Annotated in this window: 212 protein-coding genes, 8 pseudogenes and 5 riboswitches (2 of these 225 running past the window's edge); of the genes and pseudogenes, 103 read left to right on the top strand and 117 right to left on the bottom strand. The window is 69.8% G+C overall.

Going from position 1 to position 228486, the window contains the following annotated elements:
* A protein-coding gene (locus VYL96_RS16225; protein ID WP_131886273.1) for an nSTAND1 domain-containing NTPase crosses the window boundary here: on the bottom strand, window positions 1-396 show its beginning. Its footprint begins 3570 nt before the window's first position; only the first 396 of its 3966 coding nucleotides appear in the window; it begins with the start codon at window positions 394-396; the stop codon falls past the left edge of the window.
* Between the two features lie 177 nt (window positions 397-573).
* On the opposite strand from VYL96_RS16225, the gene VYL96_RS16220 reads away from it, so the two are divergent.
* The 6 genes from VYL96_RS16220 to VYL96_RS16195 all read left to right on the top strand — a co-directional run bounded on the left by VYL96_RS16220 (window position 574) and on the right by VYL96_RS16195 (window position 6472).
* Complete coding sequence (locus VYL96_RS16220; RefSeq protein WP_007632073.1) at window positions 574-834, top strand: LuxR C-terminal-related transcriptional regulator; 261 nt, start codon at window positions 574-576, stop codon at window positions 832-834.
* 154 nt (window positions 835-988) lie between these two features.
* On the top strand, window positions 989-1276 hold the full coding sequence (gene rpsF, locus VYL96_RS16215; protein WP_007632072.1) for a 30S ribosomal protein S6: 288 nt from the start codon (window positions 989-991) through the stop codon (window positions 1274-1276).
* A gap of 92 nt (window positions 1277-1368) precedes the next feature.
* Complete coding sequence (locus VYL96_RS16210; RefSeq protein WP_007632070.1) at window positions 1369-1953, top strand: single-stranded DNA-binding protein; 585 nt, start codon at window positions 1369-1371, stop codon at window positions 1951-1953.
* 114 nt (window positions 1954-2067) lie between these two features.
* Window positions 2068-2520, top strand: a complete 453-nt coding sequence (gene rplI, locus VYL96_RS16205) for a 50S ribosomal protein L9 (protein WP_063972775.1) — start codon at window positions 2068-2070, stop codon at window positions 2518-2520.
* Window positions 2521-2978: 458 nt separating this feature from the next.
* Window positions 2979-4802: a replicative DNA helicase gene (dnaB, locus tag VYL96_RS16200; protein WP_063972776.1), complete on the top strand. Its 1824-nt coding sequence runs from the start codon at window positions 2979-2981 to the stop codon at window positions 4800-4802.
* 356 nt (window positions 4803-5158) lie between these two features.
* Window positions 5159-6472 (top strand): ISL3 family transposase, encoded by a 1314-nt coding sequence (locus tag VYL96_RS16195; RefSeq protein ID WP_259871605.1) that lies wholly within the window; start codon window positions 5159-5161, stop codon window positions 6470-6472.
* A 241-nt stretch (window positions 6473-6713) separates the two neighbouring features.
* Here VYL96_RS16195 and VYL96_RS16190 read toward each other — a convergent pair whose 3' ends face one another.
* Genes VYL96_RS16190 through VYL96_RS16180 form a run of 3 tightly spaced genes read right to left on the bottom strand, consistent with a single transcriptional unit; the run spans window position 6714 to window position 13065 of the window.
* Window positions 6714-9824, bottom strand: coding sequence for a type I restriction endonuclease subunit R (locus VYL96_RS16190; protein ID WP_131886613.1), 3111 nt, complete (start codon window positions 9822-9824; stop codon window positions 6714-6716).
* A gap of 2 nt (window positions 9825-9826) precedes the next feature.
* Entirely contained in the window at window positions 9827-11089 is a 1263-nt protein-coding gene (locus VYL96_RS16185; RefSeq protein WP_131886612.1) for a restriction endonuclease subunit S, read from the bottom strand.
* Complete coding sequence (locus tag VYL96_RS16180) at window positions 11086-13065, bottom strand: type I restriction-modification system subunit M (RefSeq protein ID WP_131886611.1); 1980 nt, start codon at window positions 13063-13065, stop codon at window positions 11086-11088. The genes VYL96_RS16185 and VYL96_RS16180 overlap by 4 nt, the downstream gene beginning before the upstream one ends.
* A gap of 589 nt (window positions 13066-13654) precedes the next feature.
* Here VYL96_RS16180 and VYL96_RS16175 point away from each other — a divergent pair.
* On the top strand, window positions 13655-14278 hold the full coding sequence (locus VYL96_RS16175; RefSeq protein ID WP_131886610.1) for a hypothetical protein: 624 nt from the start codon (window positions 13655-13657) through the stop codon (window positions 14276-14278).
* A gap of 241 nt (window positions 14279-14519) precedes the next feature.
* Here VYL96_RS16175 and VYL96_RS16170 read toward each other — a convergent pair.
* A pseudogene (locus VYL96_RS16170) lies at window positions 14520-15920 on the bottom strand (IS1380 family transposase).
* Window positions 15921-16250: 330 nt separating this feature from the next.
* Between VYL96_RS16170 and VYL96_RS16165 the strand changes: the two are divergent.
* Window positions 16251-17042, top strand: coding sequence for a TIGR04255 family protein (locus VYL96_RS16165; protein WP_131886609.1), 792 nt, complete (start codon window positions 16251-16253; stop codon window positions 17040-17042).
* Window positions 17039-17431, top strand: coding sequence for a hypothetical protein (locus tag VYL96_RS16160; RefSeq protein ID WP_131886608.1), 393 nt, complete (start codon window positions 17039-17041; stop codon window positions 17429-17431). Before VYL96_RS16165 ends, VYL96_RS16160 begins: the two co-directional genes overlap by 4 nt.
* A 907-nt stretch (window positions 17432-18338) precedes the next feature.
* On the opposite strand, the pseudogene VYL96_RS16155 reads toward VYL96_RS16160, so the two are convergent.
* From VYL96_RS16155 to VYL96_RS16150, 3 genes and pseudogenes are all read right to left on the bottom strand, one after another.
* Window positions 18339-18602 (bottom strand): annotated as a pseudogene (locus VYL96_RS16155) (IS1634 family transposase); the annotation flags it as partial.
* Window positions 18603-18695: 93 nt separating this feature from the next.
* Window positions 18696-18791: pseudogene (locus VYL96_RS17310) on the bottom strand (GNAT family N-acetyltransferase); the annotation flags it as partial.
* A 519-nt stretch (window positions 18792-19310) separates the two neighbouring features.
* Window positions 19311-19601 (bottom strand): GNAT family N-acetyltransferase, encoded by a 291-nt coding sequence (locus VYL96_RS16150; protein WP_243699822.1) that lies wholly within the window; start codon window positions 19599-19601, stop codon window positions 19311-19313.
* Window positions 19602-20217: 616 nt separating this feature from the next.
* Here VYL96_RS16150 and VYL96_RS16145 point away from each other — a divergent pair.
* Entirely contained in the window at window positions 20218-20679 is a 462-nt protein-coding gene (locus tag VYL96_RS16145; protein ID WP_131886607.1) for a YflT domain-containing protein, read from the top strand.
* Between the two features lie 19 nt (window positions 20680-20698).
* On the opposite strand, the gene VYL96_RS16140 is transcribed toward VYL96_RS16145, so the two are convergent.
* Together VYL96_RS16140 and VYL96_RS16135 are read right to left on the bottom strand one after the other, a co-directional pair.
* A complete protein-coding gene (locus tag VYL96_RS16140; RefSeq protein WP_131886606.1) occupies window positions 20699-21388 on the bottom strand; it encodes a phosphatase PAP2 family protein in 690 nt (229 codons plus the stop codon).
* Window positions 21389-21606: 218 nt separating this feature from the next.
* Window positions 21607-21783, bottom strand: a complete 177-nt coding sequence (locus tag VYL96_RS16135; protein WP_007627834.1) for a hypothetical protein — start codon at window positions 21781-21783, stop codon at window positions 21607-21609.
* A 373-nt stretch (window positions 21784-22156) separates the two neighbouring features.
* Between VYL96_RS16135 and VYL96_RS16130 the strand changes: the two genes are divergently transcribed.
* From VYL96_RS16130 to VYL96_RS16105, 6 genes are all read left to right on the top strand, one after another.
* Complete coding sequence (locus VYL96_RS16130) at window positions 22157-23548, top strand: NAD(P)/FAD-dependent oxidoreductase (protein WP_131886605.1); 1392 nt, start codon at window positions 22157-22159, stop codon at window positions 23546-23548.
* A gap of 359 nt (window positions 23549-23907) precedes the next feature.
* Window positions 23908-24471 carry a dihydrofolate reductase family protein gene (locus tag VYL96_RS16125; protein ID WP_131886604.1) on the top strand — a complete coding sequence of 188 codons (564 nt, stop codon included), beginning with the start codon at window positions 23908-23910 and terminating at the stop codon, window positions 24469-24471.
* Between the two features lie 364 nt (window positions 24472-24835).
* Entirely contained in the window at window positions 24836-26221 is a 1386-nt protein-coding gene (locus VYL96_RS16120) for an IS1380 family transposase (protein WP_407935065.1), read from the top strand.
* A gap of 188 nt (window positions 26222-26409) precedes the next feature.
* Entirely contained in the window at window positions 26410-27858 is a 1449-nt protein-coding gene (locus VYL96_RS16115) for an MFS transporter (RefSeq protein ID WP_007627845.1), read from the top strand.
* An 83-nt stretch (window positions 27859-27941) separates the two neighbouring features.
* A riboswitch (cobalamin riboswitch) is annotated at window positions 27942-28101 on the top strand.
* 36 nt (window positions 28102-28137) lie between these two features.
* Window positions 28138-29727: a cobyric acid synthase gene (locus VYL96_RS16110; protein ID WP_131886661.1), complete on the top strand. Its 1590-nt coding sequence runs from the start codon at window positions 28138-28140 to the stop codon at window positions 29725-29727.
* Window positions 29724-30473: a cobalt-precorrin-6A reductase gene (locus tag VYL96_RS16105; RefSeq protein WP_131886660.1), complete on the top strand. Its 750-nt coding sequence runs from the start codon at window positions 29724-29726 to the stop codon at window positions 30471-30473. The genes VYL96_RS16110 and VYL96_RS16105 overlap by 4 nt, the downstream gene beginning before the upstream one ends.
* Before the next feature lie 121 nt (window positions 30474-30594).
* On the opposite strand, the gene VYL96_RS16100 is transcribed toward VYL96_RS16105, so the two are convergent.
* From VYL96_RS16100 to VYL96_RS16085, 4 genes are all read right to left on the bottom strand, one after another.
* Complete coding sequence (locus tag VYL96_RS16100; protein WP_131886659.1) at window positions 30595-30819, bottom strand: nuclear transport factor 2 family protein; 225 nt, start codon at window positions 30817-30819, stop codon at window positions 30595-30597.
* A gap of 165 nt (window positions 30820-30984) precedes the next feature.
* Window positions 30985-32526 carry a cobyrinic acid a,c-diamide synthase CobB gene (locus tag VYL96_RS16095; protein ID WP_131886658.1) on the bottom strand — a complete coding sequence of 514 codons (1542 nt, stop codon included), beginning with the start codon at window positions 32524-32526 and terminating at the stop codon, window positions 30985-30987.
* A complete protein-coding gene (cobO, locus tag VYL96_RS16090) occupies window positions 32520-33134 on the bottom strand; it encodes a cob(I)yrinic acid a,c-diamide adenosyltransferase (RefSeq protein WP_131886657.1) in 615 nt (204 codons plus the stop codon). Before cobO ends, VYL96_RS16095 begins: the two co-directional genes overlap by 7 nt.
* Window positions 33134-35350 (bottom strand): VWA domain-containing protein, encoded by a 2217-nt coding sequence (locus tag VYL96_RS16085; protein ID WP_131886656.1) that lies wholly within the window; start codon window positions 35348-35350, stop codon window positions 33134-33136. The genes cobO and VYL96_RS16085 overlap by 1 nt, the downstream gene beginning before the upstream one ends.
* Before the next feature lie 22 nt (window positions 35351-35372).
* Window positions 35373-35556, bottom strand: a riboswitch (cobalamin riboswitch).
* 75 nt (window positions 35557-35631) lie between these two features.
* Here VYL96_RS16085 and cbiE point away from each other — a divergent pair.
* Together cbiE and VYL96_RS16075 are read left to right on the top strand one after the other, a co-directional pair.
* Window positions 35632-36876: a precorrin-6y C5,15-methyltransferase (decarboxylating) subunit CbiE gene (gene cbiE / locus VYL96_RS16080; RefSeq protein WP_120283022.1), complete on the top strand. Its 1245-nt coding sequence runs from the start codon at window positions 35632-35634 to the stop codon at window positions 36874-36876.
* On the top strand, window positions 36873-37631 hold the full coding sequence (locus tag VYL96_RS16075) for a cobalt-precorrin-4/precorrin-4 C(11)-methyltransferase (RefSeq protein WP_120283019.1): 759 nt from the start codon (window positions 36873-36875) through the stop codon (window positions 37629-37631). Before cbiE ends, VYL96_RS16075 begins: the two co-directional genes overlap by 4 nt.
* A 333-nt stretch (window positions 37632-37964) precedes the next feature.
* On the opposite strand, the gene VYL96_RS16070 is transcribed toward VYL96_RS16075, so the two are convergent.
* Window positions 37965-38354 (bottom strand): heavy metal-responsive transcriptional regulator, encoded by a 390-nt coding sequence (locus VYL96_RS16070; RefSeq protein ID WP_007928756.1) that lies wholly within the window; start codon window positions 38352-38354, stop codon window positions 37965-37967.
* A gap of 105 nt (window positions 38355-38459) precedes the next feature.
* Between VYL96_RS16070 and merA the strand changes: the two genes are divergently transcribed.
* The 4 genes from merA to VYL96_RS16050 all read left to right on the top strand — a co-directional run bounded on the left by merA (window position 38460) and on the right by VYL96_RS16050 (window position 42082).
* On the top strand, window positions 38460-39860 hold the full coding sequence (gene merA, locus VYL96_RS16065) for a mercury(II) reductase (protein ID WP_017838447.1): 1401 nt from the start codon (window positions 38460-38462) through the stop codon (window positions 39858-39860).
* 511 nt (window positions 39861-40371) lie between these two features.
* Complete coding sequence (cmtR, locus tag VYL96_RS16060) at window positions 40372-40731, top strand: Cd(II)/Pb(II)-sensing metalloregulatory transcriptional regulator CmtR (RefSeq protein ID WP_031265333.1); 360 nt, start codon at window positions 40372-40374, stop codon at window positions 40729-40731.
* Entirely contained in the window at window positions 40728-41324 is a 597-nt protein-coding gene (locus VYL96_RS16055; protein ID WP_017838449.1) for a cadmium resistance transporter, read from the top strand. Before cmtR ends, VYL96_RS16055 begins: the two co-directional genes overlap by 4 nt.
* A 344-nt stretch (window positions 41325-41668) precedes the next feature.
* Window positions 41669-42082 carry a recombinase family protein gene (locus tag VYL96_RS16050; RefSeq protein WP_372502636.1) on the top strand — a complete coding sequence of 138 codons (414 nt, stop codon included), beginning with the start codon at window positions 41669-41671 and terminating at the stop codon, window positions 42080-42082.
* 151 nt (window positions 42083-42233) lie between these two features.
* Here the strand turns inward: VYL96_RS16050 and VYL96_RS16045 are convergent, their stop codons facing one another.
* Window positions 42234-43208, bottom strand: coding sequence for an IS481 family transposase (locus VYL96_RS16045; protein ID WP_120283059.1), 975 nt, complete (start codon window positions 43206-43208; stop codon window positions 42234-42236).
* A gap of 190 nt (window positions 43209-43398) precedes the next feature.
* Between VYL96_RS16045 and VYL96_RS16040 the strand changes: the two genes are divergently transcribed.
* Entirely contained in the window at window positions 43399-43893 is a 495-nt protein-coding gene (locus tag VYL96_RS16040) for a hypothetical protein (protein ID WP_120283057.1), read from the top strand.
* A gap of 144 nt (window positions 43894-44037) precedes the next feature.
* Here VYL96_RS16040 and VYL96_RS16035 read toward each other — a convergent pair.
* The 3 genes and pseudogenes from VYL96_RS16035 to VYL96_RS16025 all read right to left on the bottom strand — a co-directional run.
* A pseudogene (locus tag VYL96_RS16035) lies at window positions 44038-45102 on the bottom strand (MFS transporter); the annotation flags it as partial.
* A 115-nt stretch (window positions 45103-45217) separates the two neighbouring features.
* Complete coding sequence (locus VYL96_RS16030) at window positions 45218-46954, bottom strand: IS1634 family transposase (protein WP_207913617.1); 1737 nt, start codon at window positions 46952-46954, stop codon at window positions 45218-45220.
* A 167-nt stretch (window positions 46955-47121) separates the two neighbouring features.
* Window positions 47122-47637: pseudogene (locus tag VYL96_RS16025) on the bottom strand (MFS transporter); the annotation flags it as partial.
* 117 nt (window positions 47638-47754) lie between these two features.
* Between VYL96_RS16025 and VYL96_RS16020 the strand changes: the two are divergent.
* From VYL96_RS16020 to VYL96_RS16010, 3 genes are all read left to right on the top strand, one after another.
* Complete coding sequence (locus tag VYL96_RS16020) at window positions 47755-48441, top strand: TetR/AcrR family transcriptional regulator (RefSeq protein ID WP_120283053.1); 687 nt, start codon at window positions 47755-47757, stop codon at window positions 48439-48441.
* Between the two features lie 275 nt (window positions 48442-48716).
* Complete coding sequence (istA, locus tag VYL96_RS16015; protein ID WP_243699834.1) at window positions 48717-50375, top strand: IS21 family transposase; 1659 nt, start codon at window positions 48717-48719, stop codon at window positions 50373-50375.
* Window positions 50372-51130: an ATP-binding protein gene (locus tag VYL96_RS16010; protein ID WP_131886667.1), complete on the top strand. Its 759-nt coding sequence runs from the start codon at window positions 50372-50374 to the stop codon at window positions 51128-51130. Before istA (VYL96_RS16015) ends, VYL96_RS16010 begins: the two co-directional genes overlap by 4 nt.
* 144 nt (window positions 51131-51274) lie before the next feature.
* On the opposite strand, the gene VYL96_RS16005 is transcribed toward VYL96_RS16010, so the two are convergent.
* The 4 genes from VYL96_RS16005 to VYL96_RS15990 form a co-directional block, all read right to left on the bottom strand.
* The gene (locus VYL96_RS16005; RefSeq protein WP_063972865.1) at window positions 51275-52336 is read right to left on the bottom strand and encodes a BtrH N-terminal domain-containing protein; all 1062 of its coding nucleotides are present in this window, start codon (window positions 52334-52336) and stop codon (window positions 51275-51277) included.
* A 120-nt stretch (window positions 52337-52456) separates the two neighbouring features.
* Entirely contained in the window at window positions 52457-53677 is a 1221-nt protein-coding gene (locus VYL96_RS16000; RefSeq protein WP_120283051.1) for an NAD(P)/FAD-dependent oxidoreductase, read from the bottom strand.
* A complete protein-coding gene (locus VYL96_RS15995; RefSeq protein ID WP_067718083.1) occupies window positions 53674-55014 on the bottom strand; it encodes a cytochrome P450 in 1341 nt (446 codons plus the stop codon). The genes VYL96_RS16000 and VYL96_RS15995 overlap by 4 nt, the downstream gene beginning before the upstream one ends.
* 71 nt (window positions 55015-55085) lie before the next feature.
* A complete protein-coding gene (locus VYL96_RS15990) occupies window positions 55086-55406 on the bottom strand; it encodes a 2Fe-2S iron-sulfur cluster-binding protein (RefSeq protein ID WP_067718080.1) in 321 nt (106 codons plus the stop codon).
* 118 nt (window positions 55407-55524) lie between these two features.
* On the opposite strand from VYL96_RS15990, the gene VYL96_RS15985 reads away from it, so the two are divergent.
* Window positions 55525-56526: a helix-turn-helix domain-containing protein gene (locus VYL96_RS15985; RefSeq protein WP_329438239.1), complete on the top strand. Its 1002-nt coding sequence runs from the start codon at window positions 55525-55527 to the stop codon at window positions 56524-56526.
* Window positions 56527-56675: 149 nt separating this feature from the next.
* On the opposite strand, the gene VYL96_RS15980 is transcribed toward VYL96_RS15985, so the two are convergent.
* On the bottom strand, window positions 56676-57200 hold the full coding sequence (locus VYL96_RS15980; protein WP_120283049.1) for a PaaI family thioesterase: 525 nt from the start codon (window positions 57198-57200) through the stop codon (window positions 56676-56678).
* Between the two features lie 296 nt (window positions 57201-57496).
* On the opposite strand from VYL96_RS15980, the gene VYL96_RS15975 reads away from it, so the two are divergent.
* The 3 genes from VYL96_RS15975 (at window position 57497) to VYL96_RS15965 (ending at window position 60551) form a co-directional block, all read left to right on the top strand.
* Complete coding sequence (locus VYL96_RS15975) at window positions 57497-58126, top strand: TetR/AcrR family transcriptional regulator (protein WP_120283047.1); 630 nt, start codon at window positions 57497-57499, stop codon at window positions 58124-58126.
* A gap of 172 nt (window positions 58127-58298) precedes the next feature.
* Window positions 58299-58700: a hypothetical protein gene (locus VYL96_RS15970; protein ID WP_131886708.1), complete on the top strand. Its 402-nt coding sequence runs from the start codon at window positions 58299-58301 to the stop codon at window positions 58698-58700.
* Window positions 58701-58814: 114 nt separating this feature from the next.
* Window positions 58815-60551 (top strand): IS1634 family transposase, encoded by a 1737-nt coding sequence (locus tag VYL96_RS15965; protein WP_207913617.1) that lies wholly within the window; start codon window positions 58815-58817, stop codon window positions 60549-60551.
* Window positions 60552-60964: 413 nt separating this feature from the next.
* Here VYL96_RS15965 and VYL96_RS15960 read toward each other — a convergent pair whose 3' ends face one another.
* The 6 genes from VYL96_RS15960 to VYL96_RS15935 all read right to left on the bottom strand — a co-directional run bounded on the left by VYL96_RS15960 (window position 60965) and on the right by VYL96_RS15935 (window position 68034).
* Entirely contained in the window at window positions 60965-61354 is a 390-nt protein-coding gene (locus VYL96_RS15960; RefSeq protein ID WP_243699844.1) for a four-helix bundle copper-binding protein, read from the bottom strand.
* A 181-nt stretch (window positions 61355-61535) separates the two neighbouring features.
* The gene (locus tag VYL96_RS15955) at window positions 61536-62837 is read right to left on the bottom strand and encodes an APC family permease (RefSeq protein WP_131886704.1); all 1302 of its coding nucleotides are present in this window, start codon (window positions 62835-62837) and stop codon (window positions 61536-61538) included.
* A 119-nt stretch (window positions 62838-62956) separates the two neighbouring features.
* On the bottom strand, window positions 62957-63700 hold the full coding sequence (locus tag VYL96_RS15950) for an ATP-binding protein (protein WP_131886703.1): 744 nt from the start codon (window positions 63698-63700) through the stop codon (window positions 62957-62959).
* Window positions 63697-65256, bottom strand: coding sequence for an IS21 family transposase (gene istA / locus VYL96_RS15945; protein ID WP_131886702.1), 1560 nt, complete (start codon window positions 65254-65256; stop codon window positions 63697-63699). The genes VYL96_RS15950 and istA (VYL96_RS15945) overlap by 4 nt, the downstream gene beginning before the upstream one ends.
* A 235-nt stretch (window positions 65257-65491) precedes the next feature.
* The gene (locus tag VYL96_RS15940) at window positions 65492-66088 is read right to left on the bottom strand and encodes a CueP family metal-binding protein (RefSeq protein ID WP_206473584.1); all 597 of its coding nucleotides are present in this window, start codon (window positions 66086-66088) and stop codon (window positions 65492-65494) included.
* Between the two features lie 5 nt (window positions 66089-66093).
* Window positions 66094-68034, bottom strand: coding sequence for a heavy metal translocating P-type ATPase (locus VYL96_RS15935; RefSeq protein ID WP_096905717.1), 1941 nt, complete (start codon window positions 68032-68034; stop codon window positions 66094-66096).
* Window positions 68035-68073: 39 nt separating this feature from the next.
* On the opposite strand from VYL96_RS15935, the gene VYL96_RS15930 reads away from it, so the two are divergent.
* The gene (locus VYL96_RS15930; RefSeq protein ID WP_143337690.1) at window positions 68074-68286 is read left to right on the top strand and encodes a hypothetical protein; all 213 of its coding nucleotides are present in this window, start codon (window positions 68074-68076) and stop codon (window positions 68284-68286) included.
* A gap of 216 nt (window positions 68287-68502) precedes the next feature.
* Here VYL96_RS15930 and VYL96_RS15925 read toward each other — a convergent pair whose 3' ends face one another.
* Both VYL96_RS15925 and VYL96_RS15920 read right to left on the bottom strand, forming a co-directional pair.
* On the bottom strand, window positions 68503-69141 hold the full coding sequence (locus VYL96_RS15925) for a DUF305 domain-containing protein (protein WP_120285756.1): 639 nt from the start codon (window positions 69139-69141) through the stop codon (window positions 68503-68505).
* A 60-nt stretch (window positions 69142-69201) separates the two neighbouring features.
* Entirely contained in the window at window positions 69202-70704 is a 1503-nt protein-coding gene (locus VYL96_RS15920; RefSeq protein ID WP_120285757.1) for a multicopper oxidase family protein, read from the bottom strand.
* Window positions 70705-71017: 313 nt separating this feature from the next.
* On the opposite strand from VYL96_RS15920, the gene VYL96_RS15915 reads away from it, so the two are divergent.
* Window positions 71018-71710 (top strand): winged helix-turn-helix domain-containing protein, encoded by a 693-nt coding sequence (locus VYL96_RS15915; protein WP_096907287.1) that lies wholly within the window; start codon window positions 71018-71020, stop codon window positions 71708-71710.
* A gap of 92 nt (window positions 71711-71802) precedes the next feature.
* Complete coding sequence (locus VYL96_RS15910; RefSeq protein WP_120285758.1) at window positions 71803-72885, top strand: sensor histidine kinase; 1083 nt, start codon at window positions 71803-71805, stop codon at window positions 72883-72885.
* Between the two features lie 138 nt (window positions 72886-73023).
* Here VYL96_RS15910 and VYL96_RS15905 read toward each other — a convergent pair whose 3' ends face one another.
* From VYL96_RS15905 to VYL96_RS15890, 4 genes are all read right to left on the bottom strand, one after another.
* Window positions 73024-73485: a MaoC/PaaZ C-terminal domain-containing protein gene (locus VYL96_RS15905; RefSeq protein WP_120285759.1), complete on the bottom strand. Its 462-nt coding sequence runs from the start codon at window positions 73483-73485 to the stop codon at window positions 73024-73026.
* Window positions 73486-73604: 119 nt separating this feature from the next.
* Window positions 73605-75188, bottom strand: a complete 1584-nt coding sequence (locus VYL96_RS15900) for a precorrin-2 C(20)-methyltransferase (protein WP_243699717.1) — start codon at window positions 75186-75188, stop codon at window positions 73605-73607.
* Window positions 75185-75850, bottom strand: a complete 666-nt coding sequence (locus tag VYL96_RS15895; protein WP_131885926.1) for a precorrin-8X methylmutase — start codon at window positions 75848-75850, stop codon at window positions 75185-75187. The genes VYL96_RS15900 and VYL96_RS15895 overlap by 4 nt, the downstream gene beginning before the upstream one ends.
* 73 nt (window positions 75851-75923) lie before the next feature.
* A riboswitch (cobalamin riboswitch) is annotated at window positions 75924-75998 on the bottom strand.
* 20 nt (window positions 75999-76018) lie between these two features.
* Window positions 76019-76912, bottom strand: a complete 894-nt coding sequence (locus VYL96_RS15890) for a ferredoxin-like domain-containing protein (protein WP_131885925.1) — start codon at window positions 76910-76912, stop codon at window positions 76019-76021.
* 160 nt (window positions 76913-77072) lie between these two features.
* On the opposite strand from VYL96_RS15890, the gene VYL96_RS15885 reads away from it, so the two are divergent.
* From VYL96_RS15885 to cobA, 4 genes are all read left to right on the top strand, one after another.
* A complete protein-coding gene (locus tag VYL96_RS15885) occupies window positions 77073-78329 on the top strand; it encodes a M23 family metallopeptidase (protein WP_243699716.1) in 1257 nt (418 codons plus the stop codon).
* 62 nt (window positions 78330-78391) lie between these two features.
* Window positions 78392-78585: riboswitch (cobalamin riboswitch) on the top strand.
* 72 nt (window positions 78586-78657) lie between these two features.
* Window positions 78658-82410 (top strand): cobaltochelatase subunit CobN, encoded by a 3753-nt coding sequence (gene cobN, locus VYL96_RS15880; protein WP_207913573.1) that lies wholly within the window; start codon window positions 78658-78660, stop codon window positions 82408-82410.
* Window positions 82400-83230, top strand: coding sequence for a precorrin-6A synthase (deacetylating) (gene cobF / locus VYL96_RS15875; RefSeq protein WP_243699715.1), 831 nt, complete (start codon window positions 82400-82402; stop codon window positions 83228-83230). The genes cobN and cobF overlap by 11 nt, the downstream gene beginning before the upstream one ends.
* Window positions 83230-84000, top strand: coding sequence for a uroporphyrinogen-III C-methyltransferase (gene cobA, locus VYL96_RS15870; RefSeq protein ID WP_131885924.1), 771 nt, complete (start codon window positions 83230-83232; stop codon window positions 83998-84000). The genes cobF and cobA overlap by 1 nt, the downstream gene beginning before the upstream one ends.
* A 60-nt stretch (window positions 84001-84060) precedes the next feature.
* Here the strand turns inward: cobA and VYL96_RS15865 are convergent, their stop codons facing one another.
* The 8 genes and pseudogenes from VYL96_RS15865 to VYL96_RS15830 form a co-directional block, all read right to left on the bottom strand.
* Window positions 84061-84849 (bottom strand): (2Fe-2S)-binding protein, encoded by a 789-nt coding sequence (locus VYL96_RS15865; protein WP_007632686.1) that lies wholly within the window; start codon window positions 84847-84849, stop codon window positions 84061-84063.
* Window positions 84842-85624, bottom strand: coding sequence for an ABC transporter ATP-binding protein (locus VYL96_RS15860; protein ID WP_131885923.1), 783 nt, complete (start codon window positions 85622-85624; stop codon window positions 84842-84844). Before VYL96_RS15860 ends, VYL96_RS15865 begins: the two co-directional genes overlap by 8 nt.
* Window positions 85621-86775, bottom strand: a complete 1155-nt coding sequence (locus tag VYL96_RS15855) for a FecCD family ABC transporter permease (RefSeq protein ID WP_131885922.1) — start codon at window positions 86773-86775, stop codon at window positions 85621-85623. The genes VYL96_RS15860 and VYL96_RS15855 overlap by 4 nt, the downstream gene beginning before the upstream one ends.
* A gap of 1 nt (window position 86776) precedes the next feature.
* Entirely contained in the window at window positions 86777-87775 is a 999-nt protein-coding gene (locus VYL96_RS15850; RefSeq protein WP_131885921.1) for an ABC transporter substrate-binding protein, read from the bottom strand.
* Window positions 87776-87905: 130 nt separating this feature from the next.
* A riboswitch (adenosylcobalamin-variant (AdoCbl-variant) riboswitch) is annotated at window positions 87906-88001 on the bottom strand.
* On the bottom strand, window positions 87962-88261 hold the full coding sequence (locus VYL96_RS17325) for a hypothetical protein (RefSeq protein WP_424955102.1): 300 nt from the start codon (window positions 88259-88261) through the stop codon (window positions 87962-87964). (Overlaps the previous riboswitch by 40 nt.)
* 172 nt (window positions 88262-88433) lie before the next feature.
* Window positions 88434-88838 (bottom strand): hypothetical protein, encoded by a 405-nt coding sequence (locus VYL96_RS15840; RefSeq protein WP_063972442.1) that lies wholly within the window; start codon window positions 88836-88838, stop codon window positions 88434-88436.
* Between the two features lie 79 nt (window positions 88839-88917).
* A pseudogene (locus tag VYL96_RS15835) lies at window positions 88918-89259 on the bottom strand (beta-class carbonic anhydrase); the annotation flags it as partial.
* 12 nt (window positions 89260-89271) lie between these two features.
* A complete protein-coding gene (locus tag VYL96_RS15830; RefSeq protein WP_007632700.1) occupies window positions 89272-89436 on the bottom strand; it encodes a hypothetical protein in 165 nt (54 codons plus the stop codon).
* Window positions 89437-89533: 97 nt separating this feature from the next.
* On the opposite strand from VYL96_RS15830, the gene VYL96_RS15825 reads away from it, so the two are divergent.
* The gene (locus VYL96_RS15825) at window positions 89534-90154 is read left to right on the top strand and encodes a TetR/AcrR family transcriptional regulator (protein WP_063972444.1); all 621 of its coding nucleotides are present in this window, start codon (window positions 89534-89536) and stop codon (window positions 90152-90154) included.
* 35 nt (window positions 90155-90189) lie between these two features.
* Here VYL96_RS15825 and VYL96_RS15820 read toward each other — a convergent pair whose 3' ends face one another.
* A complete protein-coding gene (locus VYL96_RS15820) occupies window positions 90190-91389 on the bottom strand; it encodes an oxidoreductase (RefSeq protein WP_063972445.1) in 1200 nt (399 codons plus the stop codon).
* 178 nt (window positions 91390-91567) lie between these two features.
* Here VYL96_RS15820 and VYL96_RS15815 point away from each other — a divergent pair.
* Window positions 91568-92085: pseudogene (locus VYL96_RS15815) on the top strand (nuclear transport factor 2 family protein).
* A 134-nt stretch (window positions 92086-92219) separates the two neighbouring features.
* Here the strand turns inward: VYL96_RS15815 and VYL96_RS15810 are convergent.
* Entirely contained in the window at window positions 92220-92972 is a 753-nt protein-coding gene (locus VYL96_RS15810; RefSeq protein WP_007632704.1) for a dienelactone hydrolase family protein, read from the bottom strand.
* 120 nt (window positions 92973-93092) lie between these two features.
* A complete protein-coding gene (locus VYL96_RS15805; RefSeq protein ID WP_131885920.1) occupies window positions 93093-94814 on the bottom strand; it encodes a phosphoenolpyruvate--protein phosphotransferase in 1722 nt (573 codons plus the stop codon).
* A gap of 135 nt (window positions 94815-94949) precedes the next feature.
* Between VYL96_RS15805 and VYL96_RS15800 the strand changes: the two genes are divergently transcribed.
* From VYL96_RS15800 to VYL96_RS15785, 4 genes are all read left to right on the top strand, one after another.
* Window positions 94950-95717, top strand: a complete 768-nt coding sequence (locus VYL96_RS15800) for a DeoR/GlpR family DNA-binding transcription regulator (protein ID WP_007631001.1) — start codon at window positions 94950-94952, stop codon at window positions 95715-95717.
* Window positions 95714-96673, top strand: a complete 960-nt coding sequence (locus tag VYL96_RS15795; RefSeq protein ID WP_063972447.1) for a 1-phosphofructokinase family hexose kinase — start codon at window positions 95714-95716, stop codon at window positions 96671-96673. The genes VYL96_RS15800 and VYL96_RS15795 overlap by 4 nt, the downstream gene beginning before the upstream one ends.
* A 50-nt stretch (window positions 96674-96723) precedes the next feature.
* Window positions 96724-98889 carry a PTS fructose transporter subunit IIABC gene (locus VYL96_RS15790; protein ID WP_131885919.1) on the top strand — a complete coding sequence of 722 codons (2166 nt, stop codon included), beginning with the start codon at window positions 96724-96726 and terminating at the stop codon, window positions 98887-98889.
* Between the two features lie 106 nt (window positions 98890-98995).
* Window positions 98996-99253, top strand: coding sequence for an HPr family phosphocarrier protein (locus VYL96_RS15785; RefSeq protein ID WP_007629212.1), 258 nt, complete (start codon window positions 98996-98998; stop codon window positions 99251-99253).
* A gap of 141 nt (window positions 99254-99394) precedes the next feature.
* Here the strand turns inward: VYL96_RS15785 and VYL96_RS15780 are convergent, their stop codons facing one another.
* Genes VYL96_RS15780 through VYL96_RS15765 form a run of 4 tightly spaced genes read right to left on the bottom strand, consistent with a single transcriptional unit; the run spans window position 99395 to window position 103343 of the window.
* The gene (locus VYL96_RS15780) at window positions 99395-101566 is read right to left on the bottom strand and encodes an MprF family protein (protein ID WP_131885918.1); all 2172 of its coding nucleotides are present in this window, start codon (window positions 101564-101566) and stop codon (window positions 99395-99397) included.
* 58 nt (window positions 101567-101624) lie between these two features.
* Window positions 101625-102554, bottom strand: coding sequence for a dihydrodipicolinate synthase family protein (locus VYL96_RS15775; RefSeq protein ID WP_243699714.1), 930 nt, complete (start codon window positions 102552-102554; stop codon window positions 101625-101627).
* Window positions 102551-103096 (bottom strand): bifunctional adenosylcobinamide kinase/adenosylcobinamide-phosphate guanylyltransferase, encoded by a 546-nt coding sequence (locus VYL96_RS15770; protein WP_007629215.1) that lies wholly within the window; start codon window positions 103094-103096, stop codon window positions 102551-102553. The genes VYL96_RS15775 and VYL96_RS15770 overlap by 4 nt, the downstream gene beginning before the upstream one ends.
* Window positions 103097-103127: 31 nt before the next feature.
* A complete protein-coding gene (locus tag VYL96_RS15765; protein WP_007629216.1) occupies window positions 103128-103343 on the bottom strand; it encodes a PLDc N-terminal domain-containing protein in 216 nt (71 codons plus the stop codon).
* 270 nt (window positions 103344-103613) lie between these two features.
* Between VYL96_RS15765 and VYL96_RS15760 the strand changes: the two genes are divergently transcribed.
* Both VYL96_RS15760 and VYL96_RS15755 read left to right on the top strand, forming a co-directional pair.
* Window positions 103614-105059, top strand: a complete 1446-nt coding sequence (locus tag VYL96_RS15760; protein WP_063972449.1) for a protein adenylyltransferase SelO — start codon at window positions 103614-103616, stop codon at window positions 105057-105059.
* A 251-nt stretch (window positions 105060-105310) separates the two neighbouring features.
* On the top strand, window positions 105311-106096 hold the full coding sequence (locus tag VYL96_RS15755) for a hypothetical protein (protein WP_131885917.1): 786 nt from the start codon (window positions 105311-105313) through the stop codon (window positions 106094-106096).
* Here VYL96_RS15755 and VYL96_RS15750 read toward each other — a convergent pair.
* The 4 genes from VYL96_RS15750 to VYL96_RS15735 form a co-directional block, all read right to left on the bottom strand.
* Complete coding sequence (locus tag VYL96_RS15750) at window positions 106068-107726, bottom strand: FAD-dependent oxidoreductase (RefSeq protein ID WP_131885916.1); 1659 nt, start codon at window positions 107724-107726, stop codon at window positions 106068-106070. The two genes, VYL96_RS15755 and VYL96_RS15750, sit on opposite strands and share 29 nt — an antisense overlap.
* A 28-nt stretch (window positions 107727-107754) precedes the next feature.
* Window positions 107755-108744 carry an AurF N-oxygenase family protein gene (locus VYL96_RS15745; RefSeq protein WP_007628945.1) on the bottom strand — a complete coding sequence of 330 codons (990 nt, stop codon included), beginning with the start codon at window positions 108742-108744 and terminating at the stop codon, window positions 107755-107757.
* 193 nt (window positions 108745-108937) lie between these two features.
* On the bottom strand, window positions 108938-109591 hold the full coding sequence (locus VYL96_RS15740; RefSeq protein WP_131885915.1) for a TetR/AcrR family transcriptional regulator: 654 nt from the start codon (window positions 109589-109591) through the stop codon (window positions 108938-108940).
* The gene (locus VYL96_RS15735) at window positions 109588-110616 is read right to left on the bottom strand and encodes an AraC family transcriptional regulator (RefSeq protein WP_131885914.1); all 1029 of its coding nucleotides are present in this window, start codon (window positions 110614-110616) and stop codon (window positions 109588-109590) included. The genes VYL96_RS15740 and VYL96_RS15735 overlap by 4 nt, the downstream gene beginning before the upstream one ends.
* 90 nt (window positions 110617-110706) lie before the next feature.
* Between VYL96_RS15735 and VYL96_RS15730 the strand changes: the two genes are divergently transcribed.
* Complete coding sequence (locus VYL96_RS15730) at window positions 110707-112272, top strand: flavin-containing monooxygenase (RefSeq protein ID WP_131885913.1); 1566 nt, start codon at window positions 110707-110709, stop codon at window positions 112270-112272.
* Entirely contained in the window at window positions 112269-113102 is an 834-nt protein-coding gene (locus VYL96_RS15725) for an SDR family NAD(P)-dependent oxidoreductase (RefSeq protein ID WP_243699713.1), read from the top strand. Before VYL96_RS15730 ends, VYL96_RS15725 begins: the two co-directional genes overlap by 4 nt.
* Window positions 113103-113159: 57 nt before the next feature.
* Here VYL96_RS15725 and VYL96_RS15720 read toward each other — a convergent pair whose 3' ends face one another.
* Genes VYL96_RS15720 through VYL96_RS15710 form a run of 3 tightly spaced genes read right to left on the bottom strand, consistent with a single transcriptional unit; the run spans window position 113160 to window position 116916 of the window.
* Entirely contained in the window at window positions 113160-114227 is a 1068-nt protein-coding gene (locus VYL96_RS15720) for an ABC transporter ATP-binding protein (protein WP_131885912.1), read from the bottom strand.
* Entirely contained in the window at window positions 114220-115848 is a 1629-nt protein-coding gene (locus tag VYL96_RS15715; protein ID WP_131885911.1) for an ABC transporter permease, read from the bottom strand. The genes VYL96_RS15720 and VYL96_RS15715 overlap by 8 nt, the downstream gene beginning before the upstream one ends.
* The gene (locus tag VYL96_RS15710; RefSeq protein ID WP_081470512.1) at window positions 115849-116916 is read right to left on the bottom strand and encodes an ABC transporter substrate-binding protein; all 1068 of its coding nucleotides are present in this window, start codon (window positions 116914-116916) and stop codon (window positions 115849-115851) included.
* A gap of 199 nt (window positions 116917-117115) precedes the next feature.
* Between VYL96_RS15710 and VYL96_RS15705 the strand changes: the two genes are divergently transcribed.
* Window positions 117116-117580 carry an SRPBCC family protein gene (locus VYL96_RS15705; RefSeq protein ID WP_131885910.1) on the top strand — a complete coding sequence of 155 codons (465 nt, stop codon included), beginning with the start codon at window positions 117116-117118 and terminating at the stop codon, window positions 117578-117580.
* Window positions 117581-117748: 168 nt separating this feature from the next.
* Here the strand turns inward: VYL96_RS15705 and VYL96_RS15700 are convergent, their stop codons facing one another.
* The gene (locus VYL96_RS15700; protein WP_007628932.1) at window positions 117749-117958 is read right to left on the bottom strand and encodes a hypervirulence associated TUDOR domain-containing protein; all 210 of its coding nucleotides are present in this window, start codon (window positions 117956-117958) and stop codon (window positions 117749-117751) included.
* A 287-nt stretch (window positions 117959-118245) separates the two neighbouring features.
* Here VYL96_RS15700 and VYL96_RS15695 point away from each other — a divergent pair, with 287 nt between their 5' ends.
* Together VYL96_RS15695 and VYL96_RS15690 are read left to right on the top strand one after the other, a co-directional pair.
* Window positions 118246-118587: a transglycosylase family protein gene (locus VYL96_RS15695; protein ID WP_007628931.1), complete on the top strand. Its 342-nt coding sequence runs from the start codon at window positions 118246-118248 to the stop codon at window positions 118585-118587.
* Between the two features lie 173 nt (window positions 118588-118760).
* On the top strand, window positions 118761-120146 hold the full coding sequence (locus VYL96_RS15690; RefSeq protein WP_131885909.1) for an MFS transporter: 1386 nt from the start codon (window positions 118761-118763) through the stop codon (window positions 120144-120146).
* On the opposite strand, the gene VYL96_RS15685 is transcribed toward VYL96_RS15690, so the two are convergent.
* The gene (locus VYL96_RS15685) at window positions 120113-120700 is read right to left on the bottom strand and encodes a dihydrofolate reductase family protein (protein ID WP_131885908.1); all 588 of its coding nucleotides are present in this window, start codon (window positions 120698-120700) and stop codon (window positions 120113-120115) included. The two genes, VYL96_RS15690 and VYL96_RS15685, sit on opposite strands and share 34 nt — an antisense overlap.
* A gap of 148 nt (window positions 120701-120848) precedes the next feature.
* Between VYL96_RS15685 and VYL96_RS15680 the strand changes: the two genes are divergently transcribed.
* Entirely contained in the window at window positions 120849-121343 is a 495-nt protein-coding gene (locus VYL96_RS15680) for a glutathione peroxidase (RefSeq protein WP_007628928.1), read from the top strand.
* An 81-nt stretch (window positions 121344-121424) separates the two neighbouring features.
* Window positions 121425-122711, top strand: coding sequence for an alpha/beta hydrolase (locus VYL96_RS15675; RefSeq protein ID WP_063972461.1), 1287 nt, complete (start codon window positions 121425-121427; stop codon window positions 122709-122711).
* A gap of 55 nt (window positions 122712-122766) precedes the next feature.
* Here the strand turns inward: VYL96_RS15675 and VYL96_RS15670 are convergent, their stop codons facing one another.
* On the bottom strand, window positions 122767-123999 hold the full coding sequence (locus VYL96_RS15670) for a pyridoxal phosphate-dependent aminotransferase (protein WP_131885907.1): 1233 nt from the start codon (window positions 123997-123999) through the stop codon (window positions 122767-122769).
* 96 nt (window positions 124000-124095) lie between these two features.
* On the opposite strand from VYL96_RS15670, the gene VYL96_RS15665 reads away from it, so the two are divergent.
* The 4 genes from VYL96_RS15665 (at window position 124096) to VYL96_RS15650 (ending at window position 128415) form a co-directional block, all read left to right on the top strand.
* Window positions 124096-125544 (top strand): aminotransferase-like domain-containing protein, encoded by a 1449-nt coding sequence (locus VYL96_RS15665; RefSeq protein ID WP_131885906.1) that lies wholly within the window; start codon window positions 124096-124098, stop codon window positions 125542-125544.
* A gap of 99 nt (window positions 125545-125643) precedes the next feature.
* The gene (locus VYL96_RS15660; RefSeq protein ID WP_131885905.1) at window positions 125644-127104 is read left to right on the top strand and encodes an FAD-dependent oxidoreductase; all 1461 of its coding nucleotides are present in this window, start codon (window positions 125644-125646) and stop codon (window positions 127102-127104) included.
* Window positions 127101-127880 (top strand): Crp/Fnr family transcriptional regulator, encoded by a 780-nt coding sequence (locus VYL96_RS15655; RefSeq protein WP_043569104.1) that lies wholly within the window; start codon window positions 127101-127103, stop codon window positions 127878-127880. Before VYL96_RS15660 ends, VYL96_RS15655 begins: the two co-directional genes overlap by 4 nt.
* A 133-nt stretch (window positions 127881-128013) precedes the next feature.
* Window positions 128014-128415 (top strand): cupin domain-containing protein, encoded by a 402-nt coding sequence (locus VYL96_RS15650; protein WP_061228157.1) that lies wholly within the window; start codon window positions 128014-128016, stop codon window positions 128413-128415.
* A gap of 66 nt (window positions 128416-128481) precedes the next feature.
* On the opposite strand, the gene VYL96_RS15645 is transcribed toward VYL96_RS15650, so the two are convergent.
* Both VYL96_RS15645 and VYL96_RS15640 read right to left on the bottom strand, forming a co-directional pair.
* Window positions 128482-130431 (bottom strand): heavy metal translocating P-type ATPase, encoded by a 1950-nt coding sequence (locus VYL96_RS15645; RefSeq protein WP_131885904.1) that lies wholly within the window; start codon window positions 130429-130431, stop codon window positions 128482-128484.
* 238 nt (window positions 130432-130669) lie between these two features.
* A complete protein-coding gene (locus tag VYL96_RS15640) occupies window positions 130670-130903 on the bottom strand; it encodes a heavy-metal-associated domain-containing protein (RefSeq protein ID WP_007633765.1) in 234 nt (77 codons plus the stop codon).
* A gap of 197 nt (window positions 130904-131100) precedes the next feature.
* On the opposite strand from VYL96_RS15640, the gene VYL96_RS15635 reads away from it, so the two are divergent.
* Together VYL96_RS15635 and VYL96_RS15630 are read left to right on the top strand one after the other, a co-directional pair.
* Window positions 131101-131694, top strand: coding sequence for a class I SAM-dependent DNA methyltransferase (locus VYL96_RS15635; protein ID WP_131885903.1), 594 nt, complete (start codon window positions 131101-131103; stop codon window positions 131692-131694).
* Between the two features lie 68 nt (window positions 131695-131762).
* Window positions 131763-133019 carry a glutaminase gene (locus VYL96_RS15630; RefSeq protein ID WP_131885902.1) on the top strand — a complete coding sequence of 419 codons (1257 nt, stop codon included), beginning with the start codon at window positions 131763-131765 and terminating at the stop codon, window positions 133017-133019.
* A 195-nt stretch (window positions 133020-133214) separates the two neighbouring features.
* Here VYL96_RS15630 and VYL96_RS15625 read toward each other — a convergent pair whose 3' ends face one another.
* The 3 genes from VYL96_RS15625 to VYL96_RS15615 all read right to left on the bottom strand — a co-directional run bounded on the left by VYL96_RS15625 (window position 133215) and on the right by VYL96_RS15615 (window position 136010).
* The gene (locus tag VYL96_RS15625; protein ID WP_131885901.1) at window positions 133215-134144 is read right to left on the bottom strand and encodes a patatin-like phospholipase family protein; all 930 of its coding nucleotides are present in this window, start codon (window positions 134142-134144) and stop codon (window positions 133215-133217) included.
* Between the two features lie 184 nt (window positions 134145-134328).
* Window positions 134329-135573 carry an alpha/beta hydrolase gene (locus VYL96_RS15620; protein WP_063972465.1) on the bottom strand — a complete coding sequence of 415 codons (1245 nt, stop codon included), beginning with the start codon at window positions 135571-135573 and terminating at the stop codon, window positions 134329-134331.
* 2 nt (window positions 135574-135575) lie between these two features.
* Window positions 135576-136010 carry a pyrimidine dimer DNA glycosylase/endonuclease V gene (locus tag VYL96_RS15615; protein ID WP_007631546.1) on the bottom strand — a complete coding sequence of 145 codons (435 nt, stop codon included), beginning with the start codon at window positions 136008-136010 and terminating at the stop codon, window positions 135576-135578.
* A 102-nt stretch (window positions 136011-136112) separates the two neighbouring features.
* Here VYL96_RS15615 and VYL96_RS15610 point away from each other — a divergent pair, with 102 nt between their 5' ends.
* On the top strand, window positions 136113-136790 hold the full coding sequence (locus tag VYL96_RS15610) for a DNA alkylation repair protein (RefSeq protein ID WP_007631547.1): 678 nt from the start codon (window positions 136113-136115) through the stop codon (window positions 136788-136790).
* 45 nt (window positions 136791-136835) lie between these two features.
* Here VYL96_RS15610 and VYL96_RS15605 read toward each other — a convergent pair whose 3' ends face one another.
* Window positions 136836-137951 (bottom strand): glycosyltransferase family protein, encoded by a 1116-nt coding sequence (locus VYL96_RS15605; RefSeq protein WP_231888877.1) that lies wholly within the window; start codon window positions 137949-137951, stop codon window positions 136836-136838.
* Window positions 137952-138010: 59 nt separating this feature from the next.
* On the opposite strand from VYL96_RS15605, the gene VYL96_RS15600 reads away from it, so the two are divergent.
* The 6 genes from VYL96_RS15600 (at window position 138011) to VYL96_RS15575 (ending at window position 144513) form a co-directional block, all read left to right on the top strand.
* Window positions 138011-138886 (top strand): WcbI family polysaccharide biosynthesis putative acetyltransferase, encoded by an 876-nt coding sequence (locus tag VYL96_RS15600; RefSeq protein WP_131885900.1) that lies wholly within the window; start codon window positions 138011-138013, stop codon window positions 138884-138886.
* Window positions 138883-139941, top strand: coding sequence for a glycosyltransferase (locus VYL96_RS15595; RefSeq protein ID WP_063972469.1), 1059 nt, complete (start codon window positions 138883-138885; stop codon window positions 139939-139941). The genes VYL96_RS15600 and VYL96_RS15595 overlap by 4 nt, the downstream gene beginning before the upstream one ends.
* A complete protein-coding gene (locus tag VYL96_RS15590; RefSeq protein ID WP_243699712.1) occupies window positions 139938-141272 on the top strand; it encodes a glycosyltransferase family 2 protein in 1335 nt (444 codons plus the stop codon). The genes VYL96_RS15595 and VYL96_RS15590 overlap by 4 nt, the downstream gene beginning before the upstream one ends.
* 129 nt (window positions 141273-141401) lie before the next feature.
* The gene (locus tag VYL96_RS15585; RefSeq protein WP_063972471.1) at window positions 141402-142514 is read left to right on the top strand and encodes a glycosyltransferase; all 1113 of its coding nucleotides are present in this window, start codon (window positions 141402-141404) and stop codon (window positions 142512-142514) included.
* On the top strand, window positions 142511-143668 hold the full coding sequence (locus tag VYL96_RS15580) for a glycosyltransferase (RefSeq protein WP_231888879.1): 1158 nt from the start codon (window positions 142511-142513) through the stop codon (window positions 143666-143668). Before VYL96_RS15585 ends, VYL96_RS15580 begins: the two co-directional genes overlap by 4 nt.
* Window positions 143665-144513 carry a glycosyltransferase family 2 protein gene (locus tag VYL96_RS15575; RefSeq protein WP_061228169.1) on the top strand — a complete coding sequence of 283 codons (849 nt, stop codon included), beginning with the start codon at window positions 143665-143667 and terminating at the stop codon, window positions 144511-144513. Before VYL96_RS15580 ends, VYL96_RS15575 begins: the two co-directional genes overlap by 4 nt.
* Before the next feature lie 126 nt (window positions 144514-144639).
* Here the strand turns inward: VYL96_RS15575 and VYL96_RS15570 are convergent, their stop codons facing one another.
* The 4 genes from VYL96_RS15570 to VYL96_RS15555 form a co-directional block, all read right to left on the bottom strand.
* Complete coding sequence (locus VYL96_RS15570) at window positions 144640-145431, bottom strand: ABC transporter ATP-binding protein (protein ID WP_007631559.1); 792 nt, start codon at window positions 145429-145431, stop codon at window positions 144640-144642.
* Between the two features lie 2 nt (window positions 145432-145433).
* Window positions 145434-146441 carry an ABC transporter permease gene (locus VYL96_RS15565; protein WP_131885898.1) on the bottom strand — a complete coding sequence of 336 codons (1008 nt, stop codon included), beginning with the start codon at window positions 146439-146441 and terminating at the stop codon, window positions 145434-145436.
* Window positions 146438-147418: an ABC transporter substrate-binding protein gene (locus VYL96_RS15560; RefSeq protein ID WP_061228171.1), complete on the bottom strand. Its 981-nt coding sequence runs from the start codon at window positions 147416-147418 to the stop codon at window positions 146438-146440. The genes VYL96_RS15565 and VYL96_RS15560 overlap by 4 nt, the downstream gene beginning before the upstream one ends.
* 116 nt (window positions 147419-147534) lie before the next feature.
* Window positions 147535-148338, bottom strand: a complete 804-nt coding sequence (locus VYL96_RS15555) for a siderophore-interacting protein (RefSeq protein WP_174521521.1) — start codon at window positions 148336-148338, stop codon at window positions 147535-147537.
* A gap of 183 nt (window positions 148339-148521) precedes the next feature.
* Here VYL96_RS15555 and VYL96_RS15550 point away from each other — a divergent pair, with 183 nt between their 5' ends.
* Window positions 148522-150948 (top strand): MMPL family transporter, encoded by a 2427-nt coding sequence (locus VYL96_RS15550; RefSeq protein ID WP_082767642.1) that lies wholly within the window; start codon window positions 148522-148524, stop codon window positions 150946-150948.
* A gap of 27 nt (window positions 150949-150975) precedes the next feature.
* Here VYL96_RS15550 and VYL96_RS15545 read toward each other — a convergent pair whose 3' ends face one another.
* Window positions 150976-152118: an IS630 family transposase gene (locus tag VYL96_RS15545; RefSeq protein ID WP_061917901.1), complete on the bottom strand. Its 1143-nt coding sequence runs from the start codon at window positions 152116-152118 to the stop codon at window positions 150976-150978.
* On the opposite strand from VYL96_RS15545, the gene VYL96_RS15540 reads away from it, so the two are divergent.
* Together VYL96_RS15540 and VYL96_RS15535 are read left to right on the top strand one after the other, a co-directional pair.
* Complete coding sequence (locus VYL96_RS15540; RefSeq protein WP_254425955.1) at window positions 152117-152581, top strand: hypothetical protein; 465 nt, start codon at window positions 152117-152119, stop codon at window positions 152579-152581. The two genes, VYL96_RS15545 and VYL96_RS15540, sit on opposite strands and share 2 nt — an antisense overlap.
* Window positions 152571-153194, top strand: a complete 624-nt coding sequence (locus VYL96_RS15535) for a TetR/AcrR family transcriptional regulator (protein ID WP_259882694.1) — start codon at window positions 152571-152573, stop codon at window positions 153192-153194. The genes VYL96_RS15540 and VYL96_RS15535 overlap by 11 nt, the downstream gene beginning before the upstream one ends.
* A gap of 173 nt (window positions 153195-153367) precedes the next feature.
* Here the strand turns inward: VYL96_RS15535 and VYL96_RS15530 are convergent, their stop codons facing one another.
* From VYL96_RS15530 to VYL96_RS15500, 7 genes are all read right to left on the bottom strand, one after another.
* The gene (locus tag VYL96_RS15530) at window positions 153368-154957 is read right to left on the bottom strand and encodes an IS1182 family transposase (RefSeq protein ID WP_061917886.1); all 1590 of its coding nucleotides are present in this window, start codon (window positions 154955-154957) and stop codon (window positions 153368-153370) included.
* Window positions 154958-155022: 65 nt separating this feature from the next.
* Window positions 155023-155868, bottom strand: a complete 846-nt coding sequence (locus tag VYL96_RS15525; protein ID WP_061229808.1) for an MBL fold metallo-hydrolase — start codon at window positions 155866-155868, stop codon at window positions 155023-155025.
* Window positions 155868-156755: an ABC transporter ATP-binding protein gene (locus VYL96_RS15520; RefSeq protein ID WP_061229806.1), complete on the bottom strand. Its 888-nt coding sequence runs from the start codon at window positions 156753-156755 to the stop codon at window positions 155868-155870. The genes VYL96_RS15525 and VYL96_RS15520 overlap by 1 nt, the downstream gene beginning before the upstream one ends.
* Complete coding sequence (locus VYL96_RS15515) at window positions 156752-157780, bottom strand: FecCD family ABC transporter permease (protein ID WP_061917258.1); 1029 nt, start codon at window positions 157778-157780, stop codon at window positions 156752-156754. Before VYL96_RS15515 ends, VYL96_RS15520 begins: the two co-directional genes overlap by 4 nt.
* Window positions 157777-158691, bottom strand: coding sequence for an ABC transporter substrate-binding protein (locus VYL96_RS15510; RefSeq protein WP_061917263.1), 915 nt, complete (start codon window positions 158689-158691; stop codon window positions 157777-157779). The genes VYL96_RS15515 and VYL96_RS15510 overlap by 4 nt, the downstream gene beginning before the upstream one ends.
* 263 nt (window positions 158692-158954) lie before the next feature.
* Entirely contained in the window at window positions 158955-160742 is a 1788-nt protein-coding gene (gene ggt, locus VYL96_RS15505; RefSeq protein ID WP_207913529.1) for a gamma-glutamyltransferase, read from the bottom strand.
* 18 nt (window positions 160743-160760) lie between these two features.
* Entirely contained in the window at window positions 160761-160979 is a 219-nt protein-coding gene (locus VYL96_RS15500; protein ID WP_131885183.1) for a hypothetical protein, read from the bottom strand.
* A gap of 148 nt (window positions 160980-161127) precedes the next feature.
* Between VYL96_RS15500 and VYL96_RS15495 the strand changes: the two genes are divergently transcribed.
* Together VYL96_RS15495 and VYL96_RS15490 are read left to right on the top strand one after the other, a co-directional pair.
* Window positions 161128-161568 (top strand): carboxymuconolactone decarboxylase family protein, encoded by a 441-nt coding sequence (locus tag VYL96_RS15495; RefSeq protein WP_061917282.1) that lies wholly within the window; start codon window positions 161128-161130, stop codon window positions 161566-161568.
* Between the two features lie 101 nt (window positions 161569-161669).
* Complete coding sequence (locus VYL96_RS15490; protein WP_131885182.1) at window positions 161670-163304, top strand: long-chain fatty acid--CoA ligase; 1635 nt, start codon at window positions 161670-161672, stop codon at window positions 163302-163304.
* 363 nt (window positions 163305-163667) lie between these two features.
* Here the strand turns inward: VYL96_RS15490 and VYL96_RS15485 are convergent, their stop codons facing one another.
* The 3 genes from VYL96_RS15485 to VYL96_RS15475 form a co-directional block, all read right to left on the bottom strand.
* Window positions 163668-165035, bottom strand: coding sequence for a cytochrome P450 (locus tag VYL96_RS15485; protein ID WP_131885181.1), 1368 nt, complete (start codon window positions 165033-165035; stop codon window positions 163668-163670).
* Between the two features lie 101 nt (window positions 165036-165136).
* Entirely contained in the window at window positions 165137-166798 is a 1662-nt protein-coding gene (locus tag VYL96_RS15480; protein WP_131885180.1) for an acyl-CoA dehydrogenase family protein, read from the bottom strand.
* Window positions 166799-166854: 56 nt separating this feature from the next.
* Entirely contained in the window at window positions 166855-167679 is an 825-nt protein-coding gene (locus VYL96_RS15475; protein ID WP_243699602.1) for an acyl-CoA thioesterase, read from the bottom strand.
* A gap of 140 nt (window positions 167680-167819) precedes the next feature.
* Here VYL96_RS15475 and VYL96_RS15470 point away from each other — a divergent pair, with 140 nt between their 5' ends.
* Window positions 167820-168143, top strand: coding sequence for a hypothetical protein (locus VYL96_RS15470; protein ID WP_007633082.1), 324 nt, complete (start codon window positions 167820-167822; stop codon window positions 168141-168143).
* A 65-nt stretch (window positions 168144-168208) separates the two neighbouring features.
* Here VYL96_RS15470 and VYL96_RS15465 read toward each other — a convergent pair whose 3' ends face one another.
* Both VYL96_RS15465 and VYL96_RS15460 read right to left on the bottom strand, forming a co-directional pair.
* The gene (locus VYL96_RS15465) at window positions 168209-169045 is read right to left on the bottom strand and encodes an SDR family oxidoreductase (RefSeq protein ID WP_061229798.1); all 837 of its coding nucleotides are present in this window, start codon (window positions 169043-169045) and stop codon (window positions 168209-168211) included.
* 487 nt (window positions 169046-169532) lie between these two features.
* Complete coding sequence (locus VYL96_RS15460) at window positions 169533-169916, bottom strand: hypothetical protein (RefSeq protein WP_061229797.1); 384 nt, start codon at window positions 169914-169916, stop codon at window positions 169533-169535.
* A 141-nt stretch (window positions 169917-170057) separates the two neighbouring features.
* Between VYL96_RS15460 and VYL96_RS15455 the strand changes: the two genes are divergently transcribed.
* From VYL96_RS15455 to VYL96_RS15440, 4 genes are all read left to right on the top strand, one after another.
* On the top strand, window positions 170058-171437 hold the full coding sequence (locus tag VYL96_RS15455; RefSeq protein ID WP_329438158.1) for an alpha/beta hydrolase domain-containing protein: 1380 nt from the start codon (window positions 170058-170060) through the stop codon (window positions 171435-171437).
* Between the two features lie 162 nt (window positions 171438-171599).
* Window positions 171600-171758 carry a hypothetical protein gene (locus tag VYL96_RS15450; RefSeq protein WP_243699601.1) on the top strand — a complete coding sequence of 53 codons (159 nt, stop codon included), beginning with the start codon at window positions 171600-171602 and terminating at the stop codon, window positions 171756-171758.
* A 22-nt stretch (window positions 171759-171780) separates the two neighbouring features.
* Window positions 171781-172095, top strand: coding sequence for a BLUF domain-containing protein (locus VYL96_RS15445; protein ID WP_243699600.1), 315 nt, complete (start codon window positions 171781-171783; stop codon window positions 172093-172095).
* Between the two features lie 91 nt (window positions 172096-172186).
* Entirely contained in the window at window positions 172187-172714 is a 528-nt protein-coding gene (locus VYL96_RS15440) for a copper chaperone PCu(A)C domain-containing protein (RefSeq protein ID WP_131885177.1), read from the top strand.
* A 14-nt stretch (window positions 172715-172728) separates the two neighbouring features.
* Here VYL96_RS15440 and VYL96_RS15435 read toward each other — a convergent pair whose 3' ends face one another.
* The 7 genes and pseudogenes from VYL96_RS15435 to VYL96_RS15405 form a co-directional block, all read right to left on the bottom strand.
* Window positions 172729-173412 carry a LysE family translocator gene (locus VYL96_RS15435; RefSeq protein WP_131885176.1) on the bottom strand — a complete coding sequence of 228 codons (684 nt, stop codon included), beginning with the start codon at window positions 173410-173412 and terminating at the stop codon, window positions 172729-172731.
* A gap of 94 nt (window positions 173413-173506) precedes the next feature.
* Entirely contained in the window at window positions 173507-174907 is a 1401-nt protein-coding gene (locus tag VYL96_RS15430) for an MFS transporter (RefSeq protein WP_131885175.1), read from the bottom strand.
* Entirely contained in the window at window positions 174904-175371 is a 468-nt protein-coding gene (locus VYL96_RS15425) for a MarR family winged helix-turn-helix transcriptional regulator (RefSeq protein ID WP_131885174.1), read from the bottom strand. Before VYL96_RS15425 ends, VYL96_RS15430 begins: the two co-directional genes overlap by 4 nt.
* Window positions 175372-175505: 134 nt before the next feature.
* On the bottom strand, window positions 175506-176831 hold the full coding sequence (locus VYL96_RS15420) for a lipase family protein (RefSeq protein ID WP_131885173.1): 1326 nt from the start codon (window positions 176829-176831) through the stop codon (window positions 175506-175508).
* A 48-nt stretch (window positions 176832-176879) separates the two neighbouring features.
* A complete protein-coding gene (locus VYL96_RS15415) occupies window positions 176880-177713 on the bottom strand; it encodes a DUF2254 family protein (protein ID WP_243699599.1) in 834 nt (277 codons plus the stop codon).
* 63 nt (window positions 177714-177776) lie between these two features.
* A pseudogene (locus VYL96_RS17305) lies at window positions 177777-177970 on the bottom strand (DUF2254 family protein); the annotation flags it as partial.
* Window positions 177971-178071: 101 nt separating this feature from the next.
* Window positions 178072-178497 carry a ChaB family protein gene (locus VYL96_RS15405; protein WP_131885171.1) on the bottom strand — a complete coding sequence of 142 codons (426 nt, stop codon included), beginning with the start codon at window positions 178495-178497 and terminating at the stop codon, window positions 178072-178074.
* 221 nt (window positions 178498-178718) lie between these two features.
* Between VYL96_RS15405 and VYL96_RS15400 the strand changes: the two genes are divergently transcribed.
* The 6 genes from VYL96_RS15400 (at window position 178719) to VYL96_RS15375 (ending at window position 183782) form a co-directional block, all read left to right on the top strand.
* A complete protein-coding gene (locus tag VYL96_RS15400) occupies window positions 178719-179006 on the top strand; it encodes a metal-sensitive transcriptional regulator (RefSeq protein WP_070722862.1) in 288 nt (95 codons plus the stop codon).
* Window positions 179007-179044: 38 nt separating this feature from the next.
* A complete protein-coding gene (locus tag VYL96_RS15395; protein ID WP_061229862.1) occupies window positions 179045-179257 on the top strand; it encodes a heavy-metal-associated domain-containing protein in 213 nt (70 codons plus the stop codon).
* Window positions 179258-179262: 5 nt separating this feature from the next.
* On the top strand, window positions 179263-181674 hold the full coding sequence (locus tag VYL96_RS15390; RefSeq protein ID WP_165928436.1) for a heavy metal translocating P-type ATPase: 2412 nt from the start codon (window positions 179263-179265) through the stop codon (window positions 181672-181674).
* Window positions 181675-181937: 263 nt separating this feature from the next.
* On the top strand, window positions 181938-182249 hold the full coding sequence (locus VYL96_RS15385) for a hypothetical protein (protein ID WP_131885170.1): 312 nt from the start codon (window positions 181938-181940) through the stop codon (window positions 182247-182249).
* A gap of 49 nt (window positions 182250-182298) precedes the next feature.
* A complete protein-coding gene (locus tag VYL96_RS15380) occupies window positions 182299-183189 on the top strand; it encodes a hypothetical protein (RefSeq protein ID WP_131885169.1) in 891 nt (296 codons plus the stop codon).
* Window positions 183186-183782 carry a hypothetical protein gene (locus tag VYL96_RS15375; protein ID WP_131885168.1) on the top strand — a complete coding sequence of 199 codons (597 nt, stop codon included), beginning with the start codon at window positions 183186-183188 and terminating at the stop codon, window positions 183780-183782. The genes VYL96_RS15380 and VYL96_RS15375 overlap by 4 nt, the downstream gene beginning before the upstream one ends.
* Window positions 183783-183815: 33 nt before the next feature.
* On the opposite strand, the gene VYL96_RS15370 is transcribed toward VYL96_RS15375, so the two are convergent.
* From VYL96_RS15370 to VYL96_RS15330, 9 genes are all read right to left on the bottom strand, one after another.
* Window positions 183816-184472 (bottom strand): prepilin peptidase, encoded by a 657-nt coding sequence (locus tag VYL96_RS15370; protein ID WP_131885167.1) that lies wholly within the window; start codon window positions 184470-184472, stop codon window positions 183816-183818.
* 1 nt (window position 184473) lies between these two features.
* Entirely contained in the window at window positions 184474-185376 is a 903-nt protein-coding gene (locus VYL96_RS15365) for a type II secretion system F family protein (protein ID WP_131885166.1), read from the bottom strand.
* Window positions 185377-185487: 111 nt separating this feature from the next.
* Window positions 185488-186429 (bottom strand): type II secretion system F family protein, encoded by a 942-nt coding sequence (locus tag VYL96_RS15360; protein WP_243699597.1) that lies wholly within the window; start codon window positions 186427-186429, stop codon window positions 185488-185490.
* On the bottom strand, window positions 186426-187940 hold the full coding sequence (locus tag VYL96_RS15355; protein WP_131885165.1) for a TadA family conjugal transfer-associated ATPase: 1515 nt from the start codon (window positions 187938-187940) through the stop codon (window positions 186426-186428). Before VYL96_RS15355 ends, VYL96_RS15360 begins: the two co-directional genes overlap by 4 nt.
* Window positions 187937-189277, bottom strand: coding sequence for a CpaE/TadZ family protein (locus VYL96_RS15350; protein ID WP_131885164.1), 1341 nt, complete (start codon window positions 189275-189277; stop codon window positions 187937-187939). Before VYL96_RS15350 ends, VYL96_RS15355 begins: the two co-directional genes overlap by 4 nt.
* Window positions 189274-190041 (bottom strand): Flp pilus assembly protein CpaB, encoded by a 768-nt coding sequence (cpaB, locus tag VYL96_RS15345; protein WP_165928435.1) that lies wholly within the window; start codon window positions 190039-190041, stop codon window positions 189274-189276. Before cpaB ends, VYL96_RS15350 begins: the two co-directional genes overlap by 4 nt.
* A gap of 11 nt (window positions 190042-190052) precedes the next feature.
* On the bottom strand, window positions 190053-190976 hold the full coding sequence (locus VYL96_RS15340; protein ID WP_131885162.1) for a pilus assembly protein TadG-related protein: 924 nt from the start codon (window positions 190974-190976) through the stop codon (window positions 190053-190055).
* Entirely contained in the window at window positions 190964-191353 is a 390-nt protein-coding gene (locus tag VYL96_RS15335; RefSeq protein WP_131885161.1) for a TadE/TadG family type IV pilus assembly protein, read from the bottom strand. Before VYL96_RS15335 ends, VYL96_RS15340 begins: the two co-directional genes overlap by 13 nt.
* Window positions 191354-191459: 106 nt before the next feature.
* Window positions 191460-191696, bottom strand: a complete 237-nt coding sequence (locus VYL96_RS15330; RefSeq protein ID WP_131885160.1) for a Flp family type IVb pilin — start codon at window positions 191694-191696, stop codon at window positions 191460-191462.
* 447 nt (window positions 191697-192143) lie between these two features.
* Here VYL96_RS15330 and VYL96_RS15325 point away from each other — a divergent pair, with 447 nt between their 5' ends.
* A complete protein-coding gene (locus tag VYL96_RS15325) occupies window positions 192144-192848 on the top strand; it encodes a superoxide dismutase family protein (protein ID WP_131885159.1) in 705 nt (234 codons plus the stop codon).
* 72 nt (window positions 192849-192920) lie between these two features.
* Here the strand turns inward: VYL96_RS15325 and VYL96_RS15320 are convergent, their stop codons facing one another.
* Window positions 192921-193493: a peroxidase-related enzyme gene (locus tag VYL96_RS15320; protein WP_007625856.1), complete on the bottom strand. Its 573-nt coding sequence runs from the start codon at window positions 193491-193493 to the stop codon at window positions 192921-192923.
* A 104-nt stretch (window positions 193494-193597) separates the two neighbouring features.
* Window positions 193598-194008, bottom strand: a complete 411-nt coding sequence (locus tag VYL96_RS15315) for a PPOX class F420-dependent oxidoreductase (protein ID WP_131885158.1) — start codon at window positions 194006-194008, stop codon at window positions 193598-193600.
* A gap of 153 nt (window positions 194009-194161) precedes the next feature.
* Here VYL96_RS15315 and VYL96_RS15310 point away from each other — a divergent pair, with 153 nt between their 5' ends.
* A complete protein-coding gene (locus VYL96_RS15310; RefSeq protein WP_131885157.1) occupies window positions 194162-195529 on the top strand; it encodes an MFS transporter in 1368 nt (455 codons plus the stop codon).
* A gap of 162 nt (window positions 195530-195691) precedes the next feature.
* Here the strand turns inward: VYL96_RS15310 and VYL96_RS15305 are convergent, their stop codons facing one another.
* Entirely contained in the window at window positions 195692-196321 is a 630-nt protein-coding gene (locus tag VYL96_RS15305; protein WP_131885156.1) for a DUF1707 SHOCT-like domain-containing protein, read from the bottom strand.
* 132 nt (window positions 196322-196453) lie between these two features.
* Between VYL96_RS15305 and VYL96_RS15300 the strand changes: the two genes are divergently transcribed.
* From VYL96_RS15300 to VYL96_RS15285, 4 genes are all read left to right on the top strand, one after another.
* On the top strand, window positions 196454-196954 hold the full coding sequence (locus VYL96_RS15300) for a carboxymuconolactone decarboxylase family protein (RefSeq protein WP_243699596.1): 501 nt from the start codon (window positions 196454-196456) through the stop codon (window positions 196952-196954).
* Window positions 196951-197895: a sigma-70 family RNA polymerase sigma factor gene (locus tag VYL96_RS15295; protein WP_131885154.1), complete on the top strand. Its 945-nt coding sequence runs from the start codon at window positions 196951-196953 to the stop codon at window positions 197893-197895. Before VYL96_RS15300 ends, VYL96_RS15295 begins: the two co-directional genes overlap by 4 nt.
* Window positions 197896-197960: 65 nt before the next feature.
* Window positions 197961-199337 (top strand): TrkH family potassium uptake protein, encoded by a 1377-nt coding sequence (locus VYL96_RS15290; RefSeq protein ID WP_131885153.1) that lies wholly within the window; start codon window positions 197961-197963, stop codon window positions 199335-199337.
* Window positions 199330-200010 (top strand): potassium channel family protein, encoded by a 681-nt coding sequence (locus tag VYL96_RS15285; RefSeq protein WP_007625874.1) that lies wholly within the window; start codon window positions 199330-199332, stop codon window positions 200008-200010. The genes VYL96_RS15290 and VYL96_RS15285 overlap by 8 nt, the downstream gene beginning before the upstream one ends.
* A 25-nt stretch (window positions 200011-200035) precedes the next feature.
* On the opposite strand, the gene VYL96_RS15280 is transcribed toward VYL96_RS15285, so the two are convergent.
* From VYL96_RS15280 to thiM, 3 genes are read right to left on the bottom strand one after another with little or no spacing between them, the layout of a single operon-like run.
* The gene (locus VYL96_RS15280; RefSeq protein ID WP_131885152.1) at window positions 200036-200386 is read right to left on the bottom strand and encodes a VOC family protein; all 351 of its coding nucleotides are present in this window, start codon (window positions 200384-200386) and stop codon (window positions 200036-200038) included.
* Window positions 200387-200396: 10 nt separating this feature from the next.
* Window positions 200397-201173 (bottom strand): thiamine phosphate synthase, encoded by a 777-nt coding sequence (gene thiE, locus VYL96_RS15275; RefSeq protein WP_131885151.1) that lies wholly within the window; start codon window positions 201171-201173, stop codon window positions 200397-200399.
* Window positions 201170-202045, bottom strand: a complete 876-nt coding sequence (gene thiM, locus VYL96_RS15270; RefSeq protein WP_082904280.1) for a hydroxyethylthiazole kinase — start codon at window positions 202043-202045, stop codon at window positions 201170-201172. Before thiM ends, thiE begins: the two co-directional genes overlap by 4 nt.
* Window positions 202046-202111: 66 nt before the next feature.
* Here thiM and VYL96_RS15265 point away from each other — a divergent pair, with 66 nt between their 5' ends.
* The 3 genes from VYL96_RS15265 to VYL96_RS15255 all read left to right on the top strand — a co-directional run bounded on the left by VYL96_RS15265 (window position 202112) and on the right by VYL96_RS15255 (window position 205354).
* Window positions 202112-203137 (top strand): LLM class flavin-dependent oxidoreductase, encoded by a 1026-nt coding sequence (locus VYL96_RS15265; RefSeq protein ID WP_131885150.1) that lies wholly within the window; start codon window positions 202112-202114, stop codon window positions 203135-203137.
* A gap of 136 nt (window positions 203138-203273) precedes the next feature.
* Window positions 203274-204506 (top strand): fatty acid desaturase family protein, encoded by a 1233-nt coding sequence (locus VYL96_RS15260; protein ID WP_131885149.1) that lies wholly within the window; start codon window positions 203274-203276, stop codon window positions 204504-204506.
* 23 nt (window positions 204507-204529) lie between these two features.
* Window positions 204530-205354: a thioesterase family protein gene (locus tag VYL96_RS15255; protein ID WP_063972522.1), complete on the top strand. Its 825-nt coding sequence runs from the start codon at window positions 204530-204532 to the stop codon at window positions 205352-205354.
* Between the two features lie 248 nt (window positions 205355-205602).
* On the opposite strand, the gene VYL96_RS15250 is transcribed toward VYL96_RS15255, so the two are convergent.
* Window positions 205603-207288, bottom strand: coding sequence for a DEAD/DEAH box helicase (locus tag VYL96_RS15250; protein WP_131885148.1), 1686 nt, complete (start codon window positions 207286-207288; stop codon window positions 205603-205605).
* A gap of 239 nt (window positions 207289-207527) precedes the next feature.
* On the opposite strand from VYL96_RS15250, the gene VYL96_RS15245 reads away from it, so the two are divergent.
* Window positions 207528-209165 (top strand): adenylate/guanylate cyclase domain-containing protein, encoded by a 1638-nt coding sequence (locus VYL96_RS15245; RefSeq protein ID WP_407935064.1) that lies wholly within the window; start codon window positions 207528-207530, stop codon window positions 209163-209165.
* A 30-nt stretch (window positions 209166-209195) separates the two neighbouring features.
* On the opposite strand, the gene VYL96_RS15240 is transcribed toward VYL96_RS15245, so the two are convergent.
* Complete coding sequence (locus VYL96_RS15240) at window positions 209196-209930, bottom strand: LmeA family phospholipid-binding protein (protein WP_223210220.1); 735 nt, start codon at window positions 209928-209930, stop codon at window positions 209196-209198.
* An 87-nt stretch (window positions 209931-210017) separates the two neighbouring features.
* Here VYL96_RS15240 and VYL96_RS15235 point away from each other — a divergent pair, with 87 nt between their 5' ends.
* The 3 genes from VYL96_RS15235 to VYL96_RS15225 all read left to right on the top strand — a co-directional run bounded on the left by VYL96_RS15235 (window position 210018) and on the right by VYL96_RS15225 (window position 212086).
* Window positions 210018-210578: a type 1 glutamine amidotransferase domain-containing protein gene (locus VYL96_RS15235; RefSeq protein WP_131885146.1), complete on the top strand. Its 561-nt coding sequence runs from the start codon at window positions 210018-210020 to the stop codon at window positions 210576-210578.
* Window positions 210579-210591: 13 nt separating this feature from the next.
* Entirely contained in the window at window positions 210592-211578 is a 987-nt protein-coding gene (locus tag VYL96_RS15230) for a glycosyltransferase (protein WP_131885145.1), read from the top strand.
* A gap of 229 nt (window positions 211579-211807) precedes the next feature.
* Complete coding sequence (locus tag VYL96_RS15225) at window positions 211808-212086, top strand: WhiB family transcriptional regulator (RefSeq protein ID WP_061229281.1); 279 nt, start codon at window positions 211808-211810, stop codon at window positions 212084-212086.
* A 32-nt stretch (window positions 212087-212118) separates the two neighbouring features.
* On the opposite strand, the gene VYL96_RS15220 is transcribed toward VYL96_RS15225, so the two are convergent.
* Together VYL96_RS15220 and VYL96_RS15215 are read right to left on the bottom strand one after the other, a co-directional pair.
* Window positions 212119-212580, bottom strand: a complete 462-nt coding sequence (locus VYL96_RS15220; RefSeq protein WP_061229285.1) for a hypothetical protein — start codon at window positions 212578-212580, stop codon at window positions 212119-212121.
* A 16-nt stretch (window positions 212581-212596) separates the two neighbouring features.
* Window positions 212597-213835 carry a fatty acid desaturase family protein gene (locus VYL96_RS15215; RefSeq protein WP_061229280.1) on the bottom strand — a complete coding sequence of 413 codons (1239 nt, stop codon included), beginning with the start codon at window positions 213833-213835 and terminating at the stop codon, window positions 212597-212599.
* Window positions 213836-213947: 112 nt separating this feature from the next.
* Here VYL96_RS15215 and VYL96_RS15210 point away from each other — a divergent pair, with 112 nt between their 5' ends.
* From VYL96_RS15210 to VYL96_RS15195, 4 genes are all read left to right on the top strand, one after another.
* A complete protein-coding gene (locus VYL96_RS15210) occupies window positions 213948-214682 on the top strand; it encodes an amino acid ABC transporter ATP-binding protein (protein ID WP_061229279.1) in 735 nt (244 codons plus the stop codon).
* Between the two features lie 58 nt (window positions 214683-214740).
* Window positions 214741-215562 carry a glutamate ABC transporter substrate-binding protein gene (locus VYL96_RS15205; RefSeq protein ID WP_061229278.1) on the top strand — a complete coding sequence of 274 codons (822 nt, stop codon included), beginning with the start codon at window positions 214741-214743 and terminating at the stop codon, window positions 215560-215562.
* 113 nt (window positions 215563-215675) lie between these two features.
* A complete protein-coding gene (locus VYL96_RS15200; protein WP_007631535.1) occupies window positions 215676-216338 on the top strand; it encodes an amino acid ABC transporter permease in 663 nt (220 codons plus the stop codon).
* Entirely contained in the window at window positions 216335-217165 is an 831-nt protein-coding gene (locus tag VYL96_RS15195; protein WP_061916344.1) for an amino acid ABC transporter permease, read from the top strand. The genes VYL96_RS15200 and VYL96_RS15195 overlap by 4 nt, the downstream gene beginning before the upstream one ends.
* A gap of 106 nt (window positions 217166-217271) precedes the next feature.
* Here VYL96_RS15195 and VYL96_RS15190 read toward each other — a convergent pair whose 3' ends face one another.
* The 3 genes from VYL96_RS15190 to VYL96_RS15180 all read right to left on the bottom strand — a co-directional run bounded on the left by VYL96_RS15190 (window position 217272) and on the right by VYL96_RS15180 (window position 219201).
* Entirely contained in the window at window positions 217272-218048 is a 777-nt protein-coding gene (locus VYL96_RS15190) for an SDR family NAD(P)-dependent oxidoreductase (RefSeq protein ID WP_007631533.1), read from the bottom strand.
* 50 nt (window positions 218049-218098) lie between these two features.
* Entirely contained in the window at window positions 218099-218527 is a 429-nt protein-coding gene (locus VYL96_RS15185; RefSeq protein ID WP_061229276.1) for a VOC family protein, read from the bottom strand.
* An 86-nt stretch (window positions 218528-218613) separates the two neighbouring features.
* On the bottom strand, window positions 218614-219201 hold the full coding sequence (locus VYL96_RS15180) for a maleylpyruvate isomerase N-terminal domain-containing protein (protein WP_061229275.1): 588 nt from the start codon (window positions 219199-219201) through the stop codon (window positions 218614-218616).
* A 134-nt stretch (window positions 219202-219335) separates the two neighbouring features.
* On the opposite strand from VYL96_RS15180, the gene htpG reads away from it, so the two are divergent.
* Window positions 219336-221369: a molecular chaperone HtpG gene (gene htpG / locus VYL96_RS15175; RefSeq protein ID WP_131885144.1), complete on the top strand. Its 2034-nt coding sequence runs from the start codon at window positions 219336-219338 to the stop codon at window positions 221367-221369.
* A 73-nt stretch (window positions 221370-221442) separates the two neighbouring features.
* Here htpG and VYL96_RS15170 read toward each other — a convergent pair whose 3' ends face one another.
* The 3 genes from VYL96_RS15170 to VYL96_RS15160 form a co-directional block, all read right to left on the bottom strand.
* Window positions 221443-222114 (bottom strand): hypothetical protein, encoded by a 672-nt coding sequence (locus VYL96_RS15170; protein ID WP_061229273.1) that lies wholly within the window; start codon window positions 222112-222114, stop codon window positions 221443-221445.
* Between the two features lie 144 nt (window positions 222115-222258).
* A complete protein-coding gene (locus VYL96_RS15165; RefSeq protein ID WP_061229272.1) occupies window positions 222259-222798 on the bottom strand; it encodes an O-acetyl-ADP-ribose deacetylase in 540 nt (179 codons plus the stop codon).
* A complete protein-coding gene (locus VYL96_RS15160; protein ID WP_061229271.1) occupies window positions 222795-223586 on the bottom strand; it encodes a phosphatase PAP2 family protein in 792 nt (263 codons plus the stop codon). The genes VYL96_RS15165 and VYL96_RS15160 overlap by 4 nt, the downstream gene beginning before the upstream one ends.
* A 107-nt stretch (window positions 223587-223693) precedes the next feature.
* Between VYL96_RS15160 and aspA the strand changes: the two genes are divergently transcribed.
* Window positions 223694-225157 (top strand): aspartate ammonia-lyase, encoded by a 1464-nt coding sequence (gene aspA, locus VYL96_RS15155; RefSeq protein WP_061229270.1) that lies wholly within the window; start codon window positions 223694-223696, stop codon window positions 225155-225157.
* Window positions 225158-225205: 48 nt separating this feature from the next.
* Window positions 225206-225982, top strand: a complete 777-nt coding sequence (locus VYL96_RS15150; protein ID WP_061229269.1) for an acetoacetate decarboxylase family protein — start codon at window positions 225206-225208, stop codon at window positions 225980-225982.
* A gap of 25 nt (window positions 225983-226007) precedes the next feature.
* On the opposite strand, the gene VYL96_RS15145 is transcribed toward VYL96_RS15150, so the two are convergent.
* Entirely contained in the window at window positions 226008-227576 is a 1569-nt protein-coding gene (locus VYL96_RS15145; protein ID WP_061229268.1) for a SulP family inorganic anion transporter, read from the bottom strand.
* Between the two features lie 132 nt (window positions 227577-227708).
* Here VYL96_RS15145 and VYL96_RS15140 point away from each other — a divergent pair, with 132 nt between their 5' ends.
* Complete coding sequence (locus tag VYL96_RS15140) at window positions 227709-228116, top strand: MerR family transcriptional regulator (RefSeq protein ID WP_061229267.1); 408 nt, start codon at window positions 227709-227711, stop codon at window positions 228114-228116.
* Window positions 228117-228303: 187 nt separating this feature from the next.
* Window positions 228304-228486, top strand: the beginning of a protein-coding gene (locus VYL96_RS15135) for a CAP domain-containing protein (protein ID WP_131885143.1). It continues 417 nt past the right edge of the window; only the first 183 of its 600 coding nucleotides appear in the window; its start codon is at window positions 228304-228306; its stop codon lies beyond the right edge, outside the window.

The raw sequence follows: 228486 nt of genomic DNA, 5'->3' as shown, positions 1-228486 counted from the left end.
CTCCCCCGGGACGGTCCCGGTCCGCCGTCGTGGCCCCGCCACCCGGTGGGCCCACGCCCGGGGAGCGGCGGACGGGACGTCGCTCCCCGGGCGGGACCGGACCCGTTCGACGGCGGCACGCCATTCCGCCATGGACCCGGCGTCGTCCACGCCCAGGAGCCGGAGCATCTCGACGAGCGTCGACTCGCTGGCGCGGGTCGGTACGTGCTGGCCGGAAAACCATCCCGAGGCGGTTCCCAGGGACAGTGAGGGCACCAGGCGGACGACGTCCCGGACCGACAGACCGGCCCCCGCGCGGAGCGCGGTGAGGGCGGCCCCGAGCTCCTCCCGTGTCCGAACCTGAGAGGGTGCTGATCGACCGTCGGCGTGATCGCCGGGCCCGCGGGCTGTCTCCACGGTCAACATCGTACGGCCGACCGCCGCCTGCGCGGGGGGAGAAGGCGCAGGAAAACCAGGCGTTTCATGCGAACGTACGACGCGACCGTACGGACTCGTCCGGACATCTCGCCCCGAGTCGACGGTAATTGTGCGAGTCCTCAGGATGAACTCACATTCATCTCATCGGGGGGCATCATGACGGCAACACTTCCTTTTCCATCCGCCGCGAACCGGCCGGACCTCAGCGACCGCGAGGTCGAGGTCCTCATCGCCTGGCTCGCCTCGGACAGCAAGCGGGAGGTCACCGAGCGGCTGTTCCTGGCCGACTCGACGGTCAGTACGTACATCCAGCGTGTGCGGTCCAAGTACGACGCGGTGGGCAGGCCCGCGCGGACCAAGGTGCGTCTACTCCTGCGCGCCGTGGAGGACGGGTACGTCCGGCTCGACGATCTGTGAGGGCGCGGGCTGCTCGCGGCACGGTCCGAGACCGACGGGGATTTCGTCAGCCGAGTTCGGACGGGGTAGCCTTGAGCGGTTGCTGACGCAACGACCCTCCTGCCACGGAGACACCGTGGCCGAATCTGTAGTCCACAGGAGGTGATGAGGTCCCATGCGTCAATACGAAGTGATGGTCATCCTCGATCCCAGTCTCGACGAGCGCACCGTGGCGCCGTCGCTGGACACGTTCCTCAACGTGATCCGGCAAGAGGGTGGATCGGTCGACAAGGTCGATGTCTGGGGGAAGCGCCGCTTCGCCTACGAGATCAACAAGCTCAACGAGGGCATCTACGCCGTCGTCCAGCTCAAGTCCGAGCCGGACGCGGTCAAGGAGCTGGATCGTCAGCTCGGTCTGAACGAGAACGTTCTCCGCACCAAGGTGCTGCGCGCCGACAAGTGACCCGGACTGTCCGACCACCCCGGTACTCTGGGCGCGGTCGGTCGGCCTCCGATCACCATCCACACCAGGCCTGAAACACGGAGGACAAGCGAATGGCACAGGGCGACACCCCCATCACGGTGGTCGGGAACATCGTCGCGGACCCCGAGCTGCGGTTCACGCCGTCGGGTGCCGCGGTGGCGAACTTCCGGATCGCCTCCACGCCGCGTCGCTTCAACTCGCAGACCAACCAGTGGGAGGACGGCGAAGGCCTGTTCCTCACCTGCAACGTCTGGCGGCAGGCGGCGGAGAACGTCGCCGAGTCGCTGCAGAAGGGCATGCGTGTCATCGTCAACGGCCGGCTTCGGCAGCGGTCGTACGAGACCCGTGAGGGCGAGAAGCGCACGGTGTACGAGGTGGAGGTCGACGAGGTCGGCCCGTCCCTCAAGTACGCCACCGCCAAGGTGACCCGCACCAACCGCGAAGGCGGCGGGGGCGGCGGTTTCCAGGGCGGCGGCCAGCAGGGTGGTGGCTTCCAGGGCGGTGGCCAGCAGGGTGGCTACGGCGGCGGTCAGTCGCAGGGCGGCTACGGCGGCGGCCAGGGCCGCGGCCAGCAGAACGACGACCCGTGGGGCAGCGCCCCGCAGGCCGGTGGTTCCGGTGGCTTCGGCGGCATGGACGACGAGCCCCCGTTCTAGATCGGGTCGATTCCCCGGGGCGCTGCCGGCGTCCCACCCCACAAGCATGAGACATGACCTCGCGACAATCCGGCCCAGGTCGGGTCCGTCGGAGGAAAGAAAGGTAGACGGATCATGAAGCTGATCCTCACCGCCGACGTCGACAAGCTCGGTGCGCCGGGCGACATCGTCGAGGTCAAGGGCGGATACGGTCGTAACTTCCTGCTCCCGCGCGGGATGGCCATCGTGGCCACCCCGGGCGCCGAGCGCCAGATCGAGTCCATCAAGCGTGCCCGCGAGGCCCGCGAGGTCCGCGACTCGGATCACGCCAACGAGCTCAAGCAGAAGCTCGAGTCGATGACCGACGTCAAGGTCGCGGTCAAGACCTCCGACACGGGCAAGCTGTTCGGCTCCGTCACCGCGGGTGACGTCGCCTCGGCCATCAAGGCCGCCGGCGGCCCCACGCTCGACAAGCGCTCCGTTGAGATGCCCAAGGAGCACATCAAGGCGACCGGCAGCCACAACGTCGTCGTCGACCTGGGTCACGACACCACCGCGCGGGTCGCGGTCGAGGTCGTTCCCGCCTGATACACCGCGCAGGGCCCCGGTCGTCACAGTGACGACCGGGGCCCTCGCCATTGTGGACGGCCTGTGGATAACTAGCTGTAAAGGCGAGGGTCCGGTGGGTTCTCATATCCGTCGCGTTCATCTTTCGTTATCTATTGTGTCCCGGTTTGTGACGTGATACACGAGGTTCTCTACGGGGCCTCCGACCTGCGGCGATGCCCGTGACCTGCGGTTATTCGGGAAGTGACCTGGGCTTTCCACCGGTTCTCCACAGTGATACGCGCATCGGCCCTGCGTAACCCCCAACCATTCACAGTTCTCCACAGACGCCCTCTCGCAAATGTGGAGAAGCCTGTGGATAACCGTGGGGGCGCGACTCCGGGCGTGTCGTGTCGGTGCCCTACAGTGAAGGGGTCGCTCGCCGGTTCCCAGTCGGGACCGGGCGGGCGGCCGAGTTCGACAGTGAAAGAGGAGCGGTCATGGCGCAGGCGGGATACGACGGTCCCGGCGAGCTGCCCCCTCCGCCCGACGAGGGTGGCGGCGGCGAGTTCGGCCGTACCCCGCCGCAGGATCTCACCGCCGAGCAGTCTGTGCTGGGCGGCATGCTGCTGAGCAAGGACGCCATCGCGGACGTGGTGGAGGAGATCCAGCCGGGTGACTTCTACAAGCCGGCGCATCAGGCCATCTACGACGTCATCCTCGACCTGTACGCGCGCGGGGAGCCGGCCGATGCGGTGACCGTGGCCGCCGAGCTGGATCGCCGCGGGGATCTCCGCCGCGCCGGTGGTGCGCCCTACCTCCACACGCTCATCTCGACCGTGCCCACCGCGGCCAACGCCGGGTACTACGCCCAGATCGTCGCGGAGAAGGCGGTGCTGCGTCGTCTGGTCGACGCGGGCACCCGCATCGTGCAGTACGGCTACTCGGGGTCCGAGGGCTCGGACGTCGCAGAGGTCGTGGACCGGGCGCAGGCGGAGATCTTCGAGGTCACCGAGCGCCGCACCACCGAGGACTACGTCATCATCGAGGAGCTGCTGCAGCCCACGATGGACGAGATCGACAACATCCATACCGCGGGCGGTCTCGCGCAGGGTGTTCCCACGGGGTTCGCGGACCTCGACGCCGTGACGAACGGCCTGCACGGCGGCCAGATGATCATCATCGCCGCCCGCCCCGGCGTCGGTAAAGCCCTCGCCCTGGACACCGTGCTGCCGACCCCGGACGGGCAGACCACCATGGGCGAGGTCGCGGTGGGGGACCGCGTGCTGGGCGCCGACGGGCAGCCGACCGAGGTCGTGGCCGTGACCGAGGTCTGGGACGACCGCCCCTGCTTCACCGTGCGGTTCAACGACGGCACCGAGTTGGTCGCCGACGCCGAGCACGAGTGGCGCATCGAGATGGGCGGCACCGAGCAGATCGTCACCACCAAGTCGCTGGACACGCTCATGCTGGTCTGCGACTTCGGCATCGTCGTCCCCGAGCACCCGGACTCCGGACGCGCGGCTCGGCTCATCACCGACGTGCGTGGCGCCGCGAGCGTGCCGGTCAAGTGCATCGAGGTGGCCGCCGACGACCACCTCTACCTGGCGGGGCCCACGGCGATCCCGACGCACAACTCCACCATCGGCCTGGACATCATGCGGTCCTGCTCCATCAAGCACGGGCTCACTTCCGTGGTGTTCTCGCTGGAGATGAGCCGCACCGAGATCGTCATGCGTCTGATGAGCGCCGAGGCGCGGGTCAAGTTGTCCGACATGAAGTCGGGCAAGATGAGCGACGAGGACTGGACGCGGCTGGCCCGGCGGATGGGCGAGATCTCCGAGGCGCCCCTGTTCATCGACGACTCTCCCAACATGACGATGATGGAGATCCGCGCCAAGGCCCGTCGGCTCAAGCAGAAGCACGACCTGCGCCTGATCGTGGTGGACTACCTCCAGCTGATGTCCTCGGGCAAGAAGGTCGAGTCTCGTCAGCAGGAGGTCTCGGAGTTCTCCCGTCAGCTCAAGCTGCTGGCCAAGGAGATCGACGTGCCATTGATCGCGATCTCGCAGCTGAACCGTGGGCCGGAGCAGCGTACCGACAAGCGGCCGCAGGTCTCCGACCTCCGTGAGTCGGGCTCGCTGGAGCAGGACGCGGACATCGTCATGCTGCTGCACCGCCCGGACGCCTCCGAGCGCGACGACCCGCGTGCCGGTGAGGCCGACCTGATCCTGGGCAAGCACCGTGGCGGTCCCACGTCCACGATCACGGTCGCGCACCAGCTCCACTACTCGCGCTTCGTGGACATGGCGCGGGGGCTGTAGCTGCCGTGTCGGTTCTCAGAGAATCTGTCAGTTTCTCACTGGCGTGTCACACGGTTCGCAGGAGTCTGTCACCTCCCGGATCTGGCAACACCACGCGCGTGAGTAGGCGGGCGGCGCGCGGCTAGCGCTTGGAGGCTATCTACGCTTGGATTCGACCGCGCCGCCGCTGATTGCTCGGATCGACTTTCCACTTGGGTTGTCGGGATACTCGACTCTGAGGGGTTTAGGGGCTCTTCCGGATCCGGAGTGCGTAGCTGGGGTTCGCCGGTGATGCGGTGAGGCACAAGATGTAGGGGTCCTGGGGCGTGTGAAAATGCAGGTTCTCACACCGCGCATCGAACACCCCAGGACCCGTCTTGAACGCTACCGCCAGCCTGCTTGCCGACACCATCTGCCGCACCGTCGAACTCGGGGTGAGCATCACCGACGCCGCCGTTGCTGACGAGTTCACGCACTTGTTCTGCGCCCCGGTCATAGTCGACCCGATCTGCCCCGGGTGCGGGATGGCGGGGCGCCTGCGAGACCACGTCGAGCGGCGGGTGACCGATCTTCCGATCGTCGGTCACCCTACGAGGCTGCACGTGCGAGTACCGCGTTTCACCTGCGACAACACCGGATGTGAGACGAGGGTCTTCCAGCAGCGGATGCCGGCGTTGGCCGAGCCGCGGGCCAAGACCACCCGACGCTGTAACCGGTGGATCTTGCAGCGCTTGGCGATCGACCGCACCAGCGTCTCCGCGGTCGCCAAGGCGCTCGGGTTGGGCTGGGATCTAGTCAATGACCTGGCGGTCTCCGAGACCCGCGCGATGGTCTACGACCAGCCCGGACACTTCGACGGAGTCCGCGTTCTCGGGGTCGATGAGCACAAATGGAAGCACGTGCGCGGCGACGGCAGCAGCTCGTTCGTCACCGTCCTGGTCGACCTGACCCCGGTCGTGGACGGCACCGGCCCGTCTCGTCTGCTGGACATGGTCCCCGGGCGCTCGGCGAAGGTGCTCACCGAGTGGCTCGACGCCCGTGACCAGGTGTTTCGAGACCGGGTCAAGGTTGTCACGATGGATGGGTTCGCCGGCTACCACACCGCCGCCGCCAACGCTGTCCCTGAAGCCCGGACGGTGATGGATCCGTTCCACGTCGTGCAGCTGGCCGCGGACAAGCTCACCGTGTGCCGCCAACGCATCCAGCAGGCCACCACCGGGCACCGGGGCCGCAGTGGCGATCCGCTGTACGGGATCCGCCGGACCATGAATACCCGAGCTGAGCTACTCACCGACAAGCAGCAAGTCCGGCTGTTCAAAGCGTTCACCGCCCATGACGCGCACGCGGCGGTGGAGGTCACTTACGGCGTCTACCAGCGTCTCATCACCGCTTACGAGGCCTCGGGCAAGCGGGAGGGCAAGATCGCGATGTACAAGCTCCTGCGCTCGATCCGGGCCGGGGTGCCCAAGGAGCTGCCCGAGCTCGCCCAGCTGGGCCGGTCGCTGTGGAAGCGCCGCCGCGAGATCCTCGCCTACTTCGACGTGGGCGCCTCCAACGGCCCCGTCGAGGCCATCAACGGTCGCCTCGAGCACCTCCGCGGGATCGCCCTGGGCTTCCGCAACCTCAACCACTACATCTTGCGGTCACTGATCCACTCCGGTCAGCTCCAGAATCGGATCAATGCACTCTGATTCCGGAAGGGCCGGTTTAGGGCGGGCGGAGGGATTGCAACCGCTGGGGCGATGTTGTCTGCGGGTGGCCGCTCCAGCAACTGTTGCTGTCGCACACGCTTCACTGAGCCTACGCACTGGCGGCGCTTATTCGGCCGGTCGAAGTGCGGGATCAGCTTGCCGTTACTTCCCAGCTGTGAATACTGCCCGCAGTCGTTGCACGTAGCCCATTTGGCACTTTCGTCGGACGTCATCAGACGGTTCAGCTCGCCTTGCTCAGTGTCCGGTAGACGGCCGGCAGGAGCTCGCCGAGCAGTGCGCGGGCCAAGTCCTGGTTGTTGAGGATCTGGGCGGATAGGTCTGCCGAGGAGTCCATGGATCCGATGACGGCGTCGGTGAAGGCGACATCGATGTCGGGGCTCGCGCGGAACTGGGCGAGCGAGTTGTTCTGGGCCTGTGTCTTGAGGGTCTCGCTCTCTTCGAGCCGGTCCTTGATGTGGGTGACCACGTTGCGGACGGAGGAGTCGGGGTGGTTTCCGGCGAACAGGTCGTTGATGCGGTTGATCACCTCGTCGAGGGCCACCATGTCGGGGTCGCGGACGGTGCCGGTGCCGGCCTCGCGCGCCGGCTCGAGCGGAGTCCCGCCGGAGAGTTCGCCGTCCCGGGTGGTCTGCCGGTGGTGGCCGAGGTAGTCGATAGCCACCGCGGACAGGTCGATCGGTGTGTCCTTTTCCCCACTGCTCAGCTGCGGGGCCAGGAGCTTGAGATACAGCGCGAGCTTCTCCAGCCATGGGTTCTCGTAGTCGAACAGCTGGGACAGGAACTCGTATTGCCGGACGTAAGTGCCCACGTCCTTGCGGAACATCTGCAATTCGTCGATTTCCACGGCGTCGGAGGCTTCGACCGCGGCCCGCATCCGCACGGTGAAACGGTCGGCAGCGGGCGCCACCCACTTCACCAACGCGTTGTGGCCTTCACGGGCGAGGAAGGCATCGGCGAAGCCGTCGACCTCGGAGCGTTCGTAGATGCCGGCGACGGAGAGTTTGCGTTCGGTGTCGTGGACGATGTTCGGGTCGGTCACATCGGCCAGTGTGGTGGCCTCGTAATAGGGCGCGAAGGCGTCGACAATGTCGTCGACCTCGTTGGCGAAGTCCAGCACGAAGGTCTGGTCTTTCAGCGGCGGGAATGTTCGGTTTAGCCGGGATAGAGTCTGCACGGCCTGGACCCCGCCGAGCCGCTTGTCGACGTACATGGCTACGAGTTTGGGTTGGTCGAAACCAGTTTGGAACTTGTTGGCAACCAGCATCACCTGGAACTCGTCGGTGGCAAACGCATCCCGCAGGTCGCGGCCCTTGAGCCCGGGGTTCATGTTGATCTCGGAGAACGGCTCGTCGGTTCCGGACTCGGGGTCGGTGACCTCCCCGGAGAAAGCGACTAGCGCGGCGACGTCGGTGTAGCCGTTTTCGGTCACGTACTTGTCGAAGGCGAGTTTGTAGCGCACGGCTGCCTTGCGGGAACTGGTCACCACCATTGCCTTGGCTTGCCCGTTCAGTCGCCAGGCGACGTTCTGGCGGAAGTGCTCGACGATGATCTGGACTTTCTGCGAGATGTTGGTGGGGTGCAGTTTGACCCAGTTCATGACCGACTTCACCGCGGCGGATCGGTCCACCAGGTCGTCGTCGCTGCCCTCGGTGGTCACGGCGACGGTGCCTTCGCCGGTTTCGCTAGTGGTGTAGGTCTTGCCGTTGTGAGAGAGCCGGAACGCGGTCGTGTACGGGGTGTAGTTGCGCAGGACGTCCAGGATGAAGCCCTCGTCGATCGCCTGCTGCATCGAGTACAGGTGGAACGGCTGCGGCGTGCCGTCGGGGCCGGGGCGGCCGAACAATTCGAGCGTGGTGGCCTTGGGTGTGGCGGTGAAGGCGAAGAATGAGATGTTGCCGGCCTCGGCGCGGGCTTTGGTCTCAGCTGCGAGCATGTCCTCAGCCGACACGGCCCCGCCCTGGGCGACCTCGTTGAGCTCGGCCTGGGACAGGACCTGCTTGAGTTTGTTGGACGCTCCGCCGGCCTGGGAGGAATGGGCTTCGTCGGCGATGATCGCAAAGGACCGACCTCGGAGGGTGGTGCGGTCGGAGATGGCGTCCAGGGCGTAGGGGAAGGTCTGGATGGTGACGACGACTATGTGGGTCCCCGATTCGAGAGCCTCGGCCAGTTCTGAGGATTTCGAGCCGGTCAGCCCATCGATGTGGGCCACGACTCCGGTGGTGCGGTTGATCTGGTGGATGGCCTCTTGCAGTTGCGCGTCGAGCACGGTCCGGTCGGTGACCACGATGACGGAGGAGAACACCTTGTCGTCGTCATCGTTATACAGCGACGACAGGCGCTGGGCGAGCCAGGAGATGGAGTTGGTCTTGCCCGAGCCGGCGGAGTGCTGGATGAGGTACTTGTGGCCGGGTCCTTCGGTGCGGGCGGCGTCGACGAGTCGGGTGACGGCGTCCCACTGGTGGTAGCGCGGGAACAGCAGGGTTTCCTTGCGGGTCTTCTTGCCGGTGTCCGGGTCGCGCTTCTCGGTGATCTCCAGGTGCAGGAACCGGTCGAGGATCTCCAGCCAGGTGTCGCGGGCGAGGATGGTCTCCCACAGGTATGAGGTGGCAGAGCCGTTCGGATTGGGCGGGTTGCCGGCGTGGTGGCCGTTGCCGCGGTTGAAGGGCAGGAACACGGTGTCCTGGCCGGCGAGCCGCGTGGTCATGTGAACTTCGGTGTTGGAGACGGCGAAGTGCACGAGGGCGCGGGTGGCAAACCCGAGCAGCGGCTCGCCCTTGGGCAGGCGATCCTTCTTGTACTGCTCGATCGCGTGCTCGACCGACTGGGTGAAGTCAGTCTTGAGCTCGGCGGTGGCAACGGGGATGCCGTTGACGAAGAACACCAGGTCGATGGACTTCTTCGGGCTCGTCTTGGAGTAGTGCACCTGCCGCATGACCCGCAGCCGCACGGCCTGGTACTTGGCGGCGGTGGTGGCGTTGAGCCCGGAGTTCGGCTTGAACTGGCACATCGCGAAGTTCGCGTTGAAGTCGGAGAAGCCGCGTCGAAGAACGGCGAGCGTGCCGCCGTCGGCTTTGAGGTCCGCCGAGAGCGCCTTGGACAACCGCTGCAGGAGCGCGGCCTTGGACTTCTCCTGCGCGGCGGGTGGGTCGGCGGGCTTGACGCGCTTTTCCCATTCCTTCGGCTGGGTCTGCTGTAGCCACCAGAACACGTCCTCGGGGAACAGGGCGAGGTCGCGGTCGTACCCGGCATCGTTGGGCGAGTACTCCCAGCCGTGCGCGGCCAGATGCGCGCAGATCTCGTCCTCGAGCACGGACTCGTGATGCTGGGCCATGACTACACAGCCTCCCTCACGTCGATCTTGCCCGTCACGGCATTGGTGATCAGTGCCGAGCGATACTCGCGAAGGGTCTCGATCATCCCGGTGGACTTGTCGATCAGCGCGTCAATCTTCGAGACCCTCTCATCCAGAAATCGGCGAGCAGAGTCTTGCTCTTTCAGGCTGGGAACGTCGATGATGATGTTCTTGACCTCTTCGACATTGATCCGTTTGAACGTGGACCCGATCATCATCAGTTCCAATTGACGGAGTACGGAATCGGATCGTAGTGAATACCAGAGAAATCCGGCACGCACTAACGATCGGTTGGGTCGGATGAGGCATACATCTTGCCCCATGGCAAAAGGTTCGTGGGTGTTTTGGACTTCTGCTACCTGCCCGACGGTCGCATTTCGCGAGAAAATTAGGTCGCCCTGTTGGGGCCGCCGGTCGCCTGAAGTAAGGAGATGAAAGAAATGCTCGGTTGTTCGCTTGGCGGAATCAAGGTTTACGTATCGGCCTTGAACTTCGCGGATGCTAGCTAGCGGTATCCCATCGTCGGTGAATTCGGCGGTGAGGTGCTTACAGTCGAGTATTCGACTAATTCTCTTAAGCTGTAGAGCCTGGCTGCTGGGGTCCACGTGGTTCGTCGTGACCGCGTTGTGGATCGTGGCGGCGCGGTCCTCGCGCAGGGTGGCGATGAGCTGTTCCTGCTTGTCGATCAGCGCATCAATCTTGGCGGTCTCACGGTCGAGGAATCCCCCGATTGCACGCTGTTCTGATTTGGGCGGGAGAGGTACTCTCACTTGCGCGAAATGCTCGATTCCCAGCGATTGGCCGTCCCTCAGCTGGTTCGAGGTGCTTCGGAGTTCTTGAATAAAACCGTCGGATTTTAGTAGGTGTGCGAAGTATCGATGGTCAGCTTCGAAGAGTGGCTGAAGAATTGTGTAGGCGGGACTAATTTTTCCAGCTGCGGCGCTATACTCAATTCCGCCTTGAAAGCTTCTCAAGCTGATCACAAAGTCTCCTGCAGCCACGTGCTTGAGACCAGCTTGGCCCTCGATCACCTGAACAACGCGGGTACCACGATTCTCCATGTATTCGTCTTGGTAGACGACACCATCGCTCTGCGAAGCAGTGAGTTGCCGGTCGTCTGCATGTGCCGGCTCCCGGCGGAGTCTGAAGAGGGACTTGGGGTTACGAGTTTCCCAGTGATCTGGAACTTGCCCAAGCCACGTGGTGTCGACTGCTCGGTATCGCGCATACGGAGCCCAGTTCACGCCCCCACCTCCGAAAGCATGGCTTGGATCTCTGTCACGAGGTGGCGGAGGTCCTTCTGGATTTCTTCGAGGGGGCGGGGCGGGGTGTAGCGGTAGAAGTGGCGGGTGAACGGGATCTCGTAGCCGACCTTGGTCTTGTCATGGTCGATCCACGCGTCCGGGACGTGGGGCAGGACTTCGCGGGCGAAGTAGTCCTCGATGTCCTCAGACAGGGGCACGTTCTCGGTATCGCGCAGTGAGGTGTCGGGTTCGGGGTTGCCCTTGGTGGTGATGACGTCGGCCTCGGGGTCGTGCTCGCCGATGGTGGTCCATATGGTCTTGATCACCGGGGCGCCGACCTTCGCCATGCCGGCAGACTTCAGGGCGGCTCTGAGCTCGGTGACGAAGGCGTCGCGGTTGGTCCACGAGCGGCCCGAGAGACCGTCGAGGGCGCTGCGAATAGCTTCCTGATCGGCGGCGGGCAACTTGGCGATCGCCTTGGTCGCGAGTACGAGCTCCCCGGTGTCGTCAGTGATGTGGAAACGCAGCTGCAGGGGCCGCTCCACCGTGATGGTGCGGTATCCGAACTCCGAGTTGGCGAACACCTTCGAGAGAGCGGGTGCCTCGTCGTCGTCGTTCTGGTGGTTTTCAAAGCCGTCGTAGAGTTCGCAGATCCTCTCGATGTCCTGCGTGCGCAGCATCTTGCGCTTGGAGCCCAGGGACTTGCGCATCTTGCCGAACATCTCGACCGCGTTGATGAGCTGGATCTTGCCTTTGCGCTCGTCGGTCTTGGCGTTGTCCAGGATCCAGATGTAGGTGGAGATGCCGGTGTTGTAGAACATGTCCGTCGGCAGCGCGATGATCGCGTCCAGCAGGTCGTTCTCGATGATCCACTGCCGGATGTTGGACTCGCCCGAGCCGGCGCCGCCGGTGAACAGAGGCGAGCCGTTGAGGACGATCGCCAGTCGGGAGCCCTTGTCCTCCGGTGAGCGGACGGGCCGCATCTTGCTGATCAGGTGCATCAGGAACAGCAGTGAGCCGTCGGAGACCCGCGGTAGGCCGGGGCCGAAACGCCCCGCGAAGCCCCGCTGCTCATGCTCGTCTTTGACTGCCTTCTGCTGCGTCTTCCACTCCACCCCGAACGGCGGGTTGGATAGCAGGAAATCGAAGTGCTCGCCATGGAAGCCGTCGTCGGTGAGCGTGTCACCGTTGTAGATGTTGTCCACGCCCTGGCCCTTGATCACCATGTCCGACTTACACATGGCATAGGAGCGCGAGTTGACTTCCTGGCCGTACAGCACCGGCTTGGCGTCGGGGTTCATCTCCACCAGGTGGTCGTAGGCCACCGAGAGCATGCCGCCCGTGCCCGCCGCGGGGTCGTAGATGGTGCGCACGATGCCGGGAGTGGTGAGCTCGAGATCGGAGTCTGCATAGAGCAGGTTCACCATGAGGGCAATGACCTCACGTGGGGTGAAGTGGTCACCGGCCTGGGCGTTGTTGGACTCGGCGAACTTCCGGATGAGCTCCTCGAAGATGTAACCCATGTCGTGCCCGCTGACACGATCCGGGTGCAGGTCCACGTTCGCGAAGTCCTTGACGATGAGGAACAGGCGATCCTTCTTGTCCAAGTCCTCGATGAGTTCGGGGAGCTTGTAGCCGTCAAAGACGTCCCGGATATTGGCCGAGAACCCTTCGATGTAGTCGATGAGGTTGTCCGCAAGACCCGCCGGGTCCGCGGCGAGCTTGCTGAAGTCCCACACCGAGGTGTTGAAGAACGGCAGCCCGAATTTTGACCGCAGCACCACGAACGGGTCGATGCCGCTGTCCTGCAACTTGGCGTACTGCATCAGGACGTCTGCCTTGGTGGGTGCGAGGATCGCGTCCAGGCGCCGCAGGATGGTGAACGGCAGGATCACGTCGCCGTACTGATTGGGCTGGTACGGGCCTCGCAGCTTGTTGGCGATGGACCAGATGAAGGCGGCGTTGGTGGTGGGCAACTCGGGGTGGTCCTTAATCGAGGATGGCTGACTACTTAAACGTAGTGGTCGCCCCTGTCGTCGTGGTCAAGACGCACCGCCGCCAGGATCGGGCGCATTGGCCATCAATGGCCATTGACCACCAAGAGATGTCCGTGATGAGATGGGCGGATCGGAGACAAGCTGCCCCGAGCCGAAAGAAGGGAGGTCGACCGAGTCGCTAACGCGGCTCTGCAGACCGACCAGGCGTCGGGTGCCGGCCGGCAAGTTGCTCGTAGTTGAGCGCGGTGCGCGGTGGGGTGAAGCCACGATCGTTTTGACCGATCCGCCGGAGTGGATGACAGTCGAGCTCGAACCGATCCCGGTGCCAGAGCGAGTGAGCAAGTTTCACCCCGCACTGACCTAGGTCCGCGCCCGCGCAACAGGGAAGCGGAATTCGCCATTGCGTCAACGTGGTCACCGGATTCTTCACGCGATCGCCGCGGAGTGTTCGGCCCGCGGCTTCGACGTGGCCGCCGCGGAAAGTCGTGACCGCTATGGAAACCGCACCCAGCAGAGGCCACCACATGACCTGGACATCACAGTCTCGGGTCACACCTTCACGGTCTCGGTGACCGAGCCCACGAAGCGAGTCGAGCACCAGCCCACACGGGCAGAGCTGCGGCAGGCCGAGAAGTACTCCTGGACCACGTATCCGAAGTACGACTACGTTCCTGCCGGGCTCTCGAAATTTGAGGTGGGCGGCGGTCCTGCGGTTCGCCAGGGAACCTGGACAGATAACGATTGCTCATTGACCGACCTCGCCCAGATCCTGCAGGAAATAGAGCTGCGTACAGCCGAAGCTGAGGTCCGGCGGATTGAACGCGAACGACAAGAGCGCGAGAAGCGACAGCGATGGGAACAGGCGATTGAAGTTGCCCGCCAGCGCTACGCCGAGCACCACCGTGCGCACGTCCTAACCGAACAGATGGACCGCTGGCGCCGGACCCAAGAGCTGGACCAGTACCTGGCGGCGATGCGCGTCCGAGCCCAGGCCCTTCCCGTCGACGAACAATCAGGTGCACAGCAGTGGATCGCCTGGGCCCAGCAGCACCGTGACGCCATCGATCCGTTGACGGGAACTTTGGCGACGCCGTCAACCCCTGACCCGAAACCGAAAGACCTCCAACCGCACCTTGACGGCTGGAGCCCTTACGGGCCCGATTCGACATTCGGCTGTACGAGTCAACCGTAAGATCACCGCGGTCCCCAGACGGGAACAGCAAACTCGTGGCGAGTCAGGGTGTTACGCACCGATCATGTTCGAACCGGCGGAACGGCCCGAAGAGAGCCTAGCCCCGCTGATTCATGGAGCGTGAGGACTGCTGGTGCCGGGTGACGACGGCGCTGATTTCGTGTGTGGGCGTGCGAGGGTGCCGGCTGGCGCTGCCGGTGGGCGGGTCTCCGGTGGTGCTGTCGAGTGCGGGCGGGTGGGATCAGGCGGGTTTGGGGATCGCGGCGATTGTGTTGAACACGGCGACGATGGCGGTCGCCCAGGGCCACGTTTCGGGGATTTTCACTTTTCGTCGTCGGCCGCTGCGGGCCAGTCGGGCCGCGGCGTGGAGGAAGCGGTAGCGCAGCGCCTTGGGCTCGCACAACGCCAGGACTGCGGCGTCGCCGGTGCAGGCCAGCATCCGAGTCCAGGCCACGAGGTCAGCGGCGAGCATCACCGCCACCAGCCACGCCTGGTTGAGGGCGAATTCCCGGGAGGGAAGCCGGCCGAGCCCGGTGTCTTTGGCGTGTCGGATCCGGTCCTCCACTCGGGCGTGAGCCCGGTGCCTGGCCTCGAGGAATTGGAGCTGGCCGGTGGCGGTGTTGGTGACAAACGCCTGGTAGCGCCACCCGTCGATCTCCTCGAACATCGATAGCTGGGCGCCCGGGTGGGGCCGCTCGCGGCGGACGAACACCCGCATCCCCGCCGGCCACTTGGCGAGCAGCCCGGGGGCGAGGAATCCGGTCAGTTCGGCAACCTCGGCCCCCTCCCGAATGTCTCCGTCAGGGTTCAGTGCCGGCCCCCACGCTTCCTCGGGGCAGGTCGCGATGGCCCGGCGTAGCGGGGCGGTGATGGAGAAGCCGACCGAGTACTCCACCCGTCGACCACGGACGCGGTTCTGCTCGGTGACCCAATCCAGAAGGTCATGGGAGGCGCCTGCACCGTCGGATCGAATCAGCAGGTCACGGCGGTGAGCGGCGGGGATCTGCGCGATCGCCTGGCCCAGGACGTCGATGTGGTCAGCCGCGGTGTTGGACCCGGCATTGCCCGGGCGCAGGCTCGCGGCGAGGAACTCCTCTGTGTTGTCGCACCACACACCGATCGGGTGGTACCCGAACGTGCGCTTGTACGTCGGTGCGGCGTTCTCTTTTTCGCTGTGAGTGACCACGATCGTGGCGTCCACATCGAGCACGACCGTCGACTCAAGGTCTCAACCTGCACATTTGGATGCGGGTACTCCGCCGGGCAGGTGGGACCACACATGCCGCCGCGTGCGGGCTCGCGCCACCTGGATCTTCTTGCGCTTGCCGGCGGTGACCTCGTTCAGAGTGCGCCACACCGTCGGTGCCGACGCCACCGGGCCCAGAGCCTCGGATTGGTGGCGCAGGACGCCGATGTCGGAGATGGACTCGCCGCCATCGGCGAGCATCACCGCCAGGTCGATCAGCACCCGGCCGCGGTCATGGATCGGGATGAACCGTCTGCGAGTCATGGCCCCCGACAGTTCGGCGGTCAGCCCCACTCGATCCGCCAGAAGGCGTGGCGCGATGGCTCCGGCGTGGGAGATCACCCCGACACCATCAGCAGTAACGGACAGACCAGACGACCACGACGTACGCTTCACCTACCGAGTGCTTTCTGTGTGGGGACATGGAACCTTCGACAAGTCCCAGTTTCCCCTGTTCAGGAAGCACTTCGGTCTATTTTCGCCCGACAATCCTCAGATCCCCGTGAATCACCGGGGCTAGTGCTCATGAAATTTGCGGGCGGACGCTTTGATGTAGGCGCGCTGCCAAACCGGCTGCGGGGTGGACTCGGATCAGGGCGCAAGAGGACTCAGGGGAGTTCGCTGTTGCGGACACCAGTGGAACCTCAACGTGACCTACCCTGGCTGTAGTCGCACTCCGGCGAGTTGTGCACCCCCGGTGCGGTTGGCCGCTAAGCTGGGTCAACCATGACCTCTGAAGCTAGCCCGCCCGTTGGCGAAAAAGATCGACGAGAGTACTCCCGCCCGCCGATCATCGAGGCTTTGTGTCAGTTTACTTTCGCCACGCCTATAGCGTGGAGCCCTATTCTGCCCGGAATGCTCTTCGAGAAGATCCGAGGCACTTATCCGGCGGAGCCGGAAGTGCAACAGCAGGTACAAGCCAACGTTCAGTTCCCTAATGACGCCGCCGGGCAAGCGCAATTCCAATTGGGGCAGGGTGAACAGCGACTGATTTATCGAAGTGAGGACTTGACGCGGCTCGCAGTTATTAGTCCCTCAACTGTAAGTGCGAATTCCCTGGCCCCTTATGAAGGATGGCCGAGCCTTTCTCGTCGCCTGAGGGAATTAGTTGACCAGGCTCAAGACTTATTTCGCGGCGCTGCCGTCGCAAGCGTTTCGGTCCGCTACATAAATCGCGTATTTCTTCCGCTAACGGACACGGACTCAGTCGAATCGTACTTCAATATACCGTACCGTCCTGTTGGGGGACTCAACGGGACAACTGATGCGCTTCTTCATCGAGTCGAGTCGACGCTTAGCGATGGCGCGACACGCGGCCTTTTGACCTTTTCAAGCGTTGAACCCGCTGAGGACGAGAGGGGCGGCAAAGCTTTCGTTCTCGACTTGGAATTTTTGCGCAGTTTGTCTCCGGCTAGCGATTTTGAGAGCGCATTGCGTGTAGCCGAAGAGCTGAAGGGGCTCGAGAATACTGAGTTTGAGGCATGCATCACGGACCGCACAAGGGAGTTGTTTCAGTGAGCGTTGCTGATATTGCGGCGAGCAGGTTCGTCAACTATGGATTCGCAGTGGCGGCACTTCCGCTCGGCCTTAGTGGCGCGCTGCAGACCCCAGCGGCGTCGGCTGTCGAGACTGCCGCCTTCAGTGTGACTTCACGATCAAGTGCCCTAACCGACACCGGCCAGAAAGTCGAGAGCGACTGGCTGCAACTCCGACAAAAGATGGGGGATCTGGTCGAACGAAGCGCAGTCAGGGTCTCCCCATCGCCTGTTAGTTGGTTCGAGGTGCCGGGCGATGCGGTATATCCAGGTCCGAAAGAGATAGAAGTTCTGGAAGTGTCGATCGTAGAAGACTCTGAATCTGAATCATTCAAATTCACGGATATTGATTTCGATGTCTGGGAGGACTGACGGCGGGGGAGAGTTCGAGGCCCTTTCCAGTGAGTGGTACGGAAATATCGAAGGGGGTCTCGAGCAGGGAGACGTTCTCTTTGACTTCCCACTGCCTGCGGTCACCTACGATAGCGCCACGGATAACCTGGGTTTGGCTCGTGCTAGGCGAGACGTCGTGGTGATAACTCAAACCTGCGACATTCCTAAGTCTGCGCAGTCGGACCTATTGCTGGGATTGGTCTTCTCGTACTCGGAATTGTCAGAATCTAACGAAGCATTCAAATCGTCCGAGTTTCGCACCTCACTCAGTCGAGGTACGACGATCTCGGAATTCGCTCTGCCCCCAAAGCCAGCCGGAGGCTCGGAGTTTTTGGTTGTTAGTTTTAGAAAGTTGCACGTTATTCCTAAAGATTACGTCATAGATCGTAGGGGCGAGAACGGGGTGCGGCTTATGAGCCCGTATAAGGAGTACTTCGCGCAAGCTTACGCGCGTTTTACTATGCGAGTTGGTCTCCCAATGCCACTTCCGAAGATCAATGCGGCGCGCTCGGGTACGCCGTAGTATTGCACCTCAATTGGAAATTGAACTTCTTGGACTCAATGTTGACGTTCGGACGAACCGTTTATGGGCCTGCTTGTAAGCGAGCGTGGCGATTCCGTTCGTCGCGGACACCGCGAGCAGTCGCGGCGTCGGCGGGAGGCGCTAGTGATTGTCTCGACGAAAAATTAAGCTCTCGGTCCCCTCGGAATGGGTCTGGGCAGAGCGCGTCTCCAGCCGCGTTCAGGGCAGCTCGGTCAGACGGTCGCATCGTCGACGACCCCCTCCGCTGAGGCGTAGTTCATCTACTCTTCTATGACCTCGGCGGGAAAGTTAGCCAGATCGTCATGGCGGATCTGGCTGGTCCAGACCTGAGTTCCACAACTTTTAGTGACCCGCGTTTATCGCATCGATGAGTTTGCGGGCGTCCTCGTTGATGCTCGGCTCCACGACCATCTCGTGGTCGCCGATGGCGACCACGATCGTGCGCAGGGGTTCGAGGGTGCTGACGATCTTCTTGATCGATACGCCGGTGATGTTCTGCAGGTAGCGGGCGACCGCCAGAGCGGCGAACACCACGGTCAAGTGGGCCTCGATGGAATCCCTGGTCCGGTGGAAGACCGGTCTTGCCTTGAGGTCGGACTTGGCCATCCAACGAGGACGGCGGAAGCCAGCGCAGCGATCAGCCCTGCCAGAGTGGCCACCACGCTCCCAGCAGGCACTGCCGCCCAGGTCCGTTTCAACGCTCAAGCTCAACGATGCCAGCCCCCGCTGTCGTGCGGCCCCGATCAGCGCGTCAAGGAGTCGGGACCCAATTCCGTGTCCGCGCCAACTCCGCACGACCCCATGGCCAGCTCGGGCGTGGCGGCATCGACGTAGCCGTAGCTGGGATCGCTCTCTGGGAGCAGTCGCACCCACGCTGCCCCCACGGGCGCTACCTCGTACAGCGCGACCACGCCAAGGTCCCCGTAACGCGGCCAGCCCACGACGTAGTGGGCAAGCTGCGGTTCACGCAAGACCCCTGCGACGCGAACGACGTCGTCGCGGAAAGCCCTGGGGTACGGCTTTGGCACGGTACACATATTTCCAGCGGCAACGTTCGGCACCACAGATCAGATGTCACTTGTTCGTGCAGCAGTCCCCTGGAATGTGACGCCGCCCTGGAAAGATGGCCCATTTAGAGATCGGAGCCGACGGGCGGCTACAAACCTCTCGGCAGTTGAGATGGATGTGCGCCCCTGAGCGCCTCCTACTGATCAAGCTGCTTGAAGTATCGCGCTACGGGCCACGGCTCGAAGCCGATCGACTCGTACACTCTTCGCGCAGGCGCGTGCCCGCTATCGCCACCCGTCTCGACCATCACCATTGCCATGCCCGCCGCGCGAACTCGAGCGAACGCGTGCTCCAGGAGATGACGCCCGACCCCCGTTGCTGATAGTCGGGATCAACGGCGATGACAAACACCTCGCCCATCTTGTCGTCAGGGTGCAAGCGAGTGCACACCCATCCGATTGGCCGCCCCTCATCAACCGCGACATCGACGTTCTCAGGTTCGTTGTCAAGCACTTCTGACAGGTCCTTGAGCTGCCTTTCACGCCACCCATTTGGGTAGAACGCGCTGTACACGAAACCCGGCACTTCGTTTCTCACTATCGGGAAGACTGGTTCCCAAGCTCGGAGTGAGAGGTCTAGTAGCGCAGACCGGTGCTCTGGGGCGTAGCTGATGATTCGGTGCATCCAGATCTCCTAACCCCGCTGATTCATGGAGCGTGAGGACTGCTGGTGCCGGGTGACGACGGCGCTGATTTCGTGTGTGGGCGTGCGAGGGTGCCGGCTGGCGCTGCCCGCGGGCGAATCTCCGGGGGTGCTGCTACGACTCCCTCCGAGTAGCTGCGGGATTGTCACCGGCTGTCAGAAGCGAGGATTCTGCCAACCTCGTGACAATCGGCGACTGACATACCGGTGACAACAGGCTGGTGGGCCGGCAGCGTACTGACAAGCTGTCTGGGAACCGACAACCCGATTCCTCCGGAGGTCGGCGAGTCGCACCGTCCGGACTGGGCGGCGTGGCCAGGCCGCCGGCGCCCGCGGCGCTCGACATGCGGGCCCCGTTCGTGGGCCTGGGCCCTCTCCTCGCATCGGTACGATGGTGTATGCATCCATAACTTTTACCGAGGCGACGCCTGCAGAGGGCGTCGCAGAGAAGGAGGACACCACGTTGACGTCAGCTCGGAATGACCACCCGGAGACCGCGTACGGAACGAGTGTGACCGACTACCGGGTTCTGCAGAGCGTGCCGGATTACTGGGTCGCGCAGGAGATCGTCGATCGACTGTCTGATCGCGGTTTCCCCGTCGAGCGGGTTCGGATCGTCGGCAGCGGCCTCCGCTCGATCGAGCAGGTGACGGGTCGGATGACCACGGGTAAGGCCGCGGGTCGAGGAGCGCTGGCGGGTCTGTGGTTCGGCCTCCTGCTCGCGATCCTCTTCCTCATCCTCGCCCCGCTGGCGAGCTTCCTGTGGATCCTCGTGTGGTCCCTCGGCTTCGGCGCACTGTGGGGCGCGCTCTTCGGCGCCATCGGCCACGCCTTGACGGGCGGACGCCGCGACTTCTCGTCCGTGCAGACGATGGAAGCCGACTCCTACGACGTGCTCGTCGAGTCGACGCATCTCGATGAGGCCGTCCGGCTGATCGCCGGACCCACGCCCCGGAGCGACCTGCAGCGCTGAGGTGAGCGCGCTCGGCCCCTCAGTTCGAGAGGGCCGGAGCGCGTCGGCGGATCCGCTGAGAGGCGGCCTGCAGGATCACTATGAACACCGCCACCACGGCCAGCGTCATGCACCACCCCGCGATGACGTCGCTGGGAAAGTGGACCCCCAGGTAGACCCTGGACGCTCCCACCGCCAGCACGTAGAACACCGCAGCCACGAGAACCGGCCAGCGATACCGGGTGCCCCAGGCGAGCACGACGAGTGGCGCCGCGATCGACATCGACCCCATCGCGTGCCCGCTGGGGAACGAGAAGGTGTTCTCCGCGGAGAGGTGCTCCCAGAAGTCGGGGCGCGTTCTCTCGAAGAGGGCCTTGAGCGCGACGTTGATCCGCGAGGCGGCGAAGTAGACCGCCAGTACGAAGCCGGCATCCACCCATCGGCGTCTGACGCACAGCACGAGGGCTGTGAGGGCGGCGGCGACCGGTACACCCTTTCCGCCGAGTAGCGAGGCGAACGTCGCGGCGTCGGTCAGCCAAGGCGTCGTCGCGCCGTGCACCCACAACATCACGGTCCGGTCGAACGCGAAGGACCCCTGCCGGGCGACTTCCACGGCCAGGACACCGAAGACCAGGAGCGGGATGAGGATCAGGGCGGCGGCCGCGCCGGGGGCGAGGCGCGTGGTCGTCACCGTGGGTCGCCAGCGGCGCCGGCCGTCGTCGGTGTTCACGGCATCAGCCTAGAAAGTATCGCTGAGAAAATCAGGAAAAACTTCGATCGACGATCGACGATCGCGGCGCGGAAGCGGGCGCGGGCCCGGGCGCGGGCGCGGGCGGCCAGCGCGGGCGCGTGGCTCGCCGGCCGCACAGACGCAGCGACCCGGGGGCTCCGCCCGCCGGACACCGAGATGTCCGGGGCGGGAGCCCCCGGGTCGCCGAGAAGTCGAGGCTAGGACAGTCCGCCGAGCAGGTCGGTCGGCAGGAGGCCGGTCAGCGAGTCGGTCGCGCTGCCGGCGCCGCTACCGGGCCCACCGAGAAGCGAGCCGAGACCGAGAGAGCCGAGGATGGGCGCCGCGAGCGACCCCGCGGCGAGCGAACCGAGCGAACCGAGAGCTTCAGAACCCATGGATGTGTCTCCTTTCGACGGGCGTGAGGCGCGAGCGGAGAGTGATCTCCGCTCACTTGGCCGAGGGTAACAGCGGCTCTCGCCCTTCCGAACCGCTCGCGGACTGATTTTTTCCTGGGGATCGCACGGGGACGCGATGCCGTGAGCCGGTCCGGCGTCAGGAGCTGCGGAGACGCCGCCCGTCCGTCACCGGCACGTACACGAACGGGTTCTGGGTCGGGGACGATGGCTCGTCGTACCTGATGGATGCGGAGATGTACGAGGACAGCGACCCGGAACCGGACGACGCGCCCCGCGAACACGACTAGGGTCGGCCGCAACGGAGCCCGTCGACGGGCTCATGGGAACGGCACAGTCAGTTCGAGGAGGCGCCATGACCGGATACTCGCACTCGCCGATGAACAGTGGGCCGTCGAAGGAGAACCGCCATCGGGTGGTCATCATCGGGTCGGGATTCGGCGGGCTCGCCGCGGCCCGGGCGCTGGAGAAGGCCGACGTCGACGTCACGCTCGTCGCCCGGACCGGCCACCACCTCTTCCAGCCGCTGCTGTACCAGGTCGCGACGGGCATCCTGTCCGTCGGCGAGATCGCGCCCTCGACCCGGCTCGTGCTGAGGGACCAGAAGAACGTCACCGTCGCGCTGGGGGAGGTGGACCAGATCGACGTCACCGCCCGGAGGGTGCACGCGACGGCCGGGCACGTCGACTTCGAGCTCGAGTACGACAGCCTCATCGTCGCCGCCGGGGCCAACCAGTCCTACTTCGGCAACGATCACTTCGAGCACTGGGCGCCGGGCATGAAGTCCATAGACGACGCGCTGGAGCTGCGGAGCCGCATCATGGGCTGCTTCGAGCAGGCCGAGGTGACGGACGACGAGGAGGAGCGACGCAGGCTGCTCACCTTTGTCGTCGTCGGCGCCGGCCCGACCGGGGTGGAGATGGCCGGGCAGATCGCCGAACTGGCGCGGCGGACCCTCAAGAACAGCTTCCGGCGGATCGACCCGCGCCGGGCCCGCGTCATCCTCCTCGACGCCGCCCCGGCCGTGCTTCCGCCGTTCGGCAACAGGCTCGGCAACGCCGCTCGTGCGCGCCTCGAGGAGATCGGGGTGGAGATCCAGCTCAACGCCATGGTCACCGACGTCGACTACTACGGGATCGAGGTCAAGGACCAGGACGGATCGCTGCGGCGCATCGACGCCACGTGCAAGATCTGGTCGGCCGGCGTCCAGGCGAGCCCGCTGGGCCGGATGCTCGCCGAGCAGACCGGCGCCGAGGTGGATCGCGCGGGGCGCGTGCTGGTGAACAAGGACCTCTCCCTGCCGGGCCGGCCGGAGATCTTCGTGATCGGCGACATGATCAACCTCGACAACCTACCCGGCGTCTCGCCGGTCGCGATCCAGGGCGGCAAGTACGTCGCCAAGCAGATCGCCCGCGAGGTGGCGACGGGACGGTCGCCGGCCGCACGCCGCCCGTTCAAGTACTTCGACAAGGGATCCATGGCGACCGTGTCCCGCTACAGCGCGGTCGCCAAAATCGGCCCGTTCCAGCTGCAGGGGTTCATCGCCTGGGTCCTGTGGCTGGTCGTGCACCTGGCGTTCCTCATCGGTTTCCGGAACCGGGTCATCACCCTGCTGTCCTGGGGACTGCACATGGGCGACCATCGCTCGCACCTCAACTCCACGGCCCGGTGGGCGTACGGGCGACAAGCCCTCGCCCGCGCGGAGCAGGTCGCCGAGCGCGACACCGAGCGCGCACCGGCCGACTGACCCCGCGCCCGGCGGGCGCAGCCGCCGACTGACTCCGCGCCCGGTGGGCTCAGCGGTCGCGGCCGACGGTGCGGGGTGGGACCGTGGCGGTCGACGACGACGACGTGAGCCCGGGCGGAAGGGGTGCGGTGACCCAGTCAGCTGATGAGTCCGCGAAACGTGCCCGACCCGTCCGCGCCAGCCCTGACGTGCCCCGGCGGCCGGGCCGCCGAGTTCGGCGCCGTGGTCGCGATCAGCGACCGCCCGTCGGCCACGCTGCCGACCCTCGTCGTGAGAACCCCGGTCAACGCTCAGCGTAGGGCTGGCACCCGGGGTTAGGCTGTCCCCATCGTCCCCGCGCCACCCTCGGAAGGTCGATCATGGGCACGCTGAGTTACACCGCGACCGTCTCGCTCGACGGCTACGTCGCGGACGCGGACGGGGACTTCCAGTGGTCCGCGCCGGACGCCGAGGTCTTCCGGTTCCACGTGGACCGCATGGGGGCCGTCGCCCACGAGGTGCTGGGGCGCCATACCTACGCGCTGATGGAGTACTGGCAGAACCCGCCCGAGGGTGAGGAGTGGGGACCCGACGAGCAGGAATTCGCGCGGCGCTGGCAGGCCATCCCCCGCACCCTGGTCTCGTCCACGATGACGGCCGACGACCTCGCCTCGGACACCGACCGCCTGGTGCCGCGTCTCGACCCGGGCACCTTGCGCCGCATCGTCGACGAGGCCGACGGTGAGGTGGAGATCTTCGGTCCGACCACCGCGGCGGAGGCGATCCGGGCGGGGATGGTCAGCGACTTCCTGTTCTTCGTCGTCCCGAAGGTGGTCGGCGGGGGCCTTCGCGCCCTGCCGCCGGATGCGCGCCTGGATCTGGAGCTCGCCGAGCAGCGCGTCTTCGGAGGCGGGACGGTGTTCCTGCACTACCGGAGCCGGTGAACTCGCAACAGAGCGCGTGGGCGGTGTAGCGCAGCCCGTGCGCCGCGGCCAGGTCGTCGTCGTCACACCCCCGCCCGTACACCCGACGACCTGCCCGGAATTGGACACGGTGCGCAGCGGGCGAGAAAAATGACGATCCACACTGTGCCACGTGCACATCCACCGCTGGGCGGGGTGACCGAGATCACCGCGCCGCCTAGCCTTGTCGCGGTCGTCGGTAGCCACCCCGCTACCCGGACCTAGCCTCGAGATTTCATGGTGGCGGCCTCGGTAGTGCGTGTCGGGCATAAAGAAAGGTGCTCTGAGCTGGAATAATGCGGGGTGTTGAAGCTCGCAAAGTATCCAGTCAAGGAGCACCTTTCTGGTGAAGAACTCTACCCTCTCGCCCATCCGCCTGGAGGTTGACCACGCCGGGAAGGGGGTCGTCTCCCACGCCGGGATTGTGCTTCCCGCCCGGGTCGCCGAAACATCAGGCCTGGTGGAAGGCCTATCGCAGGCGTTGGCGCCATGGCGGGCGCCGACCGCGGTGTTCGACCCCGGCCACATGCTGACGCAGTTGGCACTGGCGGTCGCCGCCGGCGGAGATCATCTGGTCGATATCCGCGAACTCGCCGGTGCCGACACCATCGTCGGCCCCGTGCCTTCCCCTGCCACGATCTCCCGCCTGCTGGCCGTGCTCGCTGACGATGTCGACCGCGTCGAATCAGTCGTCCAGCAGGCAATATCTCGTGCACGGGAGCACGTGTGGAACCGGGCAGAGAACAGGCCGTCGCTGCGGGCACCGAGCGCGGAGAACCCGGTCATCATCGACATCGACGCCACCTTGATCACCGCGCACTCGGACAAGGAACACGCTGCCCCGACCTATAAGAAGGGCTACGGTCACCACCCACTGCTGGCGTACTGCGACCACGGGCCCGGCGGGGGCGGAGAACCAGTGGCCGCGCTGCTGCGGCCGGGCAACGCCGGCGCGAACACCGCCGCCGACCACAAGAAACTCCTGGCCACGGCGCTGAAGTCGATCCCGGGTATCAACACCCCCCGGCCCGGGAAACGAGTACTGGTCCGCACTGACGGAGCCGGCGCATCGCATAAGTTCCTCGAGCACCTGCACCGCAAGCGGGTCCAGTACTCCATCGGATTTGCCCTCACCCCGGCCTTGGCCGCCCTGGTCGACGATATGCCGGACCAGGCGTGGCAGTCCGCACTGACCTCAGACGGCGACACCCGCGAGGGCGCCGAAGTCGTCGAACTGACCGGTGTGGCCGATTTGAGCCACTGGCCTGCCGGAATGCGGCTGATAGTCCGAGCAGAACGACCCCATCCGGGCGCTCAACTGCGATTCACCGACGCCTCCGGACGCCGCCTGACAGCGTTCGTCACTAACACCCGCCGCGGCCACATCCAGACACTTGAGCTCCGCCACCGCCAACGGGCCCGATGCGAGGATCGCATCCGCACCGCCAAGGACACCGGCCTGGCCAAACTTCCCCTGCAGACCACCGCGCAGAACCGGATCTGGATCCTCATCTGCCAACTCGCACAGCTTCTCCTGGCCTGGTCCCAGCTCATCGCCCTCGACGCCACCCCAGCCGCGACCTGGGAACCCAAACGCCTGCGCCTGCGGCTTCTCTCCGTGGCCGCGAGTCTGGCCCGCCACGCCCGAAAAACCCGCCTCCACCTCGACGAAACCGCACCATGGGGCCACCTGATCACCCGCGGCCTCGCCCGACTCGAAGACCCTGGCTAGCACCCCGGCAAGACCCTGCAGGCCCTCGACAGACGTAGCAAAACGCGGGAGACGTGGAACCCCGACGCCCACCCGGGCGACACCGGCCGAACAATCACGCCCACACACCGAAAATCGGGCAGAATCACGAGTTGACGGCGCCTTCACTCCGCTCAACTGCCGGATGAAAAATCGAGGCTAGGAGGAACATGGCAACGCCGGACGGGAACACCGATCCCCACGGGAGCACAGCCGCGGTCGCCGAGACGATCTCGGCCGAGCCGGTGCCCCGTCACCGGATCATCCTCGCCTCGCTCATCGGCACCACGATCGAGTTCTACGACTTCTACATCTTCGCCACCGCCGCGGTGTCGGTCTTCCCGCTGCTGTTCTTCGCCGGCGGCGACGCCAGCACGGCGCTGCTCGCCTCCATGGCCACGTTCGGCACGGCGTTCATCGCCCGCCCACTCGGGTCCATCGTCTTCGGGCACTACGGCGACCGCCTCGGCCGCAAGGTCACCCTGGTCGGCGCGCTGCTCACGATGGGTATCGCGACGTTCCTCATCGGCCTGTTGCCGACCATCCACCAGATCGGCCTGTGGGCCCCGGCGATGCTCACGATCCTGCGCTTCTTCCAGGGCATCGGCCTGGGCGGCGAGTGGTCGGGCGCGGCGCTGCTGGCCTCGGAGACCGCACAGCCCGGGAAGCGCGGGTTCGCCGCGATGTGGCCGCAGCTCGGCGCACCGTTCGGCTTCATCCTGGCCAACGGCATCTTCCTGCTGCTGACCGTCTGGTTCGCGTACGACTCCACCGCCGCCGAGCTGTCGGACCCGTTCCTCGTGTGGGGCTGGCGCCTGCCGTTCCTGCTGTCGATCGTCATGGTCGGCGTGGGCCTGTACGTGCGGCTGCGCATCGAGGAGACGCCGGTCTTCGCCCGCGCGGTCGCCAACAACGAGCGCGTCAAGACCCCGGTGTCCGAGGTGTTCCGCCGCAACTGGTGGGAGATCATTCTCGGCACGTTCATCATGCTGGCCACCTATGGCCTGTTCTACCTCATGACCACGTGGATCCTGTCGTTCGCGATCGGTAGCGAGGAGACCGGCGGGCTCGGCTACGGCTACCAGTCGTTCCTCATCATCCAGGTCATCGCGATCCTGCTGTTCGCGGCGTTCGTCCCGATCGCCGGCTGGCTGGCCGACGTGCTCGGGCGCCGTCGGATGCTCATCGGCGTCACGGCCGCGATCATCGTCTTCGGCCTGAGCTTCGGCTGGTGGCTCGAGCCCGAGGCCATGGGCACCGGCGACGACCTCGACGTCACCCGCATGCTGCTGTTCCTCAGCGTCGGCATGATGCTCATGGGCCTGACCTTCGGCCCGATGTCGGCGGTGCTGCCGGAGCTGTTCCCCACCAACACCCGCTACACGGGCTCGGGCGTGGCGTACAACTTCTCCGCGATCCTCGGCGCGGCGCTCACCCCGTTCGTCGCGGTGTGGCTCGTGCAGAACTACTCGGTCGCCTACGTCGGCTACTACCTCGTGGGCCTGTCCGTGCTGACGATCATCTCGCTGATCCTCGCGCCGGAGACCAGCAAGGCCTCGATGTACACCGAGGACGCCGAGATCGGCCGCACCACCCGCTCCGGGGGCGCGTCCGCCTGACCGCGCTGTAGCGCACCCCGCGCGCCGCGAACCGCGCCGCGCGCCGCGCGCCGCTGACAGGGCCCGCCTCCCAGCCCGGGAGGCGGGCCCTGGCGTCTGTCGGTAGCATTCTGTGCGTTGGTCCAGGGAACCCGGTGAGAGTCCGGGGCTGTCCCGCAACGGTGTGACCTTTTCGCCCCTCGGCGCCGCGGCGCCCCCGCGGGCGAGGTCGAGCCCGATACCTGCCGACCGCCGCCCGCGTCCGTGGTCGGCGCATGCCGGCCGAGGAGCCCCCAGCACATGAATATCTCGCGCCCTCCGCGCGGGGAGCGGGTCGCCCCGCACGCCCCGGCGGCCTCCCTACTCGTCGCCGGGACGACGTCCGATGCCGGCAAGAGCATCGTCACCACCGCGCTCTGTCGGGCGTTCGCCCGCCGCGGCCTGAGGGTGGCGCCGTTCAAGGCTCAGAACATGTCCAACAACTCGATGGTGGTCGCCGCGCGCCCGGCACCGGGCCAGTCGGGACAGCCGGGCCAGACCACCGCCGAGATCGGCCGCGCCCAGTGGATCCAGGCCCTCGCCGCGCGCGCCGATCCCGAGCCCGCCATGAACCCGGTGCTGCTCAAGCCGGGCGGCGACCGGCGCAGCCACGTGGTGGTGATGGGCCAGCCGTCCGGCACGGTGTCCTCGCGGGACTTCGTCCACGGACGCGCACACCTGGCGCAGGCGGCGTTCGCGGCCTATGACGATCTCGCCTCCCGCTACGACCTCCTCATTTGCGAGGGCGCCGGCAGCCCGGCCGAGATCAACCTGCGCTCGAGCGACTACGTCAACATGGGCCTGGCCCGCCACGCCGACATGCCCGTGGTGGTGGTGGGCGACATCGACCGCGGCGGCGTCTTCGCGGCGCTGTTCGGGACGGTCGCGCTGCTCGAGCCTGCCGACCAGCGGCTGGTCGCGGGGTTCGTCATCAACAAGTTCCGCGGCGACCCCACGCTCCTCGCGCCCGGACTGCACCAGCTCACCGCGCTCACCGGCCGCCCGGTCCACGGGGTCCTGCCCTGGCACCCCGATCTGTGGCTGGACTCCGAGGACGCCCTCGCGGTTAGCCCCCGCGCCGCCGACGCCACCGCGGCCCTGCGCGTGGCCGTGATCCGTCTGCCACGCATCAGCAACTTCACCGACGTCGACGCCCTCGGCCTGGAAGCCGACGTCGAGGTCGCCTATGTCACGGAGCCCCGCGACCTCGCGGGCGCGGACCTCGTCGTCGTCCCCGGGACCAGGGCGACCCTCGACGACCTTGCGTGGCTCCGCTCGCGGGGCCTCGACCGCGCGGTCATTACACATGTCGAGCGCGGCGGCACGGTGCTGGGGATCTGCGGCGGCTTCCAGATACTCGGCGGCGAGATCGCCGACCCCGACGGCATCGAGGGCACCCCCGGCGCGCGCGTGACCGGCCTCGGCCTGCTCGACGTGACCACGCGGTTCGGCGCGGAGAAGGTGCTGCGCCTGCCCACCGGGACCGCGCTGGGGCAGCCGGTGAGCGGGTACGAGATCCATCACGGCCGGGTGAGCGTCGGCGGCGGGGGAGAGACGGGCGACGACGACGAGGTGTTCCCCGGCGGAGCCCGGCGGGGGCGGGTGTTCGGCACGATGTGGCACGGGAGTCTCGAGTCGGACGGTTTCCGGGGCGCCTTCCTGGGCGAGGTCGCGGCAGGGCTGGGGCGGACCCGCGAGCGCTCGGACGTGAGCTTCGCGGCCGCGCGGGAGCGCCGCCTCGACCTGCTGGGCGACCTCGCCGAGGAGCACCTCGACCTGGACGCGCTGCTGGAGTTGGCGCGCTCGGGCCCGCCGCCGCTGCCGATCCTGCCGCCGGGGGCGGACCGGTGAGCGTGCTCATCCTGGGCGGCACCGCCGAGGCCCGCGAGCTCGCCGCCCTGCTGGTCGAGCGCGGGGTGCCGGTGATGTCATCGCTCGCGGGGCGGGTGGCGCGGCCTCGACTGCCGGTGGGCGAGGTGCGGATCGGCGGGTTCGGCGGCGTCGACGGACTGCAGCAATACCTGATCGAGGCCGGCGTGACAGCGGTCGTCGACGCCACCCACCCGTTCGCCGCGGGCATCTCGTCCAACGCCGCCGCCGCGTGCGCGGCCGCGCGGGTCCCGCTGCTGCGCCTCGAGCGACCCGGCTGGGCTGCCGCTCCGGGGGCCGACCGCTGGCACTGGGTCGATGACCACGACGAAGCCGCGGCCACCGCCGCCCGCCTGGGCCGACGGCCGTTCCTCACGATCGGGCGGCAGTCGCTGGACAGGTTCGTGAGCCCCCTCGCCGAGCATCAGGCGCTGGTCAGGGTGGTGGACCCGCCCGAGGTGGAGCTGCCCGAGCCGTGGCGGTTGCTGCTGAGCCGGGGCCCCTTCTCTGTCGACGCCGAGCGCGATCTCTTCGCCGAGCACGGCGTGGACGTGCTGGTCACCAAGGACTCGGGCGGCGACCACACGTGGTCGAAGATGGCTGTGGCCGACGAGCTCGGCGTGCCGGTCGTGGTGGTGCGCCGACCCGGCCCCGCGCCGGGTGTGCAGGTGGTGGACGACGCCGCGGCCGCCGCGGACTGGGTCAGCGCGTCCGCCGCGAACTCCTAGGCGAACTTCGGTGTAGTTACTGCGAGAATCCGGCCGGTTCATCGCAGTAACTACACCAAAGTCTCGCGTCGTGTCAGTCGCGGACCGCCTGGCCCGTCGTGGAGCGCCCGGCCGACTCCCGCTAGAGCAATTCGAGGTTGATCTCCCGGATCCGGTCGCCGTCGACCTCGATCTCTTCGGGCGTCATGCGGTCGACGAATGTGCTGGTCATCGCGCGGTAGGTGTCGAGGTAGGCGGAGAGCCCGAGCTGCGTCCCGGCGGCGGAGTGCAGGACCGCGTCCTCGTGCAGCACGGCCGCCAGCTGGTGCGGGTCCTCGCTGTTGTAGGCCTCGAAGTGGGCTGTGATGACGTCGTGGACGCTCTCATGGTCTCCTCGCTTGCCGCGGTCGGCCGGGGCGCTGGTCCGGTCGATGCCCAGCCCAATCTTGTTCGGTCGTCATCATCGCGGAACTGGTCGTAGCCATCGAGCGATTCCGGCCGCATCCCCGCGATGGCTACGACCAAACCGGGGTCAGGGCCGGGCGAGTTGGGCTGGCCGGCGCCCCGACGCGCGGCTGGCGGGCCTGGGTGCCTCGGCGAACTGCCGGACCCGCTCCGCGAACCGGACCGCCAGCGCAGGATGCCCCGCCCAGTGGGTGTGCAGGTAGGAGGCGTGCACCGACCCGGTGACGAAGCCCTCCGGCCCCGCGCTGCTCGTCCACGCCGGGCTCGCGCTCAAGCCCGGGCCCGGGCCCGCGCCTGAGCCCTGCCCCGTCGGCCGCGGCTCCGTGTCCGCACCCGCCGCAGGCGTGACCGCCGTGCGATGGAACTCGTGCCCGGTGACCTCGGCGCCGGCGGCGGCGAGGACGCTGTCGGCGACGGCCGTCGAGCGCCGGTAGGCCAGCGTGAGCCGCGGGGCCATGGCGGCGTCGGCGTCGATCGCGCCCACCATCGGCACGCCGTCCAGGCTCCGGCAGAGATACAGCAGGCCCGCGCATTCGGCGACGGTCGGCACGCCCGCGGACGTCGCCGCGCGCAGTGCCCGCAGCATCGGCTCGTTGGCGGCGAGGTCGCCCGCGTGCACCTCGGGGAACCCGCCTCCCAGGTAGATCCCCGCGGTCCCGTCGGGCAGGGACTCGTCGGCCAGCGGGTCGAACGGCGCGACCGAGCAGCCGGCCGCCTCGAGCAGTTCGACCGTCTCGGCGTAGCGGAACGTGAAGGCCCGGCCGCCGGCCACGGCGATGAGCGGGCGGCCCTTGTCGTCGTCGTCGTCGCCGGATCCGCGCCCGCCACCTGCCACCGCCTCCTGCGCCGACCACGCCTCCTGCGCCGACCACGCCTGCCCGCGCAGCGGTGGCGCGGACCGCGCGATGCGCATGACGGCCTCGAGGTCGATGGATGCGGCGACCTTCCCGGCGAGGTGGTCCAGCGACCGCGCGGCCTCGGGGCGCTCGGCGGCGGGGACGAGGCCGAGGTGGCGGGAGGGGGCGGTGACGTCGTCGTCGCGCTGGAGCACGCCCAGCACGGGGATGCCCAGGGGCGCGAGGGCGCGGCGGACCTCGTCGGAGTGGCGTACGGACCCCGCCTTGTTGAGCACCACCCCGGTGATCCGGACGTCCGGGTCGAACGTGGCCATGCCGAGGACCGTGGCGGCGATGGTGCGCGAGGCGTGCGAGATGTCGACGACCAGCACGACGGGGGAGTCGGTGAGGCGGGCGACGTGCGCGGTGGAGGCGAACCCTTCGCGGCCGATGTGGCCGTCGTACAGGCCCATGACGCCCTCGATCACCGCGATGTCGGCCGGCCGCCCGCCGCGAGTCCCGCCGAACCGCGCACCGTTCAGCAGCAGCGGTACGATCCGATCCTCGCCCACCAGGTGCGGGTCGAGGTTGCGGCCCGAGCGGCCGGTGGCGAGGGCGTGGTAGCCGGGGTCGATGTAGTCGGGGCCCACCTTGTGCCCCGAGACCTCCCGCCCGGTACGGCGCAGCGCGGCCATGAGGCCGGTGGCGACGGTGGTCTTGCCGTGCCCCGACGCCGGCGCGGCCACGACCAGGCGCGGGAGTTCACTTACCACTCGATCCCCCGCTGCCCCTTCTGCCCGGCGTCCATGGGGTGCTTGACCTTGCCCATCTCGGTGACGAGGTCGGCCACCTCGAGCAGCCGTGGATCGGCGTCGCGGCCGGTGATCACGACGTGCTGCCGCCCGGGCCGCGCGGCGAGGGTGGCCACCACGTCGTCGACGTCCACCCAGCCCCATTTCATGGGATAGGTGAACTCGTCGAGCAGGTACAGGTCGTGCCGCTCGGTGGCGAGGCGGCGCTTGATCTCGGCCCAGCCCTCGGCGGCATCGGCGGCGTGGTCGGCCTCGGTGCCTTCCTTGCGCGACCACGACCATCCCGAGCCCATCTTGTGCCACTCCACCGGGCCGCCCTCGCCGGTCTCGGCGTGCAGGCGGGCGAGCCGCTCCATGACGGTCTGCTCGCCGATGCGCCACTTGGCGGACTTGACGAACTGGAACACCCCGATGTCCCAGCCCTGGTTCCACGCGCGCATGGCCAGCCCGAACGCGGCGGTGGATTTCCCCTTGCCGGGCCCGGTGTGGACCATGACGAGCGGGCGGTTTCGGCGCTGGCGGGTGCTGAGGCCGTCGTCGGGGACGGTGGTGGGTTGTCCCTGGGGCATCAGGCGACCTCGTTTCGCGTCGTGGGGGTCGGTGCGGTGGTGTGTTCTCGAACGGTGCGGGTGAGGCCGTCGGCGGTGACCTCGCCCAACGGCACGTGCTCGGCGCCGAGGTGCGCGGCGAGTTCGGCGGCCAGGCCCATGCGGAACCGGCCGGTCTCGCAGTCCACCACCACGGACGCCACGCCGAGGGAGGCCAGCCCGGCCGCCGCGGTGCGGGACCTGGCGAGGGCGTCCGGGCCGTGGGTGGCGCGGCCGTCGGTGACGACGACGAGGAGGGCCCGCCGCCGCGGATCGCGGACGCCTTCGATGCGCAGGACCTCGGCGGCGGTGAGCAGTCCCTCGGCCAGTGGGGTCCGGCCGCCCGCTGGGAGTTCCGCGAGGCGGGTGGCCGCGATGTCGACCGACGAGGTGGGCGGCAGGGTCACGTGGGCCGCGGACCCGCGGAAGGTCACCAGTCCCACCTTGTCGCGGCGGCGGTAGGCGTCCAGCAGTAGGGAGAGGATCGCGGTCTTGACCTGCTCCATCCGGGTGCGGGCGGCCATGGAGCCGGAGGCGTCCACGCAGAACAGCACGAGGTTGGACTCGCGGCCCTCGCGCACCGCCGAGCGCAGGTCCTCGGCGGCCAGCCGGAGTCGACCGCCGTTGCGGCCGGCCTCGCGACCCCGGGCGGACTGCTGCGGCGCGGCGGAGCGGATCGTGGCGGGCAGGTGCAGGTCGGCCCCGGTGAACGCGCCCGCGCCGATGCGGCGGCCAGTGCTGGTAATGGCCCTCGACCGGCGGCCGGCCGCGCCCTGGCCGGTACCGGCGACGGCGAGCAGGCGGGTGCGGTACGGCGCCGCGGCCGCGGTGACTGTGCCCGGCTCGGGCGGGATGGGCCCGGGTGCGTCGGACCGCGAGCCGTCGCCGGGGGTGTCCTCCGCGGCGTGTCCGCCGGGCAGCTCGTCGGCTCGGCTGTCGGCGTCGTCGTCCGAGTGGCCGTCCGCCTGGTCGGTGCCCGCGGTGCCGGAGGCGTCGGCAGCGTCGGGGCTGTCCTCGGTCTGCTCGGTCTGCTCGGGTGCGTGCTCGTGCCCGGCGTCCTCGGCCGAGGCCCGCGCCGGGGTCGACTCGGCATCCGTCGTGTCTGCCGACGCGGACTCGTCTGCGGACTCCGACTGTTCGGCGTCGTCGGCTGGCGCGGTCTCGTCCCGGGGGTCGGGATCGGGCTCGTCGTCGTCGCCCAGGAGCCGTTCCAACAGGTCCTCGTCGAGCCCCGGCGCATCGAACGGGGCACGACGGCGGCGGTGGGGCAGTGCCATGCGCGCGGCGACGCGGATGTCCTCGCGGGTGATCCGGGTCCGGCCCTGCCATGCGGCGTGGGCGGCGGCGGTGCGGGCGGTAACGATGTCGGCGCGCATGCCGTCCACGTCGAAGCCCGCACACACCCGGGCGATGGTGGACAGCGCCCAGGGGGTCAGTCTCATCCGGTCGAGTACGCGCCGCGCGGCGGCGATCCGCTCGCGCACTGCGGCCTCGTCGGCGGCGTGGGCGGCGACGAATCCCGCCGGGTCGGCCTCGAACGCGATCCGGCGGCGCACCACCTCGGCGCGCAGCTCCGGGTCCCGGGGCGCGGCCACCTCCACGGTGAGGCCGAAGCGGTCCAGGAGCTGGGGCCGGAGCTCACCCTCCTCGGGGTTCATGGTGCCGATCAGCACGAAGCGCGCGGCGTGCTCCACCGAGATGCCGTCGCGCTCCACGGTCACCCGGCCCATCGCGGCGGCGTCGAGCAGCAGGTCCACCACGTGGTCGTGGAGCAGGTTGACCTCGTCCACGTAGAGCAGTCCGCGGTGTGCGCGGGCGAGTAGGCCCGGTTGGAACACGGTCACCCCGTCGGCAAGCGCACTCTCCAGGTGTAGTGATCCGGTGATGCGGTCCTCGGACACCCCGATTGGTAGCTCGACCAGGCGGACGGGCCGCCGCTCGGTGGGCGCGTCGTGGGGGATACGCCCGTCCGGGGTCTCGGAACCGCGGTCGTCAGGTGCGGAGGAGAAGCGGTCGCCGGTGACGACCTCGACCTCCGGCAGGATCCCGGTGAGGGCGCGGACCATCGTGGACTTGGCCGTGCCCTTCTCGCCGCGGATCAGCACGCCGCCGACCGCCGGGGACACCGCGGTCAGGGTCAGGGCCAGCGCCATGTCGTCGGAACCGACGACAGCGCTGAAGGGGTAGTGCAGTGGCATGGGGGCTCCCGCTCTCGTCTGCCAGGCTGGTCAGCGCGAGGCCGGTCTCCGGACTTCCCGGCTCATCTCGGATGTGCGCGCGGGGCGCGATCGCCTGAGAGGCCGGGTTACCGTAGCGGGCCCTGTGCCGGATTCTCACCGGCTTCCCTGATTCTCCCCTCCGCCCGCTCTCGCGGTCGTGGGGCACCTCGTGCTGTGGGGTCTGTTCGGTTGTGTGGTGCCGAGGCTAGCCCAACGGCCTGTCCCGGGGCGCCTCAGGTGTCGCGGTAGGGTTCCGCGTCATGAATGCACGGGTGGTGGTCGTCGGCATCGGCGGCGACGGGTGGGCGGGGCTCGACGAGGCCCGCCGTCGCGCCATCATGGGCGCCGATGTGGTGCTCGGCGGCGAGCGTCATCTGGCGATGATTCCGGGCGAGGTGACGGCCGAACGCGTGCCGTGGCCGCGGCCGCTGCGGGACGGGTTGCCGGAGCTGCTCCAGCGGTGGGTCGGGCGGTCGATCGTGGCCCTGGCCTCGGGCGATCCGCTGGTCGCCGGGATCGGCACCACCCTGATCGAGCTGCTCGGCGCGGACGCGGTGGAGGTGCTCCCGGCGGTGTCCTCGGTCGCGCTGGCCCGCGCCAGGATGCGGTGGCCGGCCGAGTCCGTGGCGGTGCTGCGCGACCACCGCGCGCTGCCCCGTGAGCTGGCGCCGGGGCGGCGGGTGCTGGTGCTCTCGGCGGATCGGAACACGCCGGGAGAGGTCGCCGCGACGCTCCGGGGCGCCGGATACGGGGGGAGCGAGATGACCGTGCTCGCCGATCTGGGGAGTCCGACCGAGGCCCGGTTTTCCCGCGCGGCGCGCGACTGGGCTGTCGATCACGAGGCCCCCGCCCTGCACGTCCTGGCGGTTGAGTGCGTGGCCGACGCGTCCGCCCGACCGCTCGGACTGGTGCCGGGCCTGCCCGACGACGCCTTCGAGAACGACGGCCAGCTCACCCGCCGCGACCTGCGGGCTTCCGCCCTGTCGCGGCTCGCACCGATGGCCGGTGATTTGCTGTGGGACGTGGGCGCCGGCGCCGGGTCGGTGGGCATCGAGTGGATGCGCGCCCACCCGTCATGTCGGGCGATCGCGGTGGAGGCCGATCCCGAGCGGGCGGCGCGTGTCGCGCGCAACGCCGTGCGGCTGGGGGTGCCGTCGTTGGAGGTCGTCCACGGACGGGCGCCCCAGGCTCTGGACGGTCTGCCGCGGCCGGACGCGGTGTTCATCGGTGGAGGCGGCACTGCTCCTGGCCTGCTGAGACAGTGCTGGGACGCACTTCGTCCCGGCGGACGGCTGGTCGCGCATGCGGTGACTCTGGAGACCGAGCGCGTGGTGGTCGACGCCCGCGCCGAGTTCGGCGGGGAGCTGACCAGGATCCAGGTCGAGCACGCGGACTCGATCGGCCGGTTCGCCGGCTGGGCCCCCGCCCGTGCGGTGGTGCAGTGGGCGGCCGTGAAGCCATTCGTCGCTGCGGCTGATACTTCGGAAACAGGGGAGAGCTCGTGACCGTTCACTTCGTAGGAGCCGGCCCCGGCGCCGCTGATCTGCTGACGCTGCGCGCGGCTGCGTCCCTGCGCGAGGCCGACGTCTGCCTGTACGCGGGGACGTACCTCGACGACGGTGTGCTCGACCACTGCCGACCCGAGGCCCGGCTGGTGGACACCCAGCATCTGGACCTCGACGGGATCATCGGCGAGATCGTCGCCGCTCACGCCGATGGGCTCGAGGTGGTTCGGCTGTGTTCGGGTGACCCGTCGCTGTACTCGGCTCTCGCCGAGCAAACTCGCCGGCTCGACTCGGCTGGCGTGCCGTGGGACGTCGTTCCTGGTGTTCCGGCCTATGCGGCGGCCGCCGCCGAGCTGGGGGTGGAGCTCACGGTTCCCGAGGTGGTGCAGTCGGTGGTGCTCACCCGCGTTCAGGCTCGGTCGACGGCGATGCCGTCGACGGAGTCACTGGAGAACTTCGCCGCCACCGGCGCCACGCTGGTGCTGCACCTGGCGATCACCCGGATCCGTGAGCTGGCCGAGCGTCTGGTGCCCACGCACGGTGCCGACTGCCCGGTGGCGGTGGTGGCCAACGCGAGCCGCTCGCACCGCGTGGAGCTGCGCGGCACTCTCGCTGACATCGCGGCAGCGGTGGAGGCGGCTGGCCTGCGCCAGGCAGCGGTGATCCTCGTGGGACCGGCGCTGGTGCGGCCGGGCGAAGCGGAATCGTGGTTGTACGCGTCGAGCCCGGAGCGAGAGTCGAAGCGGCGGGGCTGAACGGATAGGCCGAAGGCAGCGGGCAACAGACAGTGTCCTCCGGCCGCCAGGAAGCCCGAACCGACGCAACGGTATCGGCGAAGGGCCGCGTGGCTCGCCAGGAACGCCAGCTGCGAGACCCGTGAGGATCGGAGAGGCTTCAGCTGCGCTCGCCAGCATCGAGGCGTAGTCACGTCCCCTGTGGGGTACACCCTTACGACACGGTCGAGGATTGGGCATTGACGCTGTGTCGCAGGGTGGGTATGCCTGTGGCTTTCGCCGTTATATGGCGGGGTTCTGTCGACGCTCTGTGGCGGCATCTGCTCATGGCGATACACGCGAGCACCGGTCTGGTCACAGATAGCGGCAGACGGTCGTGGTGTCGCATTTGGTGGGGTCGCTGGTGGTGGCACTGTGGTGAAGGTGCGCGACGGTGTGTCGCAGTGCTTGCAGGTCGGCGATTTGGCGGTCCAGGTCGCCCAGGTGGGCTTCGAGCAGGGCGTGCACGTGCTGGCAGGGTGCGACTCCGGCGTCGCGGATGTCGAGGATCTCGCGAATCTGGGCCAGGGTGAGCCCAGCGGTGCGGCCGCGGCGAACGAAGTCCAGGCGCGCCAGGGCCGCAGGGGTGTAGTCGCGGTATCCGTTGGCGGTGCGCTCAGGCGCAGGTAGTAGGCCGGCTTCTTCGTAGAAGCGCAGCGTCTTGGTTGTGGTGCCGCTGGCCACGGCCAACTCACCGATGCGCACAGTGGCCCCTTTCTCGGCTCTCGTCCATGTTCGCCTTGACCTTCCCCTGCGCTGGAACGTCCACTATGGACGCTGAAGAGGGGTCACGCGAAGGAAGGTGGGCAAATGGGTGTGGACTACGACGTCGATCTGGCCGTGATCGGCTCAGGAGGCGCGGCGATGTCCGCCGCCATCGCGGCCAGCCAGGCCGGTAAGAGCGTCGTGCTGGTTGAGCGCGGTGTTCTGGGCGGGACGTGCGTGAACATCGGCTGCGTGCCGTCCAAGACGCTCCTGGCGGCCGCCGGGGCCCGGCACGCCGCGCTCACCAATCCCTTCAAAGGTGCCCCAACGTCAGCCGCACCGGTGAACCTCGGCGATCTGGTGGCCCAGAAGGACGCACTCATCGAGCGCCTGCGTGATGCGAAGTACGCCGATGTGGCCGCTGCCTACGGCTTCCAGGTCCGCCCAGGCCAGGCCAGCTTCCTGGACGGGGACACCCTGGCCGTCGACGGCCAGGCGCTGCGGGCCCGGGCCTATCTGGTCGCCACCGGTGCCACCCCCGCCATCCCGGAGGTGGTCGGTCTCGACTCTGTGGACCGGCTGACGTCCACCACCGCGATGCAGCTGACCGAGCTGCCTGAGTCCCTGGTCGTTATCGGTGGCGGGTACGTCGGGATGGAGCAGGCCCAGCTGTTCGCTCACCTCGGCACCCGGGTCTCTGTGGTCGGGCGTCTGGCGCCGCACGCCGAGCCGGAGCTGGCCCAGAGACTTCGGGAAGTCTTCACCGACGACGGCATCACCGTGGTCGAAGAGCGCGCGACCACTGTGGCCCGCGAACCAGGCCCCGCAGGAGAGGTGGTGGTGACCACGGACTCGGGCGAACAGGTGCGCGGCGCGCAGGTCCTGGTGGCCACCGGACGCCTGCCCCGCACCGACGGCCTGAACCTGGCCGCTGCCGGTGTGGACGTGGACGAGCGCGGCTTCGTCGTGGTCGACCAGACCCAGCGCACCTCCAACCCGCGCGTCTGGGCCGCCGGTGACGTCTCGGGGGCTCCCCAGTACGTCTACGCCGCCGCCGCCGGCGGTCGGGCCGCCGCGCTCAACGCCCTGACCGAGGACAGGTACCCGCCGGCAGCTCGGGTCGACTACGCCGGCTTTCCTGCGGTCGTGTTCACCCGGCCCCAGCTGGCCTCGGCGGGGTTGACCGAGGACGAGGCCCTCACCCGAGGGCACGCGTGCGACTGCCGCGTCCTGGACCTGTCCGATGTCCCCCGGGCGCTCGTCCAGCACGACACCCGCGGGGCGGTGAAGCTCGTCGCCGACGCCGTGAGCGGCAAGGTTCTGGGCGTGCACGCTCTGGCGGACGGGGCCGGGGAGATCATGCTGGCGGCCACCTACGCCATCAAAAGCGGCATGACCGTCGACGATCTGGCCGACACCTGGGCGCCGTACCTGACCATGAGCGAAAGCCTGCGCATCGTGGCCGGCCTCTTCCGAAACCAGATGCCGACGTCATGCTGCGCCTGAAACCCGCGGCCCCAGCGGGGTGGACGAGGGCTCCCGCGGCGGCCCGCCTGGCGCCGTGAATGTGCCTTAAAAACCTACAGTCTTATGAGACACCAGGCGGGGACCGGACGCCGAGACCGCTTCATGGGCCGATGGGCACCTTCTGCCTCTCGCGAAGTCGTCTCACCGTGAACTGTCGCAGGGTGGTGCTCGGTAGGGGTTTGTGAGTCATAATCATGTCATGAGGCTCTTGGGGTACACCCGCGTGAGCACTGCGCGTCCTGACTCGCAGTACTGACGCGGGTGTACCCCAGATGCCTCATAGCCCGATTCTGCCCCACAAATCCCTACCGAAGCCGGCTCTGAAACAAATTACGTCAAGACGACTTAGTGAGACTCCGGTGGGTGCCTGTAGCGCCAGGAAACCTGTTCAAAACTGGCCGTAGTCCTGGACGAGATTAAGTGTCTTGACAACCTTTAGGTTTTTAGGGCGTTGTCACAACAGTTCAGCAGACGCTGTATAGTTCAGCAAGTGCTGACTATTGCTTCTCGTGTCGATGTGATGAACCGGTTAGGGCGGGCGATGGCCGACCCGACACGGTCCCGAATACTGCTGACCTTGCTGGAGCAGCCGGCCTACCCGGCGGAGCTGGCCCGGGATCTGGAGCTGACACGGTCGAACGTGTCGAACCATCTGGCATGCCTGCGCGACTGCGGGATCGTTGTCGCAGTGCCCGAAGGTCGCCAGACCCGGTATGAGATCGCAGACCCGCACTTGGCCCGGTCGCTATCTTCCTTGGTCGAGATCACCCTCGCGGTCAACGAAAACGCCTCCTGCTTGGAGCCCGACTGCTCAGTGCCGGGTTGTCACGCCACGGAGGTGCAGGCGTGATCCTGTCCTCGGCCCTGCAGGCGATCGGCCTGTTCATTGCCACCAATATCGACGACATCATCGTCCTGTCGCTGTTTTTCGCCCGCGGAGCAGGCCAACGCGGAACCACCGCACGCATTCTGGCCGGCCAGTATCTCGGGTTCGCCGGCATCCTCGGCGTGGCTGTGCTCGTCTCCCTGGGCGCGGGAGTCTTCCTGCCCCCGCAGGCCATCCCTTACTTCGGGCTGATCCCACTGGGCTTGGGACTGTGGGCCGCGTGGCAGGCCTGGCGCGGGGACGATGATGACGACGATGCAAAGGTCGAGGGCAAGAACGTCGCCGTGTGGACCGTGGCCGGCGTAACCTTCGCCAACGGTGGAGACAACATCGGCGTTTACGTCCCCGTCTTTCTCAACGTGGGCCCGGGAGCCGTGGTCGCCTACTGCATCGTGTTCCTGGTGCTGGTGGCGGGACTGGTGGGCCTGGCAAGGTTCGTCGCCACCCGCCGACCGATCGCCGAAGTCCTGGAGCGCTGGGAACACATCCTGTTCCCGATTGTCCTGATCGGCCTAGGCGCCTTCATTCTGATCAGCGGCGGAGCATTCGGACTCTGACAAAACAGACGCAAACCCGGCCGCCCACCCGTGAGCCGCCGACTCGCTCTAACCCTTTCGGCCAGAACGCCCGATTGGTACGTCGTACGTCGCCGCCAAGAAGTAACCACAGAAGACCGCCACAAAGCGATCAAGTCCACAGGTATGCCTAATTATGACACGCGGTCCCGTACAATCTAGAGTCTATTGATACACAGACTCGGCGGAGGGGCCTTTTGATAGCGGAGCGGATTGGGACGCTGCGGGGGCGGTCGGGTGACGGTGGCGAAGAGGTCCTCATCGTCAGCCGCGGGAAGGTCCAGACACGGTTCCGTCGCCGAGACGAGTTGGACTGGGGCTTGCGCGTGGAGACGACGGACTCGGAGAACATCGTCGAGGGGAAACAGAAGCCGGCCCGCCGATCGTCACGGCCACGCGGACAGCGGGTGGCGTACGTGCGAGTGTCCGCCGCCGACCAGAACGAAGCTCGCCTGCTCCAAGCGGTGGGGGAGTGCGACCGGATTTATGTAGAAAAGGAGTCGGGGCGATCGCGTACTGGCCGAGAGAAGCTCGCTGAGTGCATCGGGTACCTGCGAGACGGTGACGAGCTTGTTGTTGCTTCGATGGACCGACTCGCTCGCTCCCTGGTCGACCTCAAGCAGATCGTGGGTGAGATCACCGCCAAGGGCGCGAGCGTGGAGTTCGTCCACGAACGGGCCACCTACGCCGCCGGCGGTGGTGCTGGTGCTGTTCATCGCCGCTCACTCGATGCTCGGTAGGTGGCTATACGGACACCCGCCGACCGGCGTGGATCCGGCCAGCGCGCGGATTGGCGCGCAACTGATGTTCTACGGCGGCGAGGTCATCGACTTGGCTCTGCTCATCCTGCTGTTCAGTGGCTGGTATCCGCGAGCGAGCCCTCAACGCGGGCTACTTGTACTGCCCACGCAGGTTGTGTACGCGGTCTGCGGGTGAGGCGCCTCGTAGCGCGGTGTGGCCGCGGTGGAAATTGTAGTGGTGCAGGAATGCGGGTAGGCGAGCCGCGCGGTCGGATTCGCTGACGTACGCGGTGGCGTAGGCCCATTCTTCGAGCATGGTGCGGTTGTAGCGCTCGACCTTGCCGTTGGTCTGCGGGCGGTACGGGCGGGTGCGCTTGTGTGTGATATTGCCTCCGAGGGCCTCGGCGAAGGCGTGGGAGCGGTAGCAGGAGCCGTTGTCGGTCAGCACCCGCCGCACGGTGATCCCGGCGTCGGCGAAGTAGGCGTGGGCCCGGTGCCAGAACGCGGCCGCGGTCTCCTTGCGCTCGTCTTCTAGAAGCTCGCTGTAGGCCAGGCGTGAGTGGTCGTCGACGGCATTGTGGATGTACCAGTAGCCCATCCCGCGTTTGCGGTCACGCTTTCCCTTCACCCGGCCCAAGACCTTGTGCCCGCCTCCGTCGGGGATGCGGCCAAGTTTCTTGATGTCCACATGCACCAGATCGCCCGGCGCCTCGTGCTCGTAGCGACGCGGGCGCCGCGTGTGCGCCCGGACGGGCGCGCCGGTGGCCGGGTCGGTGAATGCCAGCCTGACGCAGCTGTAGCGGGACAGGATCTTGTGCACCGTGGACGGTTGCATGCCCAGGTGGTAGGCGATCCGGGCCGGGCCCCACCGGCGGGATACGCGCAGACCGAGCACGCGGCGTTCCCGCCGCCGCGGCGTCTGGGTCGGGTTGTGGTGCGGGCGGCTGGAGCGGTCGACCATGCCGGCCTTGCCCAGCTGCCGGTACCGGCGGGCCCACTTGCGGGCGGTGGTGACCGAGACACCGAACCGCTCCGCCGCTCGCCGCGGTACCCAATCGTCGACGACGACACACCGAGCCAGACGCAGTCTTCCCGTCGGAGTCAGCGGGGCGTTAGCGTGGGACACGAAGACCTCCGTTGTGGATGTGTTTGCTTGGTCGCTTTCACACCTCACACGGAGGTCTTCCTCATGTCAGCCCGCCATGCCGACCGGTGACACAACGTCCGTGGTCAGTACAGCTACTGTCCCGCAATCCTTCTCGTAGTTATCCCTTCCCACAGGCCCGCATATCCACAGCATCGAAGGAGTGAGCAGTATGACCCAGAACCGAGCAGTCCATGTTGCCCGAGCGGCCGGAACCGGAGCGGTGGCCGGCTTAGTAGGGGCCGGATTGATGGTCATCGGCGAGAAAGCCGAACAGGCGATCACGGGCAGGCCGAACTCGTACGTCCCGGCGCGCGCCCTGCTCACGCTGTTGGGCCAAAAGCCTGGCGACGACGACCGCCCGGACGGGTGGAACCACCTCATGCACTTCAGCACCGGCGCGGCGCTGGGTGCTATTCGCGGCGTGTGGGCGGCCACCGGGATCCGAGGAGTTCATGCGACCGTGTGGCACACCGCCGTCCGGCTGGGATTTGACCAAACCGTGGAAAACGCCACCGGAGTCGGAGCGCCGCCGTCGACCTGGCCCGCGAGTGAGCAGGCCGTGGACATCCTTCACAAAGCCGTCTTCGCCGCCATCACCGGCGCGGTCGCCGAACGGCTGCTACCGCCCACCCTGCAGTCACAGCGTGGACGCATCAGCCACTGACCCCCGCCCTGAAGATGGTGGGTATCGCTAGCCACAGCAGCGCGACCGCCGAGATTCTGCACTCGGGAAGTGACCGCGGTTCTTGCTGACCTTGCGCAGTTTCTCCAGGCACGAGTCAGTGCAGCCGGAAGCCGGACGGGCCACCTATCCGACGCTGTCCCGGTGTGCCGGTGCTGTGGAACTGGCCGTGGTCTTGTGGTCACGCGGAGCAGTGCCCGGGGCAAGGATCGCTAGCAAGACTGCGGCTGCGGCGGTGAGGATTGCCAACGTAAGTGTGGCCTGACTGCTGCCGTTGACAAATGCCTCTTTGGCGTAGTCGACCAATGGTTGCGCCATTGGTCCGGCTTGTGCGGCGATCTCTAGGGCGGCGGCCAGGGAGTCGGAGACCGGACCGCGGGCAGGTTCGGGTAACTGAGGCAGGGCGGGTTGGATGTGGCGGGTGTATCCGGCGGCCAGCACACTGCCGGCCACTGCGATCCCCATCGCAGCGCCGATCTCGCGGGCCGCATCGTTGACTGCGGCGGCGACCCCGTGTTTGCTCTCCGGAGTTTCGGCGATGATCGCGTAGGTCGCTGGGGCTGTGCATAGTCCGAGCCCTGCGCTCATGATCAACAGCGGCCATAGCAGGTCGAGGTAACGTGCATCGACGGTCATCCGGCTGACCAGCATCAGGCCAACTGCGATGGTCGCCAGACCGGCGACGGTCATCACTCGTAGTCCAAATCGCTGTGACAGTCGGGGGGCGATCACCGAGATCACGATCAGGGGGACCGTCATCGGCACCAATCCCAACGCCGAGGCCAGCGGTCCGTATCCCAGGATCAGTTGCAGGTACTGCACCAGGAGTAGGAATACCCCGAAAGTGACCAAGAATTGGATGGCCACCGACAACGAGCCGGCGCTGAAGCCGCGCTTGGCGAACAACCGAACATCCAACAAGGGGGCCGAGGATCGCAGCTCAATCAGGATAAAAAAGGCTGTCGCCAATATGCCGGCCCCGGCGCTGGCGAGAACGATCGAGTCGGCCCAGCCTCGCGCGGGAAACTCGATCGTGGCGAATACGATTCCCGCAACCGCGACTGCAGCTGCCGCCGCGCCCACCCAGTCCACGGGAGGGTGATCATGCTGGCTGGACTCAGCGATCGTGCATGCCAGCGCGGCCAGTAGGGCTCCCGCTGCGGTCAGTCCGACAAATACCGACACCCACGACCCTGCGTTCCGCAGAATTGGTCGCGGCTAGATGCACGGATAGGCATGCTGGCCTGCGGTGATGCGGGTGTGCGCTGGTGTAGCGCGTGTATCTAGCGTCGTGCGGGGGTGCTGGTCAGGCGGCGGGGGTCAATCCGGTCAGTCGTGTGGGCGCAGCCAGTCCGGTGGCGGTGAACAGGGCGTTTTGTTCGGCGGTGGGGCGGGTGAGGTGTTCGGCGGTGCCGTCGGGGCCGGTGAGGGTGACCTGGTGTAGGCGTTGGGTGTGGCGGCGGATGTGGGCCCAGGTGTGGCCGGTGCGGTTCTCGGCCAGGCGGATCATCAGCAGGGCGAGCCAGCAGAGCTTGACGTGGGAGCGGATGCGGTCCTCGCGGCGGTGGTACACCGGCCGCAGGTCCAGGGTCGATTTCATGTCCCGCCAGCCGCGTTCGACCTCAAGGAGCTGCTTGTAGCACAGGGCGATGTCCTCGGCACTCAGGTGCGGATCCGAGGTGCGCAGCAGGTACTTGCCATCGAGGTTGGCTTCCCGTTCGATGGCCTTGTTGTCGATACGCAGCAACCCACCTGGCGTGGTGCGCAGGTAGCGGTTCAGCCCGGGCATGGTGGAGATCCGCCCTTTGAGTTCAGCCCTCTTGGTCTCGGTGCGCTTGTCGGTGCCGGCGATCATCTTGGAGAGCTTGGTGACGAGTTCGTCGCGGGTGTGGGCATCCCGCTGGGCCTGGGCGGGGTTGAAGCAGACCACGAACCGGTCCGTGGCCCCGGTCGTGGCGGCGATGTTGACCTCTTTGACGTGCAGATTCTGGCGCACCTGCCGGTACTTTCCCGGACGAGACAGGGCCGCCCGGGCCTCGGGGGAGTTGCCGCGCAGCTTCTCGCCGAGGATGTAGCCGTCTCCACCTGCCATGAGTTCATGCCGGTTGGTCTTGGAGGTGAAGCCGCGGTCGGCGGCGTAGATGATCCGTGACAGGGACCAGTCCCGCAGCTCCGAGCGCACCTGCCGGATCAGCGCTGAGTCGGCGGTGTTGCCGGGCCAGCACCACACCCGGATCGGGATGCCGGTGCGGGTCACGGCCATCCCGATCACGATCTGCGGCAGATCATCGCGATGGTCCTTGGACTTGCCGTGCGTGCGAAACCCCACCCCGCCGGAGTCGTCGGCATTGGCGCCGGTGTTATCGGGGTCAACCGGGTGGCCGGCCTCATCACGCAGTACCGCTTCGTCGGGATCGGTTTCGAAGTAGGTGGAGGTGGTGTCGAAGAACAGCAGGTCCACCTCGAGGTTCAGCAGGTCTGCGACCTGGTCGAACACCGCCTTGTCGAACCCGGTGCCGGCGTCGTGGAGCCAGTCCATCGCCCGGTAACAGGAGTCCTCATCGACCTCGCCCGCGGCGTCGGCCAGTCCGGGGATGGCCACATCATGGTTGGCCCAGTCTGCGGCGGCGAGCTTGGAAGAGGGCGCCAGTGCCCGCGAGGCCACCAGGGCGAACACCGTGCGCTCCAACGCCTGAAGGTCACGCTTGCGGCCCCGCCCCGACTGGGCCGCAGAGGTGATCACCGCATCCAGGCCGAGCTGGCGCCAGAGCCCATCCAACAACAGGGCGCCCCCTGCGGGACGGGAGGCGGTCGGCTCCAAACCCGGCCCGCCCGCCTGGTCCGGGTCTTCCTCGCCGAGGTAGCGGCGCACCGAGGACACCAGGCGGCGGAGTCCGGCCTCGTCGACCTGCTCGGCGCGGCCGAACGAGTGCAGCACCTTGGCCACCGAGCGGGCCTTGACCGGGTCCCACTCGTTGTGCGCCAACTGCACATACGACACCTCGCCCGTGCGGGTGCGCCGCTTCGCCGTCCGAATGTACACACCTAGACCCTAACGCATACAGGCCAGTGCACAACAGTCGAAAAACGAAAAGCGTGTATCTAGGAAATCGTGCCCGTATGACTAGCCCAGAATACGTCCGGGCAGGTCACAGAGTTACGGGCACCCCGAAATCACGCCAGAACCGCCGAATTCTGCGGAACGCCGGACGACCAGCGCTCAAGCAGCACCCCGGCGCCGAGGATGCCTAACACTGCTCCGGAGCCGGCGACTCCAGCCCACACACCTACTGCTCGGCCGCGATGAACGGCGGCGAAACCAGCAGTCAGAATCGATAGCGTCGAGGGCATTACCAGTGCAGCGCCCGCCCCGGCAATCGCTCGCGCAGCGATCAACCAGGCCGGGTCAGACAGGAGCAGGGGAAGTGCGGATGCCATGGTGAATATCGCCAGGCCTATTACGAGAACTGCGCGTCTGCCATAGCGGTCACCGATCGCTCCAGCGGGCAGGACCAGGCACGCCAGTACCAGCGTGTAGCCGTCGACGATCCAGGTCAGCTGGGCTTGCGTCGCTCCAGTCTCTACCGCAATCTCCGGTAATGCCGAATACAGCGCGGCCATGGCCGCGACCACCAACGCCACGGCTAGGCACGACACCGTGAGCATCCACCATTCGGCTCGGGTCCACCGGGATGACTCGGTGATGGTCTGTTGGGGTGAGTGCATCGCCGGCCCCTTGCTGTGAGATGGTCGGTCTTGGTCTGAGACAAGTAGTATCACAGTATCCGGCTGGCTGGACAGGTTAGCTTGGACGAGAAGTGACCGTCGGCCGAAGGGGAGAGCGTGAACGACTGGAGTGCTGACCGGCCCGCTACGGACGACGATCAGCTCGATCCGCGACTGCTGCGCTCACGAAAACGATTGCTCGACGCTGCCACGCATCTCCTGAGCACTGGCGGTGTAGAGGCGGTTACCGTCGAGGCGGTCACTCGAATGTCAAAGGTTGCGCGGGCCACGCTCTATCGGCATTTCGGCGGGACCGCCCAGTTGCTTGCGGCGACCTTCGAGCGGCTGTTGCCTCGCGTCGAGGTCTCTGCCGACAGTGGGTCGGTACGCGACCAACTCATCGCGCTTCTCACGGCCCAAGCCGACCTGATTGACCAGGCGCCGCTGAACATTACGACTCTGGCTTGGCTGTCAATCGGATCAGTCGGCGGCGATCCTGCCGATTCGGCCGCGATCACCTCACTGCGTAGTCGAGTCATCGAGGAGTACCGGCAGCCCTTTGACCGCATCCTCACACATCCTGACGTTCGAGCACAGCTCGGCAACGTCGACACCACCTTCGCGATCGTTCAACTCCTGGGTCCCGTCGTGTTCGCTCGCCTTACTGGGCTCTGCACGGTCGACCACGACGGATGCGTGCAACTCGTTGATGATTTTCTTGCTGCCCGCAAGCAGGGAGGCGAACCCATCCAGGCCGAGTTCGGCCACGATCTGAACCGCCCTGGCGCCGTCGGATCTCGCTAAATCGGGGCTTCTTCTTGTCGGATGGGTGTGACCGCTCGATCGCCGAGGTCGCCGGGGAGGTGGCGAGGCAACCCTAGAGCCCGGTCGTTTCGGTGCGAGCGGCGGCGAGCCATCCGCTGCAGTCTGAGTGTGTTAGGGACGTGCTTCGGAAAGCAGGGTTGTGATGATCAGGTAGCGCGAGTATGAGCATCCGATAGCGGCGCCGGTCACCGTGTGCTCGTGTCGGTTCTACGCGTGGCAACCAGGCTGCGCGTGGATCCGAACAGGAGGCACGGGTGACTGACTACCGATTGGTGATGTCGCTACTGCTGCAGGACAGGTCCTACCGAGACATCGAGGCGATCGCGGGCTGCTCACACCGCACGATCGCCAAGGCGAAAAAGGTGTGCCACGAGCACGGGGTGACCGCCACCAGCCAGGTCGAGGCGCTCAGTGGCGAGGAGATCGACGCCTTGTTCACCGATGGGCGCAAGACGCCGTCGAAGGAGTTCGTCGCCTTCGACGTGGCGGCGACCGTGAAGAAGCGCACGGGCAAGAACAAGCTGCCGCTGCGGGTGCTGTGGGCGAACTACCTCGACACTGACGGCACGCCGGGGCAGCGGCATTACAGCTATCAGCGGTTCTGCCAGATCGTCGGCGAGTACGTCGAGGTCAACGAGCTGACGATGAGGATCACGCACGTGCCCGGGCACACGATGCAGGTCGACTGGGCGGGCACGAAGATGGCCATCTTCGATCCCGTCATCGGCACCAAGACCACAGTGTCGGTGTTCGTGGCGTCGCTTCCGTACTCGGGGATGGTCTTCGCCTGCGGCTGCGTGGACGAGAAGATGCCGAACTGGCTCGACGCGCACTTGCAGGCGTTCGAGTACTTCGGCGGCGCGGCGCAGGTGATCGTCCCGGACAACGCCTCGACGGCGTCGAACCAGATCGCCCGCGGTGACCGGGCCCGGGAGGTCAACCGTGAGTACCGGGACTTCCTTGAGTATCACCAGACCGCTGCCGTGCCCACTCGGCCGGTGCGCCCGACGGACAAGGGGCACGTCGAGGCCGGGGTGAAGGTGGTGACGAACTGGGTGATCGGCCGGCTGGCCGATCGGCGGTTCGCTAGCCTGGACGATCTGAATGAGGCGATCGCCGCCGAGGTCGAGGCGATCAACGACCGGACCCCGTTCCGCGGCCAGAAGATCAGCCGACGGGAGCTGTTCACCGAGCACGAGAAGTCGGAGTTGATCGCTCTGCCCGAAGTGCGGTGGCAGCCGGTCATCTGGAAGAAGTCCAAGGTCAACCGGGATTACCACGTGGAGATCGCCACGGTGAAGTACTCGGTGCCCTACACCTTCGCCGGCCAGCACGTCGATGTGAAGATCACCGGTCCCACGCTCACGGTCATGGCTGGCGGGGAGGTCATCGCCTCCCATGCCGTCTCCGGTAGGCGGCACGCCTTCGTCACGGACCCTGACCACGTGCCCGCGCAGCATCTGCAGTCATCGGACCTGTGGTCGCGGGCGTATTTCGTGCGCCAGGCCCACAAGATCGGACCGCACACCGTGGCCGCGATCAGTGAGGTCCTGGATCGTCAGCGGGTCGAGGCGCAGGGCTACCGTTCGTGCCAGAACATCCTCGCCATGGCCCGCGGGGACAACAAGATGCTGCTCGAGCGGGCCTGTGGCCAACTCGTCTCCGAGACCTCCCGCCGGGCGATCAGCTACACCGCCGTCAAACAGCAACTGGCGGCCCTGCGGGCCCAGGCCGCCGCCCGACCCACGACCACGACCTCGGCGGTGGCGGCGACGACTTCACTGGCGCCGCCGCCGGGTCGGCGAGATACCACCGGGGCGCATCTGGCCGGGCCTGAGCAGTTCAGTCTCGCCGCCCTCACCGGACGCCCGAGTACGAGCACCGGCATCGCGGGGAAGGAGGACCTGCAGTGACTGATCGTCATCTCACCGACGCCGACATGCCGCTGTTCACGCAGCTGCGGATGACCGCGTTCGGCCAGACCGTCATTGACCTGGCCAACGATCCCGCCTGCGACGAGTGGACCTTCTCCGAGAAGATCTTCCACGCTCTGGACAAAGAGATCACGGCCAGGCAGGAACGCCGGACCCAGAAACTACTCAAGGCCTCCAGATCGCCAAACCCTGATGCCTGCGTAGAAGAGATCCGCTACCTGCCTGACCGCAACGTCAACCGCGAGCTAATCGCACGACTTTCCAGCTGTCGATGGATCGACGCCACTCGCAATCTCGTCGTGCTCGGCCAGTCCAGCGTGGGCAAGACCTACCTCGCCCAGGCGCTTCTCAATGCCGCGTGCCGAAAGTACTACACCGCGAGGTTCTTCCGGCTCGATGACCTGGCCAACCGGCTCGCCGTTCTGGAGCCGACCTCGCAGCGCAGGCTGGACTTCCTTACCGACCTGCACAACTGCGACCTGCTGGTGCTGGACGATTTCCTGACCACGCCGGTGGCTCCGCACACCGCGGCCGAGCTGCTCAACATCCTGGCCGCTCGGGAAGGGCGGGGCTCGACTCTGGTGACCTCGCAGTTCGATCCGCCCGATTGGTACAAGTCGCTCCAAGACGCGGTCATCGCCGAATCGATCCTCAACCGGATCGTCGCCGGCGCCGAGATCATCGCCCTCGACGGACCCAACATGAGACGACACCTCGCCACGACAACGCCATAGCGGCCAAGCGGTCGGACGGGTGAACTCCGCTATCCGATGCCCGTCCGACCGCTACCCGATCATCAGACCCGCGCTTTCCGAAAGGCGTCCCAAACACTGAGTGCGGCCGGAACTTCTACCGTCCAGTTTTGACTTCCCGATTAGTCAGGCTGCTGCAAGCGATCGCGAAGCTGACTCCAGAGCTTCAGCCAGTTGAAGCTCGAGCGTGGGCAGGAGGCTAACCGCCGAAGCCACACGTTCCAGCCGAGTACGCACATCGACCTCGTGCTCGATCCCGGCTCGGCCGGCCTCCGTCCATGTCTGTGCACAGTGTCTGGCGGCTACGGCGAGATCTTCGGTCGCGAGGTCACCGGTCAAACGTGCCACGTCCGCGCAGCCGTCAGCGAGCAGCTTTCGGAACAGGCCGCCACCGGTGCCGGCCTTCTCGATGAAAGCGCTCAAGCTGAATAAGAGGATCTCGAGTTCGTCAGCCGGTAGATGGGACCAAGTCCGGACATCAGCGGCGAGCTGGGCGACCGCTGCTAAGCCTTCGGAACCGCTCACCGCGGTCGTGAGATCAACGACTCCTGGCGGAGTTGGGTGGCGCATGTTCGCTGCCGATTGACGGAAAGCCGCTGCGGCAACCTGCGCAAGGTCTGGTAACTCATGCGGCCAGGCGATGCGGTACGTGGTGTGACGTGTCGGTTGTGGGAATGACATCGACGACCGTGCTCGAGCGAGAGCGTCGAACGGAACCTTTTGGACCTCGGCACGGTCGTTGTCAACAACGAAGGCGATCCTCTCCGCCTCGTCGTAACCAATTACCACGATATCGTGGCGACTCATTTGGAGCCGAACCCGCAGGTAGGGCAACTCCGCGATGTCGCCCCATATCAGGGCTGGCCTTCCGGCATCGACCTCCTGGCTAATCCACGACCATCCTTCTCGGGGATCGTCGGTCGTGAGCACTTGGACCTGTGCGCCCAGTAGATGGGGGAGATTTACTTCGAAATCGGAGTCTCTCCCTACCAGATAAAGCGGCGGGAAGAGGTCGCTCGAGCGCAAGTAGGACAGGCCAAGTGACCCCCCGAGGGTGAAGACGAGACCTTCATCGGGCGGTTCTTCCCAGCCGAGGCCTTGCCAGTGCAGGAGGTCTCGCATCGCGGCTGAGCCGCAGTGCCCCCCGACCCGATGTGGATAGTTCTCGATGAGCGTCTGGCGAGTCATCAGAGTTCCTTTCTGAACGGCAGGCGGGCACGAACCGGGCTCTCTTGCTGCGCCAGTGGGATGTCAGCGCCGTTCGTCGAGGCTCCGCCGCTGACCGTGCGAGTCTCGCTCGGGACTGGCTTACCCATTGCGCAAGGAATCGGGAGAACCCGTATGGGCGAAATCGGTCCGGACGAAAGGACGCTGCTGTGTGATGACCTGTTTGCTGAGCATGAAATCACGGGGACGATTGATGCAGTCTGCAGCAAGGAGTTCGCCATCACGGAGGTAGAAGCAGCTGAAGTCGCGGTCCCGGGTGGGGTCACCGCTGAGGACGACTTCGTCGTAACCGGTGTTGAGACCGGCGATCTGCAGCTTGAGATCGTATTGATCTGACCAGAACCAGGGCAGCGACACTGCGCTCTTGGACTTCCCGCAAAGGGTAGCCGCGGCGAGTTTCGCCTGATCGGTTGCTCCGGGTACGCACTCCAGCCGGACTCGGCGACCGTATCGAGAGATGTACTTGCTGGCACAGTCTCCGGCGGCAACGATGGCTGGGTCACTGGTTCGGGCGTGCTCGTCGATCACCACACCATCGTTCAGGGTCAAGCCCGCCGCCTCGGCGAGTTCTGTTCTCGGTTCAACACCGATACCCACGATGACCAGATCAGTCGGAATCGACTCGCCAGTAGATAGTGTGACCTCCCGGACGCAATCGTCTCCGACTAATGCTGCGACTTTGGCGCCCGTTCGGATATCGATGCCCTCCTCTCGGTGGATCCGCTCGAAGAACGTTGATACGTCGGGAGCAGTGACCCGCTCGAGGACGCGAGTGGTCGCCTCGAGCACGGTGACTTCCAGGCCCAGTGCCCGTAGTGAGGCGGCCGTCTCAAGTCCGATGTAGCCGCCCCCGACGATCACCACCCGCCGCCCGGGGGCGGCGGACGTGCGGATCAACTCGACGTCTGCGGCGGTACGAAGGTAATGGACCCCGGCGAGATCGGCCCCAGGAACGCGGAGCTGACGAGGGCGGGCTCCCGTGCACAGCGCGAGCTTGTCGTATGTCAGTGTGTCGCCGGTGCTCATAACGATGTGCCCAGCCGAGCGGTCGATCGCCTCCACGTGCGCGTTGAGAAGCTGGATTCGCTGCTTGGAGTAGAAGTCCGAACTGCGGATGGTGATCTCGTCGAGGGTGGTTTTCCCGGCGAGATACGCCTTCGACAGTGGCGGGCGCTGGTAGGGCACCGTGGGCTCCTCGCCGATGAGGACGATCTCACCGCTCCACCCGTCCTGCCGTAGGCTCGCCGCGAGTTGGGCTCCGGCATGGCTGGCACCGATGATGAGGGCTCGCTGCGATGTCATGTGCCGGATTTCGGGGTGAGGCGCACCATCATCTTGCTGATACCCCGCACGAAGTTGGACTGCACGTACTCGGGTTCGCCGACGACCTCGATGTTCTCGAAGCGGGGGAGCAGCTCTTCCCAGAGGATCCGCAGCTGCATTTCGGCCAGTCGGTTGCCCATGCACCGGTGTACGCCGAACCCGAAGGAGATGTGGTTGCGGACGTTGGCCCGGTCGATGATGAAGTCATCGGGCCGCTCGAACACACGCTCGTCGCGGTTGCCTGAGGCGTACCACATCACGACCTTGTCACCCTTACGGATGAACTGACCGTTCAAGATAGTGTCAGTCTTGGCGATTCGGCGCATGTAGGCCAGCGGCGTTTGCCACCGGATTATCTCGGAGACCATGTTGGGGATCAGGTCAGGGTTGGACTTGAGCTTTTCGAACTGGTCTGGGAACCGGTTCAGCGCCAGAACGCCACCACTCATCGAGTTCCGGGTCGTGTCGTTCCCTCCGACGATCAACAGCACAAAGTTGCCCATGAATTCCATCGGGCGGTCGATCAGATCCTTGGTGTTCTCGTTGCTCTGCAGCATGGTGACCAGGTCGAAACCGGGTTCCTCCCCCTCTGCTAACCGAGCCTTCTTGTCGTACCACAGAGAACTCAGACCGCTCGCCATCTCGCGCATTCCGTCGAACGTCTCGTCGAGGTCCGCAGGACCACCGTTCGCTTCCTCGAACGAAGTTGCAATATCTGACCAGTACACGAGTTTGTGACGTTCCTCGTATGGGAAGTCCAAGAGCGTCGCGAGCATTCGAGCTGTCAGTTCGATCGAGACAGCCTGGACCCAATCGAACGGCTGATTCACCGGCAAGTCGTCTAGTACCTCGCGAACCCGAGACCGAATGAGCGTCTCCATCTCGCGCAGGTTCTTCGGCGCCACCACCCCCTGCACAGCTGCTCGCTGCACGTCGTGGCGCGGTGGGTCCATCGCGATGAACATCTCAATATCGAGAAAACGAGGCGGGGCCCCGATCACTATCATCGGCTCGGCGGAGAAGACCTCATGGTTCTTATCGACCGCGATGATGTCTTCATGTCGGGTCACTGACCAGAACGGCCCGAACGCACTGTTGGGCTGAAAGTGGACCGGAGCCTCGTTTCGCAGGCGCTCATAGTAGGACTGCCAGCGGCCTTGGCGATAGAGAAAGGGATTACTGAGGTCGATGTCGGCGAGCTCGACATCCTCGACGGGAGGAATGGGACTCTCTACGAAGAGCTTCTTCCCATTCGTCCTTGTCACCCAGCGCCGAGTCCTGTCGTACAGATGGGCGCCCCGGATCTGAAGATCCATCGGGATGGCCGACCGGATTCTGTCCCCGACTTCTACATGATTGCTTGACACGACTCTTGATCCCTTCGTCGTTACATCTGGAACTCTGGCACCTGGACGACCAGGCCGTCCCAATCCGCGGACGCGGTCATCTGGCACGACAGTCGAGAGGTCGGCAGCCTTTCCGGGTTCATTGCGAGCATTTCCTCTTCACTTGCTCCCGAGAGGCCGACCTGTTCGGACCACTGCGGATCAACGATGACATGACACGTGCCGCACGCGGCTTCGCCTCCGCAGTCAGCGTCAATCCCGGGCACCGCGTTGTTGACGGCGATCCGCATGAGTGACTGCCCCTCCTCTAAGGGCACCACGTGCTTCTCTCCCTCATGTGAGACGAAGGTTACGACTGTCATCGCTGGCTCCTGCATGGTTGTTCGGGTAATAGCTGCTCACAGCATTGCTAACAACGACGACTGCGGCTAGGTTGATTGAGGGCAGAAGCTTGTTAATTTGGCTCAGAAGGCGGGGGCGATGAATCTTGATCGCGAGGGCGTGCCACCGCTCGTGTTCGCGCAGTTACTTGAGAGCCCAGTTCTGGAGCAAGACGCCGTTGCACGGTTTCGCGAGATTATGGATCGTGAGCGAAGCGACGTCGAGTCACTTCTCGCCATCAACGCCCAAGTTCCCCTGCGGTGGATCAGGGAAGCCTTGCCCGACCTCGACGTTGACCAAGCAACGACCCTCGGTTTGGCGTTCGCCCAGCATGCTCATCTGACGTCCTTCGGACCATTAAGCGTCCCACTAGTAAGCGCAGGTTCCGCAGGCGAGATATTGGAATTGCTTGTCTACCTGCCGCTAATAACCCCAGCCCTGAGTGCGCAGTTCTACGCAGGTGGACACGGAGTGTCTGTCGCGCTCAATGGGCAGACGGGCGATCGAGTCCTAGACTCCCTAGTGGTCACCTACTGTGGTGCGGTCCTGCTGAGGCTGCTGAATATACTCGTTGGCGATGCACCAGACATCACACTCTCACTGGGTTGGCCCGCTCCGGAAGGTCTGCCCGTGGATCAGGATCGGTTAGCTGGTCGCCTGGTATTTGACGCTTCACTGTCCATTCTGCATTTTCCCGTTGACGCGGTCAATCACGTCTGCCGGTTCTCTGACCCCGTGGCGTATCGACTCGCTATCAGTGACTTGCAGCGAAGGCTCGACGAGCGGAGTAATATCGCCTCGTATTCGGACAAGGTGAGACGTCTGATAGAGAAGCGTCCCGCAGATTGTGGAAGTCAGTGGATTGCAGACGAACTCTCCATCTCTACGAGCACACTTAAGCGGCGCCTCTCTGAGGAAGGGATGACCTATCGCGGACTGCGCCAGTCGGTCATTCGTGAGTACGCGATTCTTCGTTTACTGGACGGATCTGTGTCCGCGAGCGAGATCGCCACGGACCTCGGATATAGCGACCTCGCCAGCTTTTCACACGCTTTCAAGCACTGGACCGGCCACCCGCCGACGGGGTTCCGTCGTAGGTAGCGCTGCCACTTGGTTGACTCGTACAGGGCAACTGGCAATGCACGGTGCCTTCAGCTTCGCCCTTTCTTTGGGCGTGGCGTTCAATAGCTTCAGGCTCCGCCGACACCCTCGACGTATTCGGGCCTGGTGCTCGCGGCGGTGAGTTTGGCCTAAGTCCTCGAGTTTCTCTGTGACTGCAAAAAGTGTTCAACCTCGACCACGATGAACAGGGCAGTGGCAGTAATAACAGTGCGGCCCTCTGCATCCTCCATCGTGGACTTGAGGTCCAATTTCCGGCCATCGCGAGACCGAACTGCAGCGCGCAGGATGTAGGGGGTGTCGAGTAGTGCTGGCGCAAGATAGTCGAGCTCGAGACGGCGCGTCACGGCGAGCTCGCCGACCGAATACAGCAAGAAGCCGAATAGGTCGTCAATCACGGTCGCTACCGCGCCGCCGTGTGCAATGCCCGGTGCCCCGACGTGGCGCTGGTCGAACTGGTGGTGTGCGACGACGCCGTCTCCGTCACGCCGTACCGAGAGGAAGTGACCATTCGGGTTCTCTGGTCCACAGCCAAGGCAGTTGGGGTGGTGGGGAGGAAGCTCGGAGGAACCGGATTCCATGCGCGTGAACGAGGCCACCCAGTTGTCGATATCGGTACCTATCGGCTCGCCGGCCTTGTCGCGAAATGTGTCCATGTCCAGACCTTCCTGTCGATGAAGTTGTACTGGGTGCGATACCTCGGCTTGTGGCGACGGAGATATCGCCGACACCCGCACGTCCGACCCGTGACCCAACCTTTGACCGGGACGTCCAAGGGGCCCTGAGGCCCGATGCGGGTGGCCTGAGCAACTGGCTGTCGACGGCACGATAGTCAGGTCGACAAGGCCGACTGAGCCGGGACACCTTGTACTGTACGAACATACAGTAAGCGGTACCGACGTATAGTCTAGTTTGGGGTCCGTAGGCTCGACCGCAACTGAAGGGGAACCGCGTGAATCGTTCCGCACCAGGCGCCGCGGGCCAGGATCTCACTGCCAAGGCGCGCATCCGCAACGCCGCACTGGATCTCTACGCCGCCAACGGCGAGGACGGCACTTCGTTGCGAACCGTGGCAACCGCGGCCGGAGTGACGGTGGGTCTCGTGGTCCATCACTACGGCACGAAGGACGGCCTTCGCGAGGCGGTCGAGCGACTGGTCGTAGAGCATTTCGCTACCGCACTTGCCTCGGCGCCCGTGGACATCCCAGGCGCCGACATCGCCCGGATCCGCAACGACGCGGTTGCCGACATGCTGGTCAGGCGTCCCGAGGTGGTGAACTACCTGCGCCGCGCGTTGCTAGATCCCGGCGGTCAGCGAGGTGAGTTACTCGAGCGACTCACCGAGCTGACACACCGGGAAGTGGCGGCTATGCGGGAATCTGGCGCGGCGTCTAGGGTCCGCGCCGATGCTGTTCAGGTGGTCGACGTCATCGTCACTCAGCTGGGCCGTTTGTTCCTCCAGCCGCTCGTGGACTCGATGTGGTCCCATCTCGGGACATACACCCACACCGAAGGCCACGACAAGCCGGAACTGAGTGTTCGCGTCACCGAGACATTGGCACCGCAAGGAACGCCGCAATGACCTTGGTCATGGAAAGTCGCTGGTTTCGAGGCCGGACGATGCCGCGAGCCGCCGAGAATCGTTGCCGCGTGACGGCCACAGTGGACTCCACTTTTAGGGGCAAGAAAACGAGATCCTGTGGCACGCCGTTGACTATCTGTCGCAGGCGAACCCGCCAGACGACGATATACCCGTGTGGGGCAAGAAGGTCGGCTGGGGGCTGATGATCGCGGGCCTGGCGTGGCTGATCGCGGTGCTGGTGGCGTGGCGATTCCGGCAGCTACGAACGTGGTGGCTCGGGGCCCCTCCGGCCCTTTTCGTGGCTGGTGTGGCCGTGGTGCTGGCGATTGGAGCAGCGGTCCCAAAAGGGTTCGATTCCTCTCGCTCAGAGATGGAGAATGCTGTTGCGCAGGCTCGCTCCCATCCGCCGGGTTGGTCGGAGCACTACGGCTTCGACACCCCACGGCAAGTAGGGCACGTGGAGGTCTGGAAGCTCAGCCACCGAGAGGACGGGGTGGTCGTGGTCAGCGATGCCGACTTCGTCCGGCGTTCCGCAGAATTCGGCGGTTCTGGCGTGATTTCGGGGTGCCCGTAACTCTGTGACCTGCCCGGACGTATTCTGGGCTAGTCATACGGGCACGATTTCCTAGATACACGCTTTTCGTTTTTCGACTGTTGTGCACTGGCCTGTATGCGTTAGGGTCTAGGTGTGTACATTCGGACGGCGAAGCGGCGCACCCGCACGGGCGAGGTGTCGTATGTGCAGTTGGCGCACAACGAGTGGGACCCGGTCAAGGCCCGCTCGGTGGCCAAGGTGCTGCACTCGTTCGGCCGCGCCGAGCAGGTCGACGAGGCCGGACTCCGCCGCCTGGTGTCCTCGGTGCGCCGCTACCTCGGCGAGGAAGACCCGGACCAGGCGGGCGGGCCGGGTTTGGAGCCGACCGCCTCCCGTCCCGCAGGGGGCGCCCTGTTGTTGGATGGGCTCTGGCGCCAGCTCGGCCTGGATGCGGTGATCACCTCTGCGGCCCAGTCGGGGCGGGGCCGCAAGCGTGACCTTCAGGCGTTGGAGCGCACGGTGTTCGCCCTGGTGGCCTCGCGGGCACTGGCGCCCTCTTCCAAGCTCGCCGCCGCAGACTGGGCCAACCATGATGTGGCCATCCCCGGACTGGCCGACGCCGCGGGCGAGGTCGATGAGGACTCCTGTTACCGGGCGATGGACTGGCTCCACGACGCCGGCACCGGGTTCGACAAGGCGGTGTTCGACCAGGTCGCAGACCTGCTGAACCTCGAGGTGGACCTGCTGTTCTTCGACACCACCTCCACCTACTTCGAAACCGATCCCGACGAAGCGGTACTGCGTGATGAGGCCGGCCACCCGGTTGACCCCGATAACACCGGCGCCAATGCCGACGACTCCGGCGGGGTGGGGTTTCGCACGCACGGCAAGTCCAAGGACCATCGCGATGATCTGCCGCAGATCGTGATCGGGATGGCCGTGACCCGCACCGGCATCCCGATCCGGGTGTGGTGCTGGCCCGGCAACACCGCCGACTCAGCGCTGATCCGGCAGGTGCGCTCGGAGCTGCGGGACTGGTCCCTGTCACGGATCATCTACGCCGCCGACCGCGGCTTCACCTCCAAGACCAACCGGCATGAACTCATGGCAGGTGGAGACGGCTACATCCTCGGCGAGAAGCTGCGCGGCAACTCCCCCGAGGCCCGGGCGGCCCTGTCTCGTCCGGGAAAGTACCGGCAGGTGCGCCAGAATCTGCACGTCAAAGAGGTCAACATCGCCGCCACGACCGGGGCCACGGACCGGTTCGTGGTCTGCTTCAACCCCGCCCAGGCCCAGCGGGATGCCCACACCCGCGACGAACTCGTCACCAAGCTCTCCAAGATGATCGCCGGCACCGACAAGCGCACCGAGACCAAGAGGGCTGAACTCAAAGGGCGGATCTCCACCATGCCCGGGCTGAACCGCTACCTGCGCACCACGCCAGGTGGGTTGCTGCGTATCGACAACAAGGCCATCGAACGGGAAGCCAACCTCGATGGCAAGTACCTGCTGCGCACCTCGGATCCGCACCTGAGTGCCGAGGACATCGCCCTGTGCTACAAGCAGCTCCTTGAGGTCGAACGCGGCTGGCGGGACATGAAATCGACCCTGGACCTGCGGCCGGTGTACCACCGCCGCGAGGACCGCATCCGCTCCCACGTCAAGCTCTGCTGGCTCGCCCTGCTGATGATCCGCCTGGCCGAGAACCGCACCGGCCACACCTGGGCCCACATCCGCCGCCACACCCAACGCCTACACCAGGTCACCCTCACCGGCCCCGACGGCACCGCCGAACACCTCACCCGCCCCACCGCCGAACAAAACGCCCTGTTCACCGCCACCGGACTGGCTGCGCCCACACGACTGACCGGATTGACCCCCGCCGCCTGACCAGCACCCCCGCACGACGCTAGATACACGCGCTACACCAGCGCACACCCGCATCACCGCAGGCCAGCATGCCTATCCGTGCATCTAGCCGCGACCAATTCTGCGGAACGCAGGTTCGTCTTCGGATTTCACATGCGCGGGTGGGCACATTCCCTATAGGGGCCTCCCACGTTCGAACCTGGAGTAAAAGATCTGCAGGTAGAGCACCTCGGAGGGCCGTGGTACTCCTACAGCTACGTGCTGTAGCCGCCGTCCGGAGCGGGCCGAACGAAATTCGTGCCGGTTCGCGGACGAGAGGAGTGGCGACCTTCCAGACGTGACTCAGCCTGGTCGGGTTGACATAAAACCTGGATATCGGCGGGTGGCCCAGCCTGGTCGATTGTCGTGCGACCGACCAGGCCGGGCAATGATCGTTAGCTGATCGCGGACAGGAGTTCGGTGCAGGCCTGTTCGCATTTGCGGCAGGCTTCGGCGCAGACTCGACAATGCTCATGCATGTCCTCGTGCTTCCTACACTCGGTAGCACATTCTGCGCATGCTGTCCGGCATGCCTCGAGCGCGGTCTTGACCGTGGCGAGGTTCTGCCCAGTGCGACGGCTGAGGATATTGCCGGTGGTTGCGCAGAGATCGGCGCAGTCAAGGTTGAGGCGAATGCAGTTCCGTAGGTCTGCGACCATCTCTTCGGCCAGGCAGGCATCAGCGCACGAGGTGCAAGTCTGTGCGCATTCGAAACACGCAGCGATGCAGTCGGCAAGCTTCTGCACGTCTATGCCGGAAGCGTCGTTGGGGTGGGTTTCGATCATTGAAGTGATGTGAGACATCGATGTGCTCCCTTCTTCTCCGAGTCGTCGCTGGAGGCGCCCAGCTGACGCCGACGCTACTGATGCGCAGTGCTGGCTACAGTCCCTCGGGCCGACCTTCGCAGAATCTTTGTAATAGCAAGCGTCCAGTACCCGTTGTAGCTGCTTTTGGCAGGGGGGCGGATCATTGTTCCGAGCGGTGACGCACGGTGAGCCACTGCGCTGCGATGATGACTAGGGCCACGATGGCGGTGATGCCCAGCGTGAGCGGGTCTGATTGCGCCTTGAGGAGGAGGAAGGGTACGAGCACTGCGACGTCGAGGACGATCGCGACCCACGGGATCCACGCCTTGGCATTGACGTCGTCCTTGAGGCGTCGGACGATCCCGTAATGGATGGCGATGTCCATTGCCAGGTACAAGATCGCCCCCAGGGAGGCGATCTGTGACAGGTCGAAGAAGGCTGCCATGAGGATCGCCAGGCCGGCTGTGATGTAGAGCGACTGGTGTCCGCCAGCCCCGGGTAGTCCCGGCACCTGGCCCATGTCGCGGAGCATGTCGTAGAGCTTGGAGACAGAGAACAAGCTCGCGATGAGTCCTGACAGCGTCGCCACCACCGCGATGATCACGGTCAGCGTGACGCCCCAGGATCCGAACATCGGCTTGGCAGCCTCGGCGAGGGCGTAGTCGCGGGCCCCGATGACCTGCGGAACGGTCAGGCTGGCGGTTACTGCGACGGTGATCAACAGGTAGAGGACGGTGCACAGGGCGATGGAGATCATGATGGAGCGGCCGATGTTGCGCTCCGGGTCCCGTAGGTCCGCGCCCTGGTTGGTGATCGTGGTGAAGCCCTTGTAGGCCAGGATGCACAGGGTCACCCCGGCCAGAAAGCCCATCCAGCCGTGCTCCGGTGGGGTGCGTTCGGCGACGGTGAACAGTCGGCCCAGCGAGGACACGCCCGCGGCCAGGATGCCGGCGATCGCCAGCACCGCGATGCCCACGATCTTGAGCGCCGCGGTGGCGGTGGCTGACCGCTCGACCCACTGGTTGCCCACCAGGTTGACCAGCGCGGCGGCGGCGATGGCGAACACTGCCAGCACCGGCACCCACAGGGAGGAGTCCTGCATGCCGAACGGCCGCAGCACGTAGGTGCCGAAGGTCCGCCCCAGCAGGGACTCGGCGAGGATCATCGACACGTACATGAACAGGGAGAACGTGCCGGCCGCCACCCCGGGCCCGTAGGCGGCTTTGAGCAGCATCGCGATCCCGCCCGAGGACGGGTTGGTGGCCGAGTACCGGATGTAGGAGTAGGAACTGAACGCCACCACCACCGCGCCGGCGAGGAACGCCCACGGCACCCAGCCGCCGGCCAATTCCGCGACCTGGCCCACCAGGGCGAAGATGCCGGCTCCGATCATTACCCCGGTTCCCAGCGCGACGGATCCGGTGAGAGTGAGCTTGTCTTGGGACTGTGTGCTGTGGTCCATTGAGTATTTGAGGGTTTGGGAGCCACTGGATATTGAGGTTGGGAGCCACCGTTATTGACTTTGAGAGCCGGTGGCCGATGGGGTGGGAGCCACCGGCTCTCTCGGGCCGCTCCTACCGGTTAGTTCACGGCGGTGTGTTCTCGCATGTTGAAGGTGCCGGTTTCGATCCAGAGGGTGTTGTGGACGATGCGGTCCATGATGGCGTCGGCGTGAACCCCGGAGCCGAGGCGCTGGTGCCAGTCTTTCTGGGCGTACTGGGTGCAGAACACGGTGGAGGCGTGTCCGTAGCGGCGCTCGAGGAGTTCGAGCAGCATGCTGCGCATGCCCTCGTCGGGCGGGTCGAGTAGCCATTCGTCGAGTACGAGCAGCGTGAAGGCGGCGTACTTTTTCAGGAACGTCGTCTTGCCGTTCGGCTTGTCTTGCGCCAGCGCCCACGTCTCGGCCAGGTCCGGCATCCGAATGTAGTGCGCCCGGATTCGGTGGGTGCAGGCTTGCTTGGCCAGGGCGCACCCGAGGTAGGACTTGCCGGAGCCGGTGAAGCCCTGGAAGACGACGTTCTGGTGCCGGTCGATGAACGAGCCCGTGCCCAGTTGGGCGATCACGCCCTGGTCCAGGCCGCGCTCGTGGAGCATGTCCAGCCGCCTGAGGTCGGCGTTGGGATAGCGCAGGCCGGCTCGCCGGATCAGGCCCTCGACTTTGGCGTGGGTGAACGTGGAGTGGGCCTCGTCGACGACGATCTTGACCTGGTCTTCGAATCCCATGCCGAGCATGAGGGTTTCATCGCGGGCCTCGAACGCCTCCAGCAGCGCGGTGGCGCCCATCTCGCGCAGCTTGCGGCGGGTCTCTGGGTCGAGCCGGGTCATCGGGCACCTCCTGCGGCGTAGTAGTCGGCTCCACGCACGTAGCCGCCGGCCTCCGCGGGCGGATCCCCGGCCGGTGGGGTGGGTTTGTCCTGCCCGGTTTCCAGGATCGGGCGCAGGTGGGCGTACCGCGGGGAGCGGATCGGCCCGGCCAACGCGATCCGGCACGCGGCCTCGACCCGCTCCGCTGAATAGCGGCGGGTCAACCGCAAGACGGCCAGAGCGGGGTTGATGCCCTGCTCGGCGACGGGCACCGATTCGAAGATCCGATCGGTGACGACCAGCGCCGAGGGGCCGACTCGTTCGGCCCATTCACGGACTCTGCTTTGGTCCCACTGCCGGTACTTCGGCCCGTCCGGCAGATCGGCATCGCTCGTGCGGTATTCGTTGACCACGGTCTCGGGCAGCAGCACGTGGCTCGATAGCCGCTGGTGTCCGCGGTGCACTTCCAGCATCGACTCGGTGATGCGCAGGTCGACCTTGGCGCCCACGTGCGGGTACGGCACGGAGTAGTAGTTGCGGGCGAACGACACGTGGCCGTTGCGTCCGACCTTTCGGCCGTAGAACCAGCGGCTGATCTCGTACCCGGTGGCCGGCAGCGGCCGCAGCAGCTCCTTCTCCTCGGAGGTGAACACACTGGTCCGCGAGCCAGCTCGCTTCTGGAACGGCTCGGCGTTGTACGCCTCGAGCTGGTCGGCGATCGCCGACTTGAGCTCCGGAAGCGTCGCGAACTGCCGCGTCCGGAGGGCGGCGATGACCCAGGTGGCCACGTGCGCGACGGTGTTCTCCACGCTCGGCTTGTCCTTGGGTTTGCGCACCCGGCCCGGCAGGACCGCGGCCGAGTAGTGCGCCGCCATCTCCCGGTAGGCGTCATTGAGGACGATCTCGCCCTCACGGGGATGGGTGATCACGCCGGTCTTGAGATTGTCCGGCACGATCCGCGGGACCGAGCCGCCGAAGAACTCGAACATCCCCACGTGAGCGCGCAGCCAGGTGTCCTGCTTCATGTCCAGGGTGGGTTCGACGAAGGCGTAGCGGGAGAACGGCAGGCACCCAACGAACAGATACACCCGCCTCGCCTCGCCAGTGACGGGATCGGTCAGGTGCATCGTCGGGCCAGACCAGTCCACTTCGACGGTCTGCCCAGCCTTGTGCCCGACCCGAGAGGCCAACCCGGCGACCTGCACGTGCTGCTGGTACTGCTTGCAGAACCGGTCGTAGCCCATCGCCGGGGAGCCCGAACTGGCGCAGAGGTCGGTGTACTCGCCGTGCAGGAGCTTCATCGTCACGCCGACCCGGGCCATCTCCCGATGCACCTCGGCCCAGTCGGGCTCGGCGAACACGCTGTCGTGCTCACCCCGTCCGGGGAACAACAGCGAGTACACCTCGCCGTCCGGTAGGTCTGCGACGTCGTCCCAGCTGAGCTCGGCGGCATCGGCGGCCTCCAGTACTGCCGCGACGCTGTTGCGCGAGATCTGCTGCGAGGCCGCGATCGCCCGCCCGGACAGGCCTTCGGCCCGTAACTGCAAGACGAGTTTCGCCTTGATCTTCCTTACCATTGGGAACCGCTCCTTCCGCCAGGTGCCCGTTACACCCAGCGGGAGGAGCCTAAGAAGGTGGCTCTGAAGCCGAATAACGGTGGCTCCGACGGCGTCCAACGCGTCAAGCCGCCGCTGGCTCCCAGGCCCGATATGACTGGCCCTCAGAAGAGCGAATACTCAGTCCATGCTGACCGCACTACCTTCCTGCCGGTGGGTGGCCGCGTCGGTGGCGATATCGGCGCGAGTGGGGATGTCAGGCGAGTTGCATAGTGGTCAGGCAGGTGAGGTCGTCGTCGCCCGTGGAGATCGGAGCGGTGGCCGTTCTGCCGTCGTGGTCGATGGTGAGCGTGGCCGTGATGCCTCGCGGTAGCCAGAGCCCGAGGAAGCCGTTGTCGTAGGTGGTGCGCGGTTCGTCGATGAGGGTGTCACCGGAGGCGTTATCGGTGACTGTGACGTGCACCTGTTCGTTGGCGATCTCGCCGAGGCAAGTGGTCAGGCTGTGGAATCGGCAGGGGTGGGTGCTCGTGTAATACGGAGCCACTGACAGATAGAACTGGTCCTCTGGAATAGGAATCGTCTCGAGGCTCTCATCGCCACTGGTCAAGACCAGCTCTGTCGGCTGCACCGAGGCGATCAGATCGTTCGGCCTGTCGGCCACCGGCATGGTGTCGAGCGTGTTGATGATCTGGGGTGCGTCGAGGCCGGCGAGGTCGTAGTGCTCCAACGACGCGGGAGGCCAGTTGGGTACTGCATTTTCGGCGGGCCCGGGCGAGCAGCCGGTCAGGGTCAGGGCAGCGGCGGCAACGAGCGCGATCGCGGCTCGTCTCCGAGTGGAGTGGGTGGTGTTCATCGGATTCATCCTCGTTGCATCGCTGTGGTGACGGTGTCCGGGCGGAGGTCGAGACGGCGCAGCAGCTGCGCGTTGAGAGCAACGACGACGGTGGAGGCGGACATGAGGATGGCGCCGACGCCCATGGGCAGTACGAATCCGATCGGGGCCAGGACACCTGCGGCCAGGGGCACGGCGGCGAGGTTGTAGCCGGCGGCCCACCACAGGTTCTGCTTCATCTTGCGGTAGCTCGCCCGGGAGAGTTCGATGACCGAGAGCACAGAGCGGGGATCCGATGAGGCCAGGATGACGCCGGCGGAGCCGATCGCCACGTCGGTCCCGGCGCCGATGGCGATGCCGACGTCGGCTTGGGCCAGTGCGGGCGCGTCGTTGACCCCGTCGCCGACCATGGCGACCTTCTTGCCTTCGGACTGCAGTTCGGCGACTTTGGCGGCCTTGTCTTCTGGCCGGACCCCGGCGAAGACCCGGTCGATGCCGAGTTCGGCGGCGACGGTGTCGGCCACGGCGCGAGCATCGCCGGTGATCATGACGACTTGGGCTCCGGCGGCATGCAGGGCGTCGACGGCGTCCCGGGATTCCGGCCGGATCTCGTCGGCCAGCCGCAGCGCGCCGATCACCCGGCCCTCGGCGAGGATGTGCAGGATGATCGCGCCCTCGCCTCGCCACTGGTCGGCGATGGGGAGTTCATTGCGTCCGTGCTGATCGAGCAGGTGGGGGCCGCCGACTTCGACCACGGTGCCGTTCACCGTGGCCTTGACGCCCACGGCCGGGGAGGAGGAGAAGTCGGTCGCCTTCGACACGGTCAGGTCGCGGGTCTGTGCGGCCCCGACCACGGCTCTGGCCAGCGGGTGCTCACTGTCGGACTCGGCGGCTGCAGCCAGGGCAAGCACCTCGTTGGCGGTGTGCCCGTCTATTGATTCGATTCCGGTGACGGTGGGTTCGCCCTTGGTCAGGGTGCCGGTCTTGTCGAACAGGACGGCGTCGACGGTGCGCATCGACTCGAGCGCGAGGCGGTCCTTGATCAGTACGCCGCCGCGGGCGGCGCGTTCGGTGGCGATGGAGACCACCAGCGGGATCGCCAATCCCAGCGCGTGGGGGCAGGCGATGACCAGCACGGTGATCGTGCGCACCACACCCGCGTCCGGCAACCCGAGAGCGCTCCAGATGATCGCGGTGATCACGGCCGATGCGAGGGCGAACCAGAACAACCAGCCGGCCGCGGTGTCGGCGATGCGCTGGGCCCGCGAGGAGGATGCCTGTGCGTCGGCCACCAGCTTCTGAATTCCGGCCAGAGCGGTGTCGTCCCCTGTCGCCGAGACCTTCACGCGCAGGCCGGAGTCAGTGGCCACGGTGCCTGCGACGACCTGCTCGCCGATGCCGCGGCGGACCGCCTTGGATTCGCCGGTGACCATGGATTCGTCCATGCTGGCCGAGCCGTCGATGATCGTGCCGTCGGCGGGCACAGAAGCACCGGGGCGGACGATCACCACGTCGCCGACCACCAGGTCGGCCGGGGAGACGATGACGACGTCGTCATCGTCGACCTTCTCGGCCTCATCCGGCAGCAGCGCCGCCAGGGAGTCGAGCGCGGAGGTGGTCTGCGCCAGGGAGCGCATCTCGATCCAGTGGCCCAGCAGCATGATCACCACCAGCAGGGCCAGTTCCCACCAGAAGTTCAGCTCATGATCCAGGATGCGCAGGGTAGCGCCCCAGGAGGCGATGAACGCCACCGTGATCGCCAGGCCGATCAGGAGCATCATGCCGGGCTGGCGAGCGCGGAGCTCGGACAGCGCGCCGGTCAGGAACGGCCGACCGCCCCAGAGATAAATCACCGTGCCCAGGGCGGGGGAGACCCACCACACCCAGCCGGCCTCCGGCAGCTGGTAGCCGATGAGGTCGGCGAACATGTCATTGAAGCCGACCACCGGCACTGCCAAAACGAGCATGATCCAGAACAGCCGCCGGAACTGCCCGACGTGGTCTGCGTGCCCCGCATGACCGCCGTGGTCTTCATGACCGGAGTGATGCTGTCCGGTGTGGCCGTGGCCCGCCGCGTCGTCAGCTGCGCCCGGGTGATGATGTTCGGCTACCGAGGTGGCCATCTCGTCGGGGCGGCCGGCCGAACCGTCACCGGGTCCGCCGCGGCGATCATGGTGGTGGTGATCGTGTGGCTGACTCATTTGGCTACTTTCGTGTGAGCGCCGGCGGCCACGGCGGCGTCATCGTCAGCCTGCGGACGGCCGGTGGCGGCGATTCGTTCTAGGTCCGTGGGCGTGGAGCAGCACGAACACGCTTCCTTGACGGCCGTGAGCGGGAGCGCAGAGCGCGTTGTGGAGAACATGGATTTTCCTCTCCGCGTGGTGTGGTGTCTCGGGTGTCGTTCCGGGCCGGTGTGGCCCATGGCGATCGGGTGGTTAGAGCGAGGTGAGCAGGTCGCGCATGGTGTCGATCTCCTGCTGCTGGGTGTCGATGATGGTCTGGGCCAACTCGACCGCAGGCTGGTAGCGGCCACCTTCGACCTCCTCCTCGGCCATGGCGATGGCGCCCTGGTGATGGGCGATCATCTGCTCCAAAAACATCCGGGCGGCGTCGGCTCCCTGTGCGTCGGACAGCTGTTCTAGTTCGTCGTCGGAGAGCATTCCCTCCATCATGGACATGTCGTGACCGCCGTGACCATCCTGCGGTTCGGTCGCCTCGCCCCACTGCTCCAGCCAGTCGGTCAGCTGCGCGATCTCGGGGCCCTGGGCAGCCTTGATCTCCTCGGCGAGCGCCGCGACGTCGGCGGGGATGTCGTCCTTGGCCAGGATGATGTCGCTCATCTCGATCGCCTGCTGGTGGTGCGGGAGCATCATCTGCGCGAACATCACGTCGGCCTGCGAATGCTCCTCGTCCTGGCCAGAGGCAACGGTGCCGGCCACGGATGTGGTGGCGCCGGCCACGGTGGTGGGCGCGGCGGGCGAGGCTTCGGTGCTGTCGGTGCTGTCGGTGCAGGCGGACAGCGTCAGGGCAACGGCGGTCAGGGCTGCGGGCAGGAGCAGAGTGGTGCGGGTCATCGTGGTCGATGTCCTTTCGGGTCGGCGTCAAGATCGGGTGGTGTGTCGATCGGGTGGTGGTCAGGCGAGGTAGGACAAGGTGGTCATCATTCCGGCTTCCTGGTGGTAGGCGTTGTGGCAGTGGAAGGCCCATTGGCCGGGGTTGTTCGCGTCGAACTCGATCTCGATAGTCCGCATGGGGCGGATCGTGACGGTGTCTTTGCGCAGCCCGCTGTCGGCGAGGGCGAAGGTGTGACCGTGAAGGTGCATCGGGTGGGCCATGTCGGACATGTTGCGCAGCCGCATCCGGACCCGGTCGCCGCGGGAGACCTCCAACGGCGTGGTGTCGGGGTGGGTTTGCCCGTTGAGTGTCCAGCGATACGGCATCATGCTGCCGCCCATGTCGACGCTGAGGTAGCGGTCGTGCCCTCGGCCGGGCAGTCGAGAGTCCGGCGCTGGGGTCAGATCCGCGGCCAGCAGCACCGGTCCGTCGAGTTCGCCGGGGCGCGGGTCGGCGGGTAGCTCGCCGGCCCCGGTGCGCACGAGGGCGTACCCGTACCCGTTCTTGCCTTCTGCCTCGGCGAAGAGGGGAAACACCCCGTCTGTCAGCGTGACCACGGCGTCGACCCTCTCGCCCATTCCGAGCAGGATCGCCTCCGTCTCCTGGGGAGCGGTGGGAAAGCCGTCGGTGTCGGTGACGGTCATCGTGTGTCCGCCGAGGGCGACGCGGAAGAACGTGTCCGCCCCGGCGTTGATGATCCGGATCTTCGCGCGTTGGCCCGGGCTGGCAGTCCACGAGACCGGATCGGCCGGGACTCGGCCGTTGACCAAGTAGTGCGGATAGTGGACGTCCCCGGCGACACCGAGCAACCGGGAGGTCATCATCGGGTTGCTGGACCGTGCGCCCCCCATCTGGCCGTGCCCCATTCCGGCCATCGGCCGGCCCCGAGCGCCGGGGGCATCCATGCCCACTCGCCCGGCGGCGTCCTCGGGCGTGCCGTCGATGCCGTCGATCCAGTCGTCGAGGACGACGATCCATTCGTGGTCATAGTCCCCGGGGTCGGCGGGATCGTCGATGATCAGCGGACCGTACAGGCCCCGGTCGAGCTGCAGCCCGGAGTGTGAGTGGTACCAATGAGTCCCGGCGTGGGGGACTGTGAAGTCGTAGGTGAACCGGGCGCCCGGATGGATCGGGTCCTGGGTCAGACCGGGCACTCCGTCCATATCGTTGCGCAGGGCGATGCCGTGCCAGTGCACGCTCGTCTCCTGGTCGAGCTGGTTATCCACCTCGACTTGCAGCAGATCTCCTGCCCGGGCCCGCAGGACCGGACCCGGAACAGTGTCAGCAAATGCCCAGGTCGACACCACGAGACCACCGAGATCGACCTCCACCGGGCGCGGGGACAGCCGAGCGTTCACCACCTGCTGGCCTGGTCGCTGGCGCTCGGCCTCCAGGTCCCGGATCGCCGGATCCGACGCCGACACCGGCACCCCCGAGGGCGCCGGCTCGCTGCAGGCGGTCACCGCACCCGCGCCGGCCAGGACCGAACCGATGAGAAATGCCCGCCGTGACAACTCCTTCACCGGTCGTCCGCCGAGGGCGACGGCCCGAACAGGGCAGTGACCAGGAGCAGGGTCGACGCCCACAGTGCGGTGACGACCACGGCGCCGACCGACAATGCGACCCATCCGAGCATGAGGTACCTCCCGTGTCCGACTCGACCGCCCATGGTGACCGGCCACCCGAGCGTTCTGGATGGAGATCGTGTGAAGATTCGGTCAAGGCGCCCACTCGGGTGAAGGATTTCCAGGAGTTGCGGCGAAGATGGCCTGCATGCCCCCTTCCGTTTCTGGCGCTCGCAGTTCGCATCCCCAGCAGCACGCCGGTCCGCGGGCGCTGGTGGTCGATGACGAGGAGCCCCTCGCCGACCTGGTCGGGTCCTATCTCGAGCGCGACGGGTTCGATGTCACGATCACCGGGGACGGACAGGAGGCGGTGGGTCTGGCTCGTCGAATCGATCCCGATGTCATCGTTCTCGACCTGGGGCTGCCCGGGCTGGACGGGATCGAGGTATGCCGTCAGGTCAGGACGCACTCCGACGCCTACATCGTCATGCTTACGGCCCGGACCGAGGAGGTCGACACGCTGATCGGCCTGTCCGTCGGCGCGGATGACTACATGACCAAACCGTTCAGCCCGCGCGAGCTCTCGGCCAGGATCCAGGCGATGATGCGCAGACCTCGAACCGGCGCCACCGAAATCGACCACGGCAGGTCGCCGGAGCAGGTACGGACCGTCGGCGACCTGACTATTGACACCGCGGGCCGAGAGGTCACCGTCGGCGGCGCCGATGTCGCGCTGACCCGCACCGAGTTCGACATCCTCGCCGCGCTCGCCCGCGACCCTGGGGTCGTCTTCAGCCGAGCCCAGCTGATGGCCGCCGTGTGGGGCCCGAACTGGGTGGGTGATGACCACTTGGTAGACGTCCACATCGGTCACCTTCGCCGCAAGCTGGGCGACGATGCCTCCCGAGGCCGTTTCGTACGCACGGTCAGAGGAGTTGGTTACCGCATGGGAACCGGCCAGTGAACGACATACCATCGCCGGACGCGACTGAAACTCGGCCCCGCACCAGCCGACGCGTCGCTGGGTTCAGCTTCGGAACCCGCCTGCTTCTGGCCATGTCCAGTGTGGTCGTCGGGTGCGCGGTCAGCGCGTGGCTCGTCGCCTCCGCCCTGGCCCCGGGCATTTTCCACGACCACCTCGGTCAAGCCGGCATCGACCACGATTCGAACGAAGCAGCCCACGTCGAAGAAGCCTTCACGGTCGCCATAGTCCTTGCTTGGGGGCTGGCGGTGGCCATCGCGGTCCTGGTGGCCTTGCTCACCAGTTGGTACCTCACCCGCCGGGTCCAGCGCTCGGTCACCATGGTTACCACTTCGACGGCAGACATAGCGCGTGGGCACTACGAGACCCGGATGGCGAGTCCGAAACTTGGCCGGGAGTTCGACGATCTGGCGACCAGCGTCAACGAACTGGCCAGGCGTCTCGATGCGACAGACGCCACCAGGCGAAGGATGCTCGCGGATCTGGGCCACGAGCTGCGCACCCCGCTGGCCACCATCGACTCCTACCTCGAGGCCGTGGACGACGGAGTCCGTACCTTCGACGACTCCACAAGGCAGGTGTTGTGGGCGGCCACCCGGCGGCTCGAACGCCTCGCGTCGGACATTGTCGACGTCTCCGATGCAGAAGAACACCTCACACGACTGCAACCAGCCCGAACCACCACTAAAGCCCTGGTGGAAACGGCAGTCAACGCAGCACGCGAACGCTACTCGGACAAAGGTGTCCAGCTGCACATGGGTGAGATCGAACCAACCGACGTCACGGTGGACGTCGAGCGAATAGGACAGGTACTGGGAAACCTCCTCGACAACGCCCTACGACACACACCGACCGGAGGGACCGTCACCCTCAGCGCTGTTCGTTCGAGAACGAACACAGCCGCGATCACCGTCTCCGACACCGGGGAAGGGATCGCCGCACAGCACCTAGATCATCTCTTCGACCGCTTCTACCGAGCCGATCCCGCCCGAGGCCGAAACGCGGGCGGCACCGGAATCGGCCTGGCGATCACCCGAGCACTGGTCGAAGCACACGGAGGACGAATCCGAGTAAGCAGCCGCGGCACAGGCCACGGAGCACAATTCACCCTCGAACTCCCCTGCACGGCAGAGACGCCAGGAACGAAACTGCTTTAGCAAACTTGCACCTCCCCGTCATCTGTCCGCCCAACCCCGCTGCACTCCCCGCGCACGTCAGTGCTTGAGTGGTCGGTCTAGTCCCAGGGTGTCAGTCTCGCGGCCGCGGACAGCGATTCTCCGGTGTGGTGGCAGCAATCAAGCTGAGCCTGCGGCGGCGCTGCGGAGCGGGAGTGCGGAATGGTTGGTCAGCTCGAGAACGGTCTCGCCGCTGGTGTCGGCGAGTTCTGCGGTTATGGTGACTTTCGCATCGCCGCGTTCGGGTCGTGGAGTCGTTTCTTGCATTGTCAGGTGTCCGGTCAATGTGGTGTCCGGCCGCACCGGCCGACGGAACTGAATCTCGAAACTGCGTCCCACCCCTCCCGTGAAACGGGACCAGAAGGCGGGCACGGCCAAGCGCTGGTAGATCGCCAAGGTGTGTAGTCCACTGGCGATGACGCCACCGAGCGGGGTTGTCGCGGCCGCGGTCGGGTCGGTGTGGATGAACACCGGATCCCACTGTCGTGCGTAGGTGACGATCTCCTCCTCGGTGATGGTGTAGCTCCCGAGTGGGATCAGTTGGCCGGGTTCGAGATCGTCCGCGTAGTAGATGTCGGTCATGTCGCCCTCCCAAGTAGTCGGCCCAAACCGGCCTCAGATCGCGGGAGGCCTCCATGGCTTCCGAGCTTTGGCGAGCCAATACTGGCTTCGGATCTAGCCGATGCTCGAGTGATCAGAGTTCACGACGTCACAAACCTCGGACTCCACACGCGTCCCGACTCCGTGACTCGGGTCCCAGAGGCGCCCACGATGAGCAGGCACTTCATGTCGACGGAGTCGCAGTCGAGGTCGGCGAGAGTCGTCACGGTGAGGGATTCCTCGGTTCGCCCAACATCACGGCCCACGATCACCGGCGTGGTCGGGGAGCGGTGGCGGAGCAGGACCTCGCGGGCGTCGGCGACCTGACGGGTGCGCGAGCGCGAGGCCGGGTTGTAGACGGCCAGCACTAGGTCGGCCGCCGCGATCGCGTCGAGGCGGCGCTCGATGACCTCCCACGGCTTGAGCCGGTCGGACAGGCTCATGACGGCGAAGTCCGCGCCGATGGGGGCCCCGGCCCGCGCAGCGACCGCCTGCACGGCCGAGACGCCGGGCGCGACGAGGATGTCGATGTCGGCGAAGCGGGGATCGTCCGCGGCCTCGAAGACCGCCGAGGCCATACCGAACACCCCGGCGTCGCCGCCCGAGACCACGGCCACTTGCTCACCCGCGCGGGCCACCTCCAGTGCCAATGCAGCCCGGTCGACTTCCACGGTGTTGCCCGAGCAATGGCGACGCAGCCCGGGCCGCTGCGGAACCCTGGCGACGTACGGCGCGTAGCCGACCACGTGGTCGACCTCGGACAGGATCTGCGAAGCCTCCGGGGTCAGCCACTCTGTCGGGCCCGGGCCCAGACCGACGACGTGCACGACGCCGCGCGATGCTGGGGACTGCTCCTCAACCGAGCCGGCGGTACGCCCCGGGGAGGGCTCCTCGGGTGCAGAGAGCTGCGCGGGCCGGCGGCCGGTGGGGTCGGAGTGCTGAGAGTCGCCGGGGACGACGATGAGCGAGAAGTACGGCACGGAGTCCGGGTCGACCTCGCTGACCGGGTGATGTGCCTCCGCGTCGGTTGACGCCCGCTCCACATAGACCGCGCCGTCGAGCCGACCGGCCGCCTCGAGGGCCCGCCGGACGGCGGGGAAGTTGCGGCCGAGCTTCATGATGATCGCGCCGTCGGTGTCTGCAAGTCGTCGGGCGAGCTCGGGCTCGGGCAGGGTGCCGGGCAGGACGGTAAGGACGTCGGTCTGCCGGACCAGGGGAGTGGCGGCCGCGGCAGTGGCGGCGGCGAACGCGGGGATGCCCGGGACGATCTCGGTCTCGAACCTCGGCGAGAGCCGGTCGTGCATGTACATGAAGGACCCGTAGAACAGCGGGTCTCCCTCCGAGAGCAGGACCACGTCCCGGCCGGCGGCCAGATGCTCGCCCAGCCGCTGCGCACTGCGCTCGTAGAAGTCCGCGATCGCGCCCGCGTACCCGCCCGGGTGGTCGGTGACGCCCGTGGTCACGGGGTACTCCAGCCGCTCCTGGATCGCGCCAGAAGGGATGAGGTCGGCGGCGATCCGGCGAGCGTTGGACTCCTTGCCGCGGCCGGCGTGAAAAGCCACAACGTCGGCGGCGCCGACGAGCCGGGCGGCCTTGAGCGTGAGCAACTCGGGATCGCCTGGTCCCACGCCGACGCCGTAGAGCCGACCGGGGGCCACACCGGCCGCGGGCGATCCGGCGCTCACTCCGCGTCCTGGGCCAGGGCGTTGACGGCAGAGGCGGTCATCGCGGACCCGCCGCGCCGGCCGTGCACGGTGACAAAGGGGATGTCGATGCCGTGGTCGTCGGCGAACTCGGCGAGCGCTGCCTTGGACTCGGCGGCTCCGATGAAACCCACGGGGCAGCCGACGATCGCGGCGGGCCGGGGAGCACCGTCGAGCAGCATCTCCAGGAGGTGGAACAGGGCGGTGGGGGCGTTGCCGATCGCGACGACGGCGCCGTCGAGACGATCGCCCCACAACGCCAGCGCCGCAGCGGATCGGGTCGTGCCCATTCGCGCGGCCAGGTCGCGAACGTCGGGATCGGACAGGGTGCACACCACGTCGTTGTCGCGGGGGAGCCGGGCCCGGGTGATCCCCGAGGCGACCATGTGGGCGTCGCACAAGATCGGCGCGCCGGCGTCGAGCGCCGACCTCGCCGCGATGACCAGGCCGGGATGCACCTGCAAGTCGTCGACGAGGTCCGTCTGGCCGGTGCCGTGGACCATCCGCACGGCGAGTCGCTCGGCGTCGGCCGGAACGCGGGACAGGTCGGTCTCGCGGCGGATGGTCGCGAAGGAGTCGACGTAGATGGCGGGCCCGTCGTCGACGTAGTCGTAGCGACGCGGCGGCCTGAGGGCAGCACTCATGGGGTCCTCCTCGGGGTTCTCGCCCCGGTGTGAGAAGTCGCAGCGACGCGGTGGGAGCGCGCTGATCCCCGGTGAGTATCTGGCTGGGCCCATCGGCTCGACGGGCCTCACAGTGGCGGAACCGCCCCGGACTTGCACCGGGTTCCTCGCCGTGGGACAGCCCGCAGCCTACTCGCGGACGGTCAGCACCCCGCGCCACGGGGTCACGATGAGCTCGGCGACGTCGCCGCCGGTGAGCCGGGCGATGAGGTGGCGGTCGAGGATCCCGCCCGGCGCCTCGATGTGCTCGATCCGCCCCGCGGACCCCGCGACCGGCCCGTACGGCAGGACCGGGGCCGGGCTCGGCAGCCGGCCGTCCGCAGGGCGGGCCGCGACGAGCGGGGTTGGTAGTTCCCGCACGTGCCACGGGGCGTCCGGACCGACGCCGCGGGCGTCGACGAAGGCGCGGGCCAGCTCGACCAGCCGGTCGGCGGCGTCGACCAGCGGCACCACCTCGGACCAGCGTTCACCCACCCGCAACTGCGCGGTGTCGTCATCCAGGGCGACCAGGCCCAGATCGCAGGAGCGCTCGAGCAGGTCCCCGCGGCCGTCGTCCAGGACGAACAAGAACCGGCCCGGCAAGCCGCCGAGCGCGGGGTCGGCCAGCAGCCCGGCGTCCAGCGCCTCGGTCACCGGCCGCAGGTCCGCGCGGCCTCGGGCCTGCCCGCCAAACGACTCGTCCAGGCCCGTCAGCGGCGAGACGAGGACGTTGCGCACCAGCTCGTGCCCGGGCGCGGGGAGCAGGCCCGTCTCCGCGATCGCCGCCACCACCTCGCCGGGCAGCTGCCCGTCCGGACCGATCGGCAGGGCCCGCAGCTGCAGGTTCGCACGCGTGGTCACGTGCACGTTGTCGTCGTCGCCATATCTCACGGCGACCCCGTGCAGGCCGGCCAGTGCCGCCGGTGACACGCGGCCGCCCGGCACGCGCAAACGGACCAGGGCGCCGTCGGAAGCCGGCCACGGCCGCAGGACGCCCGGGCACAGGTCGCCACGGGTCCGGCGGGTGGGTTCGCTGATGCTCACGGGGGCCATTGTGGCAGCCCGTCGCCGGTGTACTTTTCCCAGACGGCGGAGGGTAAGTTTTTTCTTCACAACTGAAGAAACGGAGCTCCACCGTGACACCTCGCCGCGTACCCACCCTTTTCGCCTCCGTCCTCACCGCAGTCGCACTGGTCGCGGCCGGGTGCTCGCCGACGCCGCCACCGAACCCGCCGCGGCCGAATCGGCCGCCACGACGACGCCAGCGCCGGCCGCCGGGTCCGTCGCCGGAGTGACCGTCCCGGACGCGTTCACCGCGCTGACGATGACCCCCATCGGCAACCCGCCGCTGCCGTTCAAGGGCACCGACGGCAAGTACCACGTGGCCTACGACCTGCAGCTCACCAACGCCACCAAGGTGCCGGCGAGCGTGGACAAGATCGACGTGGTGGACGGCGCCAATCCCACCAAGGTCATCGCCAGCTTCTCCGCCGCCGCTCTCGTGGACCCGGACTGCGTCTTCGGTGACTGCAACCGCCTGCGCGACCTGCCCGCGGGGTACGTCGACACCGCGCAGATCCCGCCGCAGGAGAGCCGGGTCGTGTTCATCGACTTCACCCTCGACTCGCTCGACCAGGCCCCGGACGCGGTGCTGCACCACCTCTACGGGACCGGCGCCGCCTCGCCGGCGTTCGGGGAGCCGGGGCCCATCGACTACATCACGACGCCGGTCGCCTTTTCCACCCGGACCGTGCCGGCCATCGCGCCGCCCGTGCGTGGCGAGAACTGGGTGGCCCTCAACGGGTGTTGCGAACCGGGGTTCCCGCACCGCAGCTCGGTGATGTCGGTCAACGGCAAGCTCAACAACAGCCAGCGCTTCGCGATCGACTGGAAGCGCACCAACGACGAGGGCGAGTTCTTCACGGGCGACAGGAACCACAACGAGAGCTACGTGGACTACGGCGCCGAGATCCTCGCCGTCGCCGACGCCACCGTCGTCTCGGTCCTCGACGGGATGGACGCCAACGCGCCGGGGGTCCTGCCCGCGAGCAACCCGGAACTGGCCTCCAAGCTCACCGTCGAGAACGTGGACGGCAACCACGTGGTGCTCGACCTCGGTGACGGCGTGTACGCGATGTACGCACACATGATCTCCGGCTCGGTCACGGTGAAACCCGGCGACACGGTGACCGAGGGCCAGGTGCTGGGCAAGCTCGGGAACACCGGCAACGCCAACGCCTCGCACCTGCACTTCCAGCTCATGGACGGGCCGAGCCTGCTCGAGGCCGACTCGCTGCCGTACGAGCTGAAGGGGTTTGACTACGCCGGGCAGGTCCCGCCGCAGCGGATCGCCGACGCCGACGACTTCCTGTCCGGCAGCTTCGTGGACGAGGCGAGCCTCTCGCCGGAACCGCGGATGAACGAGCTCCCCCTCAACCTCGCGGTGGTGGACTTCCCCTGACCGGGATGTCCGACCCCGGCTGACGCGAGGCAGCCGGTCGGCCACGGGCGGGGTGCGCCGGATAGGCTCGCCGGTGCCGTGGTGTTCGGGAAGCCGGAGGAAAAGCCGGCGCGGCCCTCGCCACTGTAGTCGCGGAGTCTCGCGGCCCTCGTCCGTCCCTCACGGGTCGGAGACCACTGGATCCACGGGTCCGGGAAGGTCGGTCGCGCGGCGTTGATGCGAAAGCCAGGAGACCGGCCACGGCGAGGAGTTCCACGAGGGTTTGGAGAAGAACATGCGCCCCGACCGGCGTTCGGCGTCCCCTGATGACGCCTCGGCACAGCACGACGTGCCCCGCATCACCCTGTTGTCCACCTCCGATACAGACCTGCTCTCCGCGCGCGAATCCGGCGCGGCGTTCACGCTCGGCAACCCGTCCCGACTCGACGTCGAGGCGAATCTGCCCGCACTGCTCGACGGCGCCGACCTGGTGGTGGTCCGCATCCTCGGCTCCCGACGATCCTGGGAGGCCGGGTTCGCCGCCGTGCTCGGCGCGGGCGTCCCGGTAGTGGTCCTGGGTGGGGAGCAGACCCCCGACGCCGACCTGATGGAGCTGTCCACGGTCCCGATCGGCACCGCGGCCGAGGCGCACCGCTATCTCGCCGAGGGCGGCCCGGGCAACCTCGCGCAGCTGCACGCGTTCCTGGCCGACACCGTGCTGCTCACCGGCGCCGGGTTCGAGCCGCCGGAGAACGTGCCGGTGTGGGGGATGCCGGAGCGGCCGGGCGCCGACTCCGCGGCGAGTGGTCACAAACGCCGCGATTCGCGCGACGCGACCTGGGAGAACGCGGGCGGGTCTGACCAGTCGCCGGGCGGCCCCCGCGGCCGCCCCTACGTGGGCGTGCTCTACTACCGCGCCCACGAGGTGAGCGGGAACTCCGGCTTCGCGCACGCGCTGGCCGACGCGATCGACGCCGCCGGCGGGGTGGGCGTGCCGATCTTCGCCGGTTCCCTGCGCTCGGCCCCCGACGAGCTGTTCGACGCCCTCGGCACCCTCGACGCGCTGATCGTGACCGTGCTCGCCGCGGGCGGCACCACCCCGGGCGCGGTGAGCGCGGGCGGCGACGACGAGGCCTGGGACGTCGAGCGCATCGCCGCCCTGGACATCCCCGTCCTGCAGGGCCTGTGCCTGACGTGGAGCCGCGAGGACTGGGCCGACTCCGACGACGGCGTCAACCCGCTGGACTCGGCCAACCAGATCGCGATCCCGGAGTTCGACGGGCGCATCATCACCGCGCCGTTCTCGTTCAAGAAGATCGATTCCGACGGCCTGCCCCGCTACGTCGCCGACCCCGAGCGCTGCGCCCGCGTCGCCGGGATCGCCGTGGCCCACGCCAGGCTGCGTCACGTCGCGCCGGCCGAGCGCAAGGTCGCCCTCGTCCTCTCGGCGTACCCCACCAAGCACTCGCGGATCGGGAACGCTGTCGGCCTGGACACCCCCGTCTCCACGATCCGCCTGCTGCGCCGCATGCGCGAAGACGGCTACGACCTGGGCCCCGCCGACGGTCCGGTGGCGACGTTCCTAGACGAGCACGCCTACGCCACCGACACCGAGGCCGGCGACGCCCTCATCCACGCCCTCATCGACGCGGGCGGGCAGGACGAGGAATGGCTCACCACGGCCCAGCTCACCGAGAGCCACGTCCGGATCTCCACCGAGGACTACCTGGCCTGGACCGCGGACCTGCCCGAGACCCTGCGCGCGGAGATGGTCGAGGCGTGGGGCGAGGCGCCGGGCCAGCTGTTCGTCAACGATGCCGGCGAGATCGTGCTGGCCACCATCGCCGCCGGCAATGTCGTGCTGCTCATCCAGCCGCCGCGTGGCTTCGGCGAGAACCCGGTGGCGATCTATCACGACCCCGAGCTCGCGCCGTCCCACCACTACCTGGCCGCCTACCGCTGGCTCGCCCACGGCTTCGGCGCGCACGCCGTGGTGCACGTGGGCAAGCACGGCTCGCTCGAGTGGCTGCCCGGCAAGAACGCCGCGCTGTCCGCGGACTGCGGCACGGACGCTGCCCTGGCCAATCTGCCGCTGATCTACCCGTTCCTCGTCAACGACCCGGGCGAGGGCGCGCAGGCCAAGCGCCGCGCGCACGCCACGATCGTCGACCACCTGGTCCCGCCCATGGCCCGCGCGGAGTCGTACGGCGACATCGCGCGGCTCGAGCAGCTGCTCGACGAGTACGGCAACATCGCCGCGATGGACCCGGCCAAGCTGCCGTCCATCCGCGCGCAGATCTGGACCCTCATGCAGGCCGCGCACATGCACGAGGACCTGGGCCTGGAGCAGCGTCCCGATGACGAGGAGTTCGACGACTTCCTCCTCCACGTGGACGGCTGGCTGTGTGAGATCAAGGACGTCCAGATCCGCGACGGCCTGCACGTCCTGGGCCAGGCGCCCGACGGCGAGGCGCGGGTCAACCTGGTGCTGGCCATCCTGCGCGCGTCCCAGGTGTGGGGCGGGCAGTCCGGCGCGGTGCCGGGCCTGCGCCGCGCGCTCGGCCTGGCCGAGGGCGCGCCGACCGAGGAGGTCGACCGCGTCGAGGCGCGAGCACGCGCGCTGGTGGAGGCCATGGAGGCGCGCGACTGGGACGTGGCCGCCGTGCCCGAGGTCCTGGCCGAGATGCGTGGGGCCGGTGCGTCCGGTGACGCCGGGGACCGTGGGGACGGTCTGGGGGGCGACGACGACGAGGTGGCGCAGGTGCTCGGCTTCGCCGCCCGTGAGGTCGTACCGAGGTTGGCCGGCACGGCCGACGAGCTGGACGCAGTCATGCACGCCCTGGACGGCGGGTTCATCCCGGCCGGCCCCTCGGGATCCCCGCTGCGGGGCCTGGTCAACGTGCTGCCCACGGGGCGGAACTTCTACACCGTGGACCCGCGGGCGATCCCGTCTCGACTGGCGTGGGACACCGGCCAGGCCATGGCCGACTCGCTGCTCGAGCGGCACCTGGAGGAGACCGGCTCCTACCCGGCCTCGGTGGGGCTGTCGATCTGGGGCACCTCGGCCATGCGCACCTCGGGCGACGACATCGCCGAGGTGCTGGCCCTATTGGGCGTGCGCCCGGAGTGGGACGAGGCCTCCCGCCGCGTCACCGGCCTCGAGGTGATCCCGACCGAGGAGCTGGGGCGCCCGCGCGTCGACGTGACGGTCCGGATCTCCGGCTTCTTCCGCGACGCGTTTCCGCACGTCATCGCGATGCTCGACGACGCCGTCCGGATGGTCGCCGAGCTCGACGAGCCGGACGAGCTCAACTACGTCGCCGCCCACACCCGCGCCGACCTGGCCGAGCACCACGATGGGCGGCGGGCCACCACCCGCATCTTCGGCTCGGCGCCCGGGTCGTACGGCGCGGGGATCCTGCAGACCATCGAGGCGGGCAACTGGCGCGACGACCGCGACCTGGCCGAGGTGTACACCCGCTGGGGCGGCTATGCCTACGGCCGCGACCTGGCCGGGGTGCCCGCCGCCGACGACATGCGCATCAACTACCGGCGCATCGCGGTCGCCGCCAAGAACATCGACACCCGCGAGCACGACATCGCCGACTCGGACGACTACTTCCAGTACCACGGCGGGATGATCGCCACCGTGCGTGCGCTCACCGGCGCCGAGCCGCGCGCGTACGTGGGCGACTCCACCACCCCGGACGCGATCCGCACCCGGACCCTGGCCGAGGAGACCCGGCGGGTGTTCCGGGCCCGGGTGGTCAACCCGCGCTGGATCGCCGCCATGCAGCGGCACGGTTACAAGGGCGCGTTCGAACTCGCCGCGACCGTGGACTACCTGTTCGGGTTCGACGCCACCGCCGGCGTGGTGCAGGACTGGATGTACGACACCCTGGCCCGCGAGTACGTCCTCGACGAGAAGACGCAGGACTTTCTGCGCCAGTCCAACCCGTGGGCGCTGCGCGGGATGATCGAGCGACTCTCCGAGGCCGCCGACCGCGGCATGTGGGCCGAGCCGAATGCCGAGGTCATGGATCAGATGCGGCAGGTCTACCTCGACGTCGAGGGCGATCTCGAGGACTCCCATGGCGAGTGAGAGCATCCCCGGCGCCGACGGGGACAGGCCTCCGGCGCACCCGCCCGGCGGAGCGCGTCGGCGCGTGCGCGTGGTGGGCATCGGCTCCGGTGGGCTCGACCAGATCACCATCGAGGCCGCCGAGGCCCTGCGCGCGAGCGCCTATGCCCTCGCCGCCGTGAAGGGCCCGGCCGACGCGTTGGTCGATCTCCGCGCGCGGCTGCTCGCCCGGCACGCCCCGGACGTGGAGCTGGTGGGCGTGCCCGATCCGGAGAGGGACCGCTCGTGGTCGTCGACCTCCACCCACGGTGACTACCTCGGCGTGGTTCAGGACTGGCATGAGGCGCGCTCGCTGGCGTGGGAGCGCGCGATCGCCGCGCGGCCTGGCGACGTGGCGATCCCGGTGTGGGGCGACCCGGCGTTCTACGACTCGACGCTGCGGATTCTCGACCGGATCACCGAGCGCGGCCGCCTGGCGCTGGACGTGGAGGTGCTGCCCGGGATCTCCGCGCTGCAGGTCCTGGCCGCCCGGCACCGACTGGTCCTGCACGAGATCGGCGGCACCGTCACCGTGACCACCGGCCGGAGGCTGCGCGAGGTGGTGGCCGCTGGCGCGGACAACGTGGTGGTGATGCTCAACGCCGAGCCTCCGCCGGACGAGCTGGCCGACTGGCACATCTGGTGGGGCGGCAACCTCGGCGACGGCGGCGAGACGCTGGTGGCCGGCCGCGTCGGCGACGTGCTGGGTGACCTGCGTGCCCACCGCGAGCGGCTGCGCGCCGAGTTCGGCTGGGTGATGGACGTGTATCTGCTGCGACGCAGAGAAGGGACGACGGCCTGATGACGGGTGAGATCGAGTGCACCGGCCGGGTGGTGTTGGTCGGCGGCGGGCCGGGGGATCCGGGGCTCATGACCGTGGCCGGCCTCGACGCCGTCCGCAGCGCGGACGTGGTGGTGACCGACCGCTTGGGGCCGGTGTCGATCCTCGACGAGCTCGATCCGGGCATCGAGGTGATCGGTGTGGGCAAGGTGCCGTTCGGTCCCGCCACCCCGCAGGAGGAAATCAACCGGATCCTCGTGGAGCAGGCCCGCCGCGGCCGGACCGTGGTGCGGCTCAAGGGCGGCGACAGCTTCCTGTTCGGTCGCGGCGCCGAGGAGCATCTCGCGTGCACGGCCGCAGGAGTGCCCGTCACGGTGATCCCGGGCGTGACTTCAGCGTTCTCAGTGCCCGCGCTCGTCGGGGTCCCGGCCACGCACCGTGGGCTCTCGCAGGGAGTGTCGGTGATCTCCGGACACGTCCCGCCCGGCGATCCGCAGTCGACTCTGGACTACGGCGCGCTCGCCAGGTCCGGGACGACGCTAGTGCTGCTCATGGCGGTGACGACCCTCCCCGCGATCACCGCGGAACTCCTGGCCGAGAAGATGCCCGCGGACACCCCGGCGGTGCTGATCGAGAACGGCTCGACCCCGGCCCAGCGCATCCTGCACGGCACGCTGGCGACGATCGCGCGACAGGCGGCGGAGGCGCAGGTCGCGCCGCCCGCGATCACGGTGATCGGCGCGGTCGCCGCGCTGGCGGGGGATCTGGTGACGGGGCCGCTCTTCCCCTGATCGGGCAAGTGGAGTTCCACGGGAGCGCCGACCGGCCCGGGGTGGTCGTCGCTCGAGAAGCTAGGCCCGCCGGATGAGCTCGGCCCGTCGGTCGTCCGGGGCGCGGCGCGGGCAGCTCGCGCACTTGCCGCCGTCGGTCGCCACATAGATGAGGCAACACGAACTGCGGCGGACGAACCGCCGTGTCCGCTCCGGGCCCTCCACGTCGATGAAACGGGCCGGCAGCAGCGGTGGCCGGCACACCGCGAGTGCGAGCGTGACGCCGCGGTCCTCCTCGCCAGTCGCGCGGCCTGCTTCGAGCGCGCGGTTGGCGATGGAGTCCGTGGCGATCGCCCACAACGCCCGCGGTGCCGCGCCCGAGACCTCCGCGAGGGCGGCGATCACCTCGCTGTGGGCCTCCACCAGCGCGTCGGCGAACGCCGCGACCGACGGAAGGAGTCGATCAGACCGCGCCGAGTGGAGATAGCCGTTCGGCTGCAGCGAGACGCTGAGCCGCCCCGGGCGGGGATCGGGCGCGCGTCCGGTGGCGAGCAGCATCGCCAGCGGCGCCGCGACCAGCGTTGAGCTGGCCGAATACCACCACAAAGTCCCGTTCACCCGCGGATCGTCATGGTTCCAGCGCCGGCCGGTGTCCTCCACCCGCCGGGCCAGCCACCGCGGGTCCGTCAGCACCTCCCCGGGCAGGACGGTTGAGGCGTGCTCGATGGTGCGGGCGAAGTCGCCGAGGAGGGCCCAGGCGCCCGCATACGCGGCTGCCACCGTGCCGGGGGTGCGGAGATCGTCGTCGTCGCCGTCGTCACCCACCGGCTCCCCACCCACGCTCGCGCCACCCACCGCTCCGTCACGCATCGGCCAGCCCCACCACGTCGAGGGTGCGGCGACCGTCCGGCCCCGCCCGCACCTGGCCGCGCACGCCGAACACCTCCCGCAGCACCGCGGCGTCCAGGACCTCCTCCGGCGCGCCCGTCGCGACCAGCCGCCCGCGGTGCAGGACCGCGACGGAATCGCAGTACTCGGTTGCCATCCGCAGGTCGTGGAGCGTGAGCAGCACCGCCAGGCCGCCGGCCGCGAGCTCGCGCAACAGCGCCAGGACCGACAGTTGCTGGTGGAGGTCGAGGTGGTTGGTCGGCTCGTCCAGCAGGAGGACGTCGGGCTGCTGGGCGAGGGTGCGCGCGATCGACACCCGCTGCCGCTCCCCGCCGGACAGGGCGAGCACGTCCCGGTCGGCCAGCCCGGTCAGCCCGACCCGCGCGAGGACGGCCTCGACGATCGCGGAGTCATCGGCGCCGAGCGGCTCGAACGGCCCGCGGGTGACCGTCCGGCCCAGGCGCACCGACTCGCGGACCGTGATGCCGCCGAGCGAGACCGGCTCCTGCGTGCTCGCCCCCACCGCGCGGGCGAGCGTACGGCGGCGCAGCGAGCTGATGTCCGCGCCGTCGATGGTGACGAGACCCGCCGTGGTGGGCAGCGCTCGGTAACACGCGCGCAGCAGGGTGGTCTTGCCGCTGCCGTTCGGCCCGACCAGGGCGGTGACCAGGCCGGGGGTCACGGTGAGGTCGACGCCGTCGAGGATCTGCCGGCCGCCCAGGCGGGCGGAGACACGGTTCGCGCTGAGGGTGGTCATATCGACGCCTTCCCGTAGCGGCGCCACAGCATCGCCAGGAACACCGGCCCGCCCACGACGCCCGTGATGACACCGACCGGCAGCTCGGCGCCCTCGCTTACCGCACGCGCGGCGATGTCGGCGAGGACCAGGGCGACCGCGCCGAGCAGGGCGGCAGTGGGCAGCAGGCGCGCGGACGTCCGGCCGGTGAGGAAGCCCGCGAGGTGCGGGATGAGCAGGCCGATGAACCCGATGGTCCCTGACACCGCCACGGCGCCCGCGGTGAGCAGCGAGACGAGCAGCAGCATCGCGATCCGGAACCGGGGTACGTTGACGCCCATCGCGGTGGCGCCGTCGTCGCCGGTGAGGAGCAGGTCCAGGTGGCGGCTGCACAGCATCACCACCGTGCCGGCGACGGCGAGGATCGCGATCGGCGCCCAGACCATCGCCCACCCGGCGTCGCCGAACCCTCCGGCCAGCCACCGCATGACCGTGCCCAGTTGATGGTCGTCGCCCAGGACCAGCAGCGTGAAGGTGTTGAGCGCGCCGAAGACCATCGTCATGGCCGCCCCCACCAGCACGATGGCGGTGGTGTCGTGGGCGCGGCGGGCCACCAGCACCACCCCGGCTAGCGGGAGCAGCGCGCCGACGAACGCGGCCATGGGCAGGGTGAAGACGCCCCACACGCCAGCGCCCACCCCGAGGACCGTGAGGGCCACGACGCCGAAGCCCGCGCCCGAGGAGACCCCGAGGAGGTACGGGTCCGCGAGTGGATTGCGGGTCACCGCCTGCGCGACGCCGCCCGCCACCGCCAAGGACGCGCCCACCGCCGCCGCCATGAGCGCGCGGGGCAGCCGCGACTCGAGGACGATCGCCTCGCGGGCGTCGGTCCACCACGGCTCGAACGAACCCGGGGCGAGGCGGTGCGCGACGATCGCCCACACGTCCCCGATCGGGATGGACACCGAGCCCAGCGAGACGCCCGCCGCGATCGCGACCACGAGTACGGCCAGCAGCGGCAGGCAGATCAGCGCGAGGGGCCGGCGGCCGCTGGGTGCGGTGCCGGCGGGGTCCGTTATGTCGGAGGAGGACACGACGGCGGGGTCGGCCCCTGCCCGGGCCGGCGGGCGGCGGCCCTCGCGGCGATCGGGCTTCTCGGCTACCGACGTCATGTCACTGCCCGAACGCGTGCGGGTGCAGCTCGCGGGCGATGGTTTCCACCGAGGTCGCCATCCGCGAGCTCTCGAAGAAGTCCGCCAGCGGCACCACCACGATCCGGTCCTCCCGGATGGCCGGGGTGGTGGCCATGACGGGCTGCGCGCGCAGGTAGGCGATCTTGTCGTCCGCGCTGGTCGCGCCGTAGTCCAGCACGACGATCGCCTCCGGCTGACGCTCGCCGAGGACCTCCCAGGTGGTCTTGAGGTACGGCTTGTCGCCCTCGGAGAAGATGTTGTCCGCGCCCGCGTACTCGCCGATGAGCTGGCCGATGCCCACACCGCCGATCGTCATGGGTTCGGCTTCGCCGCTGTCGTAGAAGAAGGTGGGGATGCCGGTGACGCCCGCCGCGTCGAGCGTGGCGCGGACGTCTTCGACCTGCCCACGGATCCGATCCGTGAGGTCACGTGCCCCCTGCTCGACGCCGAGGACACGACCGAGCTGGGAGAAGTCCGTCTCGAGCATCGACAGGTCGGGGAACCCCTCGCCGCAGTACTCCGAGAACAGGAACGTGTTGATACCGGCGGACTCGAGGGCGTCGCGGCTGCGGCCCTCCTTCTCGTCGAACGCGCTGCGCATGCCCGCGACCACCAGGTCGGGCTCGAGGTCGACGATCTGCTCCCAGGTGGGGTACTCCTCGGCCAGCGACGGGATGGCGTGGAACTGGTCGGCGACCTCCGGCAGCACGTCGTTCTGATCGCCGTAACCCATCCCGACGATCCGGTCGCCCGCACCCAGCTGGATGAGGGTCTCGGTGACGTGGTCGTTCATCGAGACGATGCGCTGCGGCGGTCCGGTGTAGGTGGCTTCGCGCTCGCAGTTGCTGATGGTGACGGGTTCGGCGAAGGGCTCGGCCGCGCCGCCGCTCTCGAGCGCCTCGCCGCGTGAGCAACCGGCGAGGGCGATGCCGGTCACGAGCAGCGCGGCCAGCGCGGTTCTGGGGTGGTGACGGAACATGATCAGACCTCGGATCGTGTCGTGTGGTCGACGACCACGGCAGACCCGCAGGACGGCAGGCGTCGAGGACGCCACGTCACCTGGCAGGACTCCGGATCGCAGACCTCGGCGATGACTGGTGGAGTCAGGCCTCCGGGCAGGCGATCGGGCTCGCCGCCACTTGTGGTAGCGGCACACCGTTGCGGGTCAGCGCCGGATTCTCACCGGTCTTCCCCTGCGTCCGGAAGTCAGTCGTGCATGTCGAGCATAGGCACACCGCGCCGCGCGGAGGTAGTCGTCTCCCACCCAGCCACCTGGGTCGGCGGCGCTGGCGGCGTCGACGACGAGGACGACGACGATGAGGAGGTCGGTCAGCCCCGGGCCGCCGGCCTCACGGTGGCCGACAAGACGGAACAGCAGCATGAGTCCCAAGAAGACGAGTGTGCCGCCGAAGAAGCGTTCCGCCAGCGCCACGCTCGGTTTGAGGATCTCCGCCCAGTTCAGCACCCCGCGTCGCACTCCTGATCGGCGGCCTGACATAGCGGTGGGCTCCTATCGGGCGAGGCGCGCGAGGATCCCGTTGCCGACTCGGCGCCGAGGGATGAGTGCGTCCCCCATATAACGCCGCTCCCGGCGTCGACGAGGGTGATTCCGGGAGCCGCGCCGGGACACGGCGCGATCAACCGGTCAGGTCAGCCTCGTCGGCGGCGACGGGACCGCCCAGCTCGCCGGTGCCGTAGCGGTCGAGCACCGCTCGGGACTGTGCGCCCCATCGGGTATGCGCGGCCTGCCGGCTCATGCCGGCGGCCCGGCCGATGCTCTCCCAGGTGACGCCCCATCGGCGGAGCCCCACCACCGAGCCGAGCGCGTCGACCCCGGTGGCGTGCTCGATCCGGAAGGCCAGGACCTGGACGGCAACGTTCCACTGATCGAGTTCGGTCTCGGACTCCGGGCGGGGGGCGAGAAGGGACTGGGCCTGCACGAACGCCTCGCTCGCCGCGGCGGACGAGGCGGCGCGGACGGCATCGTCCACCGGGGTCGCCAGCGCCGCGGCCAGGGGGCCGGTCGAAGAGTGCTCGTTCATGCCGTCAACGATAGGGTGACAATCAGGGGGCTGTCAACGACAGGCTGACACCAGAGTTGCGCTGGCCGTGCCGGGCGGGCTACTTCTCGCGCTGGACCTCGCGCAGCTCACCGGTGGACACGTCGTAGACGAACCCGCGGACCGCGGTGCTGTGCAGCAGGAAGGGGTCGGATTCCACGCGGGCGATCGACTGGCGGACGTCTGCCTCCGGCTCCGGGAACGACTCGGGCGCCCAGCGCGGCCGCAGGCCGGTGTCGGACTCGATCTGATCCTTGAAGTCGTCGTCCCGGAACGTGAGCATCCCGCAGTCCGTGTGGTGGATGAGGACGATCTCCTCGGTACCGAGCAGTCGCTGGCTGATGGTCAGCGACCGCAGGACATCGTCGGTGACGACCCCGCCCGCGTTGCGGATGACGTGCGCAGGCGGACGGGCCTACGCGGCGACTCCGCTCGCCTCTGGCCGACCGGGGGCGGTGTTGTTCATGCAGTACCGGCGGGTCCGCTCGGAGACGGGCTTGCCGCGGCGGAGGGCGCTGGCGGCGTCAAGGGCGAACCACAGCTGGGCGATCACGTCGAGGGCGGCGCGGAACAGGGTCATGGGAATCCCTCCTCGGGGGCCGGGCGAAGGGTGGGTATACAGGTCTGTAAGCCTCGGCTGCAGATTAGGTATACAGACTTGTAAAGTCAAGGGCGATATGACTGCCGACTTTCCTGACCTCAGCGACCTGACTCCCGGGGCCCAGCAGATCCTCGACGTGGGCTCGGAGCTCTTCTACGAGCAGGGCATCCACGCGGTCGGGGTGGACACGATCGCCGCCGAATCCGGGATCTCCAAACCGACCCTCTACAAACACTTCGGCTCCAAGGACGGGCTCGTGGTGGCCTATCTCCTCAATCGCCACCGATGGTGGTGGAGGTTGTTGGAGGAGGAGGTGGAGCGCGCGGAGAGACCGCGCGCTCTGGCGATCTTCGACGTCTACGCCGCCGACCACGGAAACGCCCGGCGAGGCTGCGCATTCCTCAACGCCGCCGCCGAGCTGCCCGAGGGCCACCCGGCGCACGAGGTGATTCGCTACCACAAGCATTCAGTCTGCGACCTGCTCGAAGATCTGGTCAAAGAGGATGCCGCGCCGGACATCGACCACCGACTGTTGGCCAACCATCTGTTTCTGCTCGTGGAGGGCGCGTTCGCGCACCGCCCCATCTACGGGACGGAACTGGTGTGGCAGGGCCGCGCAATGGCCAGTCGGCTGTTGTCCAGACCCGAGATCGAGGGCCAACCGGCCCCGGGGCAGGCGGACGCGCCACCACGGTGACCGGTCACCCGGCGTGGCCAGCCCCCCGGGGCGGATCAGGCGGGGGCGCGCAGCGGCGCCTCATGAACCTCGCGGTCGAACTCCGGAAGCGGCTCGGCCTCGCGCAGGACCCGGGCGATCGACGGATCAGCCAGGTGCATCCGGCCGATCGAGATGAGATCGAACTCGCCGCGCTCCATGCACTCCACGACCGAATCGATGTTGTCCGCCGCCACGGCCGCCTTGCCCGACTTCTGCTCGCGCAGGGACGTCCCGATCCCCACGCCGCCCACGGCGCCCGCCGGCTTACCCGTGAGTCTGCGGGCCCACCCGGCGAGGGTGACCTTGCCGTCGTCACCCTCCAGGTCGGGGAACGCCGGATCGCTGAACCGCCTGGTCGACGCGTCGAACAGGTCGACGCCCGCCTCGGCGAGAGCACCCAGGTAGACGCCGAGATCGTCGGGGTTGGTGGCCTTGAGCACCGTGTAGTCCTGCTGTGTGTGCTGCGAGAAGCGGTAGAACAGCGGCGCTTCCTCGCCGATGGCCTCGCGGACCGCCGCCACCACCGCAGCGGGGAAGCGGCTCCGCGCCGCCAGGTCGCCGCCCCACTCGTCGGTGCGGCGGTTGGTGTCCGCCCAGACGAACGCGTCCAGCAGGTAACCGTGGCCGCCGTGCAGGGTGACCCCGTCGAACCCGGCCTCGAGGGTGTACCGCGCCGAGCGGGCGAAGGCGCCGATCACGTCGGCGATGTCCGACTCGGTCATCGGCTCCACCGCCGGCGACCAGCGTTCGATGCTCCGCTCGGAATAGGTGGTCACGCCCGGCGTGCCCCACAGCCCCGACGGGCGCATGGGGTGCATCGCCATGAGGCGGTCGCGGTTCTCACGGTCGAAGCGGGCGTTGGCACCCCACAGCGGTCCGACGTGCCACAACTGCGCCATGATGCGGCCGCCCGCCGCGTGCACGGCGTCTGTCACCACGCGCCACGCCGCCACGGATTCCGGCCCGTCGAGGCGCGGGATCGCGGAGTGGTCGACAGACGTGAGGTGGTCCACGCCGATGCCCTCGGTGACGACCAGCCCGGTACCGCCTGCGGCGCGGGCCGCGTAGTAGTCCCGGTTGATCTCGTCGGGCAGCCCGCCCGGGCAGTCCATCCGCGTCATCGGCGACATGACGAGGCGGTTGGCCAGGTGTAGGGAGCGGACGTCGAGCGACCGGAACAGGGCTTCACGACCGGGGGCGACCAGCGGAGTCATGATGCGAGACCTCGTGCTTCTCGGTGTGGCGACGAAGGCGGGGCCCGGAATCGGACGCGTTCGCCGTTGACAAACGTCAAGTCTAGACGGGCAAACGGACCAAGACCAAGTGAATGCTTGCTTGGTCACGGCGGGAGCGGGCGTGGGCCCGGGGCCGAGACGACGTGGGAGCGTGACGATGACCGGACAGATCACCCTGAGCAGTGGTGAGCAGGCGCTGGCGATCGAGGAGATCAAGCGCGTGTTCGCCGCCCGACTGCGGGCGCTCGACGAGAAGCGGTGGGACATCTACCCGACGCTCCACACGGACGACGTGGTGAGCGAGACCTGGGGCGGCCTGCCCGAGGACAAGCAGCCGAAGACCCAGGGCACGGCCAACCGCGTGGTGGGGCCGGAGGCGGTGACCGCGGCGATCCGCGGATGCTCGGTGGCCCGACCCACGTGACGACCGTCCATCACGGGCACTCCCCGGAGATCGAACTGACCTCCGACACCACCGCCGTCGGCATCTGGCCGATGGAGGACCGCCTGTGGTCGACCAACGACCGCGGGGAGGAGGAGTACCTCCACGGTTTCGGCCACTACCACGAGGAATATCGGCGGGTGGAGGGGCGCTGGCTCATCAGCTACCGCCGCCTGACCCGCCTGCGCGAAGACCACAGCCCCGGGTTCTTCGACTACATGCCGGCTCTCTGACCTGCCGCACACCGTAGACCCCCGACGCCGAGAGCGTTCCGCACACATCGCCCGAGAGGCGGGTGTGCGGAACGCTCTTCGCGTTGAACGGGGCCGGGCGAGCGGCGGCGGGGCCGGGCGGCTGCCCGCCGCGGTCAGCGCGAGAGGCGCCGCGCCAGGTGCTTGCGGAGGTCCTCGAAGTGGCGCACCGCCGAGGCTTCGTCGTACATCGACGTATCCGCCATCGAGTACCCGTGCGGAGCACCCGGGTAGACGGCCTGGTCGAGCGCGACGCCTGACTCGCGCGCGAGGGAGGTGATGGCGTCCATACCCTCCGACGGCATCGACGGGTCGTCGTCGGCGTGGCGCAGCAGAACCGCGGCGCGGGTGGTGGCCAGGCTGCGGTGCGGGCTGTCCGGCTCCTCCGTGACCAGGCCGCCGCCGTGGAACCCGCCGACCGCCGTGGCGCGATCGGGGTGGTCTCCGGCTGCGCGCAACGCCAGGCGCACCCCCATGCAGTAGCCGATGACCCCGACGCCGCCCGCGACCCCGGGCAGCGCCGTCAGCGCGTCCAAGTAGGCGGTGGTATCCAGGCGTGACAACTCGGAGGTGAGGCCCTGCATCCGCGGCACGGCCGTTTCGAGGTAGGCGTCCCGCTCGCCCGGTTCACGCAGGTCCGTTGTGGGTTCGAGCTCGTCGACGGTGCCGGACCGGTAGAAGACGTTGGGCGCGAGGACCACGTAGCCCCAGCCGGCGATCCGGTCGGCCATCGCGCGGATCTGCGGCCGCAGGCCGAAGATGTCGGGGAACATCAGCACGCCCGGCAGGTCGTGGTCCGCGCCCGCGGGGCGGGAGACGAACGCCTCGGCCGTCCCGTCGGCGGTGTCGATGCGCAGGTCTACGGTCATGGCTGCTCCCGGTATCGCGGTCGACTCTCCTCTGCCGGTCCCGACCGTACCGCCCGCCGCCGCGCGGGACCGCCGGGTCGGCCGCGGCCGGTCAGCCGGGCCGCGTGCCCGGCGTCCCGCTCAGCCGCGGGCGGAGCGGACCGCGTCGCGGGCGTCGCGTGCCGTGTCGCTGTCGAGCGCGATCCGGGCCAACTCGCGGCACTGCTCGAGCGTGACCCCGGCCAGCGCGGCGCCGACGTGCGGCAGCGCGGCGGTGGCCACCGACAGCGAGGTGACGCCGAGCCCCAGCAGGACGCACGCGAGGTCCGGGTCGGCCGCGGCCTCGCCGCAGACGCCCACCGGGATCGTCCGGCCGTCGGGGGAGCGGCCGGCGGCGTCGGCGACCGTGTGGATGAGTCGCAGTACGCCGGGCTGCCAGGGATCGGTGAGCGCGGCCAGGTCCGGGGACATCCGGTCGGCGGCCATGACGTACTGGGTGAGGTCGTTGGTGCCGACGGAGAGGAAGTCGACGTGGGGCAGGAAGCGGTCCACCGCCACGGCGACGGACGGCACCTCGACCATGATCCCGGGCGTGAGGCCCCGGCTGCGGCAGCGGTCGGCGAAGTCGCGGGCCTCGTCGACGGTGGCCACCATCGGCGCCATGACCCACGGTGAGGACTGCGCGCCGCCGACCCGCCGGCCGGCCGCCGCGAGGGCGTCGAGCTGGCGGTCGAGCAGCCCACGGTCGAGCAGGTCCACGCGGATGCCGCGCACGCCGAGGGCGGGGTTGTCCTCCTCGGTCATCCCGGCGAACGCGAGCGGCTTGTCCGAGCCGGCGTCGAGGGTCCGGGTGACGACGCGCGCGTCGGGGAAGGCGCCGAGCACGCGGGCGTACAGCTCCACCTGCTCGTCGTGGGTCGGCTCGTCGGCCCGGTCGAGGAACGCCAACTCGGTGCGGAACAGGCCGATCCCCGCGGCCGGGCCGGCGGCGGCGGCCTCCGCGCCGTCGCCGTCCTGGACGTTGGCGAGCAGGGAGACCGCGTGGCCGTCGGCGAGGGCGGCGGGTCCGGTCCAGGTCGCCGCCGCGGCGCGGTTCCGGCGGTCCGCCTCGGCCGCCGCGGCGGCCGGGCCCTCCTCGGGCTCGACGGTGACGGTGCCCGCGGCGGCGTCGACGAGCACGCGGGTGCCGTCGGCGACAGCGGACAGGCCGCCCGCGGCGACCATGCACGGGATGCCCAGCTGGCGGGCGATGATCGCGGTGTGGGAGGTGGGGCCGCCGTGCTCGCACACGATCGCCAGCACGAGGGCCGGGTCGAGGCCGGCGGTGTCGGCGGGGGCCAGGTCGTCGGCCAGGAGGATGCCGGGTTCGTCGAAGGCGGGGATCCCTGGCTCGGGCAGGCCGCGCAGTTCGGCGACCACCCGGGCGCAGAGATCGCGCAGGTCGGTGATGCGTTCGGCCTGCCGGCCGCCGATCTTGGCGAACTTCGCGGCAAAGCTCTCGGTGGCGGCGACCGCCGCGGCCTCGACCGCCACGCCTTTCTTCAGCTGCTTGGTGACCTCCTTGGCCCAGCCGCGGTCGCGGGCGAGGACGGCGTTGGCGGTGAGCACCTCGGCGCTGACGCCGGTCGCCAGAGCGGCCCGCTGGTCGAGGCGGTCGGCGACGGTGGCGGCCGCGGCAGCGAAGCGCTCGCGACCGCGCTCGACGGCCTCCTGGTCCACCGCGCCCGGCGTGTCCGGGGCGGCGGCCGGGGCGGGCCCGTCAAGGGCGTCGGGCCGGACCACCCATCGGGCGGGCCCGTGGGCGAGTCCGGCGACCACGCCGGTGCCGCGGATGACCGCCCCGGCCTTCGACTGCTGCGTCATTGGGAGCTCCTAGCGGACCGGGCGCCCGCGCCCGGCCGATCGACTGGTTCTGTGACGAGACTAACTAAGACCGCTTGACTTTCCAACCGTTTCGGGCAGAATCCAACACACTCGGTCACAGGCGAAAGGCCCACCATGTACGGCAGCGAACGACGACGGCGCATCACGGAGACCCTCGCCGCGTCCGGGCGGGTCACTGTGGCCGAACTCGCCGCCGACCTCGACGTGAGCGCGGAGACCATCCGCCGCGACCTGTCTGTCCTGGAGTCGGAGGGCCACCTCGAGCGCACGCACGGCGGCGCGGTGCCCGCGGTCCCGGGCGGGCGCGTGGAGAGGACCCTCGCCGCACGCCGGTCGGAGAACGTCGAGGCCAAGAACGCGATCGGCCGGGCCGCACTGCGCCTGCTGCCCGCCGCCGGCGGGACGGTGCTGGTGGACGCCGGCTCCACGACAGCGGCCCTCGCCGAGGCGCTGCCCGCCGACCACGGGCTGACGGTCATCACCAACTCGGTCCCCGTCGCCGACGGCCTGCACCGCGCGGCGACCGACGACCTGCACGTACTCGGCGGGACCGTCCGCGGCCTCACCGGCGGGTGCGTGGGCGCGTCGGTGCTGCGGGCCCTGGAGGCGATCCGGGTGGACGTGGCGTTCGTCGGCGCCAACGGCCTGCACCCCGACCGGGGCCTGACCACCCAGGACCCGGACGAGGCGGCGGTGAAGCACGCCATGTGCGGCGCCGCGCGGCGGGTGGCGGTGCTCGCCGACTCGAGCAAGTTCGGCCACGAGTTCCTCGTCTCGTTCGCCTGCCTCGACCAGGTCGACGTGCTGGTCACCGACTCACCCCCGCCCGGCCCGCTCGCCGCCGCGCTGGACACCCACGGAATCGAGGTCGTGCTGCCATGATCGTCACGCTCACCATGAACCCGTCGGTGGACCGCACCGCGCAGCTGCCCGCGCCGCTGGTGGTGGGCGGGGTCAACCGCATCGCGTCGGTCGACGACTCGCCGGGCGGCAAGGGCGTCAACGTCGCCCGCGTCGTGGCGGCCGGCGGCGTGGAGGCGCGCGCGGTGTTCCCCGCGCCGCCCGGGGACCCGTTCGTGACGATGTGCGCGGCGTCCGGCGTCGCGACGTCGGTGGTGCCGGCGACCGGCGGGGTGCGGGTCAACCTCACCCTCGCCGACCCCGACGGCACCACGACCAAGATCAACGCCCCGGGGCCCGAACTCGACCCCGCCACTCTCGAGCGGGTCCGCTCCACGGTGGCCGACCTCGCCCGCGACGCGCAGTGGGTGGTGCTGTGCGGGTCCGTGCCGCGCGGCGTCGAGGCCGATATTTACGCCGATCTGGTCACCGCCCTGCGACCGGTGGGGGCGCGCCTCGCCGTCGACACCTCCGACGCGCCCCTGGCCGCGCTCGCCGCGCGCCTGCCCGACGCGGCGCCGGACCTGGTCAAACCCAACGGTGAGGAGCTCGGCCAGCTCGCCGGCGTCGACGGCGCGGAGCTGGAGCGCCGCGCCGCCCGCGGCGACACCGCCCCCGTGGTGGCCGCCGCCCGCGCCCTGCGCGACCGCGGCGTCGGCGCGGTCCTGGTCACCCTGGGCGGCGCGGGAGCGGTCCTGGTCGACGACGACGAGACGTGGTTCGCGAACACCCCCGCCGTGCAGGTCAGGTCCACGGTCGGGGCCGGCGACTCCGCGCTCGCGGGATATCTGCTCGCCGGGGCCCGCGGACTCCCGCCGCGGGACCGGCTGGCGTGGGCGGTCTGCCACGGCAGCGTGGCCGCCTCCCTGCCCGGCACCGGGCTGCCGCTCGGCCTGGACCCCGCCACCTTCCGGCCCACCCTCAGACGCCTCGACTGAGGCCCCTCGTCCCCGCCCCACCCCTTCTCATCACGACACGGAGCACGGCCATGAACCAGCCCATCATCGAGACCGCCGCCGTGCGGCTCGACGCCGACCTCGGCGGCACCAAGCAGGAGGTGATCCGGGCGCTGGCCCGGACCCTCGTCGACGCCGGGCGCGCCGATGACCACGACGCCCTCGTGCGCGACCTGCTCGCCCGCGAGGACAAGGCGGCCACCGGCATGAAGGGCGGGATCGCAATCCCGCACTGCAAGTCCGAGGCCGTGACCTCGCCGAGCCTCGCGTTCGCCCGACTCGACCCGCCCGTCGACTTCGGCGCCAAGGACGGACCCGCCGACCTCGTGCTGATGATCGGCGCCCCCGCCGGCGGCGGCAAGGAGCACCTCAAGCTGCTCGCCACCCTCGCGCGGAACCTCGTGCGGGCCGAGTTCGTGGACTCCCTCCGGGCCGCCGCCACGGCCGAGGACGCGGTCGCGGCCATCGAGAAGGTGCTCGCCGCGCAGGAGCAGAAGGCCTCGTCGTCGCCCGCTCCCACGGAGTCCGGCGCCGGTGCGGTGACCACCCCCGATGGCGGCGGCGCGGCGACCACGGCTGGCGGCGCGATGGCCACGGCCGGTGGCGCGGGTACGCCCACCAGCGGTGACGGCGACGCGCCGCTGCGCCTGGTCGCGGTGACCGCGTGCCCCACCGGCATCGCCCACACCTACATGGCCGCGGACTCCCTGGCCCAGGCCGCCCAGGCGCGTGGCGTCGACCTGCAGGTCGAGACCCAGGGCTCGGCCGGCGCCACCGTCCTCGACCCGGGCGTCATCGAGGCGGCCGACGCGGTCGTGTTCGCCACCGACGTCGGCGTCCGCGACCGCGGCCGCTTCGCCGGCAAGCCCGTCGTCGAGTACGGCGTGAAGAAGGCCATCGACGCCCCCGACCGGGTCCTCGACGAGGCGCTGGCCGCCGCGCGCGACCCCCGCGCCCGGCGCGTGTCGGCCGACTCCGGCGACGGCTCGGGGACCGCCGCCTCGGGCGCGTCCGGCGCCGACGAGCACTGGGCCCGCGGACTGCAGCGCGCGGTGATGACCGGCGTGTCCTACATGATCCCGTTCGTCGCGGCCGGCGGCCTGCTCCTCGCGCTCGGCTTCCTCTTCGCCGGCTACGACGTCGCGTTCGTGTGGCAGGAGCTGTCCACCTCGTTCACGCTCACCGACCTGCCCGGCGAGGTCTGGTACCTCGACGGTGAGATCGTCTCCGCCGGCACCGCGGGCGCCGAGGTCCTCACCCACACCGGGCTGCGCCTCTACATCGGTGCGGTGCTGTTCGCGATCGGGCAGGCCGCGATGGGCTTCATGATCGCCGTGCTGTCCGGGTACATCGCCTACGGCCTGGCCGACCGCCCGGGTATCGCGCCCGGCTTCGTCGGCGGCGCCCTGTCCGCGACCCTCGGCGCCGGCTTCATCGGCGCCCTGGTCACCGGCATCCTCGCCGGCTACCTCGTGCGCTGGATGACCACATGGAAGACCCCGCGCTGGCTCTCCGGCCTCATGCCCGTCGTGCTCATCCCGCTCATCGGCTCGCTGGCCATCGGCCTGCTCATGTTCCTGCTGCTCGGGCGGCCGCTCGCCTCGCTGACCTCGGCCATGGAGTCGTGGCTCGGCGGCATGACCGGCTCGTCCGTGATCCTGCTCGGCGTGATCCTAGGCCTCATGATGTGCTTCGACCTCGGCGGGCCCGTCAACAAGGCCGCGTACACCTTCGCCACCGCCGGCCTCGTCGCCGACAACCCGGCCACCCTGCGGATCATGGCGGCCGTCATGGCCGCGGGCATGGTGCCGCCGCTGGCGATGGGCCTGGCCACGGTCGTGCGCAAGCGCCTGTTCAGCCCGGCCGAGCAGGAGAACGGCCGCGCCGCGTTCCTGCTGGGCGCCAGCTTCATCACCGAGGGCGCGATCCCGTTCGCGGCCGCCGACCCGCTGCGCGTGATCCCGTCCATGATGGCCGGCGGCGCCGTCACCGGAGCACTCATCATGGCGTTCTCGGTGGAGTCGTACGCACCGCACGGCGGACTGTTCGTGGTGTTCGCCATCAGCCCGGTGTGGGGTTACCTCGTGGCGATCCTCGCCGGCACGCTCGTCGCCTGCGCGGCCGTGGTCACCGCCAAGTCCGCGCGTCGCACCCCGGCCGTGGCGCCGGCCGCCGCGGCCGAGCCGGTCGCGGCCTGACCACCTGCCGCGGCCGAGCCGGTCGCGGCCTGACCGACCGCCCTGCACGATGGCGGCAAGGCCCGACCCCCGCGCCCCCGCCACTCACCCCACAGGAGGAGACACCATGGCCAGCACCACCGTGATCGTCGGATCGGCCGAGGGCCTGCACGCCCGCCCGGCCGGCATCATCGCCGAGGCCGCCGAGAAGTACGACACGGACATCGAGATCACCTTCGACGGCGAGGAGGCCGACGCCGCCTCCGCCATGCTCATCATGGCGCTCGGCGCGGAGAAGGGCGCCGAGGTCACGGTGAGCGGTGACGACGCCGACGCCGTGGCCGAGATCGCCGCGCTCATCGAGCAGGACCTCGACGCCGACTGACCGTCGCGCCCGCCCGGCGCTCACCGTCGAGAAGACGGTTTCGCCCGTATCGCCCGAGAGGCGACGTGCGAAACCGTCTTCTCGATGAGGCCGAGGGCCCGGGCCTGCGCCGGGGGCCGGGCCTGATGCCCGGCGCCGGGTCTAGACGTCCACCGTCTCCGAAGCGCCCGACCGGGCGAGTGCCGCGAGCTGGCGGGTCGTCGCCCCCGGCAGGTACGCCCGGCCGATCGCCACACCGATCCGCGGCAGATCCGCCTCGTCCCGGAAACAGAGATACACGGGCTCGATCCTCGGATTGAACTTGCTCTTGAAGTGGTGCAGCGACCGGAACCCGTAGTAGGGCTCCAGCGCCTGACCCAGCAGATCGAGTCCGCGGTCGAGGACGGCCACCTCGTCGTCGTCCCCACTGCGAGCCAACGGGGCACCGGACAACGAGACGTAGTCGGCGCCCTCCTCCTTGAACTGCAGGGCCGATCGGGCGATGAGGAACTCGACCATGTTGTTCGCGCCGGGGCCGTTCCGCTTAGGCATGAGGTCCAGCGTCCAGCCCCGCACGCCGCCGTCGGGGCCGCCGCGGTAGACCGGCAGCCACGACAGGGCGGCCTGGACGACCCCCTCGGCGTCGACGGCCAGGGCGATGCGCACGTCGTCGTCGAGCGCCTCCTCCACCGTCCCCAGGGTGAAGCCCATCTCCGGCAACTCCTTGTCCCCGACCCACTGCTCGGAGATCTCCCGCACCTGCGCCAGCACGGACGCCGGCTGCTCGCGCAGCAGGCCGGAAACGAAGGTCGTGCCACTCTTGGTGGCCTTGTTCATGGCGGTGCGGATCTTCTGCCACTTCTTCCCGCTGAACTCCAGGTCGGGCAGGTCCATGATGGTGTCCTCGGCGATCTGCAGCGCCCGCCAGCCGTGCGCGCGCATCCGCTCGGCCGTCTCACCCGACACCGAGAACAGGCACGGTACCGCGGCCTGCGCCTCGGCGAAGTCGACGAACGAGGTGAGGAGCGTGTCGCGGTCGGCGGGGTCCGCCACGGGGTCGGCGAGGGCGATGATCGTGCCGACGTGCATGCGGTAGCCCACGACGCCGTCGGGCTCGCCGATCGCGTCGTCCCGGCTGCCACCGAAGAAGTAATTCATCGGCTGCCACGTGATCATCCACGACATCGTGCTGCCCCCGTGGCGCCGGATGAGCTCGCGGACGCGATCGACCACCTCGTCCGAGTGGACGCCGGAGCCGGTGACGCGCTGCCGGATCCGCACGCCGAACGCGCCGCGGCCCACCACCAGCAGGACGGCCTCACCGATCCACAGCAGGCCGGTGCCGAGGGTGACCGCGCCGAGCGACTCGAAGTCGGCGGCGACGACCAGGGCGGTGACGACGAGGGTGGCGGTCGCGGTGACCACGGCGTACGCCAGGGCCACGCCCCACGCGTGCCGGTACCCGCGGCGGAGCAGCTCGGCGGTCGCCGCGGCGATGAGGACGGACAGGAGCATGCCGGCCAGGCTCACGTCGTCGGCCTCCGTCGGACCGAGGGGACCGTCGGACGGCAGGACGTACACCACCACGTGGACCGCCGCGATGAACCACATGCCCGCCGAGGCCACCAGCCGGGTCTCCCGGCGGGTCCGGGGCGCCAGACCCCGTTCGGTGCGGGAGAAGAACCGCTCCCCGACGAACAGGAACACCACGAAGGCGATGAAGTGCGTCAGATCGGCCAGACTCCCGACGAACAGGAACGACACGATCACGTAGCCGTACAGCACCGCGCGAGCCCGGAGCCGCCACGGCGAGACCAGGGTGGCGGTGGCGGCGGCGAGGACCGCGATCACCGCGGTCGTACAGCCGACGTCCAGCAGCACGGACAACTCGGTGGCCCACTCCCACCCGACGGCGTCCCCGGGTACGATCACCGCGACCGCGCCGAGCACGCCGATGAGCTGGCCGGTCGCGGCAACCAGTGCCGTCCGCGCGGGGCCGAGCCGCCATTCGCCCACACCGATCCCCGCCGCGACCAGCACGAGGAGCGACACGTGCTGCAGCGGCGTGAGCCCGAACCACGGCCCGGTCGCCAGCGTCCACCAGCGACCGCCCTCCAACGCGGGCACGCCGTAGGCGACGTCGGGGAACCAGGAGGCGTCGCGGGCGCTGCTCCACAGGGTCTCGAAGACCAGGCCCGTGACCAGCAGTGCCGCGACGATCACGGCGGTGACGGGCAGGCGTCTCGCAGCGGTGGCGATCGCGTGGCCGGCGGTGGTGAAGGGGGACCGGGCGGCGGGGTCGTCGGTCTTCTCGGTGATCTGTTCGGTGCTCACAAGGGGACCTCCGGCGAGGGGACGGCTCAAGTATGAGCCCGCCGGGGTGAACCTGTTGTTATTTCGTCAGCGACAGTGCTGTGAGGACGGTCTCCACCTCGGCCCGGTCACCGCCGCGCAGACCCAGGAGCGGCCGGGGCAGGCAGTCGTCCGGAGCGAGGCCGAGCAGTTCGGCGACGGCCGCCACCACCCGCAGGCTCCCGTGCCGGGCGAAGAGGTCCCACAACGGGGCGAGCCGGTCCGACGCGGCGAGCGCCTCCCCGCTGTCGCCCGCCAGCGCCGCGCGGGCGATCTCGAGGGCAGGGTCGGGCAGCGTGCCGGCGAGGACGGAGTACCAGCAGGAGCAGCCACCGAGGAGCGCCGCGGCGGCCGAGGGATCGCCGGACACCCCCAACCCGACGCGCGCGGGCACGGCCGTCCGGAGCCGCGCGATGTGCTCGCGCGCGGCCTCCGCGTCGGGCGGGGGTGGTGGGATCTTGACCGACGCGACCGCCGGCAGCTCCGCCAGGCGGGCGTAGAGCTCGGGGGTGAAGTCGAACCGGGTGGTACCGGGGTTGTCGTAGACCACCATCGGGACGGACAGCTCGGTCGCGACGTCGGTGTACAGGCCGACCACGTCGTCGGCGGTGAGCGGCTGGTAGCTCATGGGGGCGAGCATCACCGCCGAGGCCCCGGCCGCCTGCGCGTCGTGGGCGAGAGCCCGCACGTGAGAGGTCCGCAGCGCGCTGATGCCGACGATCACCGGGACGTCGCCCGCGCTCTGCACGGTCAGCTCGGCCACGCGGCGCCGCTCGGCCCGGTCGAGGTACGCGTACGAGCCGGTCGAGCCGAGGGCGCCGACCGTATCGACCCCGGAGCGCACCAACCGCTCGACGAGCCCTGCGTAAGCGCGCTCGTCGACACGGTCGTCGCGCAGCGGGGTGAGGGGGAACGCGCTCAGGCCGGTGGTCACGGCCGCGCTCGCCGCCCCGGCCCGGTCGGCCGTCACAGCGTCAGCACCCGCCCGCACACCACCAGGTGCACCTCGTCGCAGCACTCGGCGACGGTCTGGTTGAGCGCGCCGAGCAGGTCGCGGAACACCGCGCCGGAGCGGTACTGCGGTACGACCCCCGAGCCGACCTCGTTGGTCACCAGCACCACGTCCGTCCGATCCTCAAGGACGGCGCACAGCACGTCGAGACGCTCGTCGACCGCCGCGCGGGCCTCGTCGACCGGGGCGTCCCACAGACCGAGGTCGTCGACCGTCGTGGTGAGCCAGGTGCCCAGGCAGTCCACGAGGACCGGGCCCGGTGCCTCGCGAACGGCGGTGGCCACGTCGGGAGACTCGACCGTGCGCCACGACGCGGGCCGGTGGGCGCGGTGGTGGGCGACGCGCTTGGCCCAGTCGGGATCGTCGAGCTCGTCGGCGGGGAGGCCCGGTGCCACGAACGTCACCGCGTCGATCCCGGAGGTGGACTCGGACTCGGCGAGCAGTCGCACCGCGTGCCGGGACTTCCCGGACCGCACGCCGCCGGTGACCAGGACACGCATCAGGTTCGCCGCCCCCGGCCGGCCACGGGCACTATCGCCGCCCGCGGGTGAAGTAGAGGATCGGCCCGATGAAGTTGACCACGATGATCGCGGCCCACTTGCCCTTGGAGCCGTTGATCTTCGCGGCCGGCCGCGCGGCCAGGTCCGCCCATGCGGACACGGCGAGCGAGATCTGCAGGGCGACCAGCGCCCACAGGCCCGCTCGCTGGGCGTCGTTCAGTTCGCTGATGCGCTTCTTCCGGGCCATGCCGGGCCTCCTCCGTCGATGTGGTGACCTGACTCTAGAGGGTCGCGCGCCGTGTCGATCCCCGGACGGCGGCGCCCGACGGCGGGGTTTCCGGGCAGCAGTCGACAGGTGACGTCGTGACGGGCGGCGTCGGCGAGCGGGCCGGCGTGCCCAGGGAGCCCGGCGTGTGTGGGGTCCGTCGCCGCCGAGCCCGGTCCCGCTCAGCCATCGACGGCGGCTCCCAGTCCTTCTGGCCTGACGCGGAACCGCACACGGACGTACCGTCGGTGTATGACCCCGCAGGCAGCATCGCCCGTCTTCCTCGGTTCCCGGTACGCCACCGAGTTCCCCGAGCTCGGCGTGCCGTGGAAGGCGGCCGAAGCGTCGGATCCGCGACTCCTCGCGCTCAACGAGTCGTTGGCCGCCGAGCTGGGCCTGGATCCGGAGTACCTGCGCGGTGAGGAGGGGGTGCGGCTGTTCACCGGCAACCACGTGCCGGACGGCGCCACGCCGGTCGCCCAGGCCTACGCCGGACACCAGTTCGGCGGGTACTCGCCGCGGCTGGGCGACGGGCGCGCGCTGCTGCTCGGCGAGCTGCCCGACGGTCGCGACCTGCACCTCAAGGGCTCGGGCAGGACCCCCTTCGCGCGCGGTGGCGACGGTCTGGCCGCGGTCGGTCCCATGCTGCGCGAGTACCTCATCAGCGAGGCGATGCACGCCCTCGGCGTGCCCACCACCCGCGCACTCGCCGTGGTGGCCACGGGCAACACCGTGTACCGCGAGACCCCGCTGCCCGGGGCGGTGCTGGCGCGCGTCGCCGCGAGCCACCTGAGGGTGGGGACGTTCCAGTTCGCGCGGTCGACCGACGACGGCGAGCTGTTGCGTCGGCTGGCCGACCACGCCATCGCCCGGCACCACCCGCACGCCGCGGACGCGGAGAACCCGTACCTGGAGCTGTTCACCTCCGTCGTCGGCAGCCAGGCCGACCTCGTGGCGCGCTGGATGCTCCTCGGGTTCATCCACGGCGTCATGAACACCGACAACACGACCATCTCCGGCGAGACCATCGACTACGGGCCGTGCGCGTTCATGGACACCTTCGACCCGGCGACCGTGTTCAGCTCGATCGACACCGGCGGGCGCTACGCCTACGCCAACCAGCCGCCGGTGCTGCAGTGGAACCTCGCCCGCTTCGCCGAGACCCTCGTGCCGCTCGTCGACCCGGAACCGGAGGAGGCGGTCCGCCTGCTCACCGAGGTCCTCAACACCTTCCCGGAGAAGTACCAACGGGCGTGGACGGCCGGGATGCGGGACAAGCTGGGACTGTCGCCCGAGGTCCCGGACGCCGAGGCGAACGCCCTGATCGAGGAGCTGTCCCGGCTCCTCAACGCGACCCGGCCCGACCACACCGGCTTCTTCCGCGCCCTCGGCGCGGCCGCGGCGGGCGACAACGCTCCGGTCCGCGAGCACGTCGGCACCCTGGCGGAGGGCTGGCTCTCGACGTGGCGGGCCCTCGGACCCGACCAGGGATCGATGGCCCGTGCCAATCCGCTCTACATCCCGCGCAACCACCTCGTCGAAGAGGCCCTCGACGCGGCCACGGCAGGGGACATGGCCCCGTTCACTGAACTCCTCGTCGTCGTCACCGATCCCTACACCGAGCGCCCGGGGCGCGAGCGCTACGCACAACCGGCCCCTCCGGACGCCGCGAAGCACGTCACCTACTGCGGAACCTGAGGCGAAACTCATCACAGTACAGGCGTATTGACAGGAAGCATTTACTTATTTAACTCTGCTGTTTGTCAGCCGTTCGTATGACACTGAGGTTGTTACATCAATCTCGCGGAGCGCCGGTGGGCGCCCCTGGGGGTCATGAAGTGCGAATATTCATCGCGGACAGCGGCGGCGGCTACCGGCAGCCCTCGAGGATACTTGGACGGTTCGTCGACAACCTCGCTGAATGGACAGGTGCCCGGGAGGCTGTCAGGGTGCAGTGGCCCACCCCGGGGCAGGTGAACCCGCGGCGATCCCACACCTGGGAATCCGCGGCCGCCGCCGGCGTGGCCGACCTCAGTCGGCTCGTGCGCCTGCATCCGTCGGACCCCCTCGTGCTCATCGGCGTCTGCAGCGGCACGCGCGTCATCTACGACTGGATGGACGCCCACCCGGAAGACCTCGACCGTGTGGTGGCCGTCGGGATGATCGGCGACCCGTACCGACCGCGCGACCGCTGGCTCGACGGCACCCCGGACCCCGGCGGGCAGGGCGTGGCCGGCCTGCGACGCGGCCCGATCCCCGAGCGCACCCACTGGGTGTCCGTGCCGGGGGACCCGCTGAGCGGCGTGCTCCCGGACTGCCTCCTGCGGGGCGTCGTCCGCGCCTCCGCCCTGGCCCCCGACCAGGTCTACGACGAGTTGCTCGAGGACCTGCCGGACACCCGGCCGCGCCTGGCCGCCCGACTCAAGCTGGCGCAGCAGCCCGCGCAGTGGTCGCCGCAGCTCCTGCGCCGACTCGACGACGCCGTGGCCGTCCTGACGACCTATCGAGAGCGCGAGTACGCGGCCATGTATGAGTCCGGTGAGGACGGGGCGTCCCCGCTGACACGGCTCGCCGCGGCCATCGTCGACCTCGTGGCCGCACGCGACCGCGAGGGCGGCGGCGACTCCGGCCAAAGCGGCGACGGCGGCGTCGCCGGACACGGGCTCGGTTCGGGCGCCGGCTGGTCGCACGGGGCGCGGCCGCAGCTCAGCGAGTACGCGTCCGGGCTGGCGTAGCGAACGGCCGACCCCAGCCCGCGGCGCCGACCGGTCCGCGGCCGCGGTCGCGGAGCAGTTCCTCGAACGCCGCCGCGGACCGGGGCGTCGGGAGCAGCCCCGCGTTGGCGTCGGCGAGCAGTGAGTTCACGGTCTCCCGCGCGCACGTCTTGTTGGAGCCGAGGAACCCGCGCGGGCCGCGCTTGATCCAGCCCACGACATACAGGCCGGGGACGACGCTGCCGTCGACGGCGTCGAGGACGCGGCCCTCGCGGCTGGGGATCGTCGCGGTGTCCGGGTCGAACGGCACGCCCGGCACCTCGACCCCGCGGTAGCCGACCGACCCCAGCACGAGACCCGCCGGGATGATCTCCTCCGAACCGGCTCGCGGCACCGCGCGGACCCGGCCCGTCTCGCCGCCGACGAGGTCGGTGCGCACCACGCGCAGGCCCTCGGCCCGCTCCGAGCCCACGACCTCGACCGGGGCGGTCTGGAATCGCAGGATGATCCGCCGGCGCTCGGTGGCGTCGGGACCGCTGGTGTCGTCGGGACCGGCGGGACTGTCGAGGCCGTCCGCGGGCGCCTCCCCTCCGGCGGGGCGGGCCGCGATGCGGGCCAGGTACTCCGCCTTCAGCCGGCCCTGGCGGGTGGTCGCGGCGTCGGGGTCGATGCCATCCGGGGCGTCGACGCGCAGGTCGATGTCGTCCCGGGCGGCGAGTCCGACCAGCTCGGGCAGCGTGAACGCGGCGTGCTCCGGGCCGCGGCGGCCGAGCACCACGACTTCGCGGACCCGGCTGTCTCGCAGCGCCTCCAGGGCGTGGCGGGCGATGGAGGTGTCGGCGAGCCGCTCCGGGTCGGTGGCGAGGATGCGCGCCACGTCGAGGGCCACGTTGCCGTTGCCGACGATCACCGCGCGCTCGTGATCCAGCGGGACGTGGGCGTCCGCGTGGTCCGGGTGGTCGTTGTACCAGGCCACGACCTCGGTGGCCGACGTGCTCCCGGGCAGATCGGTGCCGGGGATGTCCAGCGGGCGGTCCGTGCCGGCGCCGGTCGCGTACACCACCGCGTGATGATGGGCCGCCAGTTCCGCGGCCGTGACGTCCTCGCCGACGTGCACCCCGAGGCGGTACCCGAACCCGGGCTGGTCCTCGATCGCCCGGAACAGGTCGGCCACCGCGCGCGTGCTGGTGTGGTCGGGCGCCACCCCATGCCGGGCCAGGCCGTGCGGCACGGACAGTCGCTCGAACACCGTCACCTCCACCCCGGGCTGGCGGAGCAGTTCGTCGGCGGCGTACAGCGCGGCCGGACCGGCGCCCACCACGGCCACCCGCACGGTCGTGCGCGTGGGGCCGAGGCGCACGAGCGTGGGGACGCGCGCCTGCGGCCGGGAAGGGCGGTCGTCGCCGGTCAGTTCGGCGTTGATCTGCAGGAAGTCGTGCTGCTCCGGGGCCAGCTCGGTGTGCGGCACGATCGCCCCGACCGGGCACGCACCCACGCACGCCCCGCAGTCCACGCAGGACACCGGGTCGATGTAGAGCATCTCCGCCGTGGCGAAATCCGGCTCGTCGGGCGTCGGGTGGATGCAGTTGACCGGGCACGCGTGGACGCACGAGGCGTCCGCGCAGCAGGCCTGGGTGATGACGTGGGGCATGGGTGGGTGCCTGTCCGGGAGGGTGCGGTCAGTCGCGGAACGCCACGGGCGGCTCGCCGCGGTACCGCGAGGGTCGTCCGTCGATCTTCAGGGCCCTCCACAGCCGGCGGGACGTCCGGTTCATCAGTCCCGACTCCTCGGCGAGCATCCGGACGTCACCGAAGAGGTCGGACAGGAACCGCTGCGACTCAGGGCTGTCCCAGTACAGTTCGCGGACGACCTCGTCGGGGATGTCGAAGGTCTCCCGGAACTCGCGGGTCGGCTTGAGGATCGCGTCGCACAGCACCCGCATGATCACCGGGAACAGCAGGGAGACGAGGTACGCGTCCCGTCGGGACAGCTTGGGGGCGTTCCGCGCGACGTAGGTGTGCGCGAACGAGATGTGGCGCGCCTCCTCGGCGACGTGGATCTCCATGATCCGCGACAGCACCGGCGGCAGGGAGTCCGAATTGCGCAGGACCTGCTTCTGCGTGTGGTCGATCGGCTCCTCGCCGGCCAGTACGCCGATGAAGAACGCGACCGGGAAGCGACCGGCGGCCAGCGGGAGGATCGGGGAGAGTCGACGCATCCAGCGCGGCATGCCCGGGACGTCCGCCCCGATCTGGTTGACGCCCTGCTGGAACATCTGCGTGTGGTGGCACTCCTCGGTGGCCTCGTGGGTGAGGTACCGGAACTCCGCGGAGCCGTTCTCGGCCTTGAAGACGTACTGCATGATCCCGCGGATGAGGATGTTCTCGAACTGCAGGCCCACCTTCATGATGTTGGCCTGACGCCACAGCCCGATCTCGATCTGCTTCTCGAGCGGCTGGGACTTGTACCAGGGGTGACCACCGAGCGGATCGATCCCGGCGGGCAGGACCCAGCGCTCGTCCGTGGGGTCCACGGAGAAGTCAGGGTGGTCCCAGGCGATGTCCTTGAACGGGTCGAAGCTGCGGTGCACGGAGGCGTGCGACAGGCGGCGGAGCGTGTCCTCGTACTCGTCTGTGCTCGCCGTGGGGGCGGGTGCGGCTGCGGACATGATCTTCCTTCCGGTCACCGACCCGGCGGGTCGGGAGGCGTGGAATCCAGCGGATGAGACAGAGGGACATCCGCGATCTATTTGTCTCTGACGCTAGACACAGAGGCCCGATTCGTCAAGCAGTCATGAGGGGATTGTCAGCTCGGCCGGCGCGCGCCGCTGGATCAGCTCTGCCGACGCGAGCCGCGCGGGATCAGCCCTGCGGGTGAGCGCCGAGGAGGGGGCCGAGGTGGTTCCGGGCGAAGGCCCGGGCGACGGCGGGGTCGTCGAGGTCGATGGTCGTCGACGGCGTGAGGACGAAGGAGACGACCAGTCGGGCGGTCAGCTCGGCCACGACCAGCACCTCCTCGTCGCTGCGCGGGTCGGGTGCGGCGCGGCTGATCTCCGCGGCGAGGAAGTGCGCGGCGGCGGTGATGAGCGGCGCGCCCTGGACGGTGAAATGGGGGACGGTCGCCTCGGGCTCGGTCTCGAGGAGGCGGTTGAGCAGGTCGTGATCGCGGAGCGTCTGCACCGTGAACGCGAAGCCCTCGGTGAGCTTGTCCTCGATGGACTCGTGCGCGTCGAGCTCCTGCTGGAGATCGCCGAGGAACCACGACGCCTCCCGCAGCAGCGTCGCCTCCACAAGCTCCTGCTTGTTGGCGAACCTGCGGTACAGGGTCATCCGCGCCAGGCCCGCCCGCCGGGTGATGTCGTTCATCGTCGACCGGGCGATCCCGACACTCTCGAATTGAGCGGCGGCCGCGTCGAGGAGCTGTTCGCGGATCGGGTCGTCGACCTCGACGGCGTCCGGCAGTCCGCGTCCGGAACGGAGCATCGCCAGGGGGTCGGACGACGGGTTCTCGCTCATGGGGTCGATTGTCCCACCCCGCCGCGGCCGTGCCGGACCTCGCGCGCGGTCATGCCCCACCACCGGCGCGCGTACTGGCTGAAAGTGGTCGCGTCACCGAGGTCGAGGGCCGAGGCGATCTGGTACAGCGGGATCTCCGTGGTGGTGAGCAGCCGCGCGGCGACCTCACGGCGGACCTCGTCGCGGACCGCGGAGAAGCTCGTGCCCTCGCCCGCCAGGCCGCGCTGCAGCGAGCGGGGTGACATGGACAGCAGCCCGGCGATCCGCGCGAGGGACGAGGCGCCGGCGTCGAGGGACTGGTGGAGCGCCGCGCGGGTCCGGTCGGTCAGGCTCCGGCGGTCGGTGGGCACGTGCTGCTCGAGGTACCGCAGCGCCAGCTGTTGCACGGCGTCGTCGCCGCCCGAGATCTCCCGGCCCAGGAGGTCGGACGGCACGCGCAGGACGGCGGACGGTGTCGACGGCGTGATCGGCGCGCCGAAGAGCGACTCGTACTGCGTGGCGTCGGTGTTGAGCGGGCCCGGGAGCTCGACGGAGAGCAGCCCGTAGTCGCCGCCGAGCACGGTGCGCATGGCCCGGTGTAGGAAGAGCAGCACGAGGTCGACGGCCTGGGGCGGGATGAGTTGGGCGGGGTCCCGGTAGCCGAACCGCACGCCCAACACGTCCGGCTCGCCGCGCGGATCGGGGACGACGGTGATCTCGATCGACCTCGAGTGGAAGAACAGGTACTTGGAGGTCATCTCGAGCGCCTCGGTGGTGGTCCGCGCGTTCTTCACGACCACCGCGACGGGGCCGAGCATGTCGAGGTCCTGGTGTTCGGCCACGCGGAGCCCGAGGTCGGGGCATCCGAGTTCGGCGGCCGCGGTCTCCAGCAGGAGCGCGATCGACAGGTCCTCGACCAGCATCTCGTCGCTGTCCAGGGCGCCGTGGGGCAGGCCGGAGCGCCGGGCGAGGTCGTCGGCGTCGCCGCCGAGTCCGGCCACGACGGCGCGGACGCCCCGCAGCCCCGCGGATCGGATGAACGCCATGGGAGCACTCTGGGCGACGTGGCGCGAAAGAGCAACTTGTTGGCGCATTACGGAAACCATCGCTCGCCGCGGGCGGTTACGGTACGTGGCATGACTGGTAGCACCCACCTCTCGGACGGGCTGGGCACCGAGCCCGCCGACCCGCTGGACCTGCTCATCGTCGGAGCGGGGATGTCGGGGATCGACCTGGCCCACCACGTCCACCGCGCCTTCCCGGACTGGCGCTGGGAGATCCACGACGTCCACGACGACCTGGGCGGGACCTGGCACACGTTCCGCTACCCGGGCATCCGCTCGGACTCGGACATGGCGACCTTCGGCTTCCCCTTCCGTCCCTGGCCCCACGACTCGACGCTCGGCAACGGCGAGGACATCAAGGAGTACATCCGCGACACCGCCCGCGAGGCCGGCGCGCTCGACCGTCTCCACCTGGGCTCGTGGGTGGCGGACGCCGACTGGCGTAGCGACGTGCAGCTGTACCGCGTGACCTGCCGGACCGCGGACGGCGAGCGCATCGTGTGGGCCCGCCGCGTGCACTTCGGCTCGGGCTACTACTCGCACGAGGAAGGCTTCCGCCCGGAGTTCCCGGGCGAGGAGGACTTCCGCGGGCAGATCATCCACCCGCAGCAGTGGCCGGAGGACCTCGACTACGCCGGCCGACGGTTCGTGGTGATCGGCTCGGGCGCGACCGCGGTGACGCTGGTCCCGGCGCTGGCGGACCTCGGCGCGGACGTGACGATGCTGCAGCGCACCCCGAGCTACATCGGCCCACTGCCGGAGAAGGACGTCATCAGCGCGGTGTGGAGGAGGCTGCTACCGGCGCCGTGGGACCACCGGGTGGCCCGGCTCAACCACGGCGCGCGCGACACCGCGCAGTTCGTGATCGCGCAGCGACTGCCATGGCTGTTCAAGGCGGCGCTGCGGGCGATGCAGCGCCGCTACCTGCCGGCGGAGGAGATCGACCGGCATTTCACGCCGCCGTACCGGCCGTGGGACCAGCGCGTGTGCAAGGCCCCCGACGGCGACATCTTCCGGGCCATGCGCCGCGGCGCCGCGCGGGTGGTGACCGGGCACATCGACCGGTTCACCGAGACCGGCATCCGCCTCACCACGGGCGAGCACGTCGACGCGGACGTCATCATCACCGCGACCGGCCTGCGGCTGCAGGTCTTCGGGCGCGGCACGCTGAGCATCGACGGCGAGCCGCTCGACATCCCGTCGCTGGCCACGTACCGCGGCATGATGCTGGCGGGCGTGCCCAACGTCAGCTTCACCGTGGGCTACATCAACTCGTCGTGGACCCTGCGCGCGGACATGGTCTCGCGCTACATGGTCCGCCTGTGGGGGTCCGGCGAGGACGTCTACGCGCCGCGACTGCCCGACGGACCGGCCGACCAACTCCTGCTGGACTTCGACGCCGGCTACATCCGGCGTGACGGTCACCTGTTCCCCAAGCAGGGTGCCTCGCGACCGTGGCGCTACGTGCAGAACTTCCTGGTGGAGATCCCCGAGCTCGCGTTCGGTGACCAGCGCCGCGAGATGGCGTTCGGGGAGGACGTGGTCCTGACCGGCGCCCGCCGCGCGCCGGGTGGCGTCGGTGGTGCCGCCGTGCGTGAGGTGACCGAGATGAGCGACGACGAGGTGGCCCGATCATGACCCGTTTCCTTCCACGCCGGAACGCCGGACTGTCCGGGCGGGCCGCCTCCGACGGGCCGGGCAGACGCGTGCTCATCACCGGGGCGGCCTCGGGGTTGGGTCTGGCGCTGGCCCGGGAGTACCTGGCGCTCGGCGACGAGGTGATCCTCACCGACGTCCACGCCGATCCGCCCGCCGCGGTGCAGGGGCTGCCCGGGCGGTGGTCGTACCGCCGCCTGGACGTCACATCCGACGCCGACTGGGCGTCCGCGGCCGAGGACATCGACTCACTGGACATCCTCGTCAACAACGCGGGCATCGCGGTCGGGGGTTCCCTGGAGACCACGTCCATGGAGTCGTGGCAGCGGATCGTGGACATCAACCTGCTCGGCGTCGTGCGGGGCTGTCGCGCGCTCGCGCCGAAGCTCGGTCGAGGCGGACGTCTGGTCATCACCGCCTCGGCGGCGGGGCTCGTCCACGCGCCGAAGATGGGGGCGTACAACGCGACCAAGGCCGCCGCGGTCGCGCTGGGGGAGACCTTGGACGCGGAGCTCCGGTCACGCGGGGTGTCGACGTCGGTGATCTGCCCGCAGTTCTTCCGGTCGGGTCTGGCGGAGTCGCTCTCCGGTGACGACCCGAAGGCGGACGAGATGGCGCGGAAGCTGCTCACGCGGACGCACCTGACGTCGGAGATCATCGCCCGGCGGTCGGTGCGGGGCATTGAGGCCCGGCGGGTGGTCATCACGCCCGACGCGCTGGCCACGGTCTTCTGGTACTCCAAGCGCTTCTCGCGTGTGCCGTTCCTCGCCTCGACGCGCCTCATCGGCCGGGCGGTGGCGCGCCAGGGCTGACACCGCGGCGGGCCGCGCGCCGAGACTGGTGCGGTAGCGGCTTCGCCCGCGCCGGGGTCAGTTCCTCGGGTAGACGAAGCCGCGCCGGACGTCGACGCCGACGGGCTCGCCGACCCGGCCTGGCACCGCGGTCCCGGCCGGGGCGAGGACCCTGAGCTCGGTGTCGCCGTGGCGGCAGATGACCGTCCTCCCGCTACGACCGTAGAGGGAGGTGACGAACTCCGCGCCGATGCGTCCCGCGGCCTGCCCGGGCGCGGCCAGGTCGAGTCTGCCGGGGAGCAGCGCAAGGGTGGCGGGGCCGGTCACCGTGCCGGCGGGCCCGGTGAGGACGTCGGCACCGAGCGTGATGCCCCCGTCGTCGGAGCGGAACCCGTCGCCGTCGACCGTCCCGTCGACGAGCGTGGCGTCGTGTAGGAACCCGGCGACGAAGGCGCTGTTCGGCGCGGCGTCCAGCCGGTCGGGCACGTCGCACTGCACGAGTCGTCCCCGGTGCAACACGGCCACCTCGTCGCCGAGCGCGAGGGCCTCGCCCCGGTCGTGGGTCACGTGGATCATCGTGAGGTCGTGCTCGGCGGCGAGCCGGCGCAGGACCAGCCGGAGCGAGGCGCGCAGCGGCTCGTCGAGCGCGGACAGGGCCTCGTCGAGCAGCAGGACGCCCGGTCGCGCGACGATGGCCCGGGCGAGCGAGACCCGCTGACGCTGCCCACCGGACAGGGTGTCGGGCCGGCGCCGGGCGAACTCTCCCAGCTCGACGGTCTCGAGCGCCTCGGCGACCAGTGCGCGTCGGCGTGCGGTCGGCACCTTCGCACGGCGCAGCGGGTAGGCGACGTTGTCCGCCACGCTGAGGTGGGGCCACACGGCGTGGTGCTGGAAGACCATGCCGAGGCCGCGCTCCTCGGGCGGGAGGTGGATTCCGTCGCCGACGAGGGTGCGGTCGCCGACCCGGATCGTGCCCGCCGAGGGGCGCTCGAACCCGGCGACGGCGCGGAGGAAGGTGGACTTGCCGGAGCCGGACGGGCCCACGAGGGCGAGGATCCGGCCGGAGTCCACGCGGACGTCGAGGTCCTCCAGGGCGACGGTTTCGCCGAAGCGGACGCTGACGCCGCGGGCGTCGAGTTCAGGCACGGATCCTCCCGGATGCGGCGTCGGACCCGGTGTCGGGCCGGGTGTAGCGGGCGCCGAAGGCGGCCAGGACGAGCAGGCCCACCGCCATGAGCACCACGGACAGGGCGGAGGAGGCGTTGTAGTCCCCGGCCCGCTGGTATTGGAAGATCACCACGCCGAGCGTCTGGGTGCCCGGCGCCACGAGCAGGACGGAGAGCGTGAGCTCCCGCACCGCGGTCACGGCGACCATGACCGAGCCGATCCCGGCGGCGGGCAGGGCCATGCGCACGCTCGTGTCGATCCGCGAGCGCAGCGCCTTCGCGCCGCCGATCCGGGCGGCCTCCTCCATCGACGAGTGGATCCCCGCCAGTGGGCCGCGGACGGTCTGGACCACGATCGCGGTGAACGCGGTGACGTACGCGCCGAGGATGACCCAGCGGGTGTTGAACAGCCCGGTGTAGCGGCCGAGGATGAGCCACCCCGTGGCGATGACGAGGCCGGGGACGGCCTGCGGCAGCAGCACCGACATGAGGAGCGGCTCGCGGTCGCGTCCGGCCAGGCGGGTGGTGAACAGTCCGACGAGCAGTCCGAGGACGCCGCAGATGAGCGCCGCTCCGAACGCGAGGACGACGGAGTTCGTGACGCCGTCGATCGTGGTGGAGGCGGTCAGCGCCCGACGGAAGTTGTCCAGGGTCGCGGTCTCCAGCGTGAGGGGCACGCCCGGTGCGGGGAGGAGGGCCCGGACTGCCAGGCCGACGAGCGGGGCGAGGGTGACGAGGACGCTGACGGTCCACGCGATCACGGCCAGGGGCAGTCGCGACCGGCCGAGGACCTGCGGCGCGGCGGGCCGCCCGGTGCCACCGAACTCGACCGACCCCTTGGTGACCTGCCGGTCGAGCAGCGTCCCCAGGACGCCGATGAGCAGCAGCACCACCCCGATCTGGGAGACGGTCTGCAGCGGCGAGACCACGGACCCCGATTCGAGGAACCGGTAGACCATCGTCGATAGCGTCTCGTACCCGGCGGGCAGACCCACGATCACGGGGATGCCGAAGTCACCGATCCCGCTGACGAAGGTCAGGGTGAACGCCGCCGCCATGGCGGGCCGGATGAGGGGCAGGGTGACGTCGAGGTGGGTGCGCGTCGGGCGGGCACCGGAGAGGCGGGAGGCCTCCTCGAGCTCCGCGGGGATCCGTCGGAGCGCGGCCGCGACGACGAAGTACGCCATGGGGTAGGCGTGCAGGGTGAGCAGGAAGATGACGCCCGTCCCGCCGTAGAAGTTCCACGGCGCGAACCCGAACAGCCGGTCGAGGAGCCCGCCGTCGGTGAGCAGTCCGCTCCACGCGATGGCCCCGATGAAGGGCGGGATGAACAGCGGCGTGAGCAGCAGCAGGCGCAGCGCCCCGCGTCCCGGCAGGTCGGTGCGGTCGAGCAGGAACGCCATCAGCGTCCCGATGATGACGGCCCCGACAGCCGAGAGCAGGGAGCTGACGAGGCTGTTGGCGGTGGCCGTGAGCAGGCCCTGGTCGATGAGTTCGGGAAGATGGTTGGCCCCCAGTCCCAGCGAGACGACCAGGGCCAGGGGGAGCACCATGACGCCCGCGAGGGACGCCCACAGGGCCAGCCTGAGTGGGAGCGCCACCTACCGGACGGCCTCGTTGAAAGCGGCCACGGCGTCGTCGCGGGAGGCGGCGATCGCCTCGAGGTCCTGGTCGAAGAGGACGATGTCGGCGAGTGCGGGGGCGCCCTCGGGGCTTCCGGCGTCCTCGCGCACGGGGAGGTAGCTCTGGTCGACGGCGATCTCCTGGCCCTTCTTGGAGACGAGGAAGTCGAGGAAGAGCTTCGCGGCCTCGGGGTTGGGCGCGTCGGCGAACACGGCACCGGGCTGGGTGATGTAGGGGACGCCCTCATCGGGATAGCTCACGGCGATGGGCGAGCCCTGGGCGGCGAGGTCGCGGACGAGATAGTCCACCACGATCCCGACGGGCCGGGAGCCCTCGGCGACGGCCTGCGAGACGGGCCCGTTGGACTCGGCGACCTGCGGGTTGTTGGCGCCGAGCTGTTCGATCCACTCCTCCCCCAGGTCCGGCTGCAGGCTCCACGCCGCGGCGTTGAAGGCGGCCGCGCCGGAGACGTCCGGGTTGGGCAGGATGATCCGGTCGGCGTACTCGGGCTCGGTGAGCCCGGCCCACGAGGTCGGAGGCTCGGTGATCTCGGTGGTGTTGTAGGCGATCACGGTGGGGATGATGCGGGTGCCGACGTAGAAGCCGTCCGGGTCGATCGCCACGTCGGACAGGGCGTCGGCCTCGCTGGGCTCGAACTCCTGGAAGAGGTCCTGGTCCTTGTAGTCCTCGAAGGTGGGCACGTCGGCGGCGAGCAAGATGTCCGCGGCGACCCCGCCGGTGGTCTTCTCGGCCTCGATGCGCGCCTTGAGGTCGCCGGTGCCGGCGCGGAAGACCTTCACCTCGATGTCCGGCTGCTCCTCGTTGAACGCGGCGATGATCTCGTCGATCTTGGCCTGCGGCTCAGAGGTGTAGAGGGTCACCTCGCCGGAGGCCTCCGAGGAGGTGGCGCCCTCACCGGATTCCGGGGCCGCGGGCTCGGAACACCCCGCGAGCCCGAGGGCCCCGGCGGCGAAGACCGCCACTGACGCCAGTACCGCCCGACGACCAACAGACCGCGACACGCGACCACTTCCTATCTGCACCATGAAACGGACACTCCATCCTGGCACCCTCGTCGGTCCGGCTCGGGAGTACGGGGTGAACCCACGGTGAATTCGGTGCCGACCGCCGACCGGATGAGAACCGGAGCCGGCCGCCGACCGGATGCGCACCGGCACCGAGCGCTGAACCGGCGCCGAGCGTTGACCGGATGCGAACCGGCGCCGCGGAGGGCACGGTGGAGTCATGACTGATTCCAACGCCATCACCGTCGAGCGCGTGATCGACCACTCGGCGGCTGAGATCTTCGACTTCCTGTCCAACCCGGAGAACCACGCCCGCCTGGACGGCTCGGGCTTCGTGCGCGGCGACTACAAGACCGACCGCATCCAGCAGGTCGGGGACGTGTTCGCCATGGACATGGAGGGCGAGCACATGGGCGGCGAGTACCGCACCGAGAACCACGTCACCGGGTACGCCAAGGACAAGCTGCTGGCCTGGCAGACCGCGCCCGCGGGCACCGAGCCCAAGGGCTGGGAGTGGGTCTGGGAGCTCGAGGCCCAGGGCCCGGACTCCACGCTGGTCCGCCATACCTACGACTGGTCCAAGGTCACCGACAAGGACCTGCTCAAGAAGGTGTCGTTCCCGCTGGTGTCGGAGAAGCAGCTCGAGGACTCGCTGGGCAACCTCGCCGCGGCCGTCGCCGGCTGAGCGAGCAGCCCACCCCGGCTCGCCCCCTGCCCGACCAACGATCCGCCCCTCGGATCTCGATCCGCCCCCGGAACCCCGGGGGCGGATCGCATTCGGAGGGGCGGATCGCCGCGCCTGCCCCCGCCGCGCAACTATCGGACCCCGTCTTCGCCTCCGGCTCCGCCCGCCCTAGTCGATCTTCTTCAGCGCCGAGCCCTTGTGCATGGCCATGTGGCCGGTCTTGTCGCTCTCGATCTCGTACTGCGGCTCGTCCTTGCTGCACCTACGCATGCGCCCCTTGAACTCGACGTCCTCGGTGTGGACATCGCGGATCACTCCGCGCACCATCCCGGCCTCGGAGTTCCATTCGACGTGGTCGCCCTTCTTGAAGTCGCTCATGACGCCAGTATGGGGGCCGGACGACGACAAGGTGAGCCATCTCACGCACTCGATCCCGCCCGCCGTCGGATCTGCCGGACCTGTGCCGTGAGCTGCACGCCCGCACGTCAGCGGTCGCCCCGTGCACCGGTCGGGCTGACCCCGGATCCCGCTCCGGGGGTTGCGGGGCCCCTCCCGCCTCTTCGTAGTGTCGGCGGCCGTCCGACAAACGACGTCGAAGCAGACAAACCAGAAGCAGACGAACGAGTCGTGGAGCACGACACGAGACCTTCAGGAGGTCACGAGGGATGCAGAAGAAGCTTGTCCGAACCCTGACCGGTGCGATGTTCGCGGGAGGGGTGGCCGCGGCCGGCGTCTCACTCGCCACCCCGGCTGCCAACGCGGCCCCGGCCAGCTCCTGGGACCAGGTGGCCCAGTGTGAGTCCGGAGGCAACTGGCAGATCAACACCGGTAACGGCTACTACGGTGGCCTGCAGTTCTCCGCCCAGACGTGGAGCGGGTACGGCGGCGGCGAGTACGCCGCGACGGCCGACCAGGCCACGCGTGAACAGCAGATCGACATCGGCGAGCGGGTGCTCGCGGGTCAGGGCGCGGGCGCCTGGCCGAACTGTGGTGGGCCGCTCGCCTGATCCGAGCGCCGCACACGGATATGCGCGTGACCGGCGCCGGGGCGATCCTCCGGCGCCGGTCTTCCGTCTAGCCGGGGTGATCCTCGGGCGCCGGTCTGCCGTCTATCCACCGGCGGCCCGGTTCGGGCGGGTGGCGGAGTGGGAGACGGCGGAGGCGGCTAGTCTTCTGAACGGTGACCACCGCCGATCGTGTCTACTCCCGTCTCGTCACCCGCTCCGACGACGCGGAACACGAACTCCCCGAGCCTGTCCGACGCGACCTTCCGCGCAACGGCCTGCGCCTCGTCGCCGCCAACACACTGCAGTCGTCGGGGGACCAGACCGTCAACGCCTCCACGGTGCTGCCGTGGCTGTTCCACGTCCTCGGGGTGCCCGCGGCGTTCGTCGGCCTGCTGGTGCCGATCCGCGAATCCGGGTCGATGCTGCCGCAGGCGTTCCTCACCCCGCTCGTGGTGCGGGTGCGCCGCCGCAAGTGGGTCTTCGTCACCGGCGCGGCCGTGCAGGCTGCGTCGGTGGCGGTGATGGCCGTGATCGCCGCGCTGGGCCGGGGGACCGCCGCCGGCGTGGGCGTCCTGGCCGCGCTCGTGGTGTTCTCGCTGGGCCGCTGTCTGTGCTCGATCGCGTCGAAGGACGTGCAGGGCCGCACCATCCCCTCAGGCGAGCGCGGCCAGATCGTCGGTCTCGCGACGTCGGCGGTCGGCCTGGTCGCCATCACCCTCGGCGTGCTCATCCGGTTGCTGGGCGGCGAGGATCTCGACCACACAGCGCTGGCGATCCTGCTGGCCGTGGGCGCGCTGTTGTGGGCGCTGTCGGCGTCGGTGTACGCGCGGGTGCGCGAGCCGGCCGGCGAGGCCCGCGACACCGACGAACCGGCATCCGGGGCGGACGATCCCGCGTCCGACGAGTCGTCGCCCTCCTGGTTCGCGGACGCGGCGCGGCTCTTCCGTGAGGACGCCACGTTCCGCAGGTTCATCTCCGTGCGCGGCCTGCTGCTGGTGTCGTCGCTGAGCCCGCCGTTCATCGTGACGCTGTCGATCGCCTCGGGGACGGGCGCGCTGGCCGGCCTCGGCGGCTTCATCCTCGCCTCCGGCGTGGCGTCGCTGATCGGCGGCCGCATTTTCGGCCGGATGGCCGACCGGTCGTCTCGCCTGCTCATGGCGGGCGCGGCGACGGCGGCGTCGATCGTGGCGGTGGCACTGGTGCTGATCGAGTCGATCCCGGGCTTCGACGGCGGCTCGCTGCTCGGCGCCGCGGTGTTCGTCGGCGCGTACTTCCTGCTCACGCTCCTGCACTCGGGCGTCCGCGTGGGGCGGAAGACCTACGTGGTGGACGTGGCGGAGGGTGACACCCGCACCGCGTACGTCGCGGTCGGCAACACGATGATGGGCGTCATCCTGCTCGTGGTGGGAGGCGTCAGCTCGGCGCTGGCGGCGATGAGCGTGGACTGGGCGTTGGTGTTCCTCGCGGTGCTCGGCCTCATCGGGGCGGCGTCGGCGATCTCGATGCCCGAGGTCTCCCGCGGCGCTCAGGCCTCGGGGTCGAACCCGACCACGTCGTAGATGAGCTTCTGCACGCCGTTGCCGTAAGCCTCGCTCTCGACCAGCTCGAGCTTCTGCCGCGGCTTGTCGGTGTCGCTCCACATGCGCTTGCCGGCGCCGAGGATCCACGGGAACACCAACAGGTGGTAGCGGTCGATGAGCCCCGCGTCGGACAGGTTCCGGGCCAGCGTCGCCGATCCGTGCACGAGGATCGGAGCGCCCTCCGCCTGCTTCAGGGCCGCCACCTCGTCGAGGTCGCGCAAGATCGTCGTCGTCCCCCATCCGTCCACCAGGTCGCCCTCGGCGAGCGTCGTGGACACCACGTACTTCGGCATGGCGTTGTACTTCGGGAACTCGTCGACCATCCGCGGCCACACGGCGGAGAACTCCTGGTAGCTGACGCGGCCGAGGAGCATCGAGCCGGCCTCGTCCTGCTCGCGGGCCTTGAGGCCGTAGACCTCCTCGAGGAAGTCCACGCCGAACGTCCAGCCGGTGTTGCGGTACCCGGGCTCGCCGCCAGGGGCCTCGACCACGCCGTCGAGCGAGACGAACGCGGTGTAGATCAACTGGCTCACGGAGGCCTCCTCGCACGGGAGTGCCAGAGTACGCCCGCACGTGCGGTCTGGGAACGGTGACAATGGCAGCGGCGAGTGTCACCGCGGTGCCGCCGGTCCCGTGTGACAGCGGCGTGTACGACGACGAGTACGACGACGAGGAGTTCCCATGCCCGACGACCAGACCACCCTCGCGGACTTCGAGGCCAGCCTCCTGGACGGGAGCGAGAAGGACTTGTCCGACTACCTGGGGCAGGTCGTCCTGGTGGTCAACACCGCGAGCAAGTGTGGGTTCACGCCGCAGTACAAGGGTCTGCAGGCGCTGTACGAGGAGTTCCGCGACCGCGGCTTCGTGGTACTGGGGTTCCCGTGTGATCAGTTCGCGCACCAGGAGCCGGGCACCGACGAGGAGATCGGCGCGTTCTGCGAGCGCAACTTCGGCGTGGAGTTCCCGCTGTTCTCCAAGATCGAGGTCAACGGGGCGGGCGCGCACCCGCTCTACGACTGGCTGAAGTCTGAGAAGTCCGGTGTGTTGGGCGGGCGGATCAAGTGGAACTTCACCAAGTTCCTCGTTGGCCGTGACGGGCGGGTGATCGACCGGTTTGGGCCCGCCCGCAAGCCCGAGGACCTGCGAGACGCCGTAGCCGACGCACTGCGGGGGTGAGCGGAGCGGTGCGCGGTTAACACCCCGAACTCAGTCGGGTTTAAGGTTCCTCAGACACTTCTCATCACTCTTTGGAGCCACATGTCTTTCGGACTCCGCCGCCTCGCGGCCGCCACCGCCGGCGCTCTCGCCGTCGCCCTGACCCTCGGATCCACCACCCCGGCGCTCGCGCAGACGGCCAGCATCGATCCGGCGACCCTCATCGACCCGTCGACGCTCGGCCAGGAAGACTTCGAGGCGATCATCGACGGCATCGGCTCCATGCCGATCGGCTCGACCGCCGGCCTGCTCGGTTCCGTCGGCTCTGCCGACATCCCGCTCGACGCGGGATCGACCGAGAAGGTCGGGACGCCGACCCCGGTCGATCCCACGATCACGAAGACCGAGTTCCGCGGCGTCGAGCGGTACCGGAAGGACAAGGCGGGCAACGCGCGGGCCTACGAGTACTGGACCGTCGCCTCGAAGGCCATGCAGCGCGAGATCACCGTCGAGGTCGTCCCGTCGCGTGGTGAGGGCGCCGCGCCGGTCCTCTACATGCTTGACGGGGTCGGGGCGCCGATCACCAGCACCGGGTGGGCTCACCAGGCGGAGATCGCCGACCGTCTCAGAGACGAGAACGTGCACGTGGTGAACCCGGCGGGCGCCTACGCGTCGTACTACACCGACTGGGAGGAGACGGACCCGACGCTCGGCCACAACAAGTGGGAGACGTTCCTCACCGAGGAGCTCCCCGCCGTCGTCGAGCAGCAGCTCGACACGACCGCCAAGGCCGCCGTCGGGGGCATCTCGATGGGCGGCCAGGCCGCGATGCACCTCGCCGCCGCGCACCCCGATGTCTACGACGCCGTGATGTCCTTCAGCGGCTTCTACTCCACCATGGACCAGCTCGGATACCAGACCGTGCGTCTGAGCGTGGAGACCCGCGGCGGCGATGTCGAGAACATGTGGGGCCCGCACCGCAGCAAGCGGTGGGCAGAGAATGACACCATCTCCCACCCGGAGGGCCTGCGCGGCAAGGCCGTCTACTTCTCGGCCGGCAACGCCGAGATCGGTGAGGCCGACCTCAAGCAGTACGGCGCGAACTACCAGAGCCTGCTCATCGGCCTGGTGCTGGAGAAGGGCGTGTACGAGAACTCCAAGGCGTTCGAGAAGGCCCTGAGGCGCGCGGGCGTCGAGCACAAGGTGGATTACTCCGAGACGGGTCTTCACAACTGGCCGAACTTCCTCAAGAACTTCGACTCCGGCTGGGACCACATCAAGCCCGCCCTGTACGGCGGCGATGTCGAGTCCGGAACGGGGACCCCGGGTACCTCCGGTTCCGTGGGCTCGGCCGGGTCATCGGGCTCGTCGAGCTCGTCCGGTTCCTGACCAATGAGGGCGGGGCCGTGCGGCCGCGGCGGTGGGCGGCGCTGAACCCGGCCCCTCACGACACCGCGACCGTCAGCCGGCTCTCCAGATGACGGGCGATCGCGCCGACCGCCCGCTCCAGCACACCGGCCTCGGGCAGGCAGACGATCCGGAAGTGATCGGGGTCCGGCCAGTTGAAGCCCGTGCCGTGTGTCACGAGGATGTGTTCCGAGCGCAACAGGTCGAGGACGAACTCCTCGTCGTCGTCGATCCCGTACATCTCCCGGTCGATCCGCGGGAAGCAGTACAACGCTCCGCGCGGCGCCACGCAGCTCACGCCGGGGATCGCGTTGAGCTGCTCCGCGGTGAGGGCCAGCTGCCGTTCGATCCGGCCGTCGGGGTCCACGACCTCCGGGCCCCACGGGGAGTCCTCGGCCAGGGCGACAGGGATCGCGAACTGGCCGGGCACGCCGGGGCAGACCCGCATGTTCGACAGTAGCGTCAGCCCCTCGAGCAGGTCGGTGGCCCGGTCGAGCGGCCCGGTGGCCACCACCCAGCCGGCGCGGTACCCGCACACCCGGTACGCCTTGGACAGTCCGCCGAAGGTCAGGCACAGCACGTCGTCGCCGGCCGCGAGCGCGGCGTGGTGATGGACGGCGTCGCCGAACACCAGCTTCTCGTAGATCTCGTCGGCCAGCAGGACCAGACCGTGCCGGCGCGCGATGTCGGCCATCCCGCGGACGGTCTCCGCGCTGTACACCGCGCCGGTCGGGTTGTTGGGGTTGATCATCACCAGCGCGGTGGTCCGCGGGGTGATCTTCGATTCGATGTCCGCCAGCGACGGATTCCAGCCGTTCGCCTCGTCGGCCAGGTAGTGCACGGGGACCCCGCCGGTGAGGTTCACCGCCCCGGTCCACGTGGGGTAGTCGGGCGCGGGGACGAGGATCTCGTCGCCCGGGTCGACCATCGCCTGCAGGACGAGGGTGATGAGCTCGCTGACTCCGTTGCCGCAGAACACGTCCTCGGGGGAGACCCCGCGGACGCCGCAGCGGCGGTAGTAGTCCGCGACGGCCTCCCGGGCCGCCGGGATGCCGCGCGAGTCGGAGTACGCCTGCCCGTCCCCGAGGTTCCGCGCGACGGCGTCCACCAGCTCGGGCCGGGCGTCCAGGCCGAACGGGCGCATGTTGCCCAGGTTGAGCCGGAGCACGTCGTGCCCCTCGGCCTCGAGGCGCATCGCCTCGGTGAGGATGGGGCCGCGCACGTCGTACCGGACGTCGCGGAGTCGGCGGGACTGGCGGTAGGTCTGCATGGTCTCCATCCCAGCCCCGAAGTGGCGCGGGCGGAAGATCCACTTCGCGCATTTCCGCGGGACCACTTCGCGCCTGGCTCGCCTAGGCTGAAGCGCATGGCCCGTCCCGCCGACCCAGCACGTCGCACCCGCCCCGTCTCGCTCGTCGTGGGCGAGGTGGTCGGCGCGGCCGATCTGGTGGACGGGATCATCGACCGGATCGCGGAGGGGGCGCTGGCCGACGGCGATCGCCTGCCCTCGACGCGTGCTCTCGCCGAGCAGGCCGGGCTCTCGCGCGGCACGGTGGTCCGGGCGTTCGACGAGCTCGCGGCGGCCGGTTTCGTTGAGTCCGCGCACGGATCGGGGACCCGTGTCAGCGCCGGTGCCGGGCTGGCCGCGCGGGCGGGCGCGCGCACCCGGGGGCACGCCGACCCCGTCGCGTCGTCGGCCCCCGAGCCCCGCCGGGGCCGCTCGCCGCGGGACCTCCGGCCCGGCATCCCGGACGCGACCCTCGTGGACCAGCGTGCGTGGCGAGCCGCGGTGCGGGTGGCTGCCGCGCAGGGGCTGGCGGGGCTGAACCCGTGGGAGGAGCCGAGCCCGTCCCTGCGGGCCGCGCTCGCCGGGCACCTGCGTCGTCACCGTGGTATCGCGGGCGCGGAGCCCCTGCTGTTCGACAGTTCGCGCTCGGCGATCGCGGCCCTGTGCGCGGCGTTCGCCGCCGCGGGCCCCGACCGGCCACCCGCGGCGTTCCATATGGAGGACCCCGGTTACCGCGGCGCGCGACTGATGGCCCGCGAGCAGGGCCTCGAGGCGCGCCTGCACCCCGCCGAGCCGGGCGGCCTCGACGCCGCGCGCCTGGGCGCCGAGCGCGCGATCGTGTTCACCACGCCCGCGCACCAGTTCCCCCTCGGGCACCGCATGAGCGTGGACCGGCGGGTCGCGCTGGTGGAGTGGGCGCGCAGGACAGGGTCACTGGTGATCGAGGACGACTACGACGGCGAGTTCTGCTACGGCGTCGCCCCCCTGCCGGCGCTGGTCACGCTGCCCGGCGCGGCGGATCACGTGGCGTACGTGGGCACCTCGTCCAAGTCGGTGGCGCCGGATCTGCGTGTGGCGTGGTGTCTGCCGCCCGCGTCGTTGTGGCGCGAGGTCGAGCGATGGCTGGTGGTCCACCGCCGGGGCCCGTCGTCGTTGCCGGCCGAGGCGCTCGCGGCGTTCCTGGAGTCGGGGGCGATGGACCGGCACCTGGCCCGCGCCGCGCGGGTCTACGCCGACCGCCGGAGCCGCCTGGTGGCGGCGCTCGCGCGCGAGTGTCCGAGACTGGAGGTGACGGGCGTCGAGGCGGGCCTGCACCTGTGCGTGGTGCTGCCCGGATATGACGACGACGAGGTGGTCCGTGCCCTCGAGGAGACGGGGTGGCGCACCCGCTCGCTCAGCGGGCAGGCGGAGAGCCACGCGGTGGCGGGGCTGGTGCTGAGCTACTCGAGGCTCGCTGCGCGGGACGCGGCCGAGTTCGCGTCGGACCTGCGGCGGGTGCTCGAGAGGCTCGGTTCCGGTTACTCCTGAGGCCCGTACCCGCGCCCACCGAGCGGGTGCGGGTACATACGGCCTGTCTTACAGTGAGCGCCAGCGACATCCGCGGCGAGAGCTCAGAGGAGACGCACCATGGGCACATCATTCTGGCGACGCACGACGATCGACCCCCCGGCGGCGGAGTTCCCCGAGGACGAGCACGTGGACCTGGTGATCGCCGGCGCGGGGTTCACCGGCCTCATCACCGCCCTCATGGCGGCCGCGCGAGGCAAGTCCGTCGTGGTCCTGGAGGCGCACACCGTCGGCGCCGGGGCGAGCGGCGCGACCACGGCCAAGGTCTCGGTCCTGCAGGGCACGCGACTGTCGACGCTGCGGTCGAGGCACGGGCTCGAGACCGCCCGTCATTACGCCGAGGCCCATCAGTACGGGCTGGACTGGTGGGCGGAGTTCTGCGAGACGCACGGTGTGTCCGCCCAGCGCAGGCCCGCGCTCAGCTACTCGCGCGGCGCCCTGGGGACGGCATCGTTGCGCAAAGAGAAGCAGACGATGGACGACCTCGGTATTCCCGCCCGGTGGCACGATCGACTGGATGTCCCGTTCCCCGCTCGATCGGCCGTGGAACTGCCCGACCAGCTGCAGATCGATCCCGTCCAGGCGCTGGCCGCGCTCGTCGAGGCCGTGGACGCGCTCGGGGTGCGCATCGTCGAGCAGTCCCGCGTCACCAAGGTGACCCCGCGCGGCGACGGCGCCGACGCCCATGCCGAGGTACGCAGTGACCGCGGGATCCTCACCGCGCGCGATGTACTCCTGGCGACGTCCGGGCCGTCACTGGACCGCGGCCCGACGGTGGCGACCATGGAGGCCGAACGCTCGTACCTGTGCGCGTTCGAGTACGACGGCGGACTGCCGGAGGCCATGTACGGCTCGGTGGAGACGCCGGTGCGCTCGCTGCGGACCGTGCCGACCGAGAACGGGGAGGTGCTCTTCGTGGGCGGCAACGGCCACCGCACCGGAACCGTCGCCCCGACCGGATCCAAGATCGAGTCACTGCGGGAATACACGGAGAAGTACTTCCCCGGTGCGCGGATGACCCACGGGTGGTCCGCGCAGGACTTCCACCCGGTCGAGATGGTCCCCAGGTCGGGACCGCTCCCGTGGGGGAGGGGCCGCGTGCACTACGCCGGTGGCTACAGCAAGTGGGGGGTCAGCGGGTCCGCCGCGGCGGCCGGGATCATGGTCGACCGGCTGGAAGGGCTCGACCCACGCGTGTCGTTCGGCAAGCCGACGCTGAGCGGCGTGATCAAGACCGCGCCGTCGATGTACGCCGACCTGCCCGTCCACATGGCCGCCGCCGCGGCGAAGTCGGTGGTCCGGCGCCCGCGGCCGAGCGTCCGACCGAGGGGCGAGGCGACGTCCGATGACGGCGAGAGGTGCACTGTCGGCCTGCTGTGCCCGCACATGGGCGCCGTGCTCAGCTGGAACGACGTCGAGCGCTCGTGGGACTGCCCCTGGCACGGGTCCCGCTTCTCGGCATGTGGTGAGCTCATCGAGGGCCCCGCCACGAGCGACCTGAAGCGCCACGATTCGACGTGACGGCGATCCCCGGACGCCGCCGGACACCGCTGCGACCGACCTGCGCACAACCTCACGCCTGCTCGATCGACGTGCGGCTCGCGGTCCTGCACCGCACTCCGTTTTTCGCCGACCTCGACGCCGACGGGATCGCTGAGGTGGACCGGCGGGCGGTGTCCCTGTCGTGGGGCTCCGGCGACGCCGTGTATACCGAGGGCGAGCGCTCCGGGTACCTCTACGTCATCGCCCACGGTCGCGCCAAAGCGTACCGGGACTCCGAGGACGGCAGGACCGTCGTCGTCGACCTGCTCGCACCGGGTGATTTCGCCGGTGGTGTCGACTCGCTCGGCACGCCGCGGTACGGCGAGACGGTCGAGGCGATCGACACACTGTGCGCGCTGCGGATCAGCGCCGAGGACTTCCGCGACCTCCTCACCCGATTCCCGCAGGTGGCGCTGCGCGTGGTCGACCACCTCACGGGGCTCCTCGAGGACGCGCGGACCACGGTGACGCACCACGCCACCCGTACCGTGGCGCAGCGGGTGGCCGGGACACTCCTGCGTGTCGCCGACAAGTTCGGTGAGGCCCGCTCCGGGTTCGGCGACGGCCGCGCGGCGGGAACGCTGCTGGAGTTACCGCTGACGCGATCCGACCTGGCAGGGATGACCGGGTCCACACCCGAGTCGGTGTCACGGGTGATGAGCAGGCTCCGGCGGGAGGGGATCATCGATTCCGGTCGCCGCTGGACCGCCGTGCTCGACCGCGAGCGACTGGCCGAGATCGCCGAGCCGCGCTGAGCGCCCGCGAGCGTTCGCGGGGCGTTGCACAGCCTGTCCTTGGTTGAAAGTGGCCCGGGAGTGACCGAAACTCGGAAGGACAACATCGGCCGCCGGCCACAGTGTGTACCCGCCTACGGAAGCAGGAATATCGATGAGCCCCACTGACCAGGGTCCGAACCCGTTCGTCGTCGACATCGAGGAGGCCACCCTCGCCAACGACAACTACCGGACCACCCTGTGGACGGGATCGCACATGCAGCTCACCGTGATGAGCATCCGCCCCGGGGACGACATCGGTCTCGAGGTCCACGACGACCACGACCAGTTCCTCCGCGTCGAGGCCGGCACGGGTCGGGTCGAGATGGGGCCGGCGAAGGACCAGCTCGACTTCGTCCGCGAGGTCTCCGACGACTGGGTCATCCTCGTGCCCGCCGGGAGCTGGCACAACGTCACCAACATCGGTGATGACGACCTCAAGGTGTACTCGCTGTACGGCCCGCCCGAGCACGAGCACGGCACCGTTCATCAGACCAAGGCGGACGACGACCACTGATCTGACGAGACACCGCGGGCCCGGTCCGGTCGATCTTCCGGTGCGGGCCCGCGATGTGGTGTCAGGTCAGGCCGAGACCGCCTCGCGGTGCCGCCCCCGGCGATCCGGGTCGGCGACGGTGCGGTGGACGTCGACCCGCCGACGCAGGAGACGCATCGCGTTGACGATGACCACCAGGACGGACGCCTCGTGGACGAGCATTCCGATCGACATGGTGACCCCTCCGGCGAAGACACCTGCCAGCAGCGCGGCCACGGTGATCATCGCGACCGCGATGTTCTGACGCATCACCGACACGGTGCGCTTCGCCAGACCGACGGCCTCCGGCAGCTTGAGCAGGTCGTCACCCATGAGTGCGATATCCGCGGTCTCCACCGCCACGGCTGACCCGGCGGCGCCCATCGCGACACCGATGTCCGCGGTGGCCAGCGCGGGAGCGTCGTTGACACCGTCGCCGACCATGGCCACGGTGTGGCCCGCCCGCTGCAGCTCGGTGACCGCGTGCAGCTTGTCCTCCGGCAGCAGCCCCGCCCGGACCTCGTCCACCCCGGTGGCCGCGCCGACCGCCTCCGCGACCAGCGGGACGTCACCGGTGAGCATGATGACCTTCTCGACACCGGAACCGTGGAGCCGGGCGATCATCTCGGCCGCATCGGCACGGACGGTGTCGGCCACCGCGATGACGCCGGCCACCTCGTCGTCGACGGCGATGATCATGGGGGTCTTGCCGTCGCGGGCGAAGTCGTCGGCCGCCCGTGCCGCGCCGCCGTCGTCGGCGATCCCGAACTCGTCCAGCAGCGCCTGGTTGCCGATCAGGACGCGATGCCCGTCCACCTGCGCGGTCAGACCCTTGCCCGCGATAGGCCGGACCGATTCGGGAGTGTCGTAGGCGACCCCCTCGGCCGAGGCCGCCTCGAGGATCGGCCGGGCCAGCGGGTGTTCGGAGCCCGCCTCGCCGCCCGCCGCCAGGGTCAGCACGTCGGCGCGGGACCTGTCAGGGGCCAGCACGAGGACGTCGGTCAGTTCGGGTCGTCCCTCGGTGAGGGTTCCGGTCTTGTCCACCGCGACGACGTCGATCTTCGCGGAGGTCTCCAGGTACTCCCCGCCCTTGATGAGGATGCCGTTGCGGGCCGCCCTGCCGATGCCGGCGACGATCGCGACCGGGATCGAGATGACCAGTGCACCGGGGCAGCCGATCACCAGCAGGGTCAGCGCCAGCACCACATCGCCGCTGATCAGGCCGGCGACCAGCGCCAGGACCATGATGCCCGGGGTGTACCACGCGGAGAAGCGGTCGATGAAACTCTGGGTACGCGCCTTGGCGTCCTGCGCCTCCTCGACGCGGTGGATGATCCGCGCCAGGGTGGTGTCGGCACCGATGCCGGTCGCCAGGACGTGGAGGAATCCCCCGCGCGACACGGTGCCGGCGAACACCTGGTCGCCCTCGGACTTCTCCACGGGAATCGACTCGCCGGTGATCGAGGCCTCGTCGAGCGCACCGGAACCGGCCACGACCTGGCCGTCGACGGGGACCTTGGCGCCGTTCTTGACCAGTACGATCTCACCCTCGCGGACCTGGCCGGCCGGGACCTCCACCTGTTCGCCGTCACGCATCACCACCGCGACGTCCGGTGCCACGGCAACCAGCTCGGCCAGCGCGGAGCGGGTCTTGTTGAGGGTGGCCGACTCGAGGGCGTGACCGATCGCGAACAGGAAGGTGACCGCGGCCGCCTCCCAGTAGTTGCCGATGATGATCGCGCCGATCCCCGCGACCGACACCAGCAGATCGATGCCGATGTGGCGGATGAGCAGGGCATCGACCGCCTTCTTGACGATGGGGGCTCCCGCGACGACAGCGGCGGCGAGCATCAACACGTCGGCGAGGACCGCGTTGTCCTCGAGCCCGCGGAAGTCCGAGCCGGCCACACCGGATGCGATGAAGGATCCGATGATGAGCAGCCCCGACAGGATCGGGACGAACCAACGCCCGTATATCCATTTACGGATGGTATTCATGATCTACTCCTCGATATCCGGGTCCAAATTTCGGTGCGGTGTTTCCGACACATCTCCTCGACCCGTCGGAATTACCATAAGAGCGTTCCGGTGAAGCGACCATGACGGTGATCAATTAACCGCACGATCGGATACGGCAGGCCCGGCGGTGGGGGAATGTCCGGAAAACGCGGCTCCGCCGTCCCGGGCGAATCGGCGCGCGGGACGGCGGAGGGCAGGTGAAGGGTCACCGGTCCGGTCAGAAGGCGCTGGGACGTGCCCTGTAACCGGCCTTCGCCACGGCGGCCACGAGGTCATCGACGCTGGACACTCCCGGGTCGTGGTCGACCTCGATCCGCGAGGAGGCGAAGTGCACCTCCACCTTCTCGACACCCTCGAGTCGACCGACCTGCTTCTCGATCTTGGCCACACAGGACGGGCAGGAGAACCCCTCCGCGCGCAGGATGCTGTGAATGACATTCTTTACGGCCATGACGTTGTCCTTTCCTCTCGGTCCCGGTCGGCACCCGCCGCCGAGTAATTCCCACGATAGAGACGGGCCGCTGCCGGAACATTGACGCGGATCACTTATCCGCACAATTCTTTCCGGTCGTGTCGCGGGGACTATTTCGAGGCGTGGTCCGCGTTGATCGACATGAGATCAAAGGAAAAGGGGGGGGGATCAGGAACATGACATATGAGGACATCCCGAGCGCGTACGTGGCGCGGGCGGAGGTGCTGGCGGGCGTGCTGGGCAGGGAGGTCGCCCCGGACGATCCCGACCGCGAGGTCATCGAGGCGTGGGCGGGTGGTGTCCCCGGGCGCATCCTCGACGTCGGCTCGGGCACGGGACGGTGGGCCGGGCACCTGGCGGCGCTGGGGCACACGGTGGACGGGATCGAACCCTCCGGCCCGTTCGTCGACATGGCCCGGGAGAGCTTTCCGACCGTGGCGTTCCGGCACGGCGCGGTCTCTGATCTGGACGGGACGCAGGAGCGCTGGGCCGGCCTGTTGGCCTGGTACTCGCTCATCCACATGGATGGACAGGAGCTCCCCGTGGCGCTGGCGACCCTCCACCGGGTTCTCGAGGCGGGCGGGCAGCTGCTCCTGTCGTTCTTCACCGGACCCTGTCACGGTCCGTTCGCCCACCCGGCGGCCACGGCCTACCTCTGGCCGATGGACTGCATGGTCACCGCTCTGGAGCGCGCGGGCTTCAGGGTGACGGGCCGGCGTACGCAGCCGGGTGCGCCGCACGCCGTCGTGACCGCGCGGTCCGCCGCCTGACGGGCATCGCAGGCCCCGCGCCCGGGACTGATCGGCCCCCGCGCGGACGGTCATGACACTCTGGTGGCGTGAAGACACCGGTACCTGATTATCTGCTCGAGATCCGCGACGCCTGCTCGGACGGCGGGGAGGGCCGGCTCGCGGACTACATCCCCGAACTCGCGGCCGTGGACCCGGACCGGTTCGCGGTGGCCGCCTGCATGATAGACGGGGTCGTCTACACAGCCGGCGACGCCGACGCGGAGTTCACGATCCAGTCGATGAGCAAGCCGTTCGTCTACGCGCTGGCCCTGCGCGACCGCGGGATCGAGGCTGTCCTGGAGAAGGTCGAGGTGGAGCCGTCCGGCGACGCGTTCAACCAGATCTCCCTCAACCGGGGCACCGGCCGGCCGCGCAACCCGATGATCAACATCGGGGCGATCGCCACGCACACGCTCGTCGGCCCGCCCGGCGCCTCGGAGGACGAGCGCAACACGGTCATCGCGGACGGGTTGTCGGCATTCGCGGGTCGGCGGCTCGAGGTCGACGGCGCCGTGTGCGAGTCCGAGCTGCGCACCGCGTTCCGCAACCGCGCGATGGCCAACCTGGTCCGCGCCGGCGGGATCATCGACGGCGATCCCGACGAGGCCTTGCGCGGATACACGCGGCAGTGCGCCTACCGGGTTACGGTGCGGGACCTCGCCGTCATGGCCGTCACGCTGGCCACCGGCGGCGTCAACCCGGTCACGCGCGAGCGGGTGGTGTCGGCACCGGTCGTGCGGCAGGTCCTCGCGGTGATGACGACGTGCGGGATGTACGACGCCGCCGGCGACTGGATGTCCACGGTGGGGATTCCGGCCAAGAGCGGGGTGTCCGGAGGGATCCTCGGCGCGCTGCCCGGTCAGGTGGGGCTGGGGGTGTTCTCGCCGCGGCTCGACGAGCACGGGCACAGCGTCGAGGGCGTACGCGCCTTTGAGCGGCTGTCGCGGGAGCTCGAGCTCCATCTGATGAACACCACGGTCACCGAGGTCGAGGCCGTGCGATCCGTGCGGTTCGACGAGATCTCCGGGCGCCGGACGTTCCGCCTGCAGGGCCCCATGACCTTCGCCAGTGCCGAGCAGGTGCTGCGGCGCCTGGCCGAGATCCCCGAGGGGCCGGAGGAGGTGACGCTCGACCTCAGCCGCGTGTCCTCGGTCAACGCGAGCGCCCGGCGGATGTTGCTCGAGGCGATGCGGCGGTTGGCCGATGACGGGCACACCGTGGGCCTGGCCGACCCGGGCAGGCGCCTGCCGGAGCCGGACCTCGGCGACGGGACCCGCCCGGTCACGCGCCGCGCGGCGCGCTGACTGTCCCCGTGGTGCTCACCCGCCGTTGAGCCCGCTGACCGGGGCGAACTCGTGCCCCTCGCCGCCGGCGCGCGATGTTCCAACGTCCCGTAGCGACTAGCGATCACCAGGGGGTCGTGACGCGGACGCGGTCGGGGGATAGAGGGTGACAGCCGACGTCGAGAGGTCCAGTCGCATATCGCTGAGTCGGCTCAGTCACACCCCGGCCCCGTTGGCGGCGAGCGCCGACCGGACTGTCGCGGGAGCGGTGGTCATGGAGTGCTCGAACGCCTGCGTGCGGCGCGCGCCGTTCATGAAATGCGCGCTCAGGCCGGCGAGATCGGCGGGGGTCGGCAGGATCGGCACGACGGTCGTGCCGCGGGCGCGGACCGTGTCGATCTCGGCGTGCAGGACGGTCGACATCGGGCGGCGGATCATCCGGTACTCGAGCGAGCCACCGGGGCCGGGGATGCGGACGCCCGGTGCCGACGCCATCGGGGCGATGACGTAGATGAGGTCCACCTCCTCCGGACCGATGAGGTCGACCGAGGCGGTCGAGCCCATCCCGCCGTCGACGAAGATACGGTCCCCGATCGGCACCGGCGGCATCCAGCCGGGGGTCGCCCAGGACGCGCGCAGCGCCTCGCCGACGGTCGCGTGGGGCGACCCGGGTGCGCCGAACACGACCCGCTCCCCGGCGCGGACGTCGTAGGCCACCATCCGGGCCGCGGGGTGGGGGAGCCAGGCGCCGACCTCGAACTGCTCGGCGAGTCGCTGCAGCCACCCCGCGTCCGCGCGTCCCGTGGGAGCGATGCCGGTGAGGCCCGCCAGCCCGGTGCGCTTGCGCAGGAGGCCCGGGTTGAGCAACGGGAACCGCGGCAGCGGCGGCACGCTGGGCGGAGTGGAGGCGATGTGGTCCCGCAGCCTCGGGTCGGTGGCCCGGCCGTACTGCATGTCGACCAGTTCGGAGACGGAGACGCCGCCGGCGAGCATGGTGACGAGTTCGGCGCCCGCGGAAGTGCCGAGCATGACGTCGGCCTCACGCGGGTCGAAACCGGTCTGCTCGCCCAGGGCGTGCATTGCCGCGATCGCCCAGGCCGCCCCGATGGTGCCGCCGCAGCCGAGCACGATCGCCGTCCTGCTCATGCGTCGGCCCCCTGAGGTCTGCGACTCACGTCCGCGCCCACCATTCGTCGCGCTCGGCGCCGGTGACCTCGCGCGCGGTGTAGTCGCCGACCCGGGGGGGTTCGTATTGTCCCGTCAGCGGCATGAAGTCTCCTCGGATCGACGATGTCCTGGCAGTGAGTGGAACCTTACGCGGCCGGAGCACTCAGGCGTAACGGTCCGTGAACCGGGCGACCGCGTCGACCACCGCGAGATAGCGCGGCGAGCACACCGCGTCGAAGCCGTGCTGCGCGCCCGGCAGCTCGGCGTAGATCACCGGGTTCAGCGACCCCGCGCGCAGGTGCCGGACGAGCCGCCGCGAGCCCGTGACCGGCGTGTACGTGTCCAGCATGCCGTGGATGATCGCCACCGGCGGCGCCCCGGACGCCGGATGCCGCACGGGGTCCGAGACGTCCCGGGTCGCGGAGCCCAGTCGGCCGTAGTATCCGTAGAGCCCGATCGCCGCGGCCAGCGTGGTGTCGACGTGGTCGAAGCCGGGTTGAAAGCGTGGATCGTTCGGGGTCAGCGCGGTCATCATCGCGATGTGGGCGCCGGCCGAGCTGCCCGCGACGACGATCGGCGCATCGGCCGGGATGCCGTGCGACGGCCCCTCGACGCGGATCCAGTGGATAAGCCGCTTGATGTCCACCAGGTGCTGCGGGAAGCCCGACTCGGGGGTGGGTGACAGGGTGTAGGTCGCGCTGATGGCGGCCCAACCGCGGAGGGCGTGGTCGAACAGCATCGCGCGGGACTCGCGGCTCGGTGCGCCCGCGCGGAAGTGGCCGCCGTGGATGTGGACGAGCACGCCGCGCACGCCGCCCGCCCCCGCGCCGGACCCGCCCGCCCGCGACCCGGCACCGGTCCCGCCGTCGCCGGTAGGGCGAAGGTCTGCACGGGTGTAGAGATCGAAACGGTTCGCCACCGGGTCCGGACCGTAGACCATGCCCCGGCGGGCCCGCACCCCGTGCGGCGGCAGCGGCCACGGACGGACCAGAACCGTCGGCCAGGGCGTGCGGTGGCGTGGGGCGGAGCTCGTCGTCGCCGTGCCGCGCCCCTCCGTGCCGGCCTGCAGCGCACCGTCCCCCGGCGCCCGCTCCCGCAGCGCGCGGTCCAGGACGGGCCGCGCGGCGAGGTGGCGCGCGAGCACAAGCCCGAGCCCCGCGCAGGTCAGCGCGGCCATCCCCGCACCCACCACGTCGGACGGACGCCGCTCCCGGCGGCCCAGCGCGGTCGCGGTGGCCGCGCCCACGAGTGCGCCGATGTGCAGCGGCACCTCGAGCGCCGGCAGGCTTACCACCCACCCCGCGGTGGCGGCGGCGAACGGCCGACGGATCGGGCGCAGTGCCAGCGCCGTGGACACCGCGGCGGGCGCGACGAGCGCGGGCAGCGGGACGCGGATGGGTCGTGGCACGGTCACTCCTCGGGCAGGCCAGCGCGTTCCCAGGCCGCGACCGGCCCCGGGATCAGGTCGAACATCGGGTGCGGCCGCGGGGCGACGAGCCGGTCCAGCCACGGCGGGTCGCGCTCGATCACCTTGGCCCGCAGGTGCGCCCACTCCAGCGCGAGTTGGCCGTCGGTGAGCGGCAGGCGCTCGGGCCCGGGCGGCAGGACGACGCGCGTGCGGTCGAAGCGGTAGCCGCGCGCGTCGGCGGCGTCGGCGAGACCGTGCAGCCATGTGGCGATCCCCGCGACCGGGTCGGCGAGCGTGCGGAACCGCTCGAGCTGGGGATGCGCGCGATAGCCCTTCGTCAGCCCGCGGAGTACCTTCTGGGCCAGGAGCCCCTCGCGCCAGCCGGCGATGAGCGCGGCGCGGTCGAGCAGGTCGGGATGGATGCTCCACAGGCGCACCCCGGCGAGTATAGGGACGCGCCGCGTGGCGTTGGCCGGCGCGCGTGGCACCGGGCCGACAGGTGGCGCGGCGGGCGCGCCCGGAGGGGAAGGGACGAGACCATGACGACGACGACAACGCCGACGCTCGACGAGGTGATGGCCGAGCTCGCCGGTCTCGAGGACGCCCGGATCCGGGAGGTCAACGCCCGGCACGGTGACGACCACGGGGTCAACCTCACGGCGTTGCGGGCGGTGGCCAAGCGGGTGAAGAAGAACCAGCCCCTGGCGGTCGAACTGTGGGCGACCGGTGACTCGGCCGCGCGGCTGCTGGCGATCCTCGTGTGCCGGCCAAAGGAGTTCTCCGCCGTCGAGCTCGATGCCATGCTGCGTCAGGCCCGCACGCGGAAGGTCCACGACTGGCTGGTGGGCTACGTAGTGATGAAGGGCTCGCATGCCGAGGAGCTGCGCGTCGCGTGGCTCGGCGATGCCAATCCGGTCGTGGCCTCCGCCGGCTGGGCGCTCACCGCCGACCGCGTGGTCAAGAAGCCGGAGGGGTTGGACCTGCCCGGGCTGCTCGACGTGATCGAGGCCGAGATGGCCGACGCCCACGAGCGGCTGCAGTGGGAGATGAACACCTGCCTGGCGCAGATCGGCATCCACCACCCGGAGCTGCGCGCGCGGGCGCTGGAGATCGGCGAGCGGCTGGGGGTGCTGCGCGACTACCCGACGCCGCGCGGCTGCACCTCGCCGTATGTGCCCGAGTGGATCGGCGAGATGGTCCGCCGCCAGGAGGGCTGACGCCGCGCACTCCCGGCGAGTGGTAACAGACGCCGATTCCCGGCGTCAACGTCCTTGGTGAGTTCCAGTGGTCAGCGCTGCGCGGTAGATCGCGGCGTGGGCGGACGCGACGGCGGCGTCCTCGGCGTCCGGCGAGCGCGCGGGAGCCGGCGGGCCCCCGAGCGCGGTGCCCAGTGCCTCACGGAGCCCGGCGGTGTCAGGTGACCCGGCGTCGTACGAGGCGACGTCGTGGCCCCACTGCTCGACCAGATAGCCGATGCGCGGGATGACGGGCGGCAGACCCAGGTCGCGGCACAGCTCCAACCAGCCCGAATGCGTGCCGTGGCGGTGTGGGAGCACGAGGGCGTCGAACCCGGCGAGGGCAGCACACAGATCGGACTCGGGCAGGTGGTCGTGCGCCCGCGCCTCCACCTCGGGGCGGCTGGCGAGACGGTCGAGCGCGAGCGCGGCGGGATGCCGCGGGTGGCCGGGATCGCGGGCGGCGGCGAGGGCATCGGCGCGGATCATCACGATCAGCCGGGTGTGGGGCGGGAGCGCGTCGGCGAGCGCGGGCAACAGCTGCTCGGCCGCGACGCCTGCGCGCAGTGAACCGAGCACCACCCCGACCGTGCGGACGCGACCGGGGCGCCGGCCGTCGTGGCCGGCTGAGGCGCGGGCTCGGCGCAGCGGCTCGGTGACCGCGGCCGACACGAGGCGAGGATGCGGGATGACCTGCGCGTCGACGCCCCACCGCTTGCGGATCTCTGCGGCGGCGCCGACGGTCAGCGTGAGGACGGCGAAGGCTCCGCGGACGAGATGACCGGTGCGCTCGAGATGGGCGGTGGGGTCGGGCTCGTGCGGGTTGGTCAGATCGTGAACGGTCACCACCAGCGGCATCGCCCGCGCGCGCAGTGCCGCGACGAACTCTGCGATCTGACCGGGCGAGCGGTGCTCGTACCCGAAGTGCACGTGCACGAGGTCGGCGTCGTCGAGGACCTCGGGCCGCTCGGCCGCCTCCAGCGCCGGATGGGGCCACCAGCGGGCGGGCTCGGCCGGGTCGAGCACCGGGTCGTCGAGCACGACGACGTCGGCGGCGCCTCCGAGGGCGTGGCGGACGTAGTCGTGCCCGGCGGGCACGGAGCGGACCCGCATCGTCGGGGCGGGGGAGGCGCCAGAGTTCACCTCGTCACCGTGCCATGCGTCCCCGGCGCCGCGACCCCGGGCCTACTACTGTCGACGCGGTGACCACCCCCGACCGGCCGACCGTCATGGTGATCGGCAACTGCCAGGCCGACGTCTACCGCGACCTGCTGCGCTCCTCGGACGAGGTCCGGGTCGTGGACGTGCGGCCCGTGTACGAGATGACGGCCGCCGACCTGCCCGCCCTGCACGCCGACCTCGCGCGCACGGACGTGCTGATCATCCAGCCCGTCCGCGACGACTACCGCGACCTGCCGCTCGGGCATCGCCAGCTCGCCGCGCATCTGCCGCCCTCGGCGACGGTCGTCCTCGTCCCCGTCCTGCGCTACGCCGGTCTGCACCCGTACCAGGTGCTGGTCCGGCCGCCCCGCGACCGGTCGCTGACCCCGCCCCTTGCGCCGTACCACGATCTGCGCACGATCCTCGCCGCCGCGACCGGCGACCGCGGCGTGCTCGAGGCCGCGCCGACCGCCGAGCAGGCCCGGGCCGCCGCCCGCGAATCGGTCGAGGCCCTCCGGGTCCGGGAGCAGGCGCACGGCACGCTGACCGCCTCCGATCTGCTCGACGGATTCCCGCGCTGGCACACGATCAACCACCCCGACCGGCACACGCTGGCCACGGTGTTCGAGCGCATCCTCGAGCGGCTGCCCGCGGGGATGCTGACCGACCCGCCGCGGATCGGAGACCGAGAGCCCCTCGGCGCCACCCGCGCGCCCGTGGAGCCGGCCGTCGCCCGCGCCCTCAACGTGACCGGGCTCGACGTCACCGCGCCGGGCGACTGGCTCGTCGACGGCGCGCCGGTGCGCACTCAGGACATCATCGACGCGCATCTGGCCTGGTACGCGGCCACGCCGGGCGTCGTCGAGGAGGGCCTGCGCCGCCACGCCGACCGCATCGACCTGCTGGGGCTGCGATGACGGCCGCGGACCCCGCCACCGCCACGAACAACGCCGCCGACCCCGCCGCCGCGCGCCCCGGCGTGCCGCTGACCGTCGCCCTCGGCCCGCCCGAGCACGGGGTGACCCGCTTCGCCGTGGACAGCGCGCGCGCCGCGGGCACGCCGGTCCTCGAGGTCGAGGACGTGGCCGGGCTACCCGCCGCGCTGGCCGGGCGGGGGCGCGTGCCCGTGCACCTGCACATCGCCGACCCGCTGTTCGGCCGCACGCCCGGCGAGGCCGCTACGGCTGTGGAGTCTCTCGCCGCGCACCGGCCCGTCGGCGTGACCCTCCACGACGTGCCCCAGCCCGCGGAGGGAGTCGAGCGGTGCCGTCGCCGCACGCGGACCTACCAGAGCATCGCGCGCGCCGCGGGTCTCGTCGTGGTGAGTTCCGAGCACGAGCGGCGTCTCTGCGCGGACGCCCACATCGCCGTCGACGCCGTCATCCCGCTCCCCGTCCCCGACCTCGGGCCACCCGCCGACCTCAGCCCCGACGCCCGGTCGGTCGGGGTGTTCGGGTTCCTGCACCCGGGCAAGGCCGTCGACGTGGTCGCCGAGGCCGTCGCCACGCTCGCCGCGTCGGGCGACGAGGTGTCGCTCCGCCTGTTGGGCGCGCCCGCCGACGGGCACGACGGCTACGTCGACGCCGCGCTGGAGACCGTCCGCGCCGCCGGTGGCCGCGCCGAGGTGACGGGACGGGTCGACGACGAGGACCTCGCCCGCACCCTCGGCGAGGTGACGGTGCCCGTCGCCCTGTTCCGCAACGTGTCGGCGTCCGGGTCGCTCGGCACGTGGGCCGCGGCCGGCAGGCGCCCCCTGGTCTGGGACTCGGACTACATCCGCGAGATGGAGCACGACCGCCCCGGTTCCCTGCTCATCACCGACGGCTCCGGCTTCGCCGGCGACCTGCGGCGACTGCTCGACGATCCCTCGCCCACGCGGATCCCGCCCCCGCCGCCGGGGCTCGAGGAGCTCGGGCGCGCGTACCGCGCGGCGTGGGCGCGGTGGTCGGCGGAAACCGGAGGCCTCGCGTGACGCGGTCCGCTCCCGCGCGCGGCGGCGTCGACGTGGTGATCCCGTACTACCGCGACCAGCACATGCTCGACCGCATCCTCGCCGCCCTGCGCGGCCAGACCGGACTCGACCGGCACAGCGCGCTGCGGGTGATCGTCGCCGACGACGGCTCGCCCACCCCGCCGACGGTCCCACCCGGGGTGACGGTGGTGCGGCAGGACGATCGGGGCTTCCGCGCGTCGGCCGCACGCCACCTGGGGGCGCGGGCCGGGGACGGGGAGCTCCTGCTCTTCCTCGACGGGGACACCGTGCCCGGGCCCGACTACGTCGCCGCGATGTGCGAGGCGCTGGAGGGCCGACCCGACCTGCTCGTGGTGGGGCGTCGTCGGTACGGGCGCTTCCCGGACTCCGCGACAGCAGTAGAGCCCGCCGAGATCCTGCCGGACCCTGAGTGGCCGGCCGGCTACTACGCCGAAACCGAGAGCCTCACCCGGGGCGAGGACCTGTGGCGCGGCGTGCTGTCCGCCGTGTGCGGCCTGCACCGCCGCCTCTACGACCTGGCCGGCGGCTTCGACCCGGACATCGTCGGTTACGGCGGCGAGGACTGGGACCTCGCCTGGCGCTGCGAACAGGCCGGCGGCCGCCTGCGGTACGTCCCCGACGCCGTGGCCTGGCACGACGGGCCCGACTGGTCCGGCCGCGCCGACGCGGACGGGGAACGCGCAGACGGGGAGCGGGAGGCCGCCGCCCACCTCGCCCAGAAGAACGCCGAGACCGCGCGCCTGGCCCCGCTCATCGCCTCACCGCTCACCCGGCCGGCCGGCGGCATCTACGCGCTGCCCTCGATCGCCGTCCACGTCCACGCCGCCGACCCGGCGTTCAGCGGGACCGGCACGGCCGCCGCCACCAGCGCATCCCTGCTCACCTGGGGTGATGTCGCGGTGACCGTCGACCCCGCCACATCCGACGCCGCCGTGATCGCCGAGCTCTTCGCAGACGATCCACGCGTGGACCTCCGCTCGCGCAGCCCGTGGTGGCTCCCGGGGACGCCGGGGGCGGGTCCTCGTCGTCGTCCCCCCGTCCTCGTCGACATCCACCGTCCCTGCGCGCTCGGGCCGCTCGACGCGCGGCGGCTGCGCGCCCTGTGCCCACCCGAGGGGAGCGTGATCCTGGACGACGACGAGGGGCGCACCCTCGCGCGGATCCGCAGCTCCCGGGCCCTGGCGCGCGAGCAGGAGTGGGGCGAGCGGCCTCCCGCTGCGCAATCGATCGCCGCGTCGGGCGTCGGGGTCCGCAGCCTCGGAGGCGATGGCGCCGGTGTACGGCTCGAGCGGATCATCGCGGGCTGGTGACGGTCGGCCGGTGCGACGGGGGTGACGCGCCGACGACGCAGCGGTGGCGCGGGGGCCCCCGACAGGACACTATTCAATGTTCTGGCAGCGCCCGGACCGGTCGGGTGCCACGAGAGGACGAGGGGGGCTGTGGACGCCCGTAGCGAGCAGCGTCTGGACATCGCCGTGATCGGGCCGTCCCGGTTCCCCATACGGGAGCCGTACGCCGGTGGGCTCGAGGTCGTGGTGGCCAAGGAAGTCCGGGCCCTGCGCGCCCGCGGCCACCGGGTGACCCTGTACGCCGCCGCCGGCAGCGAGGGGCACGACCCGCGCTTCGAGTTCACCGCCATGGCCACCGCCACCGGCCGCGGCGACAGCTACTACCCGCCCGGCGGCTACGAGGCGGACTCCGCCGAGTTCGAACGCCTCATGGACCACGTCGCCGTGGCCGGGTACGACGTGGTGCTCAACCACAGTCTCAGCCACGTCCCGCTCGTGCGCGCCGCCGAGATGGACACGCCCATGATCACGACGCTGCACTGCCCGCGGCTCGAGCCCATGCAGGAGGCGTTCGATCGGCTCGGCGAGGCCACCGGTCATGTGCTCGCCGTGAGCAGATCCGTCCTCGGTACCTGGCGCGTGCCGCAGGGGGCCGACGTCCTGCCCAACGGCGTCGACCTCGCCACGTGGCGCCCCGGGCGCGCGACCGGATCCCTTCGCGCCGCGCCGCACCGTGCGGTGTGGACCGGCCGGATCGTGCCCGAGAAGGGCCCGCACCTGGCCGTCGAGGCGGCCCGGCTCGCGGGCATGCCGCTCGACCTCGCCGGCCGCGTCGGCGACGACCGGTACATGCGTCGAGTCCTGAGACCCCGGTTGCGCGAGGCCGGCGACCTCGTGCACCACCACGGCCCGCTGGGGCGCGACGCGCTGGTGCCGCTGGTCGCGAGCGCGGCCGTCGCCCTGGTGACCCCCTGCTGGGAGGAGCCGTTCGGACTCACCGCCGTGGAGGCGCTCGCGTGCGGCACCCCGGTCGTCGCCCTGGCGCGCGGCGGCATCCGCGAGATCCTGCGCGGGCAACCCGGCGTGATCCTCGTCGACCCCGGTGACGACCCGGCGTCCGCGCTGGCCGCCGGCATCCCGGCCGCGCTCACGCTCGACCGGGCCGCGACCGCCCGCGCCGCCGCGGCCGCGTTCTCCCACGACGCCCGCATCGACGCCCTCGAGGAGCGACTCCGGGCCCTACTGGTGGGCGTGGCGTCATGATCGGGATCTACGCCCACCACCACGGCAGCGGCCACGTGCAACGGGCGCTGTCGGTGGCCGCCGCGCTCGACGACGAGGTCACCATCCTTACCTCCGCCCGCATCCGCGACGATGCTGTTCCCGATCCCGGGCGCGTCCGGGTCGTCACGCTGCCGTTGGACTACGACGAGGCCGAGGGCGGCGCGGGTCCGGACGCGACCGCTGGGGGACGGTTGCACTGGGTCCCCCTCCGCCACGCCGGGCTGCGCCGCCGGATGGCCATACTCGCCGAATGGATCGACCGTCACACGCCGACCGTGTTCTGGTCGGACATCTCCGTCGAGGTGACGCTCGGCGCCCGGCTCACCGGTACGCCAGTGGTCTCCACCGTGCTGCCGGGCCGCCGCGACGACGCCCCGCACCTGCTCGCCCACGGGGTCTGCTCGGCGTTGGTCGCCGGGTGGCCCCGCGCGGCCGGCGCACCCGTGCCCGCCGGGGCCACGCGGCCGCTCGTGCCCGTCGGCGGCGTCTCGCGGTTCGCCGGTCGGGACCCGGGCGCCGGCCCGCGTCCGGGCGAGCGCCACGGGGAGCGGCCCCGCGTGCTGCATCTGCGCGGTTCCGGCGGAGGCGGCCACGATGGACGGTGGGATGCCGTGCGTGACGAACTCGGTGAGGTCGACTGGATCTCCCTCGGCGGTCCCGGCGGCCGCTGGGTGGCCGACCCGTGGGACGAGCTGTGCCGCGCCGACGTGGTGATCAGCGCGGCCGGGCAGAGCTCGATCGCCGACCTCGCCGCCGCCGACGCGCACGTCGTCGTGGCACCAGAGGAACGGCCCTTCGACGAGCAGGACGCCACCGCGGCCACCCTCGCCCGGCTGGGCCTGGCCGAGGTCGTGCGCCGCGATGACCCGGTGGACCAGCTGGTGGGAGCCGTCCGGCGCACCCTCGAGGCCGCCCGCTCCTCGTCGGGCGCGGGCTCCGGGCTGCGCGAGGCGTGGGAGGTCGACGGCGCCGCCGAGCGGCTGGCCGGTCTCCTCGAGGCGGTGGCCGAGGGGCGGGAAACCGGAGTCGAGCGGCGCGGGCCGGAGTTCGCCGGGCGCGAGCGCGGGCGGGAGGCCTCCGGGCGACAGCCGGTCGAGCGGCCCGCGGAGCCGACGGTCGGAGCGGCGCGATGACCACCGCGGCGTCGATCGCCGTGGTGACGGTCTGCACGCCGGGCCGCGCCGAACACCTGAGGTCCCAGCGCCGCGCGATGGCCGCGCACCTGCCCGGTGCCCGACACGTGGTAGTGCTGCCCGACAGGCCCGGCGGTCGGGATCTGGCCGCCGAGCTCTCCGCCGAGGGCGTCGAGATCGTGGAGTTGCCCGCCGGCCCCGACCTGCCGATCGCCCGCAGCCGCAACCTCGGTGGCGACCGGGCGGCCGAACTGGGAGCCGACCTGATCGTCTTCCTCGACGTGGACTGCATGCCCGGCCCCGAGCTGGGTCGGCGGTACTCCGAGATCCCCGACGGCGCCGTGGGACTCGGGCCGGTGACCTACCTTCCGGAGTCCGCCGGAGCGCCCGATCCGGCCGACCTGCCCGCGTTCACCAACCCGCACCCGGCCCGACCGTTCCCCTCCCGCGGCACGCGGCGACTGGAGCCCGACGAGTTCGGGATGTTCTGGTCGCTGTCGTTCGCCGTGCGGCCGGGCCTCTGGCTCCGGTTGCGCGCGGACTTCGGTGGGTTCGACGAGGCCTTCACCGGGTACGGCGCCGAGGACACGGACTTCGGCCGCAGGCTGCTCCACCGGCGCGTGCCGGTGATCCTGGTGGCCGGCGCGCACGCGTACCACCGGTGGCACCCGGTGGCTGATCCGCCGGTCGACCACCTGACCGACCTGCTGCGCAACGGCGCGCACTACGCCGCGCGGTGGGGGAGCTGGCCCGCGCCGGGCTGGTTCGAGAAATTCGAGCAGATGGGCCTGGTGCGCAGAGTCGGCGACGGCTGGGAGGCCGTGCCCGGCGCGACCGGTGACTGAGCGGCGCGGGCGCGGGGCAGCGCGACGAGAAGAGCGTCCCGCACACGATTCCCGAGTGGGGGTGTGCGGAACGCTCTTGTCGATGGAGTGGGCCGGCGCGTGGCGTCGGCGTTCCACGCGGGTGGCTCAGCCGAGGAAGGCCTGATCCGACAGGGTCGCGCCCTTGATGTTGGTGAACTCGCGCAGCAGGTCCTGCACCGTGAGCTTGGATTTGGTCGCGTCATCGGCCTCGTACACGATCCGGCCCTCGTGCATCATGATGAGCCGGTTGCCCAGGCGGATGGCCTGCTCCATGTTGTGCGTGACCATGAGCGTGGTGAGGCCGCCCTCGCGGACGATGCGCTCGGTGATCGACGTGACCAGCTCCGCGCGCTGCGGGTCGAGGGCCGCGGTGTGCTCGTCGAGCAGCATGATGCGCGGCTGCGTGAAGCCCGCCATGAGCAGCGACAGTGCCTGCCGCTGACCGCCCGACAGCAGCCCCACCTTGGCGGTGAGACGGTCCTCGAGGCCCAGTTCGAGCATGGCGAGCTGCTCGCCGAACCGCCCGCGCCGCTTCTTGCTCAGCCCACGCCCGAGACCGCGACGCTGACCGCGGAGCAGCGCCAGCGACAGGTTCTCCTCGATGGTGAGGTTCGGGGCGGTCCCGGCGAGCGGGTCCTGGAACACGCGGCCGATGTACTTGGCGCGCTTGTGGTCGGGCAGACGGTTGACGCGCACGCCGTCGATGTCGATCGCACCGGTGTCCACCGGCAGCTTGCCGGACACGGCGTTGAGCAGGGTCGACTTCCCCGCGCCGTTGGAGCCGATCACGGTGACGAAGTCGCCCTCGCCGAGCGTCAGTGTGAGGTCGTTGAGCGCCCGGCGCTCGTTCGCGGTGCCCGGGAAGAAGGTCTTGGACACTCCGGTGACGGACAGCATCGTCAGACCTCCTTGGTGCCGGGGGCGGTAGAGCCGGGGGCGGCGGACCCGGTGGCGGCCGCGTCGGCGGACGTGCCGGGGCCCGGATCGACCGCGGCACCGACCCCGGCCACGGCCCGCTCGTTGGCCGCGACCGGGGTGGTCGGCTTGCGCCCGAACCGGCCACCCACGGACTTCCAGCGAGGCAGCAGCAGCGCGATGACCACGAGCAGGGCGGTGATGGCCTTCATGTCATTGGGGTTCAGGCCCACCTCGAGCGCCGCGAAGATGATGAGGCGGTAGAGGATCGCACCCACGACTACGGCGAACACGGCCAGCCACAGGCGACGCTGGCCGAGGATCGCCTGACCCAGGATGACCGACGCCAGGCCGACGAGGATGAGGCCGATGCCCATCGAGATATCGGCGAAGCCCGAGTACTGCGCGATGAGCGCGCCGCACATGCCCACGAACCCGTTGGACAGGGCCAGCGTGAGGGTCTTGGTGAAGTCGGTGGAGACGCCGAAGGAGGCGATCATCGGGCCGTTGTCACCGGTCGCCCGGATGGACAGGCCGAGGTCGGTGGTGAGGAACCACAACACGACCAGGCCGAGCAGGATGACGGCCACCGCGAGGACGGCGACGCCGCCCCAGGTGCCGAGGATGCCGGCCTCACGCAGCGGCGTGAACGCCGTGTCCTGCCGCAGCAGCGGGACGTTGGCCCCGTCCATGATCCACAGGTTGACGGACCACAGGGCGATCATGGTGAGGATGCCGGCGAGTAGTCCGTCGATCCGACCCTTGGTGTGCAGCAGGCCGGTGACCGTGCCGGCCAGGAACCCGGTGCCGAAGCCCGCGAGGGTCGCGAGCACCGGGTTCCAGCCGGCGAGGAGCCCCATCGCCGCGGTGGCGGCGCCGGTGGTGAAACTGCCGTCGACGGTGAGGTCGGGGAAGTTGAGGACGCGGAAGGTCAGGAAGACCCCCAACGCCATGACCCCGTAGATGAGGCCTACCTCGACGGCCCCGATCACTTGCGATCAGCCTCGGCGAGGATGTCCTCGGGGATGGTCACGCCCTGACGCTCGGCCGCGGCCTCGTTGACCACGTAGGTGAACTCGGTCGCGGTCTCGACCGGCATCGTGGCCGGGTCCTCGCCGTCGCGCAGGATGCGCAGCGCCATCTCACCGGTCTGGCGGCCCAGCTCGGTGTAGTCGATGCCCAGGGTGGCGACGGCGCCGCCCTCGACGGTGCCCTCCTCCGCGGCGATCACCGGGATCTGCTTGTCCTCGGCGACCTGGACGAGCGAGGCGATGCCGGCCACGACCATGTTGTCGGTCGGCACGTAGATCGCGTCGACGTCACCGAGCGCCTCGACGGCCTGCTGGATCTCGTTGACGGTGGTGACGGTCTGGGTGACGATCTCCAGCCCCAGCGGACCGGCGGCCTCCTCGGCCTGGTCCACCTGGACCTGCGAGTTGACCTCGCCGGAGGCGTACACGACGCCGACACGCTCGGCGTCCGGGACGAGCTGCTTGAGCAGCTCGAGCTGCTCTTCGATGGGAGCGGCGTCCGAGGTGCCGGTGACGTTGGAGCCCGGCTCCTCCATCGAGTCGACCAGCTCGGCCGAGACCGGGTCGGTGACCGCGGTGAACAGCAGCGGGATGTTGATGATGTTCTGGGCCATCGCCTGCGCGGCCGGAGTGGCCACCGCGAGGGTGAGGTCCAGGTCGTCGGCGGCGAACTGCTGGGCGATGGTCAGCGCGGTGGCCTGCTCGCCGTTGGCGTTCTGCTCGTCGAACTCGACCTCGACGCCGGCCTCGGAGAATGCCTCCTTGAACCCGGCCGTGGCCGAGTCCAGAGCCGGGTGCTGGACGAGCTGGTTGATGCCGATGCGGTAGGACTCGCCACCATCGCCGGAGGCGTCGTCACCGCCGCCCGAGCAACCTGCGAGGACGAGAGCCGAGGTGGCGACCAGTCCGGTGAACAGCTTCGCGCGTGTGAATGCCATGTGCCATGCCTTGTCTGTGCCGTCTGGGCCTCCCGGGTGGGTACGCGAGGGGCCGGATGCGTGAACGGTGCTGGCACATGAGGGTACCGGGTCGCCCCGACACGATGAGCCCGGACTCACCTGACGGGCTGCGGGCCCTCCTCCGACTCGGCCAGTTCGCGCTTCCAGGTGCGGAAGCCCTCCTCGGTCCGGCCGCGCCGCCAGTAACCGGAGATCGACGCCCGGGCGGCGGGCACGCCGCGCTCGCGTCGCAGGTACGGCCGCAGGTGCTTCATGACCGTCTCGGCCTCGCCGTGGACGAAGACCTGCACGTCGCCGCCCGGCCACGGCAGGTCACGCACCGCGCCGACCAGCGGAGCGTCGCCGTCGATCAGCCCCGGGCCGGCGTCCGTCGAGGGGGTCCCGCGGTGGATCCAGGTGACCTCCACACCCGCCGGCGCGACGAGGTCGACCTCGTCGTCGTCGCCCCCGACCTCCAGGAACACCGCGCCCACGGCGTCCTCCGGCAGCGACTCCAACGCCGCGGCGACGGCCGGCACCGCCGTCTCGTCCCCGGCCAACAGGTGGAAGTCGGCCTCCGGGTCCGGACGGTAGCCGCCGCCCGGGCCGCGCAGCGCGACCTGCGTGCCCGGGGTGACCGAGCACGCCCACGGGCCGGCCACTCCGGCGTCACCATGAACGACGAAATCGATCCAGACCTCCCGCGCGACCGGGTCGCATCGCCGCACGGTGTACGTCCGCACGACCGTCTCGCCGGCGTGGGGAAGCTCGATCTTGACGTAGCTGTCCGTGTCCGCGCGGGCGGCGAACGAATCGAAGCCCTCGCCACCCAGGATCACCCGGACCAGGTGGGCGGTCACCGTCTCGGTGCGCAACACCGTCAGGACGATCGGGGCGGGGGGCTGGCGATCGCGGGCCACTCGTACTCCTTCGGCAGGGGGTTAGGTAACCCTATCCTCCCGGAGAGTCGCCCCCCGCGGCCGGGGACGACCGCGCGGGGTGTCGTCCGCCACACAACCTTGCACAGACTGTGCAATCGTGCAGAGTCCGTGCAAAACTGCGAGGGTTCGCGAGTTGCACCCACGCCCCGAGGAGCCAAGCGCATGGCGTCATTTCTCTACCGCATCGGCCGGTCGGCCTACCTGCACAGGTGGCGGTTCATCGTCGCGTGGCTGCTCATCATCGCGGGCATGGGCACGGCCGCCGCCACCCTGTCGCAGCAGACCACCAGCAGCTTCGAGATCCCCGGCCTCGAGTCGATCGAGACGCAGGAGGCGATCCAGGAGCGGTTCCCGGGTTCGCCCAGCCAGCTCGACGCGCCGACGGGCACCGTCGTCATCCGGGCACCCGAGGGCAGCACCCTCACCGATCCGGCCGTCGCGGAGGACGTCGACGCCTTCCTCGCCGAGGTGCGGGAACTGGACTTCCTCACCGGCACCGAGGCGATCGTCAGCCCGGTGATGGCCGCCGAGGGCATGCGTCAGCAGATGACCGAGGCCAAGGCCGCGCAGGGCATCCCGCAGGAGCAGATCGACGCCGACCTCGCCGCGCTCAGCCCGCTGAGCGAGGACGGGACGACCGGCACGCTCCAGGTGCAGTTCGACGCCGAGACCACGATGAACGTCGAGGCCGAGGACCGCGAGGCCTTCGCCGACCTCGTCGCGGAGCATCAGGACGGCCTGACGATCGCCTACTCGGGTAACGCGTTCCAGACCTCCGAGATCAGCGCGACCGGCGAGATCATCGGTATCGCCGTGGCCGCCGTCATCCTCACCATCACGTTCGGCTCGCTCATCGCGGCGGGCCTGCCCCTGCTCGTCGGCGTGGTGGGTGTGGGCATCGGCATCGCCGGCATCTTCGCCGCCACCTCCTTCACGGACACGATCAGCAACTTCACGCCGACCCTGGCGTCGATGATCGGCCTCGCCGTGGGCATCGACTACGCCCTGTTCATCGTCTCGCGCTTCCGCACCGAGCTCGTCAAACACATCGGCGGCAACGACCTCGAGCCCAGGGAGCTGGCGCAGCAACTCAAGACCATCCCGTTCCGCGAGCGCGCCCACCTCGCCGGGCTCGCGGTGGGCAAGGCCGGTTCCGCCGTGGTGTTCGCCGGCCTGACCGTGCTCATCGCGCTCGCCGCGCTGTCGATCATCAACATCCCGTTCCTCACGGCGATGGCGCTGTCCGCCGCCGCGACCGTCGCGATCGCCGTCTTCGTCGCGATCACCCTGCTGCCGGCCGTCCTCGGCGCCGTCGGCACCAAGGTCTTCGGCGCCCGCGTCCCGGTCGTCAAGGCGCCGGACCCGGAGGACGAGAAGCCGACGATGGGCCTGACCTGGGTCCGCCGCGTTCGCAAGCACCCGATCCTGCACGCCGTGGTCGCCGTGGTGCTCCTGGGCCTGCTCGCGATCCCGGCCGCGCAGCTGCGGCTCGCCATGCCGTCCGACGGCACGATGTCGCCCGGCACCCCCAACCGCACCGCGTACGACCTCACGGCCGAGGCGTTCGGCCCCGGCCGCAACGCGCCGATGATCGCCCTCGTCGACACCCTCGAGGTCCCGGCGGAGGAGCGTCCGGCCGCGTGGGCCACCGCGGTCGAGGACATCCAGGCGGTGGACGGCGTCCGCAACGCGCAGATCATCGAGTCCAACGAGGCCGGCGACGCCGCTCAGGTGCTCATCACGCCCGAGTACGGGGCGACAGACGAGCAGGCCGCCACGGTGCTGGACAGCATCCGCGCGGGCATCGGCGAGTTCGAGGAGCAGACCGGCGGCACCTACTCCGTCACCGGCGTCACCCCGATCTACGAGGACATCTCCGAGCGACTGTCCGAGGTGCTCCTGCCGTACGTCGGCATCGTCCTGGCGCTGGCGTTCATCCTGCTCATGCTGGTGTTCCGCTCCATCTGGGTGCCGCTCATCGCGGCGCTGGGCTTCGGCCTGTCGGTGGCCGCCACCTTCGGCCTCACCGTCGCGCTGTGGCAGGAGGGCTGGGGCGGCATCGTCTCCGACCCGCAGCCGATCATCAGCTTCCTGCCGATCATCCTCATCGGCATCGTGTTCGGCCTCGCGATGGACTACCAGGTCTTCCTCGTCACCCGCATGCGCGAGGGCTGGGTCCACGGCAAGACCGCGCAGAACGCCGTGTCCAACGGCTTCAAGCACGGTGCGCGCGTGGTCACCGCGGCCGCGCTCATCATGACCAGCGTGTTCGCCGCGTTCATGACGATCGACGAGCAGTTCATCAAGGTGATGGGCTTCGCGCTGGCCGTGGCCGTGCTGTTCGACGCCTTCGTCGTCCGAATGACGATCATCCCCGCGGTGATGTTCCTGCTCGGGGAGAACGCGTGGAAGATCCCGCGCTGGCTCGACCGGATCCTGCCCTCGGTGGACGTCGAGGGGTCGGCTTTGGAGGACGTCGGCGCGGACGGTCCCCGCGGAGCCGGGGACCGCGCGGGATCCGGTGACGACGACGAGGTGGTCCACGCCGACGCGGTGGCCGCGGGCCGGTCCACGAGGTCCGATGCCTAGTGGGCATCTCCGTTAGTTCGTCGGGGGTCATGCTGCGCGGAGGGTGCCGTCGTTGTTGAGGCGGTCGAGGTGGCGGTTGAGGTCGTCGCGGGTGTACTTCCAGCCGAACGGTTCGGCGCTTCGGTTGTAGCGATCCTGGAACGCGAGGATGCGTGCGGCGAGATCGTCGAGGTCTGCGAAGTCGCCGGTGGCGATGGCTTTGCGCTGCAGGATCGAGAAGTAGATTTCGACCTGGTTGAGCCACGAGGCGTGCACCGGAAGGTGCACCAGGACCGCGTTGGGAAACGCATGACGCATCCGGTCTTTCGAGGCCTGACCTGCGTGGGATGAGCCGTTGTCGACGACCCAGAACACTCGCTTCGCGGATGCGTATGGCTCTTGGGTCATCACCTGCTCGACCAGTTCGGTGAACGGGGCGATCCCTGTCTTGGGTGCGGTCATCCCCATCACGCGGGCCTGGTGGACGTCGTAGGCGGCGAAGTAGGCCAACGTCCCACCGCGGCGGTACTCGAACTCCACGCGCCGCGGCTGACCGGGCCTGGCGGGAGTCTCGGCGTGACGGCGTTTGAGGGCTTGGAGCTGTGATTTTTCGTCCGCACTGATGACGTACTCATCGTCGCCGAGAGCAACGCCGTTCCAGCGCCGGTGGTACAGGTCCAGCACCCGGGCGGCCTTGACGGCGAAGTCGGGGTCGCGGGGAAAAATCCACGACCGGTGCTGCCACGGCTTGATCGCATCTGCGGCCAGCCAGCGCCCGATCGTCGCCGACGCCACGGGGCGCACCAGCCCTGTGGCCACGGCGTGGGCTCTCAACTCGGCGGCCGACCATCTGGTCAGTGGCAGACCGTGGTCAGCCGGGCGCGTACACGCCAACGCTTTGACCTGGGCGACCTCGACGGGGGTGAACACTCGCGGTCGTCCCGAGCGGGGCCGATCTTTGAGACCCTCCAGGCGCTCGGTGCAGAACCGATGCCGCCACTGGCGCACCGTGTCTTCGCACACCCCGACCTCGCGGGCGATCGCAGCGTTGGCATCACCGGCAGCGGCCGCCAGGACGATCCGGGCTCGCAGTACATCGCGGTGCGCACAACGAGCAGCGTGCGCGCGGCGGGTCAGCACGTCGCGTTCTTTGCCGGACAGGATGACGATAACGGCGCTGGTGGGAGGCATGTTCATTTCTGACGCACCCAGCGGCGCCCGCCAAGCCGCCACGCCGGAACAAGCCGAAAGTCGAGGGCGAGAAACGGCGGCGGCGATGATGGAGACCATGGCCAAGATCCCCGACTCGACACAGACCTCACTGCGACAGAAACTCCTGGCCCGCGCTGCCGAACGGTGGCCCCAGATCCAGGCCCTGCACACCCGCTACCGGGCCGGATTCGCCTACATCGATGCCACCTTGACCGACGGGGACGAAGTCAAGCTCTGCCGACTGCGCTACGCCGGATCAGCCAGCCAGTGGGGTTTTGCGATCTACCGCGCCAGCCACGACGACTACCAGCAAGCCGCCCTGCCAAACGGATGGCCCTCAGGCACTCCCGCAGAAGCCCTCGACACCGCCTGCGGCCTCTATCTCGGCGACCCCACCGCCTGGATCACCGACCCCCGACGAACTAACGGAGATGCCCACTAGCCTGCGCGAGCGGAAGAAGGCCGACACCCGCACCCGTCTCTCGGCGGCCGCCGTGGAACTCCTGGTCGCCGAGGGGGCGGAGGGCGCGACGGTGTCGGCGATCGCGGGACGGGCGGGGGTGTCCACCCGCACGTTCCACAACTACTTCGCCCACCGCGAGGACGCGTTCCTGCACTTCCTGCGCGAGCAGATCGCGGAGTTCGTGCGGCAGGTGGACCAGGCCCACCCGGACCTGACCCCCGTGGACATCTTCCGCACGATGTTCCGCGAACTGTACGGGCGCTCGTCGGACGACATCGAGGCCGCCGAGAACCTGTTCGTGGCCGGGGAGCAGATCGGGATCATGCTCTCCAGCGACGCCCGGTCGTGCCTCGCGGAGCAGATCCTCGACCCGCTGTACGACGCGATCGGCCGCCGGGAGCCGCAGCTCAGCCGGTTCCGCATCCGGGTGCTGGTGGACCTGAGCCTGGCCGCCGGTGCCTCGGTGCTGCGGCACCGCCCGCGCGGCGGCGAGCAGGACGCGACGCACGGTCGCGCGGGTTACCTCGACGAGGCGTTCGACCTGCTCGAGCGCGGCGCCGCCGACCTGCTGCGCGGCGGCGAGCGCCGCTAGGAGACTGCTGAACAAGCTGCGATCCTGGCACGCCCGGTGTGCGTGAGGGTCCGGTTGGCCGTCGCGCGGAGTGTGGGGCTTGAGATTTCTGGGTTCGGCGAAAGGTTCGTGGCGCCCACCGCGGGTTGTTCGAGCCTCTGCTGGGGCGGGAATGCCTGGCCCCGGCCCGCTGATCAGGCCAGGGCCCAGGTTCCGTTTTGGTTGGTCAGTCCCATGGCGAGTAGTCGGCGCAGGTTGAGGGCGGCAACGCGGTGGTGGAGCCAGGTGTTGTTCTTCTCGACCCCGCGGTACGGCACACGCCGAGCGCCTCGGGTCAGCCAGGCGATCGAGCGTTCCACCATCGGTCGGTGCTGGCGGTACACGGTCTTGAAGTCCTCATCGCCGGCCCGCTGGCGGTGCTGGCGTTGCAGCAGGTGGTGCTCGCCGAGCACCACTTTGCGCCCCGTGGCTGAGGTAGTGCACCGCTGACGCAGCGGGCAGCCACGACACGCCGCCCCGAAGGTGGCATTGCCCTTGGCAGAGAGGCCACGGGTGATGTTGGCGGGGCAGGTCAGGGTGCCCGCCACGGCGTCGAAGGTGAAGTCATCCAGGGTGAACCCGCCCTCGACCGCGGGCCGTAGCGGCCACGGCTTGACCAGGGGCAGCCACTGCTTGCCGGCCAGGGTGTGCAGCATGTCGCCGCTGGCATAGGCCGAATCGCCGAGCACCTCGACCTGCTCACCGTCATCGACGGTGGGATCGGCGGTGACCAGCCCCGCACCGACCGCGGCATCGGAATTGCTGGGTCCGTTGGGTTTGGTCAGGGCGCACATCGTGGTCAGGCCGGTATCGGGCTCGACGACGATGTGGGCCTTGAACCCGTCTTGGCGGCGCTGCCGGGTCTTGTGGGCGTGGCGGGCATCGGGGTCCACGGTGGAGATCACCCGATCCGGCGCCGTGCGGCGGGCGATGCGCCACCGCCCGTCGGTGCCGTCTGAATCCTCGGCCGGTTCGACGTCCTGCCCTGCCACCAGCGCCAGTAGCGCCACCGCTTCGGCCGGCTTGCCACCGGCGGCGGTGATCGCCTCGACATCTAGTGCCGCCAACAGCGCCAGCGCGTCTGCGACCAGGGCGGAGACCAACTCGTCTCGGGCGGCCTGGTCATCCCAGGCGATGCGCGGCTTACCCGACGCGATGTAGTCCTGCCCGCACACCGCCGCCAACCGGGTGCACTCGGTGGCGATCAACTCCTTCGCCCCGGGCACCTCGCGGCCCACCCGGCGGATCTGGGCGATCAGCTGGGTGATCGTGTCCTGGCGGGCCACCGCGTCATCCAAAACCGTTGAATCCAGCGCCCGGCGGGTCTTGGCCTTGACCGCACCGGTCTCGGCGATGACCTGACGCACCACCTCGAAGATCCGCTGCGGCCGCTCACTGGCCGCCAGGCGGCGTCGCCAATAGGTCAACGTCGACGAGTTGAAACCCTTCGCATCGACCGGATACCCGCAGGCGGCCTTCCACCGCAGGTCAAACGTCAGCGCGTCGACCGCCTCCCGATCGGAGTGCCCGAACAGTGCTTGCAGCACGATGACCGAGGCGATCACCTCACCCGGGATCGAGGGCCGGCCCCGCCCCGAGGGAAACAGATCCGCGAACAACTCGTCCGGGAACAACCGGTCACGATGCTCGGCCAGCAACGCGAACACGCTGCCGGGCTCGAGAAGATGCCCCGCCACCGACTCCACATCCAACAACTCACGCTGCCGATCCGACTCACCCTGCATGACCCACATCATTTCAGGGCCACCCCAACCCCGCGGGCCGTACACGCACTTTGTTCAGCAGTCTCCTAGCGCGAGTCGAGGTCGCGGTCACCGGGAGTCCGCTGATCGCGACCGCAGCAGACCACCTCGCCGTCGACCCCGGCACGGGCGCCGAGGCCGTGCAGGCGCGCGGCCAGGACGTCGGGCGCCGGATTGTGATGCCCCAGGTGGACGGCGACCACCTCGGTCTCATCGACCACCGCGCCCACCCCGCGCAGCCGCGCGAGCAGGTCGGCGAACCGGGACAGGCCCAGGTGCACGGGGGAGAGCTCCTCGCGGTCGCCGAGGGTCTGTTCCATGAACACCGCGTCGTACCGGGCGTCACGGACCGCGGCGAACCAGTCCTCGTCCCACGGACCGGTGTCGGTGGCCCACAGCAGTCGCGCGCCGTCGGGCCCGGTGAGGTCGTAGAGCACGGCGTCGCCGTCGCGGAAGACACGGTGCCGGGCCGGCAGCACGCGCACGTCGTAGCCGCCCACGATGAGCCGGTCCCCGGCGACGACCGGGACGAACCGCACCGGGTCGTCCGGACCGACCCACGGACGGCACACCTCGAGCGCGTCGGCGGGACCGACCACCTCGAGCCCACCCGCCCCCGGGACCCACGAGCGGTAGAGCAACGCCTGCGGACCGAGATGGTCGGCGTGGGCGTGAGTGATGAGCAGATGCCTGACCGACGCCAGGGTGCGCCCGAGCCGCACCGCCGCGCCGGGGGCCTCCGGGCCGCAGTCGATCAGCAGCTCGTCGTCGACAAGCGCGCAGGTCTGGCCGCGCACCACGCCGAGCCGGCGCGCCTCGCCGCACGACGTGCACCGGCAGAACGGGTTGGGCCAGCCGTCGGCCGCGCCCGTGCCCAGCAGCACGACTTCCATCACGGCGCGCACTCCCCGGGCGTCCGGCGCCCGGGCGCGCCCTCCTCGCCGGGCCCCGCTCCCGCGCCGCGCAGGGGCAGCACCGCCGGGCCGTCGGGACGCTCCACGACCTCGACGCGCGCCCCGTACACCTGCGCCACCCGTTCGGCGGTGAGCACCTCCTCCGGCCGGCCGTCGGCCACGACGCGCCCGCCGTCCAGTAGCACCAGCCGCTCGCCGTAGTGCGCGGCCGAGGTGAGGTCGTGCATGGCCGCGACCACCGTCAGCCCGCTCTCGCGCCGCATCGAGTCGACCAGGTCCAGCACCTGCTGCTGGTGACCGATGTCGAGGGCGCTGGTGGGCTCGTCGAGCAGCAGCACCCGCGGCTCCTGCGCCAGCGAGCGACCGAGCACCACCCGCTGGAGCTCGCCGCCGGACAGGGTGGTCGCGGTGCGCGCGGCGAGGTCGCGCAGGTCGAGGCGGTCGATCACCCGGTCGACGACCTCGTGGTCGTGGGCGGTCTCCGTGCCGAAGCGGGAGATGTGCGGCGTGCGACCGAGGCGGATGAGCTCGCGCGCGGTGACGCCCTCCGGTACCACCGGGCGCTGCGGCATCATCGCCACCGTCCGCGCTACGCGGCGGCGCCCCGCGCGGCGCGGCGCGAACCCCTCGACCTCGACGCCCCCCGACGTCGGGACGAGACCCGCGAGTGCGAACAGCAGGGTGGTCTTACCGGAGCCGTTGGGGCCGACCAGCGACACCCAGGAACCCGCGGGAACCGACAGGTCGATGCCGTGCAGGACCGGCGTGCGGTCGCGGACGACGTGCAGGTCGCGGCAGGCCAGGGCGGGGTGGCGTGGTGCGGCCGGGCTCGAGGGGGCCCGGCGCGCGTGGTCGGCGGGGCTCATATCTGCCCCCGACTGCGGCGCAGGACCACGAGGAAGAACGGGGCGCCGATCGCGGCGGTGACCACGCCGATCGGCAGCTCGGCCGGGCTCATGGCGGTGCGCGCGATGACGTCGGCCAGCACGAGAAACGTCGCCCCGGCCAGCAGGGAGGTGGGCAGCAGCAGTCGGTGCCCGGGCCCTATGAGCATCCGCACCGCGTGCGGGATGACGATGCCCACGAACCCGATGAGGCCCGAGACCGACACGACCGCCGCCGTGCCGAGGGTGGCGACGCTGATGAGGATGAGACGCACCCGCGCCGGGGAGATGCCCATCGTGGCGGCCTCGACGTCGCCGACCGCCATGACGTCGAGCATGCGCCGGAACAGGGCGATCACCGCCACGGAGACCAGCACGTACGGCAGGACCGCCCGCACGTCGGTCCACCCGCTGGTGGTGAGGCGTCCGAGCATCCACGAGTACACCTGCCGAAGCGTGTCGTCGTGACGCTGCATGAAGAAGGTCTGGATGGCGCTCGCGAACGCGGCCACCGCGACGCCGGCGAGGATGATGACGACCTCGCTGCGCCCGCCGCCCACGCTGCGTCCCAGCGCGTACGTGGCCATCACGGCGATCATGCCGCCGGCGAACGCGGCCGGCGGCACCAGGCCCGAGCCCATCGCACCGCCCGCGACGATCGCCAGTGTCGCGCCCAGGCCGGCGCCGCTGGACACGCCCAGCAGGTATGGGTCGGCGAGCGGATTGCGGAACACGCCCTGGTAGGTGGCGCCCGCGATCGCCAGTGTCGCGCCGACGATCGCACCCAGAACGACGCGCGGGACCCGGATCTCCCACAGGATCACCTGCTGGCGCTCGGTGAGGCCGGAGTCCACCGCTAGGAGCGGCAGGCGGTCGAGCAGGTCGAGCAGCACCCCGCCGGCGGTGAGTCCGGCCGGGCCGATGAGGGTGCCCAGCAGCATCGCCGCTCCGAAGAGCAGCGTCGCCCCGCCCAGCACGAGGGCGTGGCGGGGCGACGGGCGGGTCACGGGGTGGGCTGGGGCGCGGGCTGGTCGGCGGGGATCTGCGCGACGATCGCGGCGACCTCGCGCATGAAGTCCACGATGCGCGGGCCCCAGCGGCTGGCCAGGTCCTCGTCCACCACGTGGACGCGGTCCTCGCGCACGGCGGTGAGCCCGTCCCAGCCGGGACGCTGCGCCACGGTCTCCGCGGTGACGCCGCAGCACTGCCCGTCGGCGAGGAAGATGAGGTCCGGGTCGGCCTCGAGTATGAGTTCCTCCGACAGCTGCGGGTAGGTGTCGTCGCCGGTGGCGATGGAGGTCAGGCCGAGCACGGAGTAGATCTCGCCGACGTAGGTCGCGTCGGTGACGGTGTAGTACGTGTCGTCCAGCTCGTGAAAGTACGTCAGCGGCGTCTCGCGCTCGGGCACCGAGGCGACGATCTCGTCGATCTCGCCCTGCATCCGCGACACCAGCTCGGCGGCCTCGCCGATGTTGCCGGTGGCCGCGCCCACCTGCTCGAGCTGGGTGTACGTGTCGTCGAGGGTCTGGGCGGCCGGCAGCTGGAGCACCTCGACGCCCGAGCGCTCGAGCCCGGCCACGACGTCGGCGTTGTCGTCGGTGAGCACCACGAGGTCGGGGGCGTAGCCCAGGATCGCTTCGAGGTTGGGCGTGTAGCCGGACAGGTCGGTGACCGGCGCGTCTTCCGGGAAGTCGGAGCGCTCGTCCACCGCCACCACCTGGTCGCCCGCGCCGACGGCGTAGAGCATCTCGGTGGTCGTGGGGCTCAGGGACACGATCGCCTGCGGCTCGTCGGCCGCCGCGCCGGTCTGGTCGGCGGGGGCGGAGTCTTCGCCATTGGAGCCGCTGCACGCGGTGGCGACGAGCGCGAGGGCGGCCAGCGGCGCGATCAACAGTGAGCGGGCTCGTGGGTGGGGCATGGCATCCTCCGCGGCTCGGAGGACGAGAACAGCTCGGGCCGCGGCGGTGGGGCCGCGGCACTCGACCGTTCTTCGTCCGAGGTCAGTACGTACGGCTACCGCGGCACGGGCCGACCTGACTCGCCCGTCCGGGGACGGGGTCACAGTTGCGGGACGGCGCCGGATCCACACCGACTTCCGCCGAGTCGCCGCGGGGCGCCCGGCGCAGGTGGCCGGACCTCTCGAGGGTAGCCGAGCAGGCGCCGCGGGCAGAAGCCGCCGCGTCACCCGCCCAGCACGATCCCCTCGCGCCGGGGGTCGGCGCCGCCGACGAGCGTGCCGTCGGACTGGCGCAGAATCGCCGAGAGGCCAGACGACTGCTCCTCGGTGGAGACCTCGTGGCCGCGCTCCGTGAGCCACCGGGTCAGCTCGGAGTCGTCGGTCACCGCCGGGTGTTCGCCGCCGATCGCGGTCTCGGGCGAGTTGATCGCCCCGAACGACGGGGAGCCCACGGCCTGCTGCGGGTCGAGTTCCCAGTCGAGCATGCCGACCAGCGTCTTGACGACGAACTGGATGATCCGCGACCCGCCGGGCGACCCGACGACCGCGCGCAGCTCACCGCGCGCGAGGGGCGTGCCGTCGAAGACCAGTGTCGGCGCCATGGACGAGCGCGGCCGCTTGCCGGGCTGGACCCGGTTGGCCTGCAGCTGCCCGGCATCGTCGCGCGGCTCGGCGGCGAAGTCGGTGAGCTGGTTGTTGAGCAAGAACCCCTCGACCATCTGGAAGGAGCCGAACGCGGACTCGATGGTCGTGGTGAGCGCGGCGGCGTTGCCCTGCGCGTCGACGATGCTGATGTGGGTGGTCCCGTGTTCGGGGCCGGTGAACACGCCGCGGGCGTCGAAGGGGAAGTCGCCGGGCTCGGCCTCGCCCATGGAGCGCTCGGTGTCGATGAGGCCGGCGCGTCCGGCGAGGTAGCCGGGTCGCAGCAGGGTCATCGCGGAGCCCAGCGGCGGTGGGACGAAGCGTGGGTCGGCGATGTAGACGTCGCGGTCGGCGTAGGCGAGCCGTTCGGCCTCGGTGACCAGGTGTACTGCCTCGGGGGCGGGCAGGCCGCCGTCGGGTCCGACGTCGGTCGGCGGGTACGCGGCGAGGTCGGACTCGGCGAGCATGGCCAGGGTCGAGGCGACGGCGGTGCCCCCCGAGGACGGTGGCGCCATGCCGCACACGGCGTGGTCGCGGTACGGGCTGCACACGGGGTCGCGCGTGACGGCCTCGTATCCGGCGAGGTCGTCGAGGGTCATGGCGCCGGGGGTGATGCCCTCGCGCTCGGTGCTGACCTGGTCGACGATCGCCTCGGCGATCGCGCCGGTGTAGAACGCGTCGGCGCCCTCGGTGGCCACGGCGGACAGGGTCTTGGCGTAGGCGGGGTTGGTGAGGCGCGTCCCGGCGGGTTTCCCGGTGTCGCCGTCGAGGAAGTACCCGGCGGCGTCGGGGTCGCGGGCCAGGTCCGCGGCGGAGGCGGCGATGGATTCGGCCAGGCGTGGGCTGATCTCGAAGCCGTCGTCGGCCAGCAGCACCGCGGGGTCGAACAGGTCGCGCCACTCGCGCTCGCCGTGGTCGGCGTGGGCCGTCTCGAGCAGGCGGAGGATGCCGGGCACGCCGATGGACCGCCCGCTGCGCCGCGCGTCGGGCTGCGGTGCGGCGGTGTCGTCGGGCGAGATGTGCCGGAGGTAGTCGACGGTGGCGGCGGCGGGCGCGGTCTCCCGGCCGTCGTACGTTTCGACCTGCCCGGACTCGGCGTCGTAGTGCACGAGGAATCCGCCGCCGCCAAGGCCGGAGGACTGCGGCTCGACCAGCCCGAGGACGGCCTGGGCGGTGACCAGGGCGTCGGCGGCGGTACCGCCGTCGGCGAGGACCTCGCACGCCGCCCGGGTCGACAGCGGGTGCGCGGTGGAGACCGAGTACGACGCGGTGGCGACGGGCCGCATCCCGGTGCGGAACCCGGTGGCGACCTCGGGGTTCAACGAGATGGGCCCCTCGGGGCCGGCCTGGCCGTCGGCGGTGCGGGCCACGGGCGTGCCGCCGCCGTCCTACGCGCACGGCGCCGTGTCCTGGACCGGGAGGGGCTCGCCGCCGAGCGTGCCGGGACGCGCGGAGGTGGTGCGGTCCGGGGGCGACGACGACGAGGTGGCCGTCGCGTCCTCCTCGGCCCCTCCGGGCTCGGTCGAGCAGGCCGACAGCGCCAGGACGGGCGCGAGTCCGAGCGCGAGGACCGCGCGTGCGATCCGTCGGGTTGTCCGAGAGTGCATGGCGGGCCGCCTTCCCGAGCCGGATACCTGTCCCCAGAGTGCTCCGCCGGCGGGGCGGGCGTGGCGCTTTCGGCGGAGACGGGACAGGGGAGGATGGTCGGTGCCTCACGAGGCACTGACGGATGACGCCCAGTGGAAGGACCAGCAGATGACGACGACGAGTTCCGCCGACAACGGGCCAGCGGCCCGGGACCTGCGCGAGCAGGGATTCGCGACCAGGCGGGAGGTGATGGGGGACGCCTTCGTCGACCGGGCGATGGACCGGGCGGCCGGGACGGCGTCGGAGGCCATCCAGTACGTGGTCACCGAGAACGTGTGGGGCAACATCTGGGACCGGCCGGGCCTGGGTCGGCGGGACAGGAGTCTGCTCAACATCGGCATGCTGGTGGCGCTGCGCGCGAACGCCGAGCTGGCCGGCCACGTCCGCGGGGGCCTGACCAACGGGCTGACGCGGGAGGAGATCACCGAGGCCGTCATCCACGCCTCGGGGTACTGCGGGGCGCCCGCCGCCCTGTCGGCGATGAAGACGGTCCAGGAGGTGTTCGACGCCCTCGACGCCGAAGCGGGCGATTCCCCCCTGAGCGGATAGGTCGGAAGGGGTCGGGAGTAGTCTCGACCTTCAGAGTGATCTACGGCATACCCACGCGTCCCCTCAGGTCACGCACGCCCCGCGAGTAAGGAGTCCCGCCCATGCGCAGCACGATGATGCCGGAGCAGCTGAACATCAGCACGATCCTGCAGTTCGGTTCGACCGTCCACGCCGATGCCGTGGTCACCACCTGGACCGCGGAGGGGCCGCGCAAGCTCTCGTTCGGCGATCTCGGCAAGCGCGCTGCGCAGCTGGCCCACGCCCTGCGGTCGCTGGGGATCGACGGTGACCAGCGGGTCGCCACCTTCCAGTGGAACAACTCCGAGCACCTGGAGGCCTACCTGGCCATCCCGTCGATGGGCGCGGTGCTGCACCCGCTCAACATCCGGCTTTTCCCGGACCAGCTCGAGTTCGTGGCCAACCACGCCGAGGACAAGGTCGTCATCGTCGACCCGAGCCTGATCCCGCTGCTGCAGCCGCTCCTGCCCCGCTTCTCGACGGTCGAGCACGTGATCGTGACCGGTGGTGGCGCCGCGAGCCTGGAGGCTCCCGAGGGCGTGCAGGTGCACGACTACGAGGCGCTCCTGGCCGCGCAGCCCACGGAGTTCGAGTGGCCGGAGGTCGACGAGAACTCAGCCGCCGCGATGGCCTACACCTCGGGCACGACCGGCGACCCGAAGGGCGTCGTCTACTCGCACCGCTCGATCTACCTGCACTCGATGCAGGTGTGCATGTCCGACGGCATGGACATCTCGGTGGATGACAACGTCCTGGCGATCGTCCCGATGTTCCACGCCATGTCGTGGGGCCTGCCGTACGCCGCGTTCATGGTGGGCGCCTCGCTGCTCATGCCGGAGCGGTTCCTGCAGCCCGAGCCGCTCGCCGCGATGATCGCCTCCGAGCGTCCCACGCTGGCCGCCGCCGTGCCGACCATCTGGATGGCCTTGGATGCCTACAGCGTGGACCACCCCGTGGACATGTCGAGCTTCCGCGCCGTGGTGGTGGGCGGCAGCTCCTGCCCGCCGGAGTTGATCCGTAAGTTCAAGGAGCGCTACGGGATCAACATCATCCACGCCTGGGGGATGACCGAGACCTCGCCCATCGGCACGCTGTCGCGGCCCAAGGCGGAGCTGCCGGAGGAGAAGCAGTTCCAGCTGCGGACCACCCAGGGTCGTTTCCTCGCGGGCGTCAAGGCGCGGATCGTCGACGACGCCGGCAACGAGTTGCCGTGGGACGGCGAGTCTGTGGGCGAGCTGCAGGTCCGCGGCCCGTGGATCACCGGAAGCTACTACAAGGTCGACAACTCGGACTCGTTCGATGACGGCTGGCTGCGCACCGGCGACGTGGGTTACGTGCGGCCCGAGGGCTTCCTCCAGCTGACCGACCGCGCCAAGGACATCATCAAGTCCGGCGGCGAGTGGATCTCCTCGGTCGAGGTGGAGAACTACCTGCTCGAGCACCCGGCCGTGGCCGAGGCGGCCGTTGTCGGTGTGCCGGATCCCAAGTGGGACGAGCGCCCGCTGGCCGCGATCGTCGTCAAGGAGGGCATCCCCGATCCGGACGTCGAGGAGCTCCGCGCGCACCTGGCACAGCGGATGGCCAAGTGGCAGGTGCCGGAGCGCTTCGCCTTTGTCGACGAGATCCCCAAGACCTCGGTCGGCAAGCTGGACAAGAAGCGCATCCGCGCCTCGCATTCGGAGGGCGAGCTCGAGGTGATCAACGCCCTCGAGAGCTGACCCCGGCCCCGCCGCCCCACCGCCCGGGTCCTCCGCCCCGCCGCCCGAGTCCGCCGGGCATGGCCGCCGGGCGGCGGTTCGCCCATCGAAAAGACGGTTCCGCACGCGCCCACTCGGCCGACGCGGGCGGAACCGTCTTCTCGTCTGACAGCGGGGCTGCCGGCCGCCCGCCCGGCGCTCAGCTCACCTATCGGATCTCTCGCCACCTACCAGATCCCCACGCCGCCTATCGCGATCTGCGCCACCTAGCGGATCCGGTAGGCGCCGCGGAATCGGATAGGTGGCGCCGGCGCGGGCGACTCTAGCTGCGCATATGCCCGCGCCCGCACCCGGAGCAGGTGCGGGCGGGTGGGCGGCGGCGGGTCAGGCGTGGACGCGCGAGAGCCGGCGCAGGGCGACGGGCAGCCCGTCGCCGGGGTAGGGCAGCGAGTCGTTCTTCATGGGCGGGGAGTAGTCCAGCGGCACCGACCACTCGAAGTGGCGCAGCAGCGCGCTCAGCACGAGCTTCGACTCGAGGTTGGCGAAGATCATGCCGAGGCACTTGTGCACGCCACCGCCGAAAGGCTCCCACGCGAAGCGGTGCGACTTGTCCTCCCGCCGCTCCTCGGAAAACCGCTCCGGGTCGAAGATCTCCGGGTCCGTCCAGTACTCGGGCATGTGGTGTGAGTACAGCGGCATCACCGAGATGAGCCGACCCGCCGGGATCTCCACCCCGAGGATCTCGGTGTCCTTGACCGTCTTGCGGGCCAGCACCGGAACCGGCGGGTGCAGACGCAGCGTCTCCTTCATCACCAATGCGAGGTCAGGCAGCTCCTCCAGCTCGGCCATGCTCGGGTTCGGGCCCAGCGCCAGGCACTGCCGACGCAGCCGCTCCTGCCATTCCACGTCGCGGCCCAGTTCGTAGACCATCGACGTCACCGTGCTGGTCGTGGTGTCATGCGCGGCCATCAGCAGGAAGATCATCTGGTTGATGATGTCGTCGTCGTCGATCCCGCCGGAGGCGTCCGCCACCTGACACAGCGCGGAGAACAGGTCCTCTCCCGGATTCGCGCGGCGGGCCGGAAGATGGCGGCGGAGGAACTCCTCCAGCAGCCGGCGGCCGCGGGTGGCGCGGCCCCACTTGGTGAACGGCACCGGGGCCGTCGACCGGACGTACCCGTTGGCCGCCTGCACGCAGTCGACGAAAGCCGTGTTCACACGGTCGATCTCGCCGGGAACGGCGTACTCGGCGCCGCCCATGAACACGTCGGTCGCCAGGTCGAGCGTGTGCGACTTGAGTGCGGGGTAGATCCGGAACGCCCGGTCCGGCGACCAGGACGCGATTCCCGCGTCGACGAGCGGCGCGAGCGTCCGCGTGTAGCCCTCGAGCCGGGGGCGGGTGAACGCCTCCTGCATGATCTGCCGGTAGTGCTTGTGCTCCTCGAAGTCGAGCAGCATCAGCCCGCGATTGAAGAACGGCCCCACCAGGTATCCCCAGCCCGGGCCGCTGGCGAACGCCTTGTCGCCGTTCTGCAGAGCGGCCTGGCACGCGTCGGGGCCGATGAGCGCGGTCCTGGTCCGGCCGAGGAGGTTGAGATCGGAGACCGGGCCGTGGTCGCGATAGCGACGGGCCATCGCGGACAGTGGGTCGTGCACATATTCCAGCGTCTTGCCCAGCACCGGCAGGTGGGAGCGCAGCGGCGCGGGCCCGGGACGGAAGACCTTCTCGCGCGGCTCACCGGAAATTGACATACAGCACCTCGTTGTGGGGATGCCCCCAGTGTGTGACACGGCTCACGTGCTGTCACGCGATTTCCGAAACCGGCGGTGTCGTTTCTCTGCCGCGCGCCGGGTCAGGCCCTCTCGACCAGTGCGCGGATGTCCACACCGTCGGGCAGGGCGCCGTACTCGGCCGAGCGGTCGTCGCCGAGGCGGGCCAGGCAGAACGCCTCCGCGACCGGGGCCGGGGCGTGGGCGAGCAGGACCGCGGCCTGCTGGGCCAGCGCCATCGACTCGACCAGCCGTCGCGCGATCCCGGGCGCCGCGCCCGGGTCGGCGGCGGCCCGGCTCACGAGCCCGCGCACCCGCTCGACGTGCCGGTCGTACAGCTCGTGACCGCCCAGCTGCGCGGACAGCTCGGCATCGAACGCCGCTACCGACTCCGGTTCCCGGGTCATGGCCCGCAGCACGTCCAGGGCGATGACGTTGCCCGAGCCCTCCCACACCGCCAGCACCGGCTGCTCCCGGTAGCGGCGCGCGAGTGGGAACGCCTCGGTGTAGCCGTTGCCGCCGAGGCACTCCAGCGACTCGTAGGCGTGGTTCGGCCCGCGCTTGCAGACCCAGTACTTCGCCACCGCGGTGGCCAGCCGACGGTAGGGGGCGAATTCCTCGTCGTCGTACGCCGACGCCAACCTCAAGGCCGTCCACGTCGCGGCCTCGGACTCGAGCTGCAGGTCGGCCAGGACGGCCGCCATCGCGGGCTGGTCGACGAGTGTCGCGCCGAACGCCGCCCGGTGCCGGGCGTGCCACGCGGCCTCGGCCACGCCCTGCCGCATTCCCGCCGCGGCGCCGAGCACACAGTCCAGCCGCGTGCGACCGACCATCTCGATGATCGTGCGCACGCCGCGGCCGGGCTCGCCGACCATCCACCCGAGCGTGCCGTCGAACTCCACCTCGGAGGACGCGTTGGACTTGTTGCCGAGTTTGTCCTTGAGCCGCTGCACGAGGAACGGGTTGCGCTCGCCACCCGGCAGCACGCGTGGGACGAGGAAGCAGCTCAGCCCCTCTGGCGCCTGCGCCAGCACGAGGAACGCGTCCGACTGCGGTGCCGAGCAGAACCACTTGTGGCCGCGCAGGACATGGCAGCCCGAGTCGCCCGCGGCCCCGGAGCCACCGGTGGTGACGGGCTCAGCGATCGTGGTGTTCGCGCGCACGTCCGAACCGCCCTGCTTCTCGGTCATCGCCATGCCGAACAGCACGCCCGATTTGGTTTCGGGGTCGCGTAGCTCCGGGTCGTAGACGCGGGAGAGCAGCGCGGGCTCCCACTCGGCGGCCAGCTCCGGGCTCAGGCGCAACGACGGGACCACGGCGTGTGTCATGGACAGCGGGCAGCCGTGCCCGGCCTCGACCTGGGAGACCAGCATGAACCCGGCCGCCCGCTCGACGTTGGCGCCCTGACCGGGGTCGGCCCACGCCGAGGTGTGCAGTCCGTGGGCCACCGAGTACTCCATGATGCGGTGGTAGGAGGGGTGGAACTCGATCTCGTCGACGCGGTTGCCCCACCGGTCGTGCGAGTGGTGCACGGGCAGGTGGGTGTTGGCGAGCTCGGCGTCGTGTTGGTACCGCGCGGTGCCGACGTGGCGGCCGATCTCGTGGAACCCCTCGATCCGCGCATGCGGGGAGAAGGTCGCCACCGCGTCCTGCAGCGCCGGGTTGAGGGCGAACTCGTCCACGTCGACCCGCGGCGGAGCCTGGTTGAGGACCTCGTGGGTGGAATGGTTCCGGGTCGCCGACATGGGCCGTCCTAACTCTTGAAGTACTGAGCTCCTGAAGTACTCAGCTCTTGAAATACTCAGCTTTTGAAATACATAAGCTGCGTGCCCGTCGCCAGCAGCGTCCCGTCGCGGCCCCATAGGCGCGCGGCCTCGTCGTGGTAGTTGCCGTGGAAGCGGTGCGAGTGCACGCTGCCCAGCAGGAAGTCGGTGCCCTGGGCGGCGATCTCGTCGGCGGTGGCCAGGAAGTGGATCGTCAGCGTCACCGTGCCCGCGGGGACCGGCCGACCGAGCCGCAGGAACGCGCGCGGGAAGAACGAATCGCACATGGCCGTCAGTGCGAGATGGTCGAGTCCGCGGGCCGGGGCGTCGCGGATCCACATCGTCGTCGTCGACACCGGGCTCTCCTCGCCCGCCGCGACGGCGTCCCATCCCCCCTCGATGAACCGCATGTCGTAGTTCTCCGCCCACCTCACGCCGCGGTCCGCGCCGGCGGAGGGCACCTCCTCCGGGGCGGGCACTGCGGGCGCGGCGGCCTCGGTCTCCGACCACGTCTCGCGCCGCAGTCCGGTGATGGCCGTGGCCGTGGTGACCACGTCGTCGCCCTGGCGCATCTCGATCCACCAGTGCTGGTTCGAGCGGTTGGTGCGGGCGGGGCGCGCCTCGATGAGGAAGTCGCCATCGGCGACGGGGCCGGCGTAGTTGAGGGTCAGCGCGAGCGGGTCACCGTGCCGCTCGGGGTGCTGCAGGACCGCGGCCAGCATCGTCGCCGCGGTGGTGCCGCCGAACGGCCCGACCATGTTGGCGTACGCCTCGTGCGTGCGACCGCGGTAGAGGTTCTCGCCGAGCGGCTTCAGCGCCACCACTTCATCGAGCACGTGCGTGGCGGTGTCCTGACTGGTCACGGGGCCTCCTGTGGGGCGGTCGGGGCGTCGCCGCCGGGGGCGCGTGCGGGCGGCGTTGGGCTCACCGTACCGAGAGATACGGCGACGACGACGAGGAACGCCCGTCCCGCCCACGTGGGCGTCGGCCATAGGATCGGGTCATGCCGATGATCGATGTGAAGAGTCCTGAGTCCGTCTCCACCGCCGCCGTCGTGGCCACCGGGCTGCTCGGCGGGTGGTTGACCGCCCGTGAGACGGGGATCCGTCCGCTCGGTGGGGTCGTGCTGGCGGCGGCCGGCGTCTGGGCCGGTCGCTCGTGGGCGGCCAAGACCGACGTGCCCACCACGGTGGGCCTGTCGGCGCTGTACGTGGCGGCGTTCGGCGCCTCGCACCCGCTGGCCAAGAAGATGGGCTCGTGGCCGGCGGTGCTCACGGTGACGGCGGCGGCGTCGGGCGCGGCCTACGCGCTCGCCGACGCGAAGTAGCGGCCGGCCGTCTGTCGGCACGCTGCGCGGCTCCGGCGCGGCCTCAGAGCGCGCCGCCACCGGGCTCAGGCGTCGAGGAAGATGTCGAGCTCCAGCTCCTCGAGGGGGCCGCCGTAGACGGAGAAGTCGGTGACGCCCTCCTCGGTGAGGACGTCGTCGTCGATGAAGAAGTTGCCCGTACACTCGCGGGGGTCGCGCGTGAGGACCGCGTGCGCGGCGTCGGCCATGATCTCCGGCGTGCGGCTGCGCGCGACCATCTCCTCGCCGCCGAGCAGGTTGGCCACGGCGGCGGTGGCGATGGTGGTGCGCGGCCACAGGCTGTTGGCCGCGATCCCGCGTCCCTTGAGCTCTTCGGCCAGGCCCAACGTCACCAGGCTCATGCCGTACTTGGCGATCGTGTAGCCGAGGAAGCTGCCCGCCCACTTGGGATTGAGATTGAGCGGCGGGGACAGCGTGAGGATGTGGGCGGCGTCCGAGGCCTCCAGGTGCGGCAGCGCCGTCTTGGACAGCAGGAACGAGCCGCGGCAGTTGATGTCCTGCATGAGGTCGTACTTCTTCATGGCCAGGTCAGGGGTCGGTGACAGGTCGATCGCGCTGGCGTTGTTGACCACGATGTCGATCCCGCCGAACGCCTCGACCGTCCTGTCGACGGCCTCCTGCACCGAGTCCTCGTTCCGAACGTCGCCCACCACGGCCAGGGCCTTCCCTCCCGCCTCCTCGATCTGGGCCGCGGCGGTGTGCACGGTGCCCTCGAGCTTCGGGTGGGGAGTGTCGGTCTTGGCGAGCATCGCGATGTTCGCACCGTCGCGGGCGGCGCGCAGGGCGATGGCCAGGCCGATGCCGCGGCTGCCGCCCGACATCAGCAGGGTCTTTCCGGCCAGGGTGCGAGTGGAGTCCGTCATGGGCACGATCCTCTCCGATAACCGCCGACCGCGGGGCGGGTATCGGCGACCGATCGCCCACTTGACGCGCCCCGTAGCATAAAAATGACCTCACAAACGGGTGTGGTTCCGACCGTGCAGGAGAGGCGCGATGACCGGTCGCCCCGAACTCACGGCTTCCAGGACGCTGATCACTGTTCTGGCGGCCGCCCTCGCCGTGCTCGTGGTCGGGGTGGGCGTGGTCGCCCTGGTCCGCAGCAGTGGGTCCGGGTCGGAGACACCGGCCGTCGAGGTCTCGCCCTCGGCTGCCGGGAGTGGCTTCTCCCCGGATGTCCTGGATCGTCCCGCGGCCCTCCGGTCCCGAGGGCGCCGGGGTGCTGGAGGTGACGGGGCCGGAGTGCGATTCCGCGGTGATCAACGCCGACCTGCTGTTCCCGAACAGCGGTGCGCGGATCATCGACTGCCAGGCAGGCTGGGCCGTCATGGCCAGCGCCGTGTCGGGTGATCCCTACTGGGTGGCGTACTCGGACGGCAGGTGGCGACGGGCCCCAGACGTGTCGATCCACCTGGGGACCTGCCCGGCCGAGGCGATCGCCAAGGGTGCGCCGGCGTGGATGGCGCAGAAGCACCTGACCAGCTGTGCACCGTCCGAGCGGCCGGGCCCGGCGGCGCCGACGCCCACACCGTCGCCCGCGCGGACGTCGGCGGCCACGCTCTCGGCCGGGCCCCCCGCCACGCCCACCCGGACCAGTTCGCGGACCCGGGCCCCGGTCGAGGACGCCGCGGCGCCGGCGACGAGTTCGCGGCAGACCAGTGTCGTCACGTCGACGTCCCCGCCGACCAGCGTCGTCACGACGTCGCCCTCGTCGACCGCTGAGTCGACCCCGTCCACGGCGGCGGATGACGCTCCCGGTCCGGACGGGCAGTAGCGACGGGGGTCAGCTCTCGCCGACCCCCGGAGGCCCGGCGGGGGCCTCACTCCGGGTCGCGGAAACGTGTTCCAGGCGCGTCAGGGGCGGGCAGAATTGAGGCCATGCAGCCAGCGCAGTCGCCGACGTTCACCGAACTCACCGAGGGCCGGGCCGTGCCGCCCATGGCCGCCCGCCCAGGCCCGGACCTCCCCGCCGCGGGGTTCATCGAGTCCGAGTGGTCGTGTGCGGGCGAGGCGGTGTCGTACTCGGTCGGCGAGCTGCCCACCGATGGCCGGGTCACGCTCGCCGAGGCCGACTCCCAGCCCTACTGCACCCGCGTGTTGGTCCGCCGCCCGTCCGCCGAACGGTTCAGCGGCGTGGTGCTGGTGGAGTGGCTCAACGTCAGCGGTGGCCAGGACGCCGCGCCCGAGTACACCTACCTCGCGGAGGAGATCGTGCGCGCCGGCCACGCGTGGGTCGGGGTGTCGGCGCAGTTCATCGCCGTCGAGGGCGGCGACGCGGCCGTGGGGATGGGCGGCCAGACCGGAGGCCTGCGCGCTCAGCGCGAGGGGCGGTACGGCGACCTGCACCATCCCGGTGACGCGTACGCCTACGACATCGTCACCCAGGTCGGCCGTTACTGCCGCGCGGCGGGCGGGTCGCGAGAGGGCGGGGCCCCGCTCGACGTCGGACCGCTGGCCGGGCTCGCTCCGGAGACGGTGATCGCGATCGGGGAGTCGCAGTCGGCCATCGCACTGACCTCCTACATCGACGGCGTGCACCCGCTGGTCGGCGTGTTCGACGGGTTCCTGCTGCACAGCCGCGGCGGCGGGGCCCTGCCGTTCGGCGACCGCGGCCGCGCGGCCGGCATCGCCGCCGCCGTCTCGTCGCAGACCCTGCGCTTGCGCGATGACCTCGACGCGCCCGTCCTGGTAGTGCAGGCCGAGGGCGACCTCGGTGGCCTGCTCGACTCGGCTCGCGCCCGCCAGCCCGACTCCGACAAGATCGTCACCTGGGAGATCGCCGGCCAGGCCCACGCGGACGCCTACCAGTTGGGCGAGCTCGCGGGGATGGTCGACTGCGGCGGCGCGATCAACAGCGGCCAGCAGGTGTTCGTGTGCCGGGCCGCGCTGCGCCACCTCATCACGTGGATCGGCGGGGGAGCGCGCCCGCCGGTCGCGCCGCCGGTGGAGTACGACGACGACGAGGTGGTCCCCGGTGACCTGGGCATCGGCCGCGGTGGCGTGAGGACCCCGGCCGTGGAGGCGCCGGTCGAGAGGTTGGTCGGTGCGCCCTATCCGCACTCCGCGCCGTTCTGCATGTTGCTCGGTCGCACGGAGGTGGTTCCCGACGAGCAGTTGCGGCAGCGGTGGTCGGATCGCGACGAGTACCTGCGGGCCTACGCCGAGGCCACCGACCGGCTCATCGAGGAGGGCTTCCTGCTGGCCGACGATCGCGAGGAGATCCTCGCCGACGCCCGCCCGGAGCGCATCACCTGGTGAGAGGAGTCGGCACGGGCCGCCTGGCCGAGGTCAGAGGCCTGCTCGCACCTCTGCCACCGGTGCCGGCATCGGCTGGCCCCTGACAAACTGGGTCGTTTGTGGTGAAAGCCGGTCCCCGAGGTCCGCGCGAAGGCCACTCGCGATGCGAATGAAGTGGCGGCAATGAGCCAGGAAAGCAACGGCGACCACGACGACGATGTCCGCTGGTCGCAGGTGGAGGATGCGTTCTTCGTCGGTAGCCACCGGGGGAACTTCGTGGGTTATATCGATCAGACGTCGGATGGCGCGTTCAGGAAGTTCGACGAGATGTCGCAACCGTGAGGTGAGGCCCGCCGGATTGCTCTTGTACCGCAACGACACCTTCATCCAGTTCCTGGAGGGACCGCCCGCCGAGATCGATTCCCTGATGGAGGACATCTCCGCTGACGACAGGCACGACCGATTGCAGGTCCTGGTCGTGGAGCAGACGTCCCGGCGCAGCTTCGGTGACTGGAAGATGGGTTTCGGGATGCCCAAGGAGACCCGCCCCACGGGTGTCGACGGTGTCCGCGACAGTTTCGACGATCTGACCAGCGGCTCGAGCTACGACGAGGTCCGTCGGGCTGCCCAGGACTTCTCGATCTGGTTCAAGGTCAAGGAGCGCGCCATCTCCTACTGACGAGGGCTTCCCGCTGGCCGTCGACCGCGAGGAGTCTCGTCTTCCACGCGAACCGGAAAGAACGTCGATAGTTGTGGTTACCCTTGAGATCATGGCCGCGACGTCGATCCGAACCATCGCATCCGCCGCGACGGTGCTCGCGCTTGGGACCCTGGCAGCGTGTGGCTCCGATGACGCGAACATGTCGTCGTCCAACCGGGGCGGGGGCGAGGAATCCGGGCAGACGTCTGTCGAGAACGTGTTCATCGCGCCGGCTTACGCGATCACCTGCGAGCTGCAAGTGGATGCTCCCGCCCAGTTGAGCTTCACTGCGATCAATGGCAGTGCCACCGAGGTCGAGACCCTGTCGTCGATCTCGACTCCGGCTGCGGAGTCGGTCGAGATCAATGCACCGAGCGAGGCGTTGAAGATCGCGCCCGAAGCCTCCATCGCAGCCGGTCAACCGGTGGAGAACCTCGACGAGATCACCGCTCCCGACCAACCGTTCTCCGTTTTCCTGGTGGGGCTGAATGAAGGCGTGGCGCCGGGCAAGTCCGTGCCCGTGACCTTTACTTTTGACCGAGCAGGCGACATCACCTTGAACGTCGGCGTGGATGCCTGCCCCAGCCAGGTGAGCTAAGCGAGGGGCGGTGTTCAGGCCGCTCGCAGGGCCGCCGGCAGGGCGGCGCGGTCGGAGATCGAGGAGTCGTACAGTAACTTGCCGCCGAAGCCCAACAGGACCACCCCGGTCGTCCAGTCGATCGCCATCAGCGTTCTCGGGCTCGCGAGTCGGTGGCGAACGACCGAGCCTCCGGTGATCAGCAGGCCGAACCACGTCAACGCCAGTACACCGTGCACGCCGGCGAGGGCGGCGCCCATCGGCAGAGGCGAGGCGTCCGGCGGCAGGAACTGCGGGATCGTGGCGATGTAGAAGACCCCGACTTTCGGGTTCAGCAGGTTCGTCCCGGCCCCGATGAGCCAACCCCGCCAGGGTGAACTGGCCGGAACCCCGGTGGTTCGAGTCGGTCCGATGCGCACGCTGCCGTGCCGGAAGGACTGCCACATCATCGATCCGCCCAGGTAACACATGTAGATCGCCCCGCCAGTGGTGAGCACTCGGTAGGCCGTCTCCGATGCGCCGAGTAGGACTGAGATCCCCAGGGCGGCGGCGATGCCCCAGACGATGGCGCCGCTCGCGACGCCCGCGGCGGTGGCCCAGGCGTACCTTCGAGTGCGGGTCAACGACGACCTCAGAACCAGCGCGGTGTCGAGTCCGGGAACCAGGGTGAGCAGACCGGCGACCACAGCAAAGGCGAGAACCGCATCGAGTGTCGTCACCGGCCCAGGTTAAGGCCGGTAACGGTCAGTAGGGGCGATTGACCGAAGACACTGCCCCCGCCGGGCTCGTCGTCGTCGCCCCTCTCCCCGCGTTCTACCCGGAACGCCGGCGGGACAGTACGGCGTGGGCGACCAACGCCGCCATCACCACCGCACAACACACCACGCCCACGCCGAACGCCATGGTGATGCCCTCGTCCGTCGAGTAGGTCGAGCCGGACGGGTGCGCGGCGAGGACCGCCGCCGACAGCGCCGCACCGACCGCGCCACCTACCGTGCGCAGGACCTGGTTGAAGCTCACCGCGCTCCCCAGCTGGTCCACGGCCACGCTGCGGGCGATGAGCGCGGGCATCGCTGCGTACCCCGAGCCGATGCCGGCGCCGAAGAGGAACATGCCGATCGCCAGGGTCCAGAAGTCACTGTGCCGCAGCCACAGCAGCACCGACGCCACCGTCATCACGGCCGCGCCGACCGGCAGGAACACCGCCATGTCGAACCGACGGGACAGGGCCCGGACGGTGCGGTTGGCGACGAGGCTGCCCACCGACAGGGGCGCCATCATGAAGCCCGCCCACATCAGCGGCACCGCGAGGCCGAAACCCGTCTCTTGCGGAGCCTGCGCCACCAGGCTCGCGATGGACAGGCCGATGTACATCGCGGTGCCCAGGCCGATGGCGGTGGCGTTGGCCAGCAGGACCTCCGGCCGGCGGACCACCCGCAGATTTACCAGGGGGTACAGGGTGCGAATACTGTGCACCACCCAGAAGAACAGCGAATACAGGGCAACCACCAGCACCACCAGTGAGGTCGCGGAGGTCCACCCCCACGTCTGCGACTCGGAGATCCACAGCAGCAGCGCCGCCAGGCCCGTGCCCAGGAGAAGCGCTCCGGTCGTGTCGAACGGGGTGCGGGGCGCCAGCGGATCGGGGCCCGCCGGCACGAATCGCCAGACCCCGGCCGCGGCGGTGACGACGAAGAGGGCGGCGAACGCGAATGCTGCCCGCAGGTCGAACGACGCCGCGAGGATGCCGGTGAGCGGATAGCCCAGCCCCATGCCCACCGAGACCGTCACCGACAGCGTGGAGATGGTCGGCTGGGACGCGGTGAACGTGAGATGCCGGCGGGCGAGGGCGATCGTGATGGGCACCGTGCCGTACAGCAGGCCTTGCAGGGCGCGGCCGATGAGGAAGACGGCGAAATTCGGCGCGAGCGTGGCCACGACCGACCCGACGAAGATGACGCTCAGACTGGCGAGGAGGAGTCGCCGCGTGTGCGGGCCGTCGGCGAGGCGGCCCATGATCGGGGTGGCGACCGCGCCGACCAGCAGGTTGATGGTGAGCATCCACTGCGCCGTGCTCACCGGGACACCGAACTCCGCGGCCACCGACGGCACCAGCAGCATGCCCAACGAGCTCACGACCGAGCTGGTCAGGGCGGCGTAGACGAGGGACTGGGTGAACCAGCGGGGCGCCGGCCGGCGATACGGCGCGGTCACCGCTCGGTCCCGGTGTCCAGGCGGCGGAGCAGGGGAATCGCGGCGGCGAGGGTGGCGCGTTCGTCAGCATGAAGTTGGCCGGCGACGGCGTCGACAAGCCAGTCCTGGCCGGCGGCGCGCTCGGCGGTCAGCCGGTCGCGCCCGGCCTCGGTGAGTGCGAGGAGTGTGCGGCGACCGTCAGACGGGTCGGGGCTCCGCGAGACCAGGCCGAGATCCTGGAGCTCTCTCACGGCGTTTGCCACGGCCTGGTGGCTGATCCGCTCGAGACCGGCGAGGTCGGTGGCGGTCAGGGGCCCGCGCTGCTCGAGGTGGAACAGGATCCCGGTCTTGCCCATCGACAGTGTCTTGTGGGCGCTGAGCCGGCGCCACAGCGGGCGCAGTGCCTCGCGGAGGTCGGCGGCGAGCGTGACGGCGTCGGGTTCGGTGGGACCGCCCGGGGCCCGAGACGCGGTGGGGTCCGGCATGCGCCAACTCTACAACTAGATTGCGCAAGCTGCTTGCGGGGTCTCTTCGATGGCGGGCAGTGGCCAGAACGGAGACGGCGTAGGACTGCGAGGTGTGCGGGCCGGGGCGGGGGTCGGCGGAACCGAGGTCGAGGTCAGTAGGTTCCGCAGTTGCTGGGCGCCGGCAGCCCGTTGATGCGGTCATCGAGGTAGCGCAGATTCCCGTCCAGCCCGGTGATCATGGGCGCGGCATGGCCGATCACGAGGCCGGGCGCCATCGCGGGCATCGGGTCGATGACCATGTCGACCGTGGCGCCCTGGGCGCACCAGTCGCGACCGAGCTGCTGCGACTGGTGGCCGGGGACGACGTCGTCGTTCACGGGGGAGACGATCCGTACCGGGGTGGTGGGCTTCAGCCGCCCCACCCGCTGCATCTCCAGGTACTTCATGGCCACCGGGTCCTCGCGCACGATCTCCACGGCGGGTCGGCCGGTCTTGGTGTAGTTGGCGGTGCGGTGCTGGAAGAACTGGACCGCGGTCTCGCCGATGCACTGGTCGGCGGTCGAGGTCAGCATCGCCTGGCCACCGTCGGTGAGGTGGACGTCCATCCGCTCCTTCAATTCGGGGTAGGCGTCGGAGAGGCTGTTGAGGGCGTAGCCGATCACGCCGGCGATGGCGGACCCGTCGGCCTGGTCGAGCGTGGCCAGCAGATCGGCCGGTGGCGAGCCTGCGGCGGTACCGGCCAGGTCGACCTCCGGCGCATACTCCGGATGCAGTTCGGCCGCGGCTGCCACTGCCCCGCCACCCTGCGAATACCCGGAGAACACCGTGCGCGGGTTCGGGCCGGTGTCCGCACCGGGAATGGACGGAGCGACGCGGGCGAGGTCGAGCACGGCGCGGGCCTGGGCCTCGCGGTGCACATACGAGTGGAGGCCGGGCGTGCCCAGGCCCTCGAAGTCGGTCACGGCCACCGCGTACCCGCGGGCCAGCAGGGCGTAGGCCTGGATGATCTCGTAGCCGAACCCGACGCCGGGCGGATCCGTCTGGACGTTGGCCACGTTCTGGAAGGTCTTCGACGGCGCGCAGTGGTCAGCCTGCCCCTGTGTGCCCGGCGCGATCACGGCGAGCGGTCGCGAACCGGCGCCGGCCCATGGGGCCCGCGGCTGGAGGTAGGTGCCGGTCACGGCGATCGGCTGGTTCTTGGACCCGACCGAGGTGTACATGATCCGCTGCGCGTCCGTCGACATCGGGCCGGCGCCGTCGGTGAGTGCCTCCGCGCCGGGAATGTCCGGGAGGGCGCCGGCGAGTGGGAACGCCTCCGTCTTGATCAGGGCCCCGCTGCCGGTGGGGAGGTCGGCCGGCGGCTGATAGAACGCGGGCGCCGGGTCGTTGGACGACCCTTGTGCTGATGCGGCAGGGGCGACGAGGGCCCCTCCGGCGACGGTGGTGGTGATGGCGGCGGTGAATGCGGCGGCGCGCATCGCGGTTCGACTAAGTAGCACGGTCCCCCCGGACTCATATGGCGTGGATCACGAATAAGCGGAGCCTAGTCGGAATTCGCCCGCCGCGGTGAGGTGTCGTGGGAGGGCGGGTCGGTGAAGACCCCGGGGGGCAGCGTGGAACGGCGGACGGGGCCCGGCGTTCGCGCCGCGCCCGGTGGCGCTCCCACCAGCGGCTGGTGTGGATGCGCGATCCGAGCACCCCTCCTCGTGAACGTGGGCGATGAGCATGCGAAGGACCCGCAGCAAGGTCGCCACGACTTCGGGCTGGTCGAGGCAGCTGTGGCGTATCTGGTCGAAGGCGTGCTCGACGAACTCGTCGGGGTGCAGATTCCACGGTTGGAGGAGTGCCCGCCCCTGCTCGTCTCGGATCGCCAGCGGTGCCGGTGGGGAGGTGAGGACCTTGCGCATGAGAGTACCTAACCGGAGCAGGATCTCCACGGCCGTGGTCGGGTCGTTGATCGCAGGACTCAGTGCTCGAAGGTCGATGTCGACGAGCTGCCGGATGGCGAAGTCGACGTCTTGGAGCATCGTCCGCGCGGCGGCGACGTCGATCACTTCCGCCAGGGCGTGCTCCGTGCGCCGGGACTGGGCCGGGTGCACGGTGAACAGGGGCTCGCCCTCGTGGATGTAGGCGCCGACCCTGGTTTCCATGCGGATCGTGGTGCCCGGGTCCACGGATCTGAGCATCTGGCCGATGTCCACCTGGCTGACCCAGCCGCTGCGTCGAGCCGGGACGGCGGAGGCGTCCTCGGGTAAGGGGTGCTCGCGGGGGTCCACTTCGTGCAGGTCGGCGGGAGTGCAAGCGACCGCCTCGACGACGGAGCGTCCCTCGACCGAGATCGCCCGCGCGAGGTTGCCCACCTGACGCCCTGGCTGAGGCGGTCGCGGATGAACGAGCGCATCACGCGGGGCGAGAACTGGCTACTGGCCAGCTGCAGGCTGACCACGGTGAGGGAGAAGACAACGCCGACCGTGGTGATCATCGCCCCCGCCACGGTCGCGACCAGCCAGGTGGCGGCGTTGCTGCTCATCGCCAGGGTGAGCGGGACCTCGGCCTCGTCGCCGAGCATGTTGTCCACGGCGGTGGCGGCGATGGCCAGGAGGATCCCGCCGATCATCACCAGGGCGGGAAGGAGGAACAGGCTCTCCCGGAACCGGTAGCGCAGTCCGGTGACCCGCAGTCTCCAGTTCGGCCCCTCACAACGGGCGGTCGGGCCGCTCACTTCTCGCGGCTCTTCCGCGTCTCCTTGTCGTTGGCCTTGCGGAGTGCGTCGACGAGCTCGTCCTTCGTCATGTCCGAGCGGCCGGGGATGTCGAGCTTCTGGGCCTGCTCGTAGAGATGGTCCTTGGTCGCGTTGGCGTCGACGCCGCCCTCGGACTTCCCGGACGGATTCGGGCCCCCGCTCTCCGACCTCGGATCCGACGGACCCGAGGAATCCTTGGGCTCCCAGTGGTCGCCGACCTTCTCGTGCGTGTGCTTGACCGCGCCCCAGGCGGTGCGAGCCACACGGGATTCGCTGCTGTATTCCTCCTCGGCGGAGTCGTAGGCCTTGGCGAACGTGTCCTTGGCCTTCTGGTCGCTGCGCTGGAGGGTCGAGGGTAGTTCGCTCTCCTTGGCGTGGCCGTCCTTGCCGGTCTTGGGCATGTCGTCTCCTCGGTGGTCGCTCGGTCGCTCAATGTGTCGATACCCGTGCCTCCGGGTTCAGGGGGCGTGATCCGACCGGGTGGTCGTCATGGCGGCCATTCCTTTCTCGACGGGTCGACTACGGAACCGAGTGCTGATGACCATAGGAAGGGCTGCGGGAGAAAGACACCGGTCGGCCGCCGCCCTTGCGGCGTATACCCTAGGGGGGTACCGTATGCGCCATGGCCGAGCACGGATACACCCCCCACAAGGACGACCTCCTCAAGCGGCTTCGCCGCATCGAGGGTCAGGCCCGGGGGTTGCAGCGGATGGTCGAGGAGGACAAGTACTGCATCGACATCCTCACGCAGATCTCCGCCATGACCCGCGCCCTGCAGTCCGTCTCGTTGGGCCTGCTTGAGGAGCACCTCGGCCACTGCGTCGCCGGCGCCATCGAGCACGGCGGCCCCGAGGCCGAGGCCAAGCTCGCCGAGGCGAACGCCGCCATCGCACGCCTGGTCCGGTCCTGAGACCGCGCCCCACCCAGACGACTGAAAGAAGGAACACCATGTCCGCCACCGCCACCTACACCGTCTCCGGCATGACCTGCGGCCACTGCGTCGCGTCCGTGAAGGAGGAGGTCTCCGAGATCTCCGGCGTCACGGAGGTCGAGGTCGATCTGGAGTCCGGTCGCCTCGTCGTCGTCTCCTCCGACCCGGTCGATCCCGCGGCGGTCCGCGCCGCCGTGGACGAGGCCGGATACACACTCACGGAGGCCTGACCGCGATGACCGCGAGCGACTCCACCCGGACCTCCGCCACCGACTCCCCGCGCGCCACCGGCGCGGCGCCCGCCACGACGTTCGTAGAGCTGCAGATCGAGGGCATGACCTGCGCGTCGTGCGCGAACCGGATCGAGCGCAAGCTCAACAAACTCGACGACGTCACCGCCGAGGTCAACTACGCCACCGAGAAGGCGCGCGTGGAGATCGCCGACGGGATCGAGCCGCAGCTCCTGGTGGACACCGTCGAGCAGGCGGGGTACCACGCGCGGTTGCCGCGTCCTCGGAACACCGAGCCCCGGTCCGGCCGATCCGCCATGGGCGGCACCACCACCGGCGACGCGCCCGCCACGGACAGCGCCGCCGACGCCGTCCGCACCGCCGGCAGCGCGAACAACGAGACCGACGACGCCGCCGGCCCCGACCGGGTCGACGACCTGCGCCGACGCGTCGTCATCTCGGCCATCCTGTCTATCCCGGTCATCGCGATGGCCATGATCCCGGCGCTGCAGTTCACCAATTGGCAGTGGCTCTCGCTCACTCTCGCCGCGCCCGTCGTGGTGTGGGGCGCGTGGCCGTTCCACCGCGCGGCCGCGATCAACCTGCGCCACGGCGCGTTCACCATGGACACGCTCGTCTCGCTCGGCACGTCGGCTGCGTTCCTGTGGTCGCTCTACGCCCTGTTCTTCGGCCACGCCGGCATGCCCGGCATGACGCACGGATTCGAGTTCAGCCTCTCGCCCAGCGACGGCGCGGGCGACATCTACCTCGAGGCCGCCGCGGGCGTCACCACGTTCATCCTGCTCGGCCGCTACTTCGAGGCCCGCTCCAAGCGCTCGGCCGGCGCGGCGCTCCGGTCGCTGCTCGAGCTGGGCGCCAAGGACGTCGCCGTGCTGCGCGGCGGGGTCGAGACGCGCATCCCGGTGGACGCGTTGCAGGTCGGCGAGGAGTTCGTCGTGCGGCCCGGCGAGAAGATCGCCACCGATGGTGAGATCGTCGACGGCGCCTCCGCGGTCGACACCTCCATGGTGACCGGCGAGTCCGTGCCCGCCGAGGTCGGTCCGGGTGACGCGGTGGTGGGCGGCACCGTCAACGCGAGCGGTCGCCTCATCGTGCGCGCGACCCGCGTGGGCGCCGACACCCAGCTCGCGCAGATGGCGCGGATGGTCGAGGACGCCCAGTCGGGCAAGGCCGCCGCGCAGCGCCTGGCCGACCGCATCTCGGGCGTGTTCGTGCCCATCGTGTTGGTGCTGGCCGCGGGCACGTTCGCGTACTGGATGCTCACCGGGGGCGGCGCGTCGATGGCGTTCACCGCGGCCGTGGCGGTGCTCATCATCGCCTGCCCGTGCGCCCTCGGCCTGGCCACGCCGATGGCGCTCATGGTGGGCACCGGCCGCGGCGCGCAGCTGGGCATCCTCATCAAGGGCCCCGAGGTGCTCGAGTCCACCCGCCGCGTCGACACCATCGTTCTGGACAAGACCGGCACCGTCACCACCGGTCAGCACGCATTGGTCTCTACAACCGTTGCGCCCGGCGAGGACCGCGCCGAGGTGCTGCGCCGCGCCGGCGCCGTGGAGGACGCCTCCGAGCATCCCATCGCCCGCGCCATCGCCGCCGGTGCGCGCGAGGAGGTCGGCGCGCTGCCGGCCGTCGAGGGCTTCCGTAACCACGAGGGCCTGGGCGTGTCGGGCCGGGTGGGTGACGACGACGAGGTGGTCGTCGTCGGCCGACCCGCCCTACTGGCAGAGCGGGGCATGCCGCTGCCGCAGGAGCTCGAGGCGGCCTTCACCGAGGCCGCGCAGGCCGGCCGCACGGCGGTCGCAGCGGGCTGGGGCGGGAAGGCCCGCGGGGTCCTCGTGGTGGCTGATCAGATCAAGGACACCTCCGCCGAGGCCATCCGGCGCTTCCGCGAGCTCGGGCTCACGCCCGTCCTGCTCACGGGCGACAACGCCGCCGTGGCCGCCTCGGTGGCCGCCGAGGTCGGGATCGATCCCGGCCCGGAGACCGTCATCGCCGAGGTCATGCCCGCGGACAAGGTGGAGGTGGTCCGCCGCCTGCAGTCCGAGGGTCGGGTCGTCGCGATGGTGGGCGACGGCGTCAACGACGCGGCCGCCCTCGCCACCGCCGATCTGGGCCTGGCGATCGGCACCGGCACCGACGCGGCGATCGAGGCGTCCGACCTCACGCTGGTCCGCGGCGACCTGCGCTCGGCGGCCGACGCGATCCGCCTGTCGCGGCGCACGCTGGGCACGATCCGGGGCAACCTGTTCTGGGCGTTCGCCTACAACGTCGCGGCGTTGCCGCTGGCCGCGGCCGGGCTGCTCAACCCGATGATCGCGGGCGCGGCGATGGCGTTCTCGTCAGTGTTCGTGGTGGCGAACAGCCTGCGCCTGCGGAGGTTCCGGGCCGCCGTCTGACCGGCTCGGCTGGGGCCCTCCCGGCCCAGCCCGTTTCCTGGCCGAGCCCCCTCCCGACGCAACCCGCTCCCGGCCGCCCCTCCCGAATCCGCTACCCCGCGTCGGGATCCGCTACTCCCACAGCGCTAGCGAATCCCAACGCGGAGTAGCGGATTTCGTGGCTGCGGATCGGGCGACTGGAGGTCTGAGGAGCGGCCCCACTCAGCCGGATCGGGGCACTACCGTGTGCAGCGATCACATCGGTTAGCGAGGAGGGCCCGGACGTGCCTGACCACATCCCGCCCGGCGCGCCTGCGGCAGGTTCGACTGACATCGTTCCCGACCTGCTCGTGACCTTCGCGAATACCGTCGAGTTCGAATCCCGGGCCATCGGCGCGCTGTCGGATCTCGACGGAGTGGCCACCGTCGAGGCGTCGGTGCCCGGCGCCCAGCTGATCAACGGGTGCATCGGATTCCGTCAGACCGTGGAGCCGCTCATCCACCAGATCTCGGACGAGCTGAGCCAGCTCTATCTGGACATCCACGGCGCACTCGCCGCCTCGTGGGTGAGGGGAGCCTTCGACCGTGCGAACTGACCTCGCCGCGAGGCCGTTCCCGTACACCTGCCACGCGGTATACAGGCCGGTGAAGCCCGTCCGTGCGTTCTTGCTGTTCTGGGTTGTTCTCGCGTTTGTGCTCCTCTACTTCGGCCCGGTGGCCACCCAGCCTGCAGACGAGCGGACGGCCTACCCCGTGGCGCTCGGTGCCTTCTGGTTGTTCGGGATGGCGGTGATCCCGATCCGCGTGGGGTTCCGTGATGTGCTCCCGAACCGGGTCGTGAACTTCCGGGGTGCGACCTGGGTGCTGCCCAGAGTCGGTTCGGCGGAGCTCGTGCTCCTGATCTGCGCAGGCGCGTCGATGGCGGCGAGCGGCGTCTTCTACGGTGAGCTCATCGGGTGGCCGTCGACGGAGCTGGACGGAATCAACGACCCGACCGTGACAGGCCCGTTGCTGATCGTCGCGGGGGCGTCTTTCAGCCTCCTCTGCCTGTGGCAGATGCTCCGCGGGATCAGGATGACGCCCGAGTCGATCACCTACTGGCGGGGGATCGGTCGGATCACGCTGGCGTGGGACGAACTCGGAGACGCGGAGTCAACCAACGACGTCCGTGATCACGAGGGGTACCGCAAATTCCTACGCCGGTATCAGCCCGGGGCGAAGATCGTGGTCCCGCCCGAGCGCGTGTCAGGCGTGAAGGTGCGAGTGCGATGGGAGGACTTCGACACCCCGCGGCTGTTGCTGGAGACCGACTACTTCACGGTCGAGCCCAGTGCCCTCATCACCGCGATCCTCGCTCTCCGCGACCGACCTGAGCTGCGGCCACTGCTCGGCACCCGCGCGTCAAAGCTCCTGTTCGTGGGTCCGCCCTGGCGCGTGCGCCGCCACATGTACCGGACGCAGCAGTGGTGGCCGGAGGGCGCGGAGCCGGACGGCATCGCGGTCGACCGCGACGGTGTGGTCAAGGAGTTCCAGTGACACCGCTCCACGACTACGTGACCGGCCTCGGCGCCACGATCCGGCCCCACCCCGCCACCGAACCGGCTCCCGGGTCGGCCGGCTTCGTCGTCGTCGCCCCCGGCGCCACCTGGCACGACATCGACACTCTCGCTGGCGCGCCGCCCCGCACCGACACCACCGCGGTGGTCCTCGTCGCGCCCGGCCTCGCCCGGGCCGGCTTCGTCCCCAACGTGGCCGCCACGGCGAGCGTCATCGCGCCTGCCGTGCCCGCCGCCGCGCTACTCGACGCGGTGGTGGCGTGCATGGAGGGCGCCGAGGACTGGCGCGTGCGCGCCAGGTCGGTGACCGGCGCCGGAGGCCGGGACCCGAGCGGTGTGGGTGACCGGGTGAGACGCGCCGATGGCCGGACGGGCGACGGGGACGACGACGAGGACCTCACCCTCGACCTGCTCGGCGAGTACCGGCTGGGCGGGACCGGTCTCGCACTGTCGACGCTGGCGCGGGCCCGCACGGCAGGGGGCGTGACAGTGCTGCATCAGACGCACGTCACCACGCTCGCCGACCAGATCCACCACCATCGCTCCGGACTGGACGCAGCGGCTTTCGCCTGATCAGCGCGGTGACCGTGGGGCGCGCCAGCCCGTCTAACCTGCGAGGGCCGTCGAGCGCGCTACCCAGTAGGCGGCGCCGAGCACCGCGCCGAGGATCATCGCGGGGCCGAACGCGATACCGCTCTTGGCGGTGACCCGCCGGGACGCGAGAAGCACGAGAGCGACGACGGCGTTGAGGGCGAACGCCGCGAGGGTGCCGGCGAGTACGGCGGGCCAGCCGAGCCAGCCGAGGAGCGCCCCGAGCGCGCCCGACAGCTTGACGTCACCCAACCCGAGGCCGGACGGGTTGATCAACGCCAGGACGAAGTAGAAGCCGAGCAGCGTGATAGCCGCGGCGGCGGCCCGTCCGAGGCCTGCCCAGTCGTCGGTGAGCCAGGCGGACACCGCGAGCCCGGCGAACAGGATGGGGTAGAGCGGCCCCACGATCACGTCGGGGAGGCGGAACACCGCCAGGTCGATCGCGATGAGCAGGCCGCATGCCACCGCGAGTGCGGCGAACGCCACCAACTCGGCCCAGTTCGTCGCCAGCGCCGTCGCGCCGACGCCTCCGGCCGCGGAGAGGAGAACGTGCAGTCCGCTGCGCAGCCACCGCGAGTCGGACTCGACGAGGCGGCGCATCCACCGTGTGAGCGCAGCGGCGGTACCGCCGCAGAGGAGGGCGCAGATCAGGGCGGTGACAGGGGTGAGCACGTCAGGAGAACGCCTCCATCATGTTGATCACGGTCGGTCCGAGCAGCACGATGAACAGTACGGGCAGGATGCACACCAGGAGGGGGAAGATCACCTTCACCGGCACCTGCTGCGCCTTCTCCTCGGCCCGTTGCCGCCGCTTGAGCCGCATCTCGGACGCCTGGGTGCGGAGCACGTCGGCGACGGAGATGCCGTAGGCGTCGGCCTGGATGAGGGCGCGGACGAAGCGGCGCAGGTCGGGCACGTCGGTGCGCTGGGCGAGCTGCTCGTACGCGGTCCTGCGCAGCTGACCCACCTGGATCTCCTGCAGGGTCCGGATGAGCTCCTGGGCGAGCGGCCCGGTGCCGTTACGCCCGGCGCGCGCCATGGCGGAGTCGAAGCCGAGCCCGGCCTCCACGGCGATGGTCATCTGGTCGAGCGTGTCGGCCAGCTCGAGTGCGATCTCCTCGTTGCGCTCCTGACTGCGGCTCTTGAGCAGCAGTTCGGGCAGGAAGTAGCAGACCACCGCGGTGCCGAGCATGAGCAGTATCAGCAGCGGCGCCGGGTTGGTGCTGACCAACAGCAGGCCGAGCACCACCACGAGCAGCGGCGCCACGATCTTGAGCACGATCAGCCGGTCGATGGTCCAGCCGTCGGGTCGGCCCGCGCGGAGGATGAGCCGCTCGAGCCGCCGGACGGTGCTGGCGGGCGTGAACCGACGGGCGAGCGCCACCACGGAGCTGCCGGAGGCGTCATCATCTGCGGCGTCGAGGGCGGGCGCGGCTGCGTAGCCCTCGTCGAACCCGCTGCGCAGGTTGTCGAGGGTGCGGGCGCGCGCGGTGTCGCGACCGGTGAACACGACGTAGGCCAGCAGGAACACCGAGACCGTGAGGACGAACACGGCAAATGCGGCGGTCAGCGACATCCGGGGGTGCTCCTTATCTGTGGGCCGCGCCGGGGCGCGGGGCTGAGGGGATTGCGCGAGGGGCGCGGGGACGCGGGTCGAGGTGCGGGGCGGAGGGGACGCCCGGCACCGCTAGAACTTGATGCTGACCACCTTGGACAGCCAGAAACCGCCGACGATCAGCATCACCACACCGGCGCCGATCATCCCCCACCCGAGCGGACTCTCGGTGAGGGTGCCGATGTACGACGGGTTGGAGATGAACAGGAACCCGCCGATGCCGAACGGCAGCGCCATGAGCACGTAGGCGGAGAGTTTGCCCTCGGCGGCCAGTGCCTTGACCTGGCGCCGGATCTGGTTGCGTTCGCGGATGGTCTGGCCGACGCCGTCGAGCACCTCGGCCAGGTTGCCGCCGACCTCGCGGTTGATGGCGATCGCCTGGGTGACCCACACGAAGTCCTGGCTCCCCATGCGCGCGGCGGTTTCTTCGAGGGATGAGCCGAGGTCGCGACCGACGCGGGTCTCGTTGATGATGCGCGCGAACTCCTCGGAGGTGGGCTCCTCGGCCTCGCGGGCGACGGAGGCGAGCGCCTGGAGGAGGCTGTGCCCGGCGCGCAGGCTGGAGGCCATGAGCTGGAGCGAGTCGTCGAGCTGGTCCGCGAAGGCGGCACGCCGCCGCGCGGCGAGGATCTTGAGTAGCCCGACCGCGCCGATCGGCGTGAGTATCACGAGGAAGATCCCGAAGAGCGGGCCGGAGGCCACGAGACCTGCGGCGAAGGCGACGAGGGCGGCGACGACGACGAGAAAGACGAAGTCCTGGAGCCGCATGCGGACACCCGCTTGTTCGAGCGCGCCGGCTCCGGGGGCGCCGCGCTTGCTCAGGATCTTGTCGATCGCCTCGGTGGCTGCTGTCGCGACCCGGGAGAGGGCTCCCGGGCCGGCGGAGACGCCGGGCCTGCGGCGGTCGCGGGGGATGGTGCCGGGCGCGGGGGAGAGCACGAGATAGGTGCCCACCAGCAGCGCCAGGGTCAGGGCGAGCACGCCGATCCCGCCGGCGGTCAGCGCGGTGTTCACCGGATGCCTCCCGGGTTGTCGGTGGTGGCGCCGAACACGCGCGGCGAGAGGGTGATTCCGAGCTCGTTGAACCGGTCGGTGAAACGGGGCCGCACGCCGGTGGCCAGGGGCTTTCCGAGGAATCTGCCGTCGGGTCCGACACCGGCGGAGTAGTCGAACAGGAAGGCGTCCTGCAGGGTGACGGTCTGGCCCTCCATGCCCTGGACCTCGGTGACGGCGGTGACGCGGCGGGTGCCGTCGCGCAGGCGGGTGAGCTGGATGATCACGTCGACGGCGGAGGCGATCTGCTCGCGGATCGCGCGCAGCGGCAGGTCCATGCCGGCCATGAGCACGAGGGTCTCCAGTCGGGCGATGGCGTCGCGCGGGGAGTTGGCGTGCACGGTGGACAGCGAGCCGTCGTGGCCGGTGTTCATGGCCTGGAGCATGTCGAGTGTCTCGCCGCCGCGGACCTCGCCCACCACGATGCGGTCGGGCCGCATACGCAGGGAGTTGCGGACGAGGTCGCGGATGCTGATCTCGCCCTTGCCCTCGATGTTCGCCGGGCGGGACTCGAGCCGCACCACGTGGTCCTGCTGCAGCTGCAGCTCGACCGCGTCCTCGATGGTCACGATCCGCTCGCCCTCGGGGATGAACGAGGACAGCACGTTGAGCAGCGTGGTCTTACCGGTACCCGTGCCGCCGGAGACGATGATGTTCAGCCGCGCCTGCACACAGGCCTGCAGCAGTTCGGCCATTTCGGGCGTCAGCGTGCCGAAGCCGATGAGGTCGTGGACCTGGAACGGGTCACGCGAGAACTTGCGGATGGTCAGCGAGGAGCCGTTGACGGCGAGCGGCGGGATCACGGCGTTGACGCGGGAGCCGTCGGCCAGGCGCGCGTCCACGAGTGGGGAGGACTCGTCGATGCGGCGCCCGATGCGGGAGACGATCCGCTCGATGACCTGCCGCAGGTGCTCCTCCGAGGTGAAGCGTTCGCGGCTGCGGGTGATCTGGCCGGCGCGCTCGACGTAGATCATGTCGGGACCGTTGACCATGATCTCGGTGACGTCCGGGTCCTCGAGCAGCTTCTCGAGCGGCCCGTGGCCCAGCACGTCGGCCTGGACGTCGATCATGAGGCGCTTCCGCTGGTCGCTGGTCAGCGGCACGGTCTGTTCCTCGACCACCTTGTTGAGCTCGCTGCGCACCATGGTGTGCAGTTGCTCCTCGGTGAGCGCGGGGTTGTTCAGGCGGGCGCCGATCCGCTCGAACAGAGCGTGGGCGGCGTTCTCCTTGAGCGCGGCCAGGGCGTCGGCGGCGGCGGGATCCGTGCCCTCCGGCGACTGCGATGGTGCCGGTATGGGGGCGGCGGTCGGCGTCGTCGTCGTGGTCATCGTTGCGGTGGTCGGCACGGACGCCGCGGGGGGAACGGTGGCCGCGGCGTCCGGCGCCGGGGCGGTGGTCGGCGCGGTGGTGTCGACGACGACGTCGCCGGGGTGTTCGCCGCGGGCGGCGCGCAGGCGCTCGGTGAGGCTCATCGTTCGACTCTCTTACGGAGGAAGCGGTGACGTCCGCCCTCGGTGCTCTGGTTCTGGTCGCGGCCGGGCTTCAGACCCGGGAGGGCGAAGCGGCGGGTACGGCCGGTGTTCGTGGCAGTGCCGCCCGGTGCGACGGTGCTGTGGGGGGCGGGCATGCCCGGTGCGCCGGCGGGCGCAGGCGCCGGGGCGAAGCGCTCGACGAGTGTGCGGAGCTTCTTGGTCATCGGGTCGCGGACGTCGCTCTGCAGCATGGGTACGCCCTGGTTGACCGAGGCGGCGGTGGGGCGGCTGCGGGGCAGGACCAGGTCGACGCCGGCGTTGATGGTGGCCTCGACGTCTGCCTTGGTGAGTCCGCTGTGGGCGTCGGCGAAGTTGATCACCACGTGGCGGCGGTCGAAGCCCAGGCCGAGGTCGCGCAGGATATCGAGTTCCTTGCGGAGGCCGCGTACGCCGGGCACGTCCAGGCTGGTCATGATCACGAGGTCGTCGGTGTGGTCCAGGGCGGCGAGGGCGTGCTCGCCCAGGCCGGGGGCGGTGTCCACCACGACGTAGCGGAACTCGGCGGCCAGGGTCTCGAGCAGACGGGCGACGTCGTCGGGTGTGATGGCATCGGCGTCGGCGGGGTTGGTCGGGCCGCACACCGCGTAGAGGCCGGTCTCGTGTTGGGTGAGGAAGGTCTTGAGGACCATCGAGTCCCGCGCGGCCGGGCCGCGGGTCACGTCGAGGAGGGTGTGGTCGGGGTGCATGTTGAGGGCGCTGGCCACGTCGCCGAACTGCACGTCCAGGTCCACCAGGACCGTCGACAGGGGCGCCGAGCGGGCCAGACCCACCGCGAGGTTGGTGGCCACGGTCGTCTTGCCCACGCCGCCCTTGGGGGACAGGACGCTGATGACCCGCCCGCGGGCGTCGGCGTGCCCGCTGATCGCGGGGTCGCCGGGGACCGGCTGGGCAGAAGCGGAGGACTGGGCGACCTGCGCGGCGCGCTGGAGTACCCGGCCGAGCTCTTCGAGCGGGGTGGCCGGGTGCACCACGTCGCAGGCGCCGGCCCGCAGAGCGGAAAGCGCGAACGCGTCGGGCTGCTCGCTGAGCAGGACCACGGCCATCCCGGGGCACTCCGTCGACAGGCGGGCCGAGAGTCCGAGCGCCTCGTCCTCGCGGCCGGCGGTGTCGATCACGACCACCAGGGGTATGGGCGCGCCGGGGCCCAGCTGCTGGAACAGCTGCGAGGGCCCGGCCGGGACCTCGGGGCCGCTGATCAGCGCGATCTGCGACTGGATCGCGTCGGCGACGTGGCCGCCGAGGTCCGGGGAGTCGGAGATGAGGAGGAGGCGGTTCATTCGTACACGTTCCCTGGATCGACGATGCGGATTCCGTCAGCGGGCGCTTCGGGATCGACGATGGACAGCCAGATGGTTCCGTGCTCAGCTCCGAACACGATCGTCTCGGCAGCGCGGGCAGGGACCGCGAGGGTCACCATGGCGCCGCCGTCGTGGACTGGTGCGGCGGCGGGGTCGTCGCTCGCTGACGTGCTGGCCTCGTCGTCAGTTCCCTCTGAACTCGTTGAACCGGTCGCCGATGGGTTAAGCCCGCCCTGAACTCGGGTAACCAAGATCTTGTCCAGCACCAGGTGAGTCACAGGGGTCTCGAAGTTGAAAGATGCGAAAACACCGACGAGATCTCCCGGGGTGATTGTTCCCCCCACGACGCGCGCCGAGTCCAACGGGACGGTGACCTGATGCAGTCCCGGGGGAACGGGGATGCCACCGAATTTCTGCATGTCCAGGGGGCTGGCGAAGCGCCCAGCGAGGAGTTGCTCGCCGGCCTGGAGGTCGGTGGCCGCGACCATTCCTTCCAGCTCGGCCAGCGACCGCACCGGGGCCGGGCCCACTGCGGCGGAAGGGATCTCCTCGACCTCGACCAGCGTGGCCAGATCCTCGGCAGGGGTGCCCTGGCCGATGGGAGCTGAGGCAACCAGAACCTCCACCGGATCCAGGTTGGCCATCGCCCGCTCATCCGCCGCATTGACGTACGTGATGAGAAGGATGGCGCCGAGGAGGGCCACCAGCCCGGCGGCCAGGCCTGCGATGAGGCGACGACTCATGGGATTGCTCGCTAATCGGGTAGTAGGAACACGGCTGCCGCGCCCAGGTTGGGAGCGCCGGGGCCGTAGTCGAAGTCGGGTTCGGTGTGGTGGATCTGGGTGAAGTAGCCGCTGATGCAGCGGTCGCTTCCCCGGCATGGCGGATTCCAACTCTGGCCGGAGAAGTAGTAGCCGGTCACGGTGAAGGCGGCGTAGCCGTACACCTCGTACCAGGCGTTGCGGCCATTGCCGCCTCGGTCGACGTACAGCGGCAGGAGCACCGATTTCCCGCGGATCGCGGTGAGGTCGCAGCGCTTGGGGGTGTTGCCCGGTTCGCTGCCGGCCCTCTCGCCGATGCGGGTGGTGACGTGGCAGGTCTGGCCTGGGTCGGTTTCCAGCCAGCCGAAGCCGCCCGGGATGCTCTCGGCACCCATGTCGCAGCCCGTGACGTTGTCAGCGGGCTTGATCACCCGCTCAACCGTCCAGGACGGTAGGCCGCCGATGTCGCCGTGGTAGAGGTGGCACAGCGAGATGGTCAGCGGCAGGACCGCCGTGCCTCCGGTGGGTGCGCCCCAGCTCGCGCTGGCGCGCACGTTGATCTCGGACTCGTCGATTCCGAGGACCGGGGCGAACCAGTGCTGTCGCACTGCCGAGTTCTGGACCGTCACGCGGCCGGTGGCGGCCGTGGGGACCCTCGGCAGGGTGGCGACCGCGTTGCCGGAATTGCTGTTCGCGGTCGCGAACGTCTGGGCCGTGTTTTGGGGCGAACCGCAGGTGTCGCGGGCGCAATCCTGGGCGATGGCCAGAGCCGCCGCGTCGGCACCGGTCTGGAGTTGCTGCCTCTCCGCGTGCATCGCGGCGATGTCCAATGAGATGGCGGCAAAGCCGAGGAGGGGCACCATCAGGATCGCGATGATGACCGCGGCCGCGCCGCGATCGTCGTTCAACCGAAGCATCGCATGGTCCCCTTGCCGGTGAGGGTGAGGTCGTCGATGGGCAGGAAGCCCGAGACCGGCGAGAACGGATAACTGATGGTCACCGACGCCATGCCGGGGGCGGCGGCATCGGAGAAGCAAGTGGTGGGGGTGACGCTGATCATCGCGTCGGTGAGGGGGAGACCATGAGCGGAGGCCTTGGCCGTCGAGCGCGCGGCGGTGGCGTTGTCTTGCAGTGCCATCACGCGCACGCCGTCGCGCGCCGCATTGGAGAGCGTCGTCTGCACGTGAAACGCCCTACCGAATTCCATGATGCCCAGGACGAGCAACAACAGAACCGGCAGGAGAATCGCGAACTCGACGGCCGTGGCCCCGCGCTCACGTGAGGGCGGGAGCATTTCGGCGCCTGAGGGGTTGGAGGGGGAGGGGGATTCGGGATTTCGGGAGGGACTTGCTACCCCCGGTGCAGTGGTAGGTGGGCGCTGCACCGGGGTGCGGAGCTGGTTACGCGCCGCCGCCGGCGCCGGCCACGCCGGACGGTTCTTCCAGTTCGGTGGTGACCTCAGTGAACAGCGCTGCCAGCTGGTCGCCAAGCACGACCACAATCGCGATGATCGCCACCGCGATCAGCCCCACCATCAGGCCGTACTCAACAGCCGTAGCACCGCGGTCCTTGCGGTTGTCCAGACGCTCGGAGAAGAAGGCCTGCATGGTGGCCATGGCGAAGTAGAGCTGGTTCATGATGAACCCTTTCTTGCGAGGGAATGAGCCGAGGCGGCTCGAGGGGGAGGGACGCCCCGCGGAGGGCCAGAGGGAATCTGTGCGGGGACTGAGAAGAGTATGCATCTCGCTCTCAGGTTCCGCAAGCGGTTTGGACAAGTTTGTGTAACGAACATCACACAGGTGGTGCGCCAAAGGTTGCGTAACGCACGTCGCGGGCGAAAGTAGGTGCAGGCCAACGCGTCTAACTACGCGAGAACCCGGGCGGGTTCACCCGTCAGGGCGGTCGTCCTGACAGGGCGCGACCGGATCAGCAAAACGCCACGCCAAGTGAACCAAGCCGTCCCATACTTTGTGCTCGTGCCGACGTCGGGAGTCTGGCGACTGAGAAGTGGTGTCGCGCAGGGCGGTTGCAGCGACGGTGCCTCTCGGTACCGTGATGCACACGACGCCGTCCGAGGAGGTTCCATGACCGAACGCACCGTGTTCATTGCTCGACTTTCGCGCAAGAAAATGCCACTCGCCGCCCTCGGTGCATCCGTGCTCCTGCTCGCGTCATGCGGCACCGGGGAGGATTCGCCGGCGGCTCAGGGCGATGTCGAGCCCCGGGAGACCGCGACGACAACCGTGACCGAAGGCGGCGCAGATGGAGGGACCGGCGGTGGCGAGGTCTTCGCTGTTGCCGAGCTGATCAACCCCGAGGGCGAGGCCCGCGGTACGGCGGAGTTCGCCGAGGTCGACGGCGGCACGACCGTCACAGTCGAGGCCACTGGGCTCGCGCCTGGCTTCCACGGCCTCCACATCCATGGCATCGGGCTCTGCGAGCCCGACAGTGAGAACCCCAACGAGCCGGGCGAGCAGGGAGCGTTCCTGTCCGCGGGCGGTCACCTCGCCGGCCCCGACGGCGAAGCGGGCCATCCCGAACACGCCGGCGACCTCCCACCGCTCTTCGTGACCGAGGACGGAACGGCCCGCATCATGACGCTGACCGACCGACTCGACAGAGACCTGCTCCTGGACGACGACGGCTCGGCCATGATGATCCACGAGAACTCCGACAACCTCGCCAACATCCCGGAGCGCTACGCGCCCGACGGGCCCGACGAGGAGACCCGCAACGCCGGCGACGGTGGCAGCCGCGTGGCCTGCGGCGTGGTGAGCGAGCAGAACTGATCGGCCGGAGCTCAGCTGCCCGTGCGCCGGCGACCGTCCCGCGGTCACCGGCGCACGGTCCCCGGCGAGCGACTACTTCTGCCGCGGCACCCGGCCCATGAGGTAGAACTCCGGGTTCGGCCGCATGTCCGTGGCGTTGGCGAGGCGATTGCTCAGCCCGAATAGCCCGGTGATCGCGGCGATGTCCCACGCGTCCTCGTCGTCCAGGCCGTGCTCGTGCAGGGCGGCGAAGTCGGCGTCGCACAGCTCGTCCGAGCGCAGGTTGACCTTGGTGGCGAAGTCGCAGATCGCGCGCTCCCGCGGGGTCAGATCAGCCTTGCGGTAGTTCACCGCCAGCTGGTCGGCGATCTGCGGAGCCTTCTTGACGATCCGGAGGATCGCCCCGTGGGCTACCACGCAGAACAGGCAGTTGTTCTGCCCGGAGATGGTCACCACGATCATCTCCTTGTCCGCCTTGGACAGGTTGCCCTCGCGCTCCATGAGAGCGTCGTGATAGGCAAAGAACGCCCGCGACTCGGCGGGCCGCCGCCCGAACATCAGGAACACCTCGGGGACGAACCCCGCCTTCTCCTGCTCGGCGAGAATGCGCTCGCGAAGGTCCCCGGGCAGATCAGCGAGTTCGGCGAGGGGATAGCGGTCTGACATGAGGGCCTCCGGGCGTCGAGGGGCGAGGGGTGACCTCAGCGTAAGACGGCCACGCCCTCGTCGCGGGCGATGCCGCAGTCCTGCCCCCGCGGGCCCCCGCCACGTCAGTTGTCGAGGAGCCTGCCCCACACGTGGACGTGCTCGATCTCCACCCACGCGTTCACGCGCGGCCGGTCGCGGGTGGGGTAGGACTCGCCGGTGTAGTGGCGGGCGAGGGCGTCGATGCCGGACAGGTCCGGGTCGTCGGCGATCTCGGTGACCCGCCCCTGGATGCTCGCATGGGTGTACCAATCCTCGGAGGCGATGACGGACAGCGCCACCCGCGGATCGCGGCGGATGTGCTGCAACCGCACCCGGCCGGCGTCCAGGTTGAGGTGGATCCGGTCGCCGTCGACCAGTCGGTACCACGTGGGCACCGTCACCGGCGAGCCGTCCTTGCGCAGCGTCGCCATCACGCACGGGTTGGGCTTGAGGAGCAGGTCGCGGACATCGTCATCCAGGGGCGTGGCGCTCATACCAGAGAAGTGTGCTGCGTTTCCTCCCGGCTCTCCACCGGTCCGGGCCGCCCGGCCGCCTAAGAGCGTTGCCGCGACCGCCGCTGGGATCCGGGGATTGTTCAGTCCGGGAGGCTCTCTGACACGCCGGGCGTGGCAAGTAGCGTGGTCGACATGACGACCCGCACGGAGCGCCTCGACGGACTGCCGTTCACCCGCAAGCACCGCAGACTGCTGTTCGGTTCGGGCATCGGCTGGGCGCTCGACGCGATGGACGTGGGGTTGATCTCCTTCGTCATGGCCGCACTCGTCGTCCACTGGTCGCTCACGCCCACCGAGCTGTCGTGGATCGGGTCCATCGGCTTCGTCGGCATGGCCCTGGGCGCCGCGTTCGGCGGACTGCTCGCGGACAGGATCGGCCGCCGGCAGGTCTTCGCAGCGACGCTCCTGGTCTACGGGCTGGCGACCGGAGCGGCGGCCCTGTCGACCGGCGTGGCGATGCTCATCGTCCTGCGCTTCATCGTGGGGCTGGGCCTGGGCGCCGAGCTGCCCGTGGCCTCGACGCTAGTCAGTGAGTTCGCGCCGCGCCGGATCCGTGGACGCGTGGTGGTGATCCTCGAGGGGTTCTGGGCGGTCGGCTGGATCATGGCGGCGCTCATCGGCTACTTCGTGGTGCCCGTCGGCGACGACGGATGGCGCTGGGCGCTCGCTGTGGGCCTGGTCCCGGCCGCGTACGCACTGGTCGTGCGCTTCGGCCTGCCCGAGTCGGTGCGCTACCTCGAGTCGCGGGGCCGCGGCGACGAGGCCGAGCGGATCGTCCGCGAGTACGAGGCCTCTGCGGGTGTCACGCCCCCGCCCGTCGCCGCGGCTGGCGTCCCCACGACCGGTCGGTCTGACGCCGAGGCCGCCGCGACCGCGCCGGAGGCCGCATCCGCCGCGCCTGCCGAATCGGGGGAGTCCATCTGGTCCCCGCGCCTGCGCCGCCGCACCGCCGCGCTGTGGATCGTGTGGTTCGGCATCAACTTCTCCTACTACGGCGCCTTCATCTGGCTGCCCAGCCTGCTCGTCTCGCAGGGCTTCGACCTGGTCAAGTCGTTCGGCTACACGCTCATCATCACGCTCGCCCAGCTGCCGGGCTACGCCGTGGCCGCCTGGCTCATCGAGGTCTGGGGGCGGCGGGTCACGCTCGCGGTGTTCCTCGTCGGCTCGGCGGTGGCGGCCGGACTGTTCGGCCTGGCGGACTCGCCGGCCACCATCATCGCCGCCGGCATGGCGCTGTCGTTCTTCAACCTCGGCGCGTGGGGGGCCCTGTACGCGATCGGCCCCGAGCTCTACCCCACCGCCACCCGCGGGTCCGGCACCGGCGCGGCGGCGGCGTTCGGGCGGATCGCCTCCATCATCGCGCCACTGCTCGTCCCGTTCCTGCTCGATCTGGGCGACACGGTGATGGTCTTCGGTGTGTTCGCGGCGGCCTTCGTCGTCGCCGCCCTGGCCGCCTTCACCCTCCCCGAGCGCAAGGGCGTCGCCCTCGAGGACACCTGACCCCGTGCCGGGTCACGGCGCGCCGCGCGGTCACCCGCTGTCGTCGAGAAGACAGTTTCGCCCGTATCGGCCGAGTGGCCTTGTGCCGAACTGTCTTCTCGATGGTCGTCGCGCGCTCCGCTAAGCCAGCCGCCGCCCGAGCTCATCGGGTCGGCGCGGCGCTCAGTCGCGCTTCTCGCGCCCGTCGCCCAGCTCGCGAATCCGCTCCGACGCCGCCCGCAGCCTCTCCTCGCGCGCCTTCTCGTCGGCCTTCTTGAGCTTCTCGTACGTCTTCTCGTCGGAATCGGTGAACCGCAGCGCCAGCCGCGGGATCCCCAGCGTGAGCACCAGCGACGGCCACACGATCCACGCGTACTGCCAGTCCACCACGATCTGCAGGACGAGGAACGTGATGAGCGTCAGCCCGATCACCACGCCGTCCAGCGACTCGACCAGCTTGCCGCGGCGGCGCAGGTCCTCGAGGTCGGCGTCGGCGTCGCGGGCGGCCGGCGTCCGCGCGCCGGTGGGAGCCGGCACGAGAGACGACGGGGACGACGACGAGAGCGCGACCTCCCCGCCGCACGCCGTGGCCGACTGCACGATCATGCCGTCCACCGACGTCAGCGGCGTCCCGCCCGGCAGGTCGGCGAACGAGTCGCGCAGCTGGGCGAGGGTGCGGGCCGCGGCCACGTCGCCGGACCGGGCGTGGAACTGTGAGTCGTCCAGGCGCCCGGACGCGTAGTGGTCGCCGAGCACGGTGAGGGCGTGCAGCCGTTCGGCGTCGGAGAGCAGCAGGTCGTCGGGCTCGGCCATGCCGTCAAGGCTATGACCGGCGGCGCGCCCGCACCATAGGGAATCGCCCCGATTCGCGGACGCGGGGTCGTGGATTCCGACGCGTTCGACGCTGGGCTGTCACGTTTCCGGATGCTCGTGCGTCGACAAGACATGAGCACACCACAGAGCAGGAACGACCAGCGCAAGCAGGTCAGCGCAGGCGCCATGACGTCGATGCTGGCGCTCGAGGCCTATACCCGGGCCCGGGTCTCACGGGACGACAGTCACCTCGTCCGCCTGCGCGTCTCGGCGGTCAACGGCTGCAGCTACTGCGCGGCCATGCACCGCCGCGACGCCCGCAAGGACGGGTGGAGCGCCGACCGGATCGCGGCGGCCGAAGACTGGACCGCCCACACCGACGAGTTCGCGGCGGACGAGCAGGCGGTGCTGCGGTTCGCCGACGCCGTCACCCGCATCGACGGCGAGGAGTCCGTCCCCGACGAGGTGTGGAACGAGGTGGCGCGCTACCGCGGTGAGAGCGGGGCTGGACAGGTGCTGATGGACGTCGTCACCATCAACGCATGGAACCGCATAGCGATCGCCACCCGGAAGGACCCGGGGTCGCTTCGCGGGCTGATCCCGAGCGACCTCGAGCCGACCAGGCCGCGATGACCGCGGGCGTCCTCGCCGGAACGGGCGCGTCGACAGGCGAGCAGGCCGCCCCGCCCGGCGCGGCCCCGCCCGGCGCTGCCCCGTTCGACCGGGCGGCGCTCGAGCGAATCCGCGGGCGCCTGCTCGGGATCGGCTACCGCATCACCGGCACCTGGGCGGACGCCGAGGACGCCGCCGACGAGGCCCTGGCCCGACTCGTGGCACTCGACCCGGCGGACGCCCCCCGCAACACCGAGGCGTGGCTGACCACCGTCGCGACCCGACTGTGCCTGGACCGCCTCCGGCGACGGAAGCGCGAGGACTACATCGGGGCGTGGCTGCCCGAACCCGTCGACACCGCGCTGCTGCCGGCCGAGCTGGCCGAGCAGCGGGATCAGCTGCGGATCGCGGTCCTGCTGGCGTACGAGCAGCTCGGGCCCGACGAGCGGGCCGCCTTCGTCCTGCGCGAGGCCTACGACCTGCCCTACGCCCAGATCGCCGAGGCCCTGCACGCCACCGCGCCCACGGTGCGCCAGTGGGTCAGCCGCGCGCGGCACAGGCTCCAGACCGACCTGCGGCCGCCCGAGCCCGTGCCGGACGAGCTGATCGCCCGGCTCGTGGAGGCCGTGCTCGCCGGCGACCTCGAGCAGACGATCGCCGTGCTCACGTCGGACGCCCGGGTCCTGTCGGACGCAGGCGGCAAGGTCAACGCCGCCCGACGCGACATCGTCGTCGCCCGCAAGTGTGCGTACTTCCTGGTCAAGGCCATGGAGCTCGCCGAGGGTGCGGTCGCGCCGGTCGAGGTCAACGGAGAGCTCGCGCTGGCCGTGGTCTCGCGCGGGGTCCTGCGGGTGGTACAGGTCGGGGTGGTGGGCGGCCGAGTGGACCGCCTGTACTTCCACTGCAACCCGGACAAGCTCACACGTCTGGCCTTTCCCGAGGGATTCGCGGCGGCCGGCTGATTCCGTCCGCCGCCTGTCCCCGGGCGCCTCCGGCGAGCGCAGAGTGCCGGGTCTACTCTCTCGACATGGTCTCGACGATCCCGGGCGTCTTGTCCTCGGGCGCACGGGCGGTCCGCGCGTTCACGTACAGCTCACCGGCCCGCTCGGCGCTGCTGGCGTTCGCCGCGGCGATCGTGGTCTTCACGGTGCTGCTGATGATGCCGTGGGCCACCGCATCCGGCGACCCGGCGTACCTGCACGACGCGGTCTTCACCGCCACCTCCGCGGTGTCCGTGACCGGCCTGACGACGGTGGACACCGCGACGCACTGGTCCCCGGCGGGTCAGGTGGTGATCCTCGCGGGCATCCAGGTCGGTGGCCTGGGCATCGTGACGATCTCGTCTCTGCTGGCCCTGTCGGTCACCAGGCAGTTCGGCGTCCGCACGCGGCTCCTCGCGCAGACGGGGATGTCGGCGGGCGGACTGGGGGAGGTCCGATCGCTGATCACGACGATCGTCGTGTCCTCCGCCCTGGTGGAACTGGTCATCGCGCTGGTTCTCGCACCCCGTCTCATCGCCCACCACGGGTCGTTCGGGGACGGGCTCTGGCACGCCGTGTTCTATGCCGTGTCCGCGTTCAACAACGCCGGGTTCGTCCTCGACCCCGGAGGCCTGGCGCCGGTGGCGGACGATCCGGTCGTGTTCTGGGCGCTCATCTGTGCCGTGTTCCTGGGCAGCCTCGGCTTTCCCGTTCTCCTGGTGCTGTGGAAGCACCAGTGGCACCTCGGACGCTGGAATCTCCACACCCGACTCACGGTCGAGGTCAGTGTGCTCCTGATGCTCGTCGGTGCCCTGGGGTTCGCCGCGTTGGAGTGGAGCAACGGTGCCACCCTCGGCGGAGACGGCGTGGCCGACAAGCTCCAACAGTCGGTGTTCGCCTCGGTGATGATGCGTTCCGGGGGTTTCGCCGTCATCGATCCCGTCGACACCAGGGCGTCGACCATGCTCATCACCGACGCGTTGATGTTCGTCGGTGGCGGTTCGGTGTCGACCGCCGGCGGAGTCAAGGTCACCACCCTGGCCGTGATCTTCCTGGCGTTCCTCGCTGAAGCCCGCGGTCGGGAGGACACCACCGCCCACGGGCGGGCCCTGCCCACCTCCTCGATCCGGGTCGCCGTCTCCGTGGCCGGGATGGGGCTCACCCTGGTATCCGTGTCCGCCCTGACCTTGATGATCCTCACCGGCGAGGATCTTGGGCGGCCTCTGTTCGAGTCCATCTCCGCCTTCGCCACCTGTGGGTTGAGTTCAGGTCTCAGCGCTGAACTCGAGCCGGCGGGGGTGTACGTTCTGTCCGGGCTGATGTTCGCCGGCCGAGTCGGCATCATCACCTTCGCAACCGCACTGACCATGCGGGCCCAGCGGACCAGGTACCGCCTACCCGTAGAGAGGCCGATCATTGGCTGATCGCACCCGCCGCCAGTCCCCGGTTCTCATCGTCGGGCTGGGCAGATTCGGAATCTCCCTGGCCACACAACTCGTCGGCCAGGGACGCGAGGTCCTCGCCGTCGAACGCGACCACGGACTCGTACAGAGATACGCGGACTCCCTGACCCATGTCGTCGAGGCGGACGCCACGGACATCGAGGCGCTACAACAGCTCGGCGCCCGCGACTTCTCCACCGCCGTCGTGGGAGTGGGCACGTCGATCGAATCGTCCGTGCTGGTCGCGGTGAACCTCGTCGACCTCGGTATCAACCAGGTCTGGGCCAAGGCGATCAACCAGGCCCACGGGAAGATCCTCACCCGTATCGGCTGCCACCACGTGGTGTTCCCCGAACACGACGCCGGGGTCCGGGTCGCCCACCTCGTGGCCAATCAGATGATGGACTTCATCGAGTTCGACGAGAGCTTCGCCATCGTCAAGATGCGCCCACCGAGGGACGTCATCGGCCACTCGATCGACTACTGCCATCCCCGCAGACGGCACAAGGTCAACATCGTCGGCATCAAGACCCCGGGCGGTCCGTTCCAGTACGCGCAGCCGGAGACCATCATCGGCGCAGACGACGTCATCATCGTCTCCGGACACGTTCGCGACCTCGAACGCTTCGCCGACTACTCCGAGCAGAAGCGGTGAGGGCTCGGCTGACGCCCCGGTCGAGCTAGCGGGCCACCCACATGGCCAGCTCGTTGCCGCCCGGCTCGCGGAAGTGGAAGCGGCAGCCACCGGGGAAGTCGATCGGCCCGAAGGTCACCGTGCCGCCGGCCCCCTCGACCCGCTGACGTGCCTCGTCGAGGTCGGCCACGCGGATCACGAGCAGCGGGGCGGGGGACTGCTCGTCGGCATCACCCTGGATGCCCACGTCCACGCCGCCTCCCATCAGGCTGGTGAACGAGGTCCCGTAGACCGTGGGCGACCAGCCGCACACGGTCTCCAGGAACTCGGCGGTCGCGGGCATGGAGGTGCTGGGGAACTCGATTGAGGTGATCTCGAGCGGCGTCCTCTTGTTCACCCCGCAGACGCTACGCGGGCTCATGTTCGGACGGGAGTGATTTCCCGGCCTCCCACCGCGCGAGCAGCTCCGCCGCGGCAGCCCGCGGGTCCGGGGCGGCCATGATCGCCGAGACCACACAGATCCCGTCCAGCTCGGTGGCCGCCAGCTGCGCGACGGTCGCGGGCGTGACCCCGCCGATCCCGACCGCGCGAACACCGGCCGCGCCCGTGACACCGCCGCCCGAGCGGTGAGCGTGCGCGGCGCGGGCGAGACGATCCGCCCCCTCCGGCCCGAGCGCGGCGGCGGTGTCGGTCTTGGTCGCCGTGGCCCACACCGGGCTCACCCCGACCACGTCCGGCACCTGCCCCGGGCCCGCCAGCGCGGCGACGAGCTGGGCATCCGACTCGATCGACAGCCCCACCATGAGGTGGTCCGGCATCGCCGCGCGGGCCCGGGCGAACGGTATGTCCCGCTGCCCCACGTGCAGGTGCAGACCCAGCTCGCGCGCGACGTCCGCGCGATCGTTGACGAACACCGGGACGACCCGGCCCGTCTCGGTGCAGGCCCTCGCGACGGCCTCGGCGACGGCGACGGCGTGGATGGCGAACTCGTCGTCGTCGCCCTCCTTGTCCCGGACCTGGACCACGCCCACCCCGCCGAGCACCGCCTCGTACGCGATCCCCGGCACGGCGTCGCGCCCGCCGCCGAGGTGCGGATCGGTGACCAGGTAGAGCCGCCAGTCGACGTCGGCGCCGCGGTCGGGCTGAGCCTCGCCCACGGCAGGGTCGGGCCGCGCGTCGCTCACTCCGCGGTCACCGTGACCAGGCCCGCGATGTCCTCGGGGGTGAGCGTGTACAGCGCGTCGAGCCACGCCACCGCGAAGCTGCCGGGACCCGCGGACGTGCGGCCGGCGACCGTCCCCGCGGCCCCGGCGTGGGCGTGGGCGGCGACCACCGCGTCGTGGTAGTCGGCGCCGGCCGCGCGCGCCGCCCCGAGGTAGGCCGCGGTGAGCGCGCCCAGGGCGCACCCCGTGCCGATGACCTTCTGCAGCAACGGGTGACCCGACTCGACCCACGTCGCGCGCTCGAGGCCGTCGTGATGTGTGACGACGAGGTCCCGCGGCCCCGTCACCGCCACCACCGCACCGGACCGCGCGGAGAGATCCCGGGCGGCGGGCTCGGCGGCGGCCACCTCCTCGGTCGAGTCCACGCCCCGGCCGCCCGCCCCCGTGCCGGCGAGCGCGATGGTCTCGGAGGCGTTGGCCCGGATCGCGGCGGGCCCCGACTCCAACCACGCCGTGGACAGGCGGGTCCGCAGCACGAGCCCGCCCACCGCAACCGGGTCCAGCACCCACGGGGTCCCGGCGTCGCAGGCGGAGGCGATCGCGGCGTGCATACCCTCGACCTGCTCGGCGGTCGGGTTGCCCACGTTGACGAGCACGCCCGAGGCGATCGCGGCGAAGTCGCCGGCCTCGTCCGGGTGGTCGACCATCGCGGGGGCCGCGCCCGCGGCGAGCAGCACGTCGGCGGTGATCTGGCGGACCACCGAGTTGGTCAGGCAGTGCACGAGCGGTCCCGTCTCTCGCATGAGGGACACCAGGCGGGCGACGTCGACGGTGCCGTCGGCGGGGCGGTTAGCGGCGGGGTCGGCGTCGGGGCGGTCAGCGGCGGTGGGCATGCCCCCAGTGTGCCCCCGCCCGGCCGCTACAGGAATAGCGCGCCGGCGGCCCGGGTTGCACGGGGCATGACGTCCCCTGACACCGGTTCCCCCGGCGCCCGCGCCCTGCCCCTGTCCGTGATCGACTTCGCTACCGTCCGTCCCGGGCAGACCGTGGGGGAGGCGCTACAGGACTCGGTGGAGCTGGCGCGCAAGGCGGAGGAGCTGGGGTACGAGCGGGTCTGGTACTCCGAGCACCACAACATGCCGTCGATCGCCTCGTCGGCGCCGGCGGTGCTCATGGCGCACATCGCCGCGCGGACCGAGCGCATCCGGCTGGGCTCGGGCGGTGTGATGTTGCCCAACCACGCGCCGATCGTGATCGCCGAGCAGTTCGGCACCCTCGCCGAGCTCCACCCCGGCCGCATCGACCTCGGACTGGGACGCGCCCCGGGCACCGACCCGCAGACGCTGCGCGCGCTGCGCCGCGAGCCGTCCGCGGCCGAGAACTTCCCCGACGACGTGCGCGAACTGCAGGCCTTCCTCGGAGACTCGCCGTCCGACTTCGCCCGCACCCGCGGCATCGCCGCCATCCCCGGGCGCGGGACCAGGATCCCGCTGTACATTCTCGGCTCGTCGCTGTTCGGCGCGCAGCTCGCCGCCGCCTACGGGCTGCCGTACGCGTTCGCCTCCCACTTCGCGCCCGACGCCCTCGAGCAGGCGTCCGCGGTGTACCGGGAGCGGTTCCAGCCCAGCGAGCAGCTGGCCGAGCCGTACATGATCGCCGCGGTCAACGTGGTGGCCGACGACGACGCCGAGCGGGCCGGGCGTGAACTGCAGTGGTACCGCCGCCAGCGGGTCAAGCTCATGGCCGGCCGCGGTCGCGAGTTCAGCGACGAGGAGCTGGACATGATCATGGAGTCCGCCGGCGGCCGCCAGATCCTGCACATGATCTCCTACACAGCGTGCGGCGACGGCCCGGCGGTCCGCGACTACCTCACCGACTTCGTCCGGCGCGCGGGCGCCGACGAGCTGATGATCGCGCCCGTGGGATCGACGGTCGAGCGGATCCACGGAACGCTAGAGGTGTTGCGCCGCGCCTGGAATGACTGATCGCCACGCGCGGGGCGACTGCTCCCTGGGCCCGGAGTGACTGGTGTGGTCGCCCGGCGTGCGCTTGGTCACGATACGGGGCCGACCCGGCTCCGAGCCGTAGCCGCGGGCGACGAAGCGCGCCTAGTGTAGGTGTATGGCGATCTCCGACGTCGGCGAATACGCCCACCTGAGCCCCGAACAGATCGAGGAGCTCGGGCGGGAGCTCGACGCCATCCGCGCCCGGGTCATCGAGTCGCGCGGGGAGCGTGACTACCGGTACATCCACTCCGTCATCAAGCTGCAGCGCGGTCTGGAACTCGGTGCCCGCGCGCTCCTGTACCTCGGGGCCCGGAACCGCACCGTGTGGGCGCTCGGGACCGGGACCCTGGCGGTGGCCAAGATCCTCGAGAACATGGAGATCGGCCACAACGTCATGCACGGCCAGTGGGACTGGATGAACGATCCGGAGATCCACTCGACCAACTGGGAATGGGACCTCGTCGGCAGCTCCGCCGACTGGAAGCACACCCACAACCACCTGCACCACAAGTTCACCAACATCGTCGGGATGGACGACGACGTGGGGTTCGGCGTCCTGCGCGTGACCCGCGACGTGCCGTGGGAGCCCAAGTTCCTCGCCAACATGGCCGTCAACGCCGCCCTGATGGCGGGCTTCGAGTGGGGGATCGGCCTGCAGGCCGTCACCCTCGGCGCCGCGTTCGACCGGGACGCCGCCCCCGAGGACCGTCGCAAGGCGCGCGCGTTCCTGCGCAAGGCCGGCCAGCAGATCCTCAAGGACTACGTCCTGTTCCCGGTGCTCGCCGGGCCGAGCGGCCCCCAGGCGCTCACCGCCACCGTCACGGCCAACATCATCCGCAACGTGTGGACCAACGCCGTGATCTTCTGCGGACACTTCCCGGACGGCGCGGAGAAGTTCACCATGACAGACGTAGAGACCGAGACGCAGGCCGAGTGGTACCTGCGACAGATGCTGGGCAGCGCCAACCTCGACGGCGGACCGGCCATGAACCTCATGTCGGGCAACCTGTCGTTCCAGATCGAGCACCACATGTTCCCCGACCTGCCGTCCAACCGGTACTCGGAGATCTCGCTCGAGGTCCGCGACCTGTGCGCCCGCTACGACCTGCCGTACGTCTCCGGCCCGCTGTGGAAGCAGTACCTCCAGTCGTGGCGGACCATCGCCCGGCTGTCCCTGCCCGACCGCTACCTGCGCCGCACCGCCGACGACGCCGCCGAGACCCGCAGCGAGAAGATGTTCGGCCACGGCCCGCGGATGTCCGGGCTGGCCACCGCGCTGGCCGGGGTCCGGAACGCCCGGGGCCGGGCCCGCCGCCGCCGGAAGGACCGCTCCCCGGAGGCACGCTGAGGGGCGGTGGCAGACTATGCCGCATGTCGCTGACGAGCATGCTGGAGTCCGCCGCGCACGGTGGGACGGTCGAGGTCGAAGAGGGCTGGACGCAGGGAAGGGCCATCTATGGTGGGCTCACCGGGGCCCTGCTGCTGGCCGCCATGAAGGGGAAGCTCCGCGATCTCGCGGGCAGCGCCGGTAGCCCCGTGGTGGTCCCGCCGCTGCGGTCGCTCACCGTGTCGTTCGTCGGCCCCGCCGCCACCGGCCCCGTCGAGGTCGAGGCGGAGATCCTGCGCGTGGGCTCGAACGTCATCCAGTGTCAGGCGACGGTGCGACAGTCCGACGCGATCGTCGCCACGGCGCTGGCGGCGTTCGGCAGGCACCGGGAGTCGTCGATCTCCGTGCCGCCCGCGCACCCGATGCCCGAGCTGGGCGACCCGGCGGCGATCGAGCCGTTCCCCTACATCGAGGGCCTCACGCCGGAGTTCTACCGGTTCGTCGAGCTGCGCCAGGTGGGCGGGCAGATGCCGTTCAGCGGCGCCGAGTCGGCGGACCTGTCCGGGTGGACCTCACTGCGTGAGGCGCCGGAGCGGTTCGAGGAGGAGCACCTGGTCCTCCTGACGGACGCGTGGCCGCCGGCGCCCATCCAGATGCTCGACGGGTTCGCGCCCGGCAGCAGCCTCACGTGGACCATCGAGCTCATCGCCGAGGTGGGACCGGACGTCGTCCCCGCCGATGCGAACCTCGCCTATGCCGCGACCACCGATGCCGCCAGGGACGGCTACGCGCACACCCACGCGATGGTGTGGCGGCCCGACGGCGAGCTGCTCGCGATCAGCCGCCAGACGATCACCATCTTCGGCTGAGCCGTCCGCCCGGCGCGAAAACACGAGTCGGCGCAGCGCACAAGCCTCACACGGCGACGCGACCTAAACGCCACCTAATCGACTGCGCGCCACCTAGCGGATCCCGTAGGCGGCGCGCATTCGGATAGGCGGCGCGTACGCCCGGCCGGGCGGACTCAGCCGGAGCGCCGGTGAGCGGCCGCTGAGCCGCCGCCCGACCGGCCGGGCAGGCTCAGCCGCTCAGCCGGCCAGCCCGGCGCTTCAGCTGCTCAGCCGGCGGAGCGGGTGGCCCGTCGCCGCTGGTCGCCACGCGGGCTGCCGGCGGCCTGCCCGATCGACTGGCGGGCACCCGTGCTGCGCGCGCCGGAGCCCTGCGCACCTGACCGCTGAGCACCTGACCGCTGCGCGCCGGAGCCCTGACCGCCGGAACGCTGAGCGCCCGAACCCTGTCGCGCAGAGCCCTGACGAGCGGAGCCCTGGCGCGCGGCCCCCGGGGTACCGCTGTTCTGGGGGCGACGACGACGAGCGCCGCCACCGCCGGAGCCCTGCTGGTCGCGGCCACCGCGCTCCGAGCCGTCGCGATCGCGACCCACCCGGACCTGGCGGTCCTGGTCGGCGCTGCGCCGGCCGTCGCCGCGGGACTGCCCGCCGCGACCCTGGCCCTGCTCGCCCTCAGCCTGCTGGCCCGCGCGCTGCCGGTTCTGACTCTGGCGATCCCGCCCACGACCGCGACGGGACTGACCGCGGACCGACTGACCCTCGACGCCATCGTCGGACGGCACGTGGGCCGGAGGCTCGGGGGCGTCGGCCAACGCGGCGGCCGCGTCCGCGCCCACGGGCAGGTCGATCTCGCCCGCGGTCACGCCGGCCGCGCGCAGCAGCGAGCGGACCTCACGGACCTGGTCCTGGGTGGCCACGGTGACGACCGTGCCGATGGCGCCGGCGCGGGCGGTGCGGCCCGAGCGGTGGACGTAGGCCTTGTGCTCGGCCGGCGGATCGGCGTGGACGACCAGCCCGACGTCGTCGACGTGGATGCCGCGGGCGGCGATGTCGGTCGCCACGAGCACGGTCGCCTCGCCGGAGGAGAACGCGTCGAGGTTCCGCACACGGGCGTTCTGCGACAGGTTGCCGTGCAGGTCCACGCTCGCCACGCCGCGGCCGGTGAGCTGCTTGGCCAGGCGCTTGGCGCCGTGCTTGGTGCGGGTGAACATGACGGTCCGCGGGTGCGCGCCGGCGAGGTCGGCGAGGGCGCGGACGCGGTCGTCGGCGTCGACGTGGAACACGTGGTGCGCGGTCGGGCCGGGTGTGGCCGAGCCGTCGTCCACCGAGTGGTCCACCGGGTCGGTGAGGAACCTGGTCACCAGCTTCTGCACGCCCGAGTCGAGGGTCGCGGAGAACAGCAGCCGCTGCGCGTCCACCGGGGTCGCCGACAGGATGCGGGTGACGCCGGGCAGGAAACCCAGGTCGGCCATGTGGTCGGCCTCGTCGAGGACGCTGATCTCGATGGCGTCCATGCGGCAGTGCTTCTGACCCATGAGGTCCTCGAGGCGACCGGGGCAGGCCACGACGATGTCGACGCCGCGGTTCAGCGCGTCCACCTGGCGGCCCTGGGACACGCCTCCGAAGATCACGGTGGTCTTCATGCCGAGGGCGTTGGCGAGCGGCGCGAGGGTCTCGTCGATCTGACGGGCGAGCTCGCGGGTCGGGGCGAGGATGAGGCCGCGCGGCGCGTTGCGGGTGCGGCGACCGCCGGAGGCGGCCAGGCGCGCGACGAGCGGGAGGCAGAACGCGTAGGTCTTGCCGGAGCCGGTGCGGCCGCGGCCGAGCACGTCACGGCCGGACAGGGCGTCGGGCAGCGTCGCCGACTGGATGGGCGTGGGCGTGCTGATGCCCGCGTCGTTCAGGACGTCGAGCAGGGGGGAGGGAACGCCGAGGTCGGCGAAAGAACGTGACAAGAGGAGGTGCTCCGAACATAGAGGATGGCGTCTTGCCCGGCGCGCTCACGGAAAACCGCATCGCCGCTCGGGCGGTACGTCCGGTGCGCGACCACGGGATGGTCGACAGGCCGCGGCCCGAGGCAAGAGTGGTGCGGGCCGTCCTCGGACCATCCTACTCGCCGACGGACCGCGCACCCCATTCGCCGAGACAGGTGTGACGAGGACATCACGAGTGTCGGTGCGGGGTGGCACCATAGGTGATCGTGCGACTCGACCTGTCCCTACTGCGCCGCCCGGAGCTCGGGTCGGTGCTGCTCGGACGGGAGCGGGAATCCGCCCGGATCCGCGCCTGGCGCGTTCGGATCCTGTTGATCCTGTCGCTACTGGGCTCCAACCTCGTGGGCGTCGCCGTCGCCGTGACGCTGATCTTCTTCGTGCTGCCCGGCCCGGCGCTGCTCTCGCGGGAGTTCCTCGTCCCCACCGTGATCGTCGTGCCCGTCTACGTGTCGCTGGCGGTCATCACGGGGACCGTGTGGGTGACCCGCGCCGCCTACCGCCGGGTCCGCTGGTTCCTGGAAGGACACGAACCCACTGATCGGCAGCGCATCCGTACCCTCCGGCTGCCGGGGCGCATCACCCTCATCCAGGCGTTCCTGTGGCTGCTCGGGGCGGCCGTAGTGACCCCCGCGTACGGCGTGGTGGACCCGTCGTCGATCCCGGTCGTGGGATTCACGATCGTGTTCGCCGGCCTGGTCGTGTGCGGTGTCGCGTACCTGCTGGCCGACTTCGGACTGCGTCCCGTCGCGGCGGTCGCGCTGTCCACCGGCCGGGCGCCGCGGGCCCGGTTCCTCGGCGCCATGACGCGGCTCCGGGTGGCATGGGCCCTGGGCAGCGGGGTCCCCGTGACAGGCCTGATCATCGTGGCGATCTACACCCTCGCGGGCCGCGCCCTGTCACTGGAACGCCTCGCCGTCGTCGTCATCGTCCTCGGTGCCACCTCACTGCTGGCCGGGTTCCTCCTCATCTCGCTGGCGACGGCCTCGATGATCGGCCCGCTGCGCAGCGTGCGGTGGGCGATGGAGGACATCACGGCCGGCACCCTGTCCCGGCGGGTGGTGGTCTACGACGGCACCGAGCTCGGCGAGCTGCAACGCGGCTTCAACCAGATGGCCGCCGGGCTCCAGGAGCGCGAGCGACTGCGGGACCTGTTCGGGCGGCACGTGGGGCGCGACGTCGCCGAGGCCGCGGAGCTCCACGAGCCCGAACTGGGCGGGCAGGACTCGCGCGTCGGAATCGTGTTCGTGGACCTCATCGGCTCCACCGAGATGGCGGTGCGGTCCGAGGCCTCCGAGGTGGTGGACGTGCTCAACCAGTTCTTCTCCGTGGTGGTGGAGACCGTGGAGGAGTACGACGGCATCGTGGTCAGCTTCCTGGGGGACGCCGCGCTCGTGGTGTTCGGGGCACCGCGGTCGATGGCGGACCCGGCCACCGCGACCCTGGCGTGTGCGCGCGTGCTGGGGCGGCGGCTGCAGGAGCGGGTGCCCGACTGCCGCGCCGGCATCGGGGCGTCGTTCGGTGACGTGGTGGCCGGGTACGTCGGCTCGGACGACCGCTTCGAGTACACGGTGATCGGCGACGCGGTGAACGAGGCCGCGCGCCTGTGCGAACTGGCCAAGGACCGGCCGGGGCGCGTCCTGGCCTCGGGCGTGGCTACCGATGCCGCCGCGGAGGTCGAGCGCGGCCGCTGGGACGAGGTGGGATCGCAGGTCGTGCGGGGGCGGAACGAACCGACCCGGCTGTGCGCGCCGGCCGACACGGCGGACAGGGCGGACGCGGCGAACATGGCGGGCTCGACGGACACGGCGGGCACCGCGGGGGGCGCGGACACCCGCTAGCGCGGCGCCCGCCGGCGCGGCGCCCCGCTGCTACTGCAGGACGACATCCTGCCCGCCGAGCGCGACCTCGAGGCCCTCCGGCACCACGCGGGCGCCCTCGATCACCACGCCGTCGGGCAGCGAGGCGACGGTCGAGTCGACGGTGCCCGTGATGCCCGAGAACAGGCCGTTCGGCAGGTCGAACCCGAGGAGCGAGGTCTGCTGTGGCGTGAGGGTCAGCTGACCGTCGGTCACGCCGGGGACGACGCCGACCTCCGCGATCCCGCCGATGTCCGCGCGCAGCAGCCCGGCGGCGGGGTCAGGCCGCACCGAGCGGACCTCGGTCAGACCCGCCACGGGTGAGCCCTCCGCCGGGTTGCCCTGCGAGGCGGCGGCCGCGAGCTGCTCGCCGCTGAGCACCGCGATGCCGTCGGCGGTGTCGGCGCGGATCCCGCCGTCGACCAGCCGGACGGAGTGGCCGGTCACGTCGATGCGCGGGACGGTCGCGTTGCCCGGAGAGGTCAGCCGGACCGTCCCTACGGCCTGGGTCGTGGCCAGATCCCACAACACGGGAGTGCTGCCGAACCCCACCGACACCGGCGCATCGAGCCGGGCGGACGCCTCGCTCTCGGCCCGGTCGGACAGGTACCAGCGGGCCCCGAACTCCGCGGCCACCACCAGCCCCACGAGGAGCAGGAGCAGTACGAGCAGCGAGCACCCGCACCCGCGTCCGCGTCGCCCGCCGCCGCGACGTCCGTTGGCGGCCATCCGATCTCGTCGTCCCATGGGGGTATGGTGCCGGACCCGCGCCACGTGGTCCACCGTCTCGGGGACCGGTTGCGAGGGGAGGTGTCCGCCCTCACGATCGAGGACATGACCGAGACACAGGATGCACGAACCGATAGCCGAACCGTCGCTTTCCTCGTGGCCTCCGAGGGCATCGAGCGCGTCGAACTCACCGAGCCGTGGGGTGCCGTCTCCGGGGCGAATCACACGCCGGTGCTGGTGAGCACCGAGGGCGGCGAGGTCGGGCTGGTCGATCACCTCGACCCGGCCGGCACGCACGCCGTCGACCGGATCAGCGCCGACACCTCGGCCGCCGACATCGACGTGCTGGTCCTGCCCGGCGGCGTCGCCAACCCGGACGCGCTGCGGCAGGACTCCCACGCCGTGAACCTGGTGCGCGAGATGGTCGACGCGGGCAAGCCCGTGTTCGCCATCTGCCACGCCCCGTGGGTGCTCGTCGAGGCCGACGTGGTCCGCGGCCGCCGGATCACGTCCTACCCGAGCCTGCGGACGGATCTGGTCAACGCGGGCGCGGAGTGGGTCGATGAAGAACTCGTCAGTGACGGCGGGATCACGACCAGCCGCCGGCCCGACGATCTACCCGCCTTCTGCGACGCGCTCCTCGAGGCACTTCGCGGAGACGCCTGAGGACGTTTCGACGGTGATCGGCGTCTACGTTCACAAGCGTGGGCGCGGGCATCTGCACCGGGTGCTGCCGGTCGTCGCGGCGCTGAGGGAACGGGGCGAGGAGGTCACGATGCTCGTGACCGGGCCGTTTGACCACGCCCTCGGCCCGCCCGGGGTCGAGGTGGTGCACCTGCCCGTCGACGGGGTCGCGGCCGAGGGCCTCGCGGTCGCCGCCCGCCGGAGCGCGGTGGCGTGGATCGACCTCGCTAGGCCGCGGGCGTTCTGGGTCGACTCGTCACCGGGGATGTCGCTGGCCGCGCGCATGGCCGGCGTCCCGATGGTGAGCACCCTGCCGCCCGGACTGCGGGACGACGAGCCGCACCGGCTCCGCTGCCGCGCCGCCGAGAAACTCATCGCGGCGTGGCCACCCGGCGCGCACCGCGAGGCCGTCGCGCAGGCGGGACGTGCGGTGTACGAGATCGGCGGGATCTCCCGCTTCGAGCGTCGCGAGCCCGAGCCGCGCGATCGGCGCCGTCGCCCCCGCGTGGTCCACCTCAACGGATCCACCGAAGTCTGGGACCACCGGTTCTGGCGCGCGGTCCGCACGACCGCCGGCGAGCTGGGCGTGGCGGAATGGACGGAGCTGGGTGGGCCGGACGGGGCGTGGCACGACGACCCGTGGTCCGAGCTGTGCTCTGCGGATGTGGTGGTCACCGGGGCGGGCCAGACGTCCGTCGCCGACGCCGCCTGCGCGGACGTCCCGCTCGTGGTGGTCCCGGGAAAGCATGATCACGGCGAGTACGACGCCACCGCCGAGGCGCTGGCCGGGCTCCCCGGCACGTCGGTGATGAGGTACGGAGACGGGCCCACGGCGGTCGCGCACGCGGTGCGCGAGCAGGTGGACCGCGCTCTGGACGGCGAAGCCGGGGGTATCCGGAAGTGGTGGGGGGTGGACGGCGCGGCGTCGCGCGCCGCGGAGGTCATCCGGTCGACGACGACGAGGACCGCGTCTCGACGGTGACCGCTGCCGCCCGCACGGCCGGAATGTGAGGCGTGGACAACTTCTCACCTGTAGTGGATTCTGCTGCAAAAGCGCTGCGCAACCCGTTGACACGAACATATACCTCTCGGTATGTGAGTTCACTCCGCGCACGGCGAGGCGGATCACTGACAGGATGGGTGCAGAGCGCTGCCGACCGAGCTTTCAGGGCCTGACACGGGCACGTCGGAACGGCGGGAACGGAGGCCACATGCCCAGATACAAGAACCTCGAACCCATGGCGGCTTTCTGGTCGTGGCGCGACGGTGCGGCGTGCATCGGCCACGAGGACCTGTTCTACAGCCTCGAGGAGGAGTCGAAGGGCGCGCGGCGGAAGAAGGAGGACCAGGCAAAAGCGGTGTGTGCCACCTGCCCGGTCTTCGACACCTGCCGGACGTTCGCCCTTGAGACCAAGGAGTTGTACGGCGTATGGGGCGGCCTCACCGAGGCCGAAAGGCATCGGATCGCCGGCCGCCACCGCACCGGCTGACCCCGTGATCCGCGCGAGCGATCGTGCGGATCCTAATTTGGATCCCCAGGGGTCGCCTCGTGTCCGGGGCGGCCCTTCGTCCTGTTGGCCTCTTTCATCTCCGCCTCGTGGACGTGTCGGCGGCCGCCGGTGAGCTCCTCGCGCACCGCGCGGTCGACCTCGCGCGCGGTGGACCAGAAGCCGTCGTCGAACTCCTCCACCATCTGGAACGTCCACCGGCCGTGGAGGACGTTGACCCCCACGACCTCGGATCGGATCCGTTCGGCGAGTTCCGTGCGACCGATCTCGTCGAGCTTGTCGGCGGCCTCCTGGAGGAGGATGTCCGCTCGCCCGATGAGCTGGTGCAGGTCGTACAGCCGACCGCGGGCCCGCTCGATGTACTCCAGTGCCTCGCTCACGCTGCCGGCCGCCTCGACCTCGGCGTCGGTCGCGCCCTCGGGTCGACGGTGCGTCTCGTCGACGCTCGGGGTGCGGTTGTCGTCTCCGGATGCCACGTCGTCTCCCGCCACGTCAGACCGTCCGGGTGATGCGCTGCAGCTGCCGCGGGTTCGTGTGGTGTTTGAGTGCGGTGACCAGGCCCGCACGCCGACCGTCGCGGGTCTCGTACGTCCTCGGCTCGCCGGCGAACATCTTCTCCGACCGCGTCTCCGGCGCGTCGTCGGCCGTGGCCTTGAGGAACCGGTTCGGCAGCGACAGCTTGGCGATGGTGCGCCACGACTGCCAGTACTGCTTGTACAGCGGGCCGGTGGTGTACGGCAGATCCCAGCGGCGGCAGACGTCCTGCACCTTCTCGGCGACCTCGGCGTACCGGTTGGACGGGATCGTGGGGAACAGGTGGTGCTCGATCTGGAACGACAGGTTGCCGGACATGAAGTGCATGAGCTTGCTGCCGGTGAAGTTGGCCGAGCCCAGCATCTGGCGCAGGTACCACTGCGCCTGGGTCTCGTTCTCCAGGTCCTCCAGGGTGAACTTGTCGGCCCCGTCCGGGAAGTGACCGCAGAAGATCACGGCGTTCGACCACAGGTTGCGGATGACGTTGGCGGTCATGTTCGCGGTCATGGTGGTCTTCCAGTTGGGGCCCGACAGCAGCGGGAACCACACGTAGTCCTTGCCCACCTGGCGGCGGGCCTTCCGCAGGAACTGCCCGATCCGCTTCTTCTGCTCGTCCCACCCCGAGGAGTTGATGGTCCCCGGTGCAATCTCGAGGTGCTGGACGCCCACGCCCCACTGGAACGCGAACGCGAGCATCGTGTTCCAGACCAGGTTGAGCGAGTTGGGCGGGTGCCACGGCTGGTCGCGCGTCACCCGCACCACGCCGTACCCGACGTCGTCGTCCATGCCGACGATGTTGGTGTACTTGTGGTGGTGGTAGTTGTGCGTGGCCTTCCAGTGCTCGGACGTGCCGACGATGTCCCACTCCCAGGAGCTGGAGTGGATGACCGGGTCGTTCATCCAGTCCCACTGCCCGTGCATCACGTTGTGCCCGAGCTCCATGTTCTCGATGATCTTCCCGGCGGCGAGCAACCCGGTGCCGAGCGCCCACGCGGGCCGGTACCCGGAGAAGAGCAGGACGACTCGGCCGCCGGCCACGAGGCCGCGCTGCAGTCTGATCGTGTTCTGCACGTATCGGCGGTCGCGGTCGCCGAGGGAGTCCACGACGTCCTGGCGGATCGCCTCGAGTTCCTCGCCGATGGCTTCTACGTCATCGGCGGTGAGATGGGCGTATTCCCTGACAGCTGATATCGCCATGTAACGACGGTACGCACCGCTGCACGCCATGTCGACCGGTTCGCGGTGCGCGTAGCGGACACGTCCGCGGTCTTGGGGCGGTGAGGCCTTTCGGAGCCCTATAGTTCCTCACATGGCTCTCGTCGAGATCTCAGGCGTCAATAAGCACTTCGGTGACTTCCACGCGCTCAAGGACATCAACCTGTCCATCGAGCAGGGGGAGGTCGTCGTGGTGATCGGGCCGTCCGGCTCCGGTAAGTCGACGCTGTGCCGCACCATCAACCGGCTCGAGACCTTCGAGTCCGGCTCCATCACGATCGACGGCAAGCCGCTGCCCGAGGAGGGTAAGGCGCTCGCCAAGCTGCGCGCCGACGTGGGGATGGTCTTCCAGTCCTTCAATCTTTTCGCCCACAAGACGATCTTGGAGAACGTCACCCTGGGGCCGATCAAGGTCCGTAAGCAGAGCAAGGCGGAGGCGGAGAAACGGGCCATGGAGCTGCTCACCCGCGTCGGGGTCGAGCACCAGGCGGCCAAGTACCCGGCGCAGCTGTCGGGTGGCCAGCAGCAGCGCGTGGCGATCGCCCGGTCGCTGGCCATGGACCCCAAGGTCATGCTCTTCGACGAGCCGACCTCCGCCCTCGACCCCGAGATGATCAACGAGGTCCTCGACGTGATGACCGGCCTGGCCAAGACCGGCATGACGATGGTCGTGGTGACCCACGAGATGGGCTTCGCGCGCAAGGCCGCCGACCGCGTGATCTTCATGGCGGACGGCGAGCTGGTCGAGCAGGCCACACCCGAGGAGTTCTTCACCAATCCGCAGAGCGCCCGGGCCAAGGACTTCCTGTCCAAGATCCTCTCCAACTAGAAGGGCCCGTCCGCGGACCCGTTCAGGACCCATCCACCCCACCCCACAAGGAGTACTCATGAACATCCGACGGATCGGAGCGGCCGCGGCGGCCGTCTCCCTGGCGCTCGGGCTGAGCGCGTGCGGCAGCGATGACGGCGGCGACGGCGGGAACCAGCTCAAGGTCGGCATCAAGTTCGACCAGCCGGGCCTCGGCCTCAAGGAGGGCAACGAGTACACCGGCTTCGACGTCGACGTCGCCCGCTACATCGCCGAGAAGCTCGGCACCGCCGAGGACGACATCGAGTGGATCCAGGCGCCGAGCGCCCAGCGCGAGACGCTGCTGGAGACCGGCCAGGTCGACATGATCGTGGCCACGTACTCCATCACCGACTCCCGCAAGGAGAAGGTCGGATTCGCCGGACCGTACTTCATCGCCGGCCAGGACCTGCTGGTCCGCGCCGACGACGACTCGATCACCGGGCCGGACTCCCTCGACGGCAAGCGCCTGTGCTCGGTCACCGGCTCGACCTCGGCGCAGACCGTCAAGGAGCAAGTGCCGGGCGTCAACCTTCAGGAGTTCGGCACCTACTCCGAGTGCGTCTCCGCGCTGGTGTCCAACGCGGTCGACGCCCTGACCACGGACGACACGATCCTCGCGGGCTACGCTTCCCAGGACCAGTACCAGGGCCAGCTCAAGGTGGTCGGCGCGCCGTTCACCGAGGAGCGCTACGGCGTGGGCATCGCCAAGGGCGACACGGAGAAGTGCGAGCAGATCAACGAGGCCATCCGCGAGATGATCTCGGACGGTAGCTGGGACACCGCGGTCGAGGAGAACCTCGGCGCCGCCGGCTTCACCCCGGGCGAGGGCAACCCGCCCGAGCCGGACGCCTGCGCTTGATCTGAATCGATCCCTGCCGGCCGGGTCGACGACCGACCCGGCCGGCCCCGCCACCTCCGCGCCGCCGCCCACCGGGGCGCGGAGGTCCGGCACCCCATCACGGAAGGTGGACCATGGGCGACATCTTCGCCGACTATGACGTCCTCGGAGCGGTCTGGGTGACCATCCAGCTCTCGATCCTGGGCAGCATCGGCGCCCTGATCCTGGGAACGCTCGTGGCCGTCCTGCGCGTGTCCCCGGTGGCGGTGCTGCGCGGCCTGGGGACCTCGTACGTCAACACGTTCCGGAACCTGCCGCTGACGCTGCTGATGGTCTTCAGCATCCTGGGCCTGTCCTTCATCCTGCAACTGTCGGTCTCCGACGACTTCGCGCGCAACGCGTTCTGGTGGGCGGCGATCATGCTGGCCGTCTACCACGCGGCCTACATCTGTGAGGCCCTGCGCTCGGGCGTCAACACGGTGCCGGTGGGGCAGGCGGAGGCGGCCCGCTCGATCGGCCTGGGGTTCGGACAGTCCCTGCGCGAGGTGATCCTCCCGCAGGCGTTCCGCGGCGCGATCGCCCCGCTCGGCTCGGTCATCATCGCGCTCATCAAGAACTCCACCGTCGCGGCCGTGATCGGCGTCGGTGACTCGGCGGGGCTGCTGCAGGTGATCACGGAGAACGAGGGCGCGAGCCTGCCGACGTTCTTCTTCTTCGCGATGGTCTTCGTGATCCTCACCCTCCCGATCGGGCTGTGGACCACCTCCCTCTCCCGGAAGCTGGCGGTGAAGCGATGAGCACCCAGGCCGTCCTGTTCGACGCGCCCGGTCCCAAGGCCAGGCTGCGTCACCGTGTCCTCACGGTGGTGGGCGCGATCCTCGCGCTGGGCATCGCGTACATCGTCTTCCTGCAATTCCAGAAGGCCGGTCAGCTCAAGGCCTTCATGTGGGAGCCCTTCGTCACCGACCCCGAGGTGTGGACGTCGTACCTCATCCCCGGGCTCAAGGGCACGTTCACCGCGGCCGGGATCTCGATCGTGCTCGCGGTGGTGTTCGGGCTGCTGTTCGGCATGGGCCGACTCTCGCCGTTCGCCCCTCTGCGGTGGTTCTGCAGTGTGATCGTCGAGTTCTTCCGCGCCGTGCCGGTGCTTCTGATGATGGTGTTCGCCTACTTCGGGTACTTCGCCACGTCCGACCTCGTGCCCAACCAGCACGCGCCGCTCGCCGCCGTCGTCACCGCTCTCACGCTCTACAACGGGGCTGTCATCGCCGAGCTCGTCCGTTCGGGCGTCCACGGTCTGCCCAAGGGGCAGTCCGAGGCGGGACTGTCGGTGGGCCTCACCTCCGGGCAGGTGCTGCGGTCGATCCAGCTCCCCCAGGCCCTCACAGCGATGCTCCCGGCCCTTGTCGGCCAACTCGTCGTCGTCCTCAAGGACTCCGCGCTGGGTTACGGCATCACCTACCTCGAGCTGCTCAACTGGTCCAAGACGCTCGGCTCGGCGTACGCCAACACGGTCCCCGCGTACATCGTGGCGGGCATCCTGTTCATCGTCATCAACTACTCGCTGACCAAGCTCGCCGTGTACCTCGAGGGTCGGATGAAGAAGCGCCGCGCCAGGGCCTGACCGCCGCGACACTTCCCGTTCCGCCTACGGGCCCGGGACTGCGAAGAGGGGCCCCGCCGGATCCGATCCGGCGGGGCCCCTCTCGTCGTGTGCTGACCGGGTCAGATCACTTCGGTGGCATCCGGATGCCACCGTCGACGCGGATGGTCTCCGCGTTCATGTACGGGTTGGTGAGCAGCTCCATGACCATGGACGCCAGCTCGTCCCCGGAGCCGAGACGCTTGGGGTGAAGGACGCTCTCGCCGAGCTTGGCCTTGAACGCCTCCGACTCCGGACCCTCGCCGTAGATCGGGGTGTCGATGAGGCCCGGCGCCACGGTGTTGAGGCGGATGCCGGCGGCCGACAGGTCGCGGGCGACCGGGAGGGTCATGCCGACGATGCCGCCCTTGGACGCGGAGTACGCGGCCTGGCCTATCTGGCCGTCGAACGCCGCGACGGACGCCATGTTGACGATCGCGCCCCGCTGCCCGTCCTCGTCGGCCTCCTGGGTGCTCATCTTGGTGGCGGCCAGGCGCAGCATGTCGAACGAGCCGATGAGGTTGATGTCGATGACCTTGCGAAACGCGTTGAGATCGAAGGCCGACGAGTACTCGCCGTCGCGACCGATCGTGCGCTGTGCCCACCCGATGCCGGCGGAGTTGACGAGGTAGCGCAGCGGGCCCAGCTCGAGCGCGGCGGCGACGGCCTTCTCGTTGTCCTCGGTCTTGGTCACGTCCACGGCGACGAACGTGCCGCCGACCTCGTTCGCCAGGGCCTCACCCTTCTCCGCGTTGAGGTCGGCGACGACCACCTTGGCGCCCTTGGTGGCGAGTTGACGGACGACGGCGGCGCCGATTCCCGACGCACCGCCCGTGACGATGGCACTTGCTCCAGAGATCTCCATACGAGCACCGTAACAAGCACGGGCGATGGATACGGGTGTCTTCCTCCGGGTTACTCGCCGGTGCCGGGGACCACGACGTCCCAGCGGATGCCGAACCGGTCGTGGACCTGCCCGTACCGGTCACCCCACGGCGCGATCTCGAAGGGCATCGCCATCTGACCCCCGCTGCCGGTGACCTTGTCGAGGAAGGCACGGGCCTCGTCCTCGGTGTCGAAGCCGAGGAGGAAGGAGTAGACGTCATTTCTCAGCTGCGGCAGGGACTCGCCCATGGCGTCGCCGCCGGTGAGGGTGATCCCCGGCGCCTCGAGGGTGGCGTGGGCGACCGAGCCGTGCGGCGGGTCGAACGGGAAGTCGTCCGTGGACGGGAACTGGTCGTAGGTCATCAGGCTGAGCTCCCCGCCGAAGAGCTCGTGGTAGTACGGGAACGCCTCGGAGGCGTTGCCGGGGAAGGAGATGTACGGGGCGCAGGACATGGACATCTACCGCGGTCTCTCGTCGTGGGCGCCCGCCTGCCGGTGCCGCCCGGTAGCGATAACGCTAGACCTCCGGCGTGGTCGACGGCACGTTAAATCGAGTCGCCGTTGGTCCGGCGGCCGGACAGCGCGAGGAGCCGGGTGCGCGCATCGGCCCCGATCGGGACCGGAAACGCGTCGGCGAGCACGTCGAAGGACCGCATCAGCTCGACCACGTCCCGTGCGTGGGCGAGGGTCCACGCGGCGAGCTCCCCGGTGTCCTCCGACCCCCAGGAGGCGGGGTCGAGGTCGTGGGCGTGGACGAGCAGTTCGAACACGCGAAGCGCGAGGAGATCGCGGACGGGGATCTCGGCCAACCGGTGCGGGACGGGGGCGTCAGCGTCGCGAGACCGGGCGAGTTCCTTACGCAGGCCGGCCGAGGTCCGGTACAGCGCGGGGACCGGCTTGTCGCCGGCGTGGTCGGCGGTCCGGGTCCAGCCGATCTCCGACTCCGGTAGCCGCGGGAAGTAGGCGGCGTACCGCAGCCCGCCGCCCAGGACGTGGTTGGCGAGGTCGCGCCGGGACCAGCCGGGGCAGGACTCGCAGTCGCCGTCGAGCGGCGAGGCGAGTGCGCGGGCGAACACCTTCGTCGACCGGTCGAGGACGTCGAGGTCCTCGCGGGGCAGTGGCGACGGGGTCACGGGCGGCACCTCATCTCGGGGAATGTCAGAGCTCCACACTAGGTTGGTCCTGACGGCGAGAACAGAGTGCCTGCGATGAGCGCGCCCGCTTCTCGCCCCCGTGCGACGTGACAGAGAAAGGACCGACACCCGACATGAGCCCGCAGACCTCCGGTGCCGCCGAGACCCGGGAGTTCCAGGCCGAGACCCGGCAGCTGCTGGATCTGATGATCCACTCGATCTACTCGAATCCGGACACCTTCCTTCGCGAGGTCATCTCCAACTCCTCGGACGCGCTGGACAAGCTACGCCTGGCCGCGCTGCAGGACTCCTCGCTCGGGGTCGACACCTCGGACCTGCACATCGAGTTGGTCCCGGACGCGGCGGCCCGCACGCTGACCATCCGGGACAACGGCATCGGCATGTCCCGCGACGAGGTGGTGGACCTGATCGGCACGCTCGCCAAGTCGGGCACCGGGCAGATGCGGGAGGCGCTCGCCGCCGCCCGCGCCGCGCAGGAGTCGGGCGAGGTATCGGAGCAGGCCACCGCGGACCTCATCGGCCAGTTCGGCATCGGCTTCTACTCCACGTTCATGGTGGCCGACACGGTCACGCTCATCACCCGTAAGGCCGGGGAGAGCGTTGGTACGCGCTGGACGTCGAGCGGTGAGGACACCTACACGATCGAGGAGGCCCCGGACGCCCCGCAGGGCACGTCGGTCATCCTGCAGCTCAAGCCCGCCGGCGGGGACGCGGCCCTGCCGGACTACACCGAGGAACACACGCTGCGCCGCGTGGTGCGCACCTACTCGGACTTCATCGCCTGGCCCATCCGGATGGACGTCGAGCGCCCGGCGCCGGAGCCGGAGGAGGGCGCGGCCGACGGGGAGTCCGGCGACGCCCCGGCCGGCGGCACGATCACCGAGACCGTCACCCTGAACTCGCAGAAGGCGCTGTGGACCCGGCCGAAGTCGGAGGTCACCGACGAGGAGTACGCCGAGTTCTACCGCCACATCTCGCACGCGTGGGACGAGCCGCTGGAGACCATCACCCTCAAGGCCGAGGGCACGTTCGAGTACCAGGCGCTGCTGTTCCTGCCCACGCAGGTGCCGTTCGACCTGTTCTCCCCGGACACCAAGCGGGGCGTGCAGCTCTACGTCCGCCGGGTCTTCATCATGGACGACTGCGAGGAGCTGGTCCCGCCGTTCCTCCGCTTCGTCAAGGGCATCGTCGACGCCCAGGACCTGTCGCTCAACGTCTCGCGCGAGATCCTGCAGCAGGACCGTCAGATCCGGGCGATCCGCAAGCGTCTGGTCAAGCGGGTGCTGCAGACCATCGAGCAGCTCCGCAACGACCGGCCGGAGGAGTTCCGCAGCTTCTGGGCCAACTTCGGCGCGGTCCTCAAGGAGGGCCTGATCTCCGATGTCGACGCCCGCGAGCAGCTGCTCGCCGTGAGCACCTTCGCGTCCACCCGGCCCGCCACCGCGTCGGAGAAGGCGCCGGAGGGCGAGGACGAGAAGACCGGGGACGACGACGAGGTTGGCACCACCATCGCCGAGTACATCTCCCGTATGGCGGACGGGCAGGAGGAGATCTACTACCTCACCGGCACGTCCCGCGCGGCGGTGGAGAACTCCCCGCACCTGGAGGCGTTCCGTGCCCGTGGCGTCGAGGTCCTCATCCTCACCGACCCGGTGGACGAGGTGTGGGTGGACGCGGTCGGCGAGGTCGACGGCAAGCGGCTGCGGTCTGTGGCCAAGGGCGACGTGGACCTGTCCGGCATCGGCGCGGAGGCCGAGGAGGGCAAGGACGAGCCCGACGCCGCCGAGTACGCCGACCTGCTCACCTGGCTGGGCGAGGAGCTGTCCGACGAGGTCAAGCAGGTGCGCCTGTCGCATCGCCTCACCGAGTCGGCGGCGTGCATGGTCGGTGACGAGTTCGACATGACCCCGCAGCTGGAGGCCATGTACCGCGCCTCGGGTATGGAACTGCCCGTCAGCAAGCGGATCCTCGAGCTCAACCCCACGCACCCGCTGGTCGAGCGCCTGCGCGCCCGGCACGCCGAGGATCCCTCGGCGCCCGAGCTCAAGGACACCGCGCGGCTCATCGCCGGTGCCGCCGTCCTCGCCGAGGGCGGCACGCTGTCCGACCCGGCCGCGTTCGCCAAGCTGCTGGTCGACCGCATCTGACGGGCCGGTCCCGACCATCGACTACGCCGCCCCGCGGGACCCCGACCGGGTCACCGCGGGGCGGCGGCGTATCTCAGGGCTGGTGCGCGGCCGCGGCGGACGCGGGTGACCCGGCCCGGCCGCCGGCGAGGTGGCCGCAGGCCAGGCCGATCGCCGCGCCCGCGGCCGTCTCGATCGGCGTGTGGTGACTGATCCGCACGCGCGCCCACGCCACCGGCGGCACCAGCACCAGCAGTCGCCAGTAGCGGGGCGAGAGCTCGCGGGCGAGCACCGCGATCACCCCGCTCAGCACCGCCGTGTGGAACGACACCTTCACCTTGAGGGTCGCGGACCCGGCGACGCCCAACGCCACGAGCGCGGCCCGCGTCATGCGGCGCAGCTCGTCCGGCGCTCCGCGGCGCTGCTGGGCCGCCAACAGGGTCGCGACCGATACCGCGATCCCGGCGATCACCAGCGGCCGGTCCTCCCGACGGGTGACGTGGTGATCCGACAGCGCCTTGCGCCGGACCCGCCACGTGATCGCCGCCTGCGGCACCACACCCAACCCGGCCGCCGCCGCCACGCCCCACCGGGTCGACCCCACCTGCCGGCCCAGGTGGACAGAGCCGATCGTGAGTACGACCCACGGTGCGAAGACCTCTGTCAGCAGAGCTGCCGGGGCCAGGCCCGGACCGAAAGCCACCGCCGCCCCCGCCGCATCCGGTGCGCCCTCCGCGATCCGCGTGTCGCCCGCATCAGCCACCATCCACCCCCCCGAATCCGCTACTCCGTCTCGGCATCCGCTACTGCTACAGGGGTAGCGAACCCGGAGGGAGAGTAGCGGATTCCGGCTGGCGGTGACTGGAGCTGGCTGGAGGTGGCCGGATCGGGCGGGCGCGGCGGGGAGAGTTCAGTCGCCGAGGATGTCGGCGCGGCATTCCTCGGCCAGGCGCAGGGTCGCCGCGTCGAACAGCACCAGGGTCGCGGTCCCGACCCCGGTGTCGGTGGCGGCCAGCGTGGCCAGCGCGGTGCGGATCGCGTCCTCGCGCGGCCAGCCGTAGGCCCCCGCGGAGATCAGTGGGAACGCCACCGTTCGTGCGCCGAGCTCGTCGGCCACCGCCAGCGAGTTCCGGTAGCAGTCGGCGAGCAGCCGGGCACCGTCCGGATCGCGGCCGTGGATCGGGCCGACCGTGTGGATCACCCAGCGCGCGGGCAGATCACCGGCGCCGGTCGCGACGGCCCGGCCGGTCGGCAATCCGTCGGGCAACCGGCCGGACCTCAGCTCGCGACACTCCGCCAGGATGGTCGGCCCGCCCGCGCGGTGGATGGCCCCGTCCACCCCGCCGCCCCCGAGAAGTGAACTGTTGGCCGCGTTGACCACCGCGTCCACGTCCATGCGTGTGATGTCGCCGTGGCTCAGCTCTATCCGAGCGCGCCTCGTCGTCGTCATACCGTCTCCCTCCGGCGGATCATCGGCGTCGGCGCGTGATCGAGGCGGTCCATCAGCCACATGATGGTCGCCACCTCACCCACCCACGCCAGACTCACACACCAGCCCGCCAGGATGTCGCTGGGGAAGTGCACCCCCAGATACATCCGGGTGCCGCCGATGGTCGGCACGTACACCGCCGACCCGGCGATCACCGCGACCCGCCACCGCGTCGGCCACGCCAGGACGCACGTGCACGCCGCCAGCGCGGCGCTGGCCATGGCGTGACCGCTGGGGAACGAGAAGCTCTTCTCCTGCACGATGTGCGTGAAGAACGTCGGCCGGTCGCGGCGGTACAGCGCCTTGAGCACCGAGTTGATGATCGTCGACCCCACCAGCGACACCGTGAGCAACGCGGCCGGGCGGCGGCTGCCCCGCACCGACACCAGGTAGGCCGACGTCGCCAATGCGAACAACGGCACCGCCGTGACACCGCCGAGCTCGGTCACCGCCCGGGCGATCCGCGTGTTGCGGGGCGAGTGCCTGCGCTGCAGCCACATCATCACCGGCTGGTCGAAGGGCAGCTTGGCACCGCTGCGGATGCGCTCGGCGAGCTCGACGAAGCCGATCACCGGCGTCGCGAACCCCACGAACGCCACCCCGAAGATCGCCCACGTCCCGCGGGGCAGCGGCACCTCCTGCCGGTCGACGATGCTGCCGAGCAGTCCGTCCGACGGATGCAGGCGGCGAAACACGTCCCGCGCCGAGGACAGGGCCCGGGCGCCACGGGTGGTCGTCGTGCGCGACATACCCCCCAGACTAGGCAATCCCGCGGTGTCCCCGCCCGCGGATCGCGACGAGGCCCGGTGCCCCACGATTAAGGTGGGCCGGAGTCGACCCGAGAGGCGGAGGACGAATGACCCGAACCCGTGTGGAAGAAGACCTGCTCGGCACCAAGGAGGTCCCGGCGGACGCGTACTACGGCATCCACACGGTCCGGGCTGTCGAGAACTTTCCCATTGCACCCACCACCATCAGCGACGTCCCCGACTTCGTGCGTGGCATGGTCATGGTGAAGAAGGCCGCCGCCCTGGCCAACCTGGAGATGGGCGTCCTTGACCAGACGGTGGCGGACGCGATCGTCGGGGCGTGCGACGAGATCCTGGTGGACGGACGCTGCATGGACCAGTTCCCCTCCTGCGTCTACCAGGGCGGCGCCGGCACCTCGGTCAACATGAACACCAACGAGGTGGTGGCCAACCTCGCGCTCGAACGGCTCGGGCATCCCAAGGGCTCCTACGACATCATCAGCCCCAACGACGACGTCAACAGGTCCCAGTCCACCAACGATGCCTATCCCACCGGGTTCCGCATCGCCCTGTGGCACGCGCTCGAGCGGCTCGAACCGGCGCTCGTCGCGCTGCGGGAGGCCTGCTACGACAAGTCCGAGGAATTCCGCGAGGTCCTCAAGATGGGCCGCACCCAGCTCCAGGACGCCGTGCCCATGTCCCTGGGCCAGGAGTTCGGCGGCTTCGCCGTGAACCTCGACGAGGAACTCCACGTGCTCGGCTCCGCCGCCCGCATGCTGCTCGACGTCAACCTCGGCGCCACCGCGATCGGCACCGGCGTCAACACCCCGCCCGACTACCGCCGCGCGGTCATCAACCACCTGCGCGCCGTCACCGGCCTCCCGGTCACCGGCGCGATGAACCTCATCGAGGCGACGAGCGATACCGGCGACTACGTCAACGTCCACGCCGCCCTCAAGCGGACCGCGGTCAAGCTGTCGAAGATCTGCAACGACCTGCGGCTGCTGTCCTCCGGGCCGCGCGCCGGCCTCAACGAGATCAACCTGCCCGAACTGCAGGCGGGGTCGTCGATCATGCCAGCCAAGGTCAACCCCGTGATCCCCGAGGTCGTCAACCAGGTGTGCTTCAAGGTGATCGGCAACGACATGACCGTCACCATGGCAGCCGAGGCCGGGCAGCTCCAGCTCAACGTCATGGAGCCGGTGATCGCCCAGGCGATGTTCGAGTCCATCTCCCTGCTCACCAAGGCCATGGAGACGCTCACCGAGAAGTGCGTCCGCGGGATCACCGCCAACGCCGAGATCTGCCGAGCCAACGTGATGAACTCGATCGGGATCGTCACCTACCTCAACCCCATCATCGGCCACCACAACGGCGACATCGTGGGGCGCGAGTGCGCTCGCTCCGGCCGCGGGGTGCGCGAGGTCGTACTGGAGATGGGCCTGCTGTCCGCGGAGGAACTCGACGACATCCTGTCCCCGGCCAACCTCCTGCGCCCGCAGTACAAGGGACGCTCGGTCAAGAACGTCGTGGCACAGCCGGGGCAGGACACGACCGGGCCGACGGGCTGAGGTCGCAAGGGGGCTGATTCCGGGCGCGGGGACCGCTACCGTCGGCCCATGACCTCTCCCACATCGCGCGTCGTCGCCGGACGCGAGATCACCTTCCCGGTTCCCGTCGTGTCCGCCTCGGTCTCGGGCGCGGCCTTCCTCGCGCGGTCCGCCGTCGTGCGCAGGCTCATCGCCGGCGGGCGGCAGTCCGCCGTGATCGAGGCCGCGGGCGCCGAGCCCGTCTCGCTGCCCGGCGGGCGCACCCCGGCGATCATGATCCATGTCCGCTACCACGACGTGCCGGGCAACGTCCTGGGCGCTTATCACGAGATCGGCCTGGCGTTCCAGCTCACCGTGCCCGGCGCGGGGACGCTGGTGCACATCCACGAGCTGCCGGTCGACCAGGACTTCACCCTGGCGGCGGGCAACGAGCTGTGGGGCTTCCCCAAGTGGAAGGGCGACATGGTCGGCACGGCCGGAGGCGCCCTCGACGACGCGCGTCTGGGCGCCGTGGGCTCGGCCGGAGCGGGAGGCGTCGACCTCCGGCTCGACACGCGCGTGGGCCTGCCGATCCCCGGCCGTCAGTCGCTCGCCATGAACTGCGTGCAGGTCCTCGACGGTGCGCCCGTCCTCGTCCGGGCCCAGGCCACGGCGACCGGCGGGCGGATGCGGCCGCTCAGCGGGGCCCGCGTGACGATCGCGCCCGGAGCCGACGACGCCGGCGGCGACGTGGCCCGGTTCGTCGAGGCCGTCCGCGAGCTGGGACTGGACCGGGCCCGCGCGCTCGGCACGTTCTCCTACGAGAAGTTCGAGGCCGAGTTCCAGGCGCCGGCGCCGATCGGCTGAGGGGCCCGGCGCCCGGCGCTGTCCCTCAGTGCCCTTCGCCGAGATTGCCGGACAGCCTCTCCAGTCGCTGCCGACTGGAGCCGTCCAGCCCGATGATCTCCACGGTCTTGCCCTTGGCCGCGTACTTGTGGGTGATCGCGTCCAGGGTCGCGACGGTGGAGGCGTCCCAGATGTCGGCCTCGGTCAGGTCGATCACGACGTGCCGGGGGTCGCCCGAGTAGTCGAACTGGTACACGAGGTCGTTGCTGGACGCCCAGAACAGCTCGCCGCGCACCCGGTATGTGCGGACGTCGATGGTGCCGTCGTCGTCGACGTCGCGCTCGGAGATCTTTTCGAGGGTCGTCATGTGGGCCACGCGCCGGGCGAACATCACCATCGCGGTGAGGACACCGAGAACGACGCCGATGGCGAGGTTCTCGGTGATTACCGTGGCGACCACGGTGACGACCATGACGACCGTCTCGCTCAGCGGCATCAGGCGCAGGGTGCGCGGGTGGATCGAATGCCAGTCCAGGGTGGCCACCGACACCATGATCATCACGGCGACGAGGGCGGCCATGGGGATGAGCCCGACGATGTCGCCCAGCGCCACCACGAGGATGAGCAGGAAGACGCCTGCCAGGAGTGTCGACAGCCGGGTGCGGGCGCCGGACTGCTTGACGTTGATCATCGTCTGGCCGATCATCGCGCAGCCGCCCATGCCGCCGAAGAACCCGGTGACGAGATTCGCGACGCCCTGGCCCCAGCCCTCTCGGGTCTTGTCGGTGCGCACCTCGGTGATGTCGTCGACCAGCTTGGCCGTCATGAGGGATTCCATGAGGCCGACGAGGGCGGTGGCCAGGGCGTAGGGGGCGATGATCTGTAGCGTCTCGAGTGTCCACGGGATGTCGGGGAAGAACAGCGCGGGCAGGGATGAGGGAAGCTCGCCCTGGTCCCCGACGTTCGGCATCGACCATCCGAAGAGCAGGACGACGGCGGTGATCGCGATGATGGCGATCAGCGGGGCCGGCACCGCGGTGGTCAACCGCGGGAAGAACACCATGATCGCGATACCGGCCGCGACCATCGGGTAGACAAGCCACGGAACGCCCAGCAGATGGGGGATCTGGGCGGCGAAGATCAGGATCGCGAGCGCGTTGACGAAACCGATCATCACGCTGCGAGGGATGAAGCGCATGAGCTTGCCCACCCCGATCAGGCTGAGTACCACCTGGATGAACCCGGCGAGGAGCACGGTGGCCACGAGGTAGTCCATCCCGTGGTCGCGGGCGACCGGGGCCACGACGAGGGCGATCGCGCCGGTCGCCGCCGAGATCATCGCGGGGCGCCCGCCGGTGAAGGCGATCGTCACGGCCATGGTGAACGAGGCGAACAGCCCGACGCGAGGATCGACGCCGGCGAGGATCGAGAAGGAGATCGCCTCGGGGATCAGTGCGAGGGCGACGACCAGGCCGGCCAGGACCTCGGTCCGCAACCGCCGCACGGACGAGAAGGCGTACCGGAACGAGGCCAGGACGCCGACCGGCGCCAGACCGTCATCGTCGCCGGCAGGCGCCGGGGAGGGCGCCCCAGGAGTGGTGGCGGGAGCCGACATGGGGATTGTCCTCACCGAGCAGGGGCATGACACACTCTCCCGTAGCGGGAGATTCTGAAGCTACCGTAACGGTAGGTTTGATGATGCGGCGAATCTCCGGCGACCGCTGTGAGCAAGCCCACAAGGAGGATCATGTCGGAGGACGCGGTGCGGAAGATCGGCGAGGTCGCCGAGGCCACCGGTCTGTCGATCCGGACTCTGCGTCACTACGACGAGCTCGGCCTGGTCGTCCCCTCCGGTCACACCGCGGGCGGGTTCCGGCTCTACACCGATGACGACGTCGAACGGCTCCTGCTGGTGCGTCGGATGAAGCCCCTCGGCTTCTCCCTGGAGCGCATGAAGCAGTTCCTGCAGGCCACGGACGTGCTCGCCGCGGGCCGGCGCCCGCAGGCGGGGGGGTCGGGGTCGGAGGAGAGGCGCGCGGCGCGGGCGACCGTCGAGGAGATTCACGGCGAGGCGGAGGCGCGCTACCGCGATCTGCAGAAGCATCTCGACTACGGGGCCGAGTTCCTCCAGCTGGTCCGCGAGAGGCTCGACTAGCCGCTCCCGGGACCCACTCGGCGCGGCCGCCGAAGTTGGCCGCCCGTCCGGACGGAGTAACCACTCTCGCCACACAAGCAACACTGATAATCGCTGGTCACAGCGGTAACGCGGTGCCGAGTCCGGTTCGTTACCTGATCGATCAAACGGTTCGCGTCAGGCGCACCGAAACGGCATTATCACCATCATGCGCACAAGGCTCACCGCGTCACTCGCGACGATCGCCGTCACCGCCGCCACCCTCGTGGGCGGCGGGGCGGCCACGGCTTCCGCCCAGACCCTGCCTTCCTTCATCTCCCAGCACCTGATCCCGGCGCACCTCGCGCCGCAGGTGGAGGGGATCGTCTCGCAGGTGCGCGCCGCCCTGCCG

This window comes from Dietzia maris (assembly GCF_036287335.1).
GTDB classification, from domain to species: domain Bacteria; phylum Actinomycetota; class Actinomycetes; order Mycobacteriales; family Mycobacteriaceae; genus Dietzia; species Dietzia cinnamea.
This window is presented reverse-complemented; position numbering and strand designations above follow the sequence as displayed.

Bases quoted from the DNA above. Each gene is read 5' to 3' on its own strand.
- VYL96_RS16220 (WP_007632073.1), top strand. From the start codon at position 574: ATGACGGCAACACTTCCTTTTCCATCCGCCGCGAACCGGCCGGACCTC.
- rpsF (WP_007632072.1), top strand. From the start codon at position 989: ATGCGTCAATACGAAGTGATGGTCATCCTCGATCCCAGTCTCGACGAG.
- VYL96_RS16210 (WP_007632070.1), top strand. From the start codon at position 1,369: ATGGCACAGGGCGACACCCCCATCACGGTGGTCGGGAACATCGTCGCG.
- rplI (WP_063972775.1), top strand. From the start codon at position 2,068: ATGAAGCTGATCCTCACCGCCGACGTCGACAAGCTCGGTGCGCCGGGC.
- dnaB (WP_063972776.1), top strand. From the start codon at position 2,979: ATGGCGCAGGCGGGATACGACGGTCCCGGCGAGCTGCCCCCTCCGCCC.
- VYL96_RS16190 (WP_131886613.1), bottom strand. From the start codon at position 9,824: ATGGCCCAGCATCACGAGTCCGTGCTCGAGGACGAGATCTGCGCGCAT.
- VYL96_RS16165 (WP_131886609.1), top strand. From the start codon at position 16,251: ATGACCTCTGAAGCTAGCCCGCCCGTTGGCGAAAAAGATCGACGAGAG.
- VYL96_RS16135 (WP_007627834.1), bottom strand. From the start codon at position 21,783: ATGGGTTCTGAAGCTCTCGGTTCGCTCGGTTCGCTCGCCGCGGGGTCG.
- VYL96_RS16130 (WP_131886605.1), top strand. From the start codon at position 22,157: ATGACCGGATACTCGCACTCGCCGATGAACAGTGGGCCGTCGAAGGAG.
- VYL96_RS16125 (WP_131886604.1), top strand. From the start codon at position 23,908: ATGGGCACGCTGAGTTACACCGCGACCGTCTCGCTCGACGGCTACGTC.
- VYL96_RS16115 (WP_007627845.1), top strand. From the start codon at position 26,410: ATGGCAACGCCGGACGGGAACACCGATCCCCACGGGAGCACAGCCGCG.
- VYL96_RS16110 (WP_131886661.1), top strand. From the start codon at position 28,138: ATGAATATCTCGCGCCCTCCGCGCGGGGAGCGGGTCGCCCCGCACGCC.
- cobO (WP_131886657.1), bottom strand. From the start codon at position 33,134: ATGCCCCAGGGACAACCCACCACCGTCCCCGACGACGGCCTCAGCACC.
- VYL96_RS16085 (WP_131886656.1), bottom strand. From the start codon at position 35,350: ATGCCACTGCACTACCCCTTCAGCGCTGTCGTCGGTTCCGACGACATG.
- cbiE (WP_120283022.1), top strand. From the start codon at position 35,632: ATGAATGCACGGGTGGTGGTCGTCGGCATCGGCGGCGACGGGTGGGCG.
- merA (WP_017838447.1), top strand. From the start codon at position 38,460: ATGGGTGTGGACTACGACGTCGATCTGGCCGTGATCGGCTCAGGAGGC.
- VYL96_RS16040 (WP_120283057.1), top strand. From the start codon at position 43,399: ATGACCCAGAACCGAGCAGTCCATGTTGCCCGAGCGGCCGGAACCGGA.
- VYL96_RS16005 (WP_063972865.1), bottom strand. From the start codon at position 52,336: ATGACTCGCCAGACGCTCATCGAGAACTATCCACATCGGGTCGGGGGG.
- VYL96_RS16000 (WP_120283051.1), bottom strand. From the start codon at position 53,677: ATGACATCGCAGCGAGCCCTCATCATCGGTGCCAGCCATGCCGGAGCC.
- VYL96_RS15995 (WP_067718083.1), bottom strand. From the start codon at position 55,014: ATGGATCTTCAGATCCGGGGCGCCCATCTGTACGACAGGACTCGGCGC.
- VYL96_RS15990 (WP_067718080.1), bottom strand. From the start codon at position 55,406: ATGACAGTCGTAACCTTCGTCTCACATGAGGGAGAGAAGCACGTGGTG.
- VYL96_RS15985 (WP_329438239.1), top strand. From the start codon at position 55,525: ATGAATCTTGATCGCGAGGGCGTGCCACCGCTCGTGTTCGCGCAGTTA.
- VYL96_RS15980 (WP_120283049.1), bottom strand. From the start codon at position 57,200: ATGGACACATTTCGCGACAAGGCCGGCGAGCCGATAGGTACCGATATC.
- VYL96_RS15960 (WP_243699844.1), bottom strand. From the start codon at position 61,354: ATGATCGAAACCCACCCCAACGACGCTTCCGGCATAGACGTGCAGAAG.
- VYL96_RS15955 (WP_131886704.1), bottom strand. From the start codon at position 62,837: ATGGACCACAGCACACAGTCCCAAGACAAGCTCACTCTCACCGGATCC.
- VYL96_RS15950 (WP_131886703.1), bottom strand. From the start codon at position 63,700: ATGACCCGGCTCGACCCAGAGACCCGCCGCAAGCTGCGCGAGATGGGC.
- istA (WP_131886702.1), bottom strand. From the start codon at position 65,256: ATGGTAAGGAAGATCAAGGCGAAACTCGTCTTGCAGTTACGGGCCGAA.
- VYL96_RS15940 (WP_206473584.1), bottom strand. From the start codon at position 66,088: ATGAACACCACCCACTCCACTCGGAGACGAGCCGCGATCGCGCTCGTT.
- VYL96_RS15935 (WP_096905717.1), bottom strand. From the start codon at position 68,034: ATGCTCGTTTTGGCAGTGCCGGTGGTCGGCTTCAATGACATGTTCGCC.
- VYL96_RS15925 (WP_120285756.1), bottom strand. From the start codon at position 69,141: ATGACCCGCACCACTCTGCTCCTGCCCGCAGCCCTGACCGCCGTTGCC.
- VYL96_RS15910 (WP_120285758.1), top strand. From the start codon at position 71,803: ATGTCCAGTGTGGTCGTCGGGTGCGCGGTCAGCGCGTGGCTCGTCGCC.
- VYL96_RS15905 (WP_120285759.1), bottom strand. From the start codon at position 73,485: ATGACCGACATCTACTACGCGGACGATCTCGAACCCGGCCAACTGATC.
- VYL96_RS15895 (WP_131885926.1), bottom strand. From the start codon at position 75,850: ATGAGTGCTGCCCTCAGGCCGCCGCGTCGCTACGACTACGTCGACGAC.
- cobF (WP_243699715.1), top strand. From the start codon at position 82,400: ATGGCGAGTGAGAGCATCCCCGGCGCCGACGGGGACAGGCCTCCGGCG.
- cobA (WP_131885924.1), top strand. From the start codon at position 83,230: ATGACGGGTGAGATCGAGTGCACCGGCCGGGTGGTGTTGGTCGGCGGC.
- VYL96_RS15865 (WP_007632686.1), bottom strand. From the start codon at position 84,849: ATGCGTGACGGAGCGGTGGGTGGCGCGAGCGTGGGTGGGGAGCCGGTG.
- VYL96_RS15860 (WP_131885923.1), bottom strand. From the start codon at position 85,624: ATGACCACCCTCAGCGCGAACCGTGTCTCCGCCCGCCTGGGCGGCCGG.
- VYL96_RS15855 (WP_131885922.1), bottom strand. From the start codon at position 86,775: ATGACGTCGGTAGCCGAGAAGCCCGATCGCCGCGAGGGCCGCCGCCCG.
- VYL96_RS15850 (WP_131885921.1), bottom strand. From the start codon at position 87,775: ATGTTCCGTCACCACCCCAGAACCGCGCTGGCCGCGCTGCTCGTGACC.
- VYL96_RS15840 (WP_063972442.1), bottom strand. From the start codon at position 88,838: ATGAACGAGCACTCTTCGACCGGCCCCCTGGCCGCGGCGCTGGCGACC.
- VYL96_RS15830 (WP_007632700.1), bottom strand. From the start codon at position 89,436: ATGACCCTGTTCCGCGCCGCCCTCGACGTGATCGCCCAGCTGTGGTTC.
- VYL96_RS15825 (WP_063972444.1), top strand. From the start codon at position 89,534: ATGACTGCCGACTTTCCTGACCTCAGCGACCTGACTCCCGGGGCCCAG.
- VYL96_RS15820 (WP_063972445.1), bottom strand. From the start codon at position 91,389: ATGACTCCGCTGGTCGCCCCCGGTCGTGAAGCCCTGTTCCGGTCGCTC.
- VYL96_RS15810 (WP_007632704.1), bottom strand. From the start codon at position 92,972: ATGACCGTAGACCTGCGCATCGACACCGCCGACGGGACGGCCGAGGCG.
- VYL96_RS15805 (WP_131885920.1), bottom strand. From the start codon at position 94,814: ATGACGCAGCAGTCGAAGGCCGGGGCGGTCATCCGCGGCACCGGCGTG.
- VYL96_RS15800 (WP_007631001.1), top strand. From the start codon at position 94,950: ATGTACGGCAGCGAACGACGACGGCGCATCACGGAGACCCTCGCCGCG.
- VYL96_RS15795 (WP_063972447.1), top strand. From the start codon at position 95,714: ATGATCGTCACGCTCACCATGAACCCGTCGGTGGACCGCACCGCGCAG.
- VYL96_RS15790 (WP_131885919.1), top strand. From the start codon at position 96,724: ATGAACCAGCCCATCATCGAGACCGCCGCCGTGCGGCTCGACGCCGAC.
- VYL96_RS15785 (WP_007629212.1), top strand. From the start codon at position 98,996: ATGGCCAGCACCACCGTGATCGTCGGATCGGCCGAGGGCCTGCACGCC.
- VYL96_RS15770 (WP_007629215.1), bottom strand. From the start codon at position 103,096: ATGCGTGTCCTGGTCACCGGCGGCGTGCGGTCCGGGAAGTCCCGGCAC.
- VYL96_RS15765 (WP_007629216.1), bottom strand. From the start codon at position 103,343: ATGGCCCGGAAGAAGCGCATCAGCGAACTGAACGACGCCCAGCGAGCG.
- VYL96_RS15760 (WP_063972449.1), top strand. From the start codon at position 103,614: ATGACCCCGCAGGCAGCATCGCCCGTCTTCCTCGGTTCCCGGTACGCC.
- VYL96_RS15750 (WP_131885916.1), bottom strand. From the start codon at position 107,726: ATGCCCCACGTCATCACCCAGGCCTGCTGCGCGGACGCCTCGTGCGTC.
- VYL96_RS15745 (WP_007628945.1), bottom strand. From the start codon at position 108,744: ATGTCCGCAGCCGCACCCGCCCCCACGGCGAGCACAGACGAGTACGAG.
- VYL96_RS15740 (WP_131885915.1), bottom strand. From the start codon at position 109,591: ATGAGCGAGAACCCGTCGTCCGACCCCCTGGCGATGCTCCGTTCCGGA.
- VYL96_RS15735 (WP_131885914.1), bottom strand. From the start codon at position 110,616: ATGGCGTTCATCCGATCCGCGGGGCTGCGGGGCGTCCGCGCCGTCGTG.
- VYL96_RS15730 (WP_131885913.1), top strand. From the start codon at position 110,707: ATGACTGGTAGCACCCACCTCTCGGACGGGCTGGGCACCGAGCCCGCC.
- VYL96_RS15725 (WP_243699713.1), top strand. From the start codon at position 112,269: ATGACCCGTTTCCTTCCACGCCGGAACGCCGGACTGTCCGGGCGGGCC.
- VYL96_RS15710 (WP_081470512.1), bottom strand. From the start codon at position 116,916: ATGGTGCAGATAGGAAGTGGTCGCGTGTCGCGGTCTGTTGGTCGTCGG.
- VYL96_RS15705 (WP_131885910.1), top strand. From the start codon at position 117,116: ATGACTGATTCCAACGCCATCACCGTCGAGCGCGTGATCGACCACTCG.
- VYL96_RS15700 (WP_007628932.1), bottom strand. From the start codon at position 117,958: ATGAGCGACTTCAAGAAGGGCGACCACGTCGAATGGAACTCCGAGGCC.
- VYL96_RS15695 (WP_007628931.1), top strand. From the start codon at position 118,246: ATGCAGAAGAAGCTTGTCCGAACCCTGACCGGTGCGATGTTCGCGGGA.
- VYL96_RS15680 (WP_007628928.1), top strand. From the start codon at position 120,849: ATGCCCGACGACCAGACCACCCTCGCGGACTTCGAGGCCAGCCTCCTG.
- VYL96_RS15675 (WP_063972461.1), top strand. From the start codon at position 121,425: ATGTCTTTCGGACTCCGCCGCCTCGCGGCCGCCACCGCCGGCGCTCTC.
- VYL96_RS15670 (WP_131885907.1), bottom strand. From the start codon at position 123,999: ATGCAGACCTACCGCCAGTCCCGCCGACTCCGCGACGTCCGGTACGAC.
- VYL96_RS15665 (WP_131885906.1), top strand. From the start codon at position 124,096: ATGGCCCGTCCCGCCGACCCAGCACGTCGCACCCGCCCCGTCTCGCTC.
- VYL96_RS15660 (WP_131885905.1), top strand. From the start codon at position 125,644: ATGGGCACATCATTCTGGCGACGCACGACGATCGACCCCCCGGCGGCG.
- VYL96_RS15650 (WP_061228157.1), top strand. From the start codon at position 128,014: ATGAGCCCCACTGACCAGGGTCCGAACCCGTTCGTCGTCGACATCGAG.
- VYL96_RS15645 (WP_131885904.1), bottom strand. From the start codon at position 130,431: ATGAATACCATCCGTAAATGGATATACGGGCGTTGGTTCGTCCCGATC.
- VYL96_RS15640 (WP_007633765.1), bottom strand. From the start codon at position 130,903: ATGGCCGTAAAGAATGTCATTCACAGCATCCTGCGCGCGGAGGGGTTC.
- VYL96_RS15635 (WP_131885903.1), top strand. From the start codon at position 131,101: ATGACATATGAGGACATCCCGAGCGCGTACGTGGCGCGGGCGGAGGTG.
- VYL96_RS15625 (WP_131885901.1), bottom strand. From the start codon at position 134,144: ATGAGCAGGACGGCGATCGTGCTCGGCTGCGGCGGCACCATCGGGGCG.
- VYL96_RS15610 (WP_007631547.1), top strand. From the start codon at position 136,113: ATGACGACGACGACAACGCCGACGCTCGACGAGGTGATGGCCGAGCTC.
- VYL96_RS15595 (WP_063972469.1), top strand. From the start codon at position 138,883: ATGACGGCCGCGGACCCCGCCACCGCCACGAACAACGCCGCCGACCCC.
- VYL96_RS15580 (WP_231888879.1), top strand. From the start codon at position 142,511: ATGATCGGGATCTACGCCCACCACCACGGCAGCGGCCACGTGCAACGG.
- VYL96_RS15575 (WP_061228169.1), top strand. From the start codon at position 143,665: ATGACCACCGCGGCGTCGATCGCCGTGGTGACGGTCTGCACGCCGGGC.
- VYL96_RS15570 (WP_007631559.1), bottom strand. From the start codon at position 145,431: ATGCTGTCCGTCACCGGAGTGTCCAAGACCTTCTTCCCGGGCACCGCG.
- VYL96_RS15560 (WP_061228171.1), bottom strand. From the start codon at position 147,418: ATGGCATTCACACGCGCGAAGCTGTTCACCGGACTGGTCGCCACCTCG.
- VYL96_RS15550 (WP_082767642.1), top strand. From the start codon at position 148,522: ATGGCGTCATTTCTCTACCGCATCGGCCGGTCGGCCTACCTGCACAGG.
- VYL96_RS15540 (WP_254425955.1), top strand. From the start codon at position 152,117: ATGTTCATTTCTGACGCACCCAGCGGCGCCCGCCAAGCCGCCACGCCG.
- VYL96_RS15545 (WP_061917901.1), bottom strand. From the start codon at position 152,118: ATGCCTCCCACCAGCGCCGTTATCGTCATCCTGTCCGGCAAAGAACGC.
- VYL96_RS15535 (WP_259882694.1), top strand. From the start codon at position 152,571: ATGCCCACTAGCCTGCGCGAGCGGAAGAAGGCCGACACCCGCACCCGT.
- VYL96_RS15530 (WP_061917886.1), bottom strand. From the start codon at position 154,957: ATGCAGGGTGAGTCGGATCGGCAGCGTGAGTTGTTGGATGTGGAGTCG.
- VYL96_RS15525 (WP_061229808.1), bottom strand. From the start codon at position 155,868: ATGGAAGTCGTGCTGCTGGGCACGGGCGCGGCCGACGGCTGGCCCAAC.
- VYL96_RS15520 (WP_061229806.1), bottom strand. From the start codon at position 156,755: ATGAGCCCCGCCGACCACGCGCGCCGGGCCCCCTCGAGCCCGGCCGCA.
- VYL96_RS15510 (WP_061917263.1), bottom strand. From the start codon at position 158,691: ATGCCCCACCCACGAGCCCGCTCACTGTTGATCGCGCCGCTGGCCGCC.
- VYL96_RS15500 (WP_131885183.1), bottom strand. From the start codon at position 160,979: ATGCACTCTCGGACAACCCGACGGATCGCACGCGCGGTCCTCGCGCTC.
- VYL96_RS15495 (WP_061917282.1), top strand. From the start codon at position 161,128: ATGACGACGACGAGTTCCGCCGACAACGGGCCAGCGGCCCGGGACCTG.
- VYL96_RS15490 (WP_131885182.1), top strand. From the start codon at position 161,670: ATGCGCAGCACGATGATGCCGGAGCAGCTGAACATCAGCACGATCCTG.
- VYL96_RS15485 (WP_131885181.1), bottom strand. From the start codon at position 165,035: ATGTCAATTTCCGGTGAGCCGCGCGAGAAGGTCTTCCGTCCCGGGCCC.
- VYL96_RS15480 (WP_131885180.1), bottom strand. From the start codon at position 166,798: ATGTCGGCGACCCGGAACCATTCCACCCACGAGGTCCTCAACCAGGCT.
- VYL96_RS15470 (WP_007633082.1), top strand. From the start codon at position 167,820: ATGCCGATGATCGATGTGAAGAGTCCTGAGTCCGTCTCCACCGCCGCC.
- VYL96_RS15465 (WP_061229798.1), bottom strand. From the start codon at position 169,045: ATGACGGACTCCACTCGCACCCTGGCCGGAAAGACCCTGCTGATGTCG.
- VYL96_RS15455 (WP_329438158.1), top strand. From the start codon at position 170,058: ATGCAGCCAGCGCAGTCGCCGACGTTCACCGAACTCACCGAGGGCCGG.
- VYL96_RS15450 (WP_243699601.1), top strand. From the start codon at position 171,600: ATGAGCCAGGAAAGCAACGGCGACCACGACGACGATGTCCGCTGGTCG.
- VYL96_RS15440 (WP_131885177.1), top strand. From the start codon at position 172,187: ATGGCCGCGACGTCGATCCGAACCATCGCATCCGCCGCGACGGTGCTC.
- VYL96_RS15425 (WP_131885174.1), bottom strand. From the start codon at position 175,371: ATGCCGGACCCCACCGCGTCTCGGGCCCCGGGCGGTCCCACCGAACCC.
- VYL96_RS15420 (WP_131885173.1), bottom strand. From the start codon at position 176,831: ATGCGCGCCGCCGCATTCACCGCCGCCATCACCACCACCGTCGCCGGA.
- VYL96_RS15405 (WP_131885171.1), bottom strand. From the start codon at position 178,497: ATGCCCAAGACCGGCAAGGACGGCCACGCCAAGGAGAGCGAACTACCC.
- VYL96_RS15400 (WP_070722862.1), top strand. From the start codon at position 178,719: ATGGCCGAGCACGGATACACCCCCCACAAGGACGACCTCCTCAAGCGG.
- VYL96_RS15395 (WP_061229862.1), top strand. From the start codon at position 179,045: ATGTCCGCCACCGCCACCTACACCGTCTCCGGCATGACCTGCGGCCAC.
- VYL96_RS15390 (WP_165928436.1), top strand. From the start codon at position 179,263: ATGACCGCGAGCGACTCCACCCGGACCTCCGCCACCGACTCCCCGCGC.
- VYL96_RS15365 (WP_131885166.1), bottom strand. From the start codon at position 185,376: ATGTCGCTGACCGCCGCATTTGCCGTGTTCGTCCTCACGGTCTCGGTG.
- VYL96_RS15355 (WP_131885165.1), bottom strand. From the start codon at position 187,940: ATGAGCCTCACCGAGCGCCTGCGCGCCGCCCGCGGCGAACACCCCGGC.
- VYL96_RS15350 (WP_131885164.1), bottom strand. From the start codon at position 189,277: ATGAACCGCCTCCTCCTCATCTCCGACTCCCCGGACCTCGGCGGCCAC.
- cpaB (WP_165928435.1), bottom strand. From the start codon at position 190,041: ATGAGTCGTCGCCTCATCGCAGGCCTGGCCGCCGGGCTGGTGGCCCTC.
- VYL96_RS15340 (WP_131885162.1), bottom strand. From the start codon at position 190,976: ATGCTTCGGTTGAACGACGATCGCGGCGCGGCCGCGGTCATCATCGCG.
- VYL96_RS15335 (WP_131885161.1), bottom strand. From the start codon at position 191,353: ATGCTCCCGCCCTCACGTGAGCGCGGGGCCACGGCCGTCGAGTTCGCG.
- VYL96_RS15330 (WP_131885160.1), bottom strand. From the start codon at position 191,696: ATGAACCAGCTCTACTTCGCCATGGCCACCATGCAGGCCTTCTTCTCC.
- VYL96_RS15325 (WP_131885159.1), top strand. From the start codon at position 192,144: ATGACCGAACGCACCGTGTTCATTGCTCGACTTTCGCGCAAGAAAATG.
- VYL96_RS15320 (WP_007625856.1), bottom strand. From the start codon at position 193,493: ATGTCAGACCGCTATCCCCTCGCCGAACTCGCTGATCTGCCCGGGGAC.
- VYL96_RS15315 (WP_131885158.1), bottom strand. From the start codon at position 194,008: ATGAGCGCCACGCCCCTGGATGACGATGTCCGCGACCTGCTCCTCAAG.
- VYL96_RS15310 (WP_131885157.1), top strand. From the start codon at position 194,162: ATGACGACCCGCACGGAGCGCCTCGACGGACTGCCGTTCACCCGCAAG.
- VYL96_RS15305 (WP_131885156.1), bottom strand. From the start codon at position 196,321: ATGGCCGAGCCCGACGACCTGCTGCTCTCCGACGCCGAACGGCTGCAC.
- VYL96_RS15300 (WP_243699596.1), top strand. From the start codon at position 196,454: ATGAGCACACCACAGAGCAGGAACGACCAGCGCAAGCAGGTCAGCGCA.
- VYL96_RS15295 (WP_131885154.1), top strand. From the start codon at position 196,951: ATGACCGCGGGCGTCCTCGCCGGAACGGGCGCGTCGACAGGCGAGCAG.
- VYL96_RS15290 (WP_131885153.1), top strand. From the start codon at position 197,961: ATGGTCTCGACGATCCCGGGCGTCTTGTCCTCGGGCGCACGGGCGGTC.
- thiM (WP_082904280.1), bottom strand. From the start codon at position 202,045: ATGCCCACCGCCGCTGACCGCCCCGACGCCGACCCCGCCGCTAACCGC.
- VYL96_RS15265 (WP_131885150.1), top strand. From the start codon at position 202,112: ATGACGTCCCCTGACACCGGTTCCCCCGGCGCCCGCGCCCTGCCCCTG.
- VYL96_RS15260 (WP_131885149.1), top strand. From the start codon at position 203,274: ATGGCGATCTCCGACGTCGGCGAATACGCCCACCTGAGCCCCGAACAG.
- VYL96_RS15255 (WP_063972522.1), top strand. From the start codon at position 204,530: ATGTCGCTGACGAGCATGCTGGAGTCCGCCGCGCACGGTGGGACGGTC.
- VYL96_RS15240 (WP_223210220.1), bottom strand. From the start codon at position 209,930: ATGGGACGACGAGATCGGATGGCCGCCAACGGACGTCGCGGCGGCGGG.
- VYL96_RS15235 (WP_131885146.1), top strand. From the start codon at position 210,018: ATGACCGAGACACAGGATGCACGAACCGATAGCCGAACCGTCGCTTTC.
- VYL96_RS15225 (WP_061229281.1), top strand. From the start codon at position 211,808: ATGCCCAGATACAAGAACCTCGAACCCATGGCGGCTTTCTGGTCGTGG.
- VYL96_RS15215 (WP_061229280.1), bottom strand. From the start codon at position 213,835: ATGGCGATATCAGCTGTCAGGGAATACGCCCATCTCACCGCCGATGAC.
- VYL96_RS15210 (WP_061229279.1), top strand. From the start codon at position 213,948: ATGGCTCTCGTCGAGATCTCAGGCGTCAATAAGCACTTCGGTGACTTC.
- VYL96_RS15205 (WP_061229278.1), top strand. From the start codon at position 214,741: ATGAACATCCGACGGATCGGAGCGGCCGCGGCGGCCGTCTCCCTGGCG.
- VYL96_RS15200 (WP_007631535.1), top strand. From the start codon at position 215,676: ATGGGCGACATCTTCGCCGACTATGACGTCCTCGGAGCGGTCTGGGTG.
- VYL96_RS15195 (WP_061916344.1), top strand. From the start codon at position 216,335: ATGAGCACCCAGGCCGTCCTGTTCGACGCGCCCGGTCCCAAGGCCAGG.
- VYL96_RS15190 (WP_007631533.1), bottom strand. From the start codon at position 218,048: ATGGAGATCTCTGGAGCAAGTGCCATCGTCACGGGCGGTGCGTCGGGA.
- VYL96_RS15185 (WP_061229276.1), bottom strand. From the start codon at position 218,527: ATGTCCATGTCCTGCGCCCCGTACATCTCCTTCCCCGGCAACGCCTCC.
- htpG (WP_131885144.1), top strand. From the start codon at position 219,336: ATGAGCCCGCAGACCTCCGGTGCCGCCGAGACCCGGGAGTTCCAGGCC.
- VYL96_RS15170 (WP_061229273.1), bottom strand. From the start codon at position 222,114: ATGGTGGCTGATGCGGGCGACACGCGGATCGCGGAGGGCGCACCGGAT.
- VYL96_RS15165 (WP_061229272.1), bottom strand. From the start codon at position 222,798: ATGACGACGACGAGGCGCGCTCGGATAGAGCTGAGCCACGGCGACATC.
- VYL96_RS15160 (WP_061229271.1), bottom strand. From the start codon at position 223,586: ATGTCGCGCACGACGACCACCCGTGGCGCCCGGGCCCTGTCCTCGGCG.
- aspA (WP_061229270.1), top strand. From the start codon at position 223,694: ATGACCCGAACCCGTGTGGAAGAAGACCTGCTCGGCACCAAGGAGGTC.
- VYL96_RS15150 (WP_061229269.1), top strand. From the start codon at position 225,206: ATGACCTCTCCCACATCGCGCGTCGTCGCCGGACGCGAGATCACCTTC.
- VYL96_RS15145 (WP_061229268.1), bottom strand. From the start codon at position 227,576: ATGTCGGCTCCCGCCACCACTCCTGGGGCGCCCTCCCCGGCGCCTGCC.
- VYL96_RS15140 (WP_061229267.1), top strand. From the start codon at position 227,709: ATGTCGGAGGACGCGGTGCGGAAGATCGGCGAGGTCGCCGAGGCCACC.